Raw genomic sequence first — 230,686 nt, 5'->3', positions numbered from 1 at the left:
GAACCGCGAAGTGTTTCTGCCTTCAGGCACAAGACGCCGCCGTACCAATTGGACTTCCGATTCGATGATCGTGGGGTTTGCCGCTCGGCTGGCCGCCGAGAAGCTGAAAAAGCAGAAGCGGTGACGGCGCGCCCGCCGATTTGAGACGGCGGGCGCGCCGATTGGTCATTCAACAGCCACGGCGAAGCCACGGCCAAATTCAGTCTGCTCCAGCAGCCCCTCTACATCGCCGATGCCGCTGCGCTCGGCGAAATCGTCCTCGCGATCGTCTCCGCCGATCGACGGTTCATCGTCGCCGGTGTCTTCGAGATCGCAATCGTCGAGTTCGTCGGCTTGCCGAGCGGTCACCCACGATCTCTCCTGGTTCACGACGCTGTCGAAGGCACCGAGGATCGGCTCACCGTCGACGTCCGGCTCGCTCCCGTCATGCTCAGCACCTTCGTCCTCGCACACGTCCTCGCGATCATCGCATCCCGCGTCGCCTTCGCGATCGTCTGTCGCGCCGCGGGCCCAAACGTAGGCCCGGCGCTCGTGACCGTCGCGGACCTCCGGCGCGCCGAGCAAGGACTCGAGGTCGGGATCGGCGTCGGCCTTGTCGAGCGAGGCGATAAGCACCTCGACCAGCGCTTCCGTGTCCTTCCGGCTCCAGGCGCGGAAGAACTCCTCCGGAGTGACCGGAACAGGCTTCACCGGAACAGAGATGTCCGCTGCGGCCTCTAACGTCTTACCTTGGGATGGGGAAACGCGCTTCATGGCTCTTTCCCCACCAACGTCTGCGTGACGTCGGGCTCGACTCCGATTTTGCGGATAACTTTCGCCGAGCGCGCGAGGACGCAATTGAGAACAGCGATCAGCCCATCGAGGTGTTCGGCCGTCTCCAGCCACCTCTCTAACGCTTCATCGATCACTCCGCTGGCCATCCACTCCTGCAAAACAACTTCAAACAATCCTTCGTCCTTTTGGACCGCCACTACGGCGAGGCGTATCAGTGGAAGGAATGTCTTTGACCACTCCTCGTTGCTCCAATCGAACTCGACATCGAGGGGCTGAAACGGCGTGCATTGGGGCACGCCGGCGCGGCGAATGGACGGATTCGTAGTATGGTGAGAGTCAGCTCGAGCCATGACTTATCCTCATCGGCTTGGGTTAGAGCCGGGGCGGAAGTTACAGCTTCCCCTCGGCTTGCTTTTAAGATAATCTCAAATTCATGAAGAAGTCAATAAAAGATAATCTAAAAAAACGAGGTCGTCCGGCGACCGGCAATGCGCCGTTGGTCGGTGTTCGCATGACGGAAGAGCTTCAAAACGACATAAGGGCTTGGGCCGCAAAACAGGTAGACGTTCCCGCGCTGGCCACGGCCATCCGCCGCCTGGTAGAGCTGGGGCTAAAGAGGAAGTGATGGGAGGATTGGCAATGGTGATCGACACCGACACAATCAAATGTCCCGAATGCGGCATCGAAGCTCATATTGAGGGCGGCGGATCGGAAAAATCCTTCTCGTTTTCGCAAAAGGAGATGGCGCGAAGATGCAAATACAGCGGCGGCACTATCTGCCCTAATATTCGTCAAGTGCTGGATCAGCTTAGAGACTCCATGTTGCGTTAGATATCTTCATCGTCGAGATCGGGCTGAAGAAAGGGAAATGAACCGTCCCTTAGGCGCATCACGCTGACCTGGAACCGGGATCGTGCATATTTTTCATCTGGAGGACGAACACTATGGGTGTCAAAACAGGCTGGATTATTGGAGGTGCGATCACCGCGCTGCTGGTCATTCTTTCCTACACCCTCGTAGGAGACGGCAAACCTACAGTGAATATCCCAACGCAGACGCAGGGATGAGCTATTGAAAGACATCCGAGCCCCGCATTGAGAAGCTTTTAACCGATGCCGAGGATTGCGCGCTGATCGGCAAACTCGCCATGGGTCATGAAAAGCGCGAGGTGTTTTAAGAAGCTGGCCGAGGACTACCGTAAGATGGCGCAGGAGCTAGAGACCATCGCGATGAGCGGTGTTATTCCCGAGGATCAGCAGAATAGAAAACCCCGCCGGAGCGGGGTTTCTCGTAGCGTTCAATTCAACAGCTTAGGTTTGTTCGCAGCGACCCAGCCGGGTGCCATCCGTGAGGAATCTCCTTGCGGAGATCCGTCGGGGAACTTGGACGAAATTGCCAAGCTGTTGGGGCAGCCGGAACGTTGACGGGCAGTTTGTCGGGGGCTACGGACATCATCCGCGAAATAAATGCGTCTGGAGAACGAAAAGGACCACTATGTCATCCCATCCAACCGACTTCCAGGGTTCCGTCATCGACGCGCTGCGCGAGGCTATCGAGCAGCAGATTCAAAATTCACAGGCCACAGTCGACGGCGGCGGGGGACATTTCAATATCGACGTGACGTCGCCCGTATTCGCCGGCATGAGCACGCTCGAGAGACAGCGGTTGGTGTACGGCGCAATCGCTCACTTGATGCGGGGTGACATGCCCCCGGTGCACGCCGTCGATAGTTTGAAAACTCGAACGCCCGCTGCGTCTTGAGCCGGATTTAGCAGGCTGCGGTCTTAAGCGCTCCACGTGTTGCGCGGATCCCGGGTGTACCGATGCGCTCGCCGGCACAGATACGGGCCTCCACCACCTTCGCGATCTTCTCGACCGTGCGGCCCGACACCCCCGCAAAACTCGCGACACGATCTCACCGTCTTGTCGACGAACAAATCTTCGCCGGTCCGCGCGTTGTAACCCTCTGCGCGCTCAAACATCGCGGCGCCGATCGCCGCGGATCGATCGTCCTTTGCTCCCAGGAGTGCCCGGTAAGCTCGACCCTCTGTCGATTTCAACTCACGCACGGCATGGGCGAGCTGCCCCTCGAAGTCGCCGCGGACCACACCGTTCTTGCGGCCGCCGAGCCATTGCGCGATTCCGGTCGCGCCAATCGAGTTGACCTCGGAGGGTCCTCCGGTCGCCTCAACGTCGGCCCAGCGCGCAAAGCATCGACCGCAAGCTGATGAAAAGATGAATTGAGGTCTTCGAATTTCTTGCGATCGGCGTTGGCCACCGTTCGTAAGCGCACCCTCCCCTCTAACCTCGTTCGCTGGTTAGCGGGCTATGTCGATGGCGCCGGCAAGCGTCGCTTTAAACAGTTCGAACGCAAGTCAGAAGCAAATGCCTGGCTGGTTCAAACTCGCCACGACGTTGCATGCGGCGTTCATACGCCGGGTAGCATTTCGCCAACGGTTAAAGAGGCCGCGACCCTCTGGATCGAGAACTGTAACGAGAAGGGCCTCGAGCCCATGACGGTGAAGGGCTACGAAGAGCACGTTAATCTGCACATCGTGCCATTTATCGGCGGCAGGAAACTTGCCGAGATCACCGTTCCTGCTGTCAATGCGTTCGCCGATCAACTGCGCAAAGGCGTCCGGTCCGCCGAGATGGTCAAACGCGTGGTAAGATCGCTCGGCGGCATCTTCAAAGAAGTGCGCCGCCTCAGTCTGGCCAGCACCGCCCCCACCGTGGGAATCGAGCTAAAACTCCCCGATCGCGATGATCCGCGCCCCGTGATCCCGACCAAGGCCGAGCTTCAGTCGATCATCGCCGGCGCCACCGGTCGCTGGCGGCCGGTGATCCTGGTGGCGGTCTTCTGCGGTCTACGGGCGAGCGAGCTCCGAGGACTGCGCTGGGCCAACGTCGATTTCGAGGCCAAGCAACTGAGTCTGACGCAGCGTGCTGATGCCTCGCACCGAATCGGGAAGCTCAAATCGAAGGCCGGTTATCGTTCGATCCCCTGCCCGCCGATCGTCATCAACGCCCTGCGGGAGTGGAAGCTGGTTTGCCCGAAGCGCGACATGGGCAAGAGGGACGCTAATGGCGAATCGGTAAAGATCCTCGATCTCGTCTTCCCCAACGGCCTTGGCAAGGTCGAAAGCCACTCAAACCTGATCGAACGCGGTCTGTATCCGATTCTGGTAGCAGCCGGACTGACCGAACCGCGGCCGGCACTGAACAAGGCAGGCAAGCCGATCTTGGATGATGCTGGCGAGCCCAAGGTCATCGTGGCGGGCAAGTACGGCATGCACTCGTTGCGCCACGCCTGCGCTTCCCTTTGGATTGAGAGTGGCTACAACCCGAAGCAGATTCAGAATCTTATGGGACATAGTTCAATCAAGGTGACATTCGACGTATATGGCCACCTATTCGCTGATGCTGAGGCCGGCCAGAAGGCGGCGGAGAGTATTCAGACCCGGCTCCTGGGTAGGCAAAGCTCATGACTGCGATCTCGCACCTTTGGCCTCTAGTGACCGCCTTCAATGCGGGCGCGGCGGCGGTCATGTGGATCTATTCTGCGAGAGTTACCGTGCCCGCACCGCCTGAAACCGCCGGCCAAGGTGCCTTGATGGGTGGATATTTGGTCACCAAGCTCTCAAATGGGCGGCGCATTGATCTCCACGCCACCCTCGAAAGGCAGTCAACATGGAGCGGTCGTGCAGCGCTCGCCGCTGCGGCAAGCGCGATTTGCAGCATCTTCGCAATCTATTGGCCGTGACTTAAACACCAACGCAACATGGTGGCCGCAACTGATTGATTTTGCTTGTTCTCCAAAAGTTTTCTACTCCGCGGGTTGCAGGTTCGAATCCTGCCGGGATCGCCACTTTAAAGTCAGCAGAGGCAGACCGCAGAGAATTTTGGTCGCCGGGCCCGGATGGCAGGGGCCGGGGCGCCAATATCCGAACTCACACCCCGTGCCCAAACTGCTGCCTTATGAGCTGCTCCTCCCTGGAGTTGCTGCTCCCTAGAACGGAATGTCGTCATCCATGTCGCTGCGACGGGCGCCGGCGGCAACGGCACGGCGCTGGCCGCCGGATGGACTCCCCGATCCGAAATCGCCTCCGGAATCATCCGGTCCGAAATTGCCTCCGCCCCCACCGCTGTTGCGGCCGTCGAGCATCGTCAGCGTCGAGTTGAAATTCTGCAGCACGACTTCGGTGGAGTATTTTTCGACGCCGTTCTGATCGGTCCATTTGCGGGTCTGCAACTGGCCCTCGATGTAAACCTTCGAGCCTTTTTTCAGGTACTGCTCAGCGACCTTGCAGAGGCCCTCGTTGAAGATCACGACGCGGTGCCACTCGGTTTTCTCCTTGCGCTCACCGCTGGTCCGATCGCGCCAGCTTTCAGACGTGGCGATTCGCAAATTGGCGATCGGGCGGCCGTCCTGGGTCCGCTTGATTTCGGGATCGGCGCCGAGATTGCCGATCAGAATGACCTTGTTTACGCTACCCGCCATCGCCGTTCTCCCAATCTCCGTCCGATTGCCAATCCGAATGCCGCCGCCGGTTCGAACGCCGGGCACCGCCTTCGCGGCAACGGTGGCGACCCTACACTCCCGTTATCGCGCGGAGGCGGTCATTCGCCGGGTTATCCACCGGTCCAATATATAATGTTCCATATTTGTTCTCAAGAGGCGATGGCCCCGGTCGGTGGAGCGACCATGAAAGATTTGCGAATGGACCGATGAGGCGGAAGGCCTAGCGGCGGCTCCAATTTGCCCGAAGTGTTGCATTTGAGAGACGGCTTTTTTCTGCGCCGGGCGATATACAGCATTTATCGAATTCGGGCTGCGCTCGCGTCCAAACGAAGTTGAAATTCCGGGGATTTGAAATGAACAAGCTACTGATCGGCGCCATTGGTGCTCTCGCCATCGGCCTCAGCGCGGCGCCTGCCGCTGCAGCCGACCTCGCAGCGCGTCATTATACGAAGGCTCCTCCTCCGATGGTCGCCGCGATCTATGACTGGAGCGGCATGTACATCGGCGCGAACGGCGGCTGGGGATCGAGCAGGAATTGCTGGGACTGGGTCGGGGTAGGTTCCGAAGGTTGCCATGACGCAACCGGCGGCACGGTCGGTGGCCAGATCGGTTATCGCTGGCAGTCCAGTGCGTGGGTTTTCGGTCTTGAAGCCCAGGGCAACTGGGCCGATCTGAACGGCCGCAATGTCAGCTTCCAAAACGCTTTCGTCACTAACGACAGCCGCCTTGATGCGTTCGGCCTGTTCACCGGCCAGATCGGCTACGCTTGGGATGCTGCCCTGCTCTATGTGAAGGGTGGCGCCGCGGTGACGTCCAACCGCTATCGAAGCCTCGATACTGCCACCGGCGCTCAGTTGACCAACAATGTCAACGACACGCGCTGGGGCGGCGTGGTCGGAGTGGGCCTCGAATATGGCTTCGCGCCGAACTGGTCGCTCGGCTTCGAATACGACCACGTCTTCACGAACAGCAGCACCCACACCTTCCTCGACAATAACGGTGCGGTGTTCGCAACTGACAACATTCATCAGGACGGTGTGGACCTCGTCACCGCTCGCATCAACTATCGCTGGGGTGGCCCGGCCGTTGCGCGGTACTGATTACATCTGATCCGAACGTCTCTCGGAACTACGAAAAAGGCCGGCTTTTTGCCGGCCTTTTTTGTTTGAGTGCGGCCGGTACCCCCAGGTCGGAGCCGACAGACCGGCGGCGGTGCCGACGAGGGCTGTCCAGCGCAACGAAATCGTTGATGATCATCATCCGCCCTCTGGAAATTACCCGTCGTTCTATTTACGTTCCAGTGATAGCCACACACCGCGCCAGGGTCCCGATTCCGAAACTCGCATGTCCTTGCAGCCACCCTTGATACGAACTTCGGAATCAATGGGACACTGGCAACCCTGTGATTCCAGTGTGGTTCGGGTTCAGACGTTCGCTTGATGGACTCACCGAGACAATGAAGCGAACCTCTGAACCACCACACCAGCCGGGGATTTCGCCCGGTGCGGCGCACCCGAACGCGGCGCGACTTTCGCGCCCGGAAAAGCCAGTCATGGACGAAGTCATCAAGGCGAAGCGGCAACAACCAGGTTCCGCCACGCGCGCCATCACGATCCGCGGCGCCCGCGAACACAACCTCAAGAATGTCGATCTGGAAATCCCGCGCGACAAGCTGGTGGTGTTCACCGGCCTGTCCGGCTCGGGCAAGTCGTCGCTGGCATTCGATACCATTTATGCCGAGGGCCAGCGCCGCTACGTCGAATCGCTGTCGGCCTATGCGCGCCAGTTCCTGGAGATGATGCAGAAGCCGGATGTCGACCAGATCGACGGGCTGTCGCCGGCGATCTCCATCGAACAGAAGACCACCTCCAAGAACCCGCGCTCCACCGTCGGCACCGTCACCGAGATCTACGACTACATGCGGCTGTTGTGGGCGCGCGTCGGCGTGCCCTATTCCCCCGCCACGGGCCTGCCGATCGAAAGCCAGACGGTGTCGCAGATGGTCGACCGCGTGCTGGCCCTGCCCGAAGGCACCCGGCTCTATCTGCTGGCGCCCGTCGTGCGCGGCCGCAAGGGCGAATATCGAAAGGAACTGGCGGAGTATCTCAAGAAGGGTTTTCAGCGCGTCAAGATCGACGGCGCGTTTCACGAACTTGCTGATGCCCCGGCGCTCGACAAGAAGTTTCCGCACGACATCGACGTGGTGGTCGATCGCATCGTGGTACGGTCGGACATCGGCCAGCGGCTGGCGGAGAGTTTCGAGACCGCGCTGAAACTGGCCGAGGGGCTGGCGGTGGTGGAGTTTGCCGATGCCCCTCCGTCATCACCGGGCCGCACCGAAAGTGCGAGACCCGGTGATCCGTCATCTTCAAAAGAGACGGAGGGTCGGGTCAAGCCCGGCCATGACGAGAAGAAAAAAATCGCCAAGATTCACGACAAGAGCGGTCCTGAACGCATCCTGTTTTCGGAAAAGTTCGCCTGCCCGGTCTCCGGCTTCACCCTTCCCGAGATCGAGCCGCGGCTGTTCTCATTCAACAACCCATACGGCGCTTGCCCGAAATGCGGCGGCCTCGGCGTCGAGCAACATGTCGATGAAGACCTCGTCATTCCCGACAAGGAACTGACGTTGCGCAAGGGCGCGATCGCGCCGTGGGCGAAATCGTCGTCGCCGTATTATCTGCAGACACTGACCGCGCTCGGAAAATTCTACAAGTTCACGCTGGATACCAAATGGAAGGATCTGCCGAAAAAGACGCAGGCCGCGCTGCTGCACGGCTCGGGCGACAACGAGATCAAGTTCTCATATGAAGACGGCGTGCGCTCCTACGATACCAAGAAACCGTTCGAGGGCGTCATCACCAACATCGAGCGCCGCTTCCGGGAGACCGAGAGCGAATGGGCACGCGAGGAACTCGGAAAGTATTTTTCCGACGTGCCATGCGACGCCTGCAAGGGTTATCGGCTGAAACCCGAGGCATTGTGCGTCAGGATCGGCGGCAAGCACATCGGCGAGATCAGCCAACTGTCGGTACGACACGCCGGCGAATGGTTTGAGACCGTTCCGAAAATGCTGTCGTCGCAACAGAACGAGATCGCTGGCCGCGTGCTCAAGGAGATACGCGAACGGCTGTCGTTCCTGCTCGACGTTGGCCTCAACTATCTGACGCTGTCGCGAGCGTCTGGCACGCTGTCCGGAGGCGAGAGCCAGCGCATTCGGCTGGCCTCGCAGATCGGTTCAGGCCTGACGGGCGTGCTCTATGTGCTGGATGAACCGTCCATCGGCCTGCACCAGCGCGACAACGCGCGGCTGCTCGAGACTCTGAAGCGGCTGCGCGACCTCGGCAACACCGTGATCGTGGTCGAACACGACGAGGACGCCATCCGTCTCGCCGATCATGTGCTCGACATCGGTCCCGGCGCAGGCGTTCACGGCGGCCATATCGTCGCGCAAGGCACGCCGGCCGATGTCATGCGAAACCCGAAGTCGCTAACCGGCAAATATCTCACCGGCGAACTGGCGGTCGAGGTGCCGGAGCGGCGGCCGCCGAACCATCGTCGCACCATCAAAGTGGTCAATGCGCGCGGCAACAATCTCAAGAATGTCACCGCGGAAGTTCCGCTCGGCCTGTTCACTTGCATTACCGGCGTCTCGGGCGGCGGCAAATCGACGCTGCTGATCGACACGCTCTACCGGGCGATCGCGCGCAAGCTCAACAATGCGAGCGAAGGCGCCGCGCCTCACGACCGCATCGAGGGGCTGGAGCACATCGACAAGATCATCGACATCGATCAGTCGCCGATCGGCCGCACGCCGCGCTCCAATCCCGCAACCTACACCGGCGCCTTCACGCCGATCCGCGAATGGTTCGCCGGCCTGCCGGAATCCAAGGCGCGCGGCTACGAGCCGGGCCGCTTCTCGTTCAACGTCAAGGGCGGCCGCTGCGAGGCGTGCCAGGGCGACGGCGTCATCAAGATCGAGATGCACTTCCTGCCCGACGTTTACGTCACCTGCGACACTTGCAAGGGCAAGCGATATAACCGCGAGACGCTGGAGGTGTTGTTCAAGGGCAAGTCGATCTCGGACGTGCTCGACATGACGGTCGAGGAAGCCGCCGAATTTTTCAAGGCGGTGCCGCGCGTGCGCGAAACTTTCAAGACGCTGCATCGCGTCGGTCTCGACTACATTCATGTGGGACAGCAGGCCACCACGCTGTCAGGCGGCGAAGCGCAGCGCGTCAAGCTCGCCAAGGAGTTGTCGAAACGCGCGACCGGACGCACGCTCTATATTCTCGACGAGCCGACCACCGGCCTGCATTTCCATGACGTGAAGAAACTTCTTGATGTGCTGCACGAGTTGGTGGCGCAGGGCAATTCCGTCGTGGTGATCGAACACAATCTCGAAGTCATCAAGACCGCTGACTGGGTGATCGACCTCGGCCCTGAAGGCGGCGATGGCGGCGGCGAGATCGTCGCCTGGGGACCGCCGGAAGACATCGTGAAAGCGCCGCGCAGCTATACCGGACAATTTCTGAAGCCGGTGCTGGAGAAAGCGGGAAAGCCGAAGCGGCGGAATGCGAGCGAGGCGGCGGAATAACGCGATCACGCTGGTCGATTCGTCAGAATCATCAGGTGTAATTTTGGCCGTCTGCCTGGCTCTGCCGGAATTCTTCCAGACTCGCTGCGACGAAAAGTCCGGACAAAGGAAAACCGGATGACAATTCCGTAATCCGAATTGCGGAACTTGCGTTGCATTGCCACGTTGGAATTCAACGCTCGATACACGAAATCACCATACGGAGTTGAAAATATGTTGAGTTTCAAACCAGTATTAGCCGCGGCTGTCATTGCGCTTGCAGTGCCGCTGGCCACGACTTCCCCCAGCTCCGCGCAAACAAAAGCTCAGTACTCTGGTGGCGGTGGCGGCCACGGTGGCGGCGGCGGGCATATGGGTCGTGGTGGTGGTGGTCACATGGGTGGTGGCCATATGGGTATGCGACCGGGCGGCGGTGGCGGCGGAAATTGGGCCGGTGGCGGTGGCCGACATTGGGCTGGCGGCGGCGGCTGGCATGGTGGTGGTGGGCACTGGCATGGCGGAGGCCACCGGTGGGGCGGCGGCGGCTACTATGGCGGCGGCTTCTTTCCGGGCTTCGTGGTGGGCTCAGCGATCGGCAGTACGTTCGCTAGTCCGTATTACTACGATGATTCCTACGGGTACTATGATGACAGCCCGACCTATGAAGTCGCTCCCGGCGGCGGCGACGTTGCGTATTGCCAGCAGCGGTTCAAATCATACGACGTCAGTTCGGGCACCTATCTTGGTTACGACGGTCTGCGTCACCCCTGCCCGTGACGTAACTTAGGCTCCGAGCACTTTCGCTTCTGATGGAATCAGAAGTGCTAGAGCGGGCCTGTCCCTCAAATCAAAAGCGGTGCCTTTGCGCACCGCTTTTCTTTTTCATGTCCGCTTTCAGTCCTCCCATGCAACAAGCGAACGATACGAATCGCCGCTGGCGGGCTCAGACATGGGCGAGAGTCCTGCGGAATCGATGCCCAAAATCGCGTCCATTACGCCCGCCTCCGGCGGTGAACATGCCTCCTTGAGAAACGAGGTCCGAGTCGCTGCGATGCAACCCCCCGACGATCAATAAATAGCTGTCCTGTGAACAGTGGGAGAAGCTCATTCCAGCAGGGCGGTTGAGGATTCTTTCGCTTTGGAATCCTTGAGGACTCACCGATACTTGACCTCATCCAAGGCGTCGCCAGCTCTTGGTTTTCCTCTCTTTCCACCATATTTAGTATTTCATTGAGAAATGAATACTAATCCTTGACGGGTTAGCGGGAGTTGCCTTAGCTTTTGACCCGCTCGACGCGCATGTAACTGGGTCACGCCGAGCCTCCCTCAAGGGTTCCATTATGAACACTTCGTCCGCCGGCTGGCGACGGGGTCGCGGGGGTGTCTGCCTTGGCGACAAGATGTTTGGGGACGTCAAAAACGAGCCAAAACGGCTCAAATCGCAGTGTGGGGCGTTAGGGTATGATCGGTGGCGGACCCAACTCCGCCCCTGCTCGTGCTCCAGAGGATCGACGGCCAGGAACGCACGGCCGAACTGCGGACCGAAAAAGTTCGCGAATGGAAATCGCCGATGCCGTTGAAGCGGCGCGGACAGTGACGGGGCAAGGGACATGAGATTCGAACGGCGCTACACCAGGGACCAGCAGTCACCCTATGCGGAGATCGATTTCCGGCTGACGACGAGCGAGATCCGCAATCCGGACGGCTCGGTGGTGTTTTGCCTCGAGAACGTCGAGGTGCCTGAATTCTGGTCGCAGGTCGCCTCCGACGTGCTCGCGCAAAAGTATTTCCGCAAAGCGGGCGTCGCGGCGCGCCTGAAGAGAATCGAGGAAGAGACGGTCCCCTCATGGCTGTGGCGTTCGGTGCCCGACACCGACGCGCTCGCCACCCTCCCCGAGGCCGAGCGCATCGGCGGCGAAACCTCGGCCAAGCAGGTGTTCGATCGGCTTGCCGGCTGCTGGACCTATTGGGGCTGGAAAGGCGGCTACTTCAGTTCGGAAGATGACGCCCGCGCCTTCAATGACGAGTTGCGCTACATGCTGGCGCGCCAGATGGTCGCGCCGAACTCGCCGCAGTGGTTCAACACCGGCCTGCACTGGGCCTATGGCATCGACGGTCCGGGCCAGGGCCACTACTACGTCGACTTCAAGACCGGCAAGCTGATCAGGTCGAAGTCCTCCTATGAGCACCCGCAGCCGCACGCCTGCTTCATCCAGGGCATCGAGGACGACCTCGTCAACGAGGGCGGCATCATGGACCTGTGGGTGCGCGAGGCGCGTCTGTTCAAATACGGCTCCGGCACCGGCTCCAACTTCTCGCGGCTGCGCGGCGAAGGCGAGCGCCTTTCTGGCGGCGGCCGCTCCTCCGGGCTGATGAGCTTCCTCAAGATCGGCGACCGCGCCGCGGGCGCGATCAAGTCGGGCGGCACCACGCGCCGCGCCGCCAAGATGGTTGTGGTCGACGCCGATCATCCGGATATCGAACAGTACATAGACTGGAAGGTGAAGGAGGAGCAGAAGGTCGCCGCTCTCGTCACCGGCTCCAGGATCAACCAGAAGCACCTCAAGGCGGTGATGCGCGCCTGCGTCAACTGCGAGGGCTCAGGCGACGACTGCTTCGTGCCAGAAAAGAATCCCGCGCTGCGCCGGGAGATCAAGCTGGCGCGCCGCGCCATGGTGCCCGACAATTACATCAAGCGCGTCATCCAGTTCGCCAGGCAAGGCTACAAGGATATCGACTTCCCGGTCTACGACACCGATTGGGATAGCGAAGCCTATCTCACCGTCTCCGGCCAGAACTCAAACAACTCGGTGTCGCTGAGGGACGACTTCCTGCGCGCGGTCGAGACCGATGGCACCTGGAATCTGAAGGGACGCACGAACGGGAAGGTGACGAAGACACTCAAGGCGCGCGAACTCTGGGAGAAGATCGGCTACGCCGCCTGGGCTTCGGCCGATCCCGGCCTGCACTTCAACACCACGATGAACGACTGGCACACCTGCAAGGCGTCAGGCGACATCCGCGCGAGCAATCCGTGCTCGGAATACATGTTCCTCGACGACACCGCCTGCAATCTCGCCTCGCTGAATCTGCTGACGTTCTACAATGATTCTGACGTCATTCCGGGGCGCGCGTCTTCGCGCGAACCGGGAATCCAGAACAGATTGCCGGATTCCGGGTCCGGCCCGACGGGCCGTCCCGGAATGACGAAAGAATTCGATGTCGACGCCTATGAACACACCGTGCGGCTCTGGACCGTGGTGCTGGAAATCTCGGTGCTGATGGCGCAGTTCCCGTCCAAGGCGATCGCGGAACTGTCTTACGAATTCCGTACGCTGGGCCTCGGCTTCGCCAATATCGGCGGACTCCTGATGACCATGGGCCTGTCCTATGACTCCAGGGAAAGCCGCGCCCTGTGCGGCGCGCTGACCGCGATCATGACCGGCATCGCCTACAAGACCTCCGCCGAGATGGCGGGCGAACTTGGCGCTTTCCCCGGCCACAAGAAGAACGCCGGCCACATGCTGCGCGTGATCCGCAATCACCTCCGCGCCGCGCATGGCCAGTCCAGCGGCTACGAGGCGTTGTCGGTCAACCCGGTGCCGCTCGATCATGCCTCCTGCCCGCAACCCGGCCTCGTCGCCCACGCGACGAGAGCATGGGACGATGCGCTCGCGCTCGGCGAGCAGCACGGCTACCGCAACGCGCAGGTCACTGTGGTCGCGCCGACCGGCACCATCGGCCTGGTGATGGACTGCGACACCACCGGAATCGAGCCCGACTTCGCGCTGGTGAAGTTCAAGAAGCTCGCCGGCGGCGGATACTGGAAGATCATCAACCGCGCCGTGCCGGAAGCGTTGCGCGCGCTCGGCTATCGCGAGAGCGAGATCGCCGAGATCGAAGCCTATGCGGTCGGTCACGGCTCGCTGTCCAACGCGCCCGGCATCAACGTCTCCACGCTGAAGGCCAAGGGTTTCACCGACGAGGCGATCGCGAAAGTGGAGAAGGTGCTGCCGACCGCGTTCGACATCAAGTTCGCCTTCAACAAGTGGACCTTCGGCGAAGACTTCATCCGCGACACGCTCGGCATCGACGCCGAGGCCCTCGCCTCACCAGCCTTCGATTTGCTCGCCGCGGTCGGCTTCACCAGGCGCGAGATCGAGGCCGCCAACGTGCACATCTGCGGCGCGATGACGGTGGAAGGCGCGCCGCATCTCAAACCCGAGCACTATGCGGTGTTCGACTGCGCAAATCCTTGCGGCAAGATCGGCAAGCGTTATCTGTCGGTGGAGAGCCACATCCGCATGATGGCGGCGTCGCAGCCCTTCATCTCGGGCGCGATCTCCAAAACCATCAACATGCCGAACGACGCCACGGTGGAAGACTGCAAGTCGGCCTACCTGCTCTCCTGGAAACTGGCGCTGAAGGCCAACGCGCTCTATCGCGACGGCTCGAAACTGTCCCAGCCGCTCAACTCGCAACTCATCGCCGACGATGACGATGAAGACGATGCCATCGAGGCGCTGCTGGAGAAGCCGATGGCTGCGCGCGCCGCCGCCGTCTCCGAGAAGGTGGTGGAGCGGCTGGTCGAACGCATCATCGTGATGCGCGAGCGCGAGAAGATGCCGGACCGCCGCAAGGGCTACACACAGAAGGCCGTCGTCGGCGGACATAAAGTTTATCTCCGCACCGGCGAATACGATGACGGACGCCTGGGCGAGATCTTCATCGACATGCACAAGGAAGGCGCGGCGCTGCGCTCCTTCATCAACAACTTCGCCATTGCTGTTTCATTGGGCCTGCAATACGGCGTGCCGCTGGAAGAATATGTCGACGCCTTCACCTTCACCCGCTTCGAGCCCGCGGGGCCTGTGCAGGGCAACGACTCGATCAAGTACGCGACCTCGATCCTCGACTATGTCTTCCGCGAACTCGCGGTCAGCTACATGTCGCGGTTCGATCTCGCCCACGTCGATCCCTCGGAATCCGGCTTCGACGCCATCGGCAAGGGCGTTGCGGAAGGCAAGGAGCCGGAAGGTCAATCGCAACAGGCGACCCGCTACGTCTCCAAGGGCCTGACCCGCTCGCGCACCGATAACCTCGTCGTCATGCGTGGCGGCGGCGACACGCGCAACACTTCTGTTCCCTCACCCCTTGTGGGGGAGGGTCAGGGAGGGGGGTCCAAGGTCACCGCCCTCGGCTCCTCGCGCGTCGGCGATGCGACGGACGGCGCGGTCGCGCTGAAGCAGGAGACCGAGCACGATCTCTCGCCGACCGAACGGCTGGAGCAGCAGCAAAGAAGCAAGGCTGCCGCGCATTCAACCGCGCCGACCAAGGCGGAACGCCGCGCCGAAGCAAAGGCGAGAGGCTACGAGGGCGAGATGTGCCCGGAGTGCGGCAACTTCACTTTGGTGAGGAATGGCACCTGCATGAAGTGCGACACCTGCGGCGGCACGACGGGGTGTTCGTGATTAGCTCGATGAACGACGAGCTGACTCTTAATCAGCTGCCTGGGTTAGTGCCGTGGTCGGGTTTGACGCGGCTATGAGAGAAAGAGACGATGAGCGTTTCGCCAACCAGCGTTCGTTTTGACGAACAAACCATGTGGGTCGAATTATCTGATGGCCGTACGCTCGGCGTACCGCTGGCATGGTTTCCGCGCCTTCAGAAGGCCACCCCAGAACAACGCGCCAACGTCGAGATCAGCCTTGTCGGTCTGCACTGGGATGAAATTGACGAGGCCGTTTCGCTTGCCGGGCTTCTGGCCGGACGGTGACATCAGTATCGCCGGCCCCCGGACAAGGTGGCACGGGACGCAATTTCACGCTGTTGCGCAACGGCACCTGCGAAGTGCGACACGTGTTTATCGATGACGGGGTACTCGTGAGTTAGCTCTACTTGAGATGATGAACGGAGGATGATGGTGGGAGGCCGCTCGAAAAAAACGGCCCTTTCCGATATCTCCATATGCCAACGAGGATCGAGAAGGCTGACGGAATCTCTTTATGGGAATTTTGTGGGGCTGGGTTACCCAATTATCGGGATTTAACAACTTACCAGCGGCTTTCACGCTTGGATTTGCCCTACTTGTTTGGTCAACAATTCAATGGCACCGCAAAAGGACACTGCGGAAAATGGCGGGAATTCAGCTTTGGCATGTTTGGATATTTTCTTTAATAGGCTTGTGGTTATTCGTAACACTCACTCTAACAACTTGGGCCTACACGATTATCTACCCGCCAACGCAAATTTCATCGCCATTTGCCCCTCCCCGTAACGATGAGGGACCCCTTACCTTTTATTATAACCTAACGTTGTCCGGTGGCTTCGGACACGGAGTGCAAACGCTTATGTTCCATGGACATAATACTTCACAACAGGAAATCCGAATTATCTCAGCGCAACTAATTTCTACGATCACTGGCGACGCACTCGATCTAAAAGCAATGGCGGAAAATGTACCCACCGAAGTAAAGAATATAAACGTGGTTCCGTCGGGGGCGCCGATTCAATTACTTGCCACGTTTGGCGCGCCCGAAAATCAGAGCCAAGATGCATTTCTTAAGAAATGGAGTAAATTCAGTCTGGTGGTCCGAGATGAAAAGCGCGAATATCGTCTTTCCTTTAATGAGGGCAACATAGCGCCATTCTTTCCGGGCGTTATAGGGCCTCACATCACTGCTAAAAATTAGCCATACGGCAGGTTTGAATATCCCGGCCAATTCAAAACCGCTCCGGACACTCAACGTGATCCTCGGCCGTCGCAGCATCGCGGGGCTACAAGCCGATCCGGCGCAACGCAAGCTGATTGAGAGATCATCGGGCTTGCGATGCGGGCGCCGTCATCGATGAACACCAGCCGTAGAATTTCTATGTCGTCGCCGGCGAACCGCTGAACCGCATTCGCGCCGGCAACACCGAGGCGGATGGTCGCGGGCATTCCGCAATCGCGCGAATTCCGCACCGAGCAACCGTTCGCAGTTCCCACCGCGAGCGGCAGATCGGCGTCGCCAAACAACTGTTCTCGGGATTGCGCGCGACGACAAAGAGAGGCGGCAGGATTGGGTGCTGCGCCGCTTCCGCCAGTTCGACGCGCCGGTCTGCGTAATCGTCACCTATGAGGGCGTGCTCGACGGCAGCGACGACACGCCGTTCGACTGCGGCGCGGTGGCGACGCGCTGGTCAATGCCGCATGGTCGCGCGGCTCGGCGCCGCCATCAACAGCCAGGACATCAAGCAGTCGCCGGTGGTGCGCGAGTATGCCGGCATCGCCGACGATCAGGTCATCATGAAAAGCATCGCGCTCGGATGGCCGGATGGCAGCTATCCCGCTAACGCCGTGATGTCCGAGCGCAGGTCGGTGCGGAAGCCACCGTCTTCGTAGGCTTCGACGGCTAGAGCTTTCGCGGCTGCAGATGCACTACTGACCCCTTCTCCCCGCAAGCGGGGAGAAGGTCGGGGTGAGAGGCATTTGTTGCTTCAACGTTGAGCGCCCTTCATCTGGATCGCTGATGCGATCCGACCTCCCTCCGCAAGCGGGAAGAGGTAAGAAGCAGCGACATCGTCCTGTCAGACATGAATCTTTCGCGCTTCCTCACCCGCACGTCCACACCGGCCCGATCGGCGTCTGCGTCCAGCACGGGCCGATGCTGCCGCCGTTGTAGCGGCCGCGGTAGAAACCAGGACGGCCGGGATAGCGCCATTCGCCCTCGTAAAAATTGAAATACTGCACGTTCGGATCGATGTACCAATGGCGCCGGGGACGGCGCGCGTTGCGCAGCACCGACGCCTCCTGCTTGAACAGCGGAGCGGCGTTGTTCAGCGGTTGACGGTAGCCCGGCAGGAAGCCGTAGCTGTGCGGGCGTTGCGCGTGCTTCTTGTGACGCGGCGCGGCATTCGCCGCGACGGACGAGAGCGACAGAACGAGGGCTATCGATAGACACAGGAGGCGCGACATCGGCCGATCATAGACGTTCGGCGCCCACGGGGCCATTCAAAATCCGGGCGGACAGCGCGCGATAAGCGCAGCGTCATCCGTCTTGGCCGCGTCGCGGTTTTTCCGCGCGGCCATCAACCCGGTTTGGCTCCACAACCGAAACCCGCCCTCGAATGCGTCAGCGTTGTCGCCGCGGCGCGATTTCGGCGGCAGCTTGTCGAGATGTTCGACATTGCCGCCGCCGATCAGCACCTCGTCCGGCTCGAGCGCGGCGGTGAGTTGCCTGACAATGTCAGCGACGCGCTTGCGCCATTTCCTGTCGCCGCGGCGCTTGCGCCCGGCCTCGCCGGCATAGTCCTCGTAGGTCTTGCCCTTGCGATACGGCAGGTGTCCCAACTCCATCGGCTCCGGTTCGCCGTCGACGATCATCGCGGAGCCGAGGCCGGTGCCGAGCCCGAGAAACAGCATCCGCCCGCCGCGATAGCCACCGAGCGCCTGCATCAGCGCATCGTTGACGACTTTCGTCGGCTTGCCGAACGCCTTTTCGAAATTGAAGCCCTTCCAGCCCTCGCCGAGATTGAAGGGCTCGCGCAGCGGGCGATTGCCGGCGACCGGGCCGGGATAGCCGATCGAGACGGCGTCGAAGGACCAGTCCTTGGTCAGCGCCTCGACCTCGCGAACCATCTGTTTCGCGGTCAGGTCGGGCCCTGATGCGAACTCGCGTTTGATGCGATCCCTGCTGGTCATCACCTTGACGTGAGACCCGCCGACGTCGATCGCGAGAATGGTGCGGGCTGATTTTGGGGTGCGGCACGTTTTCATCTTGGCTTTTCCGTCAACGTACGACCCATGTCATTCGTTCCGTCGCGGCGGCCGTACGCTTGCACGTCCGCGCATTCAGGTCTAACTGACCCCAAAATCCCGCCTTTCCGGAGCCCTCCCGCGATGACCGATGCACCCTATGCGCCGCCCAAAGTCTGGACCTTTGACAAGGAGAACGGCGGCAGATTTGCGTCCGTCAACCGGCCGACCGCCGGCGCGACCCACGAGAAGGTGCTGCCCGTCGGCAAACATCCCTTCCAGCTTTATTCGCGGGGAACGCCGAACGGCCAGAAGGTCACGATCATGTTCGAGGAGCTGCTCGCGCTCGGCTGCACCGGCGCGGAGTATGACGCCTGGATGATCCGGATCGACGGTGAGCAGTTCGGCTCCGGTTTTGTCGAGGTCAATCCGAACTCGAAGATTCCGGCACTGATCGATCGCTCCGGACCGGAGCCGTTCCGCGTGTTCGAATCCGGCGCGATCCTTTTGCATCTTGCGGAGAAATTCGACGCATTCATCCCGAAGACGGCGCCGGCGCGCGCCGAATGCCTGTCATGGCTGTTCTGGCAGATGGGCAGCGCGCCTTATCTCGGCGGCGGCTTCGGCCACTTCTATAATTATGCACCGGAGAAGATCGAATACGCCATCAACCGCTTCGCCATGGAGACCAAGCGGCAGATGGACGTGCTGGACCGCCGGCTCAAGGACAACGAATACCTTGCCGGCACCGAATACACGATCGCGGACATGGCGGTGTGGCCATGGTACGGCGGTCTGGCCCAGGGCCTCCTTTATGGCGACAGCGCCGCTTTCCTTGACGTCCAGAGCTACAGGAACGTGCAACGCTGGACGGCGCAGATCGCCGCGCGGCCCGCGGTGAAGCGGGGCCGTATGGTCAACCGCTCCTCCGGCGATCCCGCAAGCCAGCTTCACGAGCGCCATGACGCCTCCGACTTCGAAACCCGGACGCAGGACAAGCTCGCCAAGCCGGCCTGAGATCCCGCCCTCTGGAGTCAGTCATTCCAAACTGGAGAGCCCTTCATGCACGGAAAGGTCGTCGTCATCACCGGAGCCTCCGGCGCGCTTGGCAAGGTTGTCGTAAGCGCCGCCCTCGCACGCGGCGCCCGCGTGGCCACGATTGACTTTGCCCCCGCGACAGGCGCAGCGACGACGGCCGACCGGATCGAGTTCGGCGGCGTCGACCTGTCCGACGCCGCGCAGGCCGTGCAGGCTATCGACGCGGCGGCGGCCCATTTCGGCCGGCTCGACGTTCTCGTCAACATCGCCGGCGGGTTCGCGTTCGAGACAATAGCCGATGGCGATCCGAAAACCTGGCAGCGCCTTTACGCGATCAACGTGACCACTGCGCTGAACGCTTCGCAGGCCGCGATCCCGCATCTGACAGCCTCCGGGGCGGGACGCATCGTCAACGTCGGCGCGATGGCGGCGTTGCAGGCTGGCGCCGGCATGGGCGCCTATGCCGCCTCGAAAGCCGGGGTGCATCGTCTGACCGAAGCCCTCGCCGCGGAACTGAAGGGCAAGGTCACCGTCAACGCCGTGCTGCCCACCACCATCGACACGCCCGCCAATCGCAGGGACATGCCCAAAGCGGACTTCACGACTTGGGTGACGGCGGATGAACTCGCGAACGTCATCCTGTTTCTGGCAAGCGATGCGGCCAGCGCCGTGACAGGGGCGCTGCTGCCCGTGCGCGGACGCGTCTGAGTCCGCTTGCGCGCTATAAATTTTATAATATAGCCAAACTTGATATTAAGTAACGCGTTCTTAACGCTCTTGTCCTTCAATCAGACAGGGCGGCGCCCCTTTTTACTACTTTCGCTGGTGACCATGGAATTGCCCCGATCCTGTCGTGGGCCCGTTTCCTTTTTCCCTCGGATTCTCCTGCAGGATCAGCGACTCATGCTTCAACGCCGCAGCAGCTACGGATACGACGACTTGTTGGCCTGTGGCCGGGGTGAAATGTTCGGCCCCAGCGAGCCGAAACTTCCGCTGCCGCCGATGCTGATGTTTGATCGCATCACGGAAATTACCGAGGGCGGCGGGAAATATGGACGCGGGTTGGTGCGCACGGAGCTCGACATCAACCCGGAGCTCTGGTTCTTCCGGTGTCACTTCCATAACGATCCGGTGATGCCCGGCTGCCTTGGCCTCGACGGGCTTTGGCAGATGGTCGGATTCTATCTGGTCTGGCTCGGTCGCGACCGGCATGTGCGGGCACGCGCGCTCGGTCTCGGTGAGTTGAAATTCACCGGCCAGATCCTGCCGCACATTCGCAAGGTTGCATACACCGTGGATATCAAGCGCGTGATGCGTTCGAAACTGGTGATGGCGATTGCCGATGGTACGGTACACGCCGACGGCGAGTTGATCTACCGCGCCAGTGATCTCCGCCTTGGCCTGTTCAAGCGTCTTCCCGACTCGCCGACCGAACCGGCCGGTTGATAAGCTTAAGCCAGAGTCGCCCGGAGCCGCCGCAACTGTGGAAACCGCTCTTTATCTTCCGGTCAAACGTCATCTCGAAAGCCTCGGCTTCACGGTCAAGGGCGAAATCGGCGGCTGCGATCTTGTTGCGTTGAGCGGCGACGATCCGCCCCTCGTGGTGATCGGCGAGTTGAAGCTGAGCTTCAATCTCGAATTGATCCTGCAAGGCGTCGAACGTGCCGCCGCCTGCGACGAGGTCTGGCTTGCCGCCAGGTTGTCGGCGCGCGGCAAAGGCCGCGAAAGCGACGCGCGTTATCGCAACCTGTGCCGGCGGCTCGGCTTCGGGATGCTCGGTGTGACCGACCGTGGCGGCGTTGAAGTGCTGGTCGCGCCCGCCAGCGTCAATCCGCGCCGCAATCCAAAAAAGCGTTCCCGGCTGGTCACGGAGCACCAGCGTCGCAGGGGCGACCCGGTTGCCGGCGGCTCCTCTCGAATACCGATCATGACGGCCTATCGCCAGCAGGCGTTGAACTGTGCGGCCGCGATGGCCGTGGGTCCGCGCCGCGTGCGGGATCTCAGGCCGGAGAATCCGGATGCCGGAAAAATCCTTCTCCATAACGTCTACGGATGGTTCGACCGCGTGGAGCGCGGCACCTACGCCCTGACTAACGCGGGTCACGCCGCGTTGAAACGATGGCCGCAGCATTCTTCCGAGATGGAGCCACGGTCGCCGGGGCCGGGTTGAAGATGTGGGCTTGAGCCCCCGCGCCGCCCACATCGGCTGCGAACAATCTGCGGCGGCCGTGATCGTCGAAATCTTCGACTGAATCCGTTCGGAAAAACCCGCATGCGCGGCAAAATGCATAGCTGTATTGCCACACCAAATCCCGTATTGAGATGCAGCTTCGACTCATCCTAATGCGGAAATGTTTCGTTTTCCCCGTGCGTTCCGAAATTGAATCGAATCAACGACGTTATGTACGGAACCAGAGGAGCGAAGCGGCGTCGTTTTCGAAAGTCAGGCGCGATCACGATGCGCTGAAGCGCGTCGTCGTTGCGCATTCCATTGAGGCGAATGATGAGTGAAGGTTGGCAGACGAAATATGGCATCCGGCGGGTTCGCCGCGATCCTCCCACGCTGGATGAAGCCATCTTCGCGGCCACCGGGATCACCGACGATCTCGACTCGCAGGCCGAGATCGCGGCGTCGCTGATCGGGATGCCGCTCGATCTCGTTCATGCCGAGGTCAAGAAAACTGCCCGGACCGTCGCGCGGTCGCCTACGACGCGCGTGATCGCCGGTGAGCAAGGCGCGCTGCGCTCGGTTGTCGTCGAGCGCCGCGTGGTCCGCAGGCTAGGCAACGATAAACGAGTCTGATCCGGATCCCCGGATCGCCGCCGTCACCAGCCAGCTTGCAGCGTTTTCGATCGCAGCATGACCTCGGGCTCGACCTGACCGGAAGATGGATTCCGCTTCACTCGAAAACGGCTTAGGCTGTCATTGCCTTCTGCCCGACCGAGACACAATGGAGACTGTGATGCCCGGTATTCGCGACACGCTGTTCCTTATGATCGGCGTGTTGATCGGCACGGCGACCGCCGCGAACGCCTCGCAAGTGTCGCGAGAAGCCGACATCGTCAATCTGCGGCTGGGCGAACGCGTTCTTGTCGACGACGGATCGTGCCCGGCGGGACAGATCAAGGAAATTTCCGGCGCCAAGCTCGGGCCGGCCGGCGTCATTCCATCGCGCAAATGCATATCACGCACCGGCCCGAAGCGCTGAATGCGGGATCACACCGCTACTTGAAATCGCAGCCTCTGACCCCGCCTATTTAGAAAAAAAATCCGCGCATTTCTGCACAGTCGTATCCGCGGCGCCCCATGGCATGATCGGGACGGAGGACGTCGAATTCTGTGGTGAGCCTTCAATCAGCCGGTCCGAATAAACCATGTAGACCAGCACATTTCGTTTGGCGTCGCAGCCGCGCACGATCTGCATTTTCTTGAAGAACAGCGAGCGCCGCTGTCGAAACATGTCTTCGCCCTGTGACATCTTTTCCTTGAAACGGATCGGCCCGATCTGACGGCAGGATAGCGAAATATCCGAGACTTCTTCGGCCACTCCCAACCATCCCTTGATACCGCCCTTTTCCGGCACGGTAAAATGGCACGCAACGCCTTCGATTTCCGGATCATCGACGCCATAGGTCGCAAGTTTGTCATTCGGAGTCAGCAAGTTGAATACGGTCGAGCGGCGAAAGATCAGGTCGGGTTCGTCGGCCGCATGGGCTTGCGATCCGGCAAGCACCGCGATCGCAAGGATGACGAAGACCCGAAAGTTCCAGGCTCTGCGGTGTCCGCCATCAGTTTGACCTCGAAATGTCATCATTTGCTCCGTTTGCTGGGTCCCCGCCAATGTATGATCGCAGGTTTCCCGCGAAAAGATGCCGGAGGGCGTAAAACGATGGGCATTAGATTCGTGTGAACACATTCACACTAGTTTTGATCGAAGCAAGATCGCCGATTGCGCGCGGGTGAACGTGACAAGCGGCGGGCGGCACCTATGACCGAACCGGTATTTAAGGAATGAAGGCGTGAACGAGTATTGGTCTTTACTGTCGAAGGCAGGATGGTTCCAGGCCGCCGCTGCGTGGCTTGCCTCGGCGCGCCTCGGGTTTGGACTGGTCGTCGTTCTCCTCATCGGCCTAGGATCGCCCGCACACAGCCAGATATTCTGGCAGGACGATGGTTATCCGGACATCTATATCGAAGAGTCTCCTCCACCGCCCGGCATGAGGCCGCCATCGCATCGAGCCAAGCATCATCGTCCCGCAAAGCCCGAACAGGCCGCAAAAAGTACGCGCAAGCCCAAAGGACCGGTCATCATTGCCATTTCAATCCGCCGGCAAACGCTCAAGATCTATGACGCCAACGGCTTTTTCGCCGAAACGCCGGTATCGACAGGAATGCCAGGCCACTCGACTCCGATGGGTGTCTTCAGCGTCATCCAGAAACAGAAGTGGCACCGCTCGAATATCTACAGCGACGCGCCGATGCCCTACATGCAACGCATTACCTGGTCCGGCATTGCGATGCACGCAGGCGTGCTTCCGGGTTATCCCGCATCGCATGGATGTATCCGAATGCCTACGAGTTTCGCGGTGAAGATGTGGGGCTGGACCAGAATAGGCGCACGAGTGATCATCATCCCCGGCGAAGTGGTGCCTGCGCAGTTCTCGCATCCGCTGCTGATGACCCATCGGCCCGAGCCTCCCCCCGCCGCTCCTGAACTGGTCACCGCCACCGCCAACGGCGACGCAAAGAACACCGATGTCGCGTTAGCCGCTATCAAGCCCGACACGGACACGGTCGGGAGCGACGAGCGAAGCGCCGGTTCCGCCACCGCGGCGCAGGATCAGTCTCAGCCCTTGCCGGTGACTGCCGTGAAAGCTGATCCCGCTACGGCCCCCGCCCTCAAGCGGAACGGTCGCATCGCGGTGCTGGTCAGCGGCAAGGACAGCAGGATTTACGTTCGGCAGAACTTTGAACCGGTGTTCGATGCTCCTGTTACCATCACCGCGGGCGACCGGCCTCTGGGAACGCACGTGTTCACTGCCGAAGTCGACAAACACAGCGAGGGCGACTTTCGCTGGTCGGTCGTATCACTCCCGGCGCCACGCACGGAGCAGGTTCAGGCCCACGACCGGTCCCATCCGCGAACGGGCGGTGCCGGCGTAACGTCGAGGTCGGCTGCCATTCCGGACAGCGCAACCGAGGCTCTGGACCGCATTTCCATTCCCGAAAACGTCATGACGAAAATCGCCGACGCGCTGTCGACCGGCGATTCCATCATCGTCTCCGATCAGGGCGTCGTTGCTGGCGGTGAAACCGGCGAAGGCACTGACTTCATCGTCAAGCTGCGCTAGATTTTCGCCGCTCCGGCCGTCAGTGCGACCAGGGCACGTTGACGATGTTGCCTTTGCCGTCCGTCGCCGAGATGCCCTGCTCGCTGACTGAGAGTCCGCCGACACCTTCGATGGAGACGGATACACCCAGGAATTCGGCACTTGCTCGAAGCGTGACGCCGAAGGCGCTGACCTTGAAGCCGCCGGAAACGTCATTCAATTCGTCGACGGTCAGTTCGCGTATATTGCCAGCATTGTGAGCCGAGGTCATTGAAATCTCCATGCATTGCCGGTTAGGGACTCTTCCCGAAACCATCGCCTCAATATTGTCGAACGCCCAGCTCAAGACAGTGATAGTTGTCACACAAGGAAAATACGGCCGATCCCCGTTGCACTCCATGGGAACAGCTAACTGGCTGGGGAATAAATGCTATTTTCGTGGGAGGTCAGCTACTGCTGCGCTAGGATGTCGATGAGGCGCGGGTGATTCAACGCGCGGCCAATGTTGGGGTTTTGATATGCGCATCGCGATGGGACTGATTTTTGCAGGCGCGGTTTCATTATGTGCGACGACAGCCGCGTGGTCACAGACGCCCAGGGGAGCTACGCAACCCGCGCCCGCGGCCGTTCCAACTCCCGCGCCGGCGAGCGGACCGAAGGTCGCCTGCAACGGAAACCCCGATGCGCTCGGCGTCGCGCGCGTGGTGCAGGTCGATACCACCGGCGGCCCGGGATTCGGCTTTGAACATTTCAAGCAGCTTGATTTCCTGCGCGACAAGGAAGTGGTGCTGACGTTCGACGACGGCCCGTGGCCCGGACATACGCCCGCGGTGCTGAAGGCGCTCGCCGATCAATGCACCACCGGCATCTTCTTCTCGATCGGCAAGCACGCGACCTACCATCCCGAAATCCTGCGGCAGGTCGCAGCAGCCGGACATACGGTCGGCGGACACACATGGTCGCACGCCAACCTCAACAACAAGAAGCTGTCCGAAGCGCAGCGCAAGGACGAGATCGAGAAAGGATTCAGCGCCGTCAAGTGGGCGCTCGAGGCGGCGCCCGCCCCATTCTTCCGCTTCCCCGCGCTCCAGCATCCGCCGGAGATGGTGACCTACCTCGGCGAGCGCAACATCGCGATCTTCTCCTGCGACGTCGACTCGTTCGATTTCAAGGCGCGCAAGCCTGAACAGGTGGTCGACAACATCTTCAAGAAACTCGACAAGGTCGGCAAGGGCATCATTCTGATGCACGATTTCCAGAAGCATACCGCCGAGGCGCTGCCGGAGATTCTACGCAGGCTGAAGGCCGGCGGATACAAGGTCGTGCAGATGAAGGCCAAGGCGCCGGTCGAGACGCTCGCGCAATACGACGAGGAACTGAAGAAGGACACCAAGCTGCCGACCGTGAGTTCCCGGCCCGTCAACAGCGTCATCCAGACGATCTCCGAATAGCGCGCCACGACCTGGAACGGATATGCTTCGCATCGAAGGCTACGTCATTGTGTCGGCGGACGGAATGCTCGCCGATGCGAACCATGTGATGCCGCAGGCGCTGAAATTCAAAGGCGACCTTGAGTTCTTCACCGCCGGGCTGGATCGCGCCGACCTCGTCGTGCATGGCCGTAATTCGTATGAAGATCAGCCCAACTCACCGCTCCGCAAGCGGATCATATTGACCCATCGCGTCACGAATATCGCCGCCGACCCCGACAATCCGAAAGCGACGTTGTGGAATCCTGCCGGTGCCTCGTTCGAGGACGCCTGCAATCGCGCCGGGGTGCACGACGGAACGGTCGCGATCATCGGCGGGCCGTCCGTCTTCGAAATGTTTCTCGACCGATACGATACGTTCTGGCTGTCCGAGGCTCCCCACGTGACGCTGCCCGGCGGCGAGGGCTGTTTCCCACGTGTTCCCGACGAGTCTCCGCAGGCCGTGCTGACGTCTCACGGGCTGCAGCCGCGCGAGACCAGGATACTCGACGCGGCGAATGATGTTCGCGTCACCGCATGGCGCCGCGGGCCATAGAGCCTTCCGCTTCTGATGAATCAGAAGCGAAAGTGCGGCGGCGATCAGACTTCGCTGCCGGTCGCATCGGCAGGTCGCGGCCCACGGCCAATCCCGGCTATGATGAACAACGCTCCGATCAGCGACAGGTTCTTCAACGCCTGAATCATGCTGCTCTTCGACTCAGGTCCGGTCTGGTTCCAGAAGTCGTGATAATAGAACGTTGCCGCGACAACAAAGGCGGCCAGCACCAGCGAAAAGAACCGCGCTCCGAGGTTGAGCGCGATGAACACGCCGCAGATGAGTTCGAGCGCACCGACCGCGATGGCCAGCATTTGAGCGGTCGGCATGCCGGTCAACCCTTCGATCTGGGTCGTCAAGCTCGTCAGCGCGGCCGGAATGACCACCCTGGATGCGATCCCTTCCGCCGTCCCCGCGATGTCGAACAGCTTTGACACGCCCGACACGATAAACAACGCCGAAAACAAAACTCGTCCCACAGTGATGAACACCGGCATGTCGGCCCCCACAGATTCAGGTGGACGTGGATCGTCCTTCAGGAATTCAAGTATGAACGCTTCACGCGGCGTTTTGAAAGATCAAAAAAACGTCGTCCGTCATATTTCAGCCGAACAAGGCAGGTTGCTGCCGACTCGTGCGTTCCTGCGCCTCGACCACCGCCACCGCCGTCATGTTGAGGATGCCGCGCGCCGTCACCGACGGCGTCAGGATGTGCGCGGGCCGCGCGGGGCCGATCAGAATGGGACCGACCTGCAACCCGCCGCCAATCACCTTGATCATCTGGTAGGCCGCGTTGGCCGCATCGAGATTCGGCAGGATCAGGACGTTGGCGACACCGGTCAGCCGTGAATGCGGCAGGATCAATTGCCGCGCCGACTCCGACAGCGCTGTATCGCCCTGCATCTCGCCGTCGGACTCGATGTCGGGATGACGTTCATGGAACAGATTGGCGGCGTGGCGCGCCTTGCACGACGACTCCGTATGATAGCTGCCGAAATCGGAATGCGACACGAACGCGATCTTCGGCTTGATGTTGAAGCGCTGCACATGCACCGCCGCTCGTGCCGCGATGTCGGCCAGTTCCTCCGCCGACGGGTTCGGGCGAACCTGCGTGTCCGCAATGAAATAAGCGCCCTTGCTCGTGATCATCAATGACAGCGCGGCGAAATCGCTCGCGCCGGGCATGTATCCGATGATTTCCCTGATGTGCCGGAGGTGCCGCATGTAGCTGCCTTCGACGCCGCACAGCATGGCGTCGGCCTCGCCGCGCACCACGGCAAGCGCGGCGATCACCGTCGCATTGGTGCGGATCGTGGTGCGGGCGACATCGGGCGTCGCGCCGAAGCGGCCGGCGGCATCGATGTAGGACTGCACGTATGAACGGTAGCGGGGATCATCCTCGGGATTGATGAGGTCGAAATCCTTGCCGGCCTTGATCGCGAGACGCAGACGCCTGATCCGCGTTTCCACCACCGACGGGCGACCAACCAGAATCGGACGTGCCAGTCGCTCCTCAAGCACTTGCTGGGTTGCCCGCAGCACCCGCATATCCTCGCCCTCGGCGTAGATCACTCGAACCGGCTGGGTTTTCGCCTGGGTAAACATCGGCTTCATGACGAGGCCGGAGCGGAACGCGAAGCGCTCAAGCCGCCCCTGGTATTCGTCGAAATTCGTGATCGGCCGCGTCGCGACGCCGGACGCCATGGCGGCTTTCGCAACCGCGGGCGCGATGCGCAGGATCAGCCGGGGATCGAACGGACTCGGAATTAGCGAACCCGGTCCAAAACCCTCGATCTCTCCGTCGAACCTGATTGCCGCATCGGACGGCGGCTCGCGCGCGAGCCGCGCGATGGCATCGGCAGCAGCGAGCTTCATGTCCTCATTGATCGCGGTCGCGCCGACGTCGAGAGCGCCGCGGAAAATGAAGGGAAAGCACAGGACATTGTTCACCTGATTGGGAAAGTCGGAACGACCGGTGCAGATCATGGCGTCGGGCCGCACCTTGCGCGCCTCGTCCGGCATGATCTCCGGGTTAGGATTGGCGAGCGCCATCACCAGCGGCTTGTCCGCCATCTGCGCGACCATCTCCGGCTTCAGCACGCCGCCGGCCGAAACCCCGAGAAAGACGTCCGCGCCTGCGATCACATCGGCCAGCGTGCGCTTGTCGGTCTTCTGCGCATAGGCCGCCTTCCACCGGTCCATCAGCCGTTCGCGGCCCTGATAGACCAAGCCGTCGATATCGCAGACCCAGATGTTCTTGCGCTGCGCCCCCATCGACACCAGAAGATCGAGGCAGGCGATGGCGGCCGCCCCGGCCCCGGAAGCGACGATCTTGATGTCCGCAAGCGTCTTGCCGTTCAGGAGCAGCCCGTTGGTGATGGCGGCTGCGACGATGATCGCGGTGCCGTGCTGATCGTCGTGGAACACCGGAATCTTCATCCGGGCCTTCAACTGCTCCTCGATCTCGAAGCACTCCGGGCCCTTGATGTCCTCAAGGTTGATCCCGCCGAACGTCGGCTCCAGCGCCGCGACCGTCTCCACCACGCGCTCGATGGTGTCGGCTGCTATCTCGATATCGAACACGTCGATGCCAGCGAACTTCTTGAACAGGACCGCCTTGCCTTCCATGACCGGCTTGGCCGCGAGCGGACCGATATTGCCGAGACCGAGCACGGCCGTGCCGTTCGACACCACGGCGACCAGATTGGCCCGCCCGGTGAGGGACGCCGCTTCCGCCGGATCGGCGACAATCTCCTCGCAGGCCGCCGCCACGCCCGGGGAATAGGCCAGCGCGAGGTCGCGCTGGTTGGCGAGCGGCTTGGTGGCCTGGATTTCGAGTTTGCCGGGCCGCGGGTTGCGGTGGAAGGACAGCGCGGCGGAGCGGAGATCCTCGGAATACGACACGATATACGCTCCCCGCAGCTTTGATCAGCCTGTTGGCGGAGCGGATTTGACATCGGCGCGCCACCGGCCGCCGGTCCCGAACACGAATGTCAAATCCGAAGCCTCGCCAGCAATTTGCCAGCACTTCCTCGATTCCGGCATTCGCAGGAATGCCTGCAAGAACCAGAAGCCAATGCCAGAATCGAACCGCTAGTCCTGCGGCAGATTGAGCCGGATATGAAGCTCGCGCAACTGCTTCGGCGTGACATCGGACGGCGCGCCCATCAGCAGATCCTCGGCCCGCTGGTTCATCGGAAACAGCGAGATCTCGCGCAGGTTGGTGGTGCCGCAGAGCAGCATGACAATGCGATCGACGCCGGCGGCCATGCCGCCATGCGGCGGTGCGCCGTATTGAAACGCGCGGTACATGCCGCCGAAGCGCTCGACCACCTCGTTCTCGCCATAGCCTGCGATCTCGAACGCCTTCACCATTGCTTCCGGCCGATGGTTGCGAATGCCGCCCGAAGCGATCTCGTAGCCGTTGCAGGTGATGTCGTACTGGAACGCGTTGATCGTCAGCGGGTCCTGATTGTTCAGCGCCTCCAGCCCGCCCTGTGGCATCGAGAACGGGTTGTGCGAGAAGTCGACCTTCTTCTCCTCCTCGTTGTATTCGTACATCGGGAAGTCGACGATCCAGGCGAGTTCGAACCTGTCCTTATCGATCAGGTTCAGTTCTTCCCCGAGCCTGGTGCGCGCAAGCCCTGCGAACTTCCAGAATTTCGCCGGATCGCCGGCAACGAAGAACGCGGCGTCGCCAGCTTTCAGTCCGAGTTGAACGCGGATCGCTTCGGTGCGCTCGGCTCCGATGTTGTTGGCGAGCGGCCCCGCACCCTCATCTCCCTCGCGCCACATGATGTAGCCAAGTCCGGGCTGGCCCTCGCCCTGCGCCCATGAATTCATGCGGTCGCAGAAGGCACGGCTGCCGCCGCCCGGCCCCGGTATCGCCCAGACCTGATTCTTCGAATTCTCCAGCATCCGCGCGAACACCTTGAAGCCGGAGCCACGGAAGTGCTCGGACACGTCCTGCATGAGAAGCGGATTGCGCAGATCCGGCTTGTCGCTGCCGTATTTGCGGATCGCCTCGGCAAACGGAATCCGCGGCCAGCTCTTTGTCACGGGCTTGCCCTTGGCGAACTCCTCGAACACGCCGGTGATGACCGGCTCAACCGCAACAAAAACATCGTCCTGCTCGACGAAACTCATCTCGAGGTCGAGCTGGTAGAACTCTCCCGGCAGGCGATCGGCGCGCGGATCCTCGTCGCGAAAACACGGCGCGATCTGGAAGTAGCGGTCGAAGCCGGACATCATCAGAAGCTGCTTGTATTGCTGCGGAGCCTGCGGCAGCGCGTAGAACTTCCCGGGATGGATGCGGCTCGGCACCAGGAAGTCGCGCGCGCCTTCCGGAGAGGATGCCGTCAGGATCGGGGTCTGGAACTCAAAAAATCCCTGCTCCTTCATGCGCCTGCGCATCGAATCGACGATGGCGCCGCGGGTCATGATGTTCTGGTGCAGCTTCTCCCGACGAAGGTCGAGAAAACGGTACTTAAGCCTTATGTCTTCTGGATATTCCTGCTCGCCGAATACCGGCAGCGGCAGTTCGCCGGCCGGGCCCAGCACCTCAATCTCGGTGACATAGACCTCGACGTCGCCGGTCGGCAGTTCCGGGTTCTCGGTACCGGCAGGGCGGCGGCGTGCCTTGCCGTCGATCCGGACCACCCATTCCGAGCGCAGCTTCTCGGCCTGCGCGAAGGCGGGCGAATCCGGATCAGCCACGCATTGGGTGAGCCCGTAGTGGTCGCGCAGGTCGATGAACAACACCCCGCCATGGTCGCGAATGCGGTGGCACCAGCCGGACAGGCGGACCGTCTGGTCAATGTGGCTGTCGCGGAGCGCGCCGCAGGTATGGGACCGATAGCGATGCATGGAAATCCTGCAAGAATGCGTCAGAGGCGGAATCAGAGGTCCGGCCGGGTGGAAAGCGTCAGCGGTTTACCCGAGCGGGGGAAGCGCGGCAACCGAATGACGGAACCTGCGATGGCGGATCGGGATGTCGTTCTTGACCGGAAAAGTTGGAGAAAAACAAGATCGTGCCTGCCGAATGCAGGGCGACAAGGGCAAAAAGACGGGCTATGGAGCGCTCATGGACCTTATCACGACCAGCGCGGGATTGGCATCCGTCTGCGCTCGACTAGCCAGCCACCCCGTCATCACGGTCGATACGGAATTCCTCCGCGAGACCACCTACTATCCGCTGCTCTGCGTGCTCCAGATGGCGAGCCCCGATGAGGCCGTGGTGGTCGATGCGCTTGCCCAGGGAATCGATCTGAAGCCCTTTTTTGAACTGATGTCGAACGAGCGCGTCCTGAAGGTGTTCCACGCCGCCCGCCAGGACATCGAAATCGTCTGGCACCAGGCCGGCATCATTCCCCATCCGGTCTTCGACACGCAAGTGGCGGCCATGGTACTCGGCTATGGCGATTCCATCGCTTATGACGCGCTGGTCGAGCGCGTCACCGGACATCGGCCGGACAAGACCCACCGCTTCACCGACTGGTCGCGCCGGCCACTGACCATGAACCAGCTCGAATATGCCGTGGCGGACGTCACCCATCTGCGTGACGTCTTCGCCGCCCTCGATGCCGACCTCAAGAAGCGCGGCCGCAGCGACTGGGTCAGCGAGGAGATGGAGGTTCTGACCTCGCCGAAAACCTATGACTTCCATCCCGAGCGGGCATGGGAGCGATTGAAGACGCGGGTTCGCAAGCCGAAGGATCTTGCCGTGCTGATGGAGGTGGCGGCCTGGCGCGAACAGGAAGCCCAGAGCCGGAACGTTCCGCGCTCCCGGGTCCTGAAAGACGACGCGGTCGGCGATATCGTGACCCACGCGCCTGCGAGCCCGGAGCGGCTGGCGGCGCTGCGCTCGCTGCCGAAAGGTTTCGAAAAATCGCAGTGGGGCGCCGACATCGTCGCGGCGGTCCAGCGCGGTCTCGCCCGAGACCCGCGTACGCTTCCGAAGATGGAGAAGCCGCGCAACAACTCCAACGGCGCCGCTACCGTTGAACTCCTCAAGGTCCTCCTTCGGATGACGTCCGAGCGCCATGCCGTCGCCAGCAAGGTGATCGCCACCGTGGACGATCTGGAGCAGATCGCGGCGGACGACGAGGCCGATGTCGGTGCGCTGCACGGCTGGCGGCGCGAGCTGTTCGGCGAAGCCGCGCTCGCGCTGAAGCATGGCCGGCTGGCATTGGCGATCGAAAAGGGTCGCGTGGTGCGCGTGGAGCGGGACTGAGGTCCCACCTGTTCCGTCAGATTTGCCGGATGCTCGCGAAATCAAAATGCGAGCCCGGCGGATTTTCTCCGATCCGGATCATATGATCATTCACAAAGCGATACGGCGGCACCGGCAGATTGTACGGCGCCGGCACGCCGCTGAAGACGCGGCCCGCAAGATCGTATTTCGAACCATGACAAGGACAGAAGTAACCGCCGAGCCAGTCGGCCGCCGGTTCGCTCGCACTTGGATCCGGATAGTAGAGCGGAATGCATCCGAGATGGGTGCAGATGCCGACGAATACGCCGTAATTCGGATTAGCCGAACGGTGCCAATTTTGGGCGTATTTCGGTTGCTGCATCTCGTCGGACCGGGGATCGGCCAGCCGCTCAACCAGTTTTGGATTCTGAAGCATCTTGAGCGCCGCGGCGGGACGGTTGATGACAAAGATCGGATGATCGCGCCAGCGGACGATCACCTGTTGGCCGGGTTGCATCTTGCTGAGATCGAGTTCAACCGGACCGCCGGCTGCGAGCGTCGCCTTGTCCGGTTCTAACTGCGCGATCATCGGTACGATCGTCGCTGCAACTCCAACGGTACCCATGGCGGCGGTGGCGACATAGAGGAAATCGCGGCGACTCGGACGACCGGCTGAAGGTTCTTTGATGCGCGCGTAGGGAGAGCTTTCAGTCATGGCTTGCTCCACGAAATACTGGAGCCCCCATGCCGGATGATGCCTCGATGAGAGAGCACACCGGCAACACGATAACCGGCCCGATGCGATTTCGAACAGCCGAGGCGGTTCACAATGACGAGATCAAAAAACGCGCGAGACTGTCAGCGCAGCACGATCGAACCCGAACGGCCGACAAGGCGCGCCAGTTGCTTGAACCGGCCGCCGACGCGATCCGCAACCAGATCGACCAGCCGGTGTTCGAACACAAGTTTCAGCTTGCGGCCACTGCTTCTGAAATGCATTGCAGACAATACACCGGGCCTGGCCGCCGAAATCAGATACGCGACGCGGAAAGCCGCACCGAGAATACGCGCTCTCTCGTCCATGGCGGGTGTGACCAGGTCGTGCACGGACGACGGTGCATTGACCTTGTTCGGTCCGACGTAGCGGTAGAACACCGACAGCGCGATGAACGCCCGCCCCTGATGATCGATGTCGCCGAAATTGCCGTTCATGATGAGATTGAGCGTCTGCTCACCGCGATAGTCCGGATGGATGCGCCAGCCGATGTCCGAGAGCAGACAGGCAGCATGACGCAGCCGCCGATCCTCTTCGGTCTCCGGTAGTTTCGAAATCCGGACCAATCGATCGGTCCATCCGATCAGTTCGTCGGCATGACGCGCCGAACGCGACATCAGCCCGTTCAACGTTTGCGCAGCGCAAATCAATCCATCCCTGGAGCGTTCGGTCGCGGGCAACAGCGAATAAAGCAGGCCTTCGCGGACGCCGTAGGTCGAAAACATGATGGTCTTCGGCTTCGCGATCCGGATGATGTATTCCAGCACGAGTGCGGCATAAGCCAGCAGCGGCTGTCGCGCATCGGTGACCACTTCGATATCCGCCAGCGTTTGCGAAACCGCCAGACGTCGCAGCCGCCGAAGAAAATCGAGCGCGTCGGCGGCGGGAATGGAATAGCCGTGCATCACGCGAAGTGGATAGCCGCTCTGGATGATGTGAATCCGCGCCAGCGCCCGCCATGTTCCGCCGACGGCATAGAAGGTACGGCCCTTGCCGGCCTTGAGCGGCGCGACGCCAGAGAGTTCGGCCTTCACGATCCGCTCGGCGCTCTTCAACGAAGTCTTCGATGCATCCTGTAATGCGAGACTGCCTAGCGGCAGCGTCACGCCGCGATGGACGCGATGGCCGCGCACGTCGGTCAATTCCAGCGAGCCGCCGCCCAGATCCCCGACAATGCCGTCCGGCTTGTGAACACTGGAAACCACGCCCAGCGCCGCCAGGTGCGCCTCCTGCGGACCAGACAGGACGTCGATCGGCACGCCGCAAATGCGTTCGGCTTTGGCGATGAAATCCGCGCCGTTCGTGGCGTCGCGGCAGGCGGCCGTTGCGATGGCGTAAACACGGCCGACCTTCATCACCTTGCATAGCGCGTGAAAGCGCCGCAACGACATCAGCGCCTTCTTGATCGCATCGGGCGCGAGCAGGCCGGTGGATTGCACCTCGCGGCCAAGCCCGCACAACGCCTTCTCGTTGAAGATCGAGACGAGGCTGCGCTCCAACGCTTCGTAAACGACGAGGCGGACGGAGTTCGACCCGATGTCGATAACAGCGACGCTCGCGTCCGGCTTGCGCGGACGCGGATATTTCCGCACAGCCCTCCTACGGAGGCGGCTGCCGCTCTGCGCGACGCGTAAGGCGGCGCGGCGAAGATTCCTTGAGCGACTTTCCACGGCCGGACAGACTCGGATTGGTCATGAAATAGTTGTGCAGGTTGAAGGGCTCCTCACCCTTCGCGGCCTTCATACGCGTTGACGATCCATCCGGCAACAACCGCCAGCTCTGTTCGGTATCCTTCAGGTTCGCGACCATGATCTGCTCGAGAACCTGTTGATGCACGGTCGCATTTTGCAGCGGGCACAGAATTTCGACGCGCCGGTCGAGGTTACGCGGCATCATGTCGGCGGACGAGATATACACAGCCGCCTTTGGTCCGGGCATGTTGTGCCCCATGCCGAAACAGTAAATCCGGCCGTGTTCCAGAAACCGCCCGATCACGGACTTGACGCGAATGTTCTCCGACAATCCGGGAACTCCGGGCCGCAAGCAGCAAATGCCGCGCACGATCAGCTCAACCGAAACGCCGGCTTGCGATGCTTCATATAGCGCATCGATGATGTCGGGGTCGACCAGCGCGTTCATCTTCATCCAGATCGCAGCCGGCTTGCCGTGGCGGGCGAAAGCGGTTTCTCCGCGAATGTGGTCGAGAATGCGGTTGCGCAAGGTCAGCGGCGACACCGCCATCTTCTCGATGTCGCTCGGCTCGGCGTAGCCGGTGATGTAATTGAATACGCGGGCGGCGTCGCGGCCGATGGCGGGGTCCGACGTGAAATACGACAAGTCGGTATAGATGCGCGCCGTCAAGGGGTGATAGTTTCCGGTCCCGGTATGAACGTAGGTCGTGAGACCACCGCCCTCCCGGCGCACCACCATCGACAGCTTGGCGTGGGTCTTCAGTTCGATGAAGCCGTAAACCACCTGCACGCCGGCGCGTTCGAGATCGCGCGCCCAGCGGATATTGGCTTCTTCATCGAACCGCGCCTTGAGTTCGACGAGCGCCGTAACCGACTTGCCGGCCTCCGCCGCCTCCGCCAGGGCCCGCACGATCGGCGAGTTGTTGGAGGTGCGGTAAAGCGTCTGCTTGATCGCGACGACGTCAGGATCACGCGCGGCCTGCTGCAGGAATTGCACCACGACGTCGAACGATTCATAGGGATGATGAACGATCAGGTCCTTCTGCCGGATCGCTGCGAACACGTCGCCGCCGTGATCGCGCACACGCTCGGGATGGCGCGGGACGTAGGGCACGAATTCGAGGTCGGGCCGGTCGAGCCGCGTCAGTTGCGACAGCTCGTTCATGGCCAGGACGCCGTCCACCAGTAACACTTCGTCGTCGGTGGCCGATAGCGCCCGCTGTACGAACGCACGCAGCTCGGCCGGCATCGCGGCTTCGATTTCAAGGCGAATGACGGAGCCGCGACGGCGACGCTTCAAGGCGGTTTCGAACAGGCGAACCAGATCTTCCGCCTCTTCCTCGATCTCGAGTTCGGAGTCCCGGATGATGCGAAACGCGCCCTGCCCCTTGACCGTGTAGCCCGGGAACAGCCGGTTGATGAACAGGCTGGTCGCGCCTTCAAGCGTGATCAGCCTGACGGGGTCGTCCTTGGCCGCCGGCGGCAGCCGCAGAAACCTGTCGATCTTGCCGGGCATGCGGATCAGCGCATTCATCGGCTTGCCGTCGGAGGAGCGCGCGAGTTGTAGCGCGATGGTGAAGCCGAGACTCGGAATGAACGGAAACGGGTGCGCCGGATCGATGGCGAGCGGCGTCAGCAAGGGGAAGATGTTGTGGAGAAAGTGATCCGCGATCCACGCCCGCTCGGCCTTGGTGACGTCCTTGCCGTCGATCAGGACAATGCCAACTTCGGTCAGCACGTTGCGCAGATCGCGCCAGATCGCCTGCTGGTCGTTTGCGAGATTGGAGACGGTCTGGTTGATGAGCGCGAGTTGCTCCGACGGCGTCAACCCGTCCGGACTGCGTTCCGTGATCCCTTCCCGCACCTGCGCCTTGATGCCGGCGACGCGGACCATAAAGAACTCGTCAAGGTTATTGGCGGAAATCGACAGGAAGCGAACGCGCTCGAGCGCGGGATGGCCGGGATTGACCGATTCCTCAAGCACCCGGCGATTGAAATGCAGCCAGGACAGCTCCCGATTGATGAATCGCTCCGGACTGGTCCGGATCGCGGAGCCTTGCTCCGGTTCTGCTTTTTTATCTTCAATAACAATAGCTTGAACGGAATCCATGGATGTCTTGGTCCATCTCTCGTCGCGTCGCCGGCAGGCCGCGCAAACAGCGCCGAACCATGGGCCAGCTCAATGACGTTTCAATGACATTGAGGTTCCGGAACGCCGGCGCGTCAAGATCGGTCAACGGGACAGCGCGGCGAAAATCGTCCCGTTTCAGTTTCGATCGCGCAGCAATTCGGCGGCGAGCGCGCGCGTCACCGGCCTGCCGAGCCGCAACGATTCCGCATCGAGCTGGTCGACGGCGTGACGGATCGCGGCGAACGACCGCTCGGTCCGCGTGGCGATGAAGTTGACGACGGTCTCGTCGATGTTCATCTGGCGGTCCGCACAGAACTTGACGATCAGCGCCCGCAGCAAGTGATCGTCGGGCGGCAGCAGCGTGACCACAGGCACGGCGCGAAGCCGAGACCGCAGGTCCCGCAATCCGATCTCGATCGCGGCGGGAGGCTCCCGCGCCGTCAGCAGGACGAAGGCGCCGTCCTCGCGAGCAAGATTCATCAGGTGAAACAGCGCAAGCTCATCGAACGCTGGCGGGTTGAGGTCTTCGACGACGAGCGCGCCCGTCGCCAGCGCCCCCGGCACCGCCGCCGCGGTCAGGCCGTGCGCGGACATCGAGCGCGCGCCCGCCTGCTCCGCCCAGATCGCGGCCAGATGGCTCTTGCCGCAGCCTTCGGGGCCGGCGAGCAGCATGATCCGGTTCGGCCACTCCGGCCAGTTCTCGACCAGCGACAGCGCCGCCGCGTTTGCCGACCCCTCAAGAAAATCGTCTCGCGAGAGGCTTTCCGCGTGCGGCAGCGCGAATGCGAGCTGACGGGGTCCGGGGCGGCCTGCCACGCATCTACTCCATGCTAGATCCAACTCGCGCGCATCATCGAGCGATCTTCATTTCTGCTCGATGGTGCTCATGTGGCGTCCCCACTCCACGAGATAGAGCGAGACCGAAACCAGGGTCAAGATCGTGATGGCGGTCATCAGAACGCCCTCGTAGGGCGAGGAATCGAACCCGAAGCCCAGCGCGGCCAGCACCAGCGCGGCGAACGCGACCTGCGCTCCGGTGTTGAGCTTCGAGACCATCAGCGGCTTCATGGGTATCGGCTTGTTGAACAGCCACGAGACGATCACGGCGCCGACGATCATGATGTCGCGCGAAACGACAAGGATCACGAGCCAGCGGGGAACGGCGCCCAGGATGCCGAGCGTCACGTAGATCGAGACCAGCAGCGCCTTGTCGGCCAGGGGATCCAGAAGCGCGCCCAGTTCGCTCGCCATGTTGAAGCGCTTGGCGAGAAACCCGTCCACCGCGTCGCTGACACCGGCGACCACAAAGATCGCGAAAGCGATTTCCATCTGATTGGAGGCGATAGCCCAGATAATGATCGGCACCAGCAGAATGCGACCGAGTGTAATAATATTCGGAATACTCACGCGACGCTTCCTGCCCTCCGGCCCGTTTTCCGCGCAAACCGGCGCGGGATTTGAGGCCTCCGCGCCCGGAACAGCCTCTTGTCTAGATAGTATATGCTGGAGAGACTTTGCGAGCCATTGCGCGGGTCCGCAATCCCACGTAACCAGCCGGGAAATTCTGGATACAAATTGCATGACCGACCGCAAGAACGGCCTGACCTATGCCGAGGCAGGCGTCGACATCGATGCTGGCAACCGGCTGGTCGACCTCATCAAGCCGATGGTGCGCGCCACCGCCCGCGCGGGCGCGGACGCTGAAATTGGCGGATTCGGCGGGCTGTTCGATCTCAAGGCGGCCGGGTTCACGGACCCGATTCTGGTCGCCGCCAATGACGGCGTGGGAACGAAGGTCAAGCTTGCGATTGAAACCGGGGTACACGACACGATCGGGATCGATCTCGTCGCCATGTCCGTCAACGACCTCGTCGTGCAGGGCGCGGAGCCCCTGTTCTTCCTCGACTATTTTGCCTGCGGCAAGCTCGACCCCGAAGCTGCGGCCGCTGTGGTGGCCGGTATCGCGGAAGGGTGCCAGGAGGCCGGTTGCGCCCTGATCGGCGGCGAAACGGCCGAAATGCCGGGCCTCTACAGCGAGGGAGACTACGATCTGGCGGGCTTCGCGGTCGGCGCGGCCGAACGCGGCACCCTGCTGCCAGGCCGCGACATCGCCGCTGGCGACGCCGTGATCGGGCTTGCGTCGTCCGGCCTGCATTCCAACGGATATTCACTGGTCCGGAAAATTCTCGAGATTTCGGGCCTCGGCCTCGCGGCTCCTGCGCCGTTTGCGCCGGTCACGACGCTCGGCGGTGCTTTGCTTACGCCGACCCGGCTCTACGTCAAATCCTGCCTGCGCGCGATCCGCGAAACCGGCGCGGTGAAGGGGCTTGCCCACATCACGGGCGGCGGCTTTACCGACAACATCCCTCGCGTATTGCCCAAGCATCTCGGCGTGCGCATCGACCTCGCCCAGGTGACGGTGCTGCCGGTCTTCAAATGGCTGGCGCAGCAGGGCGGTATCGCCGAGCTTGAGCTGCTGCGAACCTTCAATTGCGGCGTCGGAATGATCGCGATCGTGCGGCGCGAGGCGGTCGACCAGGTCGCGGAGGTGCTGACGCAGGCCGGCGAACGCGTTGCGCTGCTCGGTGAGGTGATCGCCGCCGGCGACGACAGCCGCGTCACCTACGACAACCACCTCGATCTCGTGATCTGAGACGATCCGGCAGGATGAAAAGCATGAAACGCCGTGTCGCAATCCTGATTTCCGGGCGCGGGTCGAACATGACCGCGCTGGTGGAGGCCGCAAAGGCCCAGGACTTCCCGGCTGAAATTGCCCTCGTTATTTCCAACAAGGCCGCGGCGGAGGGCCTTGCCAGAGCCCAGGCGGCCAGCATTCCAACGCTCGTCATCGAGAGCAAACCGTTCGGCCAGGACCGCGCGGCGTTCGAAGCCAAATTGCAATCGGCACTGGACGACAACCGCATCGATCTCATCTGTCTCGGCGGTTTCATGCGGCTGTTCACAGCCGATTTCGTCCAGCGTTGGCAGGGACGAATGCTCAACATCCACCCGTCGCTGCTTCCGTCGTTTCGCGGCCTCGATCCTCACGGCCAGGCACTGCGCGCCGGCGTGAAGATTTCCGGCGCGACCGTCCATTTCGTCATTCCCGAAACCGATGCCGGTCCCATTATCATCCAGGGCGCGGTCGCGATACGCGACGACGACACGGCGGAGACGCTGGCCGCGCGCGTGCTGGAGATCGAGCATCGCATCTACCCGGATGCGCTGCGGCTTGTCGCGAGCGGCGGCACGCGACTGGACGGCGACATCTGCAAGACGTCGGCAAACGCCAGTCCGGACGACAGCCTGATCTCACCTTCGGTGATATGACCGGGTCCGGACTGGGCAAGGACAAGTCCCCGGGTCGCGAATTGGATACACGCCGCAGCGGCTTGCGCCAATCGCCGGAAACATAATGGAGTTATGAGACCTTCAGATTTTCAGCCGAGGCCTTGCCACGATTTTCGACCAGATCGAATTCGATCACCTGATCCTCATTGAGGGTGCTAAGGCCAGCCCGCTCCACGGCTGAGATGTGAACGAACACGTCCTTGTCTCCAGTCGTCGGCTTGATGAACCCGTACCCCTTGGTCGGATTGAACCATTTGACGGTGCCCTTCTGCATCGTCTGTCTCCCTGTCTGGGTATAAAAAAAGACGCGGCCGCGCATCGCGCACCACGTTACAAACGACCCCCTCCTGATCTCTGCTGAACCTTCGAATTCGCGAAACGCACAGACGAACGGACCAAGATCCGATTGTGCATAGATTGCAACACGAAAATTACCTCTTAGCAAGCCACGACCGGTTATCGTGAAACTGGCCGAGGCCCCATGGTTTCGAAATGCCGGCGGGGCGACCGCACCCGCAGAACGACGCTGCGGCGGCACCGGCCTCGCTTTGCGGGCGTGTCCCGGCTTCCACATGTTTGATACCGGCCGTGAAATGCGCGGCGCGACGGATCAATCCCGTTCTAGAGACGCTCGGCGGAGACCTTTATCCGCCTGCGCCAGAGCGAGCCGGCGATCAGCACGATGATCGCCCCCAGCACGGCACAAACAATTTCCTCTCCGGTGCCGCCGTCAACGGCAAATTGCCGCGCAAGGCCGAACCGCACCAGCACCGTATCCAGAAAGGCACCCGCGCCAGCGTCGAACAGCGTGTGCAGTCGCGGCGCGACCGCCGGATCGGTCGCGATGACTTGCCCCGCGATCCAACCCAGCAAGGCCGCTCCGGCCCACACCAGAAAAGGCAGGCGATTCAGCAACAGCATGATCAGCGCGGCGCCGGCCACGATCAGCGGCACGCTGATGGCCAGTCCGATGATCAACAGCGGCAAACTGCCATTCGCGGCCGCCGCAACCGCGATCACATTGTCGAGACTCATCACGATGTCCGCGACGACCACGACCTGAACGGCGGCCCACAGATGCCGGGCCGCGGCAACCCCCTCCTCGTCCTCCTTCTCCGGCATCAGCAACTTGGCGGCAATCACGAGCAGCGCGATGCCCCCCGCCAGCTTGAGGTAGGGCAATTCCATCAGGGTTGCGACAATCCCCGTAAAGACAATGCGGAGAACGACCGCGGCGGCGGCTCCGAGGACCATGCCCCAAAACCGCTGCGGCGGCGCCAGCCCGCGACAGGCCAGCGCAATGACCAGCGCGTTGTCGCCGGACAACAGTACGTTAATCCAGATGATCTTGCCGACGGCAAGCCAGAACGCCGAATGATGCGACTCGCTTCGAAATTCGGCGAAGACCGATGTGATCGTCGCCAGATCGAAGATGTGCAGCAGTGAATCCAATGGCGTCCTTTACCTCGCCGTTTAGCCGACGATCTCGTTACTTGAGAAAAACTGGGCGATTTCGACCGCAGCGGTCTCGGTCGCGTCCGATCCGTGAACGGAATTTTCGCCGACCGACTTCGCATGGAGCTTGCGGATCGTGCCGTCGGCGGCCTTGGACGGATCGGTCGCACCCATGATCTCGCGATATTTGAGGACGGCGTTGTCCCCTTCTAGCACCTGCACGACAACGGGAGCGGAAATCATGAAATCGACCAACTCTCCGAAAAAGGGGCGCGCCTTGTGCACGGCATAGAACGTCTCGGCCTGCTCGCGGGTCATGCGGATGCGCTTCTGGGCCACGATCCGCAGGCCTGCCTTTTCGATCAGGGCGTTGATCGCACCGGTCAGGTTTCGCGCGGTTGCATCCGGTTTGATAATGGAAAAGGTGCGTTCAGTCGCCATGTCGAGATCCTTGATTGAGCGGCCTTGGGAATTGCGGCGCTTATATCGGCGCGCCTCATTGACGGCAAGCGCGCTCGGCACGCCGACGCCAAGCTGGCAACGCAGAAAACAGCCCGCACAGGGATCGCGCGCCCTTGAAAATCTGGCGATTTCGGTAGGTAACGCGTTTTTCCCAGCGCATGCGATGACGAAGCTGCTATAAGCGCCCCCACACCAGCTATTAGTATGAACGAACTGGCTCGACAGATGAGTGGATTCAAGGAGCCCGGCTTTGCTGACCGCCAAAAGGCGGCGCTTGAGGCCCGGAAAAATATTCTCGACAAGTTTCGCGCGCAGCCCGGTCCTGACGATCCCGTCGTGAAGCAAAGACAGGCCGAGCGCGAGGCCCATGCGGCGGCCCGCGAGACGGCGCGGCAGGCCCGCGAAGCCGAGAAGGCTGCGCGAAAGGCCCACGAGGCGGAGGCCGCTGCGGCCGCCGCCGCGCAGCTCGCCCTGGAGAAGGAAGAAGCGACGGCCGCCAAGGCCACTTTCGAAAGCGAACGCAAGGCGGCGCGCGATGCCCGCTATGCCGCCAGAAAGAAGCGGAAGAAATAACCCGCGATACGACGAAAGTTAGTCCCTCACCCACTGCCGTATACCGGCGGCGAAGACGCTGAAGACGAACCGGCCGATGCGGCATCTCGTCGCGAGCAGGACTGACCGAAAGTCGCCAGGACGAAAAACCTGGCAGGGAAATAGATCAAGCGGCGGGCTCGATCTCGGCGAGTTCGACGCCCTCCTGCACGATATCGCCGACCTTGCACCTGATCGTTTTCAGTGTCCCCGCGTAGGGCGCGCGCAGCGTCTGCTCCATCTTCATCACCTCGAGCGTGAGAATGGGTGCACCCTTCTCCAGAACCGCGCCCTCTTCCGCGAGCAGCGCGACCACGATGCCCGGCAGCGGCGCGATGATGCGATCCTCATTGGCCTGCTCCTCGTCATCGCCGCCGAACGGATCGACCCAGTGCAACGCGAACCGGCCGTTGCGGGTCCGCACATACACCTCGCGGCCCTCGACGACAGAGACGATGCGGCTGCGCATTCCATCGAGCGAGAGCGTCAGACCTCCCGTCTCGTCCGCCTCAAATGCGAATGCAAGGTTCTTGTCTCCGACGCGCAATTGCGACGGCCCGTTGCCGTAGACGAGCGTGACTTCGTGCTCGCTCTGTCCGTGACGAAACACAAATTTGCGTTGACGGCGACCGACCGGCATCCAGCCCGCGGTTCGCCACGGTGATGCCGCATCGGTCCGAGAGGCTTCGCGTTCCGCCTGCATGATGCCCACAACGGCGGCGGCAAGTTCGGTTTCACCTGGTGCCGCCGACGCCTCGGTCAGGTCTGACAGATGGCGTTCGATGAAGCCGGTGTCGATCGCGTTGGCGCGCACATCGATATGCGTCACCAGCGCGGACAGGAACGGAACGTTGGTGACGACGCCGCGGACGTCGATCCCGTCCAGCGCGCGCGCGAGCCGGCCAATCGCGGCATCGCGGGTTTCAGCCCAGGCGATCACTTTGGCGAGCATGGCGTCGTAGTGCGGCGACACCGTATCGCCTTTGCGGTAGCCGGAATCGATACGCAAGCCGTCGATCTCCGGCGGCGTGCGCCAAGTGGTGATGCGGCCGACCGAAGGCATGAACTCCTTGTTCGGGTTCTCGGCGTAGACGCGCGCCTCGATGGCGTGGCCATTCATGACAATCCGATCCTGCATCAGCGGCAGCTTTTCGCCAAACGCGACGCGGAGCTGCCATTCGACCAGATCGATGCCGGTGATGAGTTCGGTCACGGGATGCTCGACCTGCAAGCGCGTGTTCATCTCGATGAAGAACACCTCCTTGCCGTCGGACACGAACTCGACCGTGCCGGCACCGATGTAGTTCACCGCGCCGGCGGCCTTGCGCGCCGCTTCGCACACTGTGTCGCGCTGCGCCGCGTTCAGGGTCGGCGAAGGCGCTTCCTCGATCACCTTCTGGTGCCGTCGCTGCAAGGTGCATTCGCGATCGAACAGCGACAGCAGATTGCCGTGCGTATCCCCGATCACCTGCACCTCGATGTGGCGCGGATTCTCGACGTACTTCTCGATCAGCATCCGCTCATCGCCGAACGCCGCTTTCGCCTCGCGCCTCGCGCTCGCCAGCGCCGCCGCAAGCTCACCGGTCTTGCGCACGATCCGCATGCCGCGACCGCCGCCGCCAGCGGACGCCTTGACCAGAACCGGATAGCCGATCCGCTCCGCCGCGCCTTGCAGCGTCGCGTCGTCCTGCGCCTCGCCGTGATAGCCGGGCACCAGCGGCACACCCGCCTTCTCCATCAGCGCCTTGGCGCCCGACTTCGAGCCCATCGCCGTCATCATCGCGGCGGTCGGGCCGACGAATACGAGACCCGCATCGGCGCAGGCTTGTGCGAAGGCGGGATTCTCCGACAAAAACCCGTAGCCGGGATGGACGCCTTCCGCGCCGGATCGGCGGGCTGCGTCGATCACCCTCTCGATGTTGAGATAGCTGTCGCGGGCGGGCGCCGGTCCAAGTAGCACAGCCTCGTCGGCCATCGCGACATGCAGCGCGTCGCGATTGGCCTCGGAATAAACGGCGACCGTGCGCAGCCCCATGGCGCGGGCGGAACGGATGACGCGGCAGGCGATCTCGCCGCGATTGGCGATCAGGAGCGTGTTGAAGCGGCGATAGCTTGGGCTACGCGCCATCGTCACATCCTGAACAGGCCGAACGTCGTCGGCTCAACGGCTGCGTTCGCCGCCGCCGACAATCCGAGCGCCAGCACCAGACGCGTATCCACCGGGTCGATCACGCCGTCGTCCCACAACCGCGCGGTGGCGTAATAGGGATTGCCCTGGCTTTCGTATTGCGCGCGGATCGGCGCCTGGAATTCGCGCTCCTCCTCGTTCGACCACGTGCCCCCTTTGGCTTCGATGTTCTCCCGCCGCAACGTGCTGAGAACAATGGAGGCCTGCTCGCCACCCATCACGGAAATCCGCGCGTTCGGCCACATCCACAGAAATCGTGGCGAGAACGCGCGGCCGCACATGCCGTAATTGCCCGCTCCGTAGGAGCCGCCGATCACCACGGTGAATTTCGGCACGGCGGCGGTCGCGACCGCCGTGACAAGTTTGGCGCCGTCGCGCGCGATGCCGCCGGCCTCGTACTTCTTGCCGACCATGAAGCCGGTGATGTTCTGCAGGAACACAAGCGGAATGTCGCGCTGGCAGCACAGTTCGACGAAATGCGTACCTTTCAGCGCGCTTTCGCTGAACAGGATGCCGTTGTTGGCAACGATGCCGACCGGATAACCCCAGATATGAGCGAAGCCGCACACCAGGGTTTGGCCGTAAAGCTTCTTGAACTCGTCGAATTCAGATCCGTCGACAATGCGCGCAATGATGTCGCGCACGTCGAACGGCTTGCGGCCATCCGCCGGCACCACGCCGTAAATTTCCTCTCTCGCGAACAGCGGCTCGCGCGGCTCACGCATATTGAGCGGCGCGCGTTGCGGCGGCTTCAACATGGAAACGATACGGCGCGCGATCCCGATCGCGTGAGCATCGCTCTGCGCATAATGATCGGTGACGCCGGACTGCCGCGAGTGCACGTCGGCACCGCCGAGTTCTTCCGCTGTGACGACCTCGCCAGTGGCGGCCTTTACCAGCGGCGGCCCGCCGAGAAAGATCGTGCCTTGATTGCGGACGATGATGCTTTCGTCCGACATCGCCGGCACATAGGCTCCGCCCGCGGTGCAGGATCCCATCACGATGGCGATCTGCGCAATGCCCTGCGCCGACATATTGGCCTGATTGTAGAAGATGCGGCCGAAGTGGCGCTCGTCCGGAAAGATCTCGTCCTGCTGCGGCAGGAACGCGCCGCCGGAATCCACCATGTAGATGCAGGGCAGATTGTTCTGCCGCGCGATATCCTGCGCCCGCAGATGCTTCTTCACGGTCATCGGATAATAGGTGCCGCCCTTGATGGTGGCATCGTTGGCGACGATCACGCACTCGCGGCCCGAGACGCGGCCGACGCCGGTGATGATGCTCGCCGAATGAACATCGCCGCCGTACATGCCATTCGCCGCCAGCGGCGACAGTTCGAGAAACGCGGTGCCGGGATCGAGCAGCAGATCGACGCGCTCGCGGGCCAGCATCTTGCCGCGCGAGGCATGGCGGGCTCGCGCGGCCTCGCCGCCTCCGCCCGCGGCGACCGCGAGCTTGTTGCGCAACTCCGCGACGAGAGCCTTCATCGCATCGGCGTTGCGCACAAAATCGGACGACGTGGGATCGATACCGGAACGAAGCGCCATGGCAGCCCAGGGTGGTGGCAGGCGTTGAAGCTCTCGCCTGGAGCATGTTTCTTTTGGACGGAATCAGCAACCCGTCGTGCCCGGCTTTATGCCGGGCGTCCACGTCTTTGGAATTCAGCGAAAAACTGTGGATGGCCGGGACCATAGGCGAGTGAAGCGATGCCATTCTTCAAACGGCTATGGCCGAGCGGAAGCGCCGCCGGTCCTCGAACGGCCAAGCCCGGCCATGATGATTATGGGCGAGGCGACCTGCGCTAATGCGTCCAGGGCTCGATACGGCGAAATGCGAAATTGTCGGCGTAGGCTGCCTTTCTTTCCACCTTCGGCTTCGGCTCGATCACCTGATAGGCAATGCCCTCGCGCTCGCAATAGGCGACGGCGTCCTCCTTTGTATCGAAGCGAATCGTGATCTGCTGCTTCATGTCGCCGGAGCTGGTCCAGCCCATCAGGGGCTCGATGACCTGCGGCTGCTCGGGCTCGTAATCGAGCTGCCATTCCTTGGTCTGGGCGACCCCCGATTGCATCGCGTTTTTGGCGGGCTTGAAGATACGTGCTGTCATGGATCGCTGTAACCTGCTGCCATGCCGTCCGGCAAAAGCCCGGCGGACCCGTTGGGTATATTCTGTATGCCCCGGCGTGACAATCTCGTCCTCCGCGGGCGCGACAGGACGGCGCATCCGGCCGGACCTCAGGCCTGCCTGAGGTTGGACATGACGACGGCGCCGACGTCGGTGTAGACGCCAACGAGGGGTCCCACGATCCGGTGCAGCCCCTTCTTGGAAATCACCGTGTCGTGCAGCACGAGGTGATCGACGCCCGTGGTCAGGAAGCAGCGCATCGCATCGCGCGGCGTCTCCACGATCGGCTCGCCCTTGACGTTGAACGAGGTGTTGATCAGCACCGGGACCCCGGTCAGTTCCTCGAATTCCTTCAGCAGCCGGTAGAGCGGCGGGTTCGTGCTCTCGCGCACGGTCTGCACCCTCGCCGTGCCGTCGACGTGAACCACCGCCGGAATCCGGTCGCGCCACTCCGGCCGGACGCTCTTTGCAATCAGCATGAACGGCGAGTCCTCGTCGCCCTCGAAGATATCCGTCATGCGCTCGGCCAGCACGATGGGCGCGAACGGGCGGAACGGCTGGCGGTGCTTGACCCTGCTGTTGAGGATATCCTTCATGTCGGCCTTGCGTGGATCGGCGATCAGGCTGCGGTTGCCCAGCGCGCGCGGGCCGAATTCGGAACGCCCCTGAAACCAGCCGATGACTTTCTGATCCGCCAGAAGTTTCGCGGTTTCGGCGTAGACGTTCGGACTTTTCACCGCCGCCGTCTGGACCTTGACGATCGAGCGCCGGGTTGCGGCCTCGACCTCGGCGTCCGAGTAGCTGCGGCCGACATAGGCGTGCTCCATCACGAATCCGCGGCCCTGCTTCAGCACCTCAAGCCAGCCGTAATAGGCGCAGCCGATGGCAATGCCGTCGTCCCCTGCGGCGGGCTGAATCCAGACGTTCTCGAATCCGGCTTCCCGCGCGACGCGTCCATTGGCGACGCAGTTCAGCGCCACGCCGCCGGCGATGCAGAGGTTCTTTGCGCCGGTGGTTTCACGCAGCCATCTGGCGCGCGCGAGCAGCACCTTTTCGGTGTCGTCCTGAACCCGCCAGGCGAGATCCTCCCAATGCCGCATGGAAGGGCTTTTTTCCCATTTCCCGCCGCTTTCGGCGATGTAGGGCTGGTTGAGGTCGGCCGACCAGCGCGGCACCGTGAGACGATTGTCCGCGATCTCCATCAGCGGCTTGATGGTGTCGCGGCGTCCGTAGGGCGCGAGCCCCATCAACTCGCCGCACTTGTTCCAGTCGCCGAATATGTAGGTCGAAGCTCGGCTGTAGAGCGCGCCGAGGCCGGGCATGTTGTAGAACTCGTCGCTGAAAAAGCCGCGGTCCGGCTCCATCCAGACCTTTTTCAGGCATTCGAGCGTCTTGCCGCTGAACCGATAGTAGCTCTCCGATTCCCGCGCGAGCGGCGATGCAGGATCGCTTTCCGGACAAGTCTCGTTCACGTCCGAACGGTAGCTGCCGACGCCATCGACAATCATGATCGCGCCCTCCTCGAACGGACAGGCCGCGAAGGCGCTGTAGGCGTGCGCGAGATGGTGGGAGATCGACACCACCTTGTCGGAATGGGCGCGAAAATAAGGATGGTCCTTCGCCTGCTGCCGCTCCTCGGCCGGCAGGAATCCCGGCATGTCCTGATAGATCAGCCGCTCCTCCATCTCGGGAACCGGAAGGATGTAGCAATTGCTGACCACCAGATCGATGTCGCCCATGCCGATGCCTTCGGCGCTCAGGCAATAATCGATGACTTCCTTGTAGAATCCGCTGGCATGCTTCTCGCGCGTAATCCGCTCCTTGGCGATGGCGACAGTGATGGCGCCGTCGCGAAGCAGGCAGGCGCTCACATCGTGATCGTAGGTGTTGAGACCGAGGACATAGGTGTGCTGTTTTGACATGAGCCTCTGCGGAGCGATCTGGAGGGAAGAATTCGGGCTCGGACCGCGTAGCCTGAGCCCGTAGGTGAGAGAGCGGTTAACGCGCCGCGCCGCTCGTCCACGTTATGACTGCCCTTTTGCGTCGCTTCTGCGGCACAGCAAGTTCACGCGGTTGCAGCGGAAAACCGGCCGACGCCTGCTCACAACCGGAAAGCGCGCATGACTATCACTACAATTACAGGTTACAATTGAAGCGCCGGGGCGTTTTCTGATTTTTCACCAAGGCGCGTGAACCTGAGCACGGCGGGAGCCGACCCCTGACTGGGCGTAAGCCGACCCTGGTCTCGATTAGCGGCACACGCTCAATTCGTTGGAAATGTTATTTTATCACGCACCGGACCAAAACAAACTGACCGCCTTATATTCGCGACAATGGTTGTCCCGAATACAGGGTCTGCTTCACGACGGTGCCAAACAGAGTTGGAGATTCTCCTGATGGTTCAAAAAAGTTCGAGCACGCAACGCAGCATCATCACCCGTGTCCTGGCGGCAACGGCGATGGTTTGCGTCTACTTTATCGGCGTTGCTGGCGTTTCTTCGGTTCTGATCGCCGGATCGAGCACGTCTGCTGAAGCCCGTGGCGGGGGGCGCGGCCGGGGACGTGGCGGCGGCTGGGGTCGCGGACGTGGCGGTGGCTGGGGCTACCGTGGTCGCGGCTGGGGCTACCGCGGTCGCGGCTGGGGTGGCGTCGGCATTATCGCGCCGGGCTGCTATTACAGCCCGCGCTGGGGCCGCACGATCTGCCCGTACTGATTGCCGGTTAATCCGCAAGTCGTGAAGGGTGCGCCGGTTCGCTGGCGCACCCTTTTTCTTTTATGAGCGGCGCCTTTTGAACCTTGTGTCTTTTGAACGCGGAGTCTTTTTGAGCGCGGACGATTTTCAAGCCGAAGCGCGTTGCGACCGATCGATCGAAACTCGAAATGCGATCGGAGTACGGCATCCTCAACGATCGGATCGTGCAATATCGATGCGAAGTTGAATCAGTAGTCTGTGATGGGCGAGAGAACTGGCGAACCCAAACGGCGGCGGGACCAACTACCAGACAGATCCCGCGGGATCGCCAACACCATCAGGGAGTCGCGACCATGCCAGCTCATGCCATTCTTTTCGAGAACGCCGAATTCCAAGGCAACCACAAGCACGTATTCGACCACATCCAGAATCTCAGCAATCAAGTCGACGAGTTCAATTTCAACGATCAAACGTCGTCGCTCGTTGTCCTCGAAGGCAACTGGCAGTTTTTCAAGGATTGGCAATGGCAGAAGCCGTGGCCGAAGATCGTGGGGCCTGGCGTGTACGTTACAATCACCGATGCATTCGGCGCCAACGACGCCAACGATTCCATAACCGGCATGCGTCCGGTCGACTCGCTGGGCAGAGCCATCCCCATCGCGGGAATGGCTCACGCGTCTCGACGTCAGGTCGGCTAGAGCATTTCGCTTCTGAGTAATCAGGAGCGAAAACTTCCGATTGTTGTTTTGACGCGTTTTCTGACGCGAACCGGTATCCGTCCTCGGGCTCGCCCCGATGGCGGCTGCAGGCGCGCGAAAACGCGTCAGATCGGAATCGCAGCTCTGATTCTGATTCCATCAGAACTCGAAAGATTCTGATGGAATGGGAATTAGTGCTTCATGCCGACGTGAACTTCGGCTCCAAGCGCGTTTTCCGCGACCCCGAGCGTTTCGCATATCGCCTTCAGGCGCGCAGGCTTCGGAAACTGGACGCCGCGCATATAGAGCGAGATGTCGCAGCGGCGGAAATCATGTGCACCGCGGTAATGCTTCGATGCTTCGCGGGCGAATTGCGCATCAGTCCAATGTTTGTCAGCGACAAGCTTTGCAAGGCGTTTCCCGAACTCTACTCGATTTGCATCAGACATCATTTTTTTCTCTTCCTGACTTCCCCATATCCACGCATCCGCAATCGGATCGTGAGGACACGTCCGAGAAGCAGATCCGCGACGCAGCCCGCCGAAACACCGGCGGGTTTTCTTCCGTCAAGGGGAGATATATGTCCTACTATACATCGCCTGATTTACTTCTACCGCCAGCGGCGGAGCACCCCCGCGCATCGCGCATAGCAACTTCTGCGCAGTTCATGCGTTGTCTCGCCGGACGGTCTAGCCACCCGTTCATCCCCAGTACCGCGTAAAAACCCGCCGGTGATCCTCTTCACCGACGGGTTTTTCTTGATGGCGACAGATTTTTTTAGCAGCGACCCATCGCAGCATTGCTGCCCTGCGCTGTAAGCCTAGCTCGCTCGCCAGGGCGGATGCTTTCTCGACGAGATTGCGATGCTTTTTATTTGATGAGGAGCGCGGGCAGGACGTGAAGAGCACGACTCGATGAGTTTATCGGTGCGCTTTCAGACAATCCGAAATCATGGCGATTGATTCGGACATTGATTCGGACGGTGACGCGAGCCCGCGGAATAACGCGCGCAGTCTCTCCGACTGCGCTAGCCGATAAATTCAGTGCCCTCGCCCGCCAGAAGCTCTTTCAACTGGTCGCGCATCAGCTCCGCCTTGTCATATCTCAGGGCCGCGACGGTGACTTTGTCGACCGATACGACGATCTGATTGCCCGCGTTCACGCACGAAATCCGGCTGTACATATCGTCAACACCCGCGAGCGCGTTATCCAGCGCGGCTTCCAACCTCTCCATTTCGACCCGGCCCAATGTGAGCGGCGATCCGCCGTCGATCGTCAGATCAGCCGCGAAACTATCCCCGTCGGGTCGAGCAACAAGCGTCCAAATGCTCATTGCCCCATCCTCTCCGGCCAAATCTCAACGCGCTCATCCCATGCGGACATCGATCCCGCCCTCTCTGATTCCACCGACGCACCTCGTACGCCGAACCCGGTCAATGTCGTCTACCTGACTCAGCGTCCTTGATCGCTGCGCTAGATCAACGATGTCGACCCACAAGTTCGGCTTGGCCGCGGCGACCGTTTAATCCTCCCACGCGTCGTTGTCGACCGGCGCCCTCGCCCGGTTCTGGCGCGACGCAGATTTTGACCAGATCCGGACGAATTGCGCCGCAGCGACGGCGCCAGTGAGGCCCCCTTGAGGATGCCGGAAGCGTCCTGATAGTCCGCGAATAACGGCGCGGTTAGCGAGTTATCCCGCAAATGCCGACCGGGGACGTTCGGTTCGGCAGCACCACGGACCCGCGCCACAACAGCAGAGGCAATTGGCACGCTATCATTCGGCCGGCTATTGTCCTAGAAATCCCTGGATTAGCGAGAGCATCCATCCGGATGGTCGAAAACGATAAAGCGGCTCGTTCCGTCGCGTGTTTTTAGAAGGCTGCCTAGAATATGCTTCCTCCCGGAAAGCCCTCCGGCGACCCAAGCCACGATCAAACGGCTGAAGAAATCGAGCGCTACTATCGCAACGTCAAGATTGGCGATCTGGCAGCGGTCAAAACCCGCCAGTATGGTCGCCTTGAAATCAAGATCACGGCCGTAAGCAACGTCAGTCCGGAGATCGGACGCATACATCTGGACGACGACGCAGTATGGGGCGGAGTGGCTTATTCCGTGGAGAGCGGAAAGAGCTATTACGCGTCCAGCGGCCAGTCATCGCTTATCATTCCAGATGAAAAGGTTACGGCCTGGGCTAAAGCAAATCCGCGCGGCACCCCGGATTATTGATGGGTTGCCGCAAGGTGAACGCCGGAAGATCGTTGAGGCAGGCAGCTACCCGTCGATCATCAGACTGAAAACTGATCTCGATCTCCATGTATTTGTTTTGACGCGTTTTCTTCGCGCGACTCGGTATCCAACCCCCGGGTCAAGACCTAGGGCGTGCTTCGCCCAAAAATGCCAAGTCGTTGATATGGTCGGGGCAGCTGGATTCGAACCAACGACCTGCAGTACCCAAAACTGCCGCGCTACCAGGCTGCGCTATACCCCGATCCGCTGGGAAACGATGTCGTTACATGCTTCCGGCTGGCCCAGCAAGCCGACCAGAGCCTTCCCTTCTGAGAGAGACCGGAGCGCCGCTCTATTTTTTGTTAGATAGACGCGTTTTTCCGCGTGGAGCGGCGCCTGTTCCCCTCGGTCAGCCGGACGCGTTTTGCTCGAAAACGTCTCAATGGCCGTTAAAAAGCGGGTGCGAGACCCGGTCGCCCGGCGCGATGCCGTACTTTTTCGCGGTCCCCGCGATCACCTCCAGCACGCCTTTGGCCAGACCGCCCGAGGAAATGATGCGGGTCGAGAGCGGCTCGGTGTTCTCCGCAATACGGAGAACGCGGCCGTCGGGATCGATAAAGATCATGTCGAGCGAGATGTAGGTGTTCTTCATCCACATCGACACCTGCTGGGCCGGAGAAAAATCGAACAGCATCCCCTGCCCGTCCGGCAGATGCTTCCGATACATCAGCCCTTTTTCTTTTTCTTGCTCGGTCGTCGCCATCTCCACCGAGAACATTTTCACGCCTGCGCGAGTTGCGATTTCCAGCGTCTGGAATTCGGCGGCGCGGGCCCCGGCACCATATGGCGCGGCAATGCCGATCCACGACAGCAGCACAATCCATAAAGCGAGATGCAGGCGCTCAAGACCGATCTTCCGCATTCGCATCATCGGGCAACCTGTCAGGGCGAAGGCATATTTCGCAGCAGCCGGAAACGGCATCACCGGCCCACGGGACACGACCTGTAGCGGCCGACCACGACGGCGGCAAAACACGATTTCCGGAAGGTCCCGCCTCAAGCCGGTCGAGCCCGGCACGCAGGCCGCCTTCGGTGGCAGCCGTTCGCCGACTCAGTGCGAGGAAAGACCCGCAGCGCCGGATTCCGGTTGAACTTCCGCCGCCATCATTCCCTTGGAACCCGGCCCGAACCGGACCAGGACGAACTGTCCCGGCCGAAGCTCCGTCATGCCGAAGCGTCGCAGCGTTTCCATGTGGACGAAGATATCGGGCGTCCCCTCGCCGCAGGTCAAGAACCCGAAGCCGCGCAGCCGATTGAACCATTTCACCTGCGCCCGCTCCAGACCGCTGGTCGGCGTCACGCTGACATGCGTCCGCGGCGGCAGCATCTGCGCGGGGTGAATGGCCGTGGACTCGTCCATGGACGTGATCCGGAACGCCTGATAGCCCTTCGCCCGCTGCACGCACTCGCAGACCAGACGCGATCCCTCATAGGCCGTCTGGTAGCCGTCGCGACGAAGCACGGTGACATGCAGCAGCACGTCCGGCCAGCCGTTATCAGGGACGATAAAACCGTAGCCTTTTGAAGCGTCAAACCATTTGATGACGCCGCTGATCTCGACGATGTTTGCAGGGGATTCTCCGAGTCCCGTAAAGGGACCGACCCCTGACTCGTGATCCGTGGTTCCAGAAAAGTCCTTCGATCCAAGGTGATCGCTCACCGGCGGACCTCCAAACTTCCTGGATTCAAATCCATCCGACCCCATGCCCAGGACCCCACACCTGTACTACGACACTACGGCTACCCTCTGGATTTACCACCGTTATTCCCAGATGAATATAGCCGCGCGAATCTTACGAATCAAAAGATAACACTATGGTTGACGTCGCAAGACAAAAAATAATTTGACCTGACGCTATGAACAGCCTTGCACATGCGCGAATCATTTTTGTCGTCCCGCTGCCGATTAAGTATTTCTGTGTCGTTGATGTCGCGCAGGATGGGACAAATCAGCCGTCGAATGGCTGCTTGTTGAGGATAAGCACCTTCGCGCCGCATTTTCTCGTCGCGATCACAAAGATGTAGCGCATAGTACGCCCCATGCATTGTAGGAGCGAACAGCGTCTCCGCAATTACATTCGATTGAAACACGAGGTCCTCGTCGTTGAAATCGTTCCAGATACGGCGCGGATGCAGGAGACTTGAATGCAAGAGCGGGATAACAGGCCGCGGCCGAAAAATCAGACAGGTCCGGAAGACAGGCAAGGATCAGAGCGCGCCCAAGGATCAGAGCGCGCCGACATCACGCGGCGCGTGGCCAACTTCAAGGCGCATCAAGCCAGACTCCAACGGCAGCGCGAGGAGTACTACACGTCGGTCCGCGCGCGGATAAATCGTGCGCTGGACCTTCCGCAGCCGACGGACGTCATAACGCCTGAATGATGCTCGGCCCCCGAGGTATCGACCTCAGGGGGTTCAGCATGGCTCACCAATAGCGATACGGGCGATGCCAGCGGCGGTGCCAATACGGGCCCGGGCGATAGGCATACGACGCACCGTAATAGACCGGATACCCGCCATAATAGGCCGGCGGGCCGCCGTAATAAGAGTAGGCCGGAGACCATCCGCCGTAATACGCCGGTCCATAATATGGCCGGTAATAACGCGGCCGGTAATATCCGTAAGGCCCGTAATAGTAGGAACTGGCCGCCGCGCCCGCGGCCAGCGCGCCGATGGCGAGACCCACGCCAAGGCCGGGCCCCATTCGATAGGCCTGAGCCGGCGCTGGTGCAGCGGCAGTACCGATCGCCGCCGCAGTCGCAATCATGATCGCCGTCTTTTTCATGCTCTATCCTCCTGCGAGGTACCGGCAAACAACGCGGTCCCCTGGGTTTGGTTGCAAGAGGCGAGCGGCAAGAACCAGTCCTCCGCGCAATTGTCTGCGCCATCCGGAACCCGGGACAAATCGGAATTTTAGAGAGGTTCTTGATGTTCTTGGTTATGGAAGGGAACTCTGGTCGACGCGGAACGCGCGTGGAATAAAAACTAACGGGCAAAAGACCACCAGGAATCCGAGCAGCACGGATCCTGCCAGCCCAGCAATGAAAATGACCTTGCGGGTGTCGTTCTCAGATTGATTTCGCCCCCCGCGCCTTCTCGGCCGGATAGGATTTCGGCGGCGGTGGCGGCTTTGCTGGATCTTCGCGCACCATCCTCATCAATGGCGTGTGACGAACACCGTTCCAGCAGCCCGGCGAAAAGGAAAAGTGGCCGCTTCCACGACGTTTCGTCCCCCGTTGGAAATTAAATCCCTTCCGGTGCGAAAATCGGTCTTGCAGGTCGCGGCCGGCGCAGGTTTGTTGCTATCGGCAGCCGGGATCCGCCATTCGTCCGTGGAGCGGCGACTGGATCGCCGCGCGCTGCCGTCCAAAGCCAAATCATTGTCGGCAGGAGACACGGAACATGCGTTACCTTCACACCATGCTGCGCGTGCGCAATCTCGAGACCGCACTGAAATTCTATCGCGATGCGCTCGGGCTGAAGGAAGTTCGTCGCGTCGACAACGAGAAGGCGAAATTCACGCTGGTGTTCCTGTGTGCGCCGCAGGACGAGAACCTCGTTAAGGAGTCCAGGGGACGCGGCGCGCCGCTGGTCGAACTGACCTACAATTGGGACGAGGAGACCTACGGCGAGGACCGCTATTTCGGTCATCTCGCCTATGAGGTCGACGACATCTATACCACTTGCGAGCGCCTGATGAAGCTCGGGGTCACGATCAATCGGCCGCCCCGCGACGGCCAGATGGCTTTCGTCCGCTCGCCGGATCGGCATTCGATCGAGCTGTTGCAGAAGGGCGAGGCCCGGCCGCCGGCCGAGCCGTGGAGTTCGATGCCGAACACGGGTCATTGGTGAGACCATCGAGGCCGCGGCTGCCTGTATCTGCAAAACACTGAGAGCCGGAACGATTCCCCTCGCGCGATGTTCACCTTGCAAATATCGACTTTCGAGGAGAGCAGAATGGGACGTGGAATTTTGCTTTGGCTGCTTGGCGTGCCGATACCGATAATCATTCTTCTGTGGCTGTTCTTCGGTCGTTGACGACCGCGTCCGGCCTCAATGAGGGCCTCGCTTCGGCGAGGCCTTTTGCATTCCCGCTTCGCGTCTCCGCCGCACGTCAGACGGCAACGGTGCGTCAGCGCCCGATGCCGCCACCGACGCTGATGCCGCCGCCGATCCGCACGCAAGTCGATGCGCCCTCGACCCTGACAAAGCCGGGTCCGTATTCCGAACAGGATTTTCGCGCTGACGGTGGCTGTTTGGTCCCGATCTTGATATCGCGACCGGAATTAGGCGAACCGCGCGTCTGGGCCCAGGCAGGCACACCGGCGACTGTCAGCACCACGAGCATCCCGCTCAACGATCGCCATCTCATGTTGGCTTCCCATGACGGGCACTCGGGCCCCCCCCAACGACCTCTTTGCATCGTTTTGCGGCCCAACCGAGGCCCTACGCCGCTTCCGGCTTGCATCGGGAGAATGCTTGCCCCCCCGGGCAAACGCCACTATACGTTCCGCCGCTGCCGCCGGTCAGGTTTACTTGCCCACCGGAGACGCTGTGTGATCAATCCCATGCAGGACGTTGATTAAACGGCATTATCGCAGCGGTTTTGAGACTGAAACGACGGCGCGATTCGTCGCTGAAAAGTTCAGCTCCCTTCGTCTATCGGTTAGGACGCCACCCTTTCACGGTGGAGAGAGCGGTTCGATTCCGCTAGGGAGCGCCAAACGCCGTTTCGCCCCCTGATTTCCTTCGCTTTTCCCCGCGAATTGTCCCGTCTCTGAGCATGCGAGACGATTGCCGCGCTATCGATCTATTGATTTTTCGATGCGTTTTCTTGACGCGAAGCGGGATCCGTCCCCGGGGTCGAGCACGCGGTCATGCTTAGCTCGAAAGCGGTGTAGCGGTCCCTAACGACGGCGCTTCGGCCGGATCCAGCCCAGGATGATCCGTCCCGCGCTGAATAGCATGACGCCAACGAATGCAAGTGTGAACAGCATCGAAATCATGAGGCATGGTCCGTATCAGAGAAGATTGTAGATCACGCGACCACCCGCCGCGAAACACCCGTTGAGGGCGATAGCGAGATGATTGCTCTTCCTCCCGCTTCTTCGCAAGGCATGGCCGTATGCGACGGGGCACAAAGGAAGCTCCTATCGCGGCGCAACGCCACCACTGCAATCCGCCCACGCATGACCCGGTTGAACGGCCCTATCCGCGCGCGTTATCTCTTCATCGCGGCCGGCTCACCGGATCGGCTATTTCCGCGGCCGTTTGACCAGCTTGTAGGACCACCAGGTCGTTGCATGGGTCCAGCTTCTGAGGAGCGCGTTGCAGACGTCGCAGTCTTGATGGTTCGTGTCCTTGAACGGGCTGGTATAGACCGTCACTTTATAAACGGCCCCGCACCCGGGACAAATATATTCACCACCCTCGCGGGTTCGCACACCGGGTTTGGAACGCTTCAAGGCCATAAGGGCGAGTAGCGCCCTTTGCTCCAACCTGCAAGTCGCTTCGTGCGCTTCCTCGCCCCTTGGAGCATTCTTTTTGCTTTAAGCGATGCGCATCGCAATATCCCTGCTCGCGCACGTGGTTGCCCTCAGCGCATTTTCGTGGTGAGATTTGGCTCGTGTTGGGGAGGATGTGCACTATGCTTTCGAAGCTAGTCAGCGCCGCCGCGGCCACCGCCACCTGCCTTGTTGCCGCATGGCCGGTCAATGCATCTGCCGATATCTTCGTCACCAGCGCCAGCATACGACGCGGGGATCTGGTGATCGAGGGACGGATCCGGCGCACGCGCGACCCCAACGTCGAAATCAAGATCAGCCCGGCCAAGACGGTGAAAGTCGAGAGCACGGCGACCGGGGCGTTCAGATGGACCGGAACTGAGTTTCCCACGACCTGCGTGGTGACGATCACCTCCGGGTCCGAGACCCGCGACGCGGTGATACAAAACTGCGGACCTGCTGGTCCTCCGGGGCCCGAAGGACAGCCCGGACCCACCGGATCAGCGGGGCCTGCCGGACCACCAGGTCCTCCCGGCTCGCCCGGTCCTGCCGGACCGCCGGGGCCTCCCGGTCCAACCGGACTCGCTGGCCCACCGGGGCCTGTGGGACCTGCGGGTCCATCAGGATCATCGCCGGCATCCAAGGCGAACTAGCCAAAAGCACCCCCTCGCCTTCGAATCTATGGGCCACGAAGGGTGCTGGCGTCGCTTCACGTCTTGCCCACGCGCGACCGCACGTCAAAAAGCAAAAGGCTATGCGTGAAGCAGGCGCGCAAACAGTTTTCCGAGAGCTTGCAAGCTCGGGAACAAGTCGAACGCCTCCGCCAGAAAAATGAACAGGAGCGCGTGAACGATATACATGCGGCCGTCGAGCCACCTGAACGCGCATTCAAACAGACGCTTCGGATATGGAAGTTTTGCAAACGTGAAAACGGTCGCCGGCCCAAGAACCAGCGCGCCGATGATGTCGCTTGGATAGTGCAGCCCCATAATAACCCTGGGAATCGCGACGATCACCGCGACCCATGCGAAGCAGAATAATCCAATCCAACGCTTCTCTACGAAAACGACGGTAGCAAGGCTGAAAAACAGGGTCGCCGTGTCGCTCGGAAACGAATTCGTCCGGTCCCATGGCGTCCGCGGTATGACGGTGTCCAGGGGAATCGCCAGATCCAGAATTGGGCGCATGTGGACCGCGGTGTGAAACTGCGACCAAACCGAAAGCATCGTTGCCAGGCAGACCGCCATCAGTCCAGCCAGCATTCGGCCGCGCCGCTCCGGCTGCTCGTTGGAAAACCACAGGGCGACAATGGAAAAGAATAATGGAAATCCTCTGAACAGCGAATTGTTCGCGAGGTCCCAGAGATCCTGATTTCTTCCACCGATTGAATTGAGCGTAAGCAGAATCTCCTTATCGAGACCCATAATGGCCGTTGCCAATGAACTCATCGTATCAACCGGAAATGCAGGCCAGGACAGCCACAAATTTTCGCGGCCTTGCTATACGTGCAAATCGCTGCCGGTCAATCAAACAATGATGTAGCGTTTCGGGGCAAAGCATGCCCTCGACCTTGATCCGAGTCAGTGATTCACCGGCGCCGCGGTCAGACGGCGACCTGCGTTACCGCCCGCTTTGGCCTTCGTCGGTTGGAAGGGAGCGCATTTGATAAGGAACGCGTGACGTGTCGACGAACATGCCGACCCGTGATGCGGCGTTCACGCGAAGTCCGGGGCCGATGGCTGTGGCACGCGGCGAGATGGCGGAGATGCGAGGGCGGCGTCCCCGCGACTATTGCCGCGCCGCGTCCGCCAGATCGGATGAGGAATGAACAGCCGGATCCGAGACAGCGGAAGGCTCATTCCGCTTCTTCTGGATTTCCCTCAATACGATCAAGACCGGCAGGAGGAGAGCGAACAGAAGTCCGGCAATCACGATCCCAAAAAGGACGGCGTTCAGCGCCGACCAGATGCCCAGCACCACGTGCATCAGCGTCGTCAGGATCAGGACCACCTCGTTGTACACCATCGTCGGAAAACCCAACTGGTACATCGCCATGGCTGTCAGAATTGACAGGACTATCGCCGGCAACACCACCGCCATCAACCTGAGGCTCATTACCGATAGTACCTGCTCCTTGATGTCCGCCAGCATTGCGTGCGCCTCCAGTTACTCAACTACCTGGAATCGTATCTTTGAGAGACACGCCACACAAGGGGCACAGGGCCACGTGCTTTACAGCATCTTCCAGCGAATCACGGTCCTAAGGCTAAGCTGCAGACGGATGCCCGGTCGCGAATAAAACACGTCAAATCAAAATCATAGAGCCCCTTCTTCCGATTTCGTCAGAGCCGGAGAGGTCCAGCGGCGAATGCAGCCGGCCACTGTGCGGGCAAGAGTTCGGGGTCCCTGCCCGCAGCGCGCTGCGGCTGGTCTGCGTCCCGGAAAGTAGGAAAAATGTCAGCGTTCCGGCAAAATGCCGCGCTATCCACCGAGTGAATAGCGCGGCAGTCCTGGGGAACAAGTCCGGACCGAAGTCCGGCTGTTAACCGGCTTTCACCGGTTGCGGACGGCTGACAGGCCGAAACCCTCTCGTGATATCAATTCATATATAGCGTAAAACCTCCCGATCGCCTAGCCGGATTTGGAGCAATTCCAGATGTTTCGGGGTCGATCGACAGTCGGAGAAAACGTCCGCACCGCACGGTTCGGGTTGCCGGAGGTCGGGGCGCGGCGAGACTTGCGCCACGTGCCGCGCGAACGATCCATTAACCCTTGATTAACCAGAATCCGGCGACGTTGCTGCCAGCCTATGTGCCTCATCCTGCTGCCGCATCTGTCAGTGGATGAGTAGCGCTTCGGCTCTCTCGTTCTTTACCGCGGCTCAAGACAGCCCCGCAGGAGTGAGGTCTTCGATGGCGGACAGCGACAGCACCATCGCCTGGCATCGCGCCCAGTTGAAAAAACATCGCGACGTTCTGCGCGACATGGAGGTCCGCCGTTTCCGTTATGGCGAGACCGCAGAGCCCCAAGCGCGCGCCGAGAAGCTACGCCTGATGGCCGACCTGCAGCGCAAGATCACCGCTTCCGAGCGGGTCATTGGCGCTTACGAGAAGCGAACGCGCCGTCCGCGGACGACCGACTATCGCAGCCTCGCCAGCGTTCACTGGGGCACCTGGAACAGCGCCCCCTGCAACGGGGAACCGGCGCGCGGCTGAAAAGTCCCGGCAAAGCTTGCTGATTTCCGTTCATACAGAACGGTTTCGACGGCCGCGGACCTGCGAAGGTCGTGACCGCGGAGATCAGCGGAATCGGGCGCACGGGCCTTCAAAGCAGCGACATGCGTTGCGAAATTACGTATAAATCTTTGAGACCGTTTATTTTCGGCTGACATGAATCTGCTCGAAACCCTTCCCACCGTCATGGGCGCAGCCGCCATCGCCCCTGCGCTGCTGCTGCTTTGGCTGGTGATCGCGGCGGACGAGCGCCCGGGACCGCCCGCGATGGTCTGGGCGGCGTTCGTGCTCGGCGCAGCCAGCGTATCGCTGCTTGGGTTGACCCGAGCGCCGTTCGCGCCGCTGCTGAACGTAACGGAGCCGCCGTGGCTTGCGTTGATCCTGCATTCGCTTTTCGCGATCGCCGCGCCCGAGGAACTGGTGAAGATCGCCGCCATTGCCGCGGTTGCTGCGATGCGCCGCAAGCCAGCCGATCCCATGGATGCGGTGGTGTACGGCGCCGCCGCCGGACTCGGCTTTGCGGCCTATGAAAACCTCGCTTATCTGATGCAACACGCCGACATCTGGCGCTCGCTCGCGGTGCTGCGCAGCGTGCTCACCGTACCCTTCCACGGCGCGCTGGGCGTCATTGCCGGTGCTTACATCGCCATCGCGCGCTCGGGCACCGCGCTCGGCGCGCACCGCCACGCCCGCGACTGGGCGCGCATCCGTAACCGTCTGGCAATCTTCGCAATACCCATCGCGCTGCATGCGAGTTTCGACGCGCCGCTGCTCGCGTTGCAACGGAATCCCGATCTGAGCGGACCCGGCGCGCTCGCGCTGGAAGGTACGGCCATGCTGGTCGGATTCGGCGCCATCCTGTTCGCGGCCTATCTGGTTCGTCGCGTCGGCGCGCATCACGCCCCTCGCACCGAGACCTCCCGCGAGCGCCTGCGCCACCTGCGCAGCATGTGGGCGCTGCTGGTCAGCGGCGGCGGGGTAAGCTTTCTCGGCGCGGCCTTCATCCTGTCATCGATCCATCGATGGATGACCAACGCGGACAAGCACGTCGCCACCTATCTCGTCCCGGTCGGAATGGTTGCAATCCTGACCGGGACCGTCCTCCTGCTCATGACTTCCGCCGTCTATGTGCGCGGACGCAACCGCCTCCGGATGGCCGGGACGAGTCCCGCCCGATCCGGGTTGACCGGAGCAGGATGAAGAAAAGTACGTAGCGGACTTCCGCCGGTATACCGCTTCTTAAATATTGGAATCGATCACGTTCATGATGTCGGATCGCCTCGATCCAAAAATCATCGTGATGGGCTTTGCTGCCGAAAACCGCTTTTTTTGTCACTTTTTGAGCCGTCGTGCGTTAGACTACGGCCCGAAGGATGCGCGGTTTTCGTTTTCATGGAGCCTCCGCCGATGACGACCCCTTCCCAGGATTTCGAACGTCTTCAGTTGAAAGTCACCACCGAAGTTCGCGAGCATTGGAAGGCCTTCCTGTTCGAGGGCATCCTGCTGGCGGTCCTCGGGATCGCGGCGATCGTCGTGCCGTCGCTCGCAAGCCTTGCCATCACGATCTTCCTCGGCTGGCTGTTTCTCATCGTCGGCATCGGCGGGCTGATGGTCACGTTCTGGGCGCCACGGATACCCGGTTTCTGGTGGTCGCTGCTCTCTGCCGCGCTCGCGCTGCTCGTCGGCGTCCTGCTGGTGATACAGCCTGTCCGGGGCATGCTGACGCTGACCATCGTGGTCGGCGCCTACTTCCTCGCCGAGGGCGCCGTCACCATCATGTACGCGCTCGACCATCGCCGCGAACTCTCGCAGCGATGGGGCTGGTTATTGACCGCGGGGTTGATGGACATCATCGTCGCGTTCGTCATCATCATCGGGCTGCCGGGAACGGCGGCATGGGCCATCGGATTGCTGGTTGGCCTCAACATGATGTTCGGCGGCGCTACGCTGATCGGAATGGCGCTCGCGGCACGCAACGCGAGCTAAAGCATTCCCTGGAGTTCTTCACCGTTTTCACGGAAACGGTGAAAGCTCCAGATTCTTGATTTGATGCGTTTTCTTCACGCGAACCGGATTCCACCTCGCTCGAAAACGCCATGAAGCCCCGCTTCTGATTCCATCAGAGGCGGAAAGGCTCTGGCGATCCGATCCGTCATTCGCATCAGGACAAGATCGATCACCTTAATGATTTTGGAGCAATTCGATCCAAAATCATCTTGATCCGGTGCCGTCAGCAGCCCCGGCAGATGCTCCTGATCTTGCGGTCGAGAGCGGCATCCGCCGGATCGACCTTCGGCTTCTCGGCCTCCCTGGTCTCGGGAGGAAGGTCGTTGAGGCGCGGCTGACGGTGACCGACCGGCGCGTTGTTAAGGTAAGGCGATGATTGGGTGGCGGACGGATCGTACAATCCGCCTTTCGTTCCTTGTTGCGCCACTGCCACGGTCGCTCCGATCAAAGCCACAGAAACCGCGATCGCAAGGGTCTTGCTCATTTCGCTGCTCCAAATGTTGGTATTGTCGGGGACGTTCCGGAACCCTCAACGTTTCGCGACTTGCGCAAGCACGCCGCCGACCTGGACCCTCGAGCGCAAAATCCGCCAAAATATGAGCGATGTGGCGAAAAGATCATGCACATTCTCGAACCTCGCTCTAAGGCAACGGCGGATAGAGGTGAACGCCTCCGCAATAGTCGACGATACGATACCGCAATTCCGGCGGAGGTTCACCTTTCCCGGAGGTTAAATCTGAACGCGACAGATAGTTCGGCCCCACCGGCGACTTGCCGTATCCGCCCGGAATGTCGAGGACATAATCGGGCTGGCACAATCCCGACACGCGGCCGCGCAATGTGCGCATCAAGGCCTGGCCCTGCTCCAGCGTGGTCCGCAGATGCGCCGTGCCCGGCGCAAGATCGCCGTGATGCAGATAGTACGGCTTGATGCGGCATTCGACGAAGGCGCGCATCAAGGCCTCCAGCGTTGCCGCATCGTCGTTGACGCCGCGCAGCAGCACGGACTGGCTGACCATGGGAATTCCGGCGTCGACGATCCGCGCGCAGGCCGACCGCGCCGCAGGCGTCAGTTCGCGCGGATGATTGGCATGCAGCGCCAGCCAGGTTGTGGCGCCCGCGACTTTCAGGGCCGCCACCATCTCGTCAGTAACGCGCGCGGGATCGGCGACCGGCACGCGCGTATGAATGCGCACGATCCTGACGTGATCGATGGCGGCAAGCTCGCCCATGATCTCGGCCAGCCGCCGCGGTGACAGCATCAGCGGATCGCCGCCGGTCAGGATCACTTCCCAGACTTGCGGGTGCGAGCGGACGTAATCGAGCGCGGCCGAGGTCGCCGATTTCGACAGCGCGGTTTCCTTGGCGGGACCGACCATTTCGCGACGGAAGCAGAACCGGCAATAGACCGCGCAGACATGGACAAGCTTGAGCAGCACGCGGTCGGGATAGCGGTGGACGATGCCGTCCACCGGCGAATGCGCGTGGTCGCCGATCGGGTCGGCGCGCTCGCCGGGTTCGGCCGCAAGTTCATCGGCGCTCGGGACGTATTGCCGCGCGATCGGATCGTCGGGATCGGCCGGATCGATCAGACCGGCCACGTGCGGCGTGATCGCGATCGCGTAGCGCGCGGCAACCTTCGCGAGATCGGGCAAAGCCGCAGCCGGCGCGAGGCCATGGGCGATGAGATCCTCCGGCTGCCGCAATGTCGAAATCACGCTCTTGCTGTGCCCGGCGCTCATGCATCCTCCGCGGGCGGCGTCCACACCACCTGATCGATCCTTGAAGCGCCGCTTGCCAGCATCACCAGCCGGTCGAAGCCGAGCGCCACCCCGCTCGCTTCCGGCATCGAGCCGACCGCCGCGAGAAAATCCTCGTCCAGCGGATAGCGCTCGCCGTAGCGGGTTTGCTTCTCGTCCATCGCGCGCATGAAACGGGTGCGCTGTTCGGCGGCGTCGGTCAATTCCCCGAACCCGTTCGCGAGTTCGACGCCGCAGGCATAGACCTCGAACCTCTCCGCGACGCGCGGGTCCGATGCCTTGGGGCGCGCCAGCGCGGCCTCCGGCGCGGGGTATTCGAAGAGGATCGTCAGCCGCCCCTGCCCGAGCCGCGGCTCGATGTGCTCGACCAGTACCTTGCTGAAAATATCCGACCAGGTGTCGTCATCCGCGATCCGCACCTTGCCCTGCGCCGCCCCCGCCAGCGCCGCGCGATCGCCCTCGCCGGCGGCTATGGTTTTCAGAAGATCGATCCCGGCGAAGCGATCGAACGCGGCGGCGACCGTCAGTCGCTCCGGCTCCGCCAGCGGATCGGCTTGCCGGCCGCGAAACGCGAACGTGCAGATGCCCGTCGTCTTGGCCGCGCGGGCGATGACAGCGATGCAGTCGGCCATGATGACGTCGTAGGAACTGCCTGCGCGATACCACTCAAGCATGGTGAATTCGGCAAGATGCAGGTCGCCGCGCTCGCGGTCCCGAAACGCCTTCGCGAATTCGACGATCTTCCGTTCGCCGGCCGCAAGCAGCTTCTTGCAGGCGAATTCCGGAGAGGTGCGCAAGTAGCGCGTGACCTGCTCGCCGGCCGGTGCCGTCAGCGCGGTGCGAGGCGCATGGAGGTGGGTTTCGTTGCCCGGCGACACCTGCAAAACGCCGGTTTCGACCTCGACGAACCCCTGCGCGTCGAACCAGGCCCGCAGCGCCCTGGTCACCGCACAGCGCGCCTGCAGGAAGGGTCGCCGGTCCGCGTGCCTGGCCTGGTCCCACCAGGGTGAAATCCGATTCATCCATCCTCAGCAATCGACCGGAATCGGCCGCAAACTACTGGCGCCGACGGGCCAAATCAGTATGTTGCGGCCCGAAACCGCCTCAACGGCCGCAGGACGTCCCCGTCCGGACCGGTCTCGAGCCCGAACCTTAGGAAATCCAGCCTTGAGAGTCATCGCCAGTTCTATTCGCAAGGGCAACGTCATCGAGCAGGACGGCAAGCTCTACGTGGTCCTGACCGCGGAAAACATCCACCCCGGCAAGGGAACTCCAGTCAGCCAGATCGAGATGCGGCGGATCAGCGACGGCGTGAAGATATCCGAGCGCTACAAGACCACCGACCAGGTCGAGCGCGCCACCATCGAGGATCACAACTTTACCTACCTCTACGAAGATGCCGACGGCTTCCACTTCATGAATGCGGAGACCTACGATCAGGTTCAGGTGCCAAAGGACGTTGTTGGCAACGCCGCGCCCTACTTGCAGGAAAACATGGTGGTGAAACTGTCCCTGCACGACATGGTACCGGTGGCGATCACGCTGCCGCAGCGGGTGACGCTCGAGGTCGTGGAGACCGAACCCGTCACCAAGGGGCAGACCGCGTCCTCGTCCTACAAGCCCGCCATGCTGTCGAACGGCGTGCGGACCGGCGTGCCGCCCCATGTCGGCGTCGGCACCCGCATCGTGGTCATGACGGAAGACGGCTCCTACGTCGAACGCGCCAAGGACTAAGAGAGGAAGCAGGGCCACGGATGTGAGACCGGCGGTTCGCGGCAGTATTTCTCTCCGGTTCGCCGGACGCGCCGCCGCGGCATGGCTGCTGCTCGCAATCACGATCGGCGGTGCTGCCGCCGGCGACTTCAGGACGCCCGGAATTTCCATCGTTCGCGTGGAGTGGCGCACCGTTCTCGACCAGCTCAAGTCCGAGATCGAGGATCGGCCTGCCATCGCCGGACGCTTCACCTTCAACGCTTTGCGTCACCTGCCGCCGACCGATCCGCGCACCATGCCGGCGCTGATGCAACTCAATGCGGTGACGCTGCCGCTTTTTGAGCGCATCAACCAGAGTCCGGTGCCGGTGCTGCTGCCGTTCGATACCGGCATGTATCTCGCCGAGCGCATGACCAACGCATCGCCGCGCCCGCCGCTCGCGCACTTTCAGGACGGGTTTCAGGAGCGGATGTTCAATGCCGGTCCGGCCGGCTATGACGCCAAGTTCGCGCTGGCGCCCGGCGCGGCCGGCGGCATGCCGCAACTCACCTACAAAAGGCCCGTCGAAGTTCAGATCACAGGTTCGATCCTCACTTACGACATCGACGATCCGTCGGGAGGAAAGGGCGAGCCTGTTAGCGCGCTGGCGGCGCAGTTTCCGGATCTCCGGCGGATCATTCGCGAAGGGGACGTGCGCTACGCATTCACGCGGTTCGGCGTTCCCTATGTGGTTTCCATCCATTGCCTCGACAGCGCACCGCGCGCGAACCGGCTGGCGTGCCGCGAGGCCTCGGTCGTGGCCGAGCGGTTTCTGAAAGCGTTGCGCATCGCGGGCGGGCGGCCGTTGCAATCCCGTATGCCCATCGCGCCCGGCGTGATGCCGCGCCCGGAAACGTTCTCGCCCGATTTCACCTACCGGCCGCCCGGCGACATCATCGCCAACAGTGGCTATCGCGGCGAGAGTGGCCATGCCGACACGACCGTCTATTCGCAGATCCGGTTTCCGATCGAACGGGCGCCGGCTTACGCGAACTCGCAATCGTTCCTGAACTGGGGCGACTGCTTCTATCGCGGCCGCGTTCCCCCGCCATCCGACAAAGGCGATCACTATCATTGCAAGTCGAGCAACAAGCCGCTGGTGTTCGACGAATCCGCCCCTGAAAACTACTCCTATCCCTGGCAGGACAATTTCTGCGAGGCTCGTGATTTCAACGTCGGACAATGCCCCGCTGGCTTCGGACACCAGGGACAGGACCTGCGCCCGGCGACATGCACGCTCCGCAACAAGCGCGCCGACCGCTGCATCCCGAACCGGTATGCGGTTGTGGCCGTGCGCGATGGCGTCATCATCCGTTCACCGAAACACCAAAGCGTGACGTTGCTGGTCAACACCCGCAACGAGCATCTGCGCTTTCGCTACATGCACATGAATCCGGCGCAACTGGATAAAAGCGGGATGCTCGACGACCGCCGCGTGAGCGAAGGTGAAAAGATCGGGCTGATATCGAACTACATGGATCACCCCGGCGGCACGACGACACACCTGCATTTCGACGTGCAGGTGTTCACGCGCGACGGCTGGATCTGGGTCAACCCCTACGTCACGCTGATCTCGGCCTATGAACGCCTGATCGGCGAGCGCGGTCGCGAGATCGCCACTGAAGCCGAAGCCGGTCCGCCGCCCGCGAAGCCGCAGGATCCCGTTCATCCCGAGAAGCCCGCCGAGGGCGAGGACGATTGAGAAGGATCGAGTTCCCGCGACGCAATGAACCTTTGCGGCCAGGCGCTTCCCTCCGTTAAGCTCGCTGCATGAAAACTTTCGATTCCCGAATCCAAATCAGCCGGCGCGGCGCGCTGCAATGTCTCGGCGCGACGGCGGTGCTCGTGCCCTTCCCGGCTCTCGCAGCAACGCCGCAGGGCTTCGAGCAGTGGCGCGACAAGTTTCGCGCCCGCGCGCTGGCGAAGGGAATCTCGGAGGCGACATGGAATCGCTGCATGGGCCGGATCGAGCCGGACATGAGTGTGTTCAAGCAGATGCGCAACCAGCCGGAGTTTCACGAGAAGACCTGGCAATACATCAACCGCCGCGTCTCGGACTGGCGCATCATCGCCGGCAAGGAGGCGCTGCGGAAAAACGAGGCGCTGTTTGCGCGGATCGAGCGCGATTTCGGCGTCGAGCGCGGAACGCTGCTCGCATTGTGGGGCGTCGAGTCCGCGTTCGGCGATCCGCTGGTGCAGAAGAACCACATGCGGCCGGTATTCCCCTCGCTGGCGGCGCTCGCATGGAACGAACCGCGGCGACGCACCTATTGGGAAACCGAACTGATCAACGCGCTGCGCATCGTGAACAAAGGCTGGAGCACGCCCGAGGAGATGCGCGGGTCATGGGCCGGCGCGATGGGGCATACGCAATGGATGCCGGAGGTCTGGCTCAACGTCGGCATGGATTACGACGGCGACGGCCGGGTCTCGCCGTTCGGGAAGCCCGACGACGCGCTGGGCTCGACCGCGCGTTATCTCATCAACCGCGGCAAATATCATCGCGGCGAGCATTGGGGATGTGAAGTGCGCGCACCCGATGGCGCGAGCGGCAATCGCAGCTACGCCGCATGGTCGGCGGCCGGCGTGCATCGCGCCGACGGCAAGGCGTTTCCGCAGCCGAACGCCTCGGCCAGACTCTGGATTCCCGAACCGGGCGGTCCAACGTTCCTGCTGGGACCGAATTTCTACGCGGTGCGCAGTTACAACCCGTCGATGAATTACGCGCTTGCGATCTGCCATCTCGGCGACCGCATCCTCGGCGCGCCGCCCTTCATCCAGCCTTTCCCCGGCTCCGAGCGCGCGCTCACGCTTGCGGAAGTGCAGGAGGTGCAGACGCGCCTGACCAAGGCCGGCTTCGACACCGGCGGCACCGACGGCCGCGTCGGCAACGACACCATGAAAGCGGTGAAGGATTTCCAGACCCGCGTCGGCCTGCCCGCCGACGGCTATGCGGGATTGCAAGTGCTGGCGAAGCTGCGGCAGGGATTGTAGCTGGCGACTCGGATTTGCAGTGAACCGCCACGAACGACTCCCAACCTCTCCCGCTTGCGGCGGAGGTCGACCGACGAAGTCCGTCGGGTGGGTATCTTCACTGACATTACCTCCCCAACTCTCGCAGAGCGAGCTTTGCTCGTCTCGGCCCGCAAGCGGGAGAAGGAGTTTGCATTGCTTCGACGAAGCCCTTCCATTCAAATGTAACCACTTCAACGAATGACCGCCGGACCCGGATCGGGTACCGCGACATCGCAGACGCGCAACTGCACACGCTCCGCGCCCTGCCAGCGATCCACAGCCAGCGACCCAGCCACATGCAGCGGCTGGCCGCGCATTTGCGCCAGCGCGTTGCCGAGCGGCTGGCCAACCGCGCGGAACGCGATGCCGTTCACGATCGCGCCGTCGCCGGACTTGAATCGCAGCCGCAGGTGCGCCTGCCCGACCTCGTCGGCATGGATGAGTTGGTGCGACGGCAGAGCCAATACCGGTTCGGGATTGCCCGCGCCGAACGGTCCCGCGCGATTGAGCATCGCCACGAACTCAGGCGTTACTGCTCGCGCGCTGACCGCGCCGTCGATGAACAGTTCGTTGACATGGCGCGACTGTGCGACATCGGCGGCGAGCGCCTTTTCCATGTAGGCGCGGAATTCCGCCAGCCGATCTTTCCGCAGCGTCACGCCGGCCGCCATGGCGTGACCGCCGCCCTTGAGCAGCACGCCGTCGGTCACCGCCTGCCGCACCGCCCTGCCGAGATCGACGCCGCCGATGGAGCGGCCCGATCCGGTGCCGATCCCGCCAGGCTCCAGCGCGACGACGAAGGCGGGCCGACCGAACTTGTCCTTCAGCCGCGACGCGACGAGACCGACGACGCCAGGATGCCAGCCCTCGGACGCCGTGACGATAACGGAGCCCTTGTCCTCGAGACCGAGCGAGGCCAGCGCCTCGGCTTCGGCCTGCGCCTCGGCTGCCTGCTCGATCACGCGGCGCTCGGTATTGAGGCGATCGAGTTCGGCGGCGATGCGCGCGGCTTCCGAGACATCGGCTTCGAGCAACAGCCGCACGCCCAGGTCAGCACGACCGATGCGGCCGCCGGCGTTGATGCGCGGTCCCAGCATGAAGCCGAGATGCCAGGCTTCCGGCGGGCCGTTCAGCCGCGCGACATCCATCAGCGCGGTGTGGCCGATGTGATCGCGACGGCGCAGCGCGATCAGCCCCTTCGCCACGAAGGCGCGGTTGAGGCCGGTTAGCGGCGCGACGTCGGCGACCGTGCCGAGCGCGACGTGGTGCAGCATGTTCAGAAGATCGGGCTCCGGCCGCTCGGGCGTCCAGAAGCCGCGCTGGCGCAGTTCGCGGTTCAGCGCGACCAGCGTCACCAGGACAAGACCGACGGCGGCGAGATGCCCGAGGCCAGAGAGATCGTCCGGCCGGTTCGGATTCACCAGCGCGTCCACATCCGGCAGATCGTCGGCGCACTGGTGATGATCGATCACGACCACCGACATGCCCTGTTGCCTTGCGACCGCCAGCGGCTCGATGCTGGTGGTGCCGCAGTCCACCGTCACCAGCAGCGTCGCGCCTTTTGCCGCGAGCGCGTTGATCGCGTCGACGTTCGGGCCGTAGCCCTCGAAAATCCGGTCGGGGATGTGGATCAGCGGCGTGAGGCCGCAATGGCGCAGATGCCACGCGAGCAGCGCAGCCGAGGTCGCGCCGTCGACATCGTAGTCGCCGAAGATCGCGACCGTCTCGCCGCGCATCGCGGCATCGGCGAGCCGTTGCGCCGCCGCCTCCATCTGCGTCACGGTGAAGGGATCGGGCATCAGCCGCCGTATGGTGGGATCGAGAAAATCCGCGACCGCGTCGATCTCGACGCCGCGCCCGGCAATCACCCGTGCCAGCATCTCCGGCAGTTGATGCCGCTGCGCGATCGCCAGCGCACGCGCCGCGCCCCGCGCATCGAGGCGATCGCGCCACAGGCGGCCCGTGGCCGAATGCGCGACGCCGAGAAAGGCGTCGGGCGCTTCGACCGGAAATGCGGTGGCAGGCAAGGTCATGCTATCGTCCTACCTTGCGATATCGTATGGAATCTAGAGCCGTTCACCACTTGGCTCTGTTCTCGTCATTGCGAGGAGCGGAGCGACGAAGCAATCCAGATGCCACTGGATTGCTTCGCTTCGCTCGCAATGACGACAAGCTGCGTTCCCATATGAACTGCTCCAGTGGTCCAATTCTGACATTCGCATCCCGTTTCAGCGAGCCTTCTTGCGATGTTAGAATTGAAGGACCGCAGGCAAAGCCGCGACACCGTCGCCGAAATTGGACATGACTCAATCCAGGTGAAATTTATCCAACTGCCGATGCTCGGCCTTGATGCGGCGCACGGTACCCGTCACCGAGCGCATCACCACCGTATCGGTCTTGATCACGTCCTTGCTGAACCGGACGCCCGAGAGCAGCGACCCCGAGGTCACGCCGGTCGCGGCGAACACGCAATCGCCCTTCACCATGTCGCAGATCTCGTATTTCTTTTTGGGGTCCTTGATCCCCATCTGCAGGGTCCGCTCGCGCAAGGCCTCGTTATCGATGATGAGACGGGTCTGCATCTGGCCGCCGATGCAGCGCAGCGCCGCCGCGGACAGCACGCCTTCGGGCGCGCCACCGCTGCCCAGATAAATATCGATTCCGGTTCGCGGCTCGGCGGTGTGGATGACGCCGGCGACGTCGCCGTCGCTGATCAGGCTCACCGCGGCGCCGACCTTGCGCAGTGCGGCGATCTTGGCGGCATGGCGCGGCCGGTCGAGCAGGATCGCGGTGATCTCGGTCGGCTTGATTCCCTTGGCCTTGGCGAGATTGATGATGTTCTCTTCCACCGGCGCGTCGAGGTCCACCGTGCCCTTGGGATAGCCGGGACCGATCGCGATCTTGTCCATGTAGCAATCGGGGGCGTGAAGCAGCGTGCCGCGCTCGGCCATCGCGATGGTGGCGATCGCGCCGGGCATGTTCTTGGCGCACAGCACGGTGCCTTCGAGCGGATCGACCGCGATGTCGACCTCCGGTCCGTGGGAATTGCCGACTTTCTCGCCGATGAACAGCATCGGAGCCTCGTCGATCTCGCCCTCGCCGATCACCACCGTGCCGTCGATCGGCAGCTTGTTGAGTTCGCGCCGCATGGCGTCGACCGCGGCCTGATCGGACGCCTTTTCCATGCCGCGCCCGCGCAGCCGCGCCGCCGCCACCGCCGCCCGCTCCGTCACACGCACGATCTCGAGCGTCAGGAGGCGGCGGAGCGCCTGTTGCGGCGGAATGGAAATATCTGTCGGCATCGGCTCAACTCTCCTCGGGCGGCGCGGCGGGATCCCTCAGTTCTTTTCGATACGGATGACCTGCGGACGGCCGGTGATGACCTTGTCCGCCCTCACCGCATGAAGCGCGCGGTGCACCGCGTCCTCGCTGGTCGCATAGGTGATCAGGAGCACCGGAACGGGCTCCGCAGGTTTGCCGGCGTCGGTCATATCGAGCTTGCCGTTGGGATGGCGCTGGACGATCGATTCAATCGAGATTTTCTGCTCGGCGAGACGTGTGGCGATGGTCGCGGCGGTGCCGGCGAAATCGCGCGCCATCAGGCGGATGTAGTAGCCGCCCTCATGGCGCTCCATCGGCGCCTTCTTGGTCGCCTTGAGCCGCGACGCCGGCCGTCCGAACGGCAAGGCGCGAATGCCGCACGCCACATCGGCGATATCGGCGACCACGGCGGACGCCGTCGCGGCGCCGCCGGCGCCGGGGCCGACCAGCGTGATCGGCGGAATGCCGTCGCCATCGATGGTGACCGCGTTGGTGACGCCCATCACCTGCGCGATTGACGAGGTTTTGGGCACCATGGTCGGATGCACCCGCTGTTCGATGCCCTTGGCGGTGCGCATCGCGACGCCGAGCAGCTTGACGCGGTAGCCGAGTTCTTCCGCCGCGCGAAGGTCCTCCGGCGCGATCGACGAGATGCCCTCGACATAGACCGCGCTCTGGGCGACGCGGGTGCCGAAGGCGAGGCTCGCCAGGATCGACAGCTTCTGCGCGGTATCGTGACCGTCGACGTCGAACGAGGGATCGGCCTCGGCATAGCCGAGACGCTGGGCCTCCTTCAGGCACTCGGCGAACGACAGGTTTTCCCGCTCCATCCGCGTCAGGATGTAGTTGCAGGTGCCATTGAGGATGCCGTAGACGCGGTTGATCGTGGTCCCGGCAAGTCCTTCCCGCAGTGTCTTGATGACAGGAATGGCGGCGCCGACCGCGGCCTCGTAGTTCAGCGCGCCACCGTGCTGCTCGGCGAGAGTCGCGAGCCGCAGGCCGTGCCTGGCGATCAGCGCTTTGTTGGCCGTCACCACCGACTTGCCCGATTTCAGCGCCGCCTCGATCGCCGATTGCGCCGGGTCGCCCGCCCCGCCCATCAACTCGACGAAACAGTCGATGTCGGGATCGTTCGCCAGCGCCAGCGCGTCCTTGGCCCACGCCACGCCGCGAAGGTCGATGTCGCGCTTCTTGGTCTTCGAGCGCGCGGCGACGGCGACCACGCGGACGCCGCGCCCGCAGCGCGCCGACAGCGCCCGGCCCTGCTGCTCGATGAGGTGAACGACAGCCGACCCCACAGTGCCGAGCCCCGCAATGCCCACTTTCAGGGGTGCGACCATAAGGAAACCTGCTGGAAAAACCGGTGTTGCAAGGAACGATCAAGGCACGACCGGCCCGAAAGGCCGCAAGGCCGTCCCCGAACCGGCGCCTATCGCCGGTTGGCGAGAGGAACCACGTTGTGCAACGTTTCGATGCCGCTTTCAAGGAAGTGGCGGACGCCGCGGGCGGCCTGACGAATTCTCTGTTCGTTTTCCACCATGGCGATGCGGACATAGCCCTCGCCGTGCTCGCCGAAGGCGACGCCGGGCGAGACTACGACCCCGGATTTCTCGACCATCAGGGTTGCGAACTGCATGCTGCCGAGATCGCGAAACCGTTCGGGCAGCGGCGCCCATGCGAACATCGAGGCCTGCGGCGGCGGGATCACCCATCCGGCGCGGCCGAAGGATTCCACCAACGCGTCGCGGCGCTTGCGATAGATGTCGCGCATCTCGCGAATGCAGGTGTCCGGACCGTTCAGGGCCGCAGTCGCCGCCACCTGGATCGGCGTGAAGGCCCCGTAATCCAGATAGGATTTCACCCGCGCGAGAGCCGCGATGATGCGTTCGTTGCCGACCGCGAAGCCGATGCGCCATCCGGCCATCGAGAACGTCTTCGACATCGAGGTGAACTCGACGGTGACGTCGACCGCACCGGGCACCTGAAGCACCGAGGGCGGCGGGTTGTCGTCGAAGTAGACCTCTGAATATGCGAGGTCCGACAGGATGAAGATCTCGTGTTTCTTCGCGAACGCAACGAGATCGCGGTAGAAATCGAGACTCGCGATCTGCGCCGTCGGGTTCGACGGATAGCACACGATCAGCGCGATCGGCTTCGGTATGGAATGGATGATCGCGCGCTCGCAGGCCGCGAAAAAATCCGGCGTCGGCGCGGATGGTACCGAGCGGATGACGCCGCCTGCCATCAGAAAGCCGAATGCGTGAATCGGATAGCTCGGGTTCGGGCACAGCACGACATCGCCCGGCGCGGTGATCGCCTGGGCGACATTCGCAAAACCCTCCTTGGAGCCGAGCGTCGCCACGATCTGCGTGTCGGGATTGAGTTTCACCCCGAAGCGGCGGGCGTAGTAGCCGGCTTGCGCCTTGCGCAGGCCGGTGACGCCGCGGGAGGCCGAATAGCGGTCTGTCTTGGGTTTGCCCAGGGTTTCCTTGAGCTTGTCGAGGACATGGGGCGGCGTCGGCAGGTCCGGGTTGCCCATACCGAGGTCGATGATATCGGCTCCGGCGTTCCGTGCGGCCGCCTTGGCGCGATTGACCTGTTCGAACACGTAAGGCGGCAGACGGCGGATACGATAAAACTCTTCCATGGCTCCTGGCTCCGGGCCGGATTTGACGGGCGATTGGCACGAGGCCGGCGTCGCCAGACCTGACGGTTCCACGCGCGCGATCTCGTACTGAATCGTGCCACTCTATAGCGTTTTCGAGCGAAGTGGAATTCGGTTCGCGTGAAGAAAACGCGTCAAATCAAGAATCTAGAGTTTTTTCGATTTTGATCGAAACACCTGTCCATGAAACGACGCGCCCCCTCTCCCATTGGGAGAGGGTTGGGGTGAGGGGTTACAGCCTATCGATAGATCGAACCCCCTCACCCGGAGCCTTCGGCTCCGACCTCTCCCCTTTGGGGAGAGGTGAGGTATCGCCCGGGTCGATTCTTCAGAAGCGGAAAGCCTCTGGAGTTTTTGGCCGTTTTCCGTGAAACGGTGAAAAGCCCAACACGGACGCCCTGCTCCGCCAGCACTTCGCGTCCATCGCGGGCTGATGCGCGGCTTATTTGGGGTCCGAGGTCTGAGCCGCCTGGGACTGGTGGTCGCGCGCGGCGATCAGTTCCTTCTCAACCCTGGCCTGTTCGGCGGGGTTCATCGCTGCGTGGTCTCTCGGGGCCGGCAGGTCATGCACCGCGGGATAGTCCGGCACCTCGGCCGCCCGTTCCGGCGCATCCGGCGGGGTGCCGATAGGCAGATCCGCAATCGACGTCGAGCAGCCGCCGAGCGACAGCGACAGCAGCAGCACCAAAGTGGCGGCGCCGGCCATCGCGCAGCCGCTGCGTTTGCGCGCCTGTCTGTTGGAGGCTGTCGACCCGGACGCGCTCACGTTTCCATCCGAACCTGCGGCTTCATGATGCGTTTGCTTCATAAGATCGAATCGCACGCTTGGAATCATTATCGCCCGGGAACGCCAAAGCCGCTATCGCGCCGGCCCAGCGTCCTTAAGCCAGTTCATCAGGGCTCATATATGGCCGCATAAAGATGTTTTGTCGCACCGCAACACATCGAAACCGGCAATGCTCCCCAGATTATGTCATGATCGCTGCCCGCCACGTGCGGGACGGAATTTTGAACAAACCCTCAGGTGTGCGGCCATGAGCGAGTTACCTGTCGAGACCAAGGCCGAGGCCAAGCCCCGGTTCGACCCGGACACCTTCGCGATGAACCTCGCCAATGCGATGGAGAGCGGCGGCAAGGCGCTGGCCGCTTACCTCAAGGCGCGTGAGAGCGGCGAGGCGCGCGACAGCCAGCCGAACGAGTTCGCCGAGTTGATCAGGACTGTCAGCACGGTGGCGGACTACTGGCTCTCGGACCAGACCCGCGCGGTCGAATTGAAGACGAAACTCGGCAAGGCCTATCTGGACCTCTGGGGCTACGCCGCGCGCCGCCTCGCCGGCGAGGAGATCAAGCCCACCGTCGCACCCGCACCCCGCGATAAGCGTTTCACCGATGCGGAATGGCGATCGAACCAGTTCTTCGATTTTGTGATGCAGGCGTATCTGCTGACGACCAAATGGGCGAACGAGCTGGTTCGCGACGCCGAGAACCTCGATCCGCACACCCGCAAGAAGGCCGAGTTCTATATCGCGCAGATCACCAACGCGCTCGCGCCGTCGAATTTCGTGATGACCAATCCGGATGTGCTGCGCGAAACCTTCGCCTCGAACGCCGACAACCTGGCGCGCGGCATGAAAATGCTGGCCGAAGATATCAATGCGGGCAACGGGGTTCTGCGTATCCGGCAGTCCGACTCCAGCCACCTCGAAGTCGGCGTCAACATGGCCACGACGCCGGGCAAGGTGATCTACCAGAACGAACTGATGCAATTGATCCAGTATTCGCCGAGCACCGAGACGGTGCTGCGGACGCCGCTCCTGATCGTGCCGCCGTGGATCAACAAGTTCTACATCCTCGACCTGAAGCCGGAGAAGTCCTTCATCAAGTGGTGCGTCGATCAGGGCATCACGGTGTTCGTGATATCCTGGGTCAATCCCGACAAGAGGCTCGGCGAAAAGACCTTCGAGGATTACATGAAGGAAGGTCCGCTGGCAGCGATGGACGCGATCGAGAAAGCGACCGGCGAGACCAAGGTGCATACCGTTGGCTATTGCGTCGGCGGCACTCTGCTCGCGACCACGCTGGCGTGGCTTGCGGACAAGCAGCGGTCGCGCGTGACGTCGGCGACGTTCTTCGCCGCGCAGGTCGACTTCACCCACGCCGGCGACCTGCTGGTATTCGTGGACGAAGACCAGATTTCCGCGCTCGAACGCGACATGAAGCAGTCCGGCGTGCTGGAAGGCAGCAAGATGGCGATGGCCTTCAACATGCTGCGCCCCAATGACCTGATCTGGTCCTACGTCGTCAGCAACTATCTCAAGGGAAAGACGCCGCCGGCGTTCGACCTGCTGCACTGGAATTCGGACGCGACGCGGATGCCCGCGGCCAACCATTCCTATTATCTGCGCAACTGCTATCTGGAGAACCGCCTCTCGACCGGCTCGATGGTGCTCGACAACACCCTGCTCGACCTCTCGAAGGTCAAGGTGCCGATCTACAATCTCGCGACCCGCGAGGATCACATCGCGCCCGCGGAATCCGTTCTGTACGGCTCGCGATTCTTCGGCGGCCCCGTGCGTTACGTGTTGTCAGGGTCGGGACACATCGCCGGGGTCATCAATCCGCCGTCGCTCGGCAAATACCAGTACTGGACCAGCGATGCCATCGGCAACACCACGGTTGCGGAGTGGATGAAGAGCGCGCAGGAGCACAAGGGCTCGTGGTGGCCGGACTGGCACGCCTGGCTGCGCGGAATCGACGCCGAGGTCGTCCCTGCCCGCGAAGTCGGCAGCGCCGCGCTGCCGCCGATCGAGGACGCGCCGGGCAGTTATGTGCGCGTGCGGGCGTGAGGTGATTCAATAAACGGAATGCGCAAAATTCAGGAGACACGAATTTTGCTTACTCGTTCGAGACAGCAGCAAGCTGCGCACTCGCCCATCCCCTTGCCGAGCGACGAGGCTACCAACAGAGTTACTCATCGACCGCTCTGCTGCCTCAGGGCATCCTGCACCTGCTTGAACGAAGGCAAATCGGGGTTCGTTTTCATCGGCTCAACCTTGAGCGCGACGACATTTGGGTTTGTCGAGAACCAGAGTAAGCCGGCAGCCGCAAACAGTCCGGCAACGCCGATTGCAGCCAGTGCCCTCAGGGTAAGCTCCTAGGAACGTGTTTGTGCCGCGCCATTCGTGAGAATGACACTGTGCTGTCGTCGTGACGGATGGTCGGCGCCCACCAATGCGGCCTCATCCGTCGCGAGCACGGCTTCAGGCAACGGCACCGGCTCGATGCCGGCGAAGCGGCGATAGAGAGCGCCCATGATTGCGCCGTATACCACCGCGAGAGCCAGCAGGAAGATCGGAGTCAGCGGCATCAGCAGTGCAAGCGGGCTAGCGCACAGCCCCGCCACCAGGCTCCCGATCGCCGCATATTCATATCCGCGATGGCGACGGAGAGCCCTGGCGATATGATGTGCGCCGAGGACGAAAATCGCCGATGGCAAAATGGTTGCGAGCAGGACAGTCAGAAACGTCTGTGCCGGGAGCGCTGTTACGAACAACATGCCGGGGCCATCGCTCGACAAGCTAAGCATCATAATGCCAAAAACCAGAATTGCAGTCAGCGCGGCGGGTATCGTCGCCGCGATGATAGTCGCCGCAATCGAACTGCGGACACGCACGGGACCGTCGAATGTTCGCGGTGCAACCGGCGTCTCGATTTCAGACGAGTTTCTTGGCGTGTTGGCTGCCGGCTCAATCCCTGCGAATTGGCCATAAAGGAAACCGGCAAGACTTCCCGCAGCAGTCGGTAGCAAGCCCGACGTAATCTCGCTTCCACTGCTTGGCGGAAACAACAAGAAACCATTGCGTAGCGCGATCGCATAACTGGAGGCGGCCATGACGCCGCCCATCAACCCATACGCAAAGCGGCTCGAGATGGCCCGTTGCCGCAGAACCAGGTGACCCGCAAACAGCAATGCTCCATCCATTGCCACGCGCCCGAAAGAGTAGATCAGGATATTGTCCGGCGCGGGCATACTCGCCAGTGGCGGCGTCGTCTGTGTCGCAAGCAATGCCATCGCGAGCAGAACGGCATTCACAGCCGTGAGCGGCACCAGGGCAACGAGCAACGCTCGCGAAGAGTTTTTGACTGAATACATGCGTGCAGCCTCTGAACGGCTACATACTAGGTGGGAGGGGTTACCGACGGCACTTGTGGTTGCATAAAATTTTAGCGATGCGTTGAGCGGATGCGAAACATTGGACGGCTGGGTGTGCCACCGGAAACTTCCCCTTGAATCATTCACGTTCGCCAAACTCGCATCAATCCGAATTTGGCTGCGCCTAATGAGTCAAAGCCTCAATCCACCCCCATATCCCTCAGCCCAAGCATCAGCCGCATGTTCTGCACCGCCGCGCCCGATGCGCCCTTGCCGAGATTGTCGAGCCGCGCGACCAGAACGGCCTGCCGGTGCTTGTCACTGGCGAAGACATAAAGCTCGAGCCTGTTGCTGCCGTTCAGCGCCTCCGGCTCGATCCGTCCGTTTTTCGTCGCGTCGTTGTCGAGCGGCATCACCGAAACATAAGTGCTGCCCGCGTAACGCTTGGCCAGCGCCGCATGAAGCGCGGCGCCATCGGGCTTGCCCGGCAGCGTATCGAGATGCAGCGGGATCGATACCAGCATGCCCTGCCGGTAGTCGCCGACCGACGGCGCGAAAATCGGCCGCCGCGTCAGGTTGGCGTACTTCTGCGTTTCCGGCAGATGCTTGTGCTCGAAGCCAAGACCGTAAAGCTCGAACGCAGGCGCGGTCCCGCTCTCAAAACTCTCGATCATGGACTTGCCGCCGCCGGAGTATCCGCTCACCGCGTTGATGGTGACGGGATAGTCCGGTGGGATCAGACCGGCATCGGTCAGCGGCCGCAGCAACGCGATCGATCCGGTCGGATAGCAGCCGGGGTTCGTGACCTTGCGGGACCCCTTGATCCTGTCCGCCTGATCCGAAGTCAGTTCCGGAAAGCCGTAGGTCCAGTCCGGCGCGACGCGAAACGCCGTCGAAGCGTCGAGCACCTTCGGCGCGTCCGCGCCCATGCCGTCGATCAACGCGACGGTTTCCTTGGCCGCGTCATCGGGCAGGCAAAGGATCACCAGATCGACCTCCGCCATCAACGCGCGCTTGGCGGCCGGATCCTTCCGCTTGTCGCCGTCGAGGCTTTTGACGAGGACGTCGCCCTGCCGATCGAGCCGCTGGCGGATTTCGAGCCCCGTGGTTCCAGACGCGCCATCGACGAACACCGTCGGTCGGTCGGCGGTGTTGCCGCTGGAAGTTAAGTCTTTCGTTCTGGTGTCTGCGGCAGTCACGACTTTATCCTTGCATCCCGCGAGCGTGCTCGCTGGCCCGCCTTGTAATCCAAATGCGGCGGCTGCGCGACCACCCGCGTCCGACATCACTTCGGGACTGGCTCACGCTCAAACCGTGCGCCATATCCATTCGACGATCCGCGAGATCAGGTCGCCGAAGATCAGCAACACCGCCGACCAGATCAATGCCGAGGTCCAGTTTGCGATCTGGAAACGCCAGTACGGCATTGCAAAGATTCCGGCGGCGAGCGGGACCGAGGCGCGCAGCGGCCCGAAAAACCGTCCGATGTAAATAGATGGGATACCCCATCGCAGCACGAAAGCCCGGCCGCGCGGCAACAGATCGGGACGGCGCGACAGCGGCCATATTTCGGCGACGCGATCCTTGAAGTGGTAGCCGAGCCAGTACGACAGCCAGTCGCCGAGCGCCGCGCCGACGGCGGCCGCGATCCACACCGGCCAGAAATTGATCTGCCCCGGCCCCAGCATCGCGCCGATCGCCACCAGCACGCCCCACGCCGGAACCAATAGCGAGATGAAGGCAAGCGACTCGCCGAAGGCAAGCAGCAGCACGACAGGGGCGGCCCAAACCTGATGATCGCTCACGAAGTCGACCAGGCCGCGTCCGACGTCTTCCATTCCAAAATGCCTCTTGCCGCTCCCTTAGCGAAGGGGTTGTTTGAGCCTCCGCGGCGGTACAAAACAATCGGAAGCAGCTAAACTAGCCTCTCATGCAACTTCAAGTCACAAAGACTTGGATATTGGAAAGACTTGCATATTGGAAAGAACTGCGTATTGGAGCCGGCGGTGGCGGCCGGCAACCGATCCTCACGAGAGCGGGACAGGAAAAACGCGCAGCAATTTTCCGCTCCCATTCTGTTTCTTAAGATATCAGAATCACCTGACGCCCCGACCCCACCCGGCTTCCTGGAGGTCTTCACAATTCGACCTGCGTCCGTGGCATAGTCAGCGTGGCCGATTCGTCTTGTCCCGACGCGCCTGATTTTTGAAGAAATATGTCCAAATCACTGAAACAAAACACAAAGTCAAAATCCGCCGACGACCTGTTCGAGGCCGAGGCCAAGACCTCCGACACCAGGGCCCGCCCCGGCCGCGGATCAAGCCGCGCGTCGGGAGCCGAGGCAGGCTACACCGCCGCCGACATCGAGGTGCTGGAGGGACTTGAGCCGGTCCGCCGCCGCCCCGGCATGTACATCGGAGGCACCGACGAAAAAGCGCTGCACCACCTGTTCGCCGAGGTGATCGACAACTCGATGGACGAGGCGCTGGCGGGGCACGCGACCTTCATCGTGGTGGAACTATCCGCCGACGGCTTCCTCACCGTCACCGACAACGGACGCGGCATCCCGGTCGATCCACATCCGAAATTTCCGAAGAAGTCGGCGCTCGAAGTCATCATGTGCACGCTGCATTCGGGCGGCAAGTTCGACTCCAAGGTCTACGAGACCTCGGGCGGCCTGCACGGCGTCGGCGTGTCCGTGGTCAACGCCCTCTCCTCCCGCCTCGAAGTGGAGGTGGCGCGCAGCCAGAACCTCTACAAGATGACGTTCGAGCGCGGCCACCCCAAGGGCAAGCTCGAGGACTTGGGCAGGATCGCCAACCGGCGCGGCACCACCATCCGCTTCAAGCCCGACACCGAAATTTTTGGCGCAAAGGCCGCGTTCAAACCGCAGCGCCTGTTCAAGATGACGCGCTCGAAGGCGTATCTGTTCGGCGGCGTCGAAATCCGCTGGCGGTGCGCGCCGGAACTGCTCAAAGGCCTCGACGACATCCCGGCGGAAGCAACCTTCCACTTCCCTGGCGGCTTGAAGGACTATTTGGCCGCGGCGATCCACAAGGACACCCTGGTTCATCCGGACATCTTCTCCGGCAGGTCGGGGCGCAACGGCGCGCACGGCGCCTGCGAATGGGCGGTGGCGTGGACCGCGGACGCCGACGGCTTCCTGTCCTCCTATTGCAACACGGTGCCGACGCCCGACGGCGGCACTCACGAGTCGGGCCTGCGCAGCGCGCTGCTGCGCGGATTGAAGGATCACGCCGAGCGCGTCGGCCAGGGCAAGCGCGCGGGCTCCATCACGTCCGAGGACGTCATGGTCGGGGCCGCCGTGATGCTCTCGGTGTTCGTGCGCGAGCCGGAATTCCAGGGCCAGACCAAGGATCGCCTCGCCACCGCCGAGGCCTCGCGGATCGTCGAACAGGCGATCAAGGATCCGTTCGATCACTGGCTGTCCGGCAATCCGACGCAGGCCAACAGGCTGCTCGACTTCGTGGTCGAGCGCGCCGACGAGCGGCTGCGCCGACGCGCCGAGAAGGAAACCTCGCGCAAGAGCGCGGTGAAGAAGCTGCGCCTCCCCGGCAAGCTCGCCGACTGCACCGACACCGCGACCGACGGCTCCGAACTGTTCATCGTCGAGGGCGACTCGGCCGGCGGCAGCGCCAAGCAGGCGCGCGACCGCAAGACGCAAGCTGTGCTGCCGTTGCGCGGCAAGATCCTCAACGTGGCCTCCGCAGGCCGGGACAAGGTCACCGCCAACGCGCAGCTCGCCGACCTGATCCAGGCGCTCGGCTGCGGCACCGCCACCAACTATCGCGAAGAGGACCTGCGCTATTCGCGCGTCATCATCATGACCGATGCCGACGTCGACGGCGCCCATATCGCCTCGCTGCTGATCACGTTCTTCTACCGCCAGATGCCGCGCCTGATCGACGAGGGCCATCTCTATCTCGCGGTGCCGCCGCTTTATCGGCTGACCCACGGCAGCAAGACGGTCTACGCCCGCGACGATGCCCACAAGGAGGCGCTGCTCAAGAGCGAGTTCAACGCCAATGCCAAGGTGGACGTCGGCCGCTTCAAGGGCCTCGGCGAGATGATGCCGGCGCAGCTCAAGGAAACCACCATGGACCCGGCGAAGCGCACGATGTTGCGCGTGGTGCTGCTGGCGGACGATCGCGAGGACACGGCGGACTCGGTCGAGCGGCTGATGGGCACCAAGGCGGAGGCGCGCTTCGCCTTCATCTCCGACAAGGCCGAATTCGCCAGCGAGGAGATGCTCGACGTGTAAACCGACCACCGCGCGGAACCATCCGGAGGCATTGTTCAATCATGAGACTGGCACTTGTGATCCTCGGCCTGCTCGCGATCCTGATGGGCCTTGTCTGGGCCGGTCAGGGCACCGGCGTGTTTCCCTATCCGGCCTCGAGTATCATGATCAGGCAGACGCAGTGGGTTTGGTACGGCGGCGCGGTGGCGGTCGCCGGCCTGCTGGCGCTTCTGCTGTCGCGGCGGCTGTAATCCTGTCAAAATGATCTCGGTATGCCGGCACAATCCGCAAGCACGGCCAGCAGAATTAAAGGCTCGTCATGGAACGCTATTATCCCGTCGCCATTGTCACGCTTGTCGGCGGACTAGTCGTATTCGGAATGGCACTCACCGTTTCGAGGCTTCACGCCAAGACAAGAATTCTCGCGCCTCTCATGACCGGCGATCCGCATCTTGAAAGAGCTGTCCGCGCGCACCTGAACACGGTGGAGTGGATTCCAGTTTTTCTTCCCTCGATGTGGCTATTCGCGATCTATTGGAGCGTCGCTTGGGCCGCGGCCCTTGGGACGCTATGGCTGCTAGGACGGATCATTTACTTCGTCGGCTATCTTTCGGATCCCGGGAAACGGTTTCCGGGTTTCTTTATTCAGTCCGCCGCCGCCTTTGCACTCTTGCTCGGTGCTTTGGGACGAATAATTTACCTCGCCGTTTAAGCCGTCTCTATTTAGCTCTGCAAAACGCGATCACGCTTTCGGCGAATGGACATGTTCGGGCCGCACACCGACAGCGATGAACTTCGCAGTCAAACCCTGCAACCACGGCACAGCGTTGACGATGCGCGCAAGCAGCGGCGGCTTCAACGGGCCGTTGCCGTGTTTGAGCGCCGCGCTGACGATGTTGGTCTGGACGATCACCTGCATGGCTTGCGTCATGCGCATCGGAAATTCGCGGCGGCGCTGGACGGCGGCGAGATCATCCTCGCTCACGGCGCCGTCGCTCGCGAGCTTCGCCGCAAGCAGGTTCGCCGACGCCACCGCATCCTGAACCGCGATGTTGACGCCGACGCCACCAATCGGCGACATCGCATGCGCGGCGTCGCCGATGCAAAGCAGACCGGGCCGGGTCCACCGCTTGAGACGGTTCACAGCGACGGTGAGCAGCTTCACGTCGTCCCAGCTCTTTACGTCCGCGATGCCGGACCGGAGCGGCGGCGCCAGCGCGACCACGTCGGCGCGCAACGCCTCGATGCCTCGCGCCTTGATCTCGTCGTAGCGTCCCTTGACGATGACGTAGGCGCATTGCCAGTACGTGCCGCGATCGAGCGTCACCATCATCTTGCCCGCCTCGATGCGCGCGAACATGCTTTCGGTCTCGGCGCCCTTGCCGACGCGAAACCACAGCACGTCCATCGGCGCTCCGATCTCCTCGACCTCAAGCCCCGCGCTCCGCCGAATGATGGAATGTCGCCCGTCGCAGGCGACCGTCAGGTCGGCCCTGATGTCGAGCGGACCGCCAGCGTCTGCGCGGACGCCCGCCACCCTGTCGCCGTCGTGGATAAGCCCGATCGCCTCGGTGTTCATCATGATCTTGAGGTTCGGAAAGCGGCGGCCCTTGTCGCGCAGGAAATTGAGAAAATCCCACTGCGGCATGAAGGCGATGAACGGATACTTCGCGCCGGTGCGGCTGACGTCGGCGATGCGCAGGCGGGCCTTACCGAAGCAGCCTTCCAGCTTTTGCAGTTCATCGTGCGGCACTTTCAGGAAATCATCGATCAGGCCGAGTTCGTCCATCACCTGCATGGTCGATGGGTGCACGGTATCGCCGCGAAAGTCGCGGAAGAAGTCGGCGTGCTTTTCGAGAACGACGGTTTCAATCCCGGCGCGGGCGAGCAGGTAGCCGAGCATCATGCCGGCTGGCCCGCCGCCGACGATGCAGCAGCGCGTGGAGATCTGGCGCTGTTTGCGCGGACGGCCTGCATCCATACTGATGTCCTCGCGAGCCGAAAATGCGACAGGCTATCGAATATCTCAGCGGTCATTCCGCCGGGTTCAAGCAAAAAACGGCAAGGTTTTTCGATATTTCCGCCGTTTCTCAATTGACTTTACGCATTTCCCCCCTATGTTTCGCGGTAACGCGGCCCGGGATCGAAACACGATTCCATGGTGAGCCGCCCGTCAGCGCAAGCCAGAGCCCCCTTCGCTTCTTAAAAGCACGCCGTTAAGGGGTTGAGCGCGACAGCCTTCTACATTCGATTCCGGACGGCGGTGTCGAGCAGAGGCTCAATGTCTTTTTCACATCTTGGTTTATCCGATAAGGTCCTGGCTGCAGTCGCGGCCTCAGGTTACACTTCCCCCACCCCCATTCAGGATCAGGCCATCCCCCACGTTCTGGCGCGCCGCGACGTTCTCGGCATCGCCCAGACCGGTACCGGCAAGACCGCGGCCTTCGTCCTGCCCATGCTCACGCTGCTGGAGAAAGGCCGCGCCCGAGCGCGAATGCCCCGTACGCTGATCCTGGAGCCGACCCGCGAACTCGCGGCGCAGGTTAAGGAACAGTTCGACAAGTATGGCGCCGGCCAGAAACTCAACGTGGCGCTTCTGATCGGCGGCGTCTCGTTCGGCGACCAGGACATGAAACTGACGCGCGGCGTCGATGTGCTGATCGCAACTCCGGGCCGCCTGCTCGATCACACCGAACGCGGCGGCCTGCTGCTCACCGGCGTGGAACTTCTGGTGATCGACGAAGCCGACCGGATGCTGGATATGGGCTTCATTCCCGATATCGAACGTATCTGCAAGCTGGTGCCGTTCACGCGGCAGACCCTGTTTTTCACCGCGACGATGCCGAACGAAATCCGGCGCATCACCGACACCTTCCTGCACAACCCGGAAAAGGTCGAGGTATCGAGGCCGGCAACCACGGCGGCGACCGTCGCGCAGTCGCAGGTCAGTTGCGGACGCGAACCGCACGAGAAGCGTGAACTGCTGCGCCGCCTGCTGCGCGAGGCCCAGGATCTCAAGAACGCAATCATCTTCTGCAACCGCAAGCGCGACGTCGCCATCGTCTGCAAGTCGCTCCAGAAACACGGTTTCAGCGTCGGCGCCCTGCACGGCGACATGGACCAGTCGGCGCGAACCGCTTCGCTGGATCAATTCCGCAAGGGCGAGTTGCCGCTGCTGGTCGCCTCCGACGTGGCCGCGCGCGGCCTCGACATTCCCGAGGTCAGCCACGTTCTCAACTTCGACGTGCCGTACCACCCCGACGACTACGTGCATCGTATCGGCCGCACCGGCCGCGCCGGCCGTACCGGCACCGCGATCACGATCGTTTGTCCGGCCGATTTCAAATCGCTCGCGGCGATCGAAAAACTGACCGGTCAGTCCATTCCCAAGGCAGATATCAAGGCCGACCTTCCCGGTCATGACTCCGGCGCAAGCGAAGCCGATGCCGAACCCGGCGCCGAGACGGCGTCGACGGGCCGCCGTCCTTCCCGATCCCGTCAAGCCCGCGACAAGAGCGGCGAGGCCTTTGCCCGCGGCGGCAAGCGCGAGGGCCGCAAACCGCGGCGCTCCAGCGGCGATCACCAGAGACACGAGGTCCCCGCCGCACCGGCCGGTGCAGCTATGGCCGCGCCGCAGCCGCCATCGATCGGTCGCGCGCCCGCGCCGCGCCGCGAGGCTATCTCCGAAACCGGAGATCACTCTCACCTGCCGGCGTTCCTGCTTCGCCCGATCCGCGCCCGGGGCTGAGCGTTTAGAGCGTGATTCCGAAAAGCCTGCCCCGGACTTGATCCGGGGTGGAAACGCTTTTCGAAAAAAGATCATGCTCAATCAAAAAGATAAGCGACGAGTCTGATTCAACGCAGTTGAACCGGACTCTAGAACCTTTCACCGTTTCATGGAAACAGTGAGAGGCTCTAGCTTCTTGATTTGACGCGTTTTCTTCACGCGAACCGGATTCCACTTCGCTCGAAAACGCTCCAGCCGCGCGGCCTCCTCGCCCGGCGGAACACCATTTACCGCACGTAAACTCTCTACCGGTAGTTTCTCAGCATTACTCTACGTTGATACTTTGTCGTTTAGGGCGACGATCGGTCGAATCGTCGGCGGAGCCGCAGCAGTGGTCGGGCTGGACGAACATGAGCGCACATTGGCGTTCGCGGAGGTGGCGCTCGGCCAGATCCGATCGCTGCGACAGACTGCGATCCCGCGCAACTACGAAATCTGGTACGTCTACGCTACCGGATACAATTCCGCGTTCAACAAGGTCATCAACGAGACCCTCGCGCGCAACGGCAAGCTGACCGAATCCGATCTCGAGCAGATCTACGACAACTATCTCTCCCCGATCAGAACGACCGAGCGCATCGACAAGCTCGGCGGGCGCGTCATCACCGAGATCGATGACGTGATGAGGCTCATCACCGACGCGCTCGGCATAACGGCCGGTTTCGGCGACAGCCTGAAGGGAGCAGCCGAAAGGCTCGGCGTCGCCCAAAGCCGCGAGCAGGTCAAAGCGGTCATCACGGCGTTGATAAAATCAACCAGCGAGATCCAGGAAGCCAACAAGGCGCTGGAAAACCGGCTGGAGCTCTCGAAGGTCGAGATCAACAATCTTCAGCATAGCCTTGAAGCGATCAGGACCGAGAGCATGACCGATCCGCTCACCGGTCTCGGCAACCGCAAATATTTCGACCGCGCCGTCGCGGACGCAGTGACGCTGGCGCTCAACGAAGGCGGGCCGCTGTCGCTGCTGATGTTCGACATCGATCACTTCAAATCGTTCAACGACAACTACGGCCACCTGACCGGCGATCAGGTGCTGCGGCTGGTTGCGATGTCGCTGAAGCAGACCATCAAGGGCCAGGACATCACCGCGCGCTACGGCGGCGAGGAATTCGCGGTCGTGCTGCCCAATACCAAGATACATCAGGCGGTAATCGTCGCCGATCATATCCGCCGCGCCGTGATGGCCAAGGAGTTGAAGAAAAAATCGACCGGCGAAATCCTCGGCCGGGTCACGATCTCGGTCGGCGTCTCGATGCTTCGCTGCGGAGATACCACGGACTCGCTGATCGAACGCGCCGACACCTGCCTGTACGCCGCCAAGCGCAATGGCCGCAATCGCGTCGTTTGCGAAGGCGACTCGGAATGTTCATTTTGCGCCGACATCCACGTGCAGGTGGCCTGACGCCCGCTCGATGTTCCCTTAAAGGGGCTTCGCCGAATTTGCGTTCCTAAAGCCTTTCCGCTTCTGATGGAATCAGAAGCGGGGCTCTATGATTTTGATTTGAGGCGTTACGCGAACCGGCCGCCCCTTCGCTTGAAAACGCTCCAGGGACAGCCAGGAAACCTCAGCCGTCGATCTTGGCGGGCGTGAGCTGCACGGATTCGCCGCATCCGCAGGCCGAGACCTGGTTCGGGTTGTTGAAAATGAACTGCGCCTGCATTTTTTCGGACTTGTAATCCATCTCGGTGCCGAGCAGGTACAGCACCGCCTTGGGGTCGACCAGAATCTTGACGCCCTTGTCCTCGACCACTTCGTCGGTGGGTCTGACGTCGTGGGCATATTCCACCGTGTAGGACTGGCCGGCGCATCCGCCATTCTTGATGCCGACGCGCAGGCCGACGATCTCCGAATCCGCGCGTGCCGCGAGTTCCTTGACCCGTGCCGCCGCGGCGTCGGTCAGCCGCATGACCTGCGGGCGCGGTCTCGGTTTCGGCTTGGCGGCTGGTGTGCTCGGCGTCATCTCTGTCATCTGGTCAATCCTGAAAGTAAATCAACCCTGATCATAGCACAGGCAGAAGGTAAAATCGTCACCACATATTGAGGACGAGGCGGGCCTCGTCGGTCATCCGCTCGGGCATCCACGGCGGTTCCCAGACGATGTTGACGTTCACAACGCCGACGCCGGGAACGCTCGCTACCGCATTCTCAACCATGGTCGGGAGTTCCGCAGCGGACGGACAGTTCGGCGTCGTCAGCGTCATTTCGACATCGACGGCGCGGTCGTCCTTGATGTCCACCTTGTAGATCAGTCCGAGTTCATAGATGTCCGCGGGAATCTCCGGGTCGAACACGGTTTTCAGCGCGGCTACGATTCCCGTGCCCATGCGTTCGGTTTCCTCCGGCGCAAGCGCCGAACTGGTCTGCATGTGACAGGTATGGTTTTTTACGATTTCAGCGGTTTCGCTCATGAGAACAAATCCCGTGCCTTGATCAACGCCTGCGCCAGATGATCGACTTCCTCGCGCGTATTATACATGCCGAACGAGGCCCTGCAGGTCGCTGAAACGTTGAACCGCTCTAAAAGCGGCATCACGCAATGGGTGCCGGCGCGAACGGCGATGCCGGCGCGGTCGATCACGGTCGCGACATCGTGGGGGTGCGCGCCTTTCATCTCGAACGAGATCACCGGTCCCTTGTCGCGCGCGGTGCCGATGATGCGCAGCGAGTTGATCTCGCGCAGCCGCTCCTGCGCGTAGACCAGAAGATCGTGCTCGTGCGCCGCGATGCGCGCCTTGCCGATCGAGTTCACATAATCGATCGCGGCGCCGAGCCCGATCGCCTCGACGATCGCCGGCGTGCCGGCCTCGAACTTGTGCGGCGGATCGCCATAGGTGACCCAGTCCTGCGCGACCTCGCGGATCATCTCGCCGCCGCCGTTATACGGCCGCATGGCGACAAGATGCTCGTACTTCGCATACAGCACGCCGATGCCGGTCGGTCCGTAGAGTTTGTGACCCGTGAAAATGTAGAAGTCGCAATCGATGTCCTGCACGTCGGCGGCAAGATGCACCGCCGCCTGGCTGCCGTCGACGAGCACCGGAATGCCGCGCGCATGCGCGAGTTTCACCACCTCCTTGACCGGAACAATGGTGCCGAGCGCGTTCGACATCTGCGTGATGGCGACGAGCTTGGTCTTCGGCGTCAGCAGCTTCTCGAATTCGTCGATCAGAAAATTGCCGTCGTCATCGACAGGCGCCCACTTGATGACCGCCCCGTGCCGCTCGCGCAGGAAATGCCAAGGCACGATGTTGGAGTGATGCTCCATGATCGAAAGCACGATCTCGTCGCCGGCCTTGATGTTCGGCTCGCCCCAGGACGACGCCACCAGGTTGATCGCTTCGGTGGCGTTGCGGGTGAAGATGATCTCCTCGGTCCGCTTCGCGTTGAGGAATTCCGCGACCCTGGTGCGGCCGCCTTCATAGGCTTCGGTCGCGGCATTGGCGAGATAGTGCAGTCCGCGATGAACGTTGGCGTATTCGGTCTTGTAGGCCTGCGTCATGCGGTCGAGCACCGCGTCCGGTTTCTGCGCCGAGGCTGCGTTGTCGAGATAGATGAGCGGCTTGCCGTAGATTTTCATCGCCAGCGCCGGGAAATCCTGACGCACGCGCATCACATCATAAGAACCGTTGGCGACCGCCGGATGGGTCATGTCACTACTTCCATATCCATCGTCAGGACCTTGGACCTCTCCCCTGTGAAGGGAGCGCCCGTCATTGCGAGGCCGGAGCAAGACCGGCAACGCCGGTCTCGTTCTTGGCGAAGCGGCGAAGCAATCCGGCTCTCCCGAGACCTTTGGGCTGCTTCGCGGAGCCTGTTATCGGACGGTCGCTTCGCGACGACCCGTCAGCTCGCAATGACTCTCCGACAATCTCTTACCCGCGCGCCGCGAGCCACCGCTCGCCGGCTCCGATGACGATCTCGCGCACGCCGTCGTCGGCGATGGATTCGATCGCCTCGCCGATGAACGCCTGAATCAGCAGCGCCTGCGCTTCCTTTTCCGAAAGACCGCGCGCGCGCAGATAGAACAGCAGGCTCTCGTCGAGCGCGCCGACCGTTGCACCGTGACCGCAAGTGACGTCATCGGCGAAAATCTCAAGCTCGGGCTTGTTATCGGCTTCCGCTCCATCGGACAGCAGCAACGCCCGCGTCATCATCTTGCCGTCGGTCTTCTGCGCGTCGGGCTGAACGATGATCTTGCCCTGGAACACCGAGTGCGCGCGATCGTCCACCACCGCGCGGAAGATCTCGCGGCTCTGGCAATGCGGCACCGCATGATCGACCACCAGCGTGGCGTCGCCGTGCTGCTGATCCTTCAGCAGGTTGACGCCGTTGATCGACGCATTCGCTCCCTCGCCGCCGAAGCGGACGAACGCCTGATAGCGGCTAAGCACCGAACCGGTCGTCAGGCTGAATGTATTGTACTGCGTCCTGCCGTTGAGGGTCACGATTGCGGTCGAGATGTTGCTGGCGTCGCGCGCGTCTTCGACGAGACGGACGTGCTGGACAACGGCGCCCTCGCCCGCCCACAACACCACGGCATCGTTCACCTGATAGCCCTGCGCGCCGTTCGCTGCGACAAAGCTTTCCACCAGCGTGACCCGCGCGCCCTTTGCCACTTGCAGCAGCGAACGCGTGAACGAGGACGCGGACGACTGCGTCGCGACATGAACGATGTGCAGCGGCTTCGTCAGCACGACGCCATCCGCAACGCCGACGACGACGCCGTCGGTCGCCATCGCGGCATTGAGCGACACCATCACGTCCGTGGTGGCATTGGTGCGCAACAGATCCGCGCGCGTCGCGTTGTCGGCGCTCTCCAGCATGTCGTGAAGCGTGCGGACATCGACGCCCTTTTTCAGCGCGCCGAGATCGGAGAGTTCCGGCGCGAACGCGCCATCGACCAGCACGAGCCTGCAGCCGCCCTTCACCTCGATCTGAGCGAGCGCCTCGGACGCGCGCTTCAGCGCATCGGCATCGGGGCGCGCGGCAAGCGGCACGACTTCGCGCAGCAGCACCCGCAGGTCGGTGTATTTCCATTCCTCGATCCGACGATGCGGAAGCCCGCGCTGCGCGAACTCCGCAAAGGCAGCCTCGCGCACCTCGGCAACGGGACCCTTGCCCGGAAGACGGCCCCGCGCAGCCGCGAAAACATCGCTGGCGGCGTGGTCGATCGTGGGCTTGACCAATGCAACGTTCATGATGGCGCTCAGGCTGCTTTTTCTTCGAACTGGGCGTAGCCGGATGCTTCGAGCTCCAGCGCCAGTTCCTTGCCGCCGCTCTTCACGACGCGGCCACTCGACATGACGTGAACGAAGTCCGGGACGATGTAGTTGAGCAGCCGCTGGTAGTGCGTGATGACAACCATTGCGCGCTCGCTGTTGCGCAGTGCGTTGACGCCGTCCGCCGCAATGCGTAGCGCGTCGATGTCGAGGCCGGAATCCATTTCGTCGAGAATGCAAAGGCTCGGCTCGAACAGCGCCATCTGCAACACTTCGTTGCGCTTCTTCTCGCCGCCGGAAAAGCCGACATTGATGCCACGGCGCAGCATGTCCTGCGGAATATTCAGCGAGGCCGCGACCTCACGCACCTTCTTCAGGAAATTCGGCGTCGAATATTCGCTCTCGCCGCGCGCCTTGCGCTGCGCGTTGAGCGCGGTGCGCAGGAACGTCATGGTGGCAACGCCGGGAATTTCCACCGGATACTGGAACGCCAGGAACACGCCCTTCGCGGCGCGCTCGTCGGGCGCCATTTCCAGAAGGTCCTCGCCCTTGAACAGGATTTCGCCGCCGGTCACCTCATAACCGGGCTTGCCGGCGATGACGTGGGAGAGCGTCGATTTTCCGGAGCCGTTCGGCCCCATGATGGCGTGAACCTCCCCCTGATTCACCGTGAGATCGAGGCCATGAAGGATCTCGCGGTCCTCGACGCGAACGTGCAAATTCCGGACTTCGAGCAATGCCATTTTCGTTTCCGCTTTTTGATCGTCGTACCGCTGTGCGCCAGCGCATCGGCAAAGGACGGTTTCAATGTCAGTCGCTCGGGGAGCCAGGCCCCGAACGCAACGTTATCCGACGCTGCCTTCCAGCGAGATCGAGATCAGCTTCTGGGCCTCGACCGCGAATTCCATCGGCAACTGCTGCAGCACGTCGCGCACGAAGCCGTTGACGACGAGGCCGACGGCCTCCTCCTGCGACAGTCCGCGCTGCACGCAATAGAACAGCACGTCTTCGGAAATCTTCGACGTGGTCGCCTCATGCTCGAACAGCGCCGAGGTGTTCTTGGCTTCGATATATGGCACGGTGTGCGCGCCACACTTGTCGCCGATCAGCAGCGAGTCACATGCGGTGAAGTTGCGCGCGTTGCTGGCCTTGCGGTGCGCGGTGACGAGTCCGCGATAGGTGTTCTGCGACTTGCCCGCCGCGATGCCCTTGGAGATGATCCGGCTCGTGGTGTTCTTGCCGAGGTGCAGCATCTTGGTGCCGCTGTCGACCTGCTGGTAGCCGTTCGAGATCGCGATCGAGTAGAACTCGCCGCGCGAATTGTCGCCGCGCAGGATGCAGCTCGGATACTTCCAGGTGATGGCGGAGCCGGTCTCGACCTGGGTCCACGAGATCTTCGAATTGGCGCCGCGGCAGTCGCCGCGCTTGGTGACGAAGTTGTAGATGCCGCCCTTGCCCTCGGAGTTGCCGGGGTACCAGTTCTGCACCGTCGAATACTTGATCTCGGCGTCGTCAAGCGTGACCAGTTCGACGACCGCGGCGTGCAACTGGTTCTCGTCGCGCTGCGGAGCGGTGCAGCCCTCGAGATAACTGACATACGCACCCTTGTCGGCGATGATGAGCGTGCGCTCGAACTGGCCGGTGTTGCGCTCGTTGATGCGGAAGTAGGTCGACAATTCCATCGGGCATCGCACGCCCGGCGGGATGTAGACGAACGAGCCGTCGGAAAACACCGCCGAGTTCAGCGTCGCGAAGAAATTGTCTGAGGTCGGCACGACGCTGCCGAGATATTTCTTCACCAGTTCCGGATGCTGCTGGATGGCGTGCGAGATCGGCATGAAGATCACGCCGGCCTTCTTCAGCTCTTCCTGGAACGTGGTCGCCACCGACACCGAGTCGAACACGGCATCGACCGCGACTTTCCGCTCGCCCTCGGGACGAACGACGCCTTCCAGCGCCTCGACCTCGCGCAAGGGAATGCCGAGCTTCTCGTAGGTCTTCAGGATTTCCGGATCGATCTCGTCAAGCGAGGCGATCTCTTTCTTCGGCTTCGGCGCGGAATAATAATAAAGATCCTGATAGTCGATCTTCGGATAGTTCACGCGCGCCCAGTTCGGCTCCTGCATGGTCAGCCAGCGGCGATAGGCTTCAAGCCGCCACTCCAGCATCCAGGCCGGTTCGTTTTTCTTCGCTGAAATAAACCGGATGGTGTCTTCGGAAAGTCCCTTGGGAGCCTTCTCGGACTCGATGATGGTCTCGAATCCATACCGGTATTGATCGACGTCGATCTGGCGAACCCGATCGACCGTCTCTTGTACGGCTGCCATTACTACCTCCGCTCGCGGTTTCAAGGACCACGGTGGATTTGAAGTCTCAGCGCCTGCTGTTCCCGAGAAATTGTCTTAGAACCGTTCAAGCACTGTTTCGTCTTTCCTTAGTAGTGCACCTGAGAGCTTTCGCCAAGCCTTAATAGCCCGATCGATATCTGCGTCCGTGGTCTCCCAGCCCAGCGAAAATCGTATCCCGCTTTTGACCAGTTCCGGAACGTAGCCCATCGCCTGCAGTACATGCGAGGGTTGCACCTTCCCCGAGGAACACGCAGAACCTGAAGACACGGCAATCCCCTCTAGATCGAATCTGACCACGGCAGTCTCCGCTTTCAACCCCGGAACGCCGAAAAGTGTCGTATTCGGCAGACGCGCGACATCATGCGAAAAAATCACGCCGACCTGGGATCCGCCTTGAGTTTGCCTCAAGCCTTGTTCGAGCCGGTTGCGGAGGCTTTCGATCCGGGGCATGTCGCTCGCCCGCGCGGCGACCGCCGCCTTCACCGCGGCTCCAAAGCCGGCAATGGCCGCCACGTTTTCCGTGCCGGCGCGGCGGCCCCGCTCCTGACCCCCGCCCCGTATCAACGCGTGAGGACCGATCACGTTCTCCGCGAGGACCAACGCCCCGGTCCCCTTCGGACCGCCGATCTTGTGCGCGGAAAGGGATAGAAGATCGATATTCAAATCTTTGATATTGAAGTTTATTTTCCCTAACGCCTGAACCGCGTCAACATGCAGCAGGCCACCCGCCTCGTGGACCAGACGGGCCACCTCGGCGACCGGCTGAATGGCTCCGGTTTCATTGTTGGCGAGCATGACCGACACCAAAGCCGGCGGTCCTGCGAGCATTGGTCGCAAGGCGTCGAGGTCAAGCACTCCCGAGCGCTGCACCGGCAGGCGGGCGATCCGGTCAGGCGCGAACTGGCCGCCGGATTGTACCGAGGGATGTTCTATGGCAGAAACGATAAGCCTATCAATAATTTGCTTGTTGCTTTGAAGACCATTACTTAAAGCCAGCGCGTTGGCTTCGGTCCCGCCGGAGGTGAAGATCACGTTACGGGGTTCGGCGCCGACGGCGGCAGCCAGCGTGGCTCGCGCATTTTCCATGAGCCCGCGCGCGCGCCTGCCTTCTGCATGAATGGACGAGGGGTTACCGACAACATCCCATGCCGCGGCCATCGCCTCGCGCGCCTCCCGGCGCAGTGGCGTGGTCGCATTCCAGTCGAGATAAGTCCGCTCCGGCATCATCTTGTAACTCTACGATATTTTTGGCGGGCGCGGACATTGCCGTGCAAGACGCTTGCTTTTCGCCCCTCGCTCTATGTTAGAACGCGGCAGCATTCGCGGACGATTTGCCAAGGATTCTTAATGCCTGAAGTCATTTTTACTGGTCCCGCCGGCCGTCTCGAAGGCCGCTATCATCCGGCGAAGCAGAAAAATGCGCCGATCGCGATGGTCCTGCATCCGCATCCGCAATTTCGCGGCAGCATGAACCACCCGATCGTCTATCAGGTCTACTACGCTTTTGTGGCGCGCGGCTTTTCCGTGCTGCGTTTCAATTTTCGCGGGGTCGGCCGCAGCCAGGGGTCGTTCGACCACGGCACCGGCGAGTTGTCGGATGCGGCGGCCGCGCTGGACTGGGCGCAGACCATCAATCCGGAAGCGCGTGCCTGCTGGGTGGCAGGATTTTCCTTCGGCGCATGGATCGGCATGCAACTGCTGATGCGTCGGCCCGAGGTCGAAGGCTTCATTTCGATCGCACCGGAGCCCAACCGCTATGATTTCTCCTTTCTCGCACCATGCCCGTCGTCGGGTCTCATCGTTCATGGCGAGAAGGATATCGTTGCGCCCGCCAAGGATGTCACGACGCTGGTGGAAAAGTTGAAGACCCAGAAGGGCATCGTGATAGATCAGCACACCATTCCGGGCGCCAACCATTTCTTCGAGGACAAGATGGAGCCCTTGATGGAAACGGTGACCGGCTATCTCGATATGAGGCTCGCCAACATCCGCTGACCGTTCGCAGCCGAAGAAGCGGCTTAAGGCTTGGCGATCACTCCGCCGGTCATCGGAACGGGCACGCCGGTGGTCGAGGGATAGCTCAGCGGCAAGCCTTGCAGGCCGCGCGCCGCGAGATACCCGAAAGCCTGCGCCTCGATGGCATCGGCCGACCAGCCCAGCACCTCGGCCGACTCCACAGATGCCGGCGCAACCCTCTCCCTCAACATCCCGAGCATGGTTAGATTGCGGGCTCCCCCGCCGGCCACGATCCAGTTTGCCGGCTGCTTCGGCAGCAGCGGAACGATCCGCGCGATCGCCGCCGCGGTAAAGGCCGTCAGCGTTGCCGCGCCGTCGGCGGCCGCCATGTCGGGCAGCGGCAACGACGCGAAATCGTTGCGGTCGAGAGACTTCGGCGGCGGCAGCGCAAAGAACGGACGCTGCAGCGCGCGCGCGATCCAGTCCTCGTCGGGACGACCTTGTGCCGCCAGCCGACCTTCGCCATCGAAGGGCTGGCCCGTCACGCGCAGCATGAAATCATCGAGCAGCGCATTGCCGGGGCCGGTATCGCAGGCAATCAGCGTATCGGCACCGTCGATATAGGTGACGTTGGACACACCTCCGATATTGACTACGCAAATCGGTCCTTCGCGGTCCTGCGATTGCACCAGCGCGCGATGATAGACCGGGACAAACGGCGCGCCCTGCCCGCCAGCGGCCACATCGGCCGCGCGAAAATCATGCATCACCGGAACGCGGATCGCTTTCGCCAACGCCTCGGCATCGCCGATCTGCACGGTCAGGCGCTCCGCCGGCCGATGCAGGATTGTCTGGCCATGAAAGCCGACGATCTCGATGTCTTCGCGCGCGATATGATTTCGCGCGAGGAACGCAGCAACGGCTTCGGCGTGCGCCATGGTCACGGCGCGCTCAGCCTCGCCGATCACGCCCGGCCGCGCGTCGCGCTGCTTCAGATTGACCGCCTGCGCCAGCGCCTCTCGCAACAGGCCGCGTTCGTGGTCCGTGTAAGGACGGTAGCCGGTCGGCCCGAACGCCGCCACTCGCTCGCCATCGGTTTCGATCAAGGCGATATCGACACCGTCCAGCGAGGTACCGCTCATCAGACCGATCGCCGTCATCATCGTGCGGACCCCCGCTGGCTGCCATGCGGCGTCCGGCTTGTGCCGAACGCGCGCTTCTTATAATGGCACACAGCGGAGCCCGGCGGCAGTGTCCGGCCATGATGCGCCGGAATCGAATTGCGACAGAGCCGAACAAGAACGATCAGGGTCCCATAGCCATGGCCGCCTTCAAATCCGATTTCCTCAACACTCTTCAGGAACGGGGCTTCATCCATCAGTGCTCCGATATCGAGGGTCTCGACGCGCTCGCCGCGAAGGGCCAGGCGACGGCTTATGTCGGCTACGACTGCACCGCGCCGTCGCTGCACATCGGCAACTACCTGACCATGATGATGCTCCACTGGCTCCAGCAGAGCGGCAACAAGCCGATCACGCTGATGGGCGGTGGCACGACCATGGTCGGCGACCCATCGGGCAAGGATGAATCGCGCGCGATCCGCAGCGTCGCGGAAATCGAGGCCAACAAGGCCAGCATTCGCGGCGTGTTCGCCAAGGTGCTGCGTTACGGTTCCGGCGCGACCGATGCGGTGATGCTGGACAACGCCGAATGGCTGACCAGGCTCAACTGGATCGAAATGCTGCGCGACATCGGCCGGCACTTCTCGGTCAACCGGATGCTGACGATGGACTCGGTTCGTCTCCGTCTCGAGCGGGAACAGGAGATGAGTTTCATCGAGTTCAACTACATGATCTGCCAGGCCTATGATTTCGTCGAACTGTCGCGGCGTGTCGATTGCCGCCTGCAGATGGGCGGTTCGGATCAGTGGGGCAACATCGTCAACGGCGTCGATCTCGGCCGCCGCATGGGAACGCCTCAACTGTTCGCCCTGACGACGCCGTTGCTGACGACGGCATCGGGCGCGAAGATGGGCAAGACCGCGCAAGGCGCGGTCTGGCTCAACGCCGACGCCTTCAGCCCCTACGACTTCTGGCAGTACTGGCGCAATGTCGAGGACGCCGACGTCGTCAAATTCCTGAAACTGTTCACGACCCTGCCGATGGGCGAGATCGCGAAACTGGCCGCCTTGCAGGGCGCGGAGATCAACGAGGCCAAGAAGATGCTGGCGACGGAAGCGACCGCGCTTCTGCATGGCCGGGATGAAGCCGAGAAAGCCGCCGACACCGCGCGCACCACATTCGAGCAAGGCGCCATCGCCGAGAGCCTTCCCACGCTGGACATCTCGCAAAGCGAGCTTGCAAGCGGAGCCGGCGTGCTCGCGCTGTTCGTGAAAGCGGGTCTCGTCGCCTCGAACGGCGAGGCGCGCCGTCAGATCAAGGGCGGTGGCCTTCGCGTCAACGATGTCGCCGTCACCGACGAAAAGATGATGCTGACACCGGACCATCTCACGCCCGAGGGCGTGATCAAGCTGTCGATGGGCAGAAAGCGCCACGTATTGCTAAGGCCGGCATAGCGCATTTTCGAGCGAAGTGGATACCGGTTCGCGTGAAGAAACGCATCAAATCAAAACATAGAGCTCCGCTTCTGATTCCATCAGAAGCGGAAAGGCTCTGGCAGCATCCGCGGGCGGCATTGACGAGACGGCGCGTGCAAGCAGACGATCAGTTGCCGCCCTGCGACGGATACTCGATCTGATTGGCTGGATTGCCGGTCTGGAATTCGAAGATCTTGCGCAGCACGCCGGGCGCCATGGCCGAAATCGGATTGACCCGCAATTGCGGCTGGCCCGGCGTTCCCACCACCTCGTAGGTCACGCCGATCAGTCCCTCGTCGCTGCCGCCAAGGAACAGCCCCACGATCGGAAGTTGTCCGAAGATGTTGTTGAGCCCGTACATCGGCACGAACGTGCCTCTCATGCGAACCTGATTGCCGGGAAAATCGATGCTGCCTTCGATGGTCCCGCCGATGATCGGACCCTTGACGACGCCATCGCGCACGGAAAGCAACCCGTTCTGACGGGTGAACTCCGCGCGCAGCCGTGAAAACGAGATGCCGTTCCGTGCGGTCTGCGGACCGCTGGCGGCCGCGCGATCCAGAGCCGTCTCGCCCTTGACGGTGAAATCGCGAACGTTGATCAGACCCTGCTTGGCGCGCGGCTCGGCGGTCGGCGGATCCATGGCGAGCGAAAGCTGGCCGCCGAACATCTTTCCGTATGTATCGGTGAAGCGGAAGAACGAGCCCGCGTCGTCGGTCTCGATCAGAATGACGTCCTGCCCCTGCGGACGTCCGCGCAGTTCTCCGGTCAGCGAGGTATCGCGCCCGATCTTGCCGCTCATGTTCAAGCTGCGGATCGACCCGTTGCGCCGGGCCATCTTCACATCCGCGCTGCGCACGGCTTCGCCGTAAAATCCGGCGACGGCTCCGATCTTCAAGTCGATGTCGAGGTCGAGGCTCTTGGCCTTGCCCTTGGCGTCGGTCTGCTTGCCCGACATCGCCGATTTGATGAAGCCGCGGCCATCGAACACGTCGCCGCGCATGACGACCTTCAACACGCCATCGGCGTTGCGCTCGGCTTTCAGGGAAGCCTTGTCGCCTTCTGACGGTGCGTAAACCGGGAAATTCGCGTTCAAGAGATCGCCGTTCTGATCGATCTCCAGCGAACCCTTGATCGTGACGCCGCCGCCGTCGATAACGATGTCCTCCAGGCGCGTCGACTGCGGTTTCTGCACCATATTGAACGTCGCATGGCCTGATTTTCCCGGCAGCTTGACCCAACCCGGCAGAAGGTTGTCGAGTTTCAAGGACGTCAGATCGGCATCGATGCCGATCTTGCTGTCCTTGTCCGTGCCGATTTTCCCGACCAGCTTGACGGGAATAGAACCCGTCGCCCCGGCACCGAGGTCGATCCCGAGTTTTGCGCGGCTCGCGTCATCGAGGGTGGCCTGCAACCTGATGTCGGCGTCGCCTTCCGCCGGCTTGCGATAATCCAGCGAAGCTGGCTGCCCGTTGATCTTGACGTCGCCCTTGACCTGATAACCCTGGTTGTTGGCGACCACCTTCAGCGCGTTCGCTTCGAGCTTCTGATTCATGACCAGCCGGTCGGCGGCAAATCCTGCGAGATCGGCGGTGATGGAATAGGTCGTATCTTCCTTGGTGATCTGACGCTTGATCGGCAGTCCGAGCGCGATCTGCGCAGCGACCGTTCCCTTGCTGGAATTCGGATCGATCAGATTGCCGGTGAATTCGCTGAGGCGATCCGAGGCGAGAATTTCGGCGACGGCCGGTACCGGAGCGTCGACCCTGAATTTCACCCTGGCGGGTGCGGGTTTGGGCGCCATGTCCGGCACCTCGAAAACGACGTCGGAAATATTGAGCTTGCGACCGGTCGGGGTGTCGGCGGCGGCCTGCCCGATCGTCACCGTCGCGGTTCTGCCGGTCACTCGCGCCTTCAGATCGGCGTCGCGGATCGAAGGCATTTCATCGACGGGATGCAGCGTCACATTGCTGGCGGCGATATCGACAGAAAGGCCATCGTCCGGAATGGGCGGTCCGCGCCGCGACAGATTGCGCAGCGGTGAATTGACGCCGATTTCGATGCGTTGGAGAGAGCCTTGTCCAATTCGCTCGATGACCCATTCGCGCACCTCCGGCACGATCAGAACCGGCCACATGCTCTTCAGCGCAGCCACGGACATCGGCGTCCCGGCAAAGCCCAGTTTCAGGCGTGGTTCTTCCGAATAGTCGATGCTCCCGGTGCCGGCGACGCCGACCTCACCGTTGCTGATATCGGCCTGAGTGAGCCTCACCTGCTTGTGTTCGGTATCGAACCGCATTCCGACCGCAATGCGGTTGAAGATCAGCGGCTTGTCGCCATCGGAGTCGGCGAGGACGATGGTACCGCCGCTCAAACCCATCCGCCAGTCCGGAATGCTGCCATTCGGCGGCTCGAGACGGGCGAGCAGCGTGATCCGGTTCTGGCCGGACACGATTTTGAACGGCGCAACCAGGACACGCCGTCCTGAATCCCACTCCATGTTCATTTCGATCTGATCGATCGCCATGGGATAGTCCGGCGTGTCGGTGTCGATGAGCGTGCCCTTGCCTGCGAGGAGGCTGCCGCGAAGATAGGTCGGCAGGCCGTCGCGGCCGATCTCACCCTTCAGTTCGCCGCTAAGCGGCATGTCGGCGCTGTAGGTGAGATCCTTGATGCGGAGCGCCAGCAGAATGTTTTTCGCCGGAACCGCGGTGGCGCGGAGATCAACGGGGCGCACGCCATCGGCTGGCGGCCCGACAACGACCTGAAGCGACCACGGTTCGCCGCCTCCTTCGCCGACACTGAACGCGACGCCGCCTGCGCGGGGCCGGCGAAGGCTCAGGCTGATATTGCTCAAGCTCCAACGATTGCCTCGCTGCTGGTCATCGACCACCAGCCTGCCGTTTTTCAGACCGATCTCATTGAGATTCTGCCCGTCGAGCCCCCGCAGGCTGAGGCTGTCGAGCCAGTTCAATCCCGCCAAAAGCGCGCCAGGGTTATTGCGTCCCTCGGGTATCACCGGCGCGGCGGCGGTCTGGGATTCGCCCGATTGAGACATCGGCTGTGATGGGGCAATGCCGGACGGCAGCGGCGGGGTGGATGGCCGCGCTGACGCGACACCCGTGGCAAGCGGCTTGGCGTTGTCGCCCGCCGAAACGGTAACCTGACCGTCCGGTGTAATCCGGACCGCGAGTTCGGCATCGACCAGATTGAGGCTTTCGGCTCGCAATTGCCCGGTCAGCAGCGCCATGCCGGACAGCCTCACCTCGGCTTTCGGCGCGCTGGCGACGATCACATGATCGCTGTCGCGGACGACGACGTCACGAACGCGAACCGCGATACGAATTCTGCCGGCGCGCTCGATCTGCGTGCCGCCGATTTCCACGGTGTTGCCGTGACCAATATTTTCCTCGATCGCCGCGACAAGCCACGGCGTCATCATGTCGAGATTGACGGGGCCGGCGCCGAGGCGCCACCAGAGCGCGCCAAAGCCGCCCGCGAATACGACCGCCAGCACGCAGAAAGTGATTGCGAGCCGTCTCACCCAGCGTTCGCCCGCAAGCCAATTCTTGAACCGCCCGAGACGATCGCCCAGCCTGTGGATTCCGGAATCCGAACGCGACAGCAGCCGACGCACGCGGCGGCTTTGGACCTCGTCGTGATCCTCATTCCACTCGGTATCTTCTCCTTGCGAGGCGTGTCCTTGCGAGGCTTGTCCCCGCGAGACCTGGTCGCCGCCGCGTGTCGGCATTGGGATCGGCGTCTTCCTTGTCATAGCCTCTTCGTGCCGGCCAGGACCGGAGCGGTGGCCGTCATCGGTCAGTGCGTCGCTCCCGGACGAACGCTCCCGTGACGGCACTTCTGCCAATCCGCGATGTAACATGTTACGCGTATCCGGCCCTTGGTGCTTGCCGAGCAGGACGCGGGACGGAAGGTTCGTCGAATCCCTTGTCAAACATACCCCGCGATCGACGGAAATGCACAGCGACCGCGACATACCCGAGTCGCTTTCGCATCTTCCGGAAGTCGACCGGATACTGAGCGCCGGAAAGCGACGAAAGGAAGGCGTATGTCCAAGAAGATACGTAAGAAATCCTCTAAGACCGCTACCCCCAAGCCTGCCCGCCCGACAACGGCCGGTCGCGCGAAACCGGCCCGAAAGGCCGCTCCGGCGTCCAAGCCGGCGGCGCGCGAGCAGCCCAAAACACGGCCGGCGGCGTCACCGCCCGGACCCCATGCCTCAGAACTTGCGGAGGGCTCACGGGCGCCGTCATTCACCCTTCCCCGGGATGGCGGCGCTCGCGTTTCCCTCGCAGACTTCCTCGGACGGAAGCTGGTGATCTTTTTCTATCCACGCGCCAATACGCCGGGCTGCACCCGGGAGGCGATGGATTTCAGCCGACTGGCGAACGAGTTCGCAGTCTGCGGAACGACGGTGCTGGGCGTATCGGCCGATCCGGTGAAGACGCAGGAATCGTTCCGCGCCAAGCACAAGCTGACCGTTCCTCTCATCTCGGACGAGAAGCACGAGATGCTGGAAGCTTACGGCGCGTGGGGCGAGAAATCCATGTATGGCAAGGTTTTCCTCGGTATTCTTCGCACGACCGTTCTGGTGGCCTCGGACGGCCGGATCGCCCGCATCTGGCGCAGGGTCAGGGTCGACGGGCACGCCGAAGAGGTCCTTGCGGCGGCGCGCGACCTGTAACGACGCACCGCCATTTCCCGAAAATTAACCATGAACGGTTCAAATCAGCACCGAAGTTGAGCCGACTGGAACTCATTTCAGGCCGGCGCGGGAGTGCCGATGTCGTACCGTTCCAGTCAGTATGTCGAGTCTTCGCAGCATCGCGCGCACGATCACAATCGACATCCCTCCCGCCACGCAGCGTCCGTCGCCTCGCTGCCGCGGAAAATCGAAACCCAGCGCGGTTACACCCTCGCCCATGCCGGCAGGCAGGTTCGATTCGGCCCAGTAGTGTTCTGGATCGTCGTGGGAACCGTCACGCTGCTCGGCATCTGGTCCGCGGCGACCGCGACCTACTTTGCATTCCGCGACGATGTGCTGACGCGGCTTATCGCGCGCCAGGCCGACATGCAGTACGCTTATGAAGACCGCATCGCGGAATTGCGCGCGCGTGTCGATCGCACCACCAGCCGTCAATTGCTCGATCAGGAACAGTTCGACAGAAAGCTCGAAGACATCGCGCGCCGTCAGGCGGTGCTTGAATCCCGCGCAGCCGCCCTGAGCGCATTGCCGGATGTTTCAACAACAGGCTCGATCAAGGGGACGTCACGAAAGACGGAAAAGGATGCCGATGCAGGCTCGTCAGGGTCCGCAAAACCCACCCCGATCAACGATACCGCTACCGTCGACACGCCGTCCGAGTTCCGTAAGCCGGTCAGGTTCGAGAAAGCCACAGGTCAGGTCAACAAGCTGATGCGGCTTGAATCGTCGCTCGATCGGGTCGAGAACCGCCAGGTCGCCGAACTGAACGCGGTTGAAAACCGCATGGAGACGCGGGTGCGCCGGTTGCGCGGCGTGTTCTCCGATCTCGGACTCAGCATGGCGAAGATGGAATCCGCAGCGCCGCGTTCCGGCACCGGGGGTCCTTATGTTCCCGTCAGGCTGCGGCCCGGCGCAGATCCGTTCGAGCGCCAGCTCACCCGTGTCAATCTCACCCGGGCGCAGATCGACCGGCTTAACGGCGCCCTTGCCCTCGTCCCCTATCGCAAACCGGTGGTCGGCGAGATCGAATTCACCTCGGGCTTCGGCGTGCGCGTCGATCCGTTCGTCGGACGCCCGGCGATGCACACCGGTCTCGATTTTCGCGCGGCGATGGGAGATCCCGTGCGCGCGACGGCGAACGGAAAGGTCGTCTCCGCAGGCTGGAGTGGCGGCTATGGGCGGATGGTCGAGATCGATCACGGCAACGGCCTGTCGACCCGTTACGGTCATCTCTCCGCGATCAACGTCAGCGTCGGCCAATCCATCAAGATCGGACAGGTCGTCGGGGAAGTCGGATCGACGGGCCGCTCGACCGGCCCTCACCTGCACTATGAAACGAGGATCGACGGAGAAGCCGTGGATCCCCAGAAATTTCTCCGTGCCGGTCTGCGCCTGAACGAGGGTTAGCGGGAAGCGGCTGACTCCGCCTCGCCTGAAAGCCTCCGGGCAATCTCTCGCCGGACTTTCGCGATTTCCCGCAGGTCCGCCAACCTATGCATTCCCGCGTTTATGCTTGCAGATTCCACCCGAGGTAGGCATACCGCGGAAACAATTTGCTGGTCCGTGACTTAACATGTGGTCCTCTGTGATACGGAAGCGATACGGAAGCGGAACGTAAATGACCGACCGCCCCGCCCAAGACCCCGACGGGATCGATGCGAAAACCGGCAAGGCGGTTGCCGAAGCGATCGGCGAGCGGCTGCGAGCCGATGCCCGGCGGGAGGAGCCGGAACTTCCGGGTCGGCTTCGGGTCCTGCTGGAGCAACTGCGTGCACAAGAGGACGCCGTCGAGGACACGTCACCCGCAACGCGTCCATTTCCCGCATAACTGCTCGCAAGTTCGATCAGCCTTCTCGTTGTTACAGACCACAAACAGGTTGCGTTTGGCTGGCATAGCGGTGAAAAGCCAGCATGCTTTCCCTCACCGATATCTCGATCCGCATCGCCGGACGGCTTCTGATCGACCATAGCTCCGTACAGATCGTGCCCGGCGCCCGCGTCGGCTTTGTCGGACGCAACGGCGTCGGCAAGTCCACCCTGTTCCACGCGATCCGCGGCGAACTCCCGACGGAAACCGGCACCATCGCCATTCCGCCGCGCTGGCGCATCGGCAGCCTCGCGCAAGAAGCGCCCGACGGCCCCGAAAGCCTGATCGAGGTGGTGCTCAAGGCCGACGTCGAGCGTCACGCGCTGCTGCACGAAGCGGAAACCGCGCGCGACCCGGGCCGGATCGCGGACATCCAGACGCGTCTCGTCGACATCGACGCACATTCCGCCCCGGCGCGCGCGGCGTCGATCCTGAGTGGTCTCGGATTTTCGACAGCGGATCAGGCCCGGCCTTGCGCAGAGTTCTCAGGCGGTTGGCGCATGCGTGTTGCGCTCGCCGCAACTCTCTTTGCCGCGCCCGACCTGCTGTTGCTGGACGAGCCGACCAACTACCTCGACCTCGAAGGGACGCTCTGGCTGGAAGATCATCTTGCGCATTACCCGCGCACGGTCATCATCATCAGTCATGACCGCGACCTGCTCGACACCTCCGTCGATCAGATCCTGCACCTCGATCGCGGCAAGCTCACGCTCTATAAGGGCACCTATTCCTCTTTCGAGGATCAGCGCGCCACCCGCGAGATGCTCGACGCCAAGCACGCCAGGCGGCAGGCCGACGAACGCAAGCGGTTGCAGGCCTTCGTCGATCGCTTCAAAGCCAAGGCCTCGAAGGCGCGGCAGGCGCAATCGCGCGTGAAAATGCTCGAACGCATGAAGCCGGTGACCGCGCTGATCACGCAGGACGTGCGCGAGATCTCGTTTCCCGTACCCGACAAGCTGCTGTCGCCCCCGATCATCGCCGTCGACGATGCCGTTGTCGGCTACGACGCGGAAGCGCCGGTGCTTAAACGTGTGACCTTGCGGATCGACGAAGACGATCGCATCGCCCTGCTCGGCGCCAACGGCAATGGCAAATCCACCCTCGTCAAACTGCTCGCGGGAAAGCTGCAGCCGTTTGCCGGCAAGGTGGTGCGCGCCGACAAGCTGTCGATCGGCTACTTCGCCCAGCATCAGACCGACGAACTGGACCTCGACGGCTCGCCCTACGATCACGTGCGGCGGCTGATGCAGGGTGCGCCGGAAACGAAAATTCGCGCTCGCGTCGGCGCCATCGGCTTTTCCGGCAAGGCAGGCGACACCCTTGTGAGAAGCCTGTCGGGCGGCGAAAAAGCGCGCCTGCTGCTCGGACTTGCGACATTCTTCGCGCCGAACATGATCATTCTCGACGAGCCGACCAACCATCTCGACATCGACAGCCGCGCCGCACTCGCCGAAGCCATCAACGAATTTCCGGGCGCTGTCATCATGGTCTCGCACGATCGCTACCTGATCGAAGCCTGCGCCGACCGGCTGTGGGTGGTCGCCGACCAGACCGTCACCCCTTACGACGGCGACCTCGACGATTACCGCCGCGCGGTTCTGTCGGCGCGAGGTCTGCGCATCAGCGGCCGCGACCGCGCATCATCGGCCGAGCGTGACAAGCCTCCACGCAGGACTGAAAAGCGGACGCCGCTCAAGCAGAAGATCGCGGACGCCGAGGCCGAGATCGAGCGGATCACCGGCATCATCGCCAAAATCGATGTCGCCCTGGCTTTGCCGGATCTGTTCAAGCGCGATCCCAAACAGGCTGCCCAACTGAGCAAGGCACGCGCCAGCGCAGCCAGCGCGTTGCAGCGCGCCGAAGAGGAATGGCTGGAGGCCAGCGCATCACAGGAAGAAACGGCGGGTTAGTGATCAGGATGCGATGATCAATCTAATCCCAGAATTGATGATCGTTGATAGGGACCTCTTCGCTTAAAGTCGTGCTTTTTGTTGCACTCGCCCTGGAGTGCGATTTATTCTGCCCGGATCGGGGCCGGGCGAATGCTAAATCTAAAATGTATTATTGCTGGCGCATTGGCGTCCGTACTGCTGGTGATCGCACTGCAGCCGATTTATTTTCTTGCCATGGCCGAGGTGGATCATGCGATCTCGCACAAAACTACCTGGATCCACATCCGCCAGGCCTTCGAGGAAGGCGTTCTGCAAGGCGCGGAGCATAACTTCGTCAGCCAAATCATTGCGAGCGGCGATCGTTTCACCGATTGCTATTCGCTTGGCGTGGGTCTCGAACCAGGCGTAAGCGCGGTAGTGGCGGGAATCACTGCTTCGCGGCCAGCATCGGATCGGCATGCATGCGACGATCTTAAGGAAGCCTCCATAGATCCCTCAGCCGTAACTTGGTCTCGCTATCCCCGATATTGGCACGGCTATCGTCTATACAGTGCGCCACTGGCCTCGAAACTCCCGATTTTAGCTCTAAAGCTCGTCAACTTCCTTGTGCTGGCGGCCGCATCGATCTTTTTTGTTGTGCAATCTTATCGGCTACTTGGTTCTGCCCAAACCATCGCGTTGTGTGCACCAGTGGTGTTTTGTTCTGATTATCTTCGAATCTGGCATGTGACGCCGCATACCGTGAGCACGGTGGTAATTGTCGGCGGCGCAGCGCTATTTGCATTCGCCATTCGGCGCGGCGCAAATCTCGTTGCACTCTTGTTGATGTCCGCAACGTTCGGCTCATTATTCAACTTTGTGGATTTCCTGGTAAACCCGCCGTGGATGCCGATGTTGCTGGCTTTTTTTGTGATGGCCACACCAGACAGGACCGCCCAAGAACGCACCGCTATTGCGCTCCTCTGTGTGGCGACATGGTTCGGAGCCTACGGTCTGACGTGGTTCGCGAAATGGATTGTGGCCTATCTCGTTGACCCAAGCTTTGACATCAAAGCAGATGTGCTCTCGACTGCGATGTTTCGGATTGCCGGTGCGAACAGGAAGGTGATTCATTTTCCCCTTATTGCCACGGCCAAAATGATCGGCTCCTGCCTAGCCAGTTGGGGGATTGGATTTTTCGTCATCTTTACGATCATCTCGTTTCGGGCGGTGCGACGCGGCGACTTCGACCGCCGGAAATTTCTTCTGGTCGCGTGGCCAACACTGATTCCGGTTGTGTGGTTTGAAATTCTTAGCAGCCACAGTCAGATCCACGCGTTTTTCGTGAGCCGCAGCGAGGCGGCGGCTTTTGGAATCTTGTTTGCGGCCGCCTTCGCGGCCGCCGGTGTGAATAATTCGGACCTTGTACTTACACGTGCTCCGATAAGAGAGGTGGCCGATAAGCATGCGTGAAGCTGTGCGAGCTATGCGAATTGCCGTTCTGGTCCCGTGTTACAATGAGGAAGCCACGGTTGCGACCGTGATCGGGGATTTTCGCAAAAGCCTGCCTACCGCCAGGACCTTTGTCTACGATAATAATTCGTCGGATCGGACCGCAGAGGTCGCACGCGCCTCAGGAGCCGAAGTGCGTACCGAACGACGCCGGGGCAAGGGACATGTGGTTCGACGGATGTTCGCCGACATCGATGCCGACATCTATGTTCTGGTCGATGGCGATGCGACCTATGACGCGACCAGCGCGCCGCGCATGATCGATTCGCTGATGTCGAATCATCTCGATATGGTGGTCGGCTTTCGCGTCGACCAGGCGCAAGCTGCCTATCGGACCGGGCATCGCACTGGCAACCTGATGCTGACCAGTTTTCTTACTTCGGTATTCGGCGATTCCTTCAAAGATATTCTTTCCGGTTACCGGGTATTCTCTCGGCGTTTCGTCAAATCATTTCCGGTGCTGTCGGATGGTTTCGAGATCGAAACCGAACTCAGCGTTCATGCGCTCGAACTGGCGTTACCCGTCACCGAGATCGAAACACCCTATTACGCGCGTCCTGCGGGATCGTTCAGCAAGCTCAACACCTGGCGCGATGGTTTCCGGATTCTCGGCACTATCCTGAAACTCTACCGGTCGGAAAAACCGCTGCGTTTCTTCACCGCAATGGGGATCTTCCTGATGGTGGTGTCGATCGGCCTCGCTATTCCGGTTGTCGAGACCTATCTGGAAACGGGCCTCGTTCCCCGGCTACCGACCGCAGTGCTTTCCATGGGTGTAATGATCATGGCGGTGCTGGCGGTATCCTCCGGGCTGGTGCTCGATACCGTTACTCGCGGTCGCCGCGAGATGAAGTTGTTGGCGTATTTATCCCAGGCGCCAACCGGCGGGGCCGTCACTGTAATCGCTCCCACGGGAGCGAGGAATGATTTAAGTGCGTCGCCCGCCCTTCTCCGCCAGCCAACGTCGACCTAAATGAACCTCGACGGGGTCATTCTTTCTTGACCCTCTCACCCGAGCAATCCCCGGTACAGTGCGTTAGATTGCCATTTAGTTGAGACTCCCACTGCTAAAACATGAACGCAAGGCGAAGCGAAACCCGCCGCTGCGAATTCAGGTCGCTGCGCTCTTTTTCTTTTTCGCCCGCCGTTCCGGCCTGGGTGGTGCGACCGGTTCGGGCGCCTTTTCGATCGAAGACAGACGTCCCGCCGTAAAGGTGTAGATTCCGGCGCGGGGCCCGTGCAGGAACGTCAACACCGCGACACGATCGCCGTGCGGATTGTTGGAAAGGCTGACATTGTCCGGCGCGCCGATGCCGCGCGTCACGTCGCATTCGGTGTGGCCCAGCGCGACCGTGCCCGTTACAGGCGCCGTGGACGCCGTGGTTGTCGGCCCCCCTGCGGCGCCGTCGGAAAGCGCGCTTGATTCGCCCGCGCCGATCGGCGGCGCCATGCCCGGACAAAGGCCGTCCGCGCTGATGAGATCGTCCGGCGTTACCGGCTTGTCCGGCGTCAGCGGCGGCGTTTCGATCGAGACGTTCTTGACGAACAGCCTGCCGGATCGCGAGAACCAGTCCGCATCCTTGGACAGAAGGTCGGATGACAACATGTCCGATGCGCTGCCGCAGCCCGTGACGAGCGGCGCCAACAGAAGCAACGACATCAAGGCCCTTCGGCGAAATCTGGGCTGTCTCACGATGAACTCTGTTCCCGACCGATCCTGACGACTCGTCCGAACACCAATTTGAGGCATGACCATGGCTGGCCGACAGCCAATATCAGAAAGCCTCAAATATTAACAAATTACAATATATATCGGCGTATATATCGCTATTGGCGGCGCTGCCAGCGCCCCCGGTCGTCCGCCTGCCAGTAAGTCACATCGAATCCTCGCGACTTGCAGTCGGCCCAGACGGTTCGCGCCGCCTCCAGGGCGACGCCGTCGTCGCCGTCGAAGACCAGTACCAGCCGTTCGTAGGCCTCCGGGCTCTCCGGCAGCGGCGCATTGTCGATCAGAAACATGACGGTTGCCCGATTGGGATTATGCCCGTCGATTGTCAGCACGATCGGCTGCTCGCTGGCATCCTTGATCCGCCAGGTCGCATGCGGCAGGAACGAATCGTCACGATAGGTCCACAGATGCGTGTCGAGCGCATCGGCGCGTTCCTCGGACGTTGTATGGACGACGGCCCGCCAGCCGCGCTCGAAGGTCTTTTCGAGCAGCGGCGGCAGGACATTTTCAAGCGACATGTTCTGCAAATGATAGAACAGGACCTCGGTCATCGCCGCGCTTCGTAGTACTCCGCAACCAGCCGATCCAGCAGGCGGACGCCGAAGCCGGATCCCCAACTCTGATTGATGTCGGATTTCGCAGCGCCCATCGCGGTTCCCGCGATGTCGAGATGCGCCCACGGCGTGTTGTCGACGAACCGCTGCAGGAATTGCGCAGCCGTGATCGAGCCGCCGAAGCGGCCGCCGATGTTCTTCATGTCGGCGAACTGCGAATCGATCAGCTTGTCGTATTCGGGCGCAAGCGGCATGCGCCAGACCCGCTCGCCGGTCTCGAGGCCGACTTTGGTGAGCCGTTCCGACAGTTGATCGTTGTTGGAGAACAGGCCGGCGTGTTCGGTGCCGAGCGCCACCATGATCGCCCCGGTCAGCGTCGCAAGGTCGACCATGATCTTCGGCTTGAATTTTTTCGCGACGTACCAGAGCACGTCGGCGAGGACCAGCCGGCCTTCCGCGTCGGTATTGATGACCTCGATGGTCTGGCCCGACATCGAAGTCACGATATCGCCGGGCCGCTGCGCATTGCCGTCGGGCATGTTCTCGACGAGACCGATCGCGCCGACGACGTTGACCTTCGCCTTGCGCGTCGCGAGCGCGTGCATCAACCCGACCACGCAGGCCGCACCGCCCATGTCGCCCTTCATCTCCTCCATGTTGGAGGCGGGCTTGATCGAAATACCCCCGGTATCGAAGCAGACGCCCTTGCCGACGAAAGCGACCGGCGGCTCGCCCTTCCTGCCGCCGTTCCAGCGCATGACCACCGTCCGGCTGGGTCGCGTCGACCCCTGCCCGACGCCCAGCAGCGCGCCCATGCCGAGCCTGGTCATCGCCTTGACGTCGAGGACGTCGATTCTGACGCCGGCCGTGCGCAGCCGGCTGGCGCGTCGCGCGAATTCCTCGGGATAAAGCACATTCGGCGGCTCGTTCACGAGATCGCGCGCGATGATGACGCCCTCGACAACGTGATTGGCCGGCGCGAACGCCTTCTTCGCGGCGGCGACGTCGGCGACCGCGATCGACACGTCGGCATGCAGCGCCGCCGTGTCGTCGCCGTCTTTCTTTTTGGTCTTGTAACGATCGAATTTGTAGGCGCGCAACCGCATGCCAGAAGCCAGCGACGCCGACTGATCGGGGCTTATCGCCGCCGAGGGCAATTCGGCAATGACCGTCACGGCGCCGCCATCGCCGCGAATCTTTCCGGCGAGAACGCCGCCAAACTTGAGGAAATCGCTGTCCTTGAGGGCCGATGCCTTGCCGACGCCGACGACGATCAGGCGATCAACCTTGAGGCCCTCCGGCGCGAGGATATCGAGCGTGGCGGCGCTTTTGCCCTTGAACCGATTGGTCGCCGAGGCTCGTTTGACGACTGCGGCTGACGCGCCGAGCGCCTTGCTCGCAGCCCGGCCGAATTTCAGAGTCTCGTCGCAGAACACCACGAGGATGCCGCGCGGCGCGGCCGAAAACGGAACAAAGCCGACCTTGACGGCGTCGGGCATCAAAAATCCTCCAGAATCAAGGGCGGCGCAGCGTCGAAACAGGCTGGCTTGTGAAGGGCCGACTATGACCTGTCAAAGGCAACGCTGCCAAGGGTCCGCGATCCCGGATCAGCCATCCGCAGCCGTTATGGCTCCAAAACACACTCGCGGGCGCATTTGATGTTCGCCGCCGTGCCGGCAAGGTGACATGGGCTGGAATTTAACCATAATCGATGCGCATTGAGGCCCGGCCATTTTGTTGACAGATCAAAGGGATGGTACTGAGGGGCGAGTCAGGTAAAACATTGCCGGGGCTTTGGGGGAAGCCTCCACCGGAATCGGGACGCGACTGGTTGTGCCGATCCGGAGGACGGGGGGTCGTTCAGACCAATGGGGTCGATCGATAAGTATATTTTCCGGACGACGCTGGCGTCGTTCCTCGTGGTCCTGGTCAGCCTGACGGGCGTGATCTGGATTACGCAGGCGTTGCGCGGCATCGACCTGATGACGAGTCAGGGCCAGACCATCCTGACGTTTCTGGGGATCACCAGCCTCGCGATTCCGGTGCTGGTGCTGATCATCTCGCCGATCGCGCTGATGATCGCGATTTCGCACACCCTCCACAAGCTTGCGACCGATTCCGAAATCATCGTGATGAACGCTGCCGGCCTGTCGCCGTTTCGGCTGTTCCGGCCCTTCATCTACGCCACCGTGGTCGTGGCTTTGCTGGTGGCGTTCATCGCGGCCTATCTCGCGCCCGACGGCATGCGCCGGCTGAAACGATGGGACGCCGAAATCACCGCCGACGTTCTGGCGAACGTTCTGCAGCCCGGGCGATTTGCGCAGCTCGATCCGAATCTGACGATCAGGGTTCGGGAACGCCAGCCCGGCGGCCTGCTCGTCGGGATCTTCATCGACGACCGCCGCAATCCGAACGAGCGGCTCAGCATCATTGCCAACCAGGGAACCGTGACGAAAAACGACCAGGGATCGTTCCTCGTTCTGGAGAACGGACATCTGGAGCGACTTGAAGCCGGCAAGCGCGAACCGAACATGGTGGCGTTCCACCGCAATGCGTTCGACATGTCGAAATTCTCAAACCGGGGGCACGACGTCGTTTACGGCATCCGCGAGCGCTACCTCTGGGAACTGATCGCGCCGGACCCGGCGGACCCGCTGGTTCAACAACTGCCGGGCCAGTTCCGCGCCGAACTTCACGATCGCTTCACGGCGCCGATCTATCCGTTTGCCTTCGCCGCGCTGACCTTCGCATTCCTCGGAACCCCGCGCACGACGCGTCAGAGCCGCAATTTCTCCATGGGGGCTGCGATCGCCTCCGTGTTCGGCCTGCGCATGGCGGGCTTTGCACTTTCGGTCATGACCGTGAAGTCACCCACAGCTGCGCTTCTGCAATACCTGCTTCTGTTCGGCGCGATCGGCCTCAGCATCCGTGTGATCGTTGCCGGAACCGTGCTCGAACCGCCGGCCGCGTTGATGGAGGCGATCAACAGATCGAACGCGCGGCTCCTCCGCCTGTTCGGGAGGCCAGCCGCCGCATGAGCATGTTGACGAACACATTGGGTCGCTATTTCGCCGGCCGTTTCGCGGTGGCCGCGCTCGGCGTGTTCGTCAGCATCTTCCTGCTTCTCGTTCTCGTCGACTACATCGAAATGGTCCGGAGAACGTCCGGACTTGTCTCGGCGTCGGCGATCATGGTCGCGGAAACATCGCTCTTCAGGGTGCCGCAGCTGCTGGAGAAACTGACGCCGTTTTGTGTGCTGATCGGCGCCATGACCTGCTACCTGGCCTTGTCGCGGCGGCTCGAACTGGTGGTGGCGCGCGCCGCGGGCGTCTCCGCATGGCAATTCATCTCGCCGGCGCTCGCCTCCGCGCTCGTCCTCGGCGTGCTCGCGACCACAGCCTACAATCCGATGTCCGCCAACCTGCGCGAACTGTCCAAGCAGATGGAAGCCGAACTGTTCGGCAGCGCCCCCGCAGGAGGCCTGCAGGACGCGTCGGGCTTCTGGATCAATCAGGTGACGGACGAGGGTCAGGCCATCATCAACGCCGCGCGCAGCGAACAGCAGGGCGTCCGCCTGACCGGGCTCACGGTGTTCAGGTTCGACCCCGACTTCCAATTCAGGGAGCGTATTGAGGCACGCGAGGCGACCCTCGAGGAGCACCACTGGCTGTTCAAGGATGTTCGCCGCTTTACGCTCGACCGCCCTCCGGTCGAGCAGGAACGATTCGTCCTGCCGACCAGCCTCACTCCGGCCCAAGTGCGGAACAGTTTTTCGACCCCCGAGACTGTGTCATTTTGGCAACTACCGGGCTATATCAGGTCATCCGAAAGTTCGGGGTTCGCCACCGCAGGCTACCGGCTGCAATATCACAAACTCCTTGCACAGCCGTTTTTGCTGGCTGCGATGGTGATGTTGGCAGCTTCGGTGAGCCTCCGGTTCTTCCGCTTCGGCGGCGTGCAGAAGATGGTTTTAAGTGGCGTGGGATCGGGCTTTCTGCTCTATGTCCTGTCCAAGGTAACCGAGGATTTGAGCAAGGCCGAATTGATGAATCCGATTGCTGCGGCGTGGCTGCCTGTCTGTGTGGGCGGCCTCGCCGGCTTTTTGGTCTTGCTGTACCAGGAGGACGGGTAGTGGCTGCAATCGCCGCCCCCCGAAGACGCTTGCCTGCCTGCAAGCGGCGCACCTCCCCGCGCCGCCGCCGGATCGGTATGTCCGCGATTCTGACCTCCCTGGCCCCGGCAGCGCTTGGCCTGCTCACCATCGCCTCGCTGGGTATCGTCACGATCACACCGGCCGCGGCTCAAAGTTTCTCCTTCAATCCTCACCCGACAAAGCCCAAGCCTCCGCCGGCGCAGAACAACGGGCAGATGCTCGTTCAGGCAACCGAACTCGATTACGACTACAACAACTCTCGCGTGTCGGCGGTCGGCAACGTGCAGATCTTCTACAACGGCACGAGTGTCGAGGCGGACAAGGTCATCTACGACCAGAAGACGAAGAGGCTCCACGCCGAGGGCAACATCCGCATGACCGATGCGGACGGCAAGATCACCTACGCCAACATCCTCGATCTGAGCGACGACTACCGCGACGGCTTTGTCGACTCGCTGAGGGTCGACACCGCGGACGCCACGCGCATGGCGGCGAGCCGGGCCGACCGGACCAAGGGCAACTACACCGTCTTCGAAAACGGCGTCTACACCGCCTGCGCGCCCTGCAGGGAGGATCCGAAAAAGCCTCCGCTGTGGCAGGTCAAGGGCGCCCGCATCATTCACGATCAAACCGAGAAGATGCTGTATTTCGAGGACGCCCGACTGGAATTCTACGGCGTCCCGCTCGCCTACATGCCGTTCTTCTCCACGCCCGATCCGACGGTGAAGCGCAAGAGCGGCTTTCTGATGCCGTATGTGACTTCCTATAATCCTTTCGGGGTCGGGGTGGAGGTCCCCTATTATTTCGCGCTCGCGCCGAACTACGATCTGACTCTCTCGCCGCGCTTCACCACGCGGCAGGGCGTGCTGGTGCAGGGTGAGTTCAGGCAGCGCCTCCTCGACGGCGCCTATCAAATCCGCGCTTATGGAATTGACCAACTGGATCAAAAGGTGTTTGCCGGACAACCCGGCGATCGCCAGTTCCGCGGCGGTTTCGATACCCAAGGACAGTTTGCATTAAACGACAAGTGGGTCTGGGGCTGGGACGGCGTCCTGGTGAGCGATTATTATTTCTTCTCCGACTACCGGTTGAAGCAATACAGCGATCCCCTGCAATCGTTCCTCAGCCTGCCGACCGAGGCGATCTCGCAACTCTATTTGACCGGCGTCGGCAACCGCAGCTATTTCGATGCGCGTGCGGTCCACTATCTGAGCTTCTCGGGCAACCAGAGCCAGGTTCCGATCATTGCGCCGGTCATCGACTATTCGAACGTCATCAACCATTCGGTCATCGGCGGAGAGTTCAGCTACAAGTTCAACTTCACCAATCTCACGCGCGATCAGGCGCAGTTCGATCCGATCTCGACGCTGGCGAACACCTCTTTCCTGTGTCTCCCGACGTCAGCCGATCCGATGGCGCGGACACCCAACAACTGTCTTCTGCGCGGCGTTCCCGGCACCTACACGCGCCTGACGGCCGAAGCGCAGTGGCGGAAGTCGTTCACCGATTCCTACGGCCAGATCTGGACACCGTTCGCTTCGCTTCGCGCCGACGCGATCAATGCCGACATCTCGAACCAGCCGGGCGTTTCCAACTTCCTGCAGCCGGGCAATGCGAGCACTGTCCGCTTCATGCCCGCGGTGGGTCTCGAGTATCGCTACCCCTTCATCAACGTTCAGCCCTGGGGCACCACGACGATCGAACCGATCGCGCAGGTCATCATCCGCCCGAACGAGAGCTATGCAGGCAAGCTGCCGAATGAGGACGCACAAAGCCTGGTCTTCGACGCCACCAACCTTTTCAGCGTCGACAAGTTCTCCGGTTACGACCGCGTCGAAGGCGGCGGCCGCGCCAATGTCGGCGTAAAGGCGACGACCCAGTTCGATCAGGGCGGCTCGATCAATTTCCTGTTCGGCCAGTCCTATCACCTGTTCGGGCTGAACTCGTTCGCCGTTGCCGACCTCACCAATACCGGTGTCGATTCCGGCTTGCAGCGCAAGCAATCGGACTATGTGACGAGCATCAACTATTCACCCAACAGCATCTTCACGTTCAGCACGCGTGCGCGTTTCGACGACGAGACGTTGACCGTCCAGCGCTTCGAGGCCGAAGGTCGTGCCAGCTTCAGCCGTTGGTCCGCGAGCGTGTTGTACGGCGACTATGCAGCGCAGCCGGACCTCGGTTATCTTACGCGCCGACGGGGCATTCTGGGTTCCGGTTCCGTCAAGATTGCATCGAACTGGGTCGTGCAGGGTGCGGCACGCTGGGATCTGGAATCCAACGAGATCAACCAGTATACAATCGGCGCAGGATACGTGGACGATTGCTTCGTCCTCGGCCTCAACTACGTTACCTCGTATACATATTCCGCAGGATCAACGCCGCCCCAGCTTAACCATTCTTTCATGCTTCAACTTGGTTTGCGGACACTGGGCCAGACCCGCGGAGGGAACGGAGCGGGCGTCCGGTGATTGCAGGGCGGCGGCTCTGTGGACGTGGCAGGCAACGCCGCTCGATGTGGGCCCGATCCGGTTGACAAGAGATCTGCTAGTGCCACCGACATGAAAATCATCCTGCTCTTCCGGCCGTTCCGCTGCTTTGCCATATTCGCAGTTCTTCTGTCGGCGTGCCTGAACTCGCCGCTGCATGCGCAGTCCGTGGCGGTCATGGTCAATGGCGAGCCGATCACCACGTTCGATATTGAACAGCGCAGCCGGCTGATTCAAATATCCACGCACAAGTCTCCGACCCGGCAACAGGTGATCGACGAGTTGATCGACGAAAAGGTGAAGATCAGGGAAGCCAAGAAATACGGCGTGAACCCGACTTCGTCGGATATCGATCAGGCCTATGCCAGCATGGGCGCGCGAATGCGAATGTCGCCCGACCAGCTGACGAAATCGCTCGCCTCGCAAGGTGTCCGCCCGGATACCATCAAGGCGCGCCTGAAGGCCGATCTCGTCTGGGGAAGCCTCGTGCGCGGGCGCTTCAAAGACAGTCTCCTTGTCAGCGATCGCGACGTGAACGAGGCGCTGAAGGCCAGCGGCGACGACCAATCGAAAACCGAAGGGTTCGAATACCAGATGCGTCCCGTGGTGTTGATCGTTCCGCGCGGCGCCGCCGCTTCCGTGATGGAGGCCCGTCGCAAGGAAGCGGAGTCCTTGCGCGAACGCGTTCAGTCGTGCGCGGATGCGGCTCGCCTTTTCAAGGCGATGCGGAACGCCACGATACGCGATACCGTCGTCAAGACCTCGGCCGATCTGCCGCCGCCGCTTCGCGATCTGCTCGACAAGACGCCCGTGGGGCATCTGACTCCGCCGGAGATCACGCGGCAGGGCGTGGAAATGGTAGCTGTCTGCGAAAAGAAGGTGACCAGCGTGGATACCCCGAAGAAAAAGGAAATCCGCGAGAAGATGTTCGCCGCCAAGTATGAGAAGAAATCCAAGGATTACCTGGACGACATTCGGAAATCCGCGATGATCGAGTATCGTCAGGGTAGCCCCGGGAAAAAAGGGGAGTAGTAGGGACGTTCGCGTCCTCGCTTCCGAGGGCACGACCCCAATATTGTGAGCGGCGGCATGTGCTGACGGAGGCCGCGCTGGAGCGACCGCGTTGTGAAGCCTCTTGCACTGACCCTTGGCGAGCCGGCCGGCATCGGACCTGATATCGCGATCGCAGCGTGGCTCCGCCGTAACAGCGATTCCGTTCCCCCGTTCTATCTCCTCGGCGACCGGGCCTTCATCTCGGCGCGTGCGAGGTTGCTTGGCGTCGATCTCCCCCTGGCAGAGGTCGCTGGCGGCGACGTCTGCCGGATATTTACGGACGCGCTTCCGATCACTTCTACCGGCTATCCGACGACCGCGCGGCCTGGTCATCCCGACGACAACAGTGCGGCCGCGGCCATCGGGTCCATCCGCCAAGCGGTCAGCGATGTCATTGCCGGACACGCAGCCGCGATCGTCACCAACCCGATCGCCAAGAGCGTGCTCTACCGTGCCGGCTTCGCTCATCCCGGCCACACCGAGTTTCTCGCCGAACTGGCGGCGGGCGATGGCAAGCCGCGGCAACCGGTGATGTTGCTGTGGTCGTCCGACCTTGCGGTGGTGCCCGTCACGATTCATCTCCCTTTGCGCGAGGCGATCGCGACGCTGTCGAGCCCGATGATCGTGGACACCGTCCGCATCGTCGTTGCCGATCTGCGGTCACGCTTCGGAATCGTCCGGCCCCGCATCGCGGTATCCGGACTGAATCCCCATGCCGGGGAGGACGGTTCACTCGGAACCGAAGATCAGACGATCGTAGCGCCCGCCGTCGCGATCTTGCGCGCGGATGGGATCGACGTCAGAGGTCCGCTTCCCGCCGACACCATGTTCCATGAAGCGGCGCGACGGACCTATGACTGCGCGATCTGCATGTACCACGATCAGGCGCTGATCCCGGTCAAGACGCTGGCTTTCGACCGCGCGGTCAACGTCACGCTGGGGCTGCCGTTCATCAGGACATCGCCCGATCACGGCACGGCCTTCGACATCGCGGGCACCGGACGCGCCGACCCGTCAAGCCTGATCGCGGCGCTGCGTTTGGCCGCGCGAATGGCGGACTCAACGCACTCGGCATGAGCACGATTGATGACCTTCCCCCGCTCCGCGACGTCATCAAACGTCATGCGCTGTCGGCGCGCAAATCCCTGGGACAAAACTTTCTGCTCGATCTGAACCTTACCGCGCGGATCGCGCGCGCCGCCGGCCCGCTTCAAGATACGACTGTCATCGAGGTTGGGCCCGGCCCCGGCGGATTGACCCGCGCGCTGTTGGCAACCGGTGCCAAGCATGTGATCGCCATCGAGCGTGACGAGCGTGCCGTCGGGGCGCTGCAAGAAATCTCGGACCGCTATCCCGGACGCCTCACCATCGTCAACGCGGACGCGATGCAATTCGACCCGCGTCCGCTGCTCGGCCCGAAGCGCGCAAAGATCGTCGCCAACCTGCCCTATAACGTCGCAACGGCGCTTCTGATCGGCTGGCTGAGTGTCGAGCCATGGCCGCCCTGGTATGACGCGATGGTGCTGATGTTCCAGCGCGAGGTGGCCGAGCGGATCGTCGCCCGCGAAAACGAGGAAGCTTATGGCCGCCTCGGCGTACTGTCGAACTGGCGCGCTGAGACCAAAATCCTGTTCGACATCTCGCCTGCGGCCTTCGTGCCGCAGCCGCAAGTCACCTCCTCCGTCGTGCGGCTGGTGCCTCGCGACAAGCCCGAGCCTTGCGAGCGCCGTTTGCTCGAACAGGTCGCCGCCGCCGCCTTCGGACAGCGTCGCAAGATGCTGCGGCAAAGTCTGAAGTCGCTGCCCGTCGATCCGGCGTTGCTGACCGCAGCCGCCGGGATCGACCCGACCCGGCGAGCCGAGACCGTTCCGATATCCGGCTTTGTCGCCATGGCCCGGGAATTGGCGGACTTGCGAAACAGGGCAAACCGGGCCTGAGGAGAAAACGTGATGGCCATGATGAAACGCCAATCGCTCGTCAGGTTCGACGCGGCGTTGTGCGAAACCATTATCGATGCACCGAAGCCGCAGGGCCACGAGGTTCTGGTGCGGGTCGAGCGCTGCGGACTCTGCCATTCCGACCTGCATTTGCAGGACGGCTACATGGATCTCGGCAACGGCAAACGGCTGGACACGACCCGCGGCATGGCCCTGCCCTTCACCCTCGGCCACGAGATTGCCGGCGTTGTCGACGAAGTCGGCCCGGACGCGCCGAAAGACATCGTCGGGCGAAAGAAAGCGGTATTTCCCTGGATCGGCTGTGGCCAGTGCCGGGACTGCGTGGCCGGAGACGAAAATCTCTGCGCCAGGAACCGCTTTCTGGGCGTTTCGATCGACGGTGGATTCGCCACCCACGTGCTGGTGCCGGACGCAAAATACCTGCTCGACTACGATCCTCTATCGGTCAACATGGCGGCGACGCTGATGTGCTCGGGCATCACCGCCTATGGGGCGCTGAAGCGCCTCGTCGACCGGCCGCGCCAGCGCAACCTGCTGCTGATCGGTTTGGGCGGCGTCGGCATGATGGGACTTGCATTCGCACAGGCCATGTTCAAGCAGAAGGTATCCGTCGCGGACCTGAGTCCGGCTGCGCGGGAGACCGCGCTCGCGAACGGCGCTGCGGTCGCCTACGACCCGTCGGAAGCCGATATCGCCCGGCGCATCATCAAGGAAAACGACGGAGGCTTCGATGCTGTCGTCGACTTCGCCGGCAACGAGAAATCGATGAACTTTGCGGTCTCGACCGTCGCCCGCGGCGGAAAGATCGTGGTTTCCGGACTGATGGGCGGCAATTTCAACCTGCCGATCGTGCAGTGGATTTACAAGCGCATGACCATCGAAGGCTTCATGGTGGGCACGCTTGCCGAGGCGAAGGAGCTGATGGCGCTGGCGCGATCCGGCAGGATCAAGCCGACCCCGATGAGGGAGGAGCCGATGGGCGACGCTCAGAAATGGATGGAGCAATTGCGGGCCGGCAAGGTGGTCGGCCGCGTCATGTTCAAGAACTGACGAGCATTTCGCCGGCGCATGCCGACCTCGCCGGGCAAACCGGAAACCACGATACACTACCCGCAAAACGAGCATTTTCCTGCGCCGCTGGCCTCAATTAAGCCTCAGCCCTTCCGGATTTGTGGCGCAATACCACCCCAGTCTCTCCCGACAATTTGGCGAAGACCTCATTGCGTTCATCTCGTCATCATCGGGGATGCTCATGTCAAATCGTTCGGGGAAATTGCTCTCAACCTTTTTTATCGCTTCGTTCGCGGGCAGTGTGCTCGCAATCGCCGCACACGGTCCGGCGCGCGCAGACGATACCTGTCTTGCGGGTCCGCAAGCGACGACGCCGCGTGGAAGCCACTGGTACTATCGCATCGAACAGGGGACGAAACGTCACTGCTGGTATCTCGGCGCAGAACGCGGCAAGATCGCCCAGAAACCTGCCGCCAAGTCTCGACCGCATGCTCGCGCACCGGAAAAACTGGCCCAGACTGCGGAGCCGCCTTTGCAGCCGTCCGTCGCCAACGCCCGTGCGGAATTCGATGACGCGGCGCATGGTCAAGCGAACGCCAGCGCACCGCCGTCCGACACGACTTACTCGAGTGCGCACGACCAGGCGAGCGCCGCCCCCGTACCCTCCGAGGTGGCCTCGGTAGCCGAAGCGCCGACCGCCGCGACAGCCGATACCTCGCCATCGGCCGTGACCACGCGCTGGCCCGATCCCGCAAACACCAAGGCTCCGCCGATCCAGATGGCGGAGCAACAACAGCCGACCGCGCCGGAAACCGTGACATCCAGCCCGCAGTTGCAGAACGACCAGCCGCCGCCAGCGGCCGCGACCGCGCCGGCTCCGCAGTTGGTTGCCGAACGCAGCGAGCCCGGCCCCGCCGTCAGCATCGTCCGCGCCCCGGAATCCGAGCCAGCGTCCTATTCCATGCTGTTCCTGCTGGGCGGGCTGGCCGCCGCCCTGGGCTTCGCGGGAGTTCTCGGATTTGTGGTTGTCAGGTTTGGAAGCCTGAGCAGCGTCATGCGCACTCTTCCTCGATCGGAATCGATCCGGGACGTGGTCGACACCGGCCACCTTCCGCCATGGCAGCGGCGTGATAACGACATCGCACCGACACCGGCCCGCGACCCGCTCCGCACGCGGAGAGAGATCGAGGCGCAATCGCGCGACATCATGGAAATCCTCGCGCGAGCCTCTCGCGGAGCGGCGACGTAGCGATTAACGAAAGCGTTTCCAGCGAAGCATGTCCTCGGGTCTTTGACCCGAGGACAACCGGTTCGCGTCAAGACAACGCTTCAAATCAAAATCATGGAGTTCCGCTTCTCAACCCGTCGGAAGCGGGCTCTATGTCTCGAGTTGTTCTTGCAGTTCGCGCACGAACGCCGTCAATCCAGTTCGGCGCTCGCGCTTGAGCCGCTCCGCCTTTAGGATCGAGTGCACCTCGGCAAAGGCTTCATCGACATTCTGGTTGATGACAATGTAGTCGTATTCCGCCCAATGGCTCAGTTCATGCGCGGCGCGGTCCATCCGTCCGCGAATGACATGGTCGGGATCCTGGGCACGAGTGTGCAGACGTCTCTCCAGGTCGGCAGCGGATGGCGGCAGAATGAAGACGCTGACCACATCCGCTCGGGCTTTCTCGCGCAATTGCTGCGTGCCCTGCCAGTCGATGTCGAACAGCACGTCGCGACCCGATGACAGCGCCGCCTCCACCGGGATGCGCGGCGTACCATAACGATTGTCGAACACCGTGGCCCACTCCAGCAGTTCGTCGCGCTTGACCATCGCTGCGAACGTCGCCGTGTCGACGAACCTGTAGTCGCGGCCGTCGACCTCGCCCGGCCGCATCGGCCGCGTGGTGGCGGAGACCGACAGGGTCAAGCCCTGGACACGCTCGATCAACAGCCGCGACAGCGTGGTCTTGCCCGCTCCGGAAGGCGACGACAGCACGAACATCAGGCCGCGCCGTTCAACTCCATCGAAGCTCTGGCCGTGAGCAGCCATCGATCACTCCAAATTCTGGACCTGTTCGCGAAACTGCTCGACGACGTTTTTCATCGCCAGACCGATATTGGTCAATTCGAGATCGTTCGACTTCGAACAGCAGGTGTTTACTTCCCTGTTGAATTCCTGCGCGAGGAAATCGAGCCGCCGCCCGATCGGGCCGCCCGCTCCGATCAATTCCCGCGTCTGCGAAATATGCGAGGCAATTCGGTCGAGTTCCTCGCGGATATCAGCCCTCGTCGCGATCAGCACGGCTTCCTGATTGAGCCGATCCTGATCGAAGCGGTCCGATGTGTCGAGAAGTGCTGCGATCTGCTCCGCAAGCCGCGCCCTCACCGCTTCCGGCCGGCGGCCGGGCGCTGCCTCCGCCTTGCTCGCAAGGCGTTCGATCTCATCCATGCGCTGCGAAAGGATCTGGCCGAGCGCAACGCCCTCACGCTCGCGCATGTCGATCAGGCTGCGCAAGGCCTGCTCGAAAGCCTCGGCGACGGCGGCCTTCGCGGCCTGCTCCTCCGCATCGTCACTCTCCGGTTCAACGACTTCGAGAACACCCTTGATCGACAGCAGTCCGTCGATACTGGGCGCGACCGCGTCGATCCTGCCGGACAAATCGGCGGCGACCTTCAGGATGGATGCCAGCACGTCCTCGTTAATACGGATGACGGAAGCGGCGTTGCTGCGCTTCACGGTCAGATTGGCGTAGACGGTGCCGCGCGACAACACCTGGGCCGATCGCCTGCGTACCGCTGCTTCGACATCGTCCCAGCCCTGCGGCAGCCGTGTCCGAAAATCGAATCCCTTGGCGTTCACCGATTTCAGTTCCCATTCGAACGCATAAGGCCCGCTGGCGCCGTGGCTTCGCGCAAAGCCGGTCATGCTCGACAACGCCATTGCGTAGGTCTCCGAACCGTTTGGATCTGAAATTCGTGGGAACGGACGTTCCTACGTTAGAGCGTTTTCGAGCGAAGTGGAATCCGGTTCGCGTGAAGAAAACGCGTCAAATCAAGAATCTAAAGCATGATCCCGAAACAGTGGAAACCGGTTTTCGGATAAGACCATGCTCTATCAGAAAAGCTGAGGCTGGAGTCCGATTCAACCAGGCTGGAGCGGACTGAGAGGTTTTGCAGGCGAGTGTATCCACGCTCCGAGTCAAACCCGACTGCTGCGCGGAGTGCAACTCTATTGTTGGACGGTATTCCGCGAAGGATCTGCCGCGCCCTGCCGGGCCGGCCGGGTCCGTTTCCGCGGCGCGGGCTTTGCGGCGGGCGTTTCTTCCGTCGGCTCGGCATCCGCCGCTGGCGGCGCCGCTGCCGCCGGTGGCGGCTGAGACGCAGGCTGCTGGGGCGATTGCGGCGGATCGTCCGCCGGCTCGACCGTATCGTTCTGGATCTGCTTCTCCATGGTCCTCAGCCGGGCGACGTTCTTCTGATGCTGCTCGTAGGTCTCGGTGAAGGTGTGCCCCCCGGTCCCATCAGCAACGAAGAACAAATCGCGAGTCCGCGCCGGATTTGCCGCAGCTTCGAGCGAGGCCCGGCCGGGGTTCGCGATCGGTCCGGGCGGCAATCCGTCAATCACATAGGTGTTGTAAGGGGACGGCTGCGCGATCTCGCTGCGTCTGATCGGCCGCCCCAGCGTTCCCTTGCCGCCCACCAGGCCATAGATGATCGTCGGATCGGACTGCAGCTTCATTTTCTGCTTCAGGCGATTGGCGAACACCGCCGCAACCCGGCTGCGCTCATCGGCCCTGCCCGTTTCCTTTTCGATGATCGATGCGAGCGTGACGAGCTGCTCCGGCGTCTTGACGGGGGCGTCGGGAGCGCGGCGTTCCCAGATTTCCGCGAGCACGCGCTTCTGCGCCTGTTGCATGCGCTGGACCACCTGCTCGCGACCCGTTCCACGCGGGAATTTATATGTCTCGGGCAGCAGCGTGCCCTCGCGCGGAATCTCGCGAATGGTCCCAGAGAAGATATCGTTCTCGGAAAGCCGCGCGACGATCTGCTCGGAGGTCAAGCCCTCCGGAATCGTCACGAGATGCTGCACCACCTTGCCTTCGACCATGGTGCCGATGACATCGCGCAGGCTGGCGTTCTTCTGGAACGCATATTCGCCAGGTTTGAGATCGGCGCGCGCCTTCAGCGCGAACACGCTTCCGAAAAACGCCCAGCGATTGTTGTCGATCACGCCCTCGCGCTGGAGAATGTCCGCGATGTCTGTCATTCCGGCCCGCGCCGGAATGTTGACGATTTTCTCTTCCTGCAGCGGTCCGGGCGCCTCGATCTTCTGCTTTCCGTAGACATAGATTCCGCCAACGCCCAGCATCCCGACCAGCACGAGCGTGATGATCGCGTTACCGGCTATCACCAGCGGGCTGCGGACACGCGCGGAGCGCTTCGGCGGCGGTGGCACTTGTTCGGGTTCGAGTGCGGCACGCGGACTGCGCGGAGAAATGGGCGGCCTCTCAGTCATCGATGTAACCTAAAATCCTGTCGGTTCAATCGCGGCCGGCGAATTCGTTGCCCCGGCCAACAGCATACGCCCGCAACGTTTCCAAGAACACCTGCCGCAACGGAACGCAAATGTCAGAAACGGACCACTAGGATTTATCATCGAATGCGGCGAAACGGTGGATTTGCTGCCGTCACGCGTTAATCAACCACGCGCCGCACGATCACGGACGCGTTTGTGCCACCAAATCCGAACGAGTTCGATAGAGCGATATTGATCTCTCGTTGCCGCGCCTTGTACGGAACGAAATCGATCGTGCTTTCCACCGAGGGATTGTCGAGATTGATCGTCGGCGGTGCGATGTTGTCGCGAATCGCAAGGATGCTGAAAATCGCTTCGACCGCGCCGGCCGCGCCGAGGAGATGACCGATCGACGATTTGGTCGATGACATCGAAATCCTTGACGCAGCGTTGCCAAGCAGACGCTCCACTGCGCCCAGTTCGATTTCATCGCCGACCTGCGTCGACGTGCCATGGGCATTGATATAGTCGATGTCCGACGCGGAGATCCCTGCGCGCTTCATCGCCGCGCTCATGCTGCGATACGCGCCGTCGCCGTCCGGCGATGGCGAGGTGATGTGATAGGCGTCGCCCGACAGTCCGTAGCCGCTCACCTCGGCATGGATTCTCGCCCCGCGCCGCCGTGCATGCTCGTACTCCTCGAGCACAACGATACCGGCGCCCTCTCCCATCACGAAGCCGTCGCGATCCTTGTCGTAGGGACGCGAGGCTTTCTGCGGCGTGTCGTTGAATCCGGTGGACAGCGCGCGCGCCGCGCAGAAGCCCGCCATGCCGATGCGGCAGACCGGCGACTCCGCGCCGCCCGCCACCATGACATCGGCGTCGCCGAGCGCGATCAGGCGGCTGGCATCGCCGATCGCATGTGCGCCGGTCGAACAGGCCGTCACCACCGCATGGTTCGGCCCCTTCAGTCCGTGTTCGATCGACACGTAGCCCGAGGCAAGGTTGATCAGGCGTCCCGGAATGAAGAACGGCGACACCTTGCGCGCTCCCCGCTCCTTCATCAGGACCGCGGTGTCGGCGATTCCGGAGAGGCCGCCGATGCCGGACCCGATCAGGGTGCCGGTTGCGCAACGATCCTCCTCGGTCGCCGGATGCCAGTTCGCATCGTCGAGCGCCTGCTTTGCGGCGCTCATCGCGAAGATGATGAAGTCGTCGACCTTGCGCTGGTCCTTCGGCTCCATCCACTGGTCGGGATTGAAGGTTCCATCGGTCCCGTCGCCGCGCGGAACGATGCAGGCGATTCGGCACGGCAAGTCGGTCGTGTCGAAGGTCTCGATCTGCTTCGCGCCGCTTTCGCCACCGAGGATTCGTTTCCAGGTCGGCTCCACGCCGCAGCCAAGCGGCGACACCATGCCCATACCCGTAACGACGACGCGCCTCATAGGAAAAACTCCGGCCTCCGTGCCAGCCATAAGGAAAAGCCGGTGGACCGTTCAGTCACGGTCCGCCCGGCTTCATCAAGACCGCGCGAGAGCGTCAGCTTTTCGCGTTCTTCTCGAGGAACTTGGTGGCATCGCCAACGGTCAGAATCGTCTCCGCCGCGTCGTCGGGAATTTCGCAGCCAAACTCTTCCTCGAAGGCCATCACGAGTTCGACGGTATCGAGACTGTCGGCACCCAGATCGTCGATGAAGCTGGCATTATCGACGACCTTCTCGGGCTCTACGCCAAGGTGCTCGACCACGATCTTCTTAACCCGCTCGCCAATCTCGCTCATTATTAAACCTCGCGTTTGTTCAATTGGACCCGACTGCAAAACGAGTCTTTGTGGAGCGTTAACTCGTCAAGTTTCTGTCGCTATTGCAGTCGTGTAGAATCGGTCTGTTCCGCCTTGAGCGGGTGCGGACCGGCAAACGACGGCAGCCTCCGCACCGCCAATATACAGGGTTTCAAATTCCTGCAATGGCGTTCTTTGCCCACCCGTTATTCGTCCGGTTATCACACATCGAAAGCTTTGACTACAAGCCCCGGTGGAAGGGCCCAAAACCCCTCAAATCATTGCCATTCCGCCGTTGACATGGATGGTCTGTCCGGTCACGTAAGCCGCTTCGTTCGAACTCAGGTAAACCGCCGCCGCCGCGATATCCTCCGGCGTCCCCAGCCGCGCCGCCGGGACTTTCGTCAATATCGCCTCACGCTGCTTGTCATTCAGCGCATCGGTCATCGCCGTCGAAATAAATCCGGGTGCGATGCAGTTTGCCGTCACCCCACGCTTGGCATATTCCGCCCCCAGCGTCTTGATCATGCCGATCAGCCCCGCCTTCGATGCGGTGTAGTTGCCCTGACCCGGATTGCCGGTCACGCCGACCACCGAGGTGATCGCGATGATGCGGCCGAAGCGCTTGCGCATCATCAATTTGGTTGCGGCGCGGGCCAGACGGAACGTCGCGGTCAGATTGATCCGGATGACGTCGTCCCAATCCTCGTCGCGCAGTTGCACGAACAGGTTGTCCCGGGTGACGCCGGCGTTGGCGACGAGGATATCGACCTGCCCCATCGCCTTCTCGGCATCGGGCACCAGCGCCTCGACCTCAGCCGTTTCGGACAGGTTGCAGGGCAGCACGTGGACCCGCTCGCCAAGCGATCCCGCCAGAGCCTCCAGCACCTCGCGTCGGGTGCCGGAAATTGCGACCGTCGCGCCCTGCGCATGCAGCGCCTTCGCGATGGCGCCTCCGATGCCACCGGTCGCGCCGGTCACGAGCGCGGTCCTGCCGCTCAAATCGAACATGTCGCCCCCGTCTGAACATTTCCCGAGTTAAACGAAAATCGCAATTCGTGTCCCGTTTGCCGCAAGGAAATACCGCTCGTCAATAACCCTGCTCCAGCCGCGATAGTCTTCTTGCGCAGGAAAGGGGCAAGTTTCACCGGCGTCGGCATGGTGTCGATTCATCGTCAATTCAGACCGCAAGCTCCTACCACCCCTAACCACATCCGTTCTGCTTCCATCGCGTGCATGGAAGGGATTGCGATGTGTGCCCTTGAAGACTTTGGCCTGATCGGCTGCATCCTGATTGTCTGCGCGCTCGCCCTGTAGCGTTGGCGCGTGGTTGTTGCTCATGAACGAGGAACGGGAGAACACCTGTCCGCGATGCGGTCTGGCCATGACGCCGGACAAATCCGCGACTGTCAAAAGACCGGCCCGCCGATGCCCGCATTGCGAGACAGAAGCCGACCCGCTCCGAGGCTCGGCGCGCGGCTGGATCAACAGCACGCTGAAACCGCCCGAATGAATCCCACCGAATGGCACACGGCACGTCCTGCGGAGCCCTGACCTCACCTGACCTCAGCACGTGGCGGCGATCGCATCCCTGGCGGAGGCGATGTCGCCGGGACCCCCGACCGCGATGCCGACGGCGCCTTCCGCGATACGCTTCACGAGACCGGTGAGTACCTTGCCCGAACCTATTTCCAGGAAATGCGTGACGCCGTGAGCGGCCATATAGGCCACGCTTTCGCGCCAGCGCACCGTGCCGGTGACCTGTTCCACCAGAAATTTCCGGATCGTGTCGGGATCGCTGACCGGACCGGCGGTGACATTCGCAACCACCGGCGCCACCGGCCTGCTGACCGTGACCTTGGCGAGCGCCTCCGCCATGACGTCCGCCGCCGGCTGCATCAGCTTGCAGTGAAATGGCGCAGATACCGGCAGCAGCATCGCGCGCCTGGCGCCTTTGCTCCTGGCGATCTCGAGTGCGCGGTCGACCGCCGCCTTGTCGCCCGACACGACAACCTGGCCGCCGCCGTTATCGTTCGCGGCCTGGCAGACCTCGCCCTGCGCGGCTTCCTCGGCAACCGCCACGGCAGCGGCGTAATCGAGACCCAGCAACGCCGCCATCGCGCCGACGCCGACCGGAACCGCCTTCTGCATCGCAACACCGCGCGTCCGCAGCAGCCGCGCCGTGTCGGCGATGCTCAGACTTCCCGCAGCCGCAAGCGCCGAGTATTCCCCGAGCGAGTGTCCGGCCACGAAGGCGGCATCGCGGGCCACCGAAAATCCGGCTTCGGCCTCAAGCACGCGGAGCGTGGCGAGGGAGACCGCCATCAACGCCGGCTGGGCGTTCTCCGTCAGTTGCAGGGTTTCCGCGGGTCCATCCCAGATCACGGCGGTCAGTTTCTCGCCGAGAGCCGCGTCCACCTCGTCGAAAACGACTTTCGCGGCCGGAAAAGCCTCGGCGAGCGCCTTGCCCATGCCTACAACCTGAGACCCCTGGCCGGGAAAGGTAAATGCCGCCGTCATGCAATTGCCCCCTTGAATCGGGGCGAGAGACACCGCGCGCCGGATGATGTCAAGACGAACGCGGGTCAGGACGATTCGGACGATCCGGGAAGCGAGGAACTGCACCGCCTTCCCTTGCCTTTGGGCCGAAAATCCGTATAAGTCCGCGCCATCCGTGGATCCCGGCCGGGAGCTGAACGGACGGTCTCAGCAATCTCACCTTTCAGGCGATATTGATGCGGCAGGGCCCGTCGGTCCGTCGTCCCGTGCTTCCGCCTTCTGAGCTTATCCCGAGTCCTTTCCGAAGGTCTCGAAGGGCTTGCCGCCGAGGTCCGCGCCAACGTCAGGAAAGGATATCCATGCCTCTCTATGAGCATGTTTTTCTCGCGCGTCAGGATGCGAGTTCCCAGCAGGTCGAGGAACTGACCAACCAGATTACCGGCGTGATCACCGGATTGGGCGGCAAGGTCACCAAGACCGAGAACTGGGGCGTTCGCTCCCTCACCTACCGCATGAAGAAGAATCGCAAGGCGCATTTCGTGCTGCTCAACATCGACGGCCCCGCCGCGGTGGTCAACGAAGTCGAGCGCCAGGAACGCATCCACGAGGATGTCATCCGCTATCTGACCGTGCGCGTCGAAGAGCACGAGGAAGGCCCCTCAGCGATGATGCGCAAGGCCGATCGGGACCGCGAGCGCGACGATCGCGGCGGCGGATTCCGGGGTGACCGCGAAGGCGGAGGCTTCCGCGGCGACCGTGGTCCGCGCCGTCCGCGCGACGATGCCAGCGCAGTGGTTGAGGAGTAAGAATCATGGCTGATGCCGGTGCACGCCGTCCGTTTTTTCGCCGCCGCAAGACCTGCCCGTTCACGGGTTCGAATGCGCCGAAAATCGACTACAAGGATTCCAAGCTGCTGATGCGTTACGTCTCCGAGCGCGGCAAGATCGTGCCGAGCCGCATCACGGCGGTCTCCGCCAAGAAGCAGCGCGAGCTCGCGCGTGCGGTCAAGCGCGCGCGCTTCCTCGGCCTGCTTCCTTACGTCATTCGCTAGAGCGTTTTCGAGCGAAGTGGGGACCGGTTCGCGTGAAGAAAACGCGTCAAATCAATCATAGAGCCCCGCTTCTGATTCCTTCAGAAGCGGAAAGGCTCTAGAGAACATGATCCCGAAAAGTGGCAACCGGTTTTCGGATAAGATCATGCTCGATCAAAAAGACAGGCTGGCGTCTGATTCAAGGAATTGGATCAGAATCTAGTTGACGAGCGGCGGCGGCGTTTACGTACGCCGCCAGTCATCTTTCATAAGGTTTCCGGGGTACCCCGGTCGCCGATGGTTGGGGTTCAAAAGAACCTCTAACCGCTCGAAGGGAGCGGGACAGCTGATGATCAGGAATCTTCTCATCGCAGTCGCAGCCGGCTGCGCCTCGGCGCTGATGTTCGCCTCGATCATTTCGGGAGCGATCGTCTCGCTGCTGCTGTTCTATCTGGCTCCACTGCCGCTGATGGTCGCGGCGATGGGATGGGGACCGACCAGCGCGGCGATCGGCGGCGCTTTGGCCGGCGCCGGTCTCGGCGCCATGTTCGGCCCGCCCTATTCCGCCGCCTTCGTGCTGACAGTCGCGTTGCCGGCCTGGTGGCTCGGACACCTGGTCCTGCTCGGCCGCCCGGTCGCGGCGGATGCGCCGCCCGAAAGGCCGCCGGAAAGAATGGGCGCAGCGCCGGCGGGACCGCCGCCGGTCGACTGGTATCCGCTCGGACGCATTCTGGTCTGGATCGCGTGCTTCGCCGCCCTGACCACGACTGCCGCGCTGCTCACGCTTGGTTCAGACGCCTCGACGATTACAGAGACGCTGCGCCACGGGTTGCTGCGCATCGTCAACATCCAGGACGCCGGATCAGGCGATCGGGCCTCCGAAGTCGTCGACGCGTTTGTGGCGATCGCGCCCGCCGCCGCCGCAACGATCGCGATGACGACGTTGACGCTCAATGTGTGGCTCGCGGCCAAGGTCACCGCCACCTCCGGCCGGCTGCGACGTCCCTGGCCCGACATGAAGACAATAACGCTCCCGCCGATGACGCTGGTTGCGATGATGGTGGCGCTGGCGCTGTGCTTCGTCGGCGGCCTGCCGGCGATCCTGGCCCAGATCGTTACCGCATGCTTGATGATGGCATATGCGCTCGTGGGTTTCGCCGTGCTCCACACGATCACCCTCGCACAACGCGGTCGCGGACTGTGGCTGACCTGCGTTTACGCGATCGTGCTGATGTTTGTCTGGCCGGTGATCGCCATCGTGGGTGTCGGCATCGCCGATGCGATTTTTGGTTTTCGCCAACGCTACGTGCAACGGCGCATGCCTCCGCCGCTCGCACCTCGATCGTGAATCAACACTAACTCGCTTAACTCCGAACAAGAGGATCGAACATGGAAATCATTCTGCTGGAACGCGTGGCCAAGCTTGGCCAGATGGGCGATGTCGTGAAGGTGAAGGACGGTTTTGCCCGCAACTTCCTTCTCAAGCGCGGCAAGGCCCTGCGCGCAACCGCCGACAACCGCGCCAAATACGACGGCATGAAAGCCGAACTCGAAGCCAACAATATCAAGGCCAAGGGCGAAGCCGCGAAGGTCGCCGAGAAGATTGACGGTCGCGACATCGTCATCATCCGCCAGGCCTCCGAAACCGGTCAACTGTTTGGCTCGGTCACGGTCCGTGACATCGTGGCCTCGCTGGCCGCGGACGGCATCATCGTCAGCCGCCCGCAAGTCTGGCTTGATGCGCCGATCAAGGCGATCGGGCAGCAGAAGCTGACGGTGGCGGTCCATCCCGAAGTCGAAGCTCATATCACGGTGACTGTCGCCCGCAGCGCCGACGAAGCCGAGCGCATCAAGCGCGGCGAGGACATCAGCAGCCGACAGGAGGATCGCGACGCCGCCGCGGAGGCGATCGCCGCCGCCGGCGAATTCTTCGATCCGGAAGCGCAGCACGACGAGGCCGCCGAAGCCGGAGAAGAACAGAACGCGGAGGAGAAATAAAATCAGGCGGGTTTGGTGGGTGCGGATCAGCAACCGTCAGGCGGCGCCTGTTCCCCAGAGTCTTGAACTGCGTTGAACAAGACTCTGACGTGATCTTTTTGATCGCGCAGGATTCCTTATCCGGAAACCGGTTTCCACCCCGATCAAGTCCGGGGCAGGCTTTTTCGGGATCATGCTCCAAGCAAAACGGCCGGCACGTAAAACATGCCGGCCGTTTGATCGTTTGCGATTATAATGTTTTCAAGCGACGCATGTACCGGGCTCGACCTGAGGCCGGATACAGGTTCGCGCAAGAAAACGCGTCAAAACAAAATGATGGAGCCTCGCTTCTGATTCCATCAGAAACGAGGCGCTAATCTTCAAGCCTTGAGCGGTTCCTTCGAGATACCGTCGCCGGGCTTGGGTTTGCGCTTGCGGGCGCCACCCGGAAGGTTCTCGGGCTTGGGCGTGACCGGCCCCTCGACGAACTCGAAACCGATCTTCTCGAGATCGACGCCAGCAACCGCCTCGTCCTTGACCACGACGACGCGTACATGGCCGCCGCCCTTGAGCTTGCCGAACAGCACTTCGTCCGCCAGCGGCTTCTTGATGTGCTCCTGGATCACCCGCGCCATCGGGCGCGCCCCCATCTGCTCGTCATACCCGTGCTCGATCAGCCAGGCCTTGGCGGACTCGGACAGTTCGATCGTCACGAAGCGATCAGCCAACTGGGCTTCGAGCTGAAGCACGAACTTTTCGACCACCATGCCGATCACCTCGGTGTTGAGGTGGCCGAACGAGACGGTGGCATCGAGCCGGTTGCGGAACTCAGGCGAGAACTGTCGGTTGATGGCTTCGCGATCATCCCCTTCCCGCTTGTTACGCGTGAAGCCGAACGCCGCCTTGGCCATGTCGGAGGCACCTGCGTTGGTGGTCATGATCAGGATCACGTTGCGGAAGTTGACCTGCTTGCCGTGGTGATCGGTGAGCCGGCCGTGGTCCATGATCTGCAACAGCACATTGTAGACATCCGGGTGCGCCTTCTCGATTTCGTCGAGCAGCACCACGGAATGCGGATGCTGATCGACGCCATCGGTCAGCAGGCCGCCCTGATCGAAACCGACATAGCCGGGAGGCGCGCCGATCAACCGCGAAACGGTGTGACGCTCCATGTATTCGGACATGTCGAAGCGCAGCAACTCGACGCCAAGCGCCTCCGCAAGCTGTTTCGCGACCTCGGTCTTGCCGACACCGGTCGGGCCGGAGAACAGGTAGGAGCCGATCGGCTTCTCCGGTTCGCGCAAGCCGGCGCGCGCCAGCTTGATCGACGCCGTCAAGGCTTCGATCGCTCGGTCCTGACCGAACACGACGCGCTTGAGCGTCTGCTCGAGATGCTTGAGAACCTCGGCATCGTCCTTCGACATGCTCTTGGGCGGAATCCGGGCCATCGCCGCGATCGTGGTCTCGATTTCCTTGATCCCGATCGTCTTCTTGCGCTTGTTCTCGGCAACCAGCATCTGCGCCGCGCCGGACTCGTCGATCACGTCGATCGCTTTGTCGGGCAGCTTGCGGTCGTGAATATAGCGCGACGACAGTTGAACCGCCGCCTCGATCGCATCGTTGGTGTACTTCAGCTTGTGATAATCCTCGAAGTACGGCTTCAATCCTTTCAGGATGGCGATGGCGTCCTCGACGGACGGTTCATTGACATCGATCTTCTGGAACCGACGTACCAGCGCGCGGTCCTTCTCGAAGTGCTGCCGGTATTCCTTGTAGGTGGTGGAACCCATGCAGCGGATCGTTCCCGACGCCAGCGCAGGCTTGAGCAGATTGGACGCGTCCATCGCGCCGCCGGAGGTCGCGCCGGCGCCGATAACGGTGTGGATCTCATCGATGAACAGAACCGCGCTCGGATGCGCTTCGAGTTCCTTGAGCACCTGCTTCAGGCGCTCTTCGAAATCGCCGCGATAGCGCGTGCCGGCCAGCAGCGTCCCCATATCGAGCGAGAAGACGGTCGAGGCGGCCAGTACTTCTGGAACCTCGCTGTCGACAATGCGCTTCGCCAGGCCTTCCGCGATCGCGGTTTTGCCGACGCCGGCGTCGCCGACAAAGAGAGGATTGTTCTTCTGGCGGCGGCACAGCACCTGAATCGCCCTGTTGATCTCGGCGTTGCGCCCGATCACCGGATCGATCTTGCCGTCACGCGCTTTCTTGTTGAGGTTGACACAGTAGGTTTCGAGCGCGTCGCCCTTCTTCTTGGCGTCGTCGCCGCTCTTGGTTTCGGTCTCTTCGTCGACGCCGCGCACCGGGCGCGCTTCGGACACGCCGGGACGTTTGGCAATCCCGTGGCTGATGTAGTTCACCGCGTCGTAGCGCGTCATATCCTGCTCCTGCAGGAAATAGGCGGCATGGCTTTCGCGCTCCGCAAAGATCGCGATCAGCACGTTGGCGCCCGTCACCTCCTCGCGGCCGGATGACTGCACATGGATCACCGCACGCTGGATGACCCGCTGAAAGCCCGCCGTCGGCTTGGCGTCATCGGACGCGTCCGCCACAAGATTCTCGAATTCGGTTTCGAGATAGTTCACCAGACTGCCGCGCAGCTTGTCGAGGTCGACGCTGCAAGCACGCATTACCGCTGCGGCGTCAGAATCGTCGACCAGCGACAGCAGAAGGTGCTCAAGCGTGGCATATTGATGATGCCGCTCATTTGCGATTGCGAGCGCCCGATGCAGGGATTGTTCCAGACTTTGAGAAAAAGTTGGCATTCCGCGTCCTCTAGGGTCTCTTGGCCATCATGATCGCCATCGCCCCGTCAGGCAACAACAACCTTCGTCAATGATATAGTAATACACTATCCGAGGGGAAGTGCCGGTGCAGCGCAGAAATTGTGCGGGCTTGTTCCGAATTCGGCAAGCCGCCTGCAAGGCGCCTGAATGACGCCACGCGGTGATCATGAACCGCGCGGTTCGATCAAAATCCCGCCAGGCCTGCAAAAACCCGTTTCGTTTTAACGGAACGGGAGCAGCTACTTTTTTTCCATCACGCATTGCAGCGGATGCTGGTGCTTGCGCGCAAAATCCATCACCTGCGTCACCTTGGTCTCTGCGATCTCATAGGTGAACACGCCGCATTCGCCTATGCCGTGATGGTGGACGTGCAGCATAATCTGGGTGGCGGCCTCTATATCCTTCTGAAAGAACTTCTCGAGGACATGAACCACGAATTCCATCGGGGTATAGTCGTCGTTCAATATCAGCACGCGGTAGAGATTGGGACGTTTGGTCCTCGGTTTGACCTTGGTGATGACCGACCCGGCCGGATCGTCTCGATCATCGGGACGGCCTTCGTCAGCATTCATCCGGGGTGCAAAAGAAGGATGGACATCCGCCACACGCAGCTTGGACGTTCCAGATGTCTGAAAGGCGGGCAGCTTCAACATGGCTCAGGCGTTCGATATCTCCGCGGGATCGCAACAGCCGACGGGCAAAACCGCTCGGCGGTCGTCAATCCAGGCAAGTTTCACGGCCGCCAGCGTCGCGGTCGGCCGTCGGCTGGGTATCCGAATGCCCTTAAGTATGGGTCCGTATTCGGCTGACCGCAAGATCGTAAATCGAGGCCGAAACATCATCCGGCGCAGGACCACGGTTAAAAAGCTCCTGCCGGCGTGCGGAAACAATCGGTACGGCGCTTTAAGCTTCATTGACAAAGCCGGCGATCTTTCGGCCCGTGCTTGCAATTTGTGCGGCTATTTACCTGCTTTCTCAGGACAACTTTACCACCCGTTTAGCCCTGCGGCTCGAAATACCGGTCGAAACCAACAGATCGGTGACAGCCATGTCTGGTACGTCAATTCGCAAACGGATTCGCAGTTCGGCTACTCGTTTCGGTTTGGATCTGCGAGGTAATATAGCACCAATATTTGCAATCGCCCTCGTGCCGGTCCTCGGCTTCGTCGGCGCCGCGGTAGACTACACACGAGCCAATGCGGCGCGCTCATCGATGCAGGCGGCAATCGATTCGGCGGTGCTGATGGCCTCGAAGGACGCCGCGGCCAGTCCGACCATGACGTCTCAGCAGATCACTGACGCCTTGCAGAAATATTTTTCGGCGCTTTATCACGACGGCAATGCGTTTGGTGTCACGGTGAGCGCCATCTACACGCCGAGCACATCAACGGCGGCGGCAACTATCCTCGCCACGGGACACGGCTCCGTCAAAACCGACTTCATGAAGATCGCTGGTTTCCCGCAGATCAATTTCGGAACAAGTTCCACATCGACCTGGGGCAACTCGCGCATGCGCGTCGCGATGGTGCTGGATAACACGGGGTCGATGAAGGATAATGGCAAGATGTCGGCGCTAATATCCGCCGCGAAGAACATGGTCGACACGCTGTCCGGCTATAACAAGAATGATGGCGACGTCTATATTTCCCTCGTTCCGTTTGCGAAGGACGTAAACCTCGGAAGCAGCTTCAACCAAAGCTATATCAAGTGGAGCAGTCCTTCCGGAACGTCAAATCCTGATACATGGGACGAAAATAATGGGACCTGCAGCGCGGGTAGCAACTACACGACGATGGCCACTTGCGTAGCGAAAAATGTCTGCAGTATCGGTTCGTACACCAAACAGAGTGATTGCACGTCGGCAGGCGCGTGCTCGAACTCGAGCTACACAACGCAGAGCACCTGCACCGCAGCCGGAACCTGCTCGAAATCAAAGTACACGACGCAGAGCGATTGTACGCAGAAGGGATATAAATGGACGAGCGGTAACTATACCTGGACATCAGGCGTATGGGGACCGGCAAAATGGACGCCGAACAACCACAATGCGTGGTCGGGCTGTGTCATGGACCGGGATCAGAGCTACGACATACAAAATTCGGGAGCAGTCCCCAACGATACCAACAACCCCTCCTCCCTTTTTCCTGCCGAGGAATACAAGCAGGCTTCAACGAATTACTGCAAGTCAGGAAGCAGCGCGTATCTGCAGCCGGTCATACCGATGACCAACGACTGGAGCACGCTCAAGTCTGCAATCGGAGCCATGCAGCCCACCGGCGGCACCAACCAGGCAATCGGACTTGCCTGGGGATGGCAATCCCTTAGCACCACCAATGGGCCAATTCAGGCGCCTGACAAGGACTCGACTCACATCTACCAAGACTATCTGGTCCTGTTGTCAGACGGTCTGAACACGCAGGATCGCTGGCCTTCATACGGCAACGGAAATACGCAATATACTTGCTCTCCCGGCAACGTTCTCTGTATCGACGCGCGTCAAGAAAAGCTCTGTCAAGCCGCGAAAGACGCCGGTGTAACCATATTCACCGTCCAGGTGAACATCGGCAGCAAGGATCCGACCTCGAAGGTGCTCCAGGACTGCGCCGGCAGCAAAAACGATACCAGCAGCGGCAATTTCCAAATGATCACGGACCCCGATCAGACGGCGGCCGCGTTCCAGAACATTCTCACGCAAATCTCGCAGCTTCGCATCGCGAAGTAACGCACCCGCGACCATCAAAAAAGCCCGGCCAATGCGGCCGGGCTTTTTCATTTGAGGGTATGCCTGCAATATCAGCGAGCGGCCGGAACGAACTTCGCGGCGAAATCCTCGAACGGCTTGCAGGTCTGCTTGGCGAGATCGGCATAGAGTTCGCCAATCCTCTGCGACTCCGCAACGAACGTCTCGTAGCTCTTCTTGGCATATTCGGTCTGCGCCTCGACGACCTTGTCCAGCGATCGGACGCCGGCGAGTTTCTCGGTAAATGTGTTGCCGTCTTCAAACGACTTCCGCGTGTAGTCGCCGAACGCCAGAGCGATCGCCTGGACACCTTTCTGGAAGCTGCCCGCCGCCGCGACGACCGCGTCGAGTTGCTCTTTTCCGTGCTGCTGCACTTCTTCGATCTTCATCATGATGGGTTCCTCACCGGTTGGTATTGGGGAGCCGGGCAATCCGGCCTCTCGTCACCAGATATAATGCACTGCACAATAAAAGCAACTATTTTTGTGCATCGCACAATCAGCGATTCGAGGCAAATCCGACAGATGCCATCAAGAGTTGCTTAACCTTTTGGAAACTCCGCCCCCCTAGGCTGAATTCCGGTATCCTGGGCGTTCCGGTGGAAGATCAAAAAAGCACCGTAGAACCAGGCTCTTAGCCAGAACGGCAACCTGATCTGCCACCTCGCCTTTGAGACCGGTTCGCGCTGAACGTTCAGATCAGAGTGTCGGGCACAATTTTGCCTCACGAACCGGTGACTAAAGTCGAAAAAATGGGGACGGGGACGTTCATGCTTCGCACAACCTTGGCTTCCGCCCGCGTCATGCGAGCTGGCGCATTCGGACTGGCAGCGATCGCCGCCGTCGTTTTTACGACCGACCACGCCGACGCACGCCGCGCCCGTCACCATCATCGCCATCACGCTCACCACGAGGCCCAGCAAAGCTACAATCCGCGTTTCGCCTCGATCATCGTCGACGCCAATTCCGGCGAGACGCTTTCATCCACCAATCCCGACAGTCTTCGTCATCCGGCGTCGCTGACCAAAATGATGACGCTCTATCTGCTGTTCGAGCGCCTGGAATCGGGGAAGATGAGTCTCAATACCGAGATGCCGGTTTCGGCGCACGCGGCGGCACAGGATCCAACGAAGCTCGGTTTGCGGCCCGGTCAGACCATCCGCGCCGAGGACGCTATCAAGGGGTTGGTGACAAAATCCGCCAACGATGCGGCGGTTGTGATCGCCGAGGCAATCGGCGGCGATGAGGATGATTTCGCCAGGATGATGACGCGCAAGGCGCGCGCGCTCGGCATGACCCGCACCGTCTATCGCAACGCGTCAGGTCTTCCCGACGACGATCAGGTCACGACTGCACGGGACCAGGCAACGCTCGGCCGCGCATTGCAGGACCGCTTTCCGCGCTATTATCGCTACTTCGCGACGACGTCGTTCACGTTTCGCGGCCGCACCATCCGTGGCCACAACCATCTGCTCGGCAGCGTCGATGGCGTTGACGGCATCAAGACCGGATATATCCGGGCGTCGGGCTTCAATCTCGTCACCAATCTGAAGCGCGGCAATCGCCATCTGGTCGGCGTCGTCCTGGGAGGCCGCAGCAGCGGTTCGCGCGACGCGACGATGCGCAGCCTGCTGGCCGAAAATCTCGACAAGGCGGCGACGCGGCGGACAGTCGCCGCCATTACCGAGAGCACGACGGCCGACGCTAATGCGAGGGTGGCCGAGGATCAGGCACGCTCACGCCCCACGGACGTGACGCAGGTCGACGGCGCCATCCAGGCCGCATCGGCTCCGCCTGAACCGGTCGCACTGCCGCCTGAACGCCCTGCTCGCCTGGCCCGCTCCCTGATAGCGGCCTCGACCGCCGCGTTGCCGTCGAAGCGCGCCAGGCCTGAGCCCGCTCCCTTGACCAGCGGCGTTATCGCGACCCAGCCGATCGACGCCGTTCCCGGCTCGACCGAACCAATGAAACCGGTGCGAGTGAAGACGGTCCAGGTCAGGGCCGGATCGGTCAGGTTGGCCTCGGCCGAGCCGACGTCAGCGGTGCCGCCGGTCGAAGCCGCGGCCGCACGCGACATGGCGCCGGAAACATCGGGTTCTGTCGTGGCGCGGGCCAGCATGCCGCCGCAGCCCGCCAACTTCGGCACCGGACAAGGCATCCTGGGCGTGCTGCCGGCCTCCAGCCTCTCTGCTTCGACGTCACAGGCCATGGCACACGCGGATATCCCGCCCAGGGCTCAATCGCGGACGACTCAACCGCAAGCCATCCAGCAGAACGGCGCGGTAAAGCCGGTGGCGACCCATTCGGGCTGGATCATACAGGTCGGCGCGCTGGAAACCGAAAGCGAGGCCCGCGAGCGTCTCGATGCGGCGAGAGGCCGCGCCCGCGGCGTGCTCGGCAAGGCCGATCCCTTCACCGAGCCCGTCGGCAAAGGCAACAAGAAGCTGTACCGCGCCCGCTTCGCCGGGCTCGATCGCGATGAGGCCGAAGCGGTGTGCCGCACCCTGAAGCGTTCAGACCTGCCCTGCATCACGATCAAAAACTGAGCGCGCCGCCCGCACCGCACTTTAGCTCCAGCGTGTTCGAGCAAGCATCGCCGAGCTTTGCCGGGCCATTCGTTGAAGGACGTCAAAATCCTGCGTGCGTGATGCTTGTTCGCGTTTCCCTCGTCATTTGAACCGGCGCGATAAGGGAATGGGCCCGTGGAGATGCTTCGTTCGAAAATGCAACCAACCCAGGCCACGCAAACCACTCGTCAAGGATTCGCGAATAGAGTGAGCCGCAACGATCAACGGCGCCGGACAACGGCGGACGACGACATGGGACGTCAAGCGGAGACAGGCAGAAGCAGCTCGCAGTGTGTAGCGTTTGGTGGCGTTGGAGTTAGCTGCGATGAGTGCGAAGCAAGGTATCCTTGGCCTCGTTTACACGGGCCGCCAAGTACGTCGACCCCCCCTGGTCGGGATGCAGTTTCTTCATGAGCCCTCGATGCGCGCGCCGGATATCGTCCCCGCTCGCTCCCGGCTGCAAGCCAAGGATCTCGTAGGCCTCCTCGTCCGTCATTTTGCCGCCCGTCGACGCGTGACGCCGCCCCCCTCCCGGATCGCCTTGCGCGTTCTGACGCCAGGCGGGAAACCGGCGGTCCAGATAACTTTCAAGTAGCGCACAGCTCTCGGCGTCGAAGCTCGTCATCATTGCGACGAGTTGCGGCAGGTCGAAATCGTCGAGCGAACGGCCAGCGTCTGGTCCGACGAGGATCCGTCCGCCGAGACGGCCGCTGTCGTGATCCAGGATCATATCGAGAAACTGCGAGCGCACCTGGGATGTTTGCCCGCCTGCGCCCTGCGTCCCCGTGCTGAAAAGCTTGCCGAAGAACGATGCGAGGGACGGCGACCAGCCCAGAAGCGTGGTGCCGAAAATCCCGAGCGGCAGCGCTATCGCCACCTCTCCCTTGATGCCGACAAAGGCAGCCACCGCGAGCGCGATGATGCCGCCTGCGAGCCTGATGGCCCGCGCAAGCACGGCCGGGTTTGCCGCCCGAAGCAATTGAAGCAGCAAATATAGGAAGAGAAAGGCGACGAGGCCCAGGATCAGAGTCGGCATGGCGGATAGATAGTATGTCGGCGCAACCGGCGAAAGCGATTGTTGGCGGCATTACGGCGGCATACGAAACGCCAGGCGCATCACGGCGCTAATTTCATTTGTCCCAAAAGCTGGGTCGCGCTGGTGGTCGACAGCCGCCGCAACGCGTCCCGGCCGCCCGCGGCATAGGCCGCGGCCGCCCGAAGCAATTCACGCAACTGGGCCGCGGCGCCGGGATCGAACCGGCACCAGGCGCCGCCGGTCAACCGCGCGATATCGCGAAACGTCTTCTCCGCGGTCGCATCACGTCCTTCCTGGAACATGAACACGGGGACCTTCAACAATCCCAACTGGCCGGCTGTCGCGCGGAGATCGTCAGCCGATTCCTCCATCGCGTCGCCAACGAACACGACGGCCTTGATGCCCGAGGCGACCGCTTCGCTGCGCGCGTGGGAAAGAACCTTGCCGATCTGAGTATCGCCGCTCCGGCAGTCGATGGCGCTCATCAACCTTGCCAGCTTCTTGCTGTCGGATATCCAGCCGCTGGAACGGCATTCGTCGAGCCCGCGATAGTAGGTCAGGCGGATGTCGAGGCTCCCGATCGCGGCGGCTTCGCGAAACATGTCGGCCTGGAGAGCGCAGGCCATGTCCCAGGTCGGCTGCCGGCTCATGGTCGCGTCGAGCGCAAACATCAGCCTGGGCCGACTGCCCGCGGCATAGGGCGACATCTCGCGCGCCTTGGCAACGAACGCAGCGATATCGGACGCGGTCGACGGCTTTACGTCGGGCAGCGGTGCATCGCCGCCGAGCGACGTAGTCCGGCATGCGGCCGGGTCAGCAGGATACTTTGGTGGCAGCGGATCGCGGGACATCGAGACTCGCAAGAAATTAAACACACAATGTGGCGCAAACCACGGATGATTCAATACAAGCCCGTGGAGGGAATTTGACCTTTGCAGCCCATCCAGCCAACGGGTTCCGGGCGCGAAGTCAAATTCAAAACTTCATCAGCAGTTTGCGTTTGCCAGCGGTCCTTCGATTCTAACATTCGCAAGGAAAGCTCGCTGGCGATGTTCCAACCGGTGGCTTCTTCGGGCTTGCAGAAAGTCTTCTCATCCCTGTCGAGATATATGTCATATGGACATGACATATAAAGCAAAAGGTCGTACCGAACAGCAATGCCCCGCACTCCCGCTGTCGCCCGCACCCTTCCCGCGCTGCACCGCGCCCTGGAGAGTTTGCGAGCGCGCCGGGCAACCGTCGCCTTGGTGCCGACCATGGGAGCGCTTCATGACGGCCACCTGGCGCTGGTGCATCAGGCAAAACGGCGCGCTTCAAAGGTTGTCGTCTCGATTTTCGTCAATCCCGCCCAGTTTGCGCCGCACGAGGATTTCGGATCGTACCCCCGGACCTGGAAATCCGACATCGCCAGGCTCACGGAGGCGCGTGTTGATCTGGTCTGGAATCCGGACGTCGGCACGATGTACCCGCCGGGATTTGCGACCCGGCTATTGACTGAAGGACCGGCGACGGCAGGTCTTGAAGATCGTTTCCGGCCGCATTTTTTCGGCGGTGTCGCGACCGTCGTCGGCAAGCTGTTCACACAGTGCCGGCCGAACGTCGCGCTGTTCGGTCAGAAAGACTATCAGCAACTCAAGGTCGTGACGCGAATGGCCGCCGATCTCGATCTCGGCGTGAAGGTGATCGGGGTTCCGATCGTGCGCGAACGTGACGGGCTCGCGATGTCGTCGCGCAACGTCTATCTGTCGGTCGAACAGCGAGCCGTAGCGCCGATGCTCCACGGTGTCATGAAGAATGCCGCGAAGCGTTTGCGCAATGGCGACGATCTCGAAACCGTCATGGCCGACGGGGCGAGAACGATCGGTGACGCAGGCTTCGCGCTCGATTATTTCGAGGCGCGTCACGCTGAAACGCTGGCTCCGATCCGTTCGATAAAGGACGGACCGGTCCGCCTCCTGGTTGCGGCAAAGATCGGAACGACGCGCCTGATCGATAATATCGGCGTTTAGAACAGGCTGCTTGGAATCAACAACCCGTCGTGTTCAGCGCAGCTTTCGCTGCCTTACAGCAACCCCAGATCGCGCAACTCGCGCCGCAGCGGCTCGGGCATCGCGGCAACGCTCGCCGCATTGCTGCCAAGGTCGGGCGGCGCATCGGCGGCCGACAGATAGCGCCAGCCCTGAAACGGACGCATCGGACGCGGTCTGATGGCGATCACCTGCGGTTGCATGACGATGCGGCACCGGCCGATACCGTCGGAATCGCGGAACGGTTCGATCCCGATCAGTTTCTCCCGCGCTGCGATTTCACCCTTGATGACCCAGTAGAGCGAGCCGCCCGCGAGCAATTCCCCATCGCGCTTCGGCGTCATCCGGGTGATGTGGATGTGGTGACGCGGCAGTCCCTTTCGCTTGGCCTGCTTCATGCGATCAGCGATCCAGCCCCTGAGGTCCTTCACGGAGTCGCAACCGACCGCCAGTTTGACGAGATTAAGGTGCATGTCAGCAAAGCCTTCGAACAGTCCGCTATTCCTGCTGCGTGCTCGCCGTGGGCGGTTCAGGTGTCAGGCGAACCGGCGCCACCGTGTTTACCTTTGGGGCGGCCTTGGGAGCGGCCTGTTTTTTCGCAGGACGGTGCTTCGGAACAGCCTGCGCAGTCGCTGGCGGGGCTGGCGGTGACGGTGCCGCGGTCCCTGTCGGCGGTTCGGGCGTCATGATGCTGACTGGCGGGATCGATGCGGATGACGGAAACTCGGCGTTGGTCGGCTTGCCCGTCGGCTCCGACGCGAGCGCCGACGTCGGCGGCATGACGGTCTCCGGCGCATTCGCCATTTCCGCGCGCGCGTTCCAGGATGATGCGTAACGCGTCACCAGCTTCTCGTAAGTCCCCTCCTCCATGTTCGCCGCGATCTTGCTGCGATCGCTCAGTAATTGAAACGCAGCGCAGTCCGACGGCTGGCAGTGATCCCGCGTTACGAGCACATGGGCGACCAGACCATAACGATCGCGCTCGATAGCCCGCCGCAGCGCCTGCAATTCCGGCGGCATGATGCTGTCGGCGCCGGTCACCTCGCCGAACGATCTCAATCGGCTGATCTCCGATGCGGCGTAGGAGACGGCGGCAGCCGCCGCATCGGGCGTACCGAACAATGCTTTCTCGCAGGCAGTCTCAACCACATCGCCGGCAAGGCCGTCGATGCACGACAATGCCGGCATCGCCACGTTGACCGGGACGGATGGATTTCTCGGCTCGAACGCCTGACCGCCGTCAGGACCGCCGTTGCGAATGGTAACGGCGGCCGCTGCTCCGATCGCGAGCAATGCGACGACGGTGAGGACGACATTCGCCACTGACTTGTCGGCGCGAACCAGCGTCAGGAACACGAGGATCGCTGAAAATGCCGCTGCGGCCAGCGTCAGCCAGATCGGGAACCCCGACGAACCCCAGAATTGATCGAGTGATGTTACCGACGCCAAGTTCATGCGCGATTGTCCCTCATGCCGAGTACGAGCAGCATAAAACGCAATCGACGAATGCCAATGCGGATTCCCGGTTATTCACTGACCTGGGAATACGGCAGGATCAGTCCGGGGCAAGATCAGTCCGGAGTCCCCTGGTGGGGTTTTCAGGGCAAGTCCTGGTCCGGCAATACCCTGGCCGGGAAGCTTTGGTCAGGGGAGCCTCGGTCCAAGAAGCCTGGACTCATGCGTGACGGGAAGTGCTAACCGGCGGCGAGTTGACTTTCCTTCGCGACGCGCTCGAAAGCCTCGGCCGAATTCTTGATACGATACTGACAGTCGTCGCCGTCGGTGGGAAGCAAACGGATCACCTCATAGGTGCCGCTCGCAGCCGGCCTCGCCACGTTGCTCGCGGTGAAATAGACCGTTTCTCCAACGAAAAATTTATGCTTCAACGCCGTCTCCATCACTCAACGCCAACACAAACCCGCCCGCGGCTCCGCGCGCGGCCGGTCAAGATTTTGTTATGTATAGCACGCAGCCCAGACTTTTGGCCAGCCATAAACACAGGGTGGAACTGCAAATTTTGCAGGTTTTCCAGTAACGTAATGCGTTTGGAGGTTGCCGGGACCGGAACCCGCGAGTGTTGGTTGTGACTGCATCCCATAACATCGGAATTGGCAGCACCGGCCGTCGCGCCGCCATGTGCGAGACGGCGGCATTCAATCGGCCTCCAACCTCTCGATCACGCAGGTTTCGGCAAGGCCCTGCTCGGTCCACTGCTGAAACGCCGGCAGCGACATCATGGCCTCCATGTACGCCCGCATCAGTGGCGTCACGCCGATCGCATAGGTGCGGAAGCGATGCACCACCGGGCCGTACATGGCATCGGCCGCGCTGAAGGCTCCGAGCAGGAACGGCCCGCCCTTCGCAAACCGCTGACGGCAATCGGTCCAGATCGCCCGGATGCGAGCGATGTCGGCTTGCGCATTGTCGGAAAGCGCTTTCGCGCGGACCGGGCGATGCAGGTTCATCCCGCACTCGTTTCGCAGCGCCACAAAGCCTGAATGCATTTCCGCCGAGATCGAGCGCGCGTGCGCACGCTCGGCCAAGTCCGCCGGCCACAGACCCGCCTCCGGAAACCGTTCAGCGATGTATTCGATGATCGCAAGCGAATCCCACACCGTCACCTCGCCATCGATAAGGGCCGGAACCTTGCCGGAAGGACTCACATCCAGAATGCGTTTTTTGTCGGCTGCGCCGGTGTAGAGCGGAATGGACCTCTCTTCGAATGCTATGCCGTTGGCCTTGAGCGCCAGCCAGGGCCGCATCGACCATGACGAATAATTCTTGTTCCCGATCACGAGCGTCAGCGTCATCCCGGCTCACTCCATATCGGTTTCACTCGCATTGGTTTTCATTCTCGAGCCGCAGGCTGAAGCTCCCGTATCGGACACTTCCTCTTGCAGAACAATAATCGTTGCGTCATGGCATCAGCCATGACCGCACAAGATTCGCAGCCGACGCTTTCCCTCGAAGAGAGCATTCTCCAGATCCTGACGCGCGATGTCACCAGGACTCTGAGCGCGCCGGAAATCGCGCAGGCGATTGCCGCCGGATCCGACTGGCACGCTCTGCTGATGCCGATCCGGCGCGCGGCCGTGGCTTTGGCGCAATCCGGGCGCCTCGTGATCTATCGCAAAGGCAAGCCGGTCGATCCGCTGGACTTCCGCGGCGTGTACCGGTTGGGCTTGCCGCGGCAGGATTGAACTCGCCGACTAATCGGAGCGTGGCGACGGCAACAACGCATCGCTGCGCCCCGTCAGCCAATAAGCGACCAGACCGGCCCATTCATGCACGGCGGTATCGCTGGAGGCGAGGCCTGCGCTCAGCCTGTCGAACGGGGCGAAGGCATCGACCCAACCCCGCGTGCGCCAATCGACCGGATAGGCCTCGACATCGAAGCCCGCCTTGCGGAACACGCCGATCGATCGCGGCATGTGAAACGCCGACGTCACCAGAAGCCAGCGTTCGCCGGGTTTCGGCGAAACCAGCTTGCGGGTAAACCGCGCGTTCTCGTCGGTGGTGCGGGAGTCGCTTTCCAGAACGATGCGCTCGGACGATATTCCAAGAGTCTCCAGCAGCCGCCCGGCGACCGGCGCCTCGGGAACGAAGTCGGTGACCAGATTTCCAGTTCCGCCGCTGTAGACAATACGCGCCTTGGGAAACCGCCGCGCCAATTCGAGCGCCGCGATCACCCGCTCCGCGGAGCCGTTGGTCTCCACGGAGCCGCGGGCGGCAGATATCGCGGGATCGATGGCGCCGCCAAGGATGATGATGCCGTCCGGGTCGTGCCCATCGTACTGCCATGCGGGGAAGCGTTCCGACAATGTCAGCAGCAGCACATTCCCGGCCGGTGAATATCCGAACACCAACAGCGACACGATGCCCACCGTCAGCAGGCAGACGCCGGTCCGTCGCCATCTCATCACCATCAGGCACAGGCCCACGCCGCAGACGATCGCGATCGCGTTCGACGGCAGCGCGACAAATCCGATGATTTTGGAAAGCAGGAAGAACATGCGATCAGCCGGCAAGCGGAGGGGCGACATCCATGAGCGAGCGGCACGCCGAAATCAACCACCGCGGTTCATCGCGCTGTGAACTAATCCCATTTCGGAGCAAAGCCGAAGTCCGTCAACCGCCCCTTGGCGCTGCCCATCGTCGATATCCGCGCCATCTCGTCATCGCTCAGCTTGAAATCGAAAATATCGATATTCTCCGAGAGCCGTTCTATCCGCGAGGTCCGTGGGATAGCCGCCACATTTTGCTGAACCAGCCAGCGAAGGCAAACCTGTGCCGCCGTCTTGCCGTAAGCGGCCCCTATCCGGCGCAGCACGTCATCGGTCTTGATGCGTCCCTTGGCGACGGGGCTGTAGGCGACCAGCGCCATGTCGTGGCGGCGGCACGCTTCGAGCACTTTGGTCTGGTCGAGATAGGGATGATACTCCACCTGATCGCAAACCAAGGGCTCGGGGCAGAGCGCAACCGCCTCCTCGATCAATGCCACGGTAAAGTTTGACACGCCGATATGGCGCGCCATGCCGAGCCGCCTGACGTTGGCAAGCGCGCCCATGGTCTCCGACAGCGGAATGCGTGGATTGGGCCAGTGCAACAATACCAGGTCGATCTGCGCCAGACGCAATTGCGTGAGGCTTTCCTTGACGGACCGTTCGAGATCGTTAGGCGCGAAATGCGTGGTCCAGACCTTGGTGGTGACGAAAACATCGTCGCGATCGATGCCGGACGCGCGCAGGCCGTCGCCGACTTCGCGTTCGTTCTCATACATCTGCGCGGTGTCGATATGGCGATAGCCGAGCCGGAGCGCCTGCTCGACGAGACGCGCGCAGGCCCGACCGCGAAGCTCCCACGTACCAAGTCCGATGGCCGGTATGCGCGCGCCATTGGCTTCAACGTATTGCATCGCAAATCTCCTGCGGCGATGTCACCGAGGGTAAGCCGAACTTTGCGCAAACATTATGCCGCAGGAGCCGCCAGGCGCGGCCGAATGCCTAGCCGCCGGGGTGTCCGTCGAGGGCAGCGAACACCGTTTCGGGGGCGTGCGCAATGACCGCAAGAAGCGCGCGTGCCGGTCCGCGCGGCATCCGCTTGCCCTGTTCCCAGTTCCGGATGGTTTCAACGGGGACGCCCAGCCGCGCCGCGAATTCGACCTGGGTCAGCCCCGCCCGCCGACGCAGGCTTTTGACCTCGGGTTGTGCGTCCGGAGGTATTCCGGCCACCGCCGCAACGAGAGAGGCCGAAGCGGAACTCGCATTCGCGACGGATATCGAGGGCGCCAGCGGAAACTCCCGCCCATCGCGGATCTCCACGATCCGGCCGTCCGCCTTCAGTCGCAACCGCTGCATGACCACCCCACGATTCGGACGATGGTCGATGATCCGCGTTAAGGCCCGGTGAACGGTTGGAGCATGTGGTCGCCAATCAGCTATACTCAACACCGCGATACACACGTTATGAGCCGTCGTATTATGGGCACGTTGAGGATTGCGCTTCTCGTTCTTGTTGCATGGACCGTCCCGGCATGGGCCGGCGACTGCCCGCGTCCCGGAACGCTCGGTACGTCGCGCATCCTTGAGGTCGATGCCGCCAGGTATCCGCGTGTCGGCCTCAAGAGCTTTCCCCAGACGCTCCCGCTCGACGACAAGGAAGTGGTCCTCACTTTCGACGATGGTCCGGCGGCAACAACGCCGCGCATTCTGGCCGCGCTTGCGCGCGAATGCGTGCTTGCGACGTTTTTCCAGGTCGGCAGGAATTCGCAGGCGTTACCGGGCATGGTCAGAAAAGCCGCGGCGCTCGGCCATACGCTGGGGCATCACTCCTGGTCGCATCCGCACCTCAATGCGATGACCTTTCAAGCCGCCAAGGACAACATCGATCGCGGCATCACGGCGGACGAAGTTGCCCTCAACGGGAAGGCCACGACTATCCCGAGCACGCCGTTTTTTCGCTTTCCCTACTTCGAGTCCACGCCTGAACTTCTTGCAATGCTTCAAGCCCGGGGAATCGTCGTGTTCGGAGCCGACTTCTGGGCGAGCGACTGGCTGCCGATGACCCCGCAGGAGGAATTGAAACTGGTTACCGGACGGCTCAAGGCTGCGCGGAAAGGCATCATCCTGTTTCACGACATTCGCGCGCAAACCGCTGCCATGCTGCCCGATTTCCTCAAATACATGCGGGTCAACGGCTACCGTGTGGTGCACGTCGTTCCCAAGCCCAAAGGCGCCGACAAGCATGCGTCCGCCGATGAACAGCCCGACCTCTTGCGCTAGATCACGATGATTTTGGCCCAAATCGATCAAAAACCGGGGATGATCGATTTCTGAAGCGGGATGCGAGCCGGAAAACGCCACACGCTTTTCCTCATTCCGTTCCAGCCGACAAGTTAAGGCGGCATTCATAGCCCGGCGGGTAGTTTCGAGGCCGAATTGGCGGCGCGAAGGTCTCTCGAATGGCAAAGACATTGAACCGGACTTGGCTGAAGCCGCAGCGGATTTTTTGCGCCGGTCTTCTCGCCGCCGCCCTGGAACTCGCGGCAGGTCCCGTTTTGGCCGGCGATTGCCCCGGCAATCCTGATGCGCTCGGAACCTCGCGGACGCTGGTCGTGGACCCGCGCGAACACCCGCGTGTCGGCGGCATGCAATACCCCGAAACGTTGCCTCTCAAAGATCACGAGGTGGTGCTGACCTTCGATGACGGTCCGCTGCCACCGCACAGCCTCCAGGTGCTCGATATCCTGGCGCGGGAATGCGTGAAGGCGACCTTCTTTACCATCGGCAGCATGGCGCACGCCTATCCGCAAGACCTGCGCCGCGTGCTGGCCGCGGGTCATTCCATCGGCACCCATTCGCAAACCCATCCGCTCAGCATGAACCGGATGCCGATCGAACGGGCACGAAAGGAAATCGACGACGGTATCGCTTCCGCGACTGCGGCATTGGGCGATCCTGCGGCTGTGGCACCTTTCATGCGCATTCCCGGTCTGCTGCGGGCGAAGGACGTCGAGGATTACCTCGCATCGAAAGGCATTCAGGTCTGGAGCGCCGATTTTCCGGCGGACGACTGGCGGCACATATCGGCCGATCGCGTCTACCAGCTCGCGATCAGCCGGATCGAGGCCAAGGGCAAAGGCATCCTGCTGTTGCATGACATCCAGGCGCGGACGGTCGCCGCGCTGCCAAGGATTCTCCGCACGCTGAAGGAGCGCGGCTACCGCATCGTCCACGTGGTGCCCGCCACGCCCGATCGGCCGAAGACGCCGACATCGCCGCAGGACTGGCAGACACATCCGACGTCTGACGCGGTCGCTTCGGCACATTGGCCAAAGGTACCGCGGTTCAGCTTCGCGCACGCCGGCACGCTGCCCGCTCCCGCGATTTCGGATTCCGACTTGCGCGACGGCAAGCTGTTTCTTTTGCCGGAGGCATTCAGCGGTTCGCGCCGTTTCGTGCGAGGCGCCGTGCCGGTGCCGGAGGAGTCGCCGTGGCCGCGCCAGTCGGCGGTGGTCGAAGGCCCCGCCACCGACACATTTCCTGTGCCGGCCCAGAATATATTTGCAATCCCGGAAAAGTCCGTTGCGCCGTTAAAGGCCATGGTTTCGCTGCCGCATCACGCCAAACCAACCCTCCGCGCAAGCCGTCACGTCGAGGAGGATGACAACGTGCAATCGATTTCCAGCGACGCCAGTGCCGCGAAGCGCTCCATCCCCGGAAGCCTGCCGGTGCTGCGACCCGGTTTTCACTGATCGCCTTCCCTCCGAAGGAAACGCCCACTCTTATTGCAGTCCTGCAAGCCCCCATTGAACCTGAAGCATCTTGATTAATTCTGGTCGCGCGTCGCGCGGAGCCGGACAATGTCCTCGGCTTCCATTTGCGCCATGTCCAGCAGGAAGCCGAGGGTATCCAGCCCGTGACGCCGGGCGATCAGTCCGAGATCGGCCACCGTCGCCGCCAGATAGCGCGCTGCCTCCTCCGGACCACCGTCGCCGGCGGGTTCGCCCGCGTGGTCGCGGGATTCTCGGTTCCGGTTTGGACGTCCCCTCATCCCGGACACTCCTCTCACCATGAGCCCCCATCATGACCAAGTGGAAGCTGTATTTCGGCTTCGCCACCCTCCATGCGTTCACAACTATAAGTAATGATATGAAAAAAATACAACCATAATGACAGGACAGACTCCCGCCCTTTCACACAAGTCTATTTGACTTAAGGGCGCGCTGCACCCATGTTCGCCGCGAAACAGCCGGGGCGCTCCTGATGGAGCCAGCTTCGAGTTTTCACGTAAACTATTGGAATAACATGAATATCGTCATTGTCGAGTCGCCTGCCAAGGCCAAGACGATCAACAAGTATCTCGGCGCGTCATATGAGGTTCTGGCCTCGTTCGGCCATGTCCGCGACCTCCCCGCCAAGAATGGATCGGTCGATCCGGACGCCAATTTCCAGATGATCTGGGAGGTCGATCCGAAGGCGGTCAGCCGACTCAATGACATCGCCAAATCGCTCAAGGGCGCTGACAAGCTGATCCTCGCCACCGACCCCGATCGCGAGGGCGAGGCGATCTCCTGGCATGTGCTGGAAGTACTGAAGCAGAAGCGCGCGCTGAAGGACCAGAAGATCGAGCGCGTCGTCTTCAATGCCATCACCAAGCAGGCCGTCACCGACGCGATGAAGAATCCGCGCCAGATCGACGGCGCGCTGGTTGACGCCTACATGGCGCGCCGCGCGCTCGACTATCTGGTCGGCTTCACGCTCTCCCCGGTGCTGTGGCGCAAGCTGCCCGGCGCGCGCTCGGCCGGCCGGGTGCAGTCGGTCGCTCTGCGGCTGGTCTGCGACCGCGAGCTCGAGATCGAGAAATTCGTGCCCCGCGAATACTGGTCGCTGATCGCGACGCTGGCGACGCCACGCGGCGAAACCTTCGAAGCGCGCCTCGTCGGCGCCGACGGCAAGAAAATCCAGCGGCTCGACATCGGCAGCGGTGCCGAAGCCGAGGATTTCAGGAAGGCGATCGAGGCCGCCAATTTCACCGTCTCCACCGTCGAGGCCAAGCCGGCGCGCCGCAATCCGCATGCGCCGTTCACCACCTCGACGCTGCAGCAGGAGGCGAGCCGCAAGCTCGGCTTCGCACCGGCGCATACGATGCGGATCGCGCAACGGCTCTATGAAGGCATCGACATCGGCGGCGAGACCACCGGCCTCATTACTTACATGCGAACCGACGGCGTGCAGATCGATCCGTCGGCGATCACGCAGGCGCGCAAGGTGATCGGCGAGGATTACGGCAACGCCTACGTGCCGGACGCGCCGCGCCAGTATCAGACCAAGGCCAAGAACGCGCAGGAAGCCCATGAGGCGATCCGCCCGACCGATCTGTCGCGCCGTCCTGCCGACATGAAGCGGCGTCTCGATTCCGATCAGGCGAGACTCTATGAGCTGATCTGGACCCGCACCATCGCCAGCCAGATGGAATCGGCGGAGCTGGAGCGCACGACCGTCGACATCGCGGCAAAGGCCGGTGCGCGCATGCTGGAACTGCGCGCCAGTGGTCAGGTCATCAAGTTCGATGGCTTCCTGGCGCTTTATCAGGAAGGCCGCGACGACGAGGAAGACGACGACAGCCGCCGCCTTCCCGCCATGAGCGAAGGCGAAGCGTTGAGGCGCGAAAACCTCAGCGTCACCCAGCATTTCACCGAGCCGCCGCCGCGCTTCTCCGAAGCCTCGCTGGTCAAGCGCATGGAGGAACTCGGCATCGGCCGACCCTCCACCTATGCCTCGATCCTGCAGGTGCTCAAGGATCGCGGTTACGTCAAGCTCGAGAAGAAGCGGCTCTACGGCGAGGACAAGGGCCGTGTCGTCGTCGCGTTCCTAGAAAACTTCTTCGCGCGCTATGTCGAATACGACTTCACCGCCAACCTCGAGGAGCAGCTCGATCGCATCTCCAACAACGAGGTGTCGTGGCAGCAGGTCCTGAAGGATTTCTGGGACGACTTCATCGGCGTGGTCAATGACATCAAGGACGTTCGCGTTTCCGAAGTGCTCGACGTGCTCGACAACATGCTCGGGCCGCACATCTATGCGCCGCGCGAGGATGGCGGCGACCCGCGCCAGTGCCCGACCTGCGGCACCGGGAAGCTAAACCTCAAGGCCGGAAAATTCGGCGCATTCGTCGGCTGCTCCAATTACCCGGAGTGCCGCTACACCCGACCGCTGGCCGCTGACGGCGATGCGGGCGGCGATCGCGTTCTCGGCAAGGATCCACAGAGCGGTCTCGACGTGACGGTGAAGTCCGGCCGCTTCGGGCCTTACATCCAACTCGGTGAGCCTAACGATTACGGCGAAGGCGAAAAGCCGAAACGCGCGGGCATTCCGAAAAACACCTCGCCCGCCGATATGGAACTGGATCTGGCCGTGAAGCTCCTGTCGCTGCCGCGCGAAGTCGGCAAGCATCCGGAGACCGGCGAGCCCATCACCGCTGGCATCGGCCGCTTCGGCCCCTTCGTTCGGCATGAAAAAACCTATGCGAGTCTTGAAGCCGGCGACGAGGTGTTCGACATCGGCCTCAACCGCGCGGTGACGCTGATCGCAGAAAAAATCGCGAAGGGGCCAAGCCGGCGCTTTGGCGCCGATCCCGGCAAGCCGCTCGGCGACCATCCGACGCTCGGCGCCGTGGCGGTCAAGAGCGGGCGATACGGCACCTATGTCACCGCGGGCGGCGTCAACGCCACCATTCCGAGCGACAAGACGCCGGATACCATCACCCTCCCCGAAGCCATCGCGCTGATCGACGAACGCGCAGCCAAGGGCGGCGGCAAGACCAAACGCATGGCGAAGAAGGCCAAGTCCGCCAAAACTGAAAAGACCGCCGAGGGGGATGCGACGGCGACGAAGCCGGCCAAGAAGGCAGCCAAGAAGGCGGCCGCAAAACCGGCCTCCGCCAAGCCGAAGTCCGACGCGGTGAGCAAGGCGCGAGGCCCTGTCGCGGCGGCCAAACCACCCGCCACGACCGCGAAGGCGCCTGCCAAGAAGAGTGCTGGCAACGGCTAAAGTGAACAAACCGCGCGACAGGCGTTTCCCGGACCGCGAGACCATCGTCGCCTTCATCCGCACGCATCCCGGACAAACCGGCACACGCGAGATCGCCCGCGCGTTCGGCTTGAAAAACGCGGATCGCATCGAACTGAAGAAAATCCTGCGCGATCTCGCGGACGATGGCACGATCGTCAAGCGAGGCCGCAAGCTGCGTCAGGCGGAAACGCTGCCGCCGACGCTGATGGCCGATATCACCGGCCGCGACAGCGACGGCGAACTGCTGGCGACGCCGACCGAGTGGGACGAGGAAGCAGGCCCCCCGCCGAAAATCCGCATTCACGTGCCGCGCCGCGCGAAGCCCGGCACCGCGGCGGGCATCGGCGACCGCGCGCTGCTGCGCATTGAGGCGACGGAGCCCGACGACGCCACGCCTTATCGCGCCCGCGTCATCAAGGTCATCGAGCATACCCGCTCGCGCATCCTCGGCATCTACCGCGTCCTGCCGCAGGGCGGCGGTCGCCTGGTGCCGGTCGACAAGAAGCAGGCCGGCCGTGAATTGAACATCGCGAAGGCCGACAGCGCCGGTGCGGAGGACGGCGATCTCGTCAGCGTCGAACTTGTACGCACCCGCGACTTCGGTCCTGCGTCAGGCAAGGTGAAGGAGCGGCTCGGCTCGCTCGCGACCGAAAAAGCCGTCAGCCTGATCGCGATCCACGCGCATGACATTCCGCAAGTCTTTGCGCCGGCCGCCTTGCGCGAAGCGGAGACTGCGAAGCCCGCGACCCTTCACGGCCGCGAAGACTGGCGCGCGCTACCGCTCGTGACCATCGATCCGCCAGATGCCAAGGATCACGACGATGCGGTTCATGCCGCGCCCGACGAGGATCCGAACAACAAGGGCGGCGCTGTCGTCACTGTGGCCATCGCCGACGTCGCCTATTACGTGCGGCCTGAATCGGCGCTGGATCATGACGCGCTAAAGCGCGGCAATTCGGTCTATTTCCCCGATCGCGTGGTGCCGATGCTGCCGGAGCGCATCTCCAACGATCTCTGCTCGCTGGTGCCGGGGCAGGCGCGCGGGGCTCTCGCCGTACGGCTGGTGATCGGCTCCGACGGCAGCAAGCGCTCGCACACATTCCATCGCATCCTGATGCGCTCGGCCGCGAAGCTGAATTACGCGCAGGCGCAGGCCGCGATCGACGGCAACCCCGACGACGTCACCGGCCCCCTGCTCGCGCCGATCCTGAAGCCGCTTTATGCGGCCTACGCGCTGGTGAAACGCGCGCGCGATGAGCGCGATCCCCTCGATCTCGAACTGCCGGAGCGCAAGATCCTGCTGAACCAGGACGGTACGGTTGACCGCGTTATCGTGCCGGAGCGGCTCGACGCGCACCGGCTTATCGAGGAATTCATGATCCTCGCCAACGTCGCCGCCGCCGAAACGCTGGAGAAGAAAGACCTGCCGCTGATCTATCGCGTCCATGACGAGCCGACGGTGGAGAAAGTTCACAACCTTCGCGAATTCCTGAGGACGCTGGACATATCGTTTGCCAAGAGCGGCGCGCTGAGACCCGAACTGTTCAATCGCGTGCTCGATCACGTCAGGGGCCACGACTCCGAATCGCTGGTGAACGAGGTCGTGCTTCGCTCGCAGGCGCAGGCCGAATATTCCGCCGAGAACTACGGCCACTTCGGCCTCAACCTGCGCCGCTACGCGCATTTCACCTCCCCGATCAGGCGATACGCGGACCTGATCGTGCACCGCGCCCTGATCCGGGCGCTCGGTCTCGGCGAAGGCGCCTTGCCTGCGACCGAGACTGCCGAGACGCTGGCGGAGGTCGCCGCGCAGATTTCCGTCACCGAGCGCCGCGCCATGAAGGCGGAACGCGAGACCTCCGACCGCCTGATCGCGCATTTTCTCGCCGACCGCATCGGAAATATCTTCGAGGGCCGGATTTCAGGGGTGACCCGCGCAGGGCTGTTCGTGAAGCTGACCGATAGCGGCGCCGACGGGCTGATCCCGATCAGGACCCTGGGTACGGAATATTTCAACTACGACGAGAGCCGCTATGCGCTGGTCGGCTCGCGGAGCGGTTCCATGCACAAGCTGGGTGACGTGGTGGAGGTTCGTCTGGTAGAAGCTGTACCCTTGGCAGGTGCTCTCCGTTTTGAACTCCTGTCCGGAGGACATTCCGGGTCACGCGATTCTCGCCAGCGCGAGGCACGAAACAGGAAGGGGACGCGCGGTTCGCAAAGCGCGCGACATCCCAAAATCCATTCGAAGGCTCATCCGGGCCGCAAACCGCGCAAGACATCGCGCAAGCCGGGCAAGAGCAAGACCGGCAAACCGAAGAAGGGCAAATCATGACTGCGCCTCGGCCCGATACCGCGACCACCAAAGTCTGGACCCGCGAATCCGCGATTGGCGAGAAGCGCAACGCCTGGGCCGCGGTGAGACGCGGCCTTTTCTGCCGCTGCCCGAGATGCGGCGAAGGCAAGCTCTTTCGCTCTTTCCTGAAAACCGCTGACAAGTGTTCCGAATGCGGACTGGATTTTACGCCGCACCGCGCCGATGACCTTCCGGCCTACCTCGTCATCGTCGTCGTCGGCCACATCGTGGTGCCGATGGCCCTGATGATCGAGAAGGAGTTCGCACCGCCGCTCATGCTGCAGTGGGCGATCTATCTGCCGATGACGCTGCTCCTGGCGCTATGGCTGATTCAGCCGATCAAGGGCGGGGTTGTCGGTCTCCAGTGGGCTCTCCGCATGCATGGTTTTGACGAGAATTTCGTCGACGACCACGTTTGATCCGGCAGTTCGGCCGGATCATCGAGTCGTCCGTTCCGACATGCGCGAGACCGGAGCACCTGCCCAACAAGCAAGTGGTCCGATTCTGACATTCGCATAGCAAATATAGGTTTCCAGTGGAGTTCTGGATTTGACGTTCGCATCACGAACCCGTGGGGAGTTGGGTAGCGAACGTCAAATCCACGCCACGAGCCGTCACCCCTATCGCCGGCCGAAGGACGCCGCCACGCTGATCCTGATCGACCGCGGCACGGCCACACCGAGGGTGCTGCTCGGCAAGCGCCATGACAATGTGGTCTTCATGCCGGGCAAGTTCGTCTTCCCCGGCGGCAGCGTCGAAAAGACCGACAACAGGGTGCCTGTCGCCGCGCCGATCCCGAAAGAACTCGAAGCCAACCTGCTCAAGGGCAGTCCGAAAATTCAATCGTCGCGCGCCCGCTCGCTTGCACTCGCCGCGATCCGCGAGGTTTGCGAGGAAACTGGGCTTTGCCTCGGTCGCAAGACCGCGGACGCCCCCGCAAGACTGACCGGAGCGTGGCAACCGTTCAGCGACGCCGGACTGCTGCCGGATCCCTCAAACCTCTACCTGATCGCGCGCGCCATCACCCCGCCCGGTTGCGTGCGCCGTTTCGATACCCGCTTCTTCAGCGCGGATGCGTCCGCCATCGCCCATCGCGTCGAGGGCGTGGTCCACGCCGACGCCGAACTGGTCGAACTTGTCTGGGTCGAGATGGATGCAAAACCTATCGCCGGCCTTCATTCCATCACCCGAAGCGTGCTCGGCGAACTCGAAAGACGTCTTGCCGCCGGTCCGCTGCGTCACGATGCCGACGTGCCGTTCTTCCATTTCTGCGGCGGCAGGATGCAACGGGATATTTTGCCGGGCACGGCTTGAATCATCATTTCCGCGATGCCGCCGGCGCGCGACCGCTCCTTGCGGCGGCCAGCCGGGAAAATGGTCATTTTGCGGGAAACAACCCGATTTCAAGCCGTCGACAGCCTCGAAATCCTTGACTTTGGGCGTTTCGCGGCTAGTTTGCCGGCCAACGCGGGCCTGACGCCGGGCCGGCTTTTTCGAATTCCCGACATCGAAGGATTGCACATGGCCAAGGCGGTCACCATCAAGGTCAAGCTGGTTTCCAGCGCCGACACCGGCTTCTACTACGTCGCCAAGAAGAACTCGCGCACCATGACCGACAAGATGGTCAAGAAAAAGTACGATCCGGTGGCGCGCAAGCACGTCGAATTCCGCGAGGCCAAGATCAAGTGAACATCAAGTAGCGGCGCTTCGTCGGCGGTGAATCGAACGGAGCCTTGTGGCCCCGTTTTATTTTGCCAGAACCTTTTATTTTGCGAGAGACCTGCGGCGGCGTCACGCCGCCTCCGCGACGACGCGGTTTCGGCCGTCGTGCTTGGCGCGATAGAGCGCGACGTCGGCCCGCTTGAGAACGTCCGCGACGGGCTCGCCCTTGCGCTCCAGGATCGACAGTCCGATCGAGATCGTCACCTCGATCCGCTTCGCACCGTTGTGAACGGCGAACGGTTCGCCGGCGATCGAGCGTCGCAGCCGCTCGGCCACGATGCCGGCGACTTTCAGGTCGGTTTCCGGCATCACGATTACGAACTCCTCGCCGCCATAGCGGCAGGCGAGATCGATGCCACGAATGGATTTGCGGACCCGCACCGCGAATTCGCGCAGAACATCGTCGCCAGCGTCGTGGCCATAGTTGTCGTTGATCGACTTGAAGAAGTCGATGTCGAGCATCATCAGCGCCAGCGGCTTGCCGCGCATCGCGGCCTGCTCGGCCAGAGTGACCAGATGGCTTTCCATGTAACGGCGGTTGTGCAAGCCGGTCAGCCCGTCGGTCACCGCCATTTCGATCGAGTTCTGCACGTTGTCGCGCAGGTGATCGGTATAACGGCGGCGGCGGATCTGGGTGCGGGCGCGAGCGAGCAACTCGTTCTTGTCGACCGGCCGCAGCAGATAATCGTTGACGCCGATCTCGAGACCACGAAGCAATCGCGCATTGCTGTTGGCGTCGGCGATGGCAAGGATCGGAACGTGCCGCGTGCGCTCCAGTGAGCGTGCCTGGCTGCACAACCGCAAGCCGTCGAAGTTTTCCAACCCGAGCGACACGATGAGAAGATCGTAATTGTTTTCGGCGGCGTGAAACAGCGCCTCGGACGGATCGGTTTCGACATCGACGGTATGTTCGGTGCTCAACACCGCCGCCAGCCGCTCGTACGACGAGGCGCGGTCGTCCACCAGCAGGATGCGACCGCCCTTCCCGGCATCGGCAACCGCATCGCGCTCCGGCGCCTGCATGCCGATTTCGAGCGACGTCGCCGCGCGCAAGCGCAACTCGTCGGTCATCATTTTCAGGCGCGTCAGCGAGCGCACGCGCGCGATCAGCACCACATCCGGCGCCGGCTTGGTCAGGAAGTCATCTGCGCCAGCCTCGAGGCCGCGCACACGATCGGAGGGGCTGTCCAGCGCCGTGATCATCACCACGGGAACGAAATGGGTCGCCGGGCTGGTCTTCAGCCGGCGGCAGACCTCAAAGCCGTCCATGTCCGGCATCATCACGTCGAGCAGGACGATATCGCACTTCGCGCGCGCGCAGATCTCAAGCGCCTGCGCGCCGCTTGAGGCCGTCACGACGTCGAAGTACTCGGCCGACAAGCGTGCTTCCAGCAGTTTGACGTTGGCGGGAATATCGTCGACGACCAAAACACGCGCGGACACCGCTGTCTCCTCAACCCACGAACCGTCGAACGGTCTCGATGAACTTGCCGACAGAAATCGGCTTGGACAAATAGGCTTCGCAACCGCCCTCGCGGATGCGCTCTTCGTCGCCCTTCATCGCGAATGCCGTCACCGCCACCACCGGAATCGCACGCAGTTCGGGATCGTCCTTGATCCAGCGCGTGACATCGAGGCCGGAGACCTGCGGCAACTGAATATCCATGAGAACGAGGTCGGGGCGAAGCCTGCGGACCAGATCAAGCGCCTCGAAGCCATTGCTGGTCCCAGACGTCTGGTAACCGTGAGCCTCCAACAGATCGCGGAAGAGCTTCATGTTGAGCTCGTTGTCTTCCACGATCAGGACCGTCTTGGCCACCCTGACCTCCAGTCGATACACCCACCCACCTTGGTGAGCGAAACATGCACAAGCATCGCAAAACTTGTCCGCAAACTGGATTTAGATTTGCACTAGAATTCGCTCCAAAGCCGTTAAGGCGAATGCCCGTCTTTTTGCGAGCGGATTAGCACTTGCTTGAACACGTTTCCCGGACTCGGGCATGATGGTCCCAAAGTAGAAGCGATATATTACGGAAAGGCAAACACCCGCGATGACAAAGCGTGTGCATAATCCGCGCGAAGTAGCTGAAATGGTGGCGATTCAGGCGCTTTCTTTTATCGCGGAGGACGGTGAACGGCTTGGCCGGTTCCTGTCGGAAACCGGGATCGGCCCGGAAACCCTGCGCGCTTCCGCCTCCGATCCTCACTTTCTTACCGGCGTGCTCGATTTCGTGCTGCGGGACGACGCCACCGTCAGCGCTTTTTCGGAATCCTCCGGACATCATCCGACCACCATCGCCGCCGCCAGGATGGCGCTCGGCGATTCTCTTCCGGAGCGCGAGACCCCGTGACCGAGGGGCCGCCGGACGGTCCATTGTGCTTCTGCCGGGATTGCTTCGGCGACCTCGACTTTTCGGCGATCCGTTGCAGCGCATGCGGCTCGCCCCGGCTGGTGCGCCACCCTACGCTGCCGGCACTGGCGCTCGCCCATATCGATTGCGACGCATTCTACGCCACGGTCGAGAAGCACGACAATCCGGCGCTGGCGGACAAACCTGTCATCATCGGCGGCGGCAGGCGCGGCGTGGTGTTGACCGCCTGCTACATCGCCCGGACGTACGGCGTGCGGTCCGCCATGCCGATGTTCAAGGCCCTCGCGCTCTGTCCCTCGGCCGTCGTCGTTCCGCCGGACATGGCGAAATATGTCCGGCTAGGCCGCGAAGTACGTCACACCATGCAGGCGCTGACGCCGCTGGTGGAGCCGCTGTCGATCGACGAGGCCTTCCTCGATCTCGGCGGCACCCAGCGCGTCCACGGCATGATACCCGCCAAGGTGCTCGCAATGTTTGCGGGCGACGTCGAACGCAACATCGGCATCACAGTGTCGATCGGACTGTCCAGCAACAAGTTTCTTGCCAAGATCGCCTCGGATCTCGACAAGCCGCGAGGTTTCGCGGTGCTGGGCCAGGACGAGGCGCGCATCATGCTTGCGGACAAGCCGGTCGGATTCATTTTCGGCGTTGGCCCGGCCACCCAGGAACGGCTGTCGCAGCGCGGCTTTTGTACCATCGGCGATCTGCAGCGCGCCGACGAGATCGACATGATGAAGCAATTTCCGACCGAGGGCCGCCGATTGTGGCGGCTGGCGCGCGGCATCGACGACCGGCGGGTGATCGCGGACCGCGGCGCCAAGACCATCTCCAGCGAGACAACGTTCGAAACCGACATCCGCGATTTCGCCACGCTCGAACGAATCCTCTGGCGGCTGTCGGAGAAAGTATCGTCGCGGCTCAAGACAAGCGGACTGGCGGGATCGACGATCACGCTGAAGCTCAAGACCGCCGACTTCCGGCCACGGACCCGTTCGCAATCGGTCTCCATTCCGACCCAACTCGCGTCGAAGATATTCGCGACCTGCCGCGAAATGCTAGCAAAGGAAATCGACGGCACCGCCTTCCGCCTGATGGGAGCGGGCGTCAGCGCGCTGCGGCCGGGGTCGCGGGCCGATGACATCGATATGCTGGATCGCCGCTCGGCTCATGCCGAGCGGGCGATGGACGATCTGCGCAGAAAGTACGGAAGCACGGCCGTCATCCGGGGCATAGCCTACGACGGTCCCGAGAAACCGCGTCAATAGAAGCGCGCAGATCGTTGGCTAGATTTGCTTTTTCCGCCGACGTTACTTGCAGGGTTTGGCTTTCCTGACGTCGCTGACGTCGAATTTGCCCAAAGTCCCGGAAATCACGAAGTCGTTGTAGTCGAGCACCAGAGCCCGCGACACACCGTCCTCGAACAGCTCGAACGACATCGCATAGACCGGCGTTTGTTCGCCGCTGTTGGTTTTGGCGTCGCGATCGTAGTAGCTGACGGTGACGGGCCACCGGGTCAGCTTCTTCATCTGATCGTTGGTGGTGGACGGATCGGGCGTCGATCCGGGTTTGTCGCCGTGAATCGGTTTGCCGATAACCGAAAGCGTGTTGTAGACCTTCTCGCCGTTGTCGGACCCGTCATACACGGTCAACTCGAGCAGAGATTTGCCCTCCTTCGCGGCCGCGATGATGCGCTGGATCTGTTCGGTCGGAAACACGACCTTGCCGTCGACCGTGAACGTCTTGGCCACCGGTTGCGTCAGCTTCACGGTAATCTTGTCGCCGGTCCGTTCGGCGAGGCCGTCAACCTCGCTCTGATCGCTGTCGTTCATGCGGGTCACGATCTTGAACCGGTAGCTCTTGCCCTCCGCATCCTCCCAACTCGTGGATTGCAGGTCGCTGAGCGTGCTCCGTCCTTCCCCGCCGTCCATTTCCGAGACCTGCCTGAAATCAGATGTGTAGCCCTCGCAGGCATTTCCCGAAAACTTGTACAGGATTCGTCCGCGTGCGCTGTCCAGCGACGTGCCGCCGCGCGACTTCAGAAGGCTCAGATCGTACAGCGCCTGATGGGGTAGAAACGAAGTCCCGGCCGCGGCGTGGGCTGTGCTTCCAGGTAGCGGCGAACACAGCGCTGCTACGACCAACGTCAGAGAGCCGGACCAGAAACGGAAGGTAAAGCAATCGAAACGGACGCGCATATCACCTCTCGATGTGGCCGAATCCGAGCATTATCGCCGCCCTATTGCGTCGCAACTAGGGCGGCGTGGCAGCACACCGCGATTTGATGGCCGGCTTGACCGTCGGTCGAACCGTGCCCGCTTTCCGCAAACCGGCCTCGCTCCGCCATCACTTGCATGTGACATGACGATGCGAGATAGAACCCTGAGCCGAGTTTTCAGGCGTAACAACATCAGCGGGGGCCGACATGGCAGGAACGATCGAGCAGAAGCTGGCGGCGCAAGGCATCACCCTGCATGATCCGGCATCGCCTGTGGCGAATTATGTCGGTTTCGTCCGCACCGGCAATCTGCTGTTCGTATCCGGACAGCTCTGCTTCAATCCGGAAGGCGCGTTGATCGCCAGGGGCAAGCTCGGCGCCGGCGTCAGCGTCGAACAGGGCAGCACCGCGGCGCGCGGCTGCGCACTCAACCTGCTGGCGCAGGTCAAGGCCGCGCTCGGCGACCTCGACAAGGTGGTCCGCGTCGTCAGGCTGGGCGGCTTTATCAACTCCGCTCCCGATTTCCTCGACGGCCCCAAGGTGATGAACGGCGCATCCGATCTGATGGTTGAGGCGTTCGGCGACAAAGGCCGCCATTCCCGTTCGACCGTGGGCGTTGCATCCCTTCCCGCCGATGCGGCGGTCGAAGTGGAAGGTCTGTTCGAAGTCGCCTGACGCCGATGCGCGCACCCGACTGGTTGACGGCACGCCCGGTCGCCCACCGCGGCCTGCATGACGAGGCCCGTGGCATCGTCGAAAATATGCCGGCGGCGGCCCGTGCGGCGATGGCCGGAAACTTCAGCATCGAACTCGATATCCAGCTCACCGCCGACGGCGAGGCCATGGTTCATCATGACGACGAACTCGGACGCCTGACCGAAGGTTCGGGATCCCTGCGGACCAGGACCGCCGCCGAACTCAGGCAGATCGTCTTCAGGAACACGTCCGAACGGATGATGTCGCTCGCGGACCTCTGCGCGCTGGTCGCCGGCCGCGTGCCGCTGGTGATCGAGGTGAAAAGTCATTTCGACGGTGACCGCCGGCTGGTCCGGCGCATGGCTGACGTGCTGTCATCCTATGACGGACCGGCGGCCGGCATGTCATTCGACCCGGATCAGGTGCTGGCTCTGCGCGAACTGATGCCGGCGCGTCCCCGCGGCATCGTAGCCCAGCGGAGCTATAGTGCAGCCGAATGGCCCGACGCGACGCCGGATCAGCGCGCGACAATGACAGATCTGCATCATGCCTTCCGCACCCGGCCGCATTTTGTCGCTTACTGGGTGAATGAACTTCCGGCGTTAGCCCCATGGATTGCAAGAAACATCTTCCGATGCCCCCTGCTGACATGGACGGTGCGCACGCCGGAACAACGCGCCCGAGCCGCCAGATACGCCGATCAGATGATCTTCGAGGGTTTCCATCCGGAGGTCTAGCGCCATCCCGCTCCCGACGGAATCAGAGCCGGGCTCCAGCTTCTTGTTTTGACGCGTTTTCTTTATGCGAACCGGTATCCACTTCGCTCGAAAACGCTATAACCCCCACTCCCTTGACGGCCCCGGCGCCGTGCCCAATCTCGTGGTTCAATGAAACCGCCACATAGCGGACATCTCTACATGCAATGGCTGATCGCAGGCTCAAATCCTCGATGACGTCATCCGACATATCGCTCGAAGCTATCGACTCGGTCGGCCAGATTCCGGCCGCGGATTGGGACGCCTGCGCCAATCCTGTAGTCGAGCACCACGAATCGCCGGCGTCGGGAGATGAAGCTCCTGCGCGTTCGATTTTCAGCTCAAATGAGACATACAACCCTTTTGTCTCACATGCCTTTTTCACCGCGCTCGAAGCATCACATTCGGCTTGCGCGCGCACCGGATGGAAACCGTGCCACCTGATCGCGCGCCGCGACGGAACGGTCGTCGGCGTCGTGCCGTGCTATCTGAAGTCGCACTCGCAGGGTGAGTATGTCTTCGATCACGGCTGGGCGGACGCCTATGAAAGGGCCGGCGGGCGCTATTATCCCAAGCTCCTGGCCTCGGTTCCGTTCACGCCTGCCACCGGTCCGCGGCTTTTGGTTCGCGCCGGCTGCGACGAGACGCGCGTCCCCGCCGCGCTGGCCGGCGGCCTCATCGGCCTCTGCGATGCGACGCGGGCTTCGTCGGCTCACGTCACCTTCGCCCGCGAGGAGGAATGGGCGTTTCTCGCAGGAAATGGATTCCTCCAGCGCACCGACCAGCAGTTTCACTGGCGCAACGAAGGCTATTCGAGCTTCGAGGACTTTCTCGCCAGCCTCAATTCGCGGCATCGCAAGGCGATCCGCCGCGAACGACGCGATGCGCTCGCCAACGGCATCACCATCCATGTCCTCACCGGCAGCGATCTCACGGAAGAAGCCTGGGACGCCTTCTTCCGGTTCTACATGGAGACGGGATCGCGCAAGTGGGGCCGGCCCTACCTGACGCGCCCCTTCTATTCCATGATCGGCGAGAGCATGAGCCGGGACATCGCGTTGATCATGGCCCGGCGCAATGGCCGCTGGATCGCCGGCGCCATCAACTTCATCGGTTCGGACACGCTGTTCGGACGGCACTGGGGCGCGATCGAACATCACCCCTTCCTGCATTTCGAGGTCTGCTATTATCAGGCGATCGAATTCGCGATCCGTCATCGCCTGAAAACGGTGGAGGCCGGCGCGCAGGGCGAGCACAAGATCGCGCGCGGATATCTGCCGCAAACCACCTACTCCGCGCATTATATTGCCGACCCGGCCCTGCGCCGCGCGGTAGGCGATTATCTCAAGCGCGAACGTCAATACGTCGCGGAAGCTGGCCGCGAACTGACCGAGGCCGGGCCGTTTCGCAAGGCGGGTAATGGCGGAGTCTCCTGATGCCTCAGAGGCTCGGGACGTCGTCGTGTATGAAGCGAGACGATGTTCAGTCCAATCGTCATGGCCGGGCATGAAGCCGGGCGTGACGGGTTGCTGATTCCGCCGGAAACATGCGCTGGCAGAAAATCACCCGGTTTCGAAATCTCCGTCCTGCGGCGGCGCAATCGGCGTGAACTGGCAACGGTTCGGCTTGATGTCGATGAGCGGCGTGTCGTCGATACAATCCAGTCCGCGCACCAGAACGGTCGATCCCTCGATGCCGACCAGCTTGACCAGCGAGGTCCCCAGCGGATTGGGCCGCACCGGGGACCGCAGCGAAAACGTGCCGTGCGTCTCGCCGCTGCTCTTGGGGGCCTGCAGCACGATGTCGCGACGCGACAGGTGCAGCCAGTAGATGACTTCGATGCTCGTATAACGTTCGAGCCCCTGCAGCGCGGGCTTCCAGGGATCGAAAATTTCGAGCCGACAAACCGGCCCGTCTTCGCGCCCCTGACGCGGGGTCTTCAGGCGGGACGTCCAGGGCGTGCGAATTCTGCCGATGAACACCAGCCCGGCGTCGGTCGCAGGCGGCAGTTCGACGACAACCTCGCCCTCTCGCACCTCATATTCACGCACCATGGCCGGATCTCCTTGCGTCCTGATATCACGATACGAACCGTTATTCATCGCCGAGCATAACCGGACCTAACCTCTCACGCGCCTATTTCGCAGCACGAGACAGGCGCCACCAGCGTGCCTGATCCGGTTGCAGAGACCATCGGCTTCCGCGCGCGTATCGGCCCCTACCCTGACCTGATAAAACGTCCGGGTGCCGCGGCTACGCAACACCGAGCCCAGCAGGCTCGGATCGCGGTCGCCGATCACGGAGCCGAGGTGCCGGATGGCCCGTGCGTACATGGCCATGGCGCGGACCCGGCTGAAGCCCGCAGCGAGCTGCACGCCCCAAGGCTTGTCCGCACCGAGCTTCACACGCTCTTCAAGCCCCGCAACAAAAGGATTGGGCGCGCGCTTCAGCATCGCCATCAACTCGCGGCAACTCGACGATGCCGGCGCGCGATCCGGCGGCTTGCCGCCCTTGCCCGCGTCAGCCCAGTCCTCGATCGGCGATCCCGTGATCGCGATAACGTAGTTTCGCGTCTCGGCCGGCATCGACCCCTTGCCGTCGAGCCAGTCCTGCACGCGGCGCGGTCCGGCATTATAGGCCGCGGCGGCCAATCCCAGATTGCCGAATTGCCCGCGCAACTCGTTCAGATACTCGGCCGATTTCGGCAACGCCTGCACCGGGTCGAACGGGTCGAGCAGCCGCCGCTCGCTTGCCGTTCCCGGCATGAACTGCGCTATGCCCTGCGCGTGCTCGCCGCTGCGGGTCAGCGGACCAACGGCATCGGTCTGGAATCGGCTCTCCTGCCAGATCACGCGCGCAAAGAATTCCAGCGGCAGATTCTCGGCCCTGGCCGCCGACTCCACCATCAGGCAGATCGCTTCGCGCGTGTCTTGATCGGCCTTCGCTGCAGGTTCCGGATCGGGTGCGGTCTCCGCGCCAACCTGCGCAAAGACGACGCGCGGCATCAGCAGCATCAAGGCGAATGCGCATCGCAAGAGAATGGGCGGGCATGACACCCCGCCGATTTTCTTCCGCGACGGCGACGAACCGAGATTCATCCCGCTAGCATAACAGGCTTCCTGACAAGCCTGATATATCCCCCTCCGGTCTTGAGGAGGGATCGCCGTGAATTCTGGGAACCGACATTCGCTGCACGGCTGCAGCGAATGTCGAAAACGCGCCTCTTAGCGCTTCGAGAACTGGAACGAGCGGCGGGCTTTCGCCTTGCCGTACTTCTTGCGCTCGACCACGCGCGAGTCGCGGGTCAGGAAGCCGCCCTTCTTGAGGACGCCGCGCAATTCGGGCTCGAAATTCGTCAGCGCCTTGGACAGGCCGTGACGGACGGCACCCGCCTGGCCGGACAGGCCGCCGCCGGCAACGGTGCAAATCACGTCGTATTGCCCGGCCCGCGCCGCGGCGACGAGCGGCTGCTGGATCATCATGCGCAGCACCGGACGCGCAAAGTAGACCTCGACCTCGCGGGCGTTGACCAGGATCTTGCCGGCACCCGGCTTGATCCAGACGCGGGCAACCGCGTCCTTGCGCTTGCCGGTGGCATAGGCGCGGCCGTGCTTGTCGATTTTCTTGGCGTACTGCGGCGCTTCCGGATTAGCCGACTTCAACGCGGACAACTGGTCGAGAGACTGCATGGTATCGGACATCGTTATGCGGCCCTCTTGTTCTTGCGGTTCATTGCGCCGATATCGACGATTTCCGGCTGCTGCGCTTCATGGGGATGCTCTGCGCCGGCATAAACACGAAGATTGCCAAGCTGCACGCGTCCGAGCGGGCCACGCGGGATCATGCGCTCCACGGCCTTCTCGATGACGCGTTCCGGGAAACGACCCTCAAGGATCCACTTCGCGGTGCGCTCCTTGATGCCGCCGATGTAGCCGGTGTGATTGTAATAGACCTTGTTGTCACGCTTGCGGCCGGTGAGAACCACCTTGGCGGCATTGATGATGATGACATTGTCGCCGCAATCGACGTGCGGCGTGTAAATCGGCAGATGCTTGCCGCGCAGCCGCATCGCAACGAGGGTGGCGAGCCGCCCGACCACCAGGCCGCTGGCGTCGATCAGCACCCACTTCTTCGTCACTTCGGCTGGCTTTGCCGAGAACGTTTTCATGTGAGAAATCCGTGAAAAGAGAACCTCAACGCCCACAAGCGTCGAACCGAGGGCGTTCTAGAGAAGCAATCAATTCCAGTCAACGTCACACGATCGATATTTTCATCGTAAAATCATTAGCTTATAAAAATGGTTATATATTACCTTTAGAATTTTCAAGCATTCGGAATGGAGTACGTGGAGGTTACATGGGCGATCGGATCGGGCGACGTGCCTGACAATAGCGTCACCTCGCCGACCGCAAGCCGCCTGCCGAGCTTGAGAAGCCGCGCGGCGGCAACGACATCCTGACCCGGGCGTCCCGGGCGCAGAAAATTGATGTTGAGATTGGCGGTCACGGCGAGGCCGACCGGACCGATCCGCGACAAAAGCACCACATACATGGCGAAATCGGCCAGTGCCATCAGCGTTGGCCCGGAGACGGTACCGCCCGGGCGCAACATGCGCTCGCTGTAGCGCTGGCGAAGCAGCGACGTCTCGCCGTCGGCGCTTTCGATGGCGATATCGCCGTCCCTGAAGGCCTGAGGGAACTCGGCATGAAGAAACGCCTCGAGTTCGGCCACGTTCATTTTCGCAGTCGCCATGTCGTCCTGCCCCTGCTCACGCCCGATGGTGCCTGTTACATTAGGATGATCGTTTCGCCCAAGCGGATAATTCGATGACAGCCAGGACCGCCCGCGCCGAGACCCCGGAACAACCGCCGGTACTCTTGCGGCAAACCCAAGGCAGCATCACTGTTCTGACCCTCAACCGTCCGGAAGCGCGAAACAGCCTGTCTGAGCGGCTGATCGGCGAACTGCATGCGGCGATCGACGCAGCCGGCACGGACCCGGCGGTTCGCGCGGTCGTGATCGCGGCCAGCGGTCCGGCGTTCTCGTCCGGCCATGACCTCAAGGAACTGACCGCGCACCGCGCCGACTCCGATCGCGGCCGCGCCTACTTCGCGCATGTGATGACGATCTGCAGCGCGATGATGCAGGCCATCGTCCAACTGCCGAAGCCTGTGGTCGCCTGCGTGCAGGGCGTCGCCACCGCGGCCGGCTGCCAGCTCGTTGCGACCTGCGATCTCGCGGTGGCTTCGGAGAAGGCCCGCTTCGCAACGCCAGGTGTCGACATCGGCCTGTTCTGCTCGACGCCGATGGTGGCGCTGACCCGAAACATCGCGCGCAAACACGCCATGGAAATGCTTTTGACCGGAGAACCGGTCGACGCCGCGGCGGCCCAGCGGATGGGGCTGATCAACCGCGTCGTCGCCGATGGGCTCGAGCGCGACACCGCACTGGAGCTTGCGCAGAAGATCGCGCGCAAATCAGCCTATACGGTGAAGCTCGGCAAGGTTGCCTTCTACCGGCAGGCCGAAATGAATCTGGCTGACGCCTATCGTTACGCCGCCGAGGTCATGACCGAGAACATGATGGCCCGCGACGCCGAGGAGGGCATCGGCGCCTTCATCGAAAAACGTGACCCGAAGTGGAAAGATCGATAGGACTCAATTTTCTTCGTCATTCCGGGGCGCGAGCTCTTCGCGAGCGAACCCGGAATCCATAAACACTGCCGGAACATGGATTACGGGTCTGCGCGCTAAAGACCGTGCATCCCGAAATGACAACATTGGCCTGAACGGCCGCGATGATCCAATGACCTGGACTTGAAAATGAACCACGACACCTACGACGACAGCTACATCCGCGGAATCCTGGACAGCGTGAAGACCATCGCGATGGTCGGCGCCTCGCCCGTCAACGTGCGGCCGAGCTACTTCGCATTCAAGTATCTCGCCGAACGCGGATATGACATGAGCCCGGTCAATCCGGGTCACGTCGGCAAGAGCCTGGTCGGCAAGCCCTTCGTTGCATCGTTGAAGGACATCGGCCGTCCCCTCGACATGGTGGACATCTTCCGCAGTTCCAGCCACATCATGCCGATCGTCGACGAGGCGCTGACGCTGTCGCCCTTGCCGAAGGTGATCTGGATGCAGCTTGGCGCGCGCGACGACGCGGCGGCTGCGAAAGCCGAGGCTGCCGGCATCAAGGTGGTGATGAACCGCTGTCCGAAGATCGAATACGGCCGCCTGTCGTCGGAGATTTCGTGGATGGGCGTCAACTCGCGCACGCTGAGTTCGAAACGCGCGCCGATGCCCGTGCATGGCCAGCGACTGTCGCTCAACCGCGTGAGCGTCGGCGGCGGCAGCACGCTGGCCGCTGACCGCGCCGCCAAGGACAGAAGCGACCTGGCGTGAACGCATAAAAGTCTTTATCAGCTTCGCCGCGCCTTGAGGCCGCATGCCGAAACCGGCAAAGCCTCCCGTAGCGCCTTGACGGCGGCGCATGATCCCATCAGCATCGAAAACGCTTTAGCAGAACGACCTCCGACCGAAACAGGACATGAGATGACCGATCGCATCCCCGGCTTTGCAACGCTTGCCGTCCACGCCGGCGCGCAGCCCGACCCGACCACCGGCGCGCGCACGACGCCGATCTATCAGACCACGTCGTTCGTCTTCAACGACGCCGACCATGCGGCGTCGCTGTTCGGACTGCAGGCCTTCGGCAACATCTACACCCGCCTCGGCAATCCGACCAACGCGGTGCTGGAGGAGCGCGTCGCAGCACTCGAAGGCGGCACCGCGGCGCTCGCGGTGGCCTCGGGACACGCCGCGCAGGTCGTCACGCTTCAGCAACTCATGAAACCCGGCGACGAGGTCATCGCCTCGCGCAAGCTCTATGGCGGATCGATCAACCAGTTCACCCACGCGTTCAAGAGCTTCGGCTGGAACGTGGCGTGGGCCGATCCGGACGAGATCGAATCCTTCGAGCAGGCGGTCACGCCGCGAACGCGGGCGATCTTCATCGAATCCATCGCCAACCCGCGAGGTTCGATCACCGATATCGAAGCGGTCGCCGCGGTGGCGCGCAAGGCGAGAGTCCCCCTGATCGTCGACAACACGATGGCGAGCCCTTATCTCATCCGGCCGATCGAGCACGGCGCCGATATCGTGCTTCACTCGCTGACGAAATTTTTGGGCGGCCACGGCAACTCGCTCGGCGGCATCATCGTCGACGCCGGCACGTTCGACTGGTCGAAGGACAACAAGTATCCGATGCTGAGCGAGCCGCGCCCGGAATATCACGGCATCCGGATGCAGGAGACGTTCGGCAACTTCTCATTCGCAATCGCCTGCCGCGTGCTCGGCCTGCGCGACCTCGGCCCGGCGCTGTCGCCGTTCAACGCCTTCATGATCCTGACCGGCATCGAGACACTGCCGCTGCGGATGCAGAGGCATTGCGAGAACGCCCAGGCGATCGCCGAGTGGCTGGCCGCCCACCCGGCGGTTGCGGCCGTCAATTACGCGGGATTGCCCAGTGACAAGTACAACGCGCTCGCCCGCAAATATTCGCCGAAGGGCGCGGGCGCGGTGTTCACGTTCAGCCTGAAGGGCGGATACGACGCCGGCGTCCATCTGGTGTCGAAGCTCCGGTTGTTTTCGCACCTCGCCAACATCGGCGATACCCGCTCGCTCGTGATCCACCCCGCATCGACCACGCACAGCCAGCTCGACGACGCGGCCAAGACGCGGGCCGGCGCCGGGCCCGACATCGTCCGCCTGTCGATCGGCATCGAGGACAAGGAAGACCTGATGGCCGACCTCGATCAGGCGATGACGTAGAGCGGGTTTGCTTTAGACGGAATCAGCAGCCCGTCATGGCCGGGACAAGCCAGGCCATGACGGAACAGGTGGTTTCATCAAAACGCAAACCGGCTCCAAGACACAAATGAAGGTCTAACTGCCGCAGGTACTATCTTGGGAGCGATCAAGATGGATATTAACGCGGCGGCTCCCCCACTGGCCGGGGCCTTTCGCCCATGACCTGCACCCGCCGGACCTCGGTCAGATAGTTGAGGGTCAGCGACACCCAGATGATCCCGTAGAGCAGCATGAAGCAGCTTGAATTGAAGCCGAGCCAGTCCAGGATCGCGCCGAAGGTGATCGGCAGCAGAAAGCCGCCGAGGCCGCCCGCCATGCCGACGATGCCGGACACCGCGCCCATGCTGTCGGGGAAATCGTCGCCGATATACTTGAACGTCGAAGCCATGCCGCAGGCAAAGGCGATGCCGAGGGCGAAGAGAAGCATCGTGAAGAACCACGACGGCAAAGCGATGCGGAAACTCAGGGGATCGCGGATCGTGTGCACGATCAGGTCGGTCTTGGGATAGGATAACAGGAACAGGCAGACCCAGGCCACCCACAGCACCCACCACGTCACGTTGTGAGCGCCGAAGCGGTCCGACAACCAGCCGCCGAAGGCGCGGAAGGCGCCGCCGGGCAGCGAGAAGCAGGCGGCGAGAAGCGAAGCCTGCGCGATGGTGAAGCCGTATTCGGTCTTGAAATATTGCGGCATCCAGATCGACAGCGCGGTGAAGCCGCCGAACACGATCGAATAGTACTGGCAATATTTCCAGACCCGCGGATCGCGCAGCACGGACAATTGCTGCCACATCGACGGCACCTGACCGCCGACGCCGGGATCGGGCTTGGACAACAGCCAGAACAACAACGCCGTGACCAGCAGCGCGACGGCATAGACCTTGGGCACCATCTGCCAGCCATAGGCCCCGATCAGCCACGGGGCGACGAACATGTTGAGCGCCGCGCCGACCGTTCCCGCGCCGAAGAAGCCCATCGCGAAGCCGCGGCTCTCCTTGGGAAAGAAACGCGCGACGTAGGGCGTGCCGACCGAAAACGAAGCGCCGACGAGGCCGAGCGCCAATCCGAGCAGCAGGAACTGCCAAAGCGCGGTCGCATAGGCGGCCAGCCAGAGCGGAACCGCGCAGGCGATCAACAACAGCAGCATGATGATCCGCCCGCCGAAGCGGTCGGTCCAGATGCCCAGCGGCAAACGAAAGATCGCGCCGGTCAGGACGGGCGTCGCCGTGAGCAGACCGAATTCGGTCGAACCGAGCTCAAGCTGTTCGCGGATCGGAATACCGACCACGCCGAACATCATCCAGACGGCGAAGCAGACGGTGAAGGCCCAGGTGGTGATGAACAGGACGGACAGATTGCCGGATCTCGCCATTCGCCGCCTCGATCTTGCTCTGCCCGTTTCAGGCTCGCCATCGATCGGGCGGGTTATGAGATTTCCACCTTACCGGCTGGCTCATGACCGCACATCATGATGCAGGTTCGAAAATCTGTACAGGGCCAGAATTTCGGGCCGGTCCGTTATGAGGACGTGAATCAATCCGTGACGATTGAAGCGATCGTATCGCGTGTCAGGCGGATTCAGGTGATGGTACCGCCACCGCTCCGTTTCTCAACGGAGGGCTGACGATCGCCTCGAGAGTGCAAAAAAGAAACGCGCCGCCATTGCGCGACGCTTCCTTTGATCGGCCTATCCGGCCGCCATGCGCAATCCTTGACGCTCCAGCGCCGGTTTGCCGGCCATCAGCCGTTCCGCCTGAACAACCGCGAGCGTCAGGACGAGGATCGCAACTCCCTGATGCACCAATGCGAGCAGGATCGGAACCTGGTGCAGCAGCGTCAGGATTCCGAGCGTCGCCTGCAGCGTCATGGCGGCGGCGAGCCAGAGCGCCCCGCGAATGACGGCGGGATTTGCGCGCGACACCACCGCGTCAACGAGATGCAGGATGGCGATCGTAAACAGCGTATATGCCATCATGCGATGCTCGAACTGCACCGTGAGCGTATTGTCGAACAGATTGCGCCACCACGGTTGTTCGAAAAACAGCCGCGCGGAGGACGGAATGAACGATCCGTCGATGTCGGGCCAGGTGTTGAAAACCTTGCCGGCGCGCAGTCCGGCGACCAGCGCCCCGAAGTAAAGCTGCACGAACACCAGCACGACCAGAACGCCGCTGGTCACCCGCAATCGCAGCGGCGGCTGTAACGACGGTCGATCCGACAACCGCCGCACGGTCCAGACGATCGCCGCGAAAATCAGTAGAGCCAGCACCAGGTGGGTCGCGAGACGATATTGCGACACCTCGACACGGTTGGTGAGACCGGATGCAACCATCCACCAGCCGACCGCACCTTGAAGACCGCCAAGGCCGAAGATGATCCATAGCCGGCGCTTCAGATCGGACGGCAACATGCCGCGCCACATGAACCAGAGGAACGGCAGCAGGAAAGCCACGCCGATGAAGCGTCCCAGCAGCCGGTGGCTCCACTCCCACCAGAAGATGGTCTTGAACTGGTCGAGCGTCATGCCCGCGTTCATTTCGCTGTACTGCGGGATCTTCTTGTAGCCCTCGAAGGCCTGAGACCACTCGTCCTGCGTGAGCGGCGGCAAACTGCCCGTCACCGGCTTCCACTCGACGATCGAAAGACCGGACTCGGTCAACCGCGTCGCGCCGCCGACCAGCACCATGGCGGCGATCAACAGCGCCACGAACACCAGCCACCATCGCACGGCGCGTAGCTGGAACCCCTTTTTTGCCATCGGACGGGTCATCAAAATCCGTGTGTTGATTGCATTTTTCGGGCCCTTTATAGTCCACCGCAGCCTCGGCGCAAGCCTCGTCCCAGCCGCGAGTTGCATTTTTAAGGTATGCGGATCCGCACCCGGAAATTTCTCGGCACCATCGCCCTGCTCGTGCTGGTCGTCGTCTGGTCGCTGCTCGGCATGACGGTCGCACAGACGCCATGGCTCGCGGCATCGGGGCTCTATCAGGCGATCTTCTACCCGGTTGCCGGGCTCGGCTGGGTCTTGCCGGCCATGCCCATCGTCAGTTGGATGGCGAAACCCGACGCGTAGGCCTCCATCGTCGCCAAATCCATCCCCGCGGACGCAACCGCCGCGCCCCGCCCTCTCCCGCTCGCCTATTGGCATTACCCTTTGTTGACATTTCCCGTGCAAAGGTCGGCCAAAGCAAAAAGTAAACAAAAGATAACAGGCTCTAGCGATGACCATGGCGGCTGTGATCGAAAGCCCGACGGCGGCGGCGAACGCATGCACGCGATCAAGCGAGCGGCGTATCGCGCATGTCGAGGTCTTTCACGATCTGCATGAGGTCGAGCCGGTCTGGCGCGGCCTGGAGACGTCGCAGGTCTCGACGCCCTATCAGCGGTTCGACTTCCTGTCGGCCTGGCAGGGGCACGTCGGAACCAGAACCAATCTCCAGCCATGCGTGATCGTCGCCCGTGACGCCGAGCGGCGGCCGCTGATGCTGTTGCCGCTCGCAGCCGGCGCGGAGAACGGCGTCCGCGTCGCACGCTTCATGGGCGGCAAGCACACGACCTTCAACATGGCGCTCTGGCAACGGGATTTCGTCGCCTCCGCCACGCAGGCCGATCTCGATGCGCTGCTTCGCGGCCTCCGCGACGTTCCCGCCAGGATCGACGTGCTGGCGCTTACGCGGCAACCGCGGCGCTGGCGCGACCTGCAAAATCCGATGGCGCTGTTGCCGGGCCAGCCCTCCGCCAATGGCTGCCCGCTGATGACGATGGCGCCGGGCGCGGCGCCGGCCGATCGCATCAGCAACTCGTTTCGCCGCCGGCTCAGAAGCAAGGAACGCAAGCTGCAGGCGCTTCCCGGCTATCGGTACTGCGTGGCCACGACCGACACCGAGATCACGCGGATATGCGATGCGTTCTTCACGATCAAGCCGCTCCGAATGGCCGCGCAGAAGCTGCCGAACGTGTTCGCCGATCCCGGCGTCGAGGACTTTTTGCGCACGGCCTGCCTGACGCCGCTGCCGGACGGCGGCCACGTCATCGAAATCCACGCCCTCGAATGCGACGCCGAGGTGATCGCGATCTTCGCCGGCGTCGCCGACGGAGAGCGCTTCTCGATGATGTTCAACACCTACACGCTGTCGGACAGCGCCCATTACAGTCCGGGCCTGATCCTGATGCGCGATATCGTCGATCACTACGCCGAGCGCGGCTACACCTCGCTCGATCTCGGGATCGGATCGGACGACTACAAGCGGCTGTTCTGCAAGGACGACGAACCGATCTTCGACAGCTACCTGCCGCTCACGACGCGCGGCAGGATGGCCGCCCTCGGCATGTCCTCGGTGGCCCGCGCCAAGCGTCTCGTGAAGCAGACGCCGGCATTGAAGCGGATGGCGCAGACGCTGCGCGGCGCATTGCAGCGCTGACGATACGGCATTTTCCGGCGTAGGGGATTCAGGCCGCCTCGCGCGGACCGCTCTGGATCTCCGGCGGCAACGACATCGGATCGAGCATCGTCACCGACGCAAAACCGATGGCCGTGAGCTGACCGCTGAACCGCGCCCGCGCCTCCGCGCTCATCGACGGGTCGGGAACGACGATCGCGCGCGCTTGATCGGTCAGGAGTTTCGCCGGCAGATCGGTGGCGGTGCCGGCGACGAGCAGGACGTGATCGTAGACGCGCAGCAATGCATCGAGGGCGATCGTCAGGCGCGGCGATTGCAGCAGCGTGCGATCGGCTCCCGACCGTCCGGCGACCACCAGATGGACCGGCGATTGTCCGTCCCTGCTGATGACCTCTCCGAAGGACGCCTCGCCCAGCATCAGTTCGGCCAGTCCCGGCACCGCCGGATCGACCGCGGCGGCGGTCAGGGTCGGCGACGCCGGCGACAGATCGACCAGGACAACCTTGGCGCTGTGCGCCAGACCCCGCGCGAGCGCCAGCGCGCCCAGCAGAATGCGCTCGTTTTCGCCGGTGCCCATGATCGTGATCTTGCGCGCGGCTTCGCCTGCCGTCCGCAGGTCGTCCGCGACACGATCGATTCCGATCAGGTCCGCGGCCGGCTGGAGACGGATCTCGCGCGGCTCCGGCGTGGTGACGGCGGGCTGTTGCGGAACAGGCTCGAACGCGGCCAGGGCCCGCGGCGCGGTGATGCGCAGCAGTTCGCCCGTCGCGACGGTGCCCGCCGTCAGCATCAGCGTCGCCAGCGTCGCGATCAGGACGATCGGCAGCTTCTTGGGATAGGCCGGCGTGTTCGAGACGATGGCGCGGGAGATGATGCGGCCATCGGACGGCGTGGCGTCGATGTTTTCGCGCGTGGTCGCTTCACGATATTTTGCGAGATAGGATTCCAGCAGATCGCGCTGCGCTCTCGCCTCACGCTCCAGCGCCCGCAGCTTGACATCGTCGCCGTTGGAGGATGTCGCCTGCTTCTTCAACTGGTCGAGACTATTGCTGAGACTGTCGACCCGGCCGCTGGCGATGCGGGCGTCGTTTTCCAGCGACCGCGAGATCTTACCGGCCTCCTCGCGCAACTGGCGATCGAGATCGGCAAGCTGCGCCCTCAATTCCCTGATCCGCGGGTGCCGGTCAAGCAGGGTCGAGGATTGCTCCGCCAGTTGCGCCCGCAGCGTCACGCGCTGTTCGGCCAGGCGGCGGATCAGTTCCGAATTGAGAACTTCGGATGCCTCGACCGGCCTGCCGCTCTGAAGCATGTCGCGGATCAGCCGCGCCTTCGATTCCGCATCGGACTTGAGCGCGCGCGCGTTGGTCAGCTGGGTGTTGATTTCACCCAGTTGCTGGTTCGACAGCGAGGTGTTGTTGGTGCCGATGAAAAGGCTGGACTTCGACCTGAAATCCTCGACCCGCGATTCAGCCTCCGCGACCTTCTTGCGCAGGCTGTCGATTTCTCCGGACAGCCACTGACCGGCGGCCCTCGCCTGCCCCTGACGCGCGCTCAGTTGCAGCACGAGATAGCCCTCGGCGATCGAATTCGCGATGCGAGCCGCAAGCTCCGGATCGCGCGACTGGAATTCGATGACGATCACGCGGGATTTGTCGACGGCGTAGGCGGTCAGCCGATTGAAATAGGCATCCAGCACGCGCTCCTCCGGCGTCATCCGCAGCGGATCGCGGCCGATTCCGAACAGCGCCAGCAACGATTTGATCGGAGAAACGCCGCGCAACACCGGATCGAACTCCGGATTTTCGGCGAGCTTGTTCTTCCTGATCACCTCGCGGGCAAGATCGCGCGACAGCACCAGTTGCACCTGGCTGGCGACCGCTTCCGGATCGAGCGCACCGCGCTCGTCGTTGCGCTCGGCGTTCGGGCGCAGAAAAACGTTCTCGCGGCCGTCGATCAGGATGCGGGCTTCGGACTTGTATCTGGGCGTAATCAGGTTGACGACGACGAGCGAAAGTACGAAAGCGAGCAGCGTCGGGATGATGATCGCGCGCTTCTTTCGCACGAGCGCCTGCCAGATGACGCGCACATCGAGATCGCCCGGCTGCGAGGCGGCGACCGGCGACGCAGGCATTGGCGCGGAGACCTTGTTCGAAACCGCCGTCTTGTTCTTGCCGACGCGCCCAAACGCAAACCGCATCACTTAACTCCCGCCGGCCCCTCGAGCGTCCGAACCACGCCGGCCGCGTCTCGGCCGCGACTATCGGATCAGACCACGCGACCGGGCGCGGCGATTACAGTCCATTATGGTTGCCATCGGGTTAATTCCCGCGGGCCGATGCGGATGCGACGGATGTGGGGCCAGGCGACGATTACGTTTTATTAACCACAAAAGCCCTTAACTGGATTTGATATTTCATGGAAATGCCTGATGCGAAGCGTGCGCGCCGTAATCCTGTGCCTGTTGACCGCGCTGGCGCTGGCAGGGTGCATGCGGCACCCGGGGCCGGACGCGATGGCGCGCCCGCATAACGATCTCGATGCGCTGGCCTATGGCGGACGGCAGGCCTCTGCGCCACCGCCGGTCGCTCGCCGCGACCTGCGGGTTCGAGCGGCCCGTGCCTCCGTGCCTGTCGTCTATGCGGCGGCTCCGCCGCCCGTGGTGCACGATCCCGCCTACCGCCTCGATTCCGGCGATCGGCTGCGCATCGTGGTCTATGGCCAGGAAGGTCTCACCAACACCTATCTGGTCGATGCCGGCGGCAGCATCACCATGCCGCTGATCGGCGCGGTCACCGCGCGGGGCCGCACCACGGCCGAACTGTCCGCCGCGATCGCCGCGCGCCTGCGCAACGGCTACATCCGCGAACCCTATGTCGCCGCCGAGGTCGAAGCCTACCGGCCGTTCTTCATCCTCGGCGAAGTGGCGGCTCCAGGGCAGTATCCGTTCGTGCCCAACATGACGGTGGAGAGCGCCGTCGCGATCGCCGGTGGCTTCTCGCCCCGAGCCAGACGCGACCGCGTCACCCTCACCCACACCGACGCCCGCGGCACCGTCCGCCTCGTCGTGCCGACCGCCACCCTGCTCAGCCCCGGCGACACCGTCCTGGTCGACGAACGCTGGTTCTGAGGCATGACGCCCTCGCCCGATCAACCGCTTCGCATCCTGCACGCCGTCCGCGCGCCGGTCGGCGGAATCATCCGCCACATCCTCGATGTCGCCAACGGACAGGCCGCTCGCGGTCATCTGGTCGGCATCGTCGCCGACGGCCTCACCGGCGGCGAGCGCGCGAAGACTGCGCTTGCCGAAATCGCACCGCGGATGAAACTCGGCGTTCACCGCATCCCGATCCGGCGCGAACCCCACCTCACCGACCTGTTTGCGTGGATGCGATTCGCGGCGCTGGTCCGAAAGTTGAAGCCCGACGTCCTGCACGGACACGGCTCCAAGGCCGGCGTCTTCGTGCGGCTCAAGGGAGCGTCGAACGATGTCATCCGGGTCTACACGCCGCACGGCGGGTCCCTGCACTACCCTCTGGCGACGATGAAAGGCGCGTTCTACAGCCGGATCGAACGCGCGCTGATGAACCGCACCGACCTGTTCCTGTTCGAAAGCGCATTCGCGCGCAATACGTATCAACGCATCGTCGGCACGCCGGCCGGCCTCGTGAAATGCGTATTCAACGGCGTCACCGCCGATGAATTCGATCCCGTCGCGCTGGCCGACGACGCGACCGACGTCGCCTATGTCGGCGAGTTCAGGCACATCAAGGGCGCCGACCTCCTGATCGACGCGGTGGCGCAATTGCGGGCCGGCGGCCGGCCCGTCACCCTCACCCTCGGCGGCGACGGCGAAGAGACCGCGGCGCTCAAAGCCCAGATCGAGCGGCTCGATCTTGGCGATGCGGTCCGCTTCATCGGGCACGTCAAGGCGCGTTACGGATTCTCGAAGGGCCGTTTGCTGGTGGTGCCGTCGCGCGGCGACTCCATGCCGTATGTGGTGATCGAAGCGGCCGCGGCGGGCGTTCCCATGATCGCGGCGAATGTCGGCGGCATCCCCGAGATTTTCGATTCCCATACCGACGCGCTGTTCGCGCCCGCCGACGTCGGCGCCCTCGCCGAGGCCATAAAGGCCGCGCTGGATGACCCGGCCGCTGCGGCAACGCGCGCCAAATCGCTGCGCGAGCGCATCGTCGTGCATTTCTCGCAGACGGCGATGGTCGAAGGCGTCCTGGCAGGCTATCGCGAGGCGTTTGCGAAACGTTAACCGTTTCCGAAATGCCTCGGGTTTCGCGAAACCAAATCTTCCCGATTTCGTCCTTAAGTCGTTGTGCCCGGCGCCGCATTCCGTCGTGCGGCGCGGATGTGGACTTGAGGACATGGACCTTATCAACGCGCGCTCGGGGAGCGATGCGGCGGCGAGCAGCGGCCGGGCCGTACCCGTGGAGCGCCGGCGGCGGCTGTCGCCCGCGGCGCTTGCTGTCGCCAACCAGAAGGTGCGGCCGGCCTATTCGCCCATCGTGATCACCGGCATCGTGCGTGCCGCCGACTTCGTGCTGCTGAGCCTGATCGGCACCGCGCTCTACCTCGGATACGCCGCCCGCATCGACGGTTTCAACTGGAGCTATATCGCGGCGATCCTTGCCATGGCCGCCGCCACGGTCGTCTGTTTCCAGGCCGCCGATATCTACGCCGTGCAGGTCTTTCGCGGACAGTTGCGGCAGATGACGCGGATGGTCTCGTCATGGGCCTTCGTTTTCCTGCTGTTCATCGGCATCTCTTTCTTCCTCAAGCTCGGCGACGCCCTCTCGCGGCTCTGGCTGGCTTCGTTCTTCCTTGTCGGCCTGGCGGGCCTGATCGCGGGACGGCTCATGCTGCGCGCGATCATCCGGCGCTGGGCGCGTGACGGCCGGCTCGACCGCCGCACCGTCATCGTCGGTTCGGACGAGAGCGGAGAAAACCTCATCAGAGCGTTGAGAGCGCAGCCGGATTCCGACATCGAAATTCTCGGCGTGTTCGACGACCGCAACGATCAGCGCGCGCTCGATACCTGCGCCGGAAGCCCGAAGCTCGGCAAGGTCGACGACGTGCTCGAATTCGCGCGGCGGACCCGGCTCGATCTGGTGCTGTTCGCGCTGCCGATCTCGGCAGAAACCCGCATTCTGCAGATGCTGAAGAAGCTGTGGGTACTGCCGGTGGATATCCGCCTGTCCGCGCATACCAACGAGCTTCGTTTCCGCCCCCGCGCCTATTCCTATCTCGGCGAAGTCCCGATGCTGGACGTCTTCGAGGCTCCGATCACCGACTGGGACCTGGTGCTGAAATGGCTGTTCGACCGGGTGGTCGGCGCCTTGATCCTGCTGCTGGTTTCGCCGGTGATGGCGCTGGTCGCGCTCGCGGTCAGGCTCGACAGTCCGGGTCCGGTGCTGTTCCGCCAGAAACGCTTCGGCTTCAACAACGAACGCATCGACGTCTTCAAGTTCCGCTCGCTGTTTCACGATCAGGCCGATCCGCTGGCCACCAAGGTGGTCACCAAGAACGACAGCCGCGTCACCCGCGTCGGACGCTTCATCCGCAAGACCAGCCTCGACGAGCTGCCGCAGCTTTTCAACGTCGTCTTCAAGGGCAACCTGTCCCTTGTCGGACCCCGTCCCCATGCCGTGCAGGGCAAACTGCAGACGCGGCTGTTCGATGAGGCCGTTGACGGTTACTTCGCGCGTCACCGCGTCAAGCCCGGCATCACCGGCTGGGCGCAGATCAACGGATGGCGCGGCGAGATCGACAACGAGGAAAAGATCCAGAAGCGCGTCGAGTTCGACCTCTATTACATCGAGAACTGGTCGGTGCTGTTCGATCTCTACATTCTGCTCAAGACGCCGCTGGCGCTGCTGAAATCAGAGAACGCCTATTGACCTGTCTCGTGCGTGGAGTTTGGCGAGAGTGTGATGGCTTATCCCGCAGCGGTTGACGGTTCGCTTCGGCTTCCGACGACGCAGGCGCCGGGCATAGCCTCGCTCCAGCGCGCGCTGCTGTGGCTGGTCGGCGCCGGCGGCGCGATCGTCTACATCGAACCCAGCCCGTACGAATTCGCGACACTGGCCGCGATGGTCGTGTTCGCCGCGACGGGCCTGCGGGTGCGGCTGGCGTTCGTTCCGCTGGTGCTGCTGCTGTTTCTGGTCAACCTCGGCTATACGATCAGCGCCGCGTACCTCATGGACAAGACGCCGATCGTGAACTGGATCATGACCTCCTGGTACATGGCCGTGACGGTCATCTTCTTCGCGCTGGTGTTTTCGGACGATACCGCGGCACGGCTCGAACTGCTGCGGCGCGGCCTGATTTTCGGCGCGGTGATCGCGTCGCTGGCCGGCATCGCGGGCTATTTCCATCTGGTGCCGGGCGAGCACGACGTGCTGACGCTTTATGGGCGCGCGCGCGGCACCTTCAAGGACCCGAACGTGCTCTCAGCGTTCCTGATTTTGCCGGCATTGTTCGTCCTGCAAAACGTCGTCACGGCCCGTCTCGGAAAGGCCGTCCGCAGCGCCATCGTGCTCGGGATCATCAGCCTTGCGCTGCTGCTGGCGTTTTCGCGCGCGGCCTGGGGCCAGTTCGTGCTGACATCGGCTTTCATGCTGGTCCTGATGTTCCTGACCAGCCCGTCGACCAGACAGCGCTCGCGTCTGGTCACGACCGCGGTGATCGCGGCCGTCGCGATCGCGATGCTGCTGGCGATCCTGCTGTCGTTCGATTCGGTCGACAGCCTGTTCAAGGAGCGCGCGAGTTTCGACCAGAGCTATGACGAAGGCCGCTTCGGCCGTTTCGGCCGGCACATTCTCGGTTTCCAGATGGCGCTGGACCTGCCGCTCGGCATCGGCCCGTTGCAGTTCACGCGGTTCTTTCCCGAAGACACCCACAACTCCTATCTGAACGCCTTCATGTCGGGCGGGTGGATTTCAGGCATCTGCTATCCCGTGCTGATCTTCACCACCGTGATCCTGGGCTTTCGCTACATTTTCGTCCGGGTTCCCTGGCAACGAACCTATCTCGCGATCTTCACGGCGTTTCTGGGCACCGTCGGCGAGAGCTTCGTCATCGACACCGATCACTGGCGTCACTTCTGGCTGATGCTTGGCATGATGTGGGGCATGTTCGCGGCAGCCCACCGGCACATGGCCGAGGCGCGGCAGGCTCCGGTGCCGCAGGCATCGCAGTAGAGCGAAAGGGTTACGGCTCGATCGTGAACGTCATGCCGGCATGGTCGACGAGCCGTTTGAGCAGCGCGTCCTTCATCGCGGCGCCCGGCGTCCAGAAGCCGCCGGCCACGTCCGGGGTGTCGCGCCGCAGGCAGATCGCGCATTCGGCGATCATCTTCGAGGTCGATCCGTAACCCGGATCGCGGTCGCCGGTCACCGCGGCTTTCACCTGCCGCCCGTCTGGCGCGAGGCCGACGAAGAGAAGATCGTAATATCCGCTGTCGCGTTCCTCCTTTGACGGTCCCTCGCCCGGCTTCGGACCACCCTGCGCGCCGAGCTTGTTGTTGGCGGCGATGATGGCTTTCGCGGTCGCCTCGCCGCTGTCCTTCGGACCCGCGACCATCATCTCGTCGTAGACGAAATCCCGGCCATAGGGGAAGTCGAGCAGAAAGTTGGAGCGGTGGACATTGCGGGTGTTGATGTTCGCCATCACGAACGGCGCCACCCACATTCCGATGTCCTCGTCGAACAGCGGCTTGTTGCCGGGTGGTTGCTTCGGCCCTTCGAATCCCGGCGTCAGCACGAAGGGATCGCGCAGTTTCGGCAACAGATCGGGATCGTTGGCCGCGGCGGCGAAGATCGCCCTCATGCTCGCAGCGGTGCCGCCGGAAAACGTGCCCTTCATCTTGCGCACGCGGCCCTTGACCCGCGCGACGCTCGACCCGAGCCGCTGTTTCGCGGCCTGCTGAAGAAAGAACACGCCGAGTTCGAACGGCAGCGAGTCGTAGCCGCAGGAGAACACGATCCGCGCGCCGCTCCTGCGCGCCTGCGCCTCATGGGCGTCGATCATCTGCCGCATCCAGATCGGCTCGCCACAGAGGTCGAGATAATCGGTGCCGCCGGCCGCGCAGGCGGCCACCAGACCGGAGCCGTAGAGCTGATAAGGTCCGACCGTGCTCACCACCGACGCCGTGCGGCCGACCATCGCCTTAATCGAGGCGGGATCGCCGGCATCCGCGGCGATCAGCGGCAGGTCGCGCGGCGCGCCGATGGCGTCGCGCACCGACGCGAGCTTGTCGAGGCTGCGGCCCGCGATCGCCCACCTCAGATCGCTGCCGCGATACTCCGTGGCAAGATATTCCGCGACCAGCCGGCCGGTGAATCCGCTTGCACCATAGACAACGATATCGAATTCCGCCGACGCCATGACCGATTCCCCAAAAGAGACCCGCCTTATAGCGTTTTCGGGCGAAGCCGATACCGGTTTGCGTGAGGAAAACGCGTCAAATCAAAATCATAGAACCCGCTTCTGATTTCCCCTCTGAAATGCCCAGCCTGCAGGCGCAGGTCTTGGTTTATCCGCGTCGCTTCCCCGGGCCCCCGTGATTATTACCGCAGTGCACAACGGCCGCCGATCGGAGTCCTGTCTGCCGCGGCGGCTTCCGGCCGCAGCCGATTCCGACGCCCGGAGCGGCAGGGGCAAGATATGCACAGGGGATTATCCCGGTACCTCTGCCGCGCCTTATTTATGAGGTTTTTGTGCCACACCTGCCCGCAAAGTGCCTCAAATGGGGCGCGGCGGCCTCAATTGGCGCTGGAATCTCCAGCCTGAGGGAACTCCTTCTGTTATTCAAGAACGCTCAATGCCCACGCGAGACTTTGAGTATTTGCGAATGCGAATTCAGATTATTGCACCAATTGTGATCGGCTTGGTGGTTCTGCCGGTTTCGGCCCATTCCCAAGGCGGTTTTTCGATCAACGATGCGTTGAAACAGGCGGTGGCAACGAATCCCGGCGTGGGAGAAGCGGCCGCGAACCGGCGGGCGACTGAATCGGAACTTCGCCAACAACAGAGCACCCTGCTGCCGCAGGTGCGTGTCGAGGGACGCTGGGGTCCTGAGCGGTTCAACCAGAACGTCGTTCCGGCTCCGCTGGGTAACGGAGACTGGATGAACGGGCGCGCCGCATCGGTCGTCGTCCGGCAATTGGTGTTCGACGGTTTCACCTCGATCAACGAGATCTGGCGTCAGACGGCGCGTGTAAACGCCGCTGCTGCGCGCGTCCACGAACGAACCGAGTTGCTGGCTCTCGATGCGGCCGAAGCCTATGTCGACGTGACGCGCTATTTGCGTCTCATAACGATAGCCGAAGATAACCTCAGGGTTCACCGGAATCTTTTCGCCAACGTTCAGGCCCGCTTTGACGGCGGCCGCGCGGGAGAAGGAGACCTTGAACAGACCCGCGAGCGGGTCGAGGCAGCCGAGGCGACCCTTGCCGGTTTCCGCCAGAGTCTGGATGAAGCTCGCGCCAAGTATCGGCGGGCCGTCGGCCTGGAGCCGGTCAATCTGCGGACGCCGGGACGACTCGGCGGGATGCCGCGATCGAAAGACGACTCGCTCGCCCGGGCGTTGCAGTTCAACCCGACCATCAAGGCCGCCGACTCCGACGCGCGCGCGGCGAAATATGCCTTCGACAGCACCGCAGGCGCGTTCGTGCCGAACGTTTATCTCGAAGGACGTGCGTCGCAGGGTATCGATTCGGACAGCTATGTCGGACGCCGTGACGACGTCAGCGGCAAGGTGGTCGTGAGCTGGGATATCTTCCGTGGCGGCCAGGACACCTGGCGGCGAAAGGAAATGGCGGAGCGCTACATCGAAGGCACGATGCGGCACGCACGCCTGCAGCGCGATGCCGTGGAATCGATCGATAAAGCCTGGGCTGCCCGAACGCTGACCGCCGATCGCATCTCGGCCCTGAGCCGGCAGATCGCCTCGGATCGCAAAGTCATCGTCTCCTATCAGAAGGAGTACGAGTTGGGGCAGCGTTCGCTGGTCGATCTTCTGAACGCCCAGAACCAGCTCTTCAACGGACTCGTGTCGCTGGTCTCCACCCAGGGTGTCGCGGTGTTCGCCGACTATCAGCTCCTCGCCGCGATGGGGGAACTGATCGAATACATCAAGGCACCCCCGCCGGCCGACGCCGCGCCGCTGCCGATCAAGCCGTTCGGCCTGTTCCCGACCAAACTTCCACCTGTTCTGCTGCATGCGCCGGAATCAGGCCCGGCCCCCCTCAAGGCCGAGATCGGGCAGCCGGTCACGCCGCTGAATTACGCGTCGACAAACGACGGCGGAAAGCATGGCGCGCTTGACGCCGCCGGCTTCTCCGAGCGCTGGAGCGCGGTCAATCCGGCTGCGGAACTGGTCGAGGCCGCGGCCAACTGGCGTACACTGCCTCATTAGACCACCGTGACCGGGGCGGCGCAGACCGGCCAAGGTTAATTGAACGACGAGACGACTGACGATCTTTCATGCATATGCTGGCGCGGCGATGCTGCGTCAGTGTATGTATGTTTTATTTCGTTCGTCGGTACGAATTAGTATTATTTTGATGTTTTCCGATTTCCGGACCTGATCGCGCTTATGATGGGCCGGCATCGAGCCAGGCCAGGAAAGCGATCCGTGAACCCCAGCGCGTCAGTCAACCGCCAGCCGCCCGAGCTGGATAAGTCCGAGAGTGCGGACAATCAGCGGGATTATCTAGCCGACGCCCTGCTCTACCTCGCCGCACATCATGGTCGTGCGATCAGCCGTCAGGCGCTGATCGCCGGGCTCCCCACCGTCGACGGAAAGCTGACCGCGACGCTCGTCGAACGAGCGGGTCTGCGCGCCGGTCTCGAGATCGAGCCGGTCCAGCGTCCCGTCGCCGAGATCCCGGCGCTGGTGCTTCCCGCGCTCCTGATCATGAAGAACAGGCCGCCCCTCATCCTGGTCGGCATCAGTGGTCAGGACCGAACCGCAACCGTCGTCGATACCGCACGGCCGGAAGCGCGCGAGGTCTACGACGTCGCCGATCTCGCCGCGAGCTATTCCGGCTTCACGTTCCTGGTCAAACCGGCCGGCGCGGCGGACGCCCGCGCCATCGCCGCGGGCGACGCTCCGCGGACGCATTGGTTCTGGAGCGTGGTCCGCAAGTTCGGTTCGAACTACTGGCATGTCGCTCTGGCGGCTTTTCTCGTCAACATGCTCGCCCTCGCCGCTCCGCTGTTCACGATGAACGTCTATGACCGCGTCATTCCGAATGGCGCGGTCCCATCGCTGATAGCTCTCGCGGTAGGTCTCGGCCTGGCGATCGTTTTCGATTTCATCATTCGAATCGTTCGCGCGCGGATCATCGACATCACCGGCAAGAAAATAGATGTCGTCCTGGCATCCGATATCTTCGAGCACGTTCTCGCGCTCAAGATGGCGAACCGGCCAACCTCTGTCGGCATTCTCGCCAATCAGATGCGCGATTTCGAATCGGTCAGGGATTTCTTCACATCGGGAACGGTCGTTGCCGCAACCGATCTCGTGTTCGCGATCATCTTCATCGGCGTCCTCTTCATGATCGCAGGGCCGCTTGCCTGGATTCCCCTGGCGATGCTGCCGATCGTTCTGGTCGCCGGCATCATCCTGCAGCGCCCGCTCGACCGCGCGATCAACCGCCTTCAGGCTGAATCGGCCGCCCGGCACGGCGTCCTGATCGAATCCCTGTCGGGTATCGAGACGGTTCGCGCGACCGGCGCGGAATCGCGAATGCAGACCGCGTGGGAACGCTCGGTCGCGGCGACCGCGAGATCCGGAGAGGAAGTCCATCTCTGGTCGTCCATTGCACTGACGGTTTCAAGCTCCGCCCAACAGATCACCAGCATGCTGCTGATCGTCGTTGGCGTTTTCCTGGTCCTCGACGGTCAGATTTCGATGGGCGCGCTGATCGGCGCGAACATGCTGGCGGGCCGCGTGCTGGCGCCGATATCCAGCCTTGCCTCCCTGATTACGCGCGCCACGCAGACCGTCATCTCGCTCAAGGCGATCGACAAGCTCATGCAGCTCGAACGCGAGCGGCCGCCAGGGCGCACGTTCGTCGAGCGAAAGATCGCGCAGGGTGCCGTCGTCTTCGACAATGTCAGCTTCTCCTATCCGGGCACCAACGAGAGTGCGCTGGAGAAAATATCTTTCAAGATCGCGCCCGGCGAGCGGGTCGCGATCATCGGTCGCGTGGGGTCAGGCAAGACCACGGTCGGCCGCCTGCTTGCCGGTTTCTACGAGCCGCGGGAAGGAAGCGTCTCGATCGACGGCATCGACTCCCGGCAATACGATCCGGCCGACCTGCGCACCGGCATCGGTTTTGTCATGCAGGATACCGACCTGTTTTTCGGCAAGCTGCGCGACAACATCACGCTCGGCAAGCCGTCGGCGACGGACGAGGAAGTCGTGAACGCCGCCAGGCTCGCCGGCGTCGAACAGTTCATTGCCGGACATCCGCTCGGCTACGACATGCCGATCTCCGAAGGCGGACGCAGCCTGTCCGGCGGACAGAAACAGGCGATCGGTCTGGCGCGTGCCATGATCCGCAATCCGAAGATCATCTTCATGGACGAGCCGACCGCGCACTTCGACGTGCGCAGCGAGGCCGAATTCCTCGAGCGGCTGAAGACGCTCGCGAAGACCGACATGACGATCATCGTCTCGACGCACCGCCCGTCCCTGCTCTCGCTGGTCAATCGCATTCTGGTGTTCGATCGGGGCAAGCTGGTCGCGGATGGCCCGCGCGAAGCGATCCTTGCGACCCTGCAGGCGACCGCCAAGCGCAAGACCGAACCGGTCAAGTTCGAACCTCCGGCGATGAAGTCCAATGCAGCAGTCTGATTTTGCATTCGCCAATGACGTGCGCGCGGCAGTCGAGCTGCGCACGCCGCGAACATCGAGCATGATCCTGTTCTCGACGCTGGCTTTGATCGTGGTCGCGTTGATATGGGCCAATTTCGCGATCCTCGATGAGGTGAAGCGCGGCAACGGCCGCGTGATCCCCACTCAGCAGATGCAGGTGCTGCAATCGCTCGAAGGCGGCATCGTCGGCGCCATTCTGGTGAAGGAAGGCGATATCGTCTCCAAGGGCCAGACCGTGATGCGCATCGAGGACATCAAATTCGCATCCGAGCTCGGCGAGATTCGCGAACGCCGATACGCCACCGCCGCGCGCGTGGCGCGGCTGGAGGCCGAGTCGGCCGGCAAGAGCACGCTGGAATTTCCCGAAGAACTGGTGAAGGTCGCGCCCGCCGCGGTGGCGGCGGAGCAAAGCCTGTTTCAGGCCCGCGCCCGCAAGCTCGCGCAGGACATCGATGTGATCGTCCAGCAGTCGACGCAGCGCCGCAGCGAGCTCGGAGAGTACAAGGCGACGGCCGAAAAACTGACCAATACGATGAAGCTTTTGCAGCGCGAGCTCGACCTGACGCAGAAGCTCTATAACCAGAAAGTCGTTCCCGAGATTGAATTGCTGCGGATCCAGCGGCAAGCCACCGAGATGCAGGGGCAACTGGAAGTCGCCAAGGCATCGATGGCGAAAGCAGAGGCCGGAATCCAGGAGGCTGAATCGCGCCTGCAGAGCGCGAAAACCACGTTGCGGGCGCAGGCCGACGAAGACCTCGCAAAATCCCGCGGCGATCTCGCGGTGCTGGAGGAGAACATCAAGTCGGCGAAGGACCGCGTCTTCCGCGCCGAGATGAAATCTCCGGTGCACGGCATCGTCAACAAGATCAACGTGACGACCATCGGAGCCGTCATTCAGCCCGGCGGCAATCTGATGGACATCGTTCCGCTGGACGACAACCTGCTGGTCGAGGGCCAGATCCGGCCGCAGGACATCGCCTTCATCAGAGCCGGCCAGGATGCGATCGTGAAGATTTCGGCTTACGACTCCTCAGTCTACGGATCGCTGAACGGAAAGGTAGAGCGTGTCAGCGCCGACGCGATCACCGACGACAAGCCGGGCCGCAACGGCGAAAAGGAAACGTTCTATCGTGTCATCGTCCGGACCGAGAAGAACCATCTCGGCACCAGCAAGACGCCGCTGCCGATCATTCCCGGCATGGTCGCGACCGTCGAGGTGATGACGGGACACAAATCGGTTCTCGATTATCTGATCCGGCCTGCCCGGCTGCTTCGCGACGAGGCGCTGCGCGAACGTTGAGAGATCGCGCAGGAGGGCACTCTTGCAAGGGCCCGCGCGTTGTCGCTTCCACTTTGATTCAAATCTTACGCAATTCTTCTATTAAATCTTACGTGCTTCGGCATCGTCCTGTTGGCCTCGTTGCCCGATATATACGGGAAAACAACGAGGCTTTAACGGCGTTCTAGCGGCGCGCAACTATTGATCGTCCCAAACACGGGACGAGGATCGGCTTCAGCCGACCGACGATCCCGGAAAATCGGGGCGTCGTATGTTGTTCGGACTCACGTGCCGCGTTGTCGTCGCGGGCGCATTTTTCAGCCTCACGATTCTGGCCGGCACGACGCAGGAAAGCCTCGCTGCCAGGAAAGACAGGCTCAAGACCCACATCTTCGATGACCTGATTACACCTTCGATGCTGGAGCCGCCCAAGCCTGCGCCGACCTCGCGAACCAGCGGCGCGCGCTTCTTCTCGATCAACGGCGTTCTGGCGAAGCTGGACGGCAAGGCTCCGCCCGAGCAGACCGTTCGCGTCGCTTCGACCTCCGGCGAAACCGTCGTCTCGGATGCCCCCGCGGCGAACGCCGGCACGGTGTCGGCGAGCACGGTGTCGGCCGAACCGTTCGGGCTGTTTACGTTCAGAGCGCCGGAGGGCGTGCTGTGGCGCAAATGGCGCGCCCTGAAAGGCGAGTTCGATACCGAGATGCGCGCAGTCGCAGCCTGCCGGAGCGATCCGGCCGCCTGCACGCCTGCCGCCACCCGCTTCGTGGCGCTGATCGCAGAAGCGAAGACGCATGACGGCCGCGCGCGTCTGGAAACGGTGAACCGGCTCGTCAATCGCGCGATCCTCTACACCAGCGACCTCGCGCAATACAGCGTGCTGGACGTCTGGTCCGCTCCCCTCGCCTCGCTTCGCAGCGGCCGCGGCGACTGCGAGGACTATGCGATCGCCAAATATGCGCTGCTCCGGGAGACAGGCACAGCCGAACAGGACCTTCGCATTTTGCTGGTGCGCGACCGTTCGGTCCGCGAGGATCATGCCGTGCTCGCGGTGAGGGATCGCGATAGCTGGGTCATACTCGACAATCGCCGTTCGGCGCTCGCAACCGACGGCGAGGCAGGCTACCTGACGCCGATGTATGCGCTCAACGCGAACGGCATCAGCCTGTTTGCCTCGCCCTACCTGACCCAGCACGATCGCAACGCGAATGCGGTGCAGCCAGCGGCGGATGGCGCCGACACCTCCAAGGCGGGCAATTCGGCCGCGCCGCTCGCGGCTTTCCGGATGACAGATTTCGACAGACCGGAGACGACGGGCGTTTCGGGGAGCGCCGGCGCCGGGCTCACGCTTCAACTCTGATCATCACGGGGCCGGCGGCTTGTCCGGCCGGGTTCGTTCCGATGAAGGGGTGCCATCCCCGGCTGCACGGCAGACGCTTTCATGCTATCCAGTCTGTCACCTTATCGTGCGGCGGTGATCCGCCCGCGAAGAACCCGGCTTGCATGGTGTGCGTCCCTTGATATCGAAACCTCGCGTCACTCCAGACGGCATGATCTCGCTGGCGATATTCGGCACGAGTTCCGCACTCGCTCTCGCGCTGATGACCTCGGCATCGGCTCAGACAACGACCGTCGAACGGACGGCCAAAGGTCCCGCCGCCGCCAACATCCGGGTCGGCCTCTATCTCAACGTGAAGCCGGACTGCACGAGCGGTCCCCTGCCCGCCATCCGGCTGCTCGCTCCGCCCGCCAACGGCACGTTGACGATCAAGCGCGGCAACGTGACGGCCACCAACTACAAGCAGTGTCTCGCGCTCGAGGTACCCGGCTTCGTCGCCTTCTACAAATCGAAACCCGATTTCGCCGGCATCGACAGCGCGACCATCGAGGTCAAGTATCCGGCGGGCCGCACCGAAATCCAGCGCATCAGCATCACGGTCGGCAGCGGCAAGGGCGGGCAGAAGATTTAGAGCCGCATTGGATTGATCTGTCCTGCGCGCGCCATGCGATTTTCGTTTTGGCGGGAGCGGCTTGATGTCTTTCTTCGAAAAATTCGAAAGACGTGAATGCCCGGCATGAGGCGGGAATTTAAAAAAAACCGCCGGAGACCATCCGGCGGGTTTTTCGCATTCGGACGATCCGATCAGGTCGTCGTGACGTGAAGCTGATGCTCCTGACCCGCGAACACCGCGTTCACGATATCAGCATTGCTCATCGAATAGTTCGACAGCACCGCGACATCGACGAAGTGCGCGCCGCCGGCCGGACCATTGGTATCGACCTGGACGTGAACATCGGTCCCCTGCTGCGTCAGCTTGACGAAATCCGACGGGCTGCTTGACGGCCCGAAGTTGGTATCGAGCAGCGCGGACAGGTCGAGCTTGTCACCCTCGGCAAAATTGTAGTGGAGGATGGTGTCCGCGGTCTCGGTGGTGGCGAGCGCGAAGGTGTCGGCAACGCCATCGGTTCCGGTTTGCGTGTGTCCGTGATGGTCGTCCGACGCCTCGCCAAACGACGTGTCGAACTCCACTTCGGCGTACGAACCCTTCGAGCCGTCCGCGTAGTTGAACGTGCCGAGCGCGGGTACCGACTGGCCGTCGATCGGCGTTCCCGGCGTGGTCGCAAGATCGATGCTGAGGATGCCGAGATCGGCTAGTCCCTTCAGTTCGCCCGCATCGCTGACGCCATTATGGTTGACGTCCTGCCAGACCAGCAGCTTGGCGAAGTCATGATCGGCTGCGTCGATAATGCCGTCATGATTGCTGTCAAGGCTGGCCAGCGCCGCAAGACCATCGGCGAAATGTCCACCTGCGAAATCCGGCGTGAACAGTTCGCTGCCGTTGTCGATCTTGCCGTTGCCGTTGACGTCGAGCGCCAGCAACCCGTCATGGCCCTTGGTCCAGGCGACCTGGTCCTTGGCCCCGTCGTGATTGATGTCAAACTGAACGCCGTCGGCGAGCGGGGTGAAGCTGAAGCCGTTGTGATCCAGATCGAGCACGATCGGGTCGGAATCGACGGTCCCGAGCACGTAGAGCTGGCCACCCGAAACCGAGATGCTGCTCGCATCGACCTTGTTGAGATCGATCAGAACATCGTTGGCGTCGCTGCTTCCCTGAATGAAGACGAAGGTATGGGTCACGCTGCCGAGCGTCGCCTCGAAGGCGAGGGTTCGACCATTCCCGCCGAGATCGACGCCCTGCAGATACTGGGTAACCGCGGCAACGTCCGACATCGACGTCAACTGGACCGCCGAAGCAAAACTATTCACGTCATCGAAGGTGATGACACCGCCGGCGATGTGATGAGACGCGACCGCCGCGTTGGTATGCAGCAACAGAGTAGAGTCCGTCCCGTTCGCCGTCGTGTTGCCGGCCACGGAGATGCCGGAATAGGAGATCCTTTCGCCAGTACCTGCAGCACCAGGCGCGAAATCGCGGATAGTATCGTAGCCGGAGATCGTTCCGGATGTCCCGGCCCCTCCGATGGTCAGAACGCTGTCGCCCGCGGCAAAGATGAAGGTATCGGTACCACCGCCGCCGACAAGCAGATCGGCTTCCTTGCCGCCATTCAACGTGTCAGATTTGGTGCCGCCGATGAGAACGTCGTTCCCCTCGTAGCCCATCAATGTTGTAGCGGAGTTGCGTGCCAGCAAAATATCGTCGAGCCCGGTTCCATTGAGAGTGGAATTACCGGCTTGTGCGCGATCCACCGTAACTGTCCCGGTATCGGCCTTTCCGCCTGCTGTTCCGGTATAGATGAACGAACCACCGTTGGAGCTAAAGCCTCCATCGGTGAACGTAACAACCCCGGTGCCTTGAGCAACCGTTCCGCTGAGCGCGCCGCTGACCCCGCTGATCGTGATGGTCTGTCCGTCGGCATCCTTGTCATTGAACAGCAATGCATAATCCGGGATGGAAATCGACGCGCCAGAGCCGTACAAGTTGGTGATCACGTGATCGTCCCGAACGATCGGAGCGCGATCGGCGTTATTGACGTGGATGGTCAACGTGTTGCCCGCCGTGTCTCCATCATTGTCGACAAGAACGAACCCGACAGGGACATCGAAGTTGCTGTTGATGACCGCCGGCGGCGAATAGGTATAGGCGCCGCTCTCCATGTTCACGCTGAGCTTGCCCCCGTCGGCCAGCGTCACCGTCAACGTATGGGTCGTCGCATTGAACGATCCATGCGTGCCACCGGAGATCGATCCGGACCCCGCGGGGTTGTAGGTATAGGTTTCGCCTCCCACCGTGATCGACTGGAGGTGCCCCCCATCGGCGCCGAAGCCGCCGGCAGGCGAACCGCCCGTCACCAGGTTTCCTGTCGCGTCGGTCGCGATCCCGACGAGCGTCTGCGCAAGCTGATTGAGATCGGTGACGACCTGGGCGGAGGTGTTCGTTTCGGTCACTCCGTCATAGGCGATCGGATCCAGCGGACCGGTCGACACGCTCGCACCGATGCCGAGAGCATAGGCGGTGACGTCGTGGTCCTTGAGGAAGTCAGTCCAGTCATTCTCAAGTGAGGAGTTGACACCGCTGCCGCTATTCGGCGCGCCATCGGAGATGAAATAGGCGACATTCTGAACCGTCCCGGTGGCAAGTTTGCCGGCCGAGCCAAAGGCCGTCATCGCATCGTTGATCGCGTCGGCATAATTCGTGCTGCCGTCCGCGACCAGATTCTTAACGATGATCTTGGCGTCCGCCAGGGATAGCCACGTGTTGCCCTGAGTGACGCCGTTGTCTGAGAAGGAGACTATTCGTACGGCAACATTGCCCTCATTGCCGTATTGCTCGAACAGCTCGTTCACGGCCGCCTTGAGGACATCCAGCTTTATCGCATTGGTCACGCCGGAAGGGTATCCAGAGCCCATGCTGCCGGACGTATCGAGGATCAAGAGCAGGTTGGTGTTGACGGTCGCGTTTTCGTCGACAGTCTTGGTCTGCGACGTCGCCAAAGGCGAGTCGTCGTTGACGATGACCGACAGCGTGCCGCCCGCCGTGTCGCCGTTCGAGTCCTTCACCTGATAACCGATATTGATCGTCAGGTTGTCCTCGTAAGAGGTTTCAGGACCGTCGTTCTTCCCATCGGCATCGTGACCCGGGTGATCGAGCGGCTTGAGTTCGGTATAGGTGTAGTTGCCCGTCGTCAGATCCGACCCGGTCAATACGACCTTGAACGCCGCGTTCGCAGCCGCAGTCGTCGCGTCGGCCGGATTCGTCGTGCCATAGAGCGTATGAGTTGACGCGTTGTAGAAGTAACTCAACGCCACGCCGCCGGACTTCACGGCATGACCGAGACTGTCGAGCACCGCTCCCGTCGAGGTGAAGCTGATGGCATTCGAAGCTGCCGCTCCATCCCCGCTGTAGTTATGGATCAACGTTCCGGACACGGTCGTTGCAGCCCCGGTTACATCTCCCGGCTGCGTGGCGGCGATCCCGCCCGCAAGACCATCCTCGTCGACCGTGATCGACTGACTTCCGGCCGTGGGCGTGCTGTTCGCGTTGGTGATGTTGACGGTTTGCAGGGCAGACGACGTATCGCCGTCACCGTCCGTGATCACATAGGTAAAGTTACCCGTGGTGTTCGAATTGGCCGGGTTGACCAGCGGATCGAACGTCCACGTGCCGTCCGCCTGGAACGTGTAGGTGCCGTTGGCGGTCGGCAGCGTCGTAACGCCGCTCGCGGCGATCGCATGAAGGCCGCCACCGTCGTTGAAGTTCACGCCCGCAACCGTGGCGCCGTCGGCGCCCCGTGCATCGTTCGCCAGAAGATTGACGCCCGCTGTCGCTCCTGCCGTTTCCAGGACCGTCAGCGCGGCATCCGCAACCGCATGCGGCACGTCGTCGACGATGGTGACCGTCAGCGAGCCCGCAGGCGCGGCGTCGCCGTCAGCATCCGTCACCGCCACGCTGAAGATCCGCGGCGAGGGATCGACCAGGGTGTTGTCCAGAAGGGTGTAGCTGTAGTGGATTGCCCCGGTCCCGGTCGTGGGGTTGTACGAATACCACGCGCTCAGATCGCCGGTCATCCCGTCATGAATCACTGTCGGGTGGCTCGAGTCGGACGACAGCGACGTGGTGTTCAGCTTGACCCCTGCGACCCCGTCCACCGACGTGAACGCAATCGTCCCGCCCGCCGTCGTCGGATAGGCCGACTCGCCAACATGCGAGCCCGCGGGTTCGTTGATCCTGTCAGCCGTTGTGGACGCAAGGCCCGCCTCAAAGACCCGCGCCGTATCGCCCCCCGCATCCGGCGTGTTGCTCCCGATCGTCGGCGTCGAATCGCCGATCTTGATCGTCAGCGTCGCCGGCGATGTGTCGCCGTCGCCATCCGTCAGCGTGTAGTTGAAGACGTCATCGACGCCGCCCATTGAACCCGACGTGCGGGTGTAAGTGTAGTGTCCGTCCGACGAGATCTTCAACTGGCCGTACGCGCCGTCGATCACCGTATCGGTGCCGACAGGCTTCGCCGAGCCCGCGCCATCCTTGCCATAGGCCGAAGACACATGCGCGCCGTCCGCGCCCAACGTGTCCTTGCCCAGGGCACCGCTCGTCGTGTCGGCCCCGGTAATGACATTGCCGTCCGTCGTCGTCCCGGTCCCGACCGAGTCGGTGTCGCCGCGCGCCGTCGGAACGTCGTCCCTGATGTCGATGACGAGGTTCGCAGTGCCCGTCGCGCCGTCGGCGTCCGTCACCGTCAGCTTGAAGGTGTCGCCGGGGCTGACCACATCCGCGTCGTTGTTCGGCACCGTGTCGTGAACCGGCTTCGTCAGCGTATAGGTGTAGTTCGCGGCCCCGGTGCCGGCATCGTAGTCGCTGATGACCAGCGTGCCGTGCGCGTCGCCGCTGGTGAAGTCGAACGTTTGAGTGCCAGGACCGGTGATGTCGTTGATGGTCACCTGCTGGGACGATCCGCCAAGGCTCACCGTCAGCGTCTTGATATCGAGCGAGCCATCCGCATCCGTCAAGTGGATGGTGCCGTGCGCGTACTCGCTAAGTGCGGCCGCGTTCGATCCGGTCGGAAGCCCGGCCTCATCCACCAGGTTGTAGCCGCCTACGGGATCGGTCGGCGTCACCGTGATCTCCGGCGTGTGGTTGGTGCCGGTGATCGTCAGCGTCAGCGTCGCCGACGAGGTGTCGCCGTCGCCGTCGCTCATCGTGTAGGTGAACACATCCGTCAGCGTCTGGCCTTTCGCCAGCGACTCCGCAACGCCGCTATCGAGTTGATAGCTGTAATGGCCATCCGCACCCAGCGTCAGCGTGCCGTGAGCGCCATGCACCCCGGAGCCGACCTGCGCATTCGTCCCGCCAGCGGTCGCGCCAGCTTCGATGCCGACGACCCCGCCGCCGGCATCCTTGCCGTCCGCGCCGAACGCATCGTTGTACAGCACGCCGTTGGCGGCCGCGACCACAAGCTCCCCGCCTTCCGTCACCGAACCCGTATCGGCATGCGCAACCGGAACGTCGTCATTGACCACGACCGTGAAGGTGCCCGATGCGTGGTCGCCGTCGGAATCCGTCGCGACATAGTTGAACGACAGCGCGATGTTGTTTTCGTTCTGGCCGGCGGCGTGATCGAGTTGATCCAGCAAAACGAAGCGGAACGAACCCGATCCATCGTCGGACAGCGACACCTCGAACACGGTGCGCGCATCCACGCCCGCGGCTCCCGCCGTGCCGTACAGCACGGTGCGATCAGCGTTGAACGAGAGCTGGATCTCCTCGCCATGCGAGGTCAGATGACCCGATGTCAGCGTTCCACCGAACCCGGCCAGCGGACTGCTGTCGAAAGTGACACTGCGATTGCCGTTGCCGCCAGGATGGTCCTGAGCCAGCGTGCCGTATGTTCCTGTCGTGCTATCGGCGCCGTGGTCGGCGCTGTCTGCACCCCACTTGATGTTGAGCAGGCCGGTCGCGGTCGCCTCGTTGCCGTCGTGATCGGCATTGGGAACATCGATGTCGCCCGGCTGGTGGCTATCGTGATTGCCGAACGCATTCGGCCCGGCCAGGCCGTCCTCGTCCACCACCACGGCCGCGACCAGGCTGACGTTGTCGATCAGCGCGCCGAGCGAATTCTCCTGGCCGGTCGCATGGAAACCAAGCGTGTTACCAGGGCCGGTGCCTTCGACGAAGACCGTGATCTGCTGCCAGACTCCGGGCGTCATGCGAGCGGAATCGATCGTCTTCACGACCTGACCGTTCCACAGCACGTCCATGCTGCCGCTGTCGGCGTCGCCCTCGTTCGGGCGCGGCGCGTACCAGAAGGTCACTTCGTAGGTCTGTCCGGCTTCGGTGCCAGCAATGGCCTGCTGGATGGTGGAGTTGGTGTGGCCAGTCGTGTTGACGTGGTTGTCTCCGGACAGACTCCCGCCTGTGAAATCTGAATCGAGTTCGACCAGGGCGCTGCCGTCCTGCGCCGGTACGCCGCCGGGGCCGCCGACCTGCACCTCGAAAGGCACGCCGTCCGCGCCTGTGGTCCAACCGCCGTCCAGCGTGTGATAGATCGACCACTGGCCGCCGGAAAGGCCGTGGCCGTCCTCGAAGCTGCCGTTGACGATGAGATTGGCCTGCGTGGCCACTAACGGCACGTCGTTTTCGATGGTGACGTTGACACCGCCGGTCAGCACGACGCTGTCGCCGTCGGCATCGGTCGCGGCGAACAGCGACGCCAGATTGAACGTCAGCGTCCCGCTGTCGCCGTTCGCCGGGTGATCGACGTTGTCGAGCAGCGTGAAGACGAAATTGCCCGCACCGTCGTCGACCAGCGTGAAGATGGTCCGGTTATCGGCGGTCACGCCGCTCAGCGTATCGCCGACGATTTTATAGCTGATCGCCGATCCGTCGGAAGTCAGGCCGGACAGCGTTCCGTTGGCCGCCTGATTGAAGCCGATTCCGCCCGGACCGTCGGCGCCGAAATTGACGAGATGAGCCAGATCGGCGGCATGGATGGTCACCGACGTCGCGGTGTGTCCGGCTTCCGGATTGCCGTCCGACAGGCCGTCTTCATAGACGGTGCCGGCATCGATGTTGCCGCCGAGTGCCACCGGCATGTCGTCGTCGACGCCGACCATGAAAGTACCGGTGGCGGTGTCGCCGTCGGAATCCGTCGCGGTGAAATGGAAGGTGATGTTGATATCGTTCTCGGAACCGTTCGGCGCGTGATCGAGCGCGTCGTGCAGCGTGAATTTGAACGCGCCCGTTCCGTCGTCGGACAACGATACTTCGAAGACGACGCGCGAGACGCCGTCATGGATCGCGGTGCCGACGAGATGCGTTCCGGCATCGTCCAGGGTGACGACAACGGAATCGCCATGCGACGTCAGGGACGTGGGGCTGAGGCCGCCGCTGACGCCGATGTCGGCGCTGGTGAAGGTGACGCTGCGGCCGATCAGCGTGCCGCCATCCTGATAGAAGCGGTTCGCATCGGAGGTATCGGCCGTCGAGGAGTCGTAATTGTCGGCGCCCCAGTTGATGTGGAGGTCGCCGATGACCGACGTCGCCGTTCCGAGCGCATCGCCTTCTGATGGAACCGGAAGGTCATGATTGCCGGCGGCCAGGCCGTCTTCATCGACGACATAGGTCGCGACCAGCCCGACGTTGGCCAGATAGGTGCCGTGATAATCTTCGGTCATCAGATCGTGGCCGTCCCACGTCTGATCGATCTTCGCGTTGCCGGTGCCGATTTCGCGGAACGTCAGCGCATCCGACGTTCCATTCGTCGTGACGATGTAGTTGTAGGACGTCAGCGCGCCCGGTCCGCTCGGATGAATGGTGCCGATGACCTGACCGTTCCAGAGAACCTGCAATTCCGCCGTCTTCGGGAACGGCGCACCGGCCTCGAACTGGATCGCATAGGTCTGACCGGCGGTCAGGCTGCTGAACTGCTGCGTGATCTGGATGTTGCCGGGCGAACTGCCCATGTCCACCATCTCGGCGCCGTTCGATGTGGTCATGCCGAGATAGCCGTTCGGCGAACGCTCGAGGTCTACGGTGTATCCGCCGGTCGGCGACGGCCCGATCGCCCAGCCGTCGACGCTGGTCGACATCGATCCCCACCAGACGGGATCGCTCCAGACGCCTTCCACGAACTGGCCGTTGACGATCTGGTTCAGCGGCGCCGGCGCGACTGACGGACCGTCGTCAAGGAAATGAATCTGGTTGCCGATTCCGACGGAGGCGACGGACGTATCGCCGTCGCCGTCCGTCACCGTGACGGAGGCCTGGATCAGATTGTCCGCAAGCGTCAGCGGCGACGCGGCCTCGTTCGGGTCGGCCGGATTGTGATGATAGAGCGCGATATACTCCGCGACCGTCAGCACGCCGCTCGAACCGTCGAGCGAAATCGCGAATGCAACCTTGCCGTTCGAATCGGCAGTGCCGCCCGAGGTGCCCTCGCGTCCGACGATGAGACTGCCTTCCTTGTACAGGAACACACTTCGCCCGTCGGTGGCATCCAGGCCTGAATCGATACCGTTGCCGCCCGACAGATTGAGCGCGAAGACCGGCGCGGCGCCCTGCCCGTCGGCGCCATAGATGGTGCCCGTTGCGGACACCACCGCCGCCTGGCTTTGAGCGATCTCGATCGGCGTGCCGGGAATGCTGCTGAACAAGGCGGCGTGAGCCGCGATGTCAGCGACATCGTCGGTGGAAGCGTCCTGCCCTGCGGTCTCGTCGATCGTCAGCGCCGTGGAGGTCGCAACCAGGTCGGCATGCGGTCCGTCGTCGTCGAAGCGGACGTTGGCCGAAATATCCGCGCTTCGGGTCGCTGTATCGCCATCGCCATCGGTGACGGTCACGCTCACGGAGAGCGAACCGGCGTTGAGGAACGCGCTTTCGTTGTTGCTCAGGGTGTCGAACTGATGCAGCGACACGTACTGAACGAGCGAAAGTACGCCGGTCGTCGGATCGATGCGGAACGCGAACGCCGCGTCATCAGCCGACGTGATTGACTGATCGCCATTCGAGTCGAAACGGCCCACGACGTAGCCGACGCCGCCGTAGGACTCGTTGAGCAGATGGATCGACTGGCCGGCCGTCGTCGTCAGGCCGGAATCTGCTCCATTGAACGTGGACAGCGTATAGACGGTCGCTTCTGCAACCGATCCATGCCAGGGACCGTCCGCCCCGAAATTCACCGCGACATTGACCGCGGCGGAAACGCCGGCGGCGAACTGCGGGCCAGCCGTCATGTCGGCGTCCGTGCCCTTGTTCGCGACGGCATTGAACAGGTTATTGGGATCGACGTCGTTGGTGATCGGCTGATTACCGGCGGACTCGTCGACAACGATTCCGCCGACCTGCTGCAGCGGCACGGGGCCGGTGCCGCCTAGGTCGGTGCCCGCTGTGTCAATATTGCCAGGGTTGACGACGACCCAACTGCCGCCAGGTTCGGGCGCCGTTCCGCTCCCGCCCCCGGTGATCGCCGTCACGACGAGATCCGGACCGTCATCCAGGAAGCTGACGTTCGCCGAAACATCCACGATCTTGGTCGCGGTGTCCCCATCACCATCGGTGACGGTCACGCTCACGGAGAGCGCACCGGCGTTCAGGAAAACACCCTCGTTGTTGCTGTGGATGTTGGGCTGATGCAGCGAGACGTACTGGACGAGCGAAAGCACGCCGGTCGTCGGATCGATGCGGAACGCGAACGCCGCGTCATCAGCCGACGTGATTGACTGATCGCCATTCGAGTCGAAACGGCCAACGACGTAGCCGACGCCGCCGTAGGGCTCGTTGAACAGATGGATCGACTGGCCGGCCGTCGTCGTCAGGCCGGAATCCATGCCGCTCGTGGTCGACAGCGAGAAGATGGTCGCCTCCGTGACCGAACCGTGCCACGGACCGTCGGCGCCGAAATTCGCCGCGACGTTGACCACGGCGGACGTGCCGGCCGCGAACTGCGGCCCGGCCGTCATGTCGGGATCCACGCCCTTGTGCGCGACGGCGGCGAACAGACTGTTCGGATCGACGTCGTTGGTGTTCGGCTGATTGCCGGCGCTTTCGTCGATGACGATGAGACCGACCGACACGTTGGCCAGATAGGAGCCCTGATTGTCGGGCGCACCGGTCTCGCGGAATTCGAGAAGGTTGCTGCCGTCGCCGAAGCCGCCTTTGATCTTGATGTCGTAGGCGGTCATCTGACCGTTCGGATCGAGGTCGTAAATCTTCACACCGCCGAACCAGACTTCGAGATGCGCCGAATTCGGGACCGGCGCGCCGGCCTCGAAGCGCAGTTCATAGGACTGGCCGGTCACCAGGCCGTTGACGACCTGGCTGATCTTGACGTCGTGAGGCGAGGCGTCGAGATCGACCATGTAGCCGTTGGTCGACGAATGCATGCCCTGATAGCCGTCGCCGACACGCTCGAGCTGCACGGCGCCGCCGCCGGTATTGCCGATCGGGTTGGCGCTGTGGCCGTCATTGGCGTCGGAAATCGTCCAGCCGCCGTTGGTGCCGATGGCGACGCCGCTGCCGGTGCCCCACGCATTGCCGTTCAGCGCGAAGGTGCCGAAATCGAGACCGTTGATCGCGGCCGGCGCGGTGACGGTCAGCGACGGGCCGTCGTCCTGGAAAACGATGTTGCCGCTGATATTGATGGTTTGCGAAACGCGGTCGCCGTCACCGTCGGTGAGGGTCACGGTCGCCTGGATGTTCTTCAGCCCGCTCGCAGCTTCGTCGTGAGCGGCATCGCTCGAACCCGGCGTCGGATTATTCAGCGAGACATATTGCGCGATGCTGATCGTGCCATCCTGCCCGAGCGCGACCGCGAATGCTGCCGGGTCGACGGATGAACCGTACGAGCCGTTGGTCACGCCCAAACCGGGGTCCGTTCCGTCGTAGCGGCCGACGATCAGGCCGTTCTCGATGAACAGGTAGATGCGGTGTCCGTCGGTCGTCTGGAGGCCGGAATCCGCACCGTTTCCGCCGGCGATCGCGAGCGAAAGCACCTGCGAATTGTTGATCGCGGCGCCGTCGGTGCCGAAATCGGCGCTGACATGCACGATCGATCCCTGGCTGGTGGCGAAGCCGATCGCCCCGTGTTCCTTCTGCGCGTTGGCGACGTCGGTATCGACGCCCTTGTTCGCCACGCCGTCGAACAGCGTCAGAACGCCTGCCGGCAGGCCGGAGCTCGCGACGTCGTTCGAGCCGTTCGGATCGGCACCGGTCACGCCCGGCGTTTCGTCCTGGATCACCGTTCCCGAAGCCGAGAAGCCCGTGATCCTCGGGCCGTCGTCCTGGATCTCGATGATCGAGTTGCGCGAGTCGGCGATCGTGACGGTTTTCGAGTCCGATGCGACATCGCCGTCGCCGTCGGTCGCAGTCACCGTCAGGGTGATGCCGAGGCTGGCGTCACGATCATCGAACGTCAGGAAGGCGGATTCGTCGCTCGAATTGTGATTGCCGTGCTCGACCGGCAGGTACTGCTCGATCGACATCTTCGGTCCGGAGCCCGAATCCGTGATCACGATATGCAACGCGATGGGGCCGTTCGGGTTGTCGCCGATCCGGCCGACGATCGATCCGTCCGCCTCCTTGAACAGATAGATCGTGCGCGCATTGTCCGACAGACCGGCAAGCGACGTGCCAGCGAGCGCGGTGACGACGAGATTGGTTTCCACGCCGTGAATGGAGCCGGCCGAAACCGCCTGACCATAATCGTTTTTCAGCGTGAACGCGTATTCCTTGACCGCGGCGGCTTTCGCACCATCGGCGCCGAAGTCGACATCGACGGCAAACAGTCCGGCGAGCGACGTGCCCTGCCCCGAGGTCGGGGTCGATACAATACCGATGGCCTTGGACGGATCGGCTGCGGTCAGGAACGGGTAAGCAGGTCCGGTGACGCCGGAGACGTTGTCGGAGGTAGCGTTCGTATCGCCCGGCAACTGATGAATCGACTCGTCGAGCGTGAGCGTTCCCAGGGTGACGTCGTCGCCCCGTCTGTCATGCGCCCGGTCGACGTCGACGGTCGGCGTATCGTCGTTGACCTTGAACGTCAGTGAACCCGAATCGCGATCGCCATCGCTATCCGTCACGGTGAAGCCGACCTTGATCGTCAGGTTTTCCTCGGTCGTGCTGCTGGTCGGATGAACCAGCGGCTCGCTTACCTTGAGTGTGTAGGAGCCATCGGAATCCACATCGAGCGTGAACACGACGTTGTGGGAGACATTGCCGATCGCGGTCAGGATCGTATGGTCGCCGCTCGTGGTGGTCGTGTAGTGAACGCCCTCCTGACCGGCCAGACCGTTCCCCATCTTGTAGATGGCCTCGATCCCTGTGGGGGGCGTGAAGGCGATGCTCCGGATGCCGTCGGCGCCCGGCGCGAACAGGCTGCCGTCGCCTCCCGAGAACGTGTTGGTGTTGGGGCTGACATCGCCGTTTCCGCCGCTGTTCGTCGGGGTGAATAGCGACTGGGCCTCGTCGTCCAGAACCTTCGGGGCCGTGACGTCATGCGCGACCGGAACGTCGTCGCGGATCGTGATCGTGAACTGGCCCGCCAGCGTCACGCTGTCGCCGTCGCCGTCGGTGGCCTTCAGAATCGAACCGAAGTCGATCTGGCCGAGATCCCACCGACCCGTCTCCAGCGTGGTGTTCTGGCCGTTGGCATTCACGTGATCCAGCGAGTCGTACAGCTTGAATGCATAGTTGCCGGTCGTGTGATCGACCGTCAGCGTGAACACCGTGTGGCCGCCGGCGCCCGTTGTGTAGGCCGTCAGGATGTCGCCGCTGACGCTGTAGTGCAAATCCTGGCCATGCGACGTGAGATGGAGACCCGCCATCGTCGACGTCGCGTTCGAGATGAACCGATAGGCATACGCGCCGGGGCCGTCCGCGCCGAAGTCGACGTGGCCGGCCAGCGTGCCGAACACGTCCGCGGGTCCCGATCCGTTGTCGGACGGGCTGTCGGTGTACGACCCGTCGCCGTTGCCGTCGTTCGGGCTCGTGCCCGTCGCGTACGGAGTTTTGATGTCGTCCTCGTCGACCGTCTCGGAAATCGCGCGGCCCGTGATCTTCGGACCGTCGTCATCAAAGTGGATCGCCCGCGAAATATCCGCCGAGCCCGACGCCTGATCGCCGTCGCCGTCCGTCACCGTGACGACGACGGAAACCGTCTTGCCGTTCAGCGTGACCTGATCGTCGTTGTCGAAAATCTCCGGATGCTTGATCGAGACATATTGAACCATCGACACGACGCCGGTGTTCGGATCGATCGCGATCGCGAAAGCCGCCGGATCGTTGCCGTTGACGGTCGTATTGCCGTCGGTGGGCGAGTCGTAGCGGCCGACGATCAGGTCGCCTTCCTTGAACAGGAAGATTTCGCGCCCCTCTGTGGTGGCCAGGCCCGAGTCGGTGCCGTTGATGACCGAGAGCCCGTATGAGGTGGCCTGGGAAACGCTCCCGTGCCACGGGCCGTCGGTGCCGAACACGGCGGAAACCGTGGCGGCCGCTCCATCGCTGCGCGCGTAAGCCAGAACCGGGCCCGGCTCGTGCGGATCGTCACCCCGATTCGCAACGCCGTCGAAGACATGCAGCGGACCCGTCACGTCATCGTTCTGATTGCCCGGCGTTTCGTCGATCGTGATTTCGAAATGCCGATCGATCGACACGCGCACGCTCGGACCGTCGTCCTCGATGGCAATGCGGGAATGCTGGTCGTCTGCAAGCACCGCCGTCGCTGACGACGTCGCCTGGTCGTTATCGCCATCGGTGATGACACCCGTCAGGGTGACGCCGAGGCTGGCATTCTCGCCGACGAGTTTCAGCAACTGGGTCGAATCGAAATCGTTGCCGTCGCTACCGTGGTCGATCGCCATGTACTGGTCGATGACGATCTTGCCGTTGTCGATGTCGCCCGGATCGGTCAGGGTGATCCGCAGCGCGATGGCTCCATTGGGATCGTTGCCGACCCGGCCCACGATCTCGGTGTCGCTGACCTTGAAGAGATAGATGGTGTCGTTCGGATAATGGCCGGCTCCGTCCGTCACGCGAAGCGTGGTGGCGACTCCTGTGTTTTCGCCCGCGCCGGACAGCGACAGCGAATAGGCGTAGGTCACCGACTTCTCGCCGTCCGCTCCGCCGCTCTTCGAGATCGTGAACAGATCTTCGAGGTCGAACTGCCGGCTCGTCACTTCGCCGATCGGGTGGGTTCCGCTCGGATCGGGCGTCTTGTTCGAACCGACGTCGTCGCTCGCTCCGTTGCCGTTGCCGCCGCGATCACCGCCGATCGACTCGTCGAGCGTCAGGGTCCACCGGCCGCCTTCCGAGTTCTGATTCACCCCGACGCCGATGATCGGCGTGTCGTCGTTGACGGTGAGCGACAAGGTGCCGGTGACGCTGTCGCTGTCGTGATCGGTAACGACGTAGGTGAAGGTGAAGTCCTGATTGTTTTCGTCGTGGCCGGACTCGTGCTGGATCGCGTGCAGTTGCTTGACGGTGTAGTTGCCGGAGAAACGATCGGTCAGGCTGACCTGGATAACGTCCACCGACGAGCCATTCTGCATCTGGCTGACGGTCAATACCGTCCCGGAGGAGTTGACCGAGTAGTGGAATCCTTCCGGCGCGCCGTTCGCGGTCAGCAACAACGTGCCCGCACCGTCTGAGCCATAGCTGTGCGAAAGCGTCCCGGTCGCGGTGATCGGACCGTTGTTGCTCTCGTGGTAATCGCCCACGCCGCCGAGATTGCCGCCGAGCGCGTCTTCATCGAAGGTGACCGACTCGTTTTTGGCCGTGACCGGACTGTCGTCGTTGACGGTCAGCTTGAGCGAGCCGTCGGCCGTGTCGCCGTTGCTGTCGGTGACGCGATAGCGGAACGTGAAGACCTGGTCGTTCTCGTTGCCGCCCGGAGCATGATCGATCGCGTGAAGTTGCTGGAGCGTGTATTGACCGCTGATACGGTCGGTCAGCGTGATCCGCAGAACGTCGACACTGCTGCCGTTCTGTATCTGGCTGACCGTCAGGACCAGGCCGTCGTCGGACAGCTTGTAGCTAAACCCGCTCGGCGCTCCCGTTCCGAGAAGCAGCGTCGACTCATGCACGCCGTCGGCATCGCGATGGTAATCGTGGGCGAGCGTGCCCGTCGCGAAGATCGGACCGTTGCCGCTCTGGTCATAGTCGCCAATTCCGCCCTTGTTGCCGCCGGGCAGACCGTCTTCGTCGAAGATCAGCGCATCGTTGGAGAGAGCCTTCGGTCTGTCGTTGATGAATCCCGACGTCGGGATATCGTTGATAACGAAGCTGGGCAGTTCTTCCTGGCCGAGCAGCGGAATCGGATTGCTCGGAGCGAGCGGATCGATGCCGACCGACGTGAAGTTGGCGCCGGACGCCTGCGCGCCGCTGCCACTGCCGTTGCCCGCAGCCGGAAGCACCGACGGATCGTCGGTGACCGGAAACAGCGTCGCGAATTCCGCGCTGGTGATATCGCGGCCGGGCGCCACTTCGACGGTGACGTCATGCAGCGGCTTGCCGGTACTGTCGAAGAACGGTTCGAGCGTGACCGTCGAATGATTGTCGAACAGGATGATCAGCTTTTCGCCGATATGGACCAGCGTGATCTTTTCGCTCGCAATCGACGAGAGGTCCGCCCTGACGCTTCCGTCGTAGCTCAGCGACACCACGACGGACTGGTCACCGTATGGCTTGGTGACCTTGACGATCCGCGGATGTTGCTTGTCACCGCCGCCGCCGGCTTCAGAAGTATCCGCCTGCGCAACGTGGAACGGTCCGTTCATGACGCTTGTCCTCAAAAAAAATCAAATCCGTCAAATGGATTTAACTGAATCTTACCCATCATAATCTTGCCGCAATGAAACACGTCAACAAATCTTTCGCGCAATGCCCAGGCAGTTCGGTGTGTGGTTAAATTACAACGCTTACAAGCCTGTCGTGCGGTTGAGTGAGAAGGCACATTGACCGTTCAAGGCCCATACTGGATGATTGCGCAGCGCTGACGCGAGGCTGGGCATGTCAATAAAAAAATGTTTTAATTTCAAATACTTGGTAATTGCGGGGATTCTCGCTTCCGGAAGTCAAATCCCTGCACGAGCGGCGGATCTCGGTATCGTGCCGCCCAGCGGTGCGGTTCTTGGCGGCTGTTCGGACATCGTCCTGAGCTGCGAGAACGGTCGGCAATATCCGATGTGTCCGATCGCCGTGAGTCTCGCGGGCGATATTGTTACGGCCACTCTTCACACCGGGCCGAATCGCCCAACTTACGTTCGTCTCGTTCCGATGGGCGTCGGCTATCGTTATGCCGGCCGCAACATCTGGCTCGACGGGTTGCGCGAAAACGCGATCCTGAACTTCGGCAAGTACAGTTCGGTCGCCTGCACCGTCACAACGCCGTAAACGCGCAAATCCTGACGGAGGTCGCGATCTGTCGCGACAACGCATTGGATGTTGCGGGACCACGGACCCGCAACTCCGCATCTGAGCGATCGTAGCTGGTGCGATCGCGTTTCAGAGCCTTCTCTTGCGATAAACGAATAGAGCGTTTTCGAGCGAAGCATGCCCACGGGCTCGACCCGGATGTAGATTCCCGTTCGCGTCGAGACAACGCATCAAACCAAAATCATTGGGACGTCGCTTCCGATCCATGAGAAGCGGAAAAGGCTCTGCAAGCCTCCCGCTCGATGATCTGATCGAAGCGCTGCCTTCGCGCGAACGGCTGCCTGTCCCCGGTTCAGGCCCGGGGACACGATTCGCTCAGGATGTCCTGTCTTGCTGCGGTTGAGACCGCTCAGCCCTTGGTGCGGAGAACCGTATGGGCGCGGCGCGGATACATGTACGACTTGGGATGCACATAGACCGGGCAAACGTCGTAATTGGCGTGCTGTTGCCAATTCCACTTCCAGCACCCGACATCGACGGCTGGATCGAAATAGTTGTACGGCACATCGCCGAATGCATGGGCGCGTCCGCTCGGAACGGCAAATGCCGCCGCAAACGCGGCCAGGATCAGAGCGCGGCGAAAAACGGTCATAACGACTCCATCGGTGATATTCGTGCAAGTATGATGCGGCCGGAGACGAGAATCAATATTCGGCGATGTCCCGACCACCGATTTGCAGGTAGTTCTGACGAATGTTTCGGACGCAACGAAAGCGTTCGGGGTTGGGGACTCCTCCTCTACCGTCCTAAAATTCCAATACCAAAAGGCCGACCTGGCCAGAAGGTATAGGAGGCATCTGCCTCCGGCCATTATCGGCGGCAAGGCGGCTTTGCGTGGCTGGCTGGAAGAACGACTAGCCCCGCTTGCGGTCCTTGAGATCGATTTGGGGGAGCGACGGACCATCTTCGCCAAGACCGGGCTGGCCACATGGACAACCGCCGACCATGCTTTCGAGGTGTTGAAAGTGATTGAAAATTTCTTTGCCGAGATCAGCGAAGAAGACGATGATGAGCGTGAGTCCGAAGCAACAGCCGGCACGACCTGAGCGTAGGTCTGAAAAAACCACGCGGACAGACGGATCTCGACCGGCAAGCTTGGCCAGAATCTAGTCAGTCGGTGAAACTTCTCGACGGCAGCGCTGTAATGGCGCGAGAGTTTATGATGAAGCCATCCATATTATTTGTTTTGCGCTCAGCTTGGAGCGACACGCTGGCATCGTTAAGCCAGCTTCAATATCCAGCGCTCGTTGTTTTCCTGATCTGCTTTGCAGAGCAACTAGCCAGGGCTTTCTTGCCGCCGGATGGGCGACTTGGGGAAACTCTGGATGTGCTTGTCGGTACAGTTTCGACTTTTGCAATTGTGCCCTACCAAATCGCAATTTACCGGCTGATAATTCTTGGCGATGTCACGACGAATTACTCATTTACAGCGAACACCAACCGCGTCCGTCGCTTCCTCGCATGGACGGCGGCGCTTTGGATCGCAACTATCGCTCCGATTTTAATTTTCGGTCTTCTCCCGATCGGCCTTAGCGTCGCGTTGACCGTAACTCTTGTGGTCGTTGGAATCGTTGTACTGTTACGCTTGATCCTGTTGTTTCCAGCGATCGCTGTTGATGCGACCGGCGCAAGCGCAACCAATGCTCTCGCCGACAGTAATGGACATTTTTGGTTTATTGCCCGGTCTATGCTTGTCGCATGCCTTCCTATGGTCGTGGTGTTCGTAGCGTTAATCGCATGGGTCTGGTTTGCTTGTGTGAGCAACATCCGCAACGCAGATATGGGTCAAACTCTTATCGGCATCGCTTTTCTTAGTGCGATAGGTACGGTTACCGTAACGACAAGCATTGTCGTTGTAGCTCGCCTGTACGAGTGGATTGGCGAGCGGGTTAAGGGAATGGGTGATAGCTGATCGCCCCTTTCGGGGCATCGCTCCCCGCGATGATCCGCCAATGCCGGACTCCCAATTGCCGACGCAAGCATTACATTTCTCGTATCGCATGTGGAGCACCGCGATGCCTCGCACCCCGAGAGACCTGGCGGATCGGATGGCGGCACGACGCCGGCGCGCCAAGGCCGACTGCAGCACGTCTCATCTGATCGATAGAAAGACTGCGCTGCCAAATCCCTTTGTCGAGGTCGGCGAGCAAGGACAACCACGCAAACGGAAGGTCAGCGGAACCGCGAAGCCGGCCCATCGCAAGCGTTGACTAAACGCGCCGTTGGCTTGGCGATGGTTTGACAACGCTGTCAGGAAAAGGAGCCACTTTAGCCCGTCGCGCGGCGCGATCGAGTTCACGATGAAGCGGCTTCTGGAGCGCTGACTGACGGCCAAATCCGCAGCAACTTCAAAGCTGCCGAGAGGAAACCGTCCGGCGCGCGCGGGAACGATGAGTATCAGCCTTACTTCTGGCGGGATGCTTACTCTGCCTCCATGGAGTCGATGTCGGCGTGCATTGCGGTGAGAAGCGATGTGTTGATCCGTTGCTTACTTCATCACCTTGAGACCGCGAAAGCCCGCCTGTATTCGCTTGGCAGCGCCGACCGCGCCAGCCTTATCCAAAATGATCCATATCTGATCTTGAACTTGGCGCTGATTTCGAGGCTCCCCGGTAGCGAGATCGTTGCTAAGCGCCTTCTCAATGTCCAATATGAGTTTGATATCCAGGACTACCTTGGCGAGCACGTCGGCATTGGTGCAGAGCGATCCATCGGTTAAAGGAGGCACGCTCGTTTCGGCGGCGCTAGCTACGTCTGAAACGATGTTCTCGGCCTCGCTGCGACTTTCGCAGATCAGAAGGTCTTTGCCTTTGGCCCGCACAACATACTGCTTTCCTGTCTTGTAGATCGAATACTGCTGCATCGTATCGGTCCCGCTTTTCTTTTTGTTGTAGCGACGGACCAGAAAAGGAACCGTCACGGTAGTAACCTCCCACAATCGTGAGTTGTTCCCGAGAACCGCCAAAGCAGGACGGTATCCGGCCAAGCCCCTCTGCGCCTTGGCCGCTTGATCCTGTCTAATATGTTACTGTTGAGTGACTCGAGGGATTTCAGCGGGTTGGCCGCACGGCGATTTGCGTGGTGCATCGAGCACATCAAAACGTGGTTTCGCTAACAATGGTGTCGGAAGGATCAACGACGCGCCAGTCCGCCACCAGCTTCCTTGATCATTTGGATTTGGCAGGAGTGCCGCATCGCGGCTTCTACGACCACGGAGGAAAGACGAAAAACGATCCGTGCTTAAGAGTGTGCCCCAAGCTTACCGAGCGAACTTGATTGCCAACTATCAGCGCGATCAGTCCTGTTGGAATCCATCCCCACAACAGACCCCAATCCCCCACAACCGCAATGACGATCAAGTCGAGGACAAGGAACGTGATCACGGTGACCGCTAGCGCGGAATATTGCCGAAGGTCCTCTTCTTCCTGGTCCGCTGTTGCGCTTCGCTTCGCCTCGATTAGAGCGGGTAACATAACATAAGGGCTCGGAAGTGAAGTCTCCGTAACAATGGAACGGAGGTTCCTGAGGAACGCATTGCGGAGCGTGCCGTTGTCTCCTTACGCTCAGCAAAGGAGATGTAGATGGGTAGCGATAGCAGCACGAACTTTCCTCCTGCCGGACAGCCGAAGGAGGATCCGAAGAAAACCCTCGGCAAGAGTATGCAAGAACTGACGGAGGAGGCGGACAAGAACCTTTCCGAGAAGGAAAAGAAGAGCGGCGAAAGCATCAAGCACGCCCCGCCGGGCAGGAGCGACATCGTTCCGTAGCACGCGAGGCTAAGTGACGAGGAAGCCGCCAGCGCTCATAAAAGGCTGGCGGCTTTGTTTAGGCTTAGAGCGCTTCAGCTCCTGGACATGGTGATTTCTTGTCATGGATCGAGTCTGAGTTTGCAATGAGCGAGCACACTGCTTCGCGCGTCGTCGCCAGCACCGAACAGTATAAGATGCATTCTAGACTTGAATTGCGCGCGGCCTGCGCATTGATAGGGCCTACGATATTCACGACTACTATCTAGCAGATACGTTCGGTTGTCATGCCTCGTTTTCCCGTAAGGCCAAAACTCAAGACGTATGGCGGCTCGCAAGAAACGGCGGCTCACGAAATTCGGACTGCCCCATGACACCGCGCCGCTGGCATCTCTGCCATTGAGCTAAATCCACAAAACGAAGTCACCGAGCGGAATATAATTGGTCGGCGATAATGCGGGTTCCTAAGATGGGCGTGACCACCCTTGACCCAAATCGCCCGCCAACCAGCCCTTCGCTTGATCGTCCCGTAGCGGGTCGCAGCCTACGCACGTGAGGATACGGGGACCGTTGCCGCCTGGCGGCAATGCCATAGTCATTGGTTCCCCGCAACTCGGACAGGTTTTGTTTTGAAAAAGCTGCCCCATGGGCGCGCTCCTTTCCGTAAGGGGAAGGCGGGAGCGCAACCGGCGTTCTCATCACCGATGAAAGCCACGGACCGTGCGGTGATAGACCATTCAATCACATCTGTTGTCCGAGTTCTGTCCAATAGTGGACATGACGACTGGTTGTCGGAGTCAGACTGGCCTGGCGGCGCGGCGATCAATGCGCGGGCTGAGGACGGGTTCCGGCGGCATTCCTATTTCTGGCAGCCTTTGTGTAATATTCAAAAGATGAAAACTGCTTTCGCGTTTTTTGGTGCCGCTATAGCTGAGATTGCGGGCTGCTTTGCGTTTTGGGCTTGGCTCAGAATGGAGAAGTCAGCTTGGTTGATAGCCCCGGGTGTCGCTTCGCTGATCCTATTTGCCTATCTGCTTACACTCGTTGACAGCGAGGCTGCTGGTCGTACTTTTGCAGCCTATGGCGGGGTCTACATCCTCTCCTCAATCGCGCGGCTCTGGCTGGTTGAAGGGGCTCCGCCCAGATCGATGGGACGTCACCGGAGCGGCGATCTGCCTGATTGGGGCTGCCATTATCATCGCTGGGCCACGCTGAATTAGCGAGGAGTGCCGCATTAGAATGACGCTCCTTCCTGAGCACGGCACGCCCGCCGTGGCCCTTCAGGCGTGGCGAACTTTTGGTGGCGCATGCAAAAGCCACTTCAAGGACTTCTACGGCGCTGAGCCTAGCATTTGTTGCGAGCCTCGAAACCAACATCTGCAGGCCGCGTTGGCGTACATGTCCCGTTATTTCATCCTCGCAATAGCGACTGGCCTACTCCTGCTGATTGGGCTGCTGAGTTTGCTGCTGGCCTTCTTTCACACTGTACATGCTTCGGCCATCGAAGCAGCGGGACCATTTGCAGCGCAGGTCGCGTTGCACTGGCCTAGCGAAGGACGATGGCAAAGAAGAAAATGGACATACAAACCGCAATGGAAGCGCACAGTGTGGTGCGCCGGCCAACGGTTCGCAATGTGCGACGCACCTTGCAGCTTCCGACGCGCCGGCCGCGATCAAGCCGCCGATTGGATCGCAGGTGCACCAGCTTTCAGTTACTCAAACGGAAAGTATGCAGGCGCGCAGAAGGAAGCGGAGCGCGCGGGGCGTAGTGTTGGGACGGGATCGTATGTCGTGCCGTGAGTCTATCGAGCGTGCATCAGGAATGGTGTCTGTAGAACGGTCAGTTCCGGAATCTCGTACGGACGTTTCCAATCCTCCATCTCGACATTCCAGACGTAAAGTTCGTCTGATGCGAAACGAGAGAGAACGTGTCTCAATTGAACTAGAGTAAACGGTCCCGTTTGGTTGTTTCCCACGGCACAATACCAAGATGCCTGGGAGTCTGGATTATGAGGAGTACTTGCATTCTCGAGTCGCCGGGCAAGCTCCATTGCCCCGCCCATTGTCGCATCGGCTTTTCTTACGGCCGATTTTTTTGCGCTCGACTTTTGGTATGCAAGGATAGCCGCGCATGATGCGAAAAAACAGAAAACAATATAAACGACGTAGAAAACATCGTCATAATCTTCCATGACTATACTCAACTAGAACTGTTTTATGCGGGAACTTTAGAGCTAGAGAACATTCACGGCAACCGACCAATCGGTGTATATTGCAACCGGCCGCTTCGTTGCGTCTTTGGCAAGCCCGCACAACACCCGCGGTAAGTAAGCCGACCAGTCCTTCGTCAGCCACTGCCGCTTCGGCCGACGCGTCCGGTCGCCTATTTCGCTTGCTCGACCAAACGGCCACACACCCTTATCCTCCGCGCGGCTCTACGAACTGACCGCTCACCAAGAGTACCTTAACACCCCCCTTGCCGGCGTAACTCTCGACGTGTTGGAGAACTCGCCTTCGAAGGTGGCGGCGGCTGCGAAGCCATTGGCCCATGTCATTTCAGCGGCAGCCGTGACCAGTGCGGCCTCGTGCGCTTGCGCCGCGCCGTTGACGACAAACGATGCGCCGGGCAGTGACTGGAACGTCGCCGAAATCGAGCGATCGGTGTCGAAGTTGTGAGCCCACGCCGCGCGGCCCCGCAACGTCAGGATGGCATCGTTGAATGCGAACGACTTGTCGGTGCGCACGCCGAGTTCGGAGCGTGATGCAGTTGCATTCTTCGCCGCGTAGCTGAGCGCGAACAGATTACCGCCAGCGCTGCCCTGTTCGGCATAGGCGGGCAGATCATAGCTGTTGAACTGTCCCGCGACATAGGGCGTGACGCCCATCGATGAGGTGGCAATGTGGTAGCCACCTTCGAGCCGCCCCGAGAAAGCATTGGCGTTAAAATTCGCACGCAACCGCTCGATGCCATTCGCCGTGACGATGCGGTACGACCGAGCGTCTCGCCTGCCCCGCCCGAAACGCGCGCGTGCGATTCGCTGCGCGATCAGCCGGTCCAGTAACGGATCACAACGGACGACAGAGCACATGGCAACGGATGAAACCCACACCCCAGACCACACCCCGACGCGGAAGACGTCCAGCAGCGGCGGTGGAAATTCTATCTAAACTATTGATTTTATTGGTCGGAGCGAGAGGATTTGAACCTCCGACCCCTAGTCTCCCAGACTAGTGCGCTAACCGGGCTGCGCTACGCTCCGTGCCGTTACGGCTCCGTTCCATTATAGCGTTTTCAAGCGAAGCGGTACCGGTTCGCGTGAAGAAAAAGCGCCAAACGAGACGAAGCCCCGGCCCTGATTTCATCAAAGCCGAAGGTAGCTCTAGCCGCGTTCCAGAGGCGGCGCAAGAAGCGGCGGCGTCCGCCTGAGCGACGCCAAAGCATGACTGCCGGAAACCGTCAGCCGTTGCCGAGCGCGTCGTCCAGCAGCCGCCTACAGGCGACCAGGTCGGCCAACGCATCCTTGAGTCGTGCCAAGTCGACCGCTGCGTTCACGCCCGGAATTGCCGCGCTGTCGAGACCGGACCACAGCACCTCGTCGAGATTGTGCCGCAGCGGCTTGCGCTCCACCGGCTCCCGCGCTCGGGGCGCGGCGCTGTCGTCGACGTCTCCGTCCCCTTCTCCGTCCTCGTCGTCGGCCTCATAGTCGGGCAGTTCGTCGTCATCGATCTCGCCGATCGTGTTGCGGATGTCGTCCTCGATGGCGCCGAAGGCGGCGGCGGACGATCCCTCGGTGAGGCCCTGCACCGATTTGACGCCGTGCTCCTTCAGGATTCGCTGCACGCCGCGGATCGTATAACCCTCGCTGTAAAGCAGGTGGCGAATGCCGCGCAGCAGATCGACGTCGTCCGGGCGATAATAGCGACGTCCGCCGCTCCGCTTCATCGGCTTGATCTGCGCAAACCGGGTTTCCCAGAAGCGCAGGACGTGCTGGGGAACATCGAGGTCGGCGGCAACCTCGCTGATGGTACGGAAGGCATCCGGTGCCTTGTCCAAATGCTCGCTCCTCTGCCAATCGGGTTCCGAACGCCGAACCTGTCAGCCAGCCATATTGCTCGTTACCCGGCTACTCGGCCTTGGTTTCGGCGCCGTTTCCGGCATTGCTGCCGTTGATCCGCTGCTTCAGAATCGCAGACGGCTTGAACACCATCACGCGACGCGGAGAGATCGGCACCTCGGTGCCTGTCTTCGGATTGCGGCCGATACGCTGGCCCTTCTTGCGCACCATGAACGACCCGAAGGACGACAACTTCACCGTTTCGCCCTTCTCCAGGCAATCGGTGATTTCCTTGAGCACAAGCTCCACGAACGCGGACGATTCGGTCCGCGACAACCCCACCTTTTTGTAGACGGCTTCGCAGAGATCAACGCGCGTGACTGTTTTTCCGGTTTCGGTCATCGCCTGCCCCAAGCTCCCGGCGAACAATTCGTAACTGAAATTAAGAGTTTAACGACGCACGGTCAACCTATCACATCATGCTTTCGCACGATAGATGACGGCAGTTACGCTGGATATTTTGATTCAAGTCTTACCATCGCAGAAGGGCGGAGCCCCAGGTGAACCCTCCGCCCATCGCTTCCAGCAACACCAGATCGCCTCTTTTGATGCGCCCATCCGCGACGGCGACCGACAACGCCAACGGAATCGATGCAGCGGATGTATTGCCGTGGCGATCGACGGTCAGCACGACTTTCTCCGGCGCGATATGCAGTTTATGGGCCGATGCGTCGATGATTCGCTTGTTGGCCTGATGCGGAACAAACCAGTCGATGTCGTCCGCGGACAGGCCGGAGGCATTGAATGCATCGACGATGACGTCGGTGATCATGCCGACGGCGTGCTTGAACACCTCGCGGCCTTCCATTCGCAGATAACCCACCGTTTGGGTCGAGGATGGTCCGCCGTCGACAAAAAGTTTTGATTTGTGACGGCCATCGGAACGCAGATGTGTTGTCAGAATGCCACGATCGGAGGGTTTTCCCGGCTGCTCCTGGGCTTCCAGCACCACCGCGCCGGCCCCGTCGCCGAACAGAACGCAGGTTCCGCGATCGGTCCAGTCCAGAATGCGCGAGAAGGTTTCCGCGCCGATCACCAGCGCACGCTTGAACGCTCCCGTCCGCAGGAAATTGTCGGCCGTGGCCAGCGCGAACACGAAACCCGAGCAGACCGCCTGGAGGTCGAAGGCCGCGCCGTGATGGATGTCGAGCCCGCTCTGGACCACAACCGCGGTGGCCGGAAACGTGTTGTCCGGCGTCGAGGTCGCCAGCACGATCAGGTCGATCGACTGCGCATCGATTCCGGCGTTCGCGAGCGCCGCCTGGGCCGCGCGGATCGCCAGATGCGAGGTGAATTCCCCCTCCGCGGCAATGTGGCGCTCGCGAATGCCGGTGCGCTGGACGATCCACTCGTCCGAGGTGTCGATCCTGGTGGCCAGTTCGGCATTGGTCAGGACCTTTTGCGGCAGGTAGGAGCCGCAGCCGAGCACGACCGAACGTATCGCAGTCAAGAGAGGGCCTCCTGCACTGCCGACGCCGAAACAAGGGTGTGGCCGTGACGGTTGAGCGTTTGGTTGATCTTGGTCAGGAGATCGTAACGGACCATCTCATAGCCAACATCGACCGCGTAGGCAAAGCCTTCGGCGTCGGTCCCGCCATGACTCTTGACCACGATTCCGTTAAGTCCGAGGAACACGCCGCCATTGGACTTGCGGGGGTCCATCTTGCCCCGCAGCGCCTTGAAGGCGCCACGCGCAAACAGATAGCCGATCCGTGACAACAGGCTGCGCGACATCTCGCTGCGCAGATATTCGGCGAGTTGCCGCGCGGTGCCTTCGGCCGTCTTCAGCGCGATGTTGCCGCTGAAGCCCTCGGTGACGATGACGTCGGCCGCCCCCTTGCCGATACCGTCGCCCTCGACGAAGCCGATGAATTCGAGCTGCGGCAGATCCATCGCCCGCAGCAATTCCGCGGCTTCGCGGATTTCCTCCCCGCCCTTGACCTCCTCGACGCCGATGTTGAGGAGGCCGACCGTGGGGCGCTTCAGGTCGAACAGGACGCGCGCCATGGCGCTGCCCATGATCGCGAGCGCCATCAGATGCCGCGCGTCGCCGCCGATCGTGGCGCCGAGATCGAGTACCACGGAATCGCCGCGTATGGTCGGCCACACCGCCGCGATTGCCGGCCGGTCGATGCCGGGCAGCGTCCGCAGGTTGAACCGCGCCATCGCCATCAGCGCGCCGGTATTGCCGGCGGACACCGCGACGTCGGCTTCTCCTTTTTTCACCGCATCGATCGCAAGCCACATCGACGAGGTCTTGCGGCCGCGACGCAGCGCCTGGCTCGGCTTGTCGTGCATGCTGACGGCGACGTCGGTGTGGATCACCCGCGACACCGCCTTCATCGCCGGGTGGGCGGCGAGCTGCGCTTCGATCAGGGCGCTGTCGCCGTAAAGCAGAAACTCGGTGTCGGGATGACGGTTCAGGGAAATCGCGGCGCCCGGAATGACCACCGATGCGCCGATGTCGCCACCCATGGCGTCAAGCGCGATTCGAACCTTTTTCGGCATGGAAGTCCCGGAAGCCCTGATCTCTTGCGGCCTTGAAGCGCGCGGCCACACGGGGGTGGCGCTTCATCGACCCGGCAGCGACAATAGCGTGTCCCGGCCTCGATACAACATAGCGAAGGCGCGGATTTCCGCAGCCTCGCGGCTCAAAAACAGACGTCGAAAATCAGATAAAATTCTTTTATTTTCAGTATCTTGACTAGCTCCTTTGGAAAGATCGCATCCGGGACTTCACCTTTAGCCCCGCCCTGGCTTCTTCCTACGCGATGGATTGGAGGCGATTTTCAGCGCCTTCAGGGCTGCGAAGGGATGGTCCTCCGGATCGACGGCGCTGGAAGGCGGCACGAAAACGGCGTCGGGTTTGCGTGGATAAGGGTCGATCCCGAGAAACAGCACATCGGTCGCAAGACGTCCGAGATCGATGACCCCATTGACAATGGGCTCGGGCGCATTCGGAATGTGGCGGCCCGGCTGGTCGTCGGCATCGTCATCGATGGCGGCCGCGAACGCCTGGACACGGTCTTCCGGTACGAAAAGAAAGTCGATGTCCTCGACGATGTCGTTCTCGATCGGATCGAGCGACACCACGCAGGTCTGTCCCACGCGCGCCGACACCCTGCCCCGCACATGCACGCTGTCGTGGCGCCCGGGCGTCAGATCGAACGATGCACGCGCGGATTCGATATCCCGCAAGCCGGCGATCTTCGCCAGCGTCTTACGCGTGGCTTCATCCGCCTCGATATCGCGATGAAGGCCGGTTTCCGGAATCTGCACGACCGCGACCCGCGCGCTCCAGGGATTTGCGATCGTGCCTAGCCTGTCTCTGGTGGTCATGCCCGTGCTCTCATGTCCGATGCGCGAGGTCCGGAAACCGCAACCTGCCGGCCGGCGTCACCTCGTGGTCAGCGGCGGGCGCAGCGATCGCCTCCACCGCATAATCGGCAAGCCGCCGCGCGCTTTCAATGTCCCGGCCGTTATAGATATTCCTGTCGAGGGCTTCCGCCAGCGATTCGCGTCCCTCCGCAAGCGCGCGGTCGTAGGCCGCCGAGCGGCCATAGAAGGCCTCCCCGAACGCGTGCATGCGCTTCGGAACGGTGAGGTCGCCGACCCCCATTTCGCGCAGGTTGGCGTCCATGTCGCTGCAGAAGTGATCGAACAGCGCCTGCGGGAGTTCCTTGTCATCCCCCTGCTTCAATCGCGAAAGCGCTATCCACAGGTGCAGCAGAATCATGTCGAAGCGGCCATCGACAGTGTCCGGCACCCGCAGGGTCTGATAAAAAAATGGCTCTCGCGCCTGTGTCACGATCATGCCATAGATCGCTTCAATGGTGCCGCGCGACGGAGCGCGGGATTTTCTGAAGTGACTGAGCGGCCAGAGCATGTGGGTTCCGAAAATTAGCCCGCAGGGTTTCCGGTTGTGCAATCGCAGAACCGTTGCCGGATACGCCGGGTACGTCAATGGCTCGCGCGATGCAAGAGGATGAGGTCGGCCCCCGAATGACAGTTTCGGCATCAAAGACAGGAAGCGCGGCGACGCGACGCCGTCGTCTGCGCATGACGCTCGCCGCCACGCTCGTGTGCGCCGCCATGGCGGGCTGCACCGGCGAGCAGTTTCAGAAGGGCTATATCCTGCCCCCCGGCGCGCTCGAGCAGATCCAGATCGGCGCCAGCCAGGATCAGGTGCTGATCGTGATGGGAACGCCGTCCACGGTCGCGACGCTGAACGGCGAGGTCTTCTATTACATTTCGCAGCGGGCGAACCGTCCGGTCGCGTTCATGAATCAGAGGGTTGTCGATCAACGCGTGATCGCGATCTATTTCGACAAGAACCGCCAGGTGACCCGGCTCGCCAATTACGGGCTGAAGGACGGCAGGATCTTCGACTTCATCAGCCGCACCACGCCGACCTCGGGCCAGGAGATCAGCTATCTCCAGCCGCTGTTCAAGTTGCTGAGTCCGAATTAGAGCGGGACCATTCACAGCGGAATGTTGTCGTGCTTCTTCATCGGCGCGTCGACGTGCTTGTCCCGGAGCATCGCGAGCGCGCGGGCGATGCGTTTTCGGGTCGAGTGCGGCATGATGACATCGTCGATGTAACCGCGCTCGGCGGCGATGAACGGCGACAGGAAGCGATCCTCGTATTCTTTCGTACGCGCGGCGATCTTGTCCGCATCGCCAATATCTGAGCGGAAGATGATCTCCACCGCGCCCTTGGCACCCATCACGGCGATCTGCGCGGTCGGCCAGGCGTAGTTCATGTCGGCCCCGATTTCCTTGGACGCCATCACGTCGAACGCGCCGCCGTAAGCCTTGCGCGTGATGACGGTGACCAGCGGCACCGTGCATTGCGAATAGGCGAACAAAAGCTTCGCGCCGTGCTTGATCAGCCCGCCGTATTCCTGCGCAGTGCCCGGCAGGAAACCCGGCACATCGACGAAGGTTACGATCGGGATGTTGAAGGCATCGCAAAAACGAACGAAGCGCGCGGCCTTGCGTGATGCATCGGAATCAAGCACGCCCGCCAGCACCATCGGCTGGTTGGCGACGAAGCCGACGGTGCGCCCCGCGATACGGCCGAAACCGACAACGATGTTTTTCGCGAACGTCTCCGCGATCTCGAAGAAGTCGCCCTCATCCACGACCTTCAGGATCAGTTCCTTGATGTCGTAGGGCTTGTTCGGATTGTCCGGCACCAGCGTGTCGAGCGAGGCGTCGGTGCGCTCGATGTCATCGAAGCTCGGCCATTCCGGCACGCCCTCGGTGTTATTGGCGGGCAGGAAATCGATCAGGCGGCGCACCTGCAACAGCGCCTCGACGTCGTTGTCGAACGCGCCGTCGGCGATCGAAGACTTTGTCGCGTGCACGCTGGCGCCGCCGAGTTCTTCCGCGGTCACCACCTCGTTGGTGACGGTCTTCACCACGTCGGGGCCGGTGACGAACATGTAGCTCGTGTTCTTCACCATGAAGATAAAGTCGGTCATGGCCGGCGAATAGACGTCGCCGCCGGCGCACGGCCCCATGATGACGCTGATCTGCGGGATCACGCCCGAGGCCTGCACGTTGCGGCGGAACACATAGGAATAGCCGGCGAGCGCGGCGACGCCTTCCTGGATGCGCGCGCCGCCCGCGTCATAAAGGCCGATGATCGGCGCGCGCGCCTTCATCGCCATGTCCTGGATTTTCGTGATCTTCAGCGCATGGGTCTCCGACAGCGAACCGCCGAACACGGTGAAGTCCTTCGCGAACATGAAAATCTTGCGGCCGTTGACGGTGCCCCAGCCGGTGACGACGCCGTCGCCCGGCACCTTCGACTTGTCCATGCCGAATTCGACCGAGCGATGCTCGACGAACATGTCGAACTCCTCGAACGAACCCTTGTCGAGCAGAAGCTCGATGCGCTCGCGCGCCGTCAGCTTGCCGCGCGCGTGCTGGGCCGCGATGCGCTTCTCGCCGCCGCCAAGCTTTGCGGCCGCGCGGCGGGCGTCGAGGGTTTCGAGGATGTCCTTCATGGCTCCTGCCTGGATCTGATTCAACGAGGTTGGACCAGAGCCTAGCTGCCGTTGTTGAGGCTGTCACCAACGGGAGGGGCAGCGATGCGCTTAGGCCCGTCCCGAAAGACGCAGCACGAACACCAGCACCTCGGCGACGGCCTTGTACAGTTCGGACGGAATCTCGTCGCCGAGTTCGACATGCGACAGCGCGCCGGCCAGCACTTCGTTTTCCTCGATCGGGATGTCGTGCTCTTTGGCGACCTCGATGATCTTCGCGCCGAGCGATCCCCTGCCCTTGGCGACCACGCGCGGCGCGCCGCTGCCCTTGTCGTAATGAAGGGCGACCGCAATCTGGTCCCTTGTCTCCGTGCTCATAGAGCGCGATCCAGAAAATGGCCGGCCGGCGCGGGTTTCTGCTGCGGCGGCGTACCCTCGCGGATGACGATGTCGCCGGGCTGCAATTCGGCGCGGCTCAATGCCTGAGTGAGTTGCGAGGCGCCGGCACGCAACCGGCTCACTGTCGCGGGACGCTCGGCCCACAGCCGCACCGAGGTGCTGTCGCCGGCGAGCGACACCAGCGCATGAACCGGACCGGCGGGTTCGACGTCGAGCGAAAATCGCGCGCGCCAGACCCGCTTCGCCGTCTCGGTATCGCGGCCGGCGGCATCGCGGGAAATCTCGAACTGCGCGATCGCGGTGCCCGACGGGGTGGCGAACGGAATCTCGAAATTCCAGCGCGGCGTGATCTGGTCATTTCTCGGCCCCGCATCGACCCGATCCGGAAGCGAGGCAACCTGCAACAGCGTCTGGCGCGCGATCGCGGCGTCGGTGTCGTCAAGCAGCCTTCGCGCGATGTCGCTCGCCGGGGCAGCCGGCGACAGCATCGGCAGCGCGACGGGCTGTGCGGTCGGCAGCGCGCCGCGAAACGGCGGCGACGGCGTGCTGGTGCGCACGATGAAGACGTTGTTCTCGTCGGGGCCGTTCGCCGGCGCGGCCCTGAGCGCCGAAGGTCCCGCCGCCGGATCGCCGTCGAGTCCGAGGTCCGCGCCAAGGCCGGTTCTGCCGCCGCCGTTCTGAAGCGCCTCCTGCAGAAGGTTCAAGGCAGCACCGGTGGCAGCGGTGCGGACGCCGGCATTGGATACCTTGGAAAACAAAGCCTGGTTCGCAAGCGTCGGGGTGTCGGGATCGTCGGTGACAGGCAGCCGCGCCTGCGGCAGGTAGACTTCCTGCGGCTCGAAATCCGGTGACAGCGGCGGCGCCATCGACGGCGCTGATCCGGCCGCTGGCGCCTGCGGCGCTTGCGGCGAACCCGATGCGGCGCCCGCAGACGCGCTCTGCGTTGTCGTCGCGCCAGCGGTGATCGAAAGCGCCTCGCGAAGCACGAGCAGCGCGGCCTTGAGATCGGGCAGTTGCGCCGACGCCGATGCAGCCTGTGGCGATGGCGGCGCCGTCGGCAGCCCTGCCGCCAGCGCCGCCTCGAGAAAAAGTCCGGAATTCCGGAAGGCGGTCTTGATGTCGCCCCCGGTCAGGCTCGGACCGAGATCGGGACGCAGCGCCAGCAGCCGATCGGCAATCTCCTGGATTTGCGGCGGCAGCTTGCCCGACCCGGCGGCTGCCAGCAGATTGGCATAGAGCGGCGACAGGCTGCCTTGCCGCGTCGCAGCGCTCTGCGCCGCGGCCGAGACGGACAAGGCTTCCAGCGCCGTCAGCGCGGGTTTCGGGGGCGAGGCCGACGCATCGGCTTCGGCCACAACAACGGTCGCCGCGACGTCGGGCGCCAGCGTCACTGAATCCGCCGGCTCCGCCGTGGCAGCGGCCGCCGGGTTGGGCGACCCGCCCTGCCCGGCCACCGCGAGCCTGAGCCCCTGCGCGGTCTGCGACACCTCAAGCTGAAGGTTCTCGCCGACCTGCAGCGGAATTTCGGACAAGGCCTCCATCGTCAGGTTGGCGATGGCGATGCGGACGAGATTGTTGGCAAGGACCTGCTGGACCCGCGCGTCGACGACCGTGCCCGGCTGAAGCGCGGTCTCGGACCCGGTGTCCTGCACCGCGATGACCGGAAAGATCGGGTTGATCGAGATCGCCATGAAAGCCTCGTTTCGGATGCGAGGCTAACTGCGGTGTCTAAACCTCTTCTTAACCGGATGGTTGAACCTGCGCCGCCAGGACGGCCGCGGCCGCCCTGAAATCAGACCGGCGAGCGGCCTGCCGCGCCTCTGCCTCCTCGTCGGCGCCCCATTGCTCGCTGTTCCAGTCCTCGTTGACATGGGCGGCGGCCCAGACCTCGTCGGCGTCGAGCCTCCCAAACATCAGAGCGAGCGCGAGCAATGCGGAGCCGGTCAATGTCGTGACCACATGCAGCGCTCCAACCGCCCAGGAGCCGGACGGCAGCGCCGCGCGGGCGGCAGCGATCGCCGGATCCGGCTGGCGGATATGCACGATGCCCTCGGTCAGGATGAAATGGGCCCCCAGCGTTTCGGCCGCCCAGAACAGCACGGGATCCCAATGCGCGGCTTCGCGAGCGACCAGCGCTTCAGGGTGACCGGCGCGATAGAACAGCAGGTCCGTCTCAAAATATCTGGCGATATCCTCGACCACGGCTTCGACACGGCCGGTCACGCCGTCGATGACGCTGTTGGCGAGCCGCGTTACCGGCATGGTCATGGGGTCGATGACGTCCCCCTGCGCCTGCCATTCGGCGGCGATCATCTCCGCGATCTCCTGAGACGGCGCCGCCAGCACGTTACGCGACGGCGTGCGCACCGGCTTGCCGTCGAGCAGGATGGCGAACCCATCCGGGGTCTCACTCACGTTCGCGAAGGCGTAGAAGCGCTTGCGCTGCCCCGCGCGCGCGGAGCTGCGCGCCGCCTCTTCCGGACTCACCGGCGAGGGGCCGGGATCATCGAACAATTCACGCATGGCAGACTCATATCGCGCCGACGTTGGACGTGCGGCAAGGGGCCTATTCCTCTGGCGCGTTCTCGATCGGGTCAAACCGGTCGGCTTCAAGGCCGAGCAGGTTCCATGATTGCAGCATGTGCGGCGGCAGCGGCGCGCTCACATCGATCACCCCGCCGCGCGGATGCGGAATCACGATGCGACGCGCCAGAAGGTGAAGCCTCTTCTGAAGACCGCCCGGCAACTGCCAGTTCTCCTTGTTGAAATACTTGGGGTCGCCGACGATGGCATGATTGATATGCGCCATGTGCGCGCGGAGCTGATGGGTCCGACCGGTGACGGGTTTCAGCGATACCCAGGCGAGCTTCTGGGCAGATGTTTCCACCACCGCGTAGTAGGTCACCGCGTGGCTTGCTCCCTCGTCGCCATGCGCGGCGATCCGCATGATCGAGTCTTCCTCGCTCTCTTCCTTGGCGAGATAGGTCGAGATGCGGCCCTGCTTCGGCTTCGGCACGCCCGCGACCAGCGCCCAGTAGATCTTGCGGGCCGAGCGATGGCGGAACGACGCCGTGAGCGCCGTCGCCGCAAAGCGCGTCTTGGCGACCAGCAGGCAGCCGGCGGTTTCGCGATCGAGCCGATGCACGAGGCGCGGGCGCTGGCCCTTCGCGTCGCGCATCACCTCGAGCATTCCGTCGATGTGCCGCGAGAGGCCGGAACCGCCCTGCACCGCAAGCCCGGCCGGCTTATTCAGCACCATGACGTCGGCATCCTCGAACAACACCATCTTCCGCAATTCGTCGCCTATCCGGGTCTCGGCCTCGGACA

At 62.2% G+C, this 230,686-nt stretch carries 201 protein-coding genes, 3 tRNA genes and 2 pseudogenes (2 of these 206 only partly in view); 100 read left to right on the top strand and 106 right to left on the bottom strand.

The window, feature by feature from the left end:
• Positions 1-124 carry the end of a helix-turn-helix domain-containing protein gene (locus ACS3WA_RS06250; RefSeq protein ID WP_438277677.1) on the top strand. The gene continues 191 nt to the left of window position 1, outside the view, so only the last 124 of its 315 coding nucleotides appear in the window; its start codon lies off the left edge, out of view; it ends in the stop codon at positions 122-124.
• Between the two features lie 41 nt (positions 125-165).
• On the opposite strand, the gene ACS3WA_RS06245 is transcribed toward ACS3WA_RS06250, so the two are convergent.
• Both ACS3WA_RS06245 and ACS3WA_RS06240 read right to left on the bottom strand, forming a co-directional pair.
• Complete coding sequence (locus tag ACS3WA_RS06245; RefSeq protein ID WP_438277676.1) at positions 166-753, bottom strand: hypothetical protein; 588 nt, start codon at positions 751-753, stop codon at positions 166-168.
• Entirely contained in the window at positions 750-1,124 is a 375-nt protein-coding gene (locus tag ACS3WA_RS06240; protein WP_438277675.1) for a hypothetical protein, read from the bottom strand. The genes ACS3WA_RS06245 and ACS3WA_RS06240 overlap by 4 nt, the downstream gene beginning before the upstream one ends.
• Before the next feature lie 83 nt (positions 1,125-1,207).
• Between ACS3WA_RS06240 and ACS3WA_RS06235 the strand changes: the two genes are divergently transcribed.
• The 6 genes from ACS3WA_RS06235 (at position 1,208) to ACS3WA_RS06210 (ending at position 4,537) form a co-directional block, all read left to right on the top strand.
• Positions 1,208-1,399 (top strand): hypothetical protein, encoded by a 192-nt coding sequence (locus tag ACS3WA_RS06235; RefSeq protein ID WP_438277674.1) that lies wholly within the window; start codon positions 1,208-1,210, stop codon positions 1,397-1,399.
• 14 nt (positions 1,400-1,413) lie between these two features.
• Complete coding sequence (locus tag ACS3WA_RS06230) at positions 1,414-1,605, top strand: hypothetical protein (protein WP_438277673.1); 192 nt, start codon at positions 1,414-1,416, stop codon at positions 1,603-1,605.
• Between the two features lie 113 nt (positions 1,606-1,718).
• The gene (locus ACS3WA_RS06225) at positions 1,719-1,841 is read left to right on the top strand and encodes a hypothetical protein (protein WP_438277672.1); all 123 of its coding nucleotides are present in this window, start codon (positions 1,719-1,721) and stop codon (positions 1,839-1,841) included.
• 427 nt (positions 1,842-2,268) lie between these two features.
• Positions 2,269-2,535, top strand: coding sequence for a BolA/IbaG family iron-sulfur metabolism protein (locus ACS3WA_RS06220; protein ID WP_438277671.1), 267 nt, complete (start codon positions 2,269-2,271; stop codon positions 2,533-2,535).
• A gap of 509 nt (positions 2,536-3,044) precedes the next feature.
• The gene (locus ACS3WA_RS06215) at positions 3,045-4,262 is read left to right on the top strand and encodes a tyrosine-type recombinase/integrase (protein WP_438277670.1); all 1,218 of its coding nucleotides are present in this window, start codon (positions 3,045-3,047) and stop codon (positions 4,260-4,262) included.
• Positions 4,259-4,537, top strand: a complete 279-nt coding sequence (locus ACS3WA_RS06210) for a hypothetical protein (RefSeq protein WP_438277669.1) — start codon at positions 4,259-4,261, stop codon at positions 4,535-4,537. The genes ACS3WA_RS06215 and ACS3WA_RS06210 overlap by 4 nt, the downstream gene beginning before the upstream one ends.
• Positions 4,538-4,783: 246 nt before the next feature.
• Here the strand turns inward: ACS3WA_RS06210 and ACS3WA_RS06205 are convergent, their stop codons facing one another.
• Positions 4,784-5,275 carry a single-stranded DNA-binding protein gene (locus tag ACS3WA_RS06205; protein ID WP_438277668.1) on the bottom strand — a complete coding sequence of 164 codons (492 nt, stop codon included), beginning with the start codon at positions 5,273-5,275 and terminating at the stop codon, positions 4,784-4,786.
• Positions 5,276-5,649: 374 nt separating this feature from the next.
• On the opposite strand from ACS3WA_RS06205, the gene ACS3WA_RS06200 reads away from it, so the two are divergent.
• The 7 genes and pseudogenes from ACS3WA_RS06200 to ACS3WA_RS06170 all read left to right on the top strand — a co-directional run bounded on the left by ACS3WA_RS06200 (position 5,650) and on the right by ACS3WA_RS06170 (position 17,267).
• Positions 5,650-6,396 carry an outer membrane protein gene (locus tag ACS3WA_RS06200; protein ID WP_438277667.1) on the top strand — a complete coding sequence of 249 codons (747 nt, stop codon included), beginning with the start codon at positions 5,650-5,652 and terminating at the stop codon, positions 6,394-6,396.
• Positions 6,397-6,848: 452 nt separating this feature from the next.
• Positions 6,849-9,890 (top strand): excinuclease ABC subunit UvrA, encoded by a 3,042-nt coding sequence (uvrA, locus tag ACS3WA_RS06195; RefSeq protein ID WP_438277666.1) that lies wholly within the window; start codon positions 6,849-6,851, stop codon positions 9,888-9,890.
• A 390-nt stretch (positions 9,891-10,280) separates the two neighbouring features.
• The gene (locus ACS3WA_RS06190) at positions 10,281-10,646 is read left to right on the top strand and encodes a BA14K family protein (RefSeq protein ID WP_438277665.1); all 366 of its coding nucleotides are present in this window, start codon (positions 10,281-10,283) and stop codon (positions 10,644-10,646) included.
• 833 nt (positions 10,647-11,479) lie between these two features.
• On the top strand, positions 11,480-15,340 hold the full coding sequence (locus tag ACS3WA_RS06185; RefSeq protein WP_438277664.1) for an adenosylcobalamin-dependent ribonucleoside-diphosphate reductase: 3,861 nt from the start codon (positions 11,480-11,482) through the stop codon (positions 15,338-15,340).
• 89 nt (positions 15,341-15,429) lie between these two features.
• Positions 15,430-15,645 carry a DUF2442 domain-containing protein gene (locus ACS3WA_RS06180; protein WP_292613305.1) on the top strand — a complete coding sequence of 72 codons (216 nt, stop codon included), beginning with the start codon at positions 15,430-15,432 and terminating at the stop codon, positions 15,643-15,645.
• 229 nt (positions 15,646-15,874) lie between these two features.
• Positions 15,875-16,561, top strand: a complete 687-nt coding sequence (locus ACS3WA_RS06175; protein WP_438277663.1) for a hypothetical protein — start codon at positions 15,875-15,877, stop codon at positions 16,559-16,561.
• Between the two features lie 19 nt (positions 16,562-16,580).
• Positions 16,581-17,267: pseudogene (locus ACS3WA_RS06170) on the top strand (nitroreductase family protein).
• 196 nt (positions 17,268-17,463) lie between these two features.
• Here the strand turns inward: ACS3WA_RS06170 and ACS3WA_RS06165 are convergent.
• On the bottom strand, positions 17,464-17,826 hold the full coding sequence (locus tag ACS3WA_RS06165) for a hypothetical protein (protein WP_438277709.1): 363 nt from the start codon (positions 17,824-17,826) through the stop codon (positions 17,464-17,466).
• Between the two features lie 36 nt (positions 17,827-17,862).
• The gene (locus tag ACS3WA_RS06160; RefSeq protein WP_438277662.1) at positions 17,863-18,627 is read right to left on the bottom strand and encodes an ROK family protein; all 765 of its coding nucleotides are present in this window, start codon (positions 18,625-18,627) and stop codon (positions 17,863-17,865) included.
• 123 nt (positions 18,628-18,750) lie between these two features.
• Between ACS3WA_RS06160 and yghU the strand changes: the two genes are divergently transcribed.
• The 6 genes from yghU to ACS3WA_RS06130 all read left to right on the top strand — a co-directional run bounded on the left by yghU (position 18,751) and on the right by ACS3WA_RS06130 (position 22,853).
• Entirely contained in the window at positions 18,751-19,623 is an 873-nt protein-coding gene (gene yghU / locus ACS3WA_RS06155) for a glutathione-dependent disulfide-bond oxidoreductase (protein ID WP_438277661.1), read from the top strand.
• A 45-nt stretch (positions 19,624-19,668) separates the two neighbouring features.
• Positions 19,669-20,352 carry a 3-oxoacyl-ACP reductase FabG gene (gene fabG, locus ACS3WA_RS06150; protein ID WP_438277660.1) on the top strand — a complete coding sequence of 228 codons (684 nt, stop codon included), beginning with the start codon at positions 19,669-19,671 and terminating at the stop codon, positions 20,350-20,352.
• A gap of 195 nt (positions 20,353-20,547) precedes the next feature.
• The gene (fabA, locus tag ACS3WA_RS06145) at positions 20,548-21,090 is read left to right on the top strand and encodes a bifunctional 3-hydroxydecanoyl-ACP dehydratase/trans-2-decenoyl-ACP isomerase (protein ID WP_438277708.1); all 543 of its coding nucleotides are present in this window, start codon (positions 20,548-20,550) and stop codon (positions 21,088-21,090) included.
• A gap of 37 nt (positions 21,091-21,127) precedes the next feature.
• Positions 21,128-21,814 (top strand): DUF2161 domain-containing phosphodiesterase, encoded by a 687-nt coding sequence (locus ACS3WA_RS06140; protein ID WP_438277659.1) that lies wholly within the window; start codon positions 21,128-21,130, stop codon positions 21,812-21,814.
• Positions 21,815-22,147: 333 nt separating this feature from the next.
• Positions 22,148-22,447, top strand: a complete 300-nt coding sequence (locus ACS3WA_RS06135) for a hypothetical protein (RefSeq protein WP_438277658.1) — start codon at positions 22,148-22,150, stop codon at positions 22,445-22,447.
• Positions 22,448-22,607: 160 nt separating this feature from the next.
• Positions 22,608-22,853: a DUF6719 family protein gene (locus tag ACS3WA_RS06130; RefSeq protein ID WP_438277657.1), complete on the top strand. Its 246-nt coding sequence runs from the start codon at positions 22,608-22,610 to the stop codon at positions 22,851-22,853.
• A gap of 45 nt (positions 22,854-22,898) precedes the next feature.
• On the opposite strand, the gene ACS3WA_RS06125 is transcribed toward ACS3WA_RS06130, so the two are convergent.
• Positions 22,899-23,456: a CreA family protein gene (locus ACS3WA_RS06125; RefSeq protein WP_438277707.1), complete on the bottom strand. Its 558-nt coding sequence runs from the start codon at positions 23,454-23,456 to the stop codon at positions 22,899-22,901.
• Positions 23,457-23,664: 208 nt separating this feature from the next.
• Here ACS3WA_RS06125 and ACS3WA_RS06120 point away from each other — a divergent pair, with 208 nt between their 5' ends.
• Positions 23,665-24,996 carry a L,D-transpeptidase gene (locus ACS3WA_RS06120; RefSeq protein WP_438277656.1) on the top strand — a complete coding sequence of 444 codons (1,332 nt, stop codon included), beginning with the start codon at positions 23,665-23,667 and terminating at the stop codon, positions 24,994-24,996.
• Between the two features lie 19 nt (positions 24,997-25,015).
• Here the strand turns inward: ACS3WA_RS06120 and ACS3WA_RS06115 are convergent, their stop codons facing one another.
• Positions 25,016-25,246 (bottom strand): hypothetical protein, encoded by a 231-nt coding sequence (locus ACS3WA_RS06115; RefSeq protein WP_438277655.1) that lies wholly within the window; start codon positions 25,244-25,246, stop codon positions 25,016-25,018.
• 247 nt (positions 25,247-25,493) lie between these two features.
• Between ACS3WA_RS06115 and ACS3WA_RS06110 the strand changes: the two genes are divergently transcribed.
• Both ACS3WA_RS06110 and ACS3WA_RS06105 read left to right on the top strand, forming a co-directional pair.
• Positions 25,494-26,426 carry a polysaccharide deacetylase family protein gene (locus ACS3WA_RS06110; protein ID WP_438277654.1) on the top strand — a complete coding sequence of 311 codons (933 nt, stop codon included), beginning with the start codon at positions 25,494-25,496 and terminating at the stop codon, positions 26,424-26,426.
• A 22-nt stretch (positions 26,427-26,448) separates the two neighbouring features.
• Positions 26,449-27,000 (top strand): dihydrofolate reductase family protein, encoded by a 552-nt coding sequence (locus ACS3WA_RS06105; RefSeq protein WP_438277653.1) that lies wholly within the window; start codon positions 26,449-26,451, stop codon positions 26,998-27,000.
• Between the two features lie 44 nt (positions 27,001-27,044).
• Here ACS3WA_RS06105 and ACS3WA_RS06100 read toward each other — a convergent pair whose 3' ends face one another.
• From ACS3WA_RS06100 to aspS, 3 genes are all read right to left on the bottom strand, one after another.
• Positions 27,045-27,497: a DoxX family protein gene (locus ACS3WA_RS06100; RefSeq protein ID WP_438277652.1), complete on the bottom strand. Its 453-nt coding sequence runs from the start codon at positions 27,495-27,497 to the stop codon at positions 27,045-27,047.
• Between the two features lie 106 nt (positions 27,498-27,603).
• Positions 27,604-29,907, bottom strand: coding sequence for an NADP-dependent malic enzyme (locus ACS3WA_RS06095; protein ID WP_438277706.1), 2,304 nt, complete (start codon positions 29,905-29,907; stop codon positions 27,604-27,606).
• A gap of 186 nt (positions 29,908-30,093) precedes the next feature.
• Complete coding sequence (aspS, locus tag ACS3WA_RS06090; protein WP_438277651.1) at positions 30,094-31,866, bottom strand: aspartate--tRNA ligase; 1,773 nt, start codon at positions 31,864-31,866, stop codon at positions 30,094-30,096.
• A 217-nt stretch (positions 31,867-32,083) separates the two neighbouring features.
• Here aspS and rnd point away from each other — a divergent pair, with 217 nt between their 5' ends.
• Positions 32,084-33,232 (top strand): ribonuclease D, encoded by a 1,149-nt coding sequence (gene rnd, locus ACS3WA_RS06085; RefSeq protein WP_438277650.1) that lies wholly within the window; start codon positions 32,084-32,086, stop codon positions 33,230-33,232.
• Between the two features lie 16 nt (positions 33,233-33,248).
• On the opposite strand, the gene petA is transcribed toward rnd, so the two are convergent.
• The 5 genes from petA to ACS3WA_RS06060 all read right to left on the bottom strand — a co-directional run bounded on the left by petA (position 33,249) and on the right by ACS3WA_RS06060 (position 39,197).
• Entirely contained in the window at positions 33,249-33,908 is a 660-nt protein-coding gene (petA, locus tag ACS3WA_RS06080) for a ubiquinol-cytochrome c reductase iron-sulfur subunit (protein ID WP_438277649.1), read from the bottom strand.
• A gap of 143 nt (positions 33,909-34,051) precedes the next feature.
• Positions 34,052-35,560 (bottom strand): exopolyphosphatase, encoded by a 1,509-nt coding sequence (gene ppx / locus ACS3WA_RS06075; RefSeq protein WP_438277648.1) that lies wholly within the window; start codon positions 35,558-35,560, stop codon positions 34,052-34,054.
• Positions 35,561-35,567: 7 nt separating this feature from the next.
• Positions 35,568-37,769 carry an RNA degradosome polyphosphate kinase gene (locus ACS3WA_RS06070; RefSeq protein WP_438277647.1) on the bottom strand — a complete coding sequence of 734 codons (2,202 nt, stop codon included), beginning with the start codon at positions 37,767-37,769 and terminating at the stop codon, positions 35,568-35,570.
• A gap of 156 nt (positions 37,770-37,925) precedes the next feature.
• Entirely contained in the window at positions 37,926-38,606 is a 681-nt protein-coding gene (locus tag ACS3WA_RS06065; RefSeq protein ID WP_438277646.1) for an HdaA/DnaA family protein, read from the bottom strand.
• A 48-nt stretch (positions 38,607-38,654) separates the two neighbouring features.
• A complete protein-coding gene (locus tag ACS3WA_RS06060; RefSeq protein WP_438277645.1) occupies positions 38,655-39,197 on the bottom strand; it encodes a CDP-alcohol phosphatidyltransferase family protein in 543 nt (180 codons plus the stop codon).
• Between the two features lie 172 nt (positions 39,198-39,369).
• Here ACS3WA_RS06060 and purM point away from each other — a divergent pair, with 172 nt between their 5' ends.
• Positions 39,370-40,443 (top strand): phosphoribosylformylglycinamidine cyclo-ligase, encoded by a 1,074-nt coding sequence (purM, locus tag ACS3WA_RS06055; RefSeq protein ID WP_438277644.1) that lies wholly within the window; start codon positions 39,370-39,372, stop codon positions 40,441-40,443.
• A gap of 23 nt (positions 40,444-40,466) precedes the next feature.
• The gene (purN, locus tag ACS3WA_RS06050; RefSeq protein WP_438277643.1) at positions 40,467-41,120 is read left to right on the top strand and encodes a phosphoribosylglycinamide formyltransferase; all 654 of its coding nucleotides are present in this window, start codon (positions 40,467-40,469) and stop codon (positions 41,118-41,120) included.
• 91 nt (positions 41,121-41,211) lie between these two features.
• Here the strand turns inward: purN and ACS3WA_RS06045 are convergent, their stop codons facing one another.
• The 3 genes from ACS3WA_RS06045 to ndk all read right to left on the bottom strand — a co-directional run bounded on the left by ACS3WA_RS06045 (position 41,212) and on the right by ndk (position 43,037).
• The gene (locus ACS3WA_RS06045; protein ID WP_438277642.1) at positions 41,212-41,415 is read right to left on the bottom strand and encodes a cold-shock protein; all 204 of its coding nucleotides are present in this window, start codon (positions 41,413-41,415) and stop codon (positions 41,212-41,214) included.
• Between the two features lie 347 nt (positions 41,416-41,762).
• Complete coding sequence (locus tag ACS3WA_RS06040; RefSeq protein ID WP_438277641.1) at positions 41,763-42,593, bottom strand: YjbE family putative metal transport protein; 831 nt, start codon at positions 42,591-42,593, stop codon at positions 41,763-41,765.
• A 21-nt stretch (positions 42,594-42,614) separates the two neighbouring features.
• On the bottom strand, positions 42,615-43,037 hold the full coding sequence (gene ndk, locus ACS3WA_RS06035) for a nucleoside-diphosphate kinase (RefSeq protein ID WP_319799181.1): 423 nt from the start codon (positions 43,035-43,037) through the stop codon (positions 42,615-42,617).
• A gap of 246 nt (positions 43,038-43,283) precedes the next feature.
• Between ndk and ACS3WA_RS06030 the strand changes: the two genes are divergently transcribed.
• On the top strand, positions 43,284-43,631 hold the full coding sequence (locus tag ACS3WA_RS06030) for a DUF6481 family protein (RefSeq protein ID WP_412772929.1): 348 nt from the start codon (positions 43,284-43,286) through the stop codon (positions 43,629-43,631).
• Between the two features lie 145 nt (positions 43,632-43,776).
• Here the strand turns inward: ACS3WA_RS06030 and ACS3WA_RS06025 are convergent, their stop codons facing one another.
• The 4 genes from ACS3WA_RS06025 to ACS3WA_RS06010 form a co-directional block, all read right to left on the bottom strand.
• Complete coding sequence (locus ACS3WA_RS06025) at positions 43,777-45,777, bottom strand: acetyl/propionyl/methylcrotonyl-CoA carboxylase subunit alpha (RefSeq protein WP_438277640.1); 2,001 nt, start codon at positions 45,775-45,777, stop codon at positions 43,777-43,779.
• Positions 45,778-45,779: 2 nt separating this feature from the next.
• Positions 45,780-47,384 carry a carboxyl transferase domain-containing protein gene (locus ACS3WA_RS06020; protein WP_438277639.1) on the bottom strand — a complete coding sequence of 535 codons (1,605 nt, stop codon included), beginning with the start codon at positions 47,382-47,384 and terminating at the stop codon, positions 45,780-45,782.
• Positions 47,385-47,638: 254 nt separating this feature from the next.
• The gene (locus tag ACS3WA_RS06015; RefSeq protein ID WP_438277638.1) at positions 47,639-47,944 is read right to left on the bottom strand and encodes an ETC complex I subunit; all 306 of its coding nucleotides are present in this window, start codon (positions 47,942-47,944) and stop codon (positions 47,639-47,641) included.
• Positions 47,945-48,072: 128 nt separating this feature from the next.
• Entirely contained in the window at positions 48,073-49,884 is a 1,812-nt protein-coding gene (locus ACS3WA_RS06010) for a carbamoyltransferase family protein (protein WP_438277637.1), read from the bottom strand.
• 474 nt (positions 49,885-50,358) lie between these two features.
• Here ACS3WA_RS06010 and ACS3WA_RS06005 point away from each other — a divergent pair, with 474 nt between their 5' ends.
• Together ACS3WA_RS06005 and ACS3WA_RS06000 are read left to right on the top strand one after the other, a co-directional pair.
• Positions 50,359-50,676: a hypothetical protein gene (locus tag ACS3WA_RS06005; RefSeq protein WP_438277636.1), complete on the top strand. Its 318-nt coding sequence runs from the start codon at positions 50,359-50,361 to the stop codon at positions 50,674-50,676.
• 332 nt (positions 50,677-51,008) lie between these two features.
• Positions 51,009-51,353 carry a beta/gamma crystallin-related protein gene (locus ACS3WA_RS06000; RefSeq protein WP_438277635.1) on the top strand — a complete coding sequence of 115 codons (345 nt, stop codon included), beginning with the start codon at positions 51,009-51,011 and terminating at the stop codon, positions 51,351-51,353.
• A gap of 191 nt (positions 51,354-51,544) precedes the next feature.
• Here ACS3WA_RS06000 and ACS3WA_RS05995 read toward each other — a convergent pair whose 3' ends face one another.
• Positions 51,545-51,805, bottom strand: a complete 261-nt coding sequence (locus tag ACS3WA_RS05995) for a hypothetical protein (protein ID WP_438277634.1) — start codon at positions 51,803-51,805, stop codon at positions 51,545-51,547.
• Between the two features lie 575 nt (positions 51,806-52,380).
• Entirely contained in the window at positions 52,381-52,686 is a 306-nt protein-coding gene (locus ACS3WA_RS05990) for a hypothetical protein (protein ID WP_438277633.1), read from the bottom strand.
• Positions 52,687-53,243: 557 nt separating this feature from the next.
• On the opposite strand from ACS3WA_RS05990, the gene ACS3WA_RS05985 reads away from it, so the two are divergent.
• Positions 53,244-53,579 (top strand): hypothetical protein, encoded by a 336-nt coding sequence (locus tag ACS3WA_RS05985; protein WP_438277632.1) that lies wholly within the window; start codon positions 53,244-53,246, stop codon positions 53,577-53,579.
• 185 nt (positions 53,580-53,764) lie between these two features.
• Here the strand turns inward: ACS3WA_RS05985 and ACS3WA_RS05980 are convergent.
• From ACS3WA_RS05980 to ACS3WA_RS05965, 4 genes are all read right to left on the bottom strand, one after another.
• Positions 53,765-53,841: transfer RNA gene (locus ACS3WA_RS05980), tRNA-Pro, on the bottom strand.
• A gap of 177 nt (positions 53,842-54,018) precedes the next feature.
• A complete protein-coding gene (locus ACS3WA_RS05975) occupies positions 54,019-54,501 on the bottom strand; it encodes a DUF192 domain-containing protein (protein ID WP_438277631.1) in 483 nt (160 codons plus the stop codon).
• Positions 54,502-54,690: 189 nt separating this feature from the next.
• Positions 54,691-55,344, bottom strand: a complete 654-nt coding sequence (locus ACS3WA_RS05970; protein ID WP_438277630.1) for a cold-shock protein — start codon at positions 55,342-55,344, stop codon at positions 54,691-54,693.
• 720 nt (positions 55,345-56,064) lie between these two features.
• Entirely contained in the window at positions 56,065-56,424 is a 360-nt protein-coding gene (locus tag ACS3WA_RS05965) for a hypothetical protein (RefSeq protein ID WP_438277629.1), read from the bottom strand.
• Positions 56,425-57,041: 617 nt separating this feature from the next.
• Between ACS3WA_RS05965 and ACS3WA_RS05960 the strand changes: the two genes are divergently transcribed.
• A complete protein-coding gene (locus ACS3WA_RS05960) occupies positions 57,042-57,491 on the top strand; it encodes a VOC family protein (protein ID WP_438277628.1) in 450 nt (149 codons plus the stop codon).
• 280 nt (positions 57,492-57,771) lie between these two features.
• Here the strand turns inward: ACS3WA_RS05960 and ACS3WA_RS05955 are convergent, their stop codons facing one another.
• Complete coding sequence (locus tag ACS3WA_RS05955) at positions 57,772-58,011, bottom strand: hypothetical protein (RefSeq protein ID WP_438277627.1); 240 nt, start codon at positions 58,009-58,011, stop codon at positions 57,772-57,774.
• 276 nt (positions 58,012-58,287) lie between these two features.
• Here ACS3WA_RS05955 and ACS3WA_RS05950 point away from each other — a divergent pair.
• Positions 58,288-58,362 (top strand) — tRNA-Glu (locus ACS3WA_RS05950).
• Between the two features lie 698 nt (positions 58,363-59,060).
• Here the strand turns inward: ACS3WA_RS05950 and ACS3WA_RS05945 are convergent.
• From ACS3WA_RS05945 to ACS3WA_RS05935, 3 genes are all read right to left on the bottom strand, one after another.
• The gene (locus ACS3WA_RS05945) at positions 59,061-59,555 is read right to left on the bottom strand and encodes a hypothetical protein (RefSeq protein ID WP_438277626.1); all 495 of its coding nucleotides are present in this window, start codon (positions 59,553-59,555) and stop codon (positions 59,061-59,063) included.
• Between the two features lie 340 nt (positions 59,556-59,895).
• The gene (locus tag ACS3WA_RS05940; RefSeq protein ID WP_438277625.1) at positions 59,896-60,627 is read right to left on the bottom strand and encodes a phosphatase PAP2 family protein; all 732 of its coding nucleotides are present in this window, start codon (positions 60,625-60,627) and stop codon (positions 59,896-59,898) included.
• A gap of 304 nt (positions 60,628-60,931) precedes the next feature.
• A complete protein-coding gene (locus tag ACS3WA_RS05935) occupies positions 60,932-61,294 on the bottom strand; it encodes a hypothetical protein (RefSeq protein ID WP_438277624.1) in 363 nt (120 codons plus the stop codon).
• Between the two features lie 761 nt (positions 61,295-62,055).
• On the opposite strand from ACS3WA_RS05935, the gene ACS3WA_RS05930 reads away from it, so the two are divergent.
• The 3 genes from ACS3WA_RS05930 (at position 62,056) to ACS3WA_RS05920 (ending at position 64,362) form a co-directional block, all read left to right on the top strand.
• Positions 62,056-62,358 (top strand): hypothetical protein, encoded by a 303-nt coding sequence (locus ACS3WA_RS05930; protein ID WP_438277623.1) that lies wholly within the window; start codon positions 62,056-62,058, stop codon positions 62,356-62,358.
• A 174-nt stretch (positions 62,359-62,532) separates the two neighbouring features.
• Positions 62,533-63,576, top strand: coding sequence for a PrsW family glutamic-type intramembrane protease (locus ACS3WA_RS05925; protein ID WP_438277622.1), 1,044 nt, complete (start codon positions 62,533-62,535; stop codon positions 63,574-63,576).
• A gap of 207 nt (positions 63,577-63,783) precedes the next feature.
• Positions 63,784-64,362 (top strand): HdeD family acid-resistance protein, encoded by a 579-nt coding sequence (locus tag ACS3WA_RS05920; protein WP_438277621.1) that lies wholly within the window; start codon positions 63,784-63,786, stop codon positions 64,360-64,362.
• 244 nt (positions 64,363-64,606) lie between these two features.
• Here the strand turns inward: ACS3WA_RS05920 and ACS3WA_RS05915 are convergent, their stop codons facing one another.
• The 3 genes from ACS3WA_RS05915 to epmA all read right to left on the bottom strand — a co-directional run bounded on the left by ACS3WA_RS05915 (position 64,607) and on the right by epmA (position 67,165).
• The gene (locus ACS3WA_RS05915) at positions 64,607-64,867 is read right to left on the bottom strand and encodes a hypothetical protein (RefSeq protein ID WP_438277620.1); all 261 of its coding nucleotides are present in this window, start codon (positions 64,865-64,867) and stop codon (positions 64,607-64,609) included.
• A 157-nt stretch (positions 64,868-65,024) separates the two neighbouring features.
• Positions 65,025-66,125: a lysine-2,3-aminomutase-like protein gene (locus ACS3WA_RS05910; protein ID WP_438277619.1), complete on the bottom strand. Its 1,101-nt coding sequence runs from the start codon at positions 66,123-66,125 to the stop codon at positions 65,025-65,027.
• Entirely contained in the window at positions 66,122-67,165 is a 1,044-nt protein-coding gene (gene epmA / locus ACS3WA_RS05905; RefSeq protein WP_438277618.1) for an EF-P lysine aminoacylase EpmA, read from the bottom strand. Before epmA ends, ACS3WA_RS05910 begins: the two co-directional genes overlap by 4 nt.
• A 145-nt stretch (positions 67,166-67,310) precedes the next feature.
• Here epmA and efp point away from each other — a divergent pair, with 145 nt between their 5' ends.
• From efp to ACS3WA_RS05890, 3 genes are all read left to right on the top strand, one after another.
• A complete protein-coding gene (gene efp / locus ACS3WA_RS05900; protein ID WP_438277617.1) occupies positions 67,311-67,877 on the top strand; it encodes an elongation factor P in 567 nt (188 codons plus the stop codon).
• A gap of 22 nt (positions 67,878-67,899) precedes the next feature.
• On the top strand, positions 67,900-69,597 hold the full coding sequence (locus ACS3WA_RS05895) for a M23 family peptidase (RefSeq protein WP_438277616.1): 1,698 nt from the start codon (positions 67,900-67,902) through the stop codon (positions 69,595-69,597).
• Between the two features lie 68 nt (positions 69,598-69,665).
• Positions 69,666-70,889 carry a lytic murein transglycosylase gene (locus tag ACS3WA_RS05890; protein ID WP_438277615.1) on the top strand — a complete coding sequence of 408 codons (1,224 nt, stop codon included), beginning with the start codon at positions 69,666-69,668 and terminating at the stop codon, positions 70,887-70,889.
• Between the two features lie 212 nt (positions 70,890-71,101).
• Here ACS3WA_RS05890 and recJ read toward each other — a convergent pair whose 3' ends face one another.
• From recJ to ACS3WA_RS05865, 5 genes are all read right to left on the bottom strand, one after another.
• Positions 71,102-72,943 (bottom strand): single-stranded-DNA-specific exonuclease RecJ, encoded by a 1,842-nt coding sequence (gene recJ / locus ACS3WA_RS05885; protein ID WP_438277614.1) that lies wholly within the window; start codon positions 72,941-72,943, stop codon positions 71,102-71,104.
• Between the two features lie 273 nt (positions 72,944-73,216).
• Positions 73,217-74,212, bottom strand: coding sequence for a class II fructose-bisphosphatase (gene glpX, locus ACS3WA_RS05880; RefSeq protein WP_438277613.1), 996 nt, complete (start codon positions 74,210-74,212; stop codon positions 73,217-73,219).
• Positions 74,213-74,248: 36 nt separating this feature from the next.
• On the bottom strand, positions 74,249-75,571 hold the full coding sequence (locus ACS3WA_RS05875) for a homoserine dehydrogenase (protein ID WP_438277612.1): 1,323 nt from the start codon (positions 75,569-75,571) through the stop codon (positions 74,249-74,251).
• A gap of 89 nt (positions 75,572-75,660) precedes the next feature.
• Positions 75,661-76,878 carry an LL-diaminopimelate aminotransferase gene (locus ACS3WA_RS05870; protein WP_438277611.1) on the bottom strand — a complete coding sequence of 406 codons (1,218 nt, stop codon included), beginning with the start codon at positions 76,876-76,878 and terminating at the stop codon, positions 75,661-75,663.
• A 460-nt stretch (positions 76,879-77,338) separates the two neighbouring features.
• Positions 77,339-77,602 (bottom strand): hypothetical protein, encoded by a 264-nt coding sequence (locus tag ACS3WA_RS05865; RefSeq protein ID WP_438277610.1) that lies wholly within the window; start codon positions 77,600-77,602, stop codon positions 77,339-77,341.
• A 328-nt stretch (positions 77,603-77,930) separates the two neighbouring features.
• On the opposite strand from ACS3WA_RS05865, the gene ACS3WA_RS05860 reads away from it, so the two are divergent.
• Complete coding sequence (locus ACS3WA_RS05860; protein WP_438277609.1) at positions 77,931-79,742, top strand: PHA/PHB synthase family protein; 1,812 nt, start codon at positions 77,931-77,933, stop codon at positions 79,740-79,742.
• Between the two features lie 308 nt (positions 79,743-80,050).
• Here the strand turns inward: ACS3WA_RS05860 and ACS3WA_RS05855 are convergent, their stop codons facing one another.
• The 3 genes from ACS3WA_RS05855 to ACS3WA_RS05845 form a co-directional block, all read right to left on the bottom strand.
• The gene (locus tag ACS3WA_RS05855) at positions 80,051-81,049 is read right to left on the bottom strand and encodes a hypothetical protein (protein ID WP_438277608.1); all 999 of its coding nucleotides are present in this window, start codon (positions 81,047-81,049) and stop codon (positions 80,051-80,053) included.
• 200 nt (positions 81,050-81,249) lie between these two features.
• Positions 81,250-82,248, bottom strand: coding sequence for an N-acetyl-gamma-glutamyl-phosphate reductase (gene argC, locus ACS3WA_RS05850; RefSeq protein ID WP_438277607.1), 999 nt, complete (start codon positions 82,246-82,248; stop codon positions 81,250-81,252).
• A 108-nt stretch (positions 82,249-82,356) separates the two neighbouring features.
• Entirely contained in the window at positions 82,357-82,887 is a 531-nt protein-coding gene (locus tag ACS3WA_RS05845; protein WP_438277606.1) for a DedA family protein, read from the bottom strand.
• 377 nt (positions 82,888-83,264) lie between these two features.
• Between ACS3WA_RS05845 and parE the strand changes: the two genes are divergently transcribed.
• From parE to ACS3WA_RS05830, 3 genes are all read left to right on the top strand, one after another.
• Entirely contained in the window at positions 83,265-85,331 is a 2,067-nt protein-coding gene (gene parE / locus ACS3WA_RS05840) for a DNA topoisomerase IV subunit B (protein ID WP_438277605.1), read from the top strand.
• Between the two features lie 41 nt (positions 85,332-85,372).
• Positions 85,373-85,561 (top strand): hypothetical protein, encoded by a 189-nt coding sequence (locus ACS3WA_RS05835; RefSeq protein ID WP_438277604.1) that lies wholly within the window; start codon positions 85,373-85,375, stop codon positions 85,559-85,561.
• A gap of 68 nt (positions 85,562-85,629) precedes the next feature.
• Entirely contained in the window at positions 85,630-86,022 is a 393-nt protein-coding gene (locus tag ACS3WA_RS05830; protein WP_438277603.1) for an MAPEG family protein, read from the top strand.
• Positions 86,023-86,052: 30 nt separating this feature from the next.
• Here ACS3WA_RS05830 and ACS3WA_RS05825 read toward each other — a convergent pair whose 3' ends face one another.
• The gene (locus tag ACS3WA_RS05825; RefSeq protein ID WP_438277602.1) at positions 86,053-87,291 is read right to left on the bottom strand and encodes an FAD-dependent oxidoreductase; all 1,239 of its coding nucleotides are present in this window, start codon (positions 87,289-87,291) and stop codon (positions 86,053-86,055) included.
• Positions 87,292-87,591: 300 nt separating this feature from the next.
• Here ACS3WA_RS05825 and ACS3WA_RS05820 point away from each other — a divergent pair, with 300 nt between their 5' ends.
• Both ACS3WA_RS05820 and ACS3WA_RS05815 read left to right on the top strand, forming a co-directional pair.
• The gene (locus tag ACS3WA_RS05820; RefSeq protein ID WP_438277601.1) at positions 87,592-89,058 is read left to right on the top strand and encodes a DEAD/DEAH box helicase; all 1,467 of its coding nucleotides are present in this window, start codon (positions 87,592-87,594) and stop codon (positions 89,056-89,058) included.
• Between the two features lie 370 nt (positions 89,059-89,428).
• On the top strand, positions 89,429-90,499 hold the full coding sequence (locus ACS3WA_RS05815) for a GGDEF domain-containing protein (RefSeq protein ID WP_438277600.1): 1,071 nt from the start codon (positions 89,429-89,431) through the stop codon (positions 90,497-90,499).
• A gap of 163 nt (positions 90,500-90,662) precedes the next feature.
• Here ACS3WA_RS05815 and ACS3WA_RS05810 read toward each other — a convergent pair whose 3' ends face one another.
• The 7 genes from ACS3WA_RS05810 to ACS3WA_RS05780 all read right to left on the bottom strand — a co-directional run bounded on the left by ACS3WA_RS05810 (position 90,663) and on the right by ACS3WA_RS05780 (position 97,892).
• The gene (locus ACS3WA_RS05810; protein WP_438277599.1) at positions 90,663-91,067 is read right to left on the bottom strand and encodes a HesB/IscA family protein; all 405 of its coding nucleotides are present in this window, start codon (positions 91,065-91,067) and stop codon (positions 90,663-90,665) included.
• A 58-nt stretch (positions 91,068-91,125) separates the two neighbouring features.
• Entirely contained in the window at positions 91,126-91,506 is a 381-nt protein-coding gene (locus ACS3WA_RS05805; protein WP_438277598.1) for an SUF system Fe-S cluster assembly protein, read from the bottom strand.
• A complete protein-coding gene (locus ACS3WA_RS05800) occupies positions 91,503-92,747 on the bottom strand; it encodes a cysteine desulfurase (protein ID WP_438277597.1) in 1,245 nt (414 codons plus the stop codon). Before ACS3WA_RS05800 ends, ACS3WA_RS05805 begins: the two co-directional genes overlap by 4 nt.
• A gap of 223 nt (positions 92,748-92,970) precedes the next feature.
• Positions 92,971-94,296, bottom strand: a complete 1,326-nt coding sequence (gene sufD, locus ACS3WA_RS05795; protein WP_438277596.1) for a Fe-S cluster assembly protein SufD — start codon at positions 94,294-94,296, stop codon at positions 92,971-92,973.
• A gap of 8 nt (positions 94,297-94,304) precedes the next feature.
• Positions 94,305-95,060, bottom strand: a complete 756-nt coding sequence (gene sufC, locus ACS3WA_RS05790; RefSeq protein ID WP_438277595.1) for a Fe-S cluster assembly ATPase SufC — start codon at positions 95,058-95,060, stop codon at positions 94,305-94,307.
• Positions 95,061-95,162: 102 nt separating this feature from the next.
• The gene (sufB, locus tag ACS3WA_RS05785; RefSeq protein WP_438277594.1) at positions 95,163-96,644 is read right to left on the bottom strand and encodes a Fe-S cluster assembly protein SufB; all 1,482 of its coding nucleotides are present in this window, start codon (positions 96,642-96,644) and stop codon (positions 95,163-95,165) included.
• A gap of 75 nt (positions 96,645-96,719) precedes the next feature.
• Positions 96,720-97,892 carry a cysteine desulfurase family protein gene (locus tag ACS3WA_RS05780; RefSeq protein WP_438277593.1) on the bottom strand — a complete coding sequence of 391 codons (1,173 nt, stop codon included), beginning with the start codon at positions 97,890-97,892 and terminating at the stop codon, positions 96,720-96,722.
• 120 nt (positions 97,893-98,012) lie between these two features.
• Here ACS3WA_RS05780 and ACS3WA_RS05775 point away from each other — a divergent pair, with 120 nt between their 5' ends.
• Positions 98,013-98,660, top strand: a complete 648-nt coding sequence (locus ACS3WA_RS05775; protein WP_438277592.1) for an alpha/beta hydrolase — start codon at positions 98,013-98,015, stop codon at positions 98,658-98,660.
• Between the two features lie 23 nt (positions 98,661-98,683).
• Here the strand turns inward: ACS3WA_RS05775 and ACS3WA_RS05770 are convergent, their stop codons facing one another.
• Positions 98,684-99,784 (bottom strand): anhydro-N-acetylmuramic acid kinase, encoded by a 1,101-nt coding sequence (locus tag ACS3WA_RS05770; protein ID WP_438277591.1) that lies wholly within the window; start codon positions 99,782-99,784, stop codon positions 98,684-98,686.
• 158 nt (positions 99,785-99,942) lie between these two features.
• Between ACS3WA_RS05770 and tyrS the strand changes: the two genes are divergently transcribed.
• Positions 99,943-101,196 carry a tyrosine--tRNA ligase gene (gene tyrS, locus ACS3WA_RS05765; RefSeq protein ID WP_438277590.1) on the top strand — a complete coding sequence of 418 codons (1,254 nt, stop codon included), beginning with the start codon at positions 99,943-99,945 and terminating at the stop codon, positions 101,194-101,196.
• 148 nt (positions 101,197-101,344) lie between these two features.
• Here the strand turns inward: tyrS and ACS3WA_RS05760 are convergent, their stop codons facing one another.
• Positions 101,345-105,100 (bottom strand): hypothetical protein, encoded by a 3,756-nt coding sequence (locus tag ACS3WA_RS05760; RefSeq protein ID WP_438277589.1) that lies wholly within the window; start codon positions 105,098-105,100, stop codon positions 101,345-101,347.
• A 186-nt stretch (positions 105,101-105,286) separates the two neighbouring features.
• Between ACS3WA_RS05760 and ACS3WA_RS05755 the strand changes: the two genes are divergently transcribed.
• The 6 genes from ACS3WA_RS05755 (at position 105,287) to ACS3WA_RS05730 (ending at position 112,166) form a co-directional block, all read left to right on the top strand.
• Entirely contained in the window at positions 105,287-105,922 is a 636-nt protein-coding gene (locus ACS3WA_RS05755) for a peroxiredoxin (RefSeq protein WP_438277588.1), read from the top strand.
• Positions 105,923-106,021: 99 nt separating this feature from the next.
• Complete coding sequence (locus ACS3WA_RS05750; protein ID WP_438277587.1) at positions 106,022-107,350, top strand: peptidoglycan DD-metalloendopeptidase family protein; 1,329 nt, start codon at positions 106,022-106,024, stop codon at positions 107,348-107,350.
• A gap of 211 nt (positions 107,351-107,561) precedes the next feature.
• A complete protein-coding gene (locus ACS3WA_RS05745; protein ID WP_438277586.1) occupies positions 107,562-107,771 on the top strand; it encodes a hypothetical protein in 210 nt (69 codons plus the stop codon).
• 83 nt (positions 107,772-107,854) lie between these two features.
• Entirely contained in the window at positions 107,855-109,720 is a 1,866-nt protein-coding gene (locus ACS3WA_RS05740) for an ABC-F family ATP-binding cassette domain-containing protein (protein WP_438277585.1), read from the top strand.
• Between the two features lie 132 nt (positions 109,721-109,852).
• Positions 109,853-111,154 (top strand): hypothetical protein, encoded by a 1,302-nt coding sequence (locus tag ACS3WA_RS05735; protein WP_438277584.1) that lies wholly within the window; start codon positions 109,853-109,855, stop codon positions 111,152-111,154.
• A gap of 13 nt (positions 111,155-111,167) precedes the next feature.
• Complete coding sequence (locus ACS3WA_RS05730; RefSeq protein WP_438277583.1) at positions 111,168-112,166, top strand: glycosyltransferase family 2 protein; 999 nt, start codon at positions 111,168-111,170, stop codon at positions 112,164-112,166.
• A 138-nt stretch (positions 112,167-112,304) separates the two neighbouring features.
• On the opposite strand, the gene ACS3WA_RS05725 is transcribed toward ACS3WA_RS05730, so the two are convergent.
• From ACS3WA_RS05725 to ACS3WA_RS05715, 3 genes are all read right to left on the bottom strand, one after another.
• Entirely contained in the window at positions 112,305-112,853 is a 549-nt protein-coding gene (locus ACS3WA_RS05725; protein WP_438277582.1) for a hypothetical protein, read from the bottom strand.
• Positions 112,854-113,020: 167 nt separating this feature from the next.
• Positions 113,021-113,473 carry a DNA polymerase III subunit chi gene (locus ACS3WA_RS05720; protein WP_438277581.1) on the bottom strand — a complete coding sequence of 151 codons (453 nt, stop codon included), beginning with the start codon at positions 113,471-113,473 and terminating at the stop codon, positions 113,021-113,023.
• Complete coding sequence (locus tag ACS3WA_RS05715; RefSeq protein ID WP_438277580.1) at positions 113,470-114,975, bottom strand: leucyl aminopeptidase; 1,506 nt, start codon at positions 114,973-114,975, stop codon at positions 113,470-113,472. Before ACS3WA_RS05715 ends, ACS3WA_RS05720 begins: the two co-directional genes overlap by 4 nt.
• Before the next feature lie 369 nt (positions 114,976-115,344).
• On the opposite strand from ACS3WA_RS05715, the gene lptF reads away from it, so the two are divergent.
• From lptF to ACS3WA_RS05675, 8 genes are all read left to right on the top strand, one after another.
• Complete coding sequence (gene lptF, locus ACS3WA_RS05710) at positions 115,345-116,514, top strand: LPS export ABC transporter permease LptF (RefSeq protein ID WP_438277579.1); 1,170 nt, start codon at positions 115,345-115,347, stop codon at positions 116,512-116,514.
• Entirely contained in the window at positions 116,511-117,608 is a 1,098-nt protein-coding gene (gene lptG, locus ACS3WA_RS05705) for an LPS export ABC transporter permease LptG (RefSeq protein ID WP_438277578.1), read from the top strand. The genes lptF and lptG overlap by 4 nt, the downstream gene beginning before the upstream one ends.
• Before the next feature lie 77 nt (positions 117,609-117,685).
• Entirely contained in the window at positions 117,686-120,100 is a 2,415-nt protein-coding gene (locus tag ACS3WA_RS05700; protein WP_438277577.1) for an LPS-assembly protein LptD, read from the top strand.
• A 90-nt stretch (positions 120,101-120,190) separates the two neighbouring features.
• A complete protein-coding gene (locus ACS3WA_RS05695; RefSeq protein WP_438277576.1) occupies positions 120,191-121,150 on the top strand; it encodes a peptidylprolyl isomerase in 960 nt (319 codons plus the stop codon).
• 93 nt (positions 121,151-121,243) lie between these two features.
• Positions 121,244-122,248, top strand: a complete 1,005-nt coding sequence (gene pdxA, locus ACS3WA_RS05690) for a 4-hydroxythreonine-4-phosphate dehydrogenase PdxA (RefSeq protein WP_438277575.1) — start codon at positions 121,244-121,246, stop codon at positions 122,246-122,248.
• Complete coding sequence (gene rsmA / locus ACS3WA_RS05685; protein WP_438277574.1) at positions 122,245-123,108, top strand: 16S rRNA (adenine(1518)-N(6)/adenine(1519)-N(6))-dimethyltransferase RsmA; 864 nt, start codon at positions 122,245-122,247, stop codon at positions 123,106-123,108. The genes pdxA and rsmA overlap by 4 nt, the downstream gene beginning before the upstream one ends.
• Positions 123,109-123,120: 12 nt before the next feature.
• Positions 123,121-124,179, top strand: coding sequence for an alcohol dehydrogenase (locus ACS3WA_RS05680; protein ID WP_438277573.1), 1,059 nt, complete (start codon positions 123,121-123,123; stop codon positions 124,177-124,179).
• Between the two features lie 202 nt (positions 124,180-124,381).
• On the top strand, positions 124,382-125,389 hold the full coding sequence (locus ACS3WA_RS05675) for a hypothetical protein (protein WP_438277572.1): 1,008 nt from the start codon (positions 124,382-124,384) through the stop codon (positions 125,387-125,389).
• Between the two features lie 129 nt (positions 125,390-125,518).
• Here the strand turns inward: ACS3WA_RS05675 and gmk are convergent, their stop codons facing one another.
• From gmk to fabD, 8 genes are all read right to left on the bottom strand, one after another.
• The gene (gene gmk, locus ACS3WA_RS05670; RefSeq protein ID WP_438277571.1) at positions 125,519-126,178 is read right to left on the bottom strand and encodes a guanylate kinase; all 660 of its coding nucleotides are present in this window, start codon (positions 126,176-126,178) and stop codon (positions 125,519-125,521) included.
• A gap of 3 nt (positions 126,179-126,181) precedes the next feature.
• Positions 126,182-127,069 (bottom strand): YicC/YloC family endoribonuclease, encoded by an 888-nt coding sequence (locus tag ACS3WA_RS05665; RefSeq protein WP_438277570.1) that lies wholly within the window; start codon positions 127,067-127,069, stop codon positions 126,182-126,184.
• A gap of 288 nt (positions 127,070-127,357) precedes the next feature.
• Positions 127,358-128,644 carry an endolytic transglycosylase MltG gene (gene mltG, locus ACS3WA_RS05660; RefSeq protein WP_438277569.1) on the bottom strand — a complete coding sequence of 429 codons (1,287 nt, stop codon included), beginning with the start codon at positions 128,642-128,644 and terminating at the stop codon, positions 127,358-127,360.
• 179 nt (positions 128,645-128,823) lie between these two features.
• Positions 128,824-130,089, bottom strand: coding sequence for a beta-ketoacyl-ACP synthase II (gene fabF / locus ACS3WA_RS05655; protein ID WP_438277568.1), 1,266 nt, complete (start codon positions 130,087-130,089; stop codon positions 128,824-128,826).
• Between the two features lie 94 nt (positions 130,090-130,183).
• On the bottom strand, positions 130,184-130,423 hold the full coding sequence (locus tag ACS3WA_RS05650; protein WP_006610957.1) for an acyl carrier protein: 240 nt from the start codon (positions 130,421-130,423) through the stop codon (positions 130,184-130,186).
• A 273-nt stretch (positions 130,424-130,696) separates the two neighbouring features.
• Positions 130,697-131,434, bottom strand: coding sequence for a 3-oxoacyl-[acyl-carrier-protein] reductase (gene fabG, locus ACS3WA_RS05645; RefSeq protein ID WP_438277567.1), 738 nt, complete (start codon positions 131,432-131,434; stop codon positions 130,697-130,699).
• 27 nt (positions 131,435-131,461) lie between these two features.
• On the bottom strand, positions 131,462-131,809 hold the full coding sequence (locus ACS3WA_RS05640) for a hypothetical protein (protein WP_438277566.1): 348 nt from the start codon (positions 131,807-131,809) through the stop codon (positions 131,462-131,464).
• Positions 131,810-131,989: 180 nt separating this feature from the next.
• A complete protein-coding gene (gene fabD / locus ACS3WA_RS05635) occupies positions 131,990-132,943 on the bottom strand; it encodes an ACP S-malonyltransferase (protein ID WP_438277565.1) in 954 nt (317 codons plus the stop codon).
• A gap of 338 nt (positions 132,944-133,281) precedes the next feature.
• On the opposite strand from fabD, the gene rpsF reads away from it, so the two are divergent.
• The 4 genes from rpsF to rplI all read left to right on the top strand — a co-directional run bounded on the left by rpsF (position 133,282) and on the right by rplI (position 135,950).
• Positions 133,282-133,728 carry a 30S ribosomal protein S6 gene (gene rpsF, locus ACS3WA_RS05630; protein ID WP_438277564.1) on the top strand — a complete coding sequence of 149 codons (447 nt, stop codon included), beginning with the start codon at positions 133,282-133,284 and terminating at the stop codon, positions 133,726-133,728.
• A 5-nt stretch (positions 133,729-133,733) separates the two neighbouring features.
• The gene (gene rpsR, locus ACS3WA_RS05625; protein WP_009799569.1) at positions 133,734-133,973 is read left to right on the top strand and encodes a 30S ribosomal protein S18; all 240 of its coding nucleotides are present in this window, start codon (positions 133,734-133,736) and stop codon (positions 133,971-133,973) included.
• A gap of 328 nt (positions 133,974-134,301) precedes the next feature.
• On the top strand, positions 134,302-135,300 hold the full coding sequence (locus ACS3WA_RS05620) for a hypothetical protein (protein ID WP_438277563.1): 999 nt from the start codon (positions 134,302-134,304) through the stop codon (positions 135,298-135,300).
• 41 nt (positions 135,301-135,341) lie between these two features.
• Complete coding sequence (rplI, locus tag ACS3WA_RS05615) at positions 135,342-135,950, top strand: 50S ribosomal protein L9 (protein WP_438277562.1); 609 nt, start codon at positions 135,342-135,344, stop codon at positions 135,948-135,950.
• A gap of 359 nt (positions 135,951-136,309) precedes the next feature.
• Here rplI and clpA read toward each other — a convergent pair whose 3' ends face one another.
• The gene (gene clpA / locus ACS3WA_RS05610) at positions 136,310-138,697 is read right to left on the bottom strand and encodes an ATP-dependent Clp protease ATP-binding subunit ClpA (RefSeq protein ID WP_438277561.1); all 2,388 of its coding nucleotides are present in this window, start codon (positions 138,695-138,697) and stop codon (positions 136,310-136,312) included.
• A gap of 260 nt (positions 138,698-138,957) precedes the next feature.
• Complete coding sequence (gene clpS, locus ACS3WA_RS05605; RefSeq protein WP_438277705.1) at positions 138,958-139,290, bottom strand: ATP-dependent Clp protease adapter ClpS; 333 nt, start codon at positions 139,288-139,290, stop codon at positions 138,958-138,960.
• A gap of 341 nt (positions 139,291-139,631) precedes the next feature.
• On the opposite strand from clpS, the gene ACS3WA_RS05600 reads away from it, so the two are divergent.
• The gene (locus ACS3WA_RS05600; protein ID WP_438277560.1) at positions 139,632-141,440 is read left to right on the top strand and encodes a pilus assembly protein TadG-related protein; all 1,809 of its coding nucleotides are present in this window, start codon (positions 139,632-139,634) and stop codon (positions 141,438-141,440) included.
• 71 nt (positions 141,441-141,511) lie between these two features.
• On the opposite strand, the gene ACS3WA_RS05595 is transcribed toward ACS3WA_RS05600, so the two are convergent.
• Positions 141,512-141,850, bottom strand: a complete 339-nt coding sequence (locus ACS3WA_RS05595; RefSeq protein WP_438277559.1) for a phasin family protein — start codon at positions 141,848-141,850, stop codon at positions 141,512-141,514.
• Positions 141,851-142,227: 377 nt separating this feature from the next.
• Between ACS3WA_RS05595 and ACS3WA_RS05590 the strand changes: the two genes are divergently transcribed.
• Positions 142,228-144,003, top strand: a complete 1,776-nt coding sequence (locus ACS3WA_RS05590; RefSeq protein ID WP_438277558.1) for a serine hydrolase — start codon at positions 142,228-142,230, stop codon at positions 144,001-144,003.
• Between the two features lie 337 nt (positions 144,004-144,340).
• Here ACS3WA_RS05590 and ACS3WA_RS05585 read toward each other — a convergent pair whose 3' ends face one another.
• Together ACS3WA_RS05585 and ACS3WA_RS05580 are read right to left on the bottom strand one after the other, a co-directional pair.
• The gene (locus ACS3WA_RS05585; protein ID WP_438277557.1) at positions 144,341-145,060 is read right to left on the bottom strand and encodes a DnaJ domain-containing protein; all 720 of its coding nucleotides are present in this window, start codon (positions 145,058-145,060) and stop codon (positions 144,341-144,343) included.
• 80 nt (positions 145,061-145,140) lie between these two features.
• Positions 145,141-145,911: a VWA domain-containing protein gene (locus ACS3WA_RS05580; protein WP_438277556.1), complete on the bottom strand. Its 771-nt coding sequence runs from the start codon at positions 145,909-145,911 to the stop codon at positions 145,141-145,143.
• Positions 145,912-146,217: 306 nt separating this feature from the next.
• Between ACS3WA_RS05580 and panC the strand changes: the two genes are divergently transcribed.
• Positions 146,218-147,069, top strand: coding sequence for a pantoate--beta-alanine ligase (gene panC / locus ACS3WA_RS05575; RefSeq protein WP_438277555.1), 852 nt, complete (start codon positions 146,218-146,220; stop codon positions 147,067-147,069).
• 53 nt (positions 147,070-147,122) lie between these two features.
• On the opposite strand, the gene ACS3WA_RS05570 is transcribed toward panC, so the two are convergent.
• The 4 genes from ACS3WA_RS05570 to ACS3WA_RS05555 form a co-directional block, all read right to left on the bottom strand.
• Positions 147,123-147,560, bottom strand: a complete 438-nt coding sequence (locus ACS3WA_RS05570) for a DUF1489 family protein (RefSeq protein ID WP_438277554.1) — start codon at positions 147,558-147,560, stop codon at positions 147,123-147,125.
• A 25-nt stretch (positions 147,561-147,585) separates the two neighbouring features.
• Positions 147,586-148,542: a hypothetical protein gene (locus ACS3WA_RS05565; protein WP_438277553.1), complete on the bottom strand. Its 957-nt coding sequence runs from the start codon at positions 148,540-148,542 to the stop codon at positions 147,586-147,588.
• Positions 148,543-148,781: 239 nt separating this feature from the next.
• Entirely contained in the window at positions 148,782-148,985 is a 204-nt protein-coding gene (locus ACS3WA_RS05560) for a hypothetical protein (RefSeq protein WP_438275175.1), read from the bottom strand.
• Between the two features lie 255 nt (positions 148,986-149,240).
• A complete protein-coding gene (locus ACS3WA_RS05555; protein WP_438277552.1) occupies positions 149,241-149,897 on the bottom strand; it encodes a glutathione S-transferase family protein in 657 nt (218 codons plus the stop codon).
• 120 nt (positions 149,898-150,017) lie between these two features.
• Here ACS3WA_RS05555 and ACS3WA_RS05550 point away from each other — a divergent pair, with 120 nt between their 5' ends.
• Positions 150,018-150,287 carry a DUF3253 domain-containing protein gene (locus ACS3WA_RS05550; protein ID WP_438277551.1) on the top strand — a complete coding sequence of 90 codons (270 nt, stop codon included), beginning with the start codon at positions 150,018-150,020 and terminating at the stop codon, positions 150,285-150,287.
• 9 nt (positions 150,288-150,296) lie between these two features.
• On the opposite strand, the gene ACS3WA_RS05545 is transcribed toward ACS3WA_RS05550, so the two are convergent.
• From ACS3WA_RS05545 to ACS3WA_RS05535, 3 genes are all read right to left on the bottom strand, one after another.
• Positions 150,297-151,100, bottom strand: a complete 804-nt coding sequence (locus tag ACS3WA_RS05545) for a YdcF family protein (protein WP_438277550.1) — start codon at positions 151,098-151,100, stop codon at positions 150,297-150,299.
• A gap of 83 nt (positions 151,101-151,183) precedes the next feature.
• Complete coding sequence (locus ACS3WA_RS05540; RefSeq protein ID WP_438277549.1) at positions 151,184-152,002, bottom strand: aldo/keto reductase; 819 nt, start codon at positions 152,000-152,002, stop codon at positions 151,184-151,186.
• Positions 152,003-152,090: 88 nt separating this feature from the next.
• On the bottom strand, positions 152,091-152,444 hold the full coding sequence (locus ACS3WA_RS05535) for a helix-turn-helix domain-containing protein (protein ID WP_438277548.1): 354 nt from the start codon (positions 152,442-152,444) through the stop codon (positions 152,091-152,093).
• A 108-nt stretch (positions 152,445-152,552) separates the two neighbouring features.
• On the opposite strand from ACS3WA_RS05535, the gene ACS3WA_RS05530 reads away from it, so the two are divergent.
• Together ACS3WA_RS05530 and ACS3WA_RS05525 are read left to right on the top strand one after the other, a co-directional pair.
• Positions 152,553-153,368, top strand: coding sequence for a polysaccharide deacetylase family protein (locus ACS3WA_RS05530; RefSeq protein WP_438277547.1), 816 nt, complete (start codon positions 152,553-152,555; stop codon positions 153,366-153,368).
• A gap of 179 nt (positions 153,369-153,547) precedes the next feature.
• A complete protein-coding gene (locus tag ACS3WA_RS05525; RefSeq protein WP_438277546.1) occupies positions 153,548-154,840 on the top strand; it encodes a polysaccharide deacetylase family protein in 1,293 nt (430 codons plus the stop codon).
• A 74-nt stretch (positions 154,841-154,914) separates the two neighbouring features.
• On the opposite strand, the gene ACS3WA_RS05520 is transcribed toward ACS3WA_RS05525, so the two are convergent.
• On the bottom strand, positions 154,915-155,139 hold the full coding sequence (locus ACS3WA_RS05520; protein ID WP_438277545.1) for a hypothetical protein: 225 nt from the start codon (positions 155,137-155,139) through the stop codon (positions 154,915-154,917).
• A 254-nt stretch (positions 155,140-155,393) separates the two neighbouring features.
• Between ACS3WA_RS05520 and topA the strand changes: the two genes are divergently transcribed.
• From topA to rpmG, 5 genes are all read left to right on the top strand, one after another.
• The gene (gene topA / locus ACS3WA_RS05515) at positions 155,394-158,138 is read left to right on the top strand and encodes a type I DNA topoisomerase (protein ID WP_438277544.1); all 2,745 of its coding nucleotides are present in this window, start codon (positions 155,394-155,396) and stop codon (positions 158,136-158,138) included.
• Positions 158,068-160,491 (top strand): ribonuclease R, encoded by a 2,424-nt coding sequence (rnr, locus tag ACS3WA_RS05510; RefSeq protein ID WP_438277704.1) that lies wholly within the window; start codon positions 158,068-158,070, stop codon positions 160,489-160,491. Before topA ends, rnr begins: the two co-directional genes overlap by 71 nt.
• Entirely contained in the window at positions 160,488-160,931 is a 444-nt protein-coding gene (locus ACS3WA_RS05505) for a DUF983 domain-containing protein (RefSeq protein ID WP_438277543.1), read from the top strand. The genes rnr and ACS3WA_RS05505 overlap by 4 nt, the downstream gene beginning before the upstream one ends.
• Positions 160,932-161,091: 160 nt before the next feature.
• Positions 161,092-161,826 carry an NUDIX hydrolase gene (locus tag ACS3WA_RS05500; RefSeq protein WP_438277542.1) on the top strand — a complete coding sequence of 245 codons (735 nt, stop codon included), beginning with the start codon at positions 161,092-161,094 and terminating at the stop codon, positions 161,824-161,826.
• A 207-nt stretch (positions 161,827-162,033) separates the two neighbouring features.
• The gene (gene rpmG / locus ACS3WA_RS05495) at positions 162,034-162,201 is read left to right on the top strand and encodes a 50S ribosomal protein L33 (protein WP_006611239.1); all 168 of its coding nucleotides are present in this window, start codon (positions 162,034-162,036) and stop codon (positions 162,199-162,201) included.
• Between the two features lie 102 nt (positions 162,202-162,303).
• On the opposite strand, the gene ACS3WA_RS05490 is transcribed toward rpmG, so the two are convergent.
• Positions 162,304-163,677, bottom strand: coding sequence for a PleD family two-component system response regulator (locus ACS3WA_RS05490; RefSeq protein ID WP_438277541.1), 1,374 nt, complete (start codon positions 163,675-163,677; stop codon positions 162,304-162,306).
• Positions 163,678-163,687: 10 nt separating this feature from the next.
• Positions 163,688-164,053 (bottom strand): response regulator, encoded by a 366-nt coding sequence (locus ACS3WA_RS05485; RefSeq protein ID WP_292620096.1) that lies wholly within the window; start codon positions 164,051-164,053, stop codon positions 163,688-163,690.
• Between the two features lie 232 nt (positions 164,054-164,285).
• Between ACS3WA_RS05485 and ACS3WA_RS05480 the strand changes: the two genes are divergently transcribed.
• On the top strand, positions 164,286-164,585 hold the full coding sequence (locus ACS3WA_RS05480) for a DUF3572 domain-containing protein (RefSeq protein ID WP_438277540.1): 300 nt from the start codon (positions 164,286-164,288) through the stop codon (positions 164,583-164,585).
• A complete protein-coding gene (locus ACS3WA_RS05475) occupies positions 164,582-165,871 on the top strand; it encodes a DNA polymerase IV (protein ID WP_438277539.1) in 1,290 nt (429 codons plus the stop codon). The genes ACS3WA_RS05480 and ACS3WA_RS05475 overlap by 4 nt, the downstream gene beginning before the upstream one ends.
• A 42-nt stretch (positions 165,872-165,913) precedes the next feature.
• Here ACS3WA_RS05475 and ACS3WA_RS05470 read toward each other — a convergent pair whose 3' ends face one another.
• The gene (locus tag ACS3WA_RS05470; protein ID WP_438277538.1) at positions 165,914-166,801 is read right to left on the bottom strand and encodes a cell envelope integrity EipB family protein; all 888 of its coding nucleotides are present in this window, start codon (positions 166,799-166,801) and stop codon (positions 165,914-165,916) included.
• Between the two features lie 227 nt (positions 166,802-167,028).
• On the opposite strand from ACS3WA_RS05470, the gene ACS3WA_RS05465 reads away from it, so the two are divergent.
• The 3 genes from ACS3WA_RS05465 (at position 167,029) to ACS3WA_RS05455 (ending at position 169,708) form a co-directional block, all read left to right on the top strand.
• Positions 167,029-167,496, top strand: a complete 468-nt coding sequence (locus tag ACS3WA_RS05465; protein ID WP_438277537.1) for a RidA family protein — start codon at positions 167,029-167,031, stop codon at positions 167,494-167,496.
• A 5-nt stretch (positions 167,497-167,501) separates the two neighbouring features.
• Positions 167,502-168,254, top strand: a complete 753-nt coding sequence (locus ACS3WA_RS05460) for a glycerophosphodiester phosphodiesterase family protein (protein ID WP_438277536.1) — start codon at positions 167,502-167,504, stop codon at positions 168,252-168,254.
• A 185-nt stretch (positions 168,255-168,439) separates the two neighbouring features.
• On the top strand, positions 168,440-169,708 hold the full coding sequence (locus tag ACS3WA_RS05455) for a GNAT family N-acetyltransferase (protein ID WP_438277535.1): 1,269 nt from the start codon (positions 168,440-168,442) through the stop codon (positions 169,706-169,708).
• A gap of 126 nt (positions 169,709-169,834) precedes the next feature.
• Here the strand turns inward: ACS3WA_RS05455 and tsaA are convergent, their stop codons facing one another.
• The 5 genes from tsaA to ACS3WA_RS05430 all read right to left on the bottom strand — a co-directional run bounded on the left by tsaA (position 169,835) and on the right by ACS3WA_RS05430 (position 173,024).
• Positions 169,835-170,326: a tRNA (N6-threonylcarbamoyladenosine(37)-N6)-methyltransferase TrmO gene (tsaA, locus tag ACS3WA_RS05450; RefSeq protein ID WP_438277534.1), complete on the bottom strand. Its 492-nt coding sequence runs from the start codon at positions 170,324-170,326 to the stop codon at positions 169,835-169,837.
• Between the two features lie 66 nt (positions 170,327-170,392).
• Positions 170,393-171,277 carry a lytic transglycosylase domain-containing protein gene (locus ACS3WA_RS05445; protein ID WP_438277533.1) on the bottom strand — a complete coding sequence of 295 codons (885 nt, stop codon included), beginning with the start codon at positions 171,275-171,277 and terminating at the stop codon, positions 170,393-170,395.
• 219 nt (positions 171,278-171,496) lie between these two features.
• Positions 171,497-171,973: a 30S ribosomal protein S9 gene (gene rpsI / locus ACS3WA_RS05440; protein WP_438277532.1), complete on the bottom strand. Its 477-nt coding sequence runs from the start codon at positions 171,971-171,973 to the stop codon at positions 171,497-171,499.
• Positions 171,974-171,975: 2 nt separating this feature from the next.
• Entirely contained in the window at positions 171,976-172,440 is a 465-nt protein-coding gene (gene rplM, locus ACS3WA_RS05435) for a 50S ribosomal protein L13 (protein ID WP_438277531.1), read from the bottom strand.
• Positions 172,441-172,595: 155 nt separating this feature from the next.
• Positions 172,596-173,024: a PaaI family thioesterase gene (locus ACS3WA_RS05430; protein ID WP_438277530.1), complete on the bottom strand. Its 429-nt coding sequence runs from the start codon at positions 173,022-173,024 to the stop codon at positions 172,596-172,598.
• Positions 173,025-173,098: 74 nt separating this feature from the next.
• Here ACS3WA_RS05430 and ACS3WA_RS05425 point away from each other — a divergent pair, with 74 nt between their 5' ends.
• From ACS3WA_RS05425 to ACS3WA_RS05415, 3 genes are all read left to right on the top strand, one after another.
• Positions 173,099-173,926, top strand: coding sequence for an enoyl-CoA hydratase (locus tag ACS3WA_RS05425; RefSeq protein WP_438277529.1), 828 nt, complete (start codon positions 173,099-173,101; stop codon positions 173,924-173,926).
• A gap of 168 nt (positions 173,927-174,094) precedes the next feature.
• Positions 174,095-174,679, top strand: coding sequence for a CoA-binding protein (locus ACS3WA_RS05420; RefSeq protein WP_438277528.1), 585 nt, complete (start codon positions 174,095-174,097; stop codon positions 174,677-174,679).
• Between the two features lie 150 nt (positions 174,680-174,829).
• Complete coding sequence (locus ACS3WA_RS05415; protein WP_438277527.1) at positions 174,830-176,107, top strand: O-acetylhomoserine aminocarboxypropyltransferase; 1,278 nt, start codon at positions 174,830-174,832, stop codon at positions 176,105-176,107.
• A gap of 157 nt (positions 176,108-176,264) precedes the next feature.
• On the opposite strand, the gene ACS3WA_RS05410 is transcribed toward ACS3WA_RS05415, so the two are convergent.
• Both ACS3WA_RS05410 and ACS3WA_RS05405 read right to left on the bottom strand, forming a co-directional pair.
• Positions 176,265-177,518, bottom strand: coding sequence for an MFS transporter (locus ACS3WA_RS05410; RefSeq protein ID WP_438277526.1), 1,254 nt, complete (start codon positions 177,516-177,518; stop codon positions 176,265-176,267).
• A 315-nt stretch (positions 177,519-177,833) separates the two neighbouring features.
• Positions 177,834-178,916: a COX15/CtaA family protein gene (locus tag ACS3WA_RS05405; RefSeq protein WP_438277525.1), complete on the bottom strand. Its 1,083-nt coding sequence runs from the start codon at positions 178,914-178,916 to the stop codon at positions 177,834-177,836.
• 96 nt (positions 178,917-179,012) lie between these two features.
• Between ACS3WA_RS05405 and ACS3WA_RS05400 the strand changes: the two genes are divergently transcribed.
• Together ACS3WA_RS05400 and ACS3WA_RS05395 are read left to right on the top strand one after the other, a co-directional pair.
• On the top strand, positions 179,013-179,219 hold the full coding sequence (locus tag ACS3WA_RS05400) for a DUF2842 domain-containing protein (RefSeq protein ID WP_292614734.1): 207 nt from the start codon (positions 179,013-179,015) through the stop codon (positions 179,217-179,219).
• Positions 179,220-179,367: 148 nt separating this feature from the next.
• Positions 179,368-180,567, top strand: a complete 1,200-nt coding sequence (locus tag ACS3WA_RS05395) for a GNAT family N-acetyltransferase (RefSeq protein ID WP_438277524.1) — start codon at positions 179,368-179,370, stop codon at positions 180,565-180,567.
• Positions 180,568-180,595: 28 nt separating this feature from the next.
• Here the strand turns inward: ACS3WA_RS05395 and ACS3WA_RS05390 are convergent, their stop codons facing one another.
• Positions 180,596-182,743, bottom strand: a complete 2,148-nt coding sequence (locus tag ACS3WA_RS05390; protein WP_438277523.1) for a GumC family protein — start codon at positions 182,741-182,743, stop codon at positions 180,596-180,598.
• 231 nt (positions 182,744-182,974) lie between these two features.
• Here ACS3WA_RS05390 and ACS3WA_RS05385 point away from each other — a divergent pair, with 231 nt between their 5' ends.
• The 4 genes from ACS3WA_RS05385 to ACS3WA_RS05370 all read left to right on the top strand — a co-directional run bounded on the left by ACS3WA_RS05385 (position 182,975) and on the right by ACS3WA_RS05370 (position 187,757).
• Positions 182,975-183,673, top strand: a complete 699-nt coding sequence (locus ACS3WA_RS05385) for a polysaccharide biosynthesis/export family protein (protein ID WP_438277522.1) — start codon at positions 182,975-182,977, stop codon at positions 183,671-183,673.
• 3 nt (positions 183,674-183,676) lie between these two features.
• Positions 183,677-184,810, top strand: a complete 1,134-nt coding sequence (locus ACS3WA_RS05380) for a glycosyltransferase family 4 protein (protein WP_438277521.1) — start codon at positions 183,677-183,679, stop codon at positions 184,808-184,810.
• Between the two features lie 112 nt (positions 184,811-184,922).
• On the top strand, positions 184,923-186,455 hold the full coding sequence (locus tag ACS3WA_RS05375; RefSeq protein ID WP_438277520.1) for an undecaprenyl-phosphate glucose phosphotransferase: 1,533 nt from the start codon (positions 184,923-184,925) through the stop codon (positions 186,453-186,455).
• Positions 186,456-186,488: 33 nt separating this feature from the next.
• Positions 186,489-187,757 carry an O-antigen ligase family protein gene (locus ACS3WA_RS05370; protein ID WP_438277519.1) on the top strand — a complete coding sequence of 423 codons (1,269 nt, stop codon included), beginning with the start codon at positions 186,489-186,491 and terminating at the stop codon, positions 187,755-187,757.
• Positions 187,758-187,767: 10 nt separating this feature from the next.
• Here ACS3WA_RS05370 and ACS3WA_RS05365 read toward each other — a convergent pair whose 3' ends face one another.
• On the bottom strand, positions 187,768-188,943 hold the full coding sequence (locus ACS3WA_RS05365; protein ID WP_438277518.1) for a saccharopine dehydrogenase family protein: 1,176 nt from the start codon (positions 188,941-188,943) through the stop codon (positions 187,768-187,770).
• Positions 188,944-189,409: 466 nt separating this feature from the next.
• Here ACS3WA_RS05365 and ACS3WA_RS05360 point away from each other — a divergent pair, with 466 nt between their 5' ends.
• The 5 genes from ACS3WA_RS05360 (at position 189,410) to ACS3WA_RS05340 (ending at position 196,693) form a co-directional block, all read left to right on the top strand.
• Entirely contained in the window at positions 189,410-190,975 is a 1,566-nt protein-coding gene (locus ACS3WA_RS05360; protein WP_438277517.1) for a TolC family outer membrane protein, read from the top strand.
• Positions 190,976-191,233: 258 nt separating this feature from the next.
• Positions 191,234-193,423, top strand: a complete 2,190-nt coding sequence (locus ACS3WA_RS05355) for a type I secretion system permease/ATPase (protein ID WP_438277703.1) — start codon at positions 191,234-191,236, stop codon at positions 193,421-193,423.
• On the top strand, positions 193,410-194,744 hold the full coding sequence (locus ACS3WA_RS05350; protein WP_438277516.1) for an HlyD family type I secretion periplasmic adaptor subunit: 1,335 nt from the start codon (positions 193,410-193,412) through the stop codon (positions 194,742-194,744). Before ACS3WA_RS05355 ends, ACS3WA_RS05350 begins: the two co-directional genes overlap by 14 nt.
• Before the next feature lie 250 nt (positions 194,745-194,994).
• Positions 194,995-196,083, top strand: coding sequence for a transglutaminase-like cysteine peptidase (locus ACS3WA_RS05345; protein WP_438277515.1), 1,089 nt, complete (start codon positions 194,995-194,997; stop codon positions 196,081-196,083).
• 190 nt (positions 196,084-196,273) lie between these two features.
• The gene (locus ACS3WA_RS05340) at positions 196,274-196,693 is read left to right on the top strand and encodes a hypothetical protein (protein ID WP_438277514.1); all 420 of its coding nucleotides are present in this window, start codon (positions 196,274-196,276) and stop codon (positions 196,691-196,693) included.
• A gap of 173 nt (positions 196,694-196,866) precedes the next feature.
• Here ACS3WA_RS05340 and ACS3WA_RS05335 read toward each other — a convergent pair whose 3' ends face one another.
• Complete coding sequence (locus ACS3WA_RS05335; RefSeq protein WP_438277513.1) at positions 196,867-212,448, bottom strand: DUF5801 repeats-in-toxin domain-containing protein; 15,582 nt, start codon at positions 212,446-212,448, stop codon at positions 196,867-196,869.
• A gap of 331 nt (positions 212,449-212,779) precedes the next feature.
• Here ACS3WA_RS05335 and ACS3WA_RS05330 point away from each other — a divergent pair, with 331 nt between their 5' ends.
• Positions 212,780-213,064, top strand: a complete 285-nt coding sequence (locus tag ACS3WA_RS05330) for a hypothetical protein (protein WP_438277512.1) — start codon at positions 212,780-212,782, stop codon at positions 213,062-213,064.
• Positions 213,065-213,455: 391 nt separating this feature from the next.
• Here the strand turns inward: ACS3WA_RS05330 and ACS3WA_RS05325 are convergent, their stop codons facing one another.
• Entirely contained in the window at positions 213,456-213,698 is a 243-nt protein-coding gene (locus tag ACS3WA_RS05325; RefSeq protein WP_438277511.1) for a hypothetical protein, read from the bottom strand.
• A gap of 82 nt (positions 213,699-213,780) precedes the next feature.
• On the opposite strand from ACS3WA_RS05325, the gene ACS3WA_RS05320 reads away from it, so the two are divergent.
• Positions 213,781-214,152, top strand: coding sequence for a hypothetical protein (locus ACS3WA_RS05320; protein WP_438277510.1), 372 nt, complete (start codon positions 213,781-213,783; stop codon positions 214,150-214,152).
• Between the two features lie 71 nt (positions 214,153-214,223).
• Entirely contained in the window at positions 214,224-215,018 is a 795-nt protein-coding gene (locus ACS3WA_RS05315; protein WP_438277509.1) for a hypothetical protein, read from the top strand.
• 576 nt (positions 215,019-215,594) lie between these two features.
• Here ACS3WA_RS05315 and ACS3WA_RS05310 read toward each other — a convergent pair.
• Positions 215,595-216,026: a hypothetical protein gene (locus ACS3WA_RS05310; RefSeq protein WP_438277508.1), complete on the bottom strand. Its 432-nt coding sequence runs from the start codon at positions 216,024-216,026 to the stop codon at positions 215,595-215,597.
• Positions 216,027-216,687: 661 nt separating this feature from the next.
• On the opposite strand from ACS3WA_RS05310, the gene ACS3WA_RS05305 reads away from it, so the two are divergent.
• Complete coding sequence (locus ACS3WA_RS05305) at positions 216,688-216,873, top strand: hypothetical protein (RefSeq protein WP_438277507.1); 186 nt, start codon at positions 216,688-216,690, stop codon at positions 216,871-216,873.
• 872 nt (positions 216,874-217,745) lie between these two features.
• Positions 217,746-218,067, top strand: a pseudogene (locus tag ACS3WA_RS05300) (YnfA family protein).
• 587 nt (positions 218,068-218,654) lie between these two features.
• Here the strand turns inward: ACS3WA_RS05300 and ACS3WA_RS05295 are convergent.
• The 9 genes from ACS3WA_RS05295 to ACS3WA_RS05255 all read right to left on the bottom strand — a co-directional run bounded on the left by ACS3WA_RS05295 (position 218,655) and on the right by ACS3WA_RS05255 (position 224,853).
• Positions 218,655-219,044, bottom strand: a complete 390-nt coding sequence (locus ACS3WA_RS05295; protein ID WP_438277506.1) for a DUF4339 domain-containing protein — start codon at positions 219,042-219,044, stop codon at positions 218,655-218,657.
• 258 nt (positions 219,045-219,302) lie between these two features.
• The gene (locus ACS3WA_RS05290; RefSeq protein ID WP_438277505.1) at positions 219,303-219,941 is read right to left on the bottom strand and encodes an autotransporter outer membrane beta-barrel domain-containing protein; all 639 of its coding nucleotides are present in this window, start codon (positions 219,939-219,941) and stop codon (positions 219,303-219,305) included.
• 93 nt (positions 219,942-220,034) lie between these two features.
• Positions 220,035-220,112 (bottom strand) — tRNA-Pro (locus ACS3WA_RS05285).
• Between the two features lie 197 nt (positions 220,113-220,309).
• A complete protein-coding gene (locus ACS3WA_RS05280; RefSeq protein ID WP_438277504.1) occupies positions 220,310-220,906 on the bottom strand; it encodes a MerR family transcriptional regulator in 597 nt (198 codons plus the stop codon).
• A gap of 70 nt (positions 220,907-220,976) precedes the next feature.
• Positions 220,977-221,309: an integration host factor subunit alpha gene (locus ACS3WA_RS05275; protein ID WP_438275108.1), complete on the bottom strand. Its 333-nt coding sequence runs from the start codon at positions 221,307-221,309 to the stop codon at positions 220,977-220,979.
• A gap of 130 nt (positions 221,310-221,439) precedes the next feature.
• The gene (locus ACS3WA_RS05270) at positions 221,440-222,417 is read right to left on the bottom strand and encodes a beta-ketoacyl-ACP synthase III (RefSeq protein ID WP_438277503.1); all 978 of its coding nucleotides are present in this window, start codon (positions 222,415-222,417) and stop codon (positions 221,440-221,442) included.
• Positions 222,414-223,475, bottom strand: a complete 1,062-nt coding sequence (gene plsX / locus ACS3WA_RS05265) for a phosphate acyltransferase PlsX (protein ID WP_438277502.1) — start codon at positions 223,473-223,475, stop codon at positions 222,414-222,416. Before plsX ends, ACS3WA_RS05270 begins: the two co-directional genes overlap by 4 nt.
• Positions 223,476-223,709: 234 nt before the next feature.
• On the bottom strand, positions 223,710-224,306 hold the full coding sequence (locus ACS3WA_RS05260; RefSeq protein WP_438277501.1) for a YceD family protein: 597 nt from the start codon (positions 224,304-224,306) through the stop codon (positions 223,710-223,712).
• Between the two features lie 10 nt (positions 224,307-224,316).
• A complete protein-coding gene (locus ACS3WA_RS05255) occupies positions 224,317-224,853 on the bottom strand; it encodes a ubiquinol-cytochrome C chaperone family protein (protein ID WP_438277500.1) in 537 nt (178 codons plus the stop codon).
• Positions 224,854-224,969: 116 nt separating this feature from the next.
• On the opposite strand from ACS3WA_RS05255, the gene ACS3WA_RS05250 reads away from it, so the two are divergent.
• Positions 224,970-225,437 (top strand): outer membrane protein assembly factor BamE, encoded by a 468-nt coding sequence (locus ACS3WA_RS05250; protein ID WP_438277499.1) that lies wholly within the window; start codon positions 224,970-224,972, stop codon positions 225,435-225,437.
• Positions 225,438-225,448: 11 nt separating this feature from the next.
• Here ACS3WA_RS05250 and ACS3WA_RS05245 read toward each other — a convergent pair whose 3' ends face one another.
• The 5 genes from ACS3WA_RS05245 to ACS3WA_RS05225 form a co-directional block, all read right to left on the bottom strand.
• Entirely contained in the window at positions 225,449-226,981 is a 1,533-nt protein-coding gene (locus ACS3WA_RS05245) for an acyl-CoA carboxylase subunit beta (RefSeq protein ID WP_438277498.1), read from the bottom strand.
• 90 nt (positions 226,982-227,071) lie between these two features.
• Complete coding sequence (locus ACS3WA_RS05240) at positions 227,072-227,338, bottom strand: EscU/YscU/HrcU family type III secretion system export apparatus switch protein (RefSeq protein WP_438277497.1); 267 nt, start codon at positions 227,336-227,338, stop codon at positions 227,072-227,074.
• On the bottom strand, positions 227,335-229,050 hold the full coding sequence (locus ACS3WA_RS05235) for a flagellar hook-length control protein FliK (RefSeq protein WP_438277496.1): 1,716 nt from the start codon (positions 229,048-229,050) through the stop codon (positions 227,335-227,337). The genes ACS3WA_RS05240 and ACS3WA_RS05235 overlap by 4 nt, the downstream gene beginning before the upstream one ends.
• 49 nt (positions 229,051-229,099) lie before the next feature.
• Entirely contained in the window at positions 229,100-229,882 is a 783-nt protein-coding gene (locus ACS3WA_RS05230; RefSeq protein ID WP_438277495.1) for an ATP12 family chaperone protein, read from the bottom strand.
• Positions 229,883-229,925: 43 nt separating this feature from the next.
• Positions 229,926-230,686, bottom strand: partial view of an RluA family pseudouridine synthase gene (locus tag ACS3WA_RS05225; protein WP_438277494.1) — the 3' portion only. It continues 475 nt past the right edge of the window; the window shows 761 of its 1,236 coding nt (coding positions 476-1,236); its start codon lies off the right edge, out of view; the stop codon is at positions 229,926-229,928.

The organism is Nitrobacter sp. (assembly GCF_051535235.1).
GTDB lineage: Bacteria > Pseudomonadota > Alphaproteobacteria > Rhizobiales > Xanthobacteraceae > Nitrobacter.
The sequence above is the reverse complement of the archived record's forward strand: the minus strand, read 5'-3'. Positions and strand labels throughout refer to the sequence as shown.

Bases quoted from the DNA above. Each gene is read 5' to 3' on its own strand.
- panC (WP_438277555.1), top strand. From the start codon at position 146,218: ATGCCCCGCACTCCCGCTGTCGCCCGCACCCTTCCCGCGCTGCACCGC.
- ACS3WA_RS05295 (WP_438277506.1), bottom strand. From the start codon at position 219,044: ATGGAAGATTATGACGATGTTTTCTACGTCGTTTATATTGTTTTCTGT.
- ACS3WA_RS05290 (WP_438277505.1), bottom strand. From the start codon at position 219,941: ATGTGCTCTGTCGTCCGTTGTGATCCGTTACTGGACCGGCTGATCGCG.
- ACS3WA_RS05890 (WP_438277615.1), top strand. From the start codon at position 69,666: ATGAAAACTTTCGATTCCCGAATCCAAATCAGCCGGCGCGGCGCGCTG.
- ACS3WA_RS05805 (WP_438277598.1), bottom strand. From the start codon at position 91,506: ATGAGCGAAACCGCTGAAATCGTAAAAAACCATACCTGTCACATGCAG.
- ACS3WA_RS05470 (WP_438277538.1), bottom strand. From the start codon at position 166,801: ATGCGCGTCCGTTTCGATTGCTTTACCTTCCGTTTCTGGTCCGGCTCT.
- ACS3WA_RS05700 (WP_438277577.1), top strand. From the start codon at position 117,686: ATGTCCGCGATTCTGACCTCCCTGGCCCCGGCAGCGCTTGGCCTGCTC.
- ACS3WA_RS06105 (WP_438277653.1), top strand. From the start codon at position 26,449: ATGCTTCGCATCGAAGGCTACGTCATTGTGTCGGCGGACGGAATGCTC.
- ACS3WA_RS05680 (WP_438277573.1), top strand. From the start codon at position 123,121: ATGGCCATGATGAAACGCCAATCGCTCGTCAGGTTCGACGCGGCGTTG.
- ACS3WA_RS06135 (WP_438277658.1), top strand. From the start codon at position 22,148: ATGAGTGAAGGTTGGCAGACGAAATATGGCATCCGGCGGGTTCGCCGC.
- recJ (WP_438277614.1), bottom strand. From the start codon at position 72,943: ATGACCTTGCCTGCCACCGCATTTCCGGTCGAAGCGCCCGACGCCTTT.
- ACS3WA_RS05735 (WP_438277584.1), top strand. From the start codon at position 109,853: ATGCTAAATCTAAAATGTATTATTGCTGGCGCATTGGCGTCCGTACTG.
- ACS3WA_RS05665 (WP_438277570.1), bottom strand. From the start codon at position 127,069: ATGGCGTTGTCGAGCATGACCGGCTTTGCGCGAAGCCACGGCGCCAGC.
- ACS3WA_RS05590 (WP_438277558.1), top strand. From the start codon at position 142,228: ATGCTTCGCACAACCTTGGCTTCCGCCCGCGTCATGCGAGCTGGCGCA.
- ACS3WA_RS06025 (WP_438277640.1), bottom strand. From the start codon at position 45,777: ATGGCGCGTAGCCCAAGCTATCGCCGCTTCAACACGCTCCTGATCGCC.
- tsaA (WP_438277534.1), bottom strand. From the start codon at position 170,326: ATGGTGCGTGAATATGAGGTGCGAGAGGGCGAGGTTGTCGTCGAACTG.
- ACS3WA_RS05230 (WP_438277495.1), bottom strand. From the start codon at position 229,882: ATGCGTGAATTGTTCGATGATCCCGGCCCCTCGCCGGTGAGTCCGGAA.
- ACS3WA_RS05260 (WP_438277501.1), bottom strand. From the start codon at position 224,306: ATGACCACCAGAGACAGGCTAGGCACGATCGCAAATCCCTGGAGCGCG.
- ACS3WA_RS05505 (WP_438277543.1), top strand. From the start codon at position 160,488: ATGACTGCGCCTCGGCCCGATACCGCGACCACCAAAGTCTGGACCCGC.
- fabD (WP_438277565.1), bottom strand. From the start codon at position 132,943: ATGACGGCGGCATTTACCTTTCCCGGCCAGGGGTCTCAGGTTGTAGGC.
- ACS3WA_RS05430 (WP_438277530.1), bottom strand. From the start codon at position 173,024: ATGGCGACTGCGAAAATGAACGTGGCCGAACTCGAGGCGTTTCTTCAT.
- fabG (WP_438277660.1), top strand. From the start codon at position 19,669: ATGCACGGAAAGGTCGTCGTCATCACCGGAGCCTCCGGCGCGCTTGGC.
- rplM (WP_438277531.1), bottom strand. From the start codon at position 172,440: ATGAAAACGTTCTCGGCAAAGCCAGCCGAAGTGACGAAGAAGTGGGTG.
- lptG (WP_438277578.1), top strand. From the start codon at position 116,511: ATGAGCATGTTGACGAACACATTGGGTCGCTATTTCGCCGGCCGTTTC.
- ACS3WA_RS05465 (WP_438277537.1), top strand. From the start codon at position 167,029: ATGGCAGGAACGATCGAGCAGAAGCTGGCGGCGCAAGGCATCACCCTG.
- purM (WP_438277644.1), top strand. From the start codon at position 39,370: ATGACCGACCGCAAGAACGGCCTGACCTATGCCGAGGCAGGCGTCGAC.
- ACS3WA_RS05365 (WP_438277518.1), bottom strand. From the start codon at position 188,943: ATGGCGTCGGCGGAATTCGATATCGTTGTCTATGGTGCAAGCGGATTC.
- ACS3WA_RS05925 (WP_438277622.1), top strand. From the start codon at position 62,533: ATGAATCTGCTCGAAACCCTTCCCACCGTCATGGGCGCAGCCGCCATC.
- topA (WP_438277544.1), top strand. From the start codon at position 155,394: ATGAATATCGTCATTGTCGAGTCGCCTGCCAAGGCCAAGACGATCAAC.
- sufB (WP_438277594.1), bottom strand. From the start codon at position 96,644: ATGGCAGCCGTACAAGAGACGGTCGATCGGGTTCGCCAGATCGACGTC.
- ACS3WA_RS06225 (WP_438277672.1), top strand. From the start codon at position 1,719: ATGGGTGTCAAAACAGGCTGGATTATTGGAGGTGCGATCACCGCGCTG.
- ACS3WA_RS05580 (WP_438277556.1), bottom strand. From the start codon at position 145,911: ATGTCCCGCGATCCGCTGCCACCAAAGTATCCTGCTGACCCGGCCGCA.
- ACS3WA_RS05560 (WP_438275175.1), bottom strand. From the start codon at position 148,985: ATGGAGACGGCGTTGAAGCATAAATTTTTCGTTGGAGAAACGGTCTAT.
- ACS3WA_RS05960 (WP_438277628.1), top strand. From the start codon at position 57,042: ATGCGTTACCTTCACACCATGCTGCGCGTGCGCAATCTCGAGACCGCA.
- ACS3WA_RS05920 (WP_438277621.1), top strand. From the start codon at position 63,784: ATGACGACCCCTTCCCAGGATTTCGAACGTCTTCAGTTGAAAGTCACC.
- ACS3WA_RS05585 (WP_438277557.1), bottom strand. From the start codon at position 145,060: ATGCCGACTCTGATCCTGGGCCTCGTCGCCTTTCTCTTCCTATATTTG.
- fabA (WP_438277708.1), top strand. From the start codon at position 20,548: ATGCTTCAACGCCGCAGCAGCTACGGATACGACGACTTGTTGGCCTGT.
- ACS3WA_RS05965 (WP_438277629.1), bottom strand. From the start codon at position 56,424: ATGAAAAAGACGGCGATCATGATTGCGACTGCGGCGGCGATCGGTACT.
- ACS3WA_RS05985 (WP_438277632.1), top strand. From the start codon at position 53,244: ATGCTTCCTCCCGGAAAGCCCTCCGGCGACCCAAGCCACGATCAAACG.
- ACS3WA_RS06070 (WP_438277647.1), bottom strand. From the start codon at position 37,769: ATGGATTCCGTTCAAGCTATTGTTATTGAAGATAAAAAAGCAGAACCG.
- plsX (WP_438277502.1), bottom strand. From the start codon at position 223,475: ATGCCGAAAAAGGTTCGAATCGCGCTTGACGCCATGGGTGGCGACATC.
- ACS3WA_RS05375 (WP_438277520.1), top strand. From the start codon at position 184,923: ATGGACCTTATCAACGCGCGCTCGGGGAGCGATGCGGCGGCGAGCAGC.
- ACS3WA_RS05780 (WP_438277593.1), bottom strand. From the start codon at position 97,892: ATGATGCCGGAGCGGACTTATCTCGACTGGAATGCGACCACGCCACTG.
- ACS3WA_RS05385 (WP_438277522.1), top strand. From the start codon at position 182,975: ATGCGAAGCGTGCGCGCCGTAATCCTGTGCCTGTTGACCGCGCTGGCG.
- ACS3WA_RS05565 (WP_438277553.1), bottom strand. From the start codon at position 148,542: ATGAACTTGGCGTCGGTAACATCACTCGATCAATTCTGGGGTTCGTCG.
- ACS3WA_RS06180 (WP_292613305.1), top strand. From the start codon at position 15,430: ATGAGCGTTTCGCCAACCAGCGTTCGTTTTGACGAACAAACCATGTGG.
- ACS3WA_RS05930 (WP_438277623.1), top strand. From the start codon at position 62,056: ATGGCGGACAGCGACAGCACCATCGCCTGGCATCGCGCCCAGTTGAAA.
- ACS3WA_RS06230 (WP_438277673.1), top strand. From the start codon at position 1,414: ATGGTGATCGACACCGACACAATCAAATGTCCCGAATGCGGCATCGAA.
- epmA (WP_438277618.1), bottom strand. From the start codon at position 67,165: ATGAATCGGATTTCACCCTGGTGGGACCAGGCCAGGCACGCGGACCGG.
- rsmA (WP_438277574.1), top strand. From the start codon at position 122,245: ATGAGCACGATTGATGACCTTCCCCCGCTCCGCGACGTCATCAAACGT.
- ACS3WA_RS05835 (WP_438277604.1), top strand. From the start codon at position 85,373: ATGAGACTGGCACTTGTGATCCTCGGCCTGCTCGCGATCCTGATGGGC.
- ACS3WA_RS05955 (WP_438277627.1), bottom strand. From the start codon at position 58,011: ATGAGATGGCGATCGTTGAGCGGGATGCTCGTGGTGCTGACAGTCGCC.
- ACS3WA_RS05415 (WP_438277527.1), top strand. From the start codon at position 174,830: ATGACCGATCGCATCCCCGGCTTTGCAACGCTTGCCGTCCACGCCGGC.
- ACS3WA_RS05400 (WP_292614734.1), top strand. From the start codon at position 179,013: ATGCGGATCCGCACCCGGAAATTTCTCGGCACCATCGCCCTGCTCGTG.
- ACS3WA_RS05395 (WP_438277524.1), top strand. From the start codon at position 179,368: ATGACCATGGCGGCTGTGATCGAAAGCCCGACGGCGGCGGCGAACGCA.
- ACS3WA_RS06005 (WP_438277636.1), top strand. From the start codon at position 50,359: ATGGTTCAAAAAAGTTCGAGCACGCAACGCAGCATCATCACCCGTGTC.
- ACS3WA_RS05910 (WP_438277619.1), bottom strand. From the start codon at position 66,125: ATGAGCGCCGGGCACAGCAAGAGCGTGATTTCGACATTGCGGCAGCCG.
- ACS3WA_RS05695 (WP_438277576.1), top strand. From the start codon at position 120,191: ATGAAAATCATCCTGCTCTTCCGGCCGTTCCGCTGCTTTGCCATATTC.
- ACS3WA_RS05855 (WP_438277608.1), bottom strand. From the start codon at position 81,049: ATGTATTCAGTCAAAAACTCTTCGCGAGCGTTGCTCGTTGCCCTGGTG.
- ACS3WA_RS05995 (WP_438277634.1), bottom strand. From the start codon at position 51,805: ATGATGTCTGATGCAAATCGAGTAGAGTTCGGGAAACGCCTTGCAAAG.
- ACS3WA_RS05345 (WP_438277515.1), top strand. From the start codon at position 194,995: ATGTTGTTCGGACTCACGTGCCGCGTTGTCGTCGCGGGCGCATTTTTC.
- ACS3WA_RS05755 (WP_438277588.1), top strand. From the start codon at position 105,287: ATGTCCAAGAAGATACGTAAGAAATCCTCTAAGACCGCTACCCCCAAG.
- ACS3WA_RS05620 (WP_438277563.1), top strand. From the start codon at position 134,302: ATGATCAGGAATCTTCTCATCGCAGTCGCAGCCGGCTGCGCCTCGGCG.
- ACS3WA_RS05325 (WP_438277511.1), bottom strand. From the start codon at position 213,698: ATGACCGTTTTTCGCCGCGCTCTGATCCTGGCCGCGTTTGCGGCGGCA.
- ACS3WA_RS05845 (WP_438277606.1), bottom strand. From the start codon at position 82,887: ATGGAAGACGTCGGACGCGGCCTGGTCGACTTCGTGAGCGATCATCAG.
- ACS3WA_RS05810 (WP_438277599.1), bottom strand. From the start codon at position 91,067: ATGACAGAGATGACGCCGAGCACACCAGCCGCCAAGCCGAAACCGAGA.
- rplI (WP_438277562.1), top strand. From the start codon at position 135,342: ATGGAAATCATTCTGCTGGAACGCGTGGCCAAGCTTGGCCAGATGGGC.
- ACS3WA_RS05865 (WP_438277610.1), bottom strand. From the start codon at position 77,602: ATGGCCGGCGCCGCCACTTTGGTGCTGCTGCTGTCGCTGTCGCTCGGC.
- ACS3WA_RS05975 (WP_438277631.1), bottom strand. From the start codon at position 54,501: ATGCGGAAGATCGGTCTTGAGCGCCTGCATCTCGCTTTATGGATTGTG.
- ACS3WA_RS05530 (WP_438277547.1), top strand. From the start codon at position 152,553: ATGAGCCGTCGTATTATGGGCACGTTGAGGATTGCGCTTCTCGTTCTT.
- ACS3WA_RS05335 (WP_438277513.1), bottom strand. From the start codon at position 212,448: ATGAACGGACCGTTCCACGTTGCGCAGGCGGATACTTCTGAAGCCGGC.
- uvrA (WP_438277666.1), top strand. From the start codon at position 6,849: ATGGACGAAGTCATCAAGGCGAAGCGGCAACAACCAGGTTCCGCCACG.
- ACS3WA_RS06175 (WP_438277663.1), top strand. From the start codon at position 15,875: ATGGGAATTTTGTGGGGCTGGGTTACCCAATTATCGGGATTTAACAAC.
- purN (WP_438277643.1), top strand. From the start codon at position 40,467: ATGAAACGCCGTGTCGCAATCCTGATTTCCGGGCGCGGGTCGAACATG.
- ACS3WA_RS05255 (WP_438277500.1), bottom strand. From the start codon at position 224,853: ATGCTCTGGCCGCTCAGTCACTTCAGAAAATCCCGCGCTCCGTCGCGC.
- ACS3WA_RS05820 (WP_438277601.1), top strand. From the start codon at position 87,592: ATGTCTTTTTCACATCTTGGTTTATCCGATAAGGTCCTGGCTGCAGTC.
- ACS3WA_RS05550 (WP_438277551.1), top strand. From the start codon at position 150,018: ATGACCGCACAAGATTCGCAGCCGACGCTTTCCCTCGAAGAGAGCATT.
- sufC (WP_438277595.1), bottom strand. From the start codon at position 95,060: ATGGCATTGCTCGAAGTCCGGAATTTGCACGTTCGCGTCGAGGACCGC.
- rpmG (WP_006611239.1), top strand. From the start codon at position 162,034: ATGGCCAAGGCGGTCACCATCAAGGTCAAGCTGGTTTCCAGCGCCGAC.
- fabF (WP_438277568.1), bottom strand. From the start codon at position 130,089: ATGAGGCGCGTCGTCGTTACGGGTATGGGCATGGTGTCGCCGCTTGGC.
- ACS3WA_RS05825 (WP_438277602.1), bottom strand. From the start codon at position 87,291: ATGGATGCAGGCCGTCCGCGCAAACAGCGCCAGATCTCCACGCGCTGC.
- ACS3WA_RS05545 (WP_438277550.1), bottom strand. From the start codon at position 151,100: ATGTTCTTCCTGCTTTCCAAAATCATCGGATTTGTCGCGCTGCCGTCG.
- ACS3WA_RS05340 (WP_438277514.1), top strand. From the start codon at position 196,274: ATGATCTCGCTGGCGATATTCGGCACGAGTTCCGCACTCGCTCTCGCG.
- ACS3WA_RS06010 (WP_438277637.1), bottom strand. From the start codon at position 49,884: ATGTCAAAACAGCACACCTATGTCCTCGGTCTCAACACCTACGATCAC.
- parE (WP_438277605.1), top strand. From the start codon at position 83,265: ATGTCCAAATCACTGAAACAAAACACAAAGTCAAAATCCGCCGACGAC.
- ACS3WA_RS05250 (WP_438277499.1), top strand. From the start codon at position 224,970: ATGACAGTTTCGGCATCAAAGACAGGAAGCGCGGCGACGCGACGCCGT.
- ACS3WA_RS05650 (WP_006610957.1), bottom strand. From the start codon at position 130,423: ATGAGCGAGATTGGCGAGCGGGTTAAGAAGATCGTGGTCGAGCACCTT.
- ACS3WA_RS06205 (WP_438277668.1), bottom strand. From the start codon at position 5,275: ATGGCGGGTAGCGTAAACAAGGTCATTCTGATCGGCAATCTCGGCGCC.
- ACS3WA_RS05380 (WP_438277521.1), top strand. From the start codon at position 183,677: ATGACGCCCTCGCCCGATCAACCGCTTCGCATCCTGCACGCCGTCCGC.
- ACS3WA_RS06240 (WP_438277675.1), bottom strand. From the start codon at position 1,124: ATGGCTCGAGCTGACTCTCACCATACTACGAATCCGTCCATTCGCCGC.
- aspS (WP_438277651.1), bottom strand. From the start codon at position 31,866: ATGCATCGCTATCGGTCCCATACCTGCGGCGCGCTCCGCGACAGCCAC.
- lptF (WP_438277579.1), top strand. From the start codon at position 115,345: ATGGGGTCGATCGATAAGTATATTTTCCGGACGACGCTGGCGTCGTTC.
- ACS3WA_RS05720 (WP_438277581.1), bottom strand. From the start codon at position 113,473: ATGACCGAGGTCCTGTTCTATCATTTGCAGAACATGTCGCTTGAAAAT.
- ACS3WA_RS05730 (WP_438277583.1), top strand. From the start codon at position 111,168: ATGCGAATTGCCGTTCTGGTCCCGTGTTACAATGAGGAAGCCACGGTT.
- ACS3WA_RS06030 (WP_412772929.1), top strand. From the start codon at position 43,284: ATGAGTGGATTCAAGGAGCCCGGCTTTGCTGACCGCCAAAAGGCGGCG.
- clpA (WP_438277561.1), bottom strand. From the start codon at position 138,697: ATGCCAACTTTTTCTCAAAGTCTGGAACAATCCCTGCATCGGGCGCTC.
- ACS3WA_RS05800 (WP_438277597.1), bottom strand. From the start codon at position 92,747: ATGACCCATCCGGCGGTCGCCAACGGTTCTTATGATGTGATGCGCGTG.
- ACS3WA_RS06200 (WP_438277667.1), top strand. From the start codon at position 5,650: ATGAACAAGCTACTGATCGGCGCCATTGGTGCTCTCGCCATCGGCCTC.
- glpX (WP_438277613.1), bottom strand. From the start codon at position 74,212: ATGCCGACAGATATTTCCATTCCGCCGCAACAGGCGCTCCGCCGCCTC.
- ACS3WA_RS05760 (WP_438277589.1), bottom strand. From the start codon at position 105,100: ATGTTACATCGCGGATTGGCAGAAGTGCCGTCACGGGAGCGTTCGTCC.
- rpsF (WP_438277564.1), top strand. From the start codon at position 133,282: ATGCCTCTCTATGAGCATGTTTTTCTCGCGCGTCAGGATGCGAGTTCC.
- ACS3WA_RS05970 (WP_438277630.1), bottom strand. From the start codon at position 55,344: ATGGGGTCGGATGGATTTGAATCCAGGAAGTTTGGAGGTCCGCCGGTG.
- petA (WP_438277649.1), bottom strand. From the start codon at position 33,908: ATGACTGAAAGCTCTCCCTACGCGCGCATCAAAGAACCTTCAGCCGGT.
- ACS3WA_RS05870 (WP_438277611.1), bottom strand. From the start codon at position 76,878: ATGGAAGAGTTTTATCGTATCCGCCGTCTGCCGCCTTACGTGTTCGAA.
- clpS (WP_438277705.1), bottom strand. From the start codon at position 139,290: ATGAATGCTGACGAAGGCCGTCCCGATGATCGAGACGATCCGGCCGGG.
- ACS3WA_RS05535 (WP_438277548.1), bottom strand. From the start codon at position 152,444: ATGCAGCGGTTGCGACTGAAGGCGGACGGCCGGATCGTGGAGATCCGC.
- ACS3WA_RS05860 (WP_438277609.1), top strand. From the start codon at position 77,931: ATGAGCGAGTTACCTGTCGAGACCAAGGCCGAGGCCAAGCCCCGGTTC.
- ACS3WA_RS06220 (WP_438277671.1), top strand. From the start codon at position 2,269: ATGTCATCCCATCCAACCGACTTCCAGGGTTCCGTCATCGACGCGCTG.
- ACS3WA_RS05595 (WP_438277559.1), bottom strand. From the start codon at position 141,850: ATGATGAAGATCGAAGAAGTGCAGCAGCACGGAAAAGAGCAACTCGAC.
- ACS3WA_RS06020 (WP_438277639.1), bottom strand. From the start codon at position 47,384: ATGGCGCTTCGTTCCGGTATCGATCCCACGTCGTCCGATTTTGTGCGC.
- ACS3WA_RS06125 (WP_438277707.1), bottom strand. From the start codon at position 23,456: ATGACATTTCGAGGTCAAACTGATGGCGGACACCGCAGAGCCTGGAAC.
- rnd (WP_438277650.1), top strand. From the start codon at position 32,084: ATGGACCTTATCACGACCAGCGCGGGATTGGCATCCGTCTGCGCTCGA.
- ACS3WA_RS05240 (WP_438277497.1), bottom strand. From the start codon at position 227,338: ATGAGCACGGAGACAAGGGACCAGATTGCGGTCGCCCTTCATTACGAC.
- ACS3WA_RS05935 (WP_438277624.1), bottom strand. From the start codon at position 61,294: ATGCTGGCGGACATCAAGGAGCAGGTACTATCGGTAATGAGCCTCAGG.
- ACS3WA_RS05715 (WP_438277580.1), bottom strand. From the start codon at position 114,975: ATGCCCGACGCCGTCAAGGTCGGCTTTGTTCCGTTTTCGGCCGCGCCG.
- ACS3WA_RS05350 (WP_438277516.1), top strand. From the start codon at position 193,410: ATGCAGCAGTCTGATTTTGCATTCGCCAATGACGTGCGCGCGGCAGTC.
- ACS3WA_RS05405 (WP_438277525.1), bottom strand. From the start codon at position 178,916: ATGACCCGTCCGATGGCAAAAAAGGGGTTCCAGCTACGCGCCGTGCGA.
- ACS3WA_RS06245 (WP_438277676.1), bottom strand. From the start codon at position 753: ATGAAGCGCGTTTCCCCATCCCAAGGTAAGACGTTAGAGGCCGCAGCG.
- ACS3WA_RS06015 (WP_438277638.1), bottom strand. From the start codon at position 47,944: ATGACAGCACGTATCTTCAAGCCCGCCAAAAACGCGATGCAATCGGGG.
- ACS3WA_RS05520 (WP_438277545.1), bottom strand. From the start codon at position 155,139: ATGAGGGGACGTCCAAACCGGAACCGAGAATCCCGCGACCACGCGGGC.
- ACS3WA_RS05770 (WP_438277591.1), bottom strand. From the start codon at position 99,784: ATGATGACGGCGATCGGTCTGATGAGCGGTACCTCGCTGGACGGTGTC.
- ACS3WA_RS06130 (WP_438277657.1), top strand. From the start codon at position 22,608: ATGCCCGGTATTCGCGACACGCTGTTCCTTATGATCGGCGTGTTGATC.
- ACS3WA_RS05915 (WP_438277620.1), bottom strand. From the start codon at position 64,867: ATGAGCAAGACCCTTGCGATCGCGGTTTCTGTGGCTTTGATCGGAGCG.
- ACS3WA_RS06045 (WP_438277642.1), bottom strand. From the start codon at position 41,415: ATGCAGAAGGGCACCGTCAAATGGTTCAATCCGACCAAGGGGTACGGG.
- ACS3WA_RS05235 (WP_438277496.1), bottom strand. From the start codon at position 229,050: ATGGCGATCTCGATCAACCCGATCTTTCCGGTCATCGCGGTGCAGGAC.
- ACS3WA_RS06115 (WP_438277655.1), bottom strand. From the start codon at position 25,246: ATGACCTCGGCTCACAATGCTGGCAATATACGCGAACTGACCGTCGAC.
- tyrS (WP_438277590.1), top strand. From the start codon at position 99,943: ATGGCCGCCTTCAAATCCGATTTCCTCAACACTCTTCAGGAACGGGGC.
- ACS3WA_RS05525 (WP_438277546.1), top strand. From the start codon at position 153,548: ATGGCAAAGACATTGAACCGGACTTGGCTGAAGCCGCAGCGGATTTTT.
- ACS3WA_RS05245 (WP_438277498.1), bottom strand. From the start codon at position 226,981: ATGAAGGACATCCTCGAAACCCTCGACGCCCGCCGCGCGGCCGCAAAG.
- rpsR (WP_009799569.1), top strand. From the start codon at position 133,734: ATGGCTGATGCCGGTGCACGCCGTCCGTTTTTTCGCCGCCGCAAGACC.
- ACS3WA_RS05640 (WP_438277566.1), bottom strand. From the start codon at position 131,809: ATGGCCAGACCGCATCGCGGACAGGTGTTCTCCCGTTCCTCGTTCATG.
- ACS3WA_RS05390 (WP_438277523.1), bottom strand. From the start codon at position 182,743: ATGCGGTTTGCGTTTGGGCGCGTCGGCAAGAACAAGACGGCGGTTTCG.
- ACS3WA_RS05425 (WP_438277529.1), top strand. From the start codon at position 173,099: ATGACAGCCAGGACCGCCCGCGCCGAGACCCCGGAACAACCGCCGGTA.
- ACS3WA_RS06165 (WP_438277709.1), bottom strand. From the start codon at position 17,826: ATGTCGCGCCTCCTGTGTCTATCGATAGCCCTCGTTCTGTCGCTCTCG.
- ACS3WA_RS05745 (WP_438277586.1), top strand. From the start codon at position 107,562: ATGACCGACCGCCCCGCCCAAGACCCCGACGGGATCGATGCGAAAACC.
- mltG (WP_438277569.1), bottom strand. From the start codon at position 128,644: ATGACTGAGAGGCCGCCCATTTCTCCGCGCAGTCCGCGTGCCGCACTC.
- ACS3WA_RS05875 (WP_438277612.1), bottom strand. From the start codon at position 75,571: ATGGTCGCACCCCTGAAAGTGGGCATTGCGGGGCTCGGCACTGTGGGG.
- fabG (WP_438277567.1), bottom strand. From the start codon at position 131,434: ATGTTCGATTTGAGCGGCAGGACCGCGCTCGTGACCGGCGCGACCGGT.
- ACS3WA_RS05555 (WP_438277552.1), bottom strand. From the start codon at position 149,897: ATGACGCTGACGCTCGTGATCGGGAACAAGAATTATTCGTCATGGTCG.
- ACS3WA_RS06210 (WP_438277669.1), top strand. From the start codon at position 4,259: ATGACTGCGATCTCGCACCTTTGGCCTCTAGTGACCGCCTTCAATGCG.
- ACS3WA_RS05445 (WP_438277533.1), bottom strand. From the start codon at position 171,277: ATGCCGCGCGTCGTCTTTGCGCAGGTTGGCGCGGAGACCGCACCCGAT.
- ACS3WA_RS05990 (WP_438277633.1), bottom strand. From the start codon at position 52,686: ATGAGCATTTGGACGCTTGTTGCTCGACCCGACGGGGATAGTTTCGCG.
- ACS3WA_RS06000 (WP_438277635.1), top strand. From the start codon at position 51,009: ATGCCAGCTCATGCCATTCTTTTCGAGAACGCCGAATTCCAAGGCAAC.
- ndk (WP_319799181.1), bottom strand. From the start codon at position 43,037: ATGGCGACTGAACGCACCTTTTCCATTATCAAACCGGATGCAACCGCG.
- yghU (WP_438277661.1), top strand. From the start codon at position 18,751: ATGACCGATGCACCCTATGCGCCGCCCAAAGTCTGGACCTTTGACAAG.
- ACS3WA_RS05775 (WP_438277592.1), top strand. From the start codon at position 98,013: ATGCCTGAAGTCATTTTTACTGGTCCCGCCGGCCGTCTCGAAGGCCGC.
- ACS3WA_RS06235 (WP_438277674.1), top strand. From the start codon at position 1,208: ATGAAGAAGTCAATAAAAGATAATCTAAAAAAACGAGGTCGTCCGGCG.
- ACS3WA_RS05305 (WP_438277507.1), top strand. From the start codon at position 216,688: ATGGGTAGCGATAGCAGCACGAACTTTCCTCCTGCCGGACAGCCGAAG.
- ACS3WA_RS05725 (WP_438277582.1), bottom strand. From the start codon at position 112,853: ATGTCGTTGCTTCTGTTGGCGCCGCTCGTCACGGGCTGCGGCAGCGCA.
- ACS3WA_RS05480 (WP_438277540.1), top strand. From the start codon at position 164,286: ATGACAAAGCGTGTGCATAATCCGCGCGAAGTAGCTGAAATGGTGGCG.
- ACS3WA_RS05830 (WP_438277603.1), top strand. From the start codon at position 85,630: ATGGAACGCTATTATCCCGTCGCCATTGTCACGCTTGTCGGCGGACTA.
- ACS3WA_RS05275 (WP_438275108.1), bottom strand. From the start codon at position 221,309: ATGACCGAAACCGGAAAAACAGTCACGCGCGTTGATCTCTGCGAAGCC.
- rpsI (WP_438277532.1), bottom strand. From the start codon at position 171,973: ATGTCCGATACCATGCAGTCTCTCGACCAGTTGTCCGCGTTGAAGTCG.
- ACS3WA_RS05460 (WP_438277536.1), top strand. From the start codon at position 167,502: ATGCGCGCACCCGACTGGTTGACGGCACGCCCGGTCGCCCACCGCGGC.
- ACS3WA_RS06160 (WP_438277662.1), bottom strand. From the start codon at position 18,627: ATGAAAACGTGCCGCACCCCAAAATCAGCCCGCACCATTCTCGCGATC.
- ACS3WA_RS05675 (WP_438277572.1), top strand. From the start codon at position 124,382: ATGTCAAATCGTTCGGGGAAATTGCTCTCAACCTTTTTTATCGCTTCG.
- ACS3WA_RS05455 (WP_438277535.1), top strand. From the start codon at position 168,440: ATGGCTGATCGCAGGCTCAAATCCTCGATGACGTCATCCGACATATCG.
- ACS3WA_RS05360 (WP_438277517.1), top strand. From the start codon at position 189,410: ATGCGAATTCAGATTATTGCACCAATTGTGATCGGCTTGGTGGTTCTG.
- ACS3WA_RS05370 (WP_438277519.1), top strand. From the start codon at position 186,489: ATGGCTTATCCCGCAGCGGTTGACGGTTCGCTTCGGCTTCCGACGACG.
- gmk (WP_438277571.1), bottom strand. From the start codon at position 126,178: ATGGCTGCTCACGGCCAGAGCTTCGATGGAGTTGAACGGCGCGGCCTG.
- ACS3WA_RS06185 (WP_438277664.1), top strand. From the start codon at position 11,480: ATGAGATTCGAACGGCGCTACACCAGGGACCAGCAGTCACCCTATGCG.
- ACS3WA_RS05570 (WP_438277554.1), bottom strand. From the start codon at position 147,560: ATGCACCTTAATCTCGTCAAACTGGCGGTCGGTTGCGACTCCGTGAAG.
- ACS3WA_RS05410 (WP_438277526.1), bottom strand. From the start codon at position 177,518: ATGGCGAGATCCGGCAATCTGTCCGTCCTGTTCATCACCACCTGGGCC.
- ACS3WA_RS05420 (WP_438277528.1), top strand. From the start codon at position 174,095: ATGAACCACGACACCTACGACGACAGCTACATCCGCGGAATCCTGGAC.
- ACS3WA_RS05740 (WP_438277585.1), top strand. From the start codon at position 107,855: ATGCTTTCCCTCACCGATATCTCGATCCGCATCGCCGGACGGCTTCTG.
- ACS3WA_RS06190 (WP_438277665.1), top strand. From the start codon at position 10,281: ATGGGTATGCGACCGGGCGGCGGTGGCGGCGGAAATTGGGCCGGTGGC.
- ACS3WA_RS05750 (WP_438277587.1), top strand. From the start codon at position 106,022: ATGTCGTACCGTTCCAGTCAGTATGTCGAGTCTTCGCAGCATCGCGCG.
- ACS3WA_RS06100 (WP_438277652.1), bottom strand. From the start codon at position 27,497: ATGCCGGTGTTCATCACTGTGGGACGAGTTTTGTTTTCGGCGTTGTTT.
- ACS3WA_RS06110 (WP_438277654.1), top strand. From the start codon at position 25,494: ATGCGCATCGCGATGGGACTGATTTTTGCAGGCGCGGTTTCATTATGT.
- sufD (WP_438277596.1), bottom strand. From the start codon at position 94,296: ATGAACGTTGCATTGGTCAAGCCCACGATCGACCACGCCGCCAGCGAT.
- ACS3WA_RS05540 (WP_438277549.1), bottom strand. From the start codon at position 152,002: ATGCAATACGTTGAAGCCAATGGCGCGCGCATACCGGCCATCGGACTT.